General features: G+C 41.9%; 216 protein-coding genes, 3 tRNA genes and 3 pseudogenes (2 of these 222 cut by a window edge). 113 read left to right on the top strand and 109 right to left on the bottom strand.

Annotated elements, in window-relative coordinates:
* Together MSHOH_RS14640 and MSHOH_RS22935 are read right to left on the bottom strand one after the other, a co-directional pair.
* Positions 1–3,742 carry the 5' portion of a DUF3320 domain-containing protein gene (locus tag MSHOH_RS14640; protein WP_048140708.1) on the bottom strand. The gene continues 2,036 nt to the left of window position 1, outside the view, so the window shows 3,742 of its 5,778 coding nt (coding positions 1–3,742); the start codon lies at positions 3,740–3,742; its stop codon lies off the left edge, out of view.
* A 617-nt stretch (positions 3,743–4,359) separates the two neighbouring features.
* Positions 4,360–5,253: a DMT family transporter gene (locus MSHOH_RS22935; protein WP_082089367.1), complete on the bottom strand. Its 894-nt coding sequence runs from the start codon at positions 5,251–5,253 to the stop codon at positions 4,360–4,362.
* Between the two features lie 99 nt (positions 5,254–5,352).
* Between MSHOH_RS22935 and MSHOH_RS25305 the strand changes: the two genes are divergently transcribed.
* Together MSHOH_RS25305 and MSHOH_RS25310 are read left to right on the top strand one after the other, a co-directional pair.
* Positions 5,353–5,565 (top strand): NosD domain-containing protein, encoded by a 213-nt coding sequence (locus MSHOH_RS25305; protein ID WP_275425586.1) that lies wholly within the window; start codon positions 5,353–5,355, stop codon positions 5,563–5,565.
* Entirely contained in the window at positions 5,516–5,731 is a 216-nt protein-coding gene (locus MSHOH_RS25310) for a NosD domain-containing protein (RefSeq protein WP_048140711.1), read from the top strand. The genes MSHOH_RS25305 and MSHOH_RS25310 overlap by 50 nt, the downstream gene beginning before the upstream one ends.
* Positions 5,732–5,791: 60 nt before the next feature.
* Here the strand turns inward: MSHOH_RS25310 and tatC (MSHOH_RS14655) are convergent, their stop codons facing one another.
* A complete protein-coding gene (gene tatC, locus MSHOH_RS14655) occupies positions 5,792–6,550 on the bottom strand; it encodes a Sec-independent protein translocase TatC (RefSeq protein WP_048140713.1) in 759 nt (252 codons plus the stop codon).
* Positions 6,551–7,056: 506 nt separating this feature from the next.
* On the opposite strand from tatC (MSHOH_RS14655), the gene tatC (MSHOH_RS14665) reads away from it, so the two are divergent.
* The 4 genes from tatC (MSHOH_RS14665) to MSHOH_RS14680 all read left to right on the top strand — a co-directional run bounded on the left by tatC (MSHOH_RS14665) (position 7,057) and on the right by MSHOH_RS14680 (position 9,756).
* Positions 7,057–7,842, top strand: a complete 786-nt coding sequence (tatC, locus tag MSHOH_RS14665; RefSeq protein ID WP_048140718.1) for a twin-arginine translocase subunit TatC — start codon at positions 7,057–7,059, stop codon at positions 7,840–7,842.
* Positions 7,843–8,005: 163 nt separating this feature from the next.
* Positions 8,006–8,350: a Sec-independent protein translocase subunit TatA/TatB gene (locus tag MSHOH_RS14670; protein ID WP_048140720.1), complete on the top strand. Its 345-nt coding sequence runs from the start codon at positions 8,006–8,008 to the stop codon at positions 8,348–8,350.
* A 349-nt stretch (positions 8,351–8,699) separates the two neighbouring features.
* On the top strand, positions 8,700–9,014 hold the full coding sequence (locus MSHOH_RS14675; protein ID WP_048140722.1) for a twin-arginine translocase TatA/TatE family subunit: 315 nt from the start codon (positions 8,700–8,702) through the stop codon (positions 9,012–9,014).
* 229 nt (positions 9,015–9,243) lie between these two features.
* On the top strand, positions 9,244–9,756 hold the full coding sequence (locus MSHOH_RS14680) for a Nudix hydrolase (protein WP_048143518.1): 513 nt from the start codon (positions 9,244–9,246) through the stop codon (positions 9,754–9,756).
* A gap of 129 nt (positions 9,757–9,885) precedes the next feature.
* On the opposite strand, the gene amrS is transcribed toward MSHOH_RS14680, so the two are convergent.
* Entirely contained in the window at positions 9,886–10,944 is a 1,059-nt protein-coding gene (gene amrS / locus MSHOH_RS14685; RefSeq protein ID WP_048140724.1) for an AmmeMemoRadiSam system radical SAM enzyme, read from the bottom strand.
* A gap of 272 nt (positions 10,945–11,216) precedes the next feature.
* Here amrS and MSHOH_RS14690 point away from each other — a divergent pair, with 272 nt between their 5' ends.
* The 6 genes from MSHOH_RS14690 to MSHOH_RS14715 all read left to right on the top strand — a co-directional run bounded on the left by MSHOH_RS14690 (position 11,217) and on the right by MSHOH_RS14715 (position 15,903).
* Positions 11,217–11,465 carry a FeoA family protein gene (locus MSHOH_RS14690; RefSeq protein ID WP_048140726.1) on the top strand — a complete coding sequence of 83 codons (249 nt, stop codon included), beginning with the start codon at positions 11,217–11,219 and terminating at the stop codon, positions 11,463–11,465.
* Positions 11,466–11,478: 13 nt separating this feature from the next.
* On the top strand, positions 11,479–11,721 hold the full coding sequence (locus MSHOH_RS14695; RefSeq protein ID WP_048143519.1) for a FeoA family protein: 243 nt from the start codon (positions 11,479–11,481) through the stop codon (positions 11,719–11,721).
* On the top strand, positions 11,714–13,711 hold the full coding sequence (gene feoB, locus MSHOH_RS14700) for a ferrous iron transport protein B (RefSeq protein WP_048140735.1): 1,998 nt from the start codon (positions 11,714–11,716) through the stop codon (positions 13,709–13,711). The genes MSHOH_RS14695 and feoB overlap by 8 nt, the downstream gene beginning before the upstream one ends.
* A gap of 13 nt (positions 13,712–13,724) precedes the next feature.
* The gene (locus MSHOH_RS14705; protein WP_048140737.1) at positions 13,725–14,165 is read left to right on the top strand and encodes a hypothetical protein; all 441 of its coding nucleotides are present in this window, start codon (positions 13,725–13,727) and stop codon (positions 14,163–14,165) included.
* A 50-nt stretch (positions 14,166–14,215) separates the two neighbouring features.
* Positions 14,216–14,527, top strand: a complete 312-nt coding sequence (locus MSHOH_RS14710) for a FeoC-like transcriptional regulator (protein ID WP_048140739.1) — start codon at positions 14,216–14,218, stop codon at positions 14,525–14,527.
* Between the two features lie 890 nt (positions 14,528–15,417).
* On the top strand, positions 15,418–15,903 hold the full coding sequence (locus tag MSHOH_RS14715) for a metal-dependent transcriptional regulator (protein ID WP_048140741.1): 486 nt from the start codon (positions 15,418–15,420) through the stop codon (positions 15,901–15,903).
* 140 nt (positions 15,904–16,043) lie between these two features.
* Here the strand turns inward: MSHOH_RS14715 and MSHOH_RS14720 are convergent, their stop codons facing one another.
* From MSHOH_RS14720 to MSHOH_RS22270, 7 genes are all read right to left on the bottom strand, one after another.
* Positions 16,044–17,249: a methyltransferase gene (locus MSHOH_RS14720; protein ID WP_048140743.1), complete on the bottom strand. Its 1,206-nt coding sequence runs from the start codon at positions 17,247–17,249 to the stop codon at positions 16,044–16,046.
* A 231-nt stretch (positions 17,250–17,480) separates the two neighbouring features.
* Positions 17,481–18,179 (bottom strand): ATP-binding cassette domain-containing protein, encoded by a 699-nt coding sequence (locus MSHOH_RS14725; RefSeq protein WP_048140745.1) that lies wholly within the window; start codon positions 18,177–18,179, stop codon positions 17,481–17,483.
* On the bottom strand, positions 18,167–19,195 hold the full coding sequence (locus MSHOH_RS14730; protein WP_048140747.1) for an ABC transporter ATP-binding protein: 1,029 nt from the start codon (positions 19,193–19,195) through the stop codon (positions 18,167–18,169). Before MSHOH_RS14730 ends, MSHOH_RS14725 begins: the two co-directional genes overlap by 13 nt.
* Complete coding sequence (gene nikC / locus MSHOH_RS14735; RefSeq protein ID WP_048140748.1) at positions 19,192–20,091, bottom strand: nickel ABC transporter permease subunit NikC; 900 nt, start codon at positions 20,089–20,091, stop codon at positions 19,192–19,194. The genes MSHOH_RS14730 and nikC overlap by 4 nt, the downstream gene beginning before the upstream one ends.
* Entirely contained in the window at positions 20,075–21,022 is a 948-nt protein-coding gene (gene nikB, locus MSHOH_RS14740) for a nickel ABC transporter permease (RefSeq protein WP_239450991.1), read from the bottom strand. The genes nikC and nikB overlap by 17 nt, the downstream gene beginning before the upstream one ends.
* A gap of 111 nt (positions 21,023–21,133) precedes the next feature.
* Positions 21,134–22,708 carry an ABC transporter substrate-binding protein gene (locus MSHOH_RS14745; protein WP_048140752.1) on the bottom strand — a complete coding sequence of 525 codons (1,575 nt, stop codon included), beginning with the start codon at positions 22,706–22,708 and terminating at the stop codon, positions 21,134–21,136.
* 569 nt (positions 22,709–23,277) lie between these two features.
* Positions 23,278–26,460 carry a LytS/YhcK type 5TM receptor domain-containing protein gene (locus MSHOH_RS22270; RefSeq protein WP_052730879.1) on the bottom strand — a complete coding sequence of 1,061 codons (3,183 nt, stop codon included), beginning with the start codon at positions 26,458–26,460 and terminating at the stop codon, positions 23,278–23,280.
* Positions 26,461–26,864: 404 nt separating this feature from the next.
* Here MSHOH_RS22270 and MSHOH_RS14755 point away from each other — a divergent pair, with 404 nt between their 5' ends.
* Positions 26,865–28,883, top strand: a complete 2,019-nt coding sequence (locus tag MSHOH_RS14755; RefSeq protein WP_048140753.1) for an MASE3 domain-containing protein — start codon at positions 26,865–26,867, stop codon at positions 28,881–28,883.
* Between the two features lie 266 nt (positions 28,884–29,149).
* Positions 29,150–29,464 carry an Hsp20/alpha crystallin family protein gene (locus MSHOH_RS14760; protein ID WP_239450992.1) on the top strand — a complete coding sequence of 105 codons (315 nt, stop codon included), beginning with the start codon at positions 29,150–29,152 and terminating at the stop codon, positions 29,462–29,464.
* Between the two features lie 206 nt (positions 29,465–29,670).
* Here the strand turns inward: MSHOH_RS14760 and MSHOH_RS14765 are convergent, their stop codons facing one another.
* The 4 genes and pseudogenes from MSHOH_RS14765 to MSHOH_RS25320 all read right to left on the bottom strand — a co-directional run bounded on the left by MSHOH_RS14765 (position 29,671) and on the right by MSHOH_RS25320 (position 32,052).
* Positions 29,671–29,856, bottom strand: coding sequence for a hypothetical protein (locus MSHOH_RS14765; RefSeq protein WP_048140757.1), 186 nt, complete (start codon positions 29,854–29,856; stop codon positions 29,671–29,673).
* Positions 29,857–30,132: 276 nt separating this feature from the next.
* Positions 30,133–30,921 (bottom strand): annotated as a pseudogene (locus tag MSHOH_RS14770) (ATP-binding protein); the annotation flags it as partial.
* 427 nt (positions 30,922–31,348) lie between these two features.
* On the bottom strand, positions 31,349–31,699 hold the full coding sequence (locus MSHOH_RS25315; RefSeq protein ID WP_239450993.1) for a radical SAM protein: 351 nt from the start codon (positions 31,697–31,699) through the stop codon (positions 31,349–31,351).
* Positions 31,693–32,052 carry a hypothetical protein gene (locus tag MSHOH_RS25320; RefSeq protein ID WP_239450994.1) on the bottom strand — a complete coding sequence of 120 codons (360 nt, stop codon included), beginning with the start codon at positions 32,050–32,052 and terminating at the stop codon, positions 31,693–31,695. Before MSHOH_RS25320 ends, MSHOH_RS25315 begins: the two co-directional genes overlap by 7 nt.
* Before the next feature lie 187 nt (positions 32,053–32,239).
* Here MSHOH_RS25320 and MSHOH_RS14780 point away from each other — a divergent pair, with 187 nt between their 5' ends.
* Positions 32,240–32,602 carry an Mth938-like domain-containing protein gene (locus MSHOH_RS14780; protein ID WP_048143521.1) on the top strand — a complete coding sequence of 121 codons (363 nt, stop codon included), beginning with the start codon at positions 32,240–32,242 and terminating at the stop codon, positions 32,600–32,602.
* Positions 32,603–32,741: 139 nt separating this feature from the next.
* Here the strand turns inward: MSHOH_RS14780 and MSHOH_RS14785 are convergent, their stop codons facing one another.
* The 3 genes from MSHOH_RS14785 to rsgA all read right to left on the bottom strand — a co-directional run bounded on the left by MSHOH_RS14785 (position 32,742) and on the right by rsgA (position 37,069).
* Positions 32,742–34,259, bottom strand: a complete 1,518-nt coding sequence (locus MSHOH_RS14785) for a Fic family protein (protein ID WP_048140762.1) — start codon at positions 34,257–34,259, stop codon at positions 32,742–32,744.
* A gap of 397 nt (positions 34,260–34,656) precedes the next feature.
* A complete protein-coding gene (locus tag MSHOH_RS14795) occupies positions 34,657–35,766 on the bottom strand; it encodes a DUF362 domain-containing protein (protein ID WP_048140765.1) in 1,110 nt (369 codons plus the stop codon).
* Positions 35,767–35,959: 193 nt separating this feature from the next.
* Entirely contained in the window at positions 35,960–37,069 is a 1,110-nt protein-coding gene (rsgA, locus tag MSHOH_RS14800) for a ribosome small subunit-dependent GTPase A (protein ID WP_048140767.1), read from the bottom strand.
* A 174-nt stretch (positions 37,070–37,243) separates the two neighbouring features.
* On the opposite strand from rsgA, the gene MSHOH_RS14805 reads away from it, so the two are divergent.
* The 3 genes from MSHOH_RS14805 to MSHOH_RS14815 all read left to right on the top strand — a co-directional run bounded on the left by MSHOH_RS14805 (position 37,244) and on the right by MSHOH_RS14815 (position 40,686).
* On the top strand, positions 37,244–37,543 hold the full coding sequence (locus MSHOH_RS14805; RefSeq protein WP_162197588.1) for a hypothetical protein: 300 nt from the start codon (positions 37,244–37,246) through the stop codon (positions 37,541–37,543).
* Between the two features lie 95 nt (positions 37,544–37,638).
* On the top strand, positions 37,639–38,007 hold the full coding sequence (locus MSHOH_RS14810; protein ID WP_048140771.1) for a DUF2283 domain-containing protein: 369 nt from the start codon (positions 37,639–37,641) through the stop codon (positions 38,005–38,007).
* Positions 38,008–38,748: 741 nt separating this feature from the next.
* The gene (locus MSHOH_RS14815) at positions 38,749–40,686 is read left to right on the top strand and encodes a heavy metal translocating P-type ATPase (protein ID WP_048143522.1); all 1,938 of its coding nucleotides are present in this window, start codon (positions 38,749–38,751) and stop codon (positions 40,684–40,686) included.
* Between the two features lie 239 nt (positions 40,687–40,925).
* Here MSHOH_RS14815 and MSHOH_RS14820 read toward each other — a convergent pair whose 3' ends face one another.
* The gene (locus MSHOH_RS14820) at positions 40,926–41,555 is read right to left on the bottom strand and encodes a CatA-like O-acetyltransferase (protein WP_048140773.1); all 630 of its coding nucleotides are present in this window, start codon (positions 41,553–41,555) and stop codon (positions 40,926–40,928) included.
* A gap of 250 nt (positions 41,556–41,805) precedes the next feature.
* Here MSHOH_RS14820 and MSHOH_RS14825 point away from each other — a divergent pair, with 250 nt between their 5' ends.
* Entirely contained in the window at positions 41,806–42,588 is a 783-nt protein-coding gene (locus MSHOH_RS14825) for a hypothetical protein (RefSeq protein WP_239450995.1), read from the top strand.
* A gap of 298 nt (positions 42,589–42,886) precedes the next feature.
* Here the strand turns inward: MSHOH_RS14825 and MSHOH_RS14830 are convergent, their stop codons facing one another.
* Both MSHOH_RS14830 and MSHOH_RS14835 read right to left on the bottom strand, forming a co-directional pair.
* Entirely contained in the window at positions 42,887–43,498 is a 612-nt protein-coding gene (locus tag MSHOH_RS14830) for a GNAT family N-acetyltransferase (RefSeq protein WP_048140775.1), read from the bottom strand.
* 222 nt (positions 43,499–43,720) lie between these two features.
* A complete protein-coding gene (locus MSHOH_RS14835; protein ID WP_239450996.1) occupies positions 43,721–44,743 on the bottom strand; it encodes an alpha/beta fold hydrolase in 1,023 nt (340 codons plus the stop codon).
* A 321-nt stretch (positions 44,744–45,064) separates the two neighbouring features.
* Here MSHOH_RS14835 and MSHOH_RS14840 point away from each other — a divergent pair, with 321 nt between their 5' ends.
* On the top strand, positions 45,065–45,670 hold the full coding sequence (locus MSHOH_RS14840; protein ID WP_048140777.1) for a pentapeptide repeat-containing protein: 606 nt from the start codon (positions 45,065–45,067) through the stop codon (positions 45,668–45,670).
* 94 nt (positions 45,671–45,764) lie between these two features.
* Here MSHOH_RS14840 and MSHOH_RS14845 read toward each other — a convergent pair whose 3' ends face one another.
* Positions 45,765–45,962: a CatA-like O-acetyltransferase gene (locus tag MSHOH_RS14845; RefSeq protein WP_239450997.1), complete on the bottom strand. Its 198-nt coding sequence runs from the start codon at positions 45,960–45,962 to the stop codon at positions 45,765–45,767.
* 112 nt (positions 45,963–46,074) lie between these two features.
* Between MSHOH_RS14845 and MSHOH_RS14850 the strand changes: the two genes are divergently transcribed.
* From MSHOH_RS14850 to MSHOH_RS14860, 3 genes are all read left to right on the top strand, one after another.
* Complete coding sequence (locus MSHOH_RS14850) at positions 46,075–46,314, top strand: DUF2683 family protein (protein WP_048140779.1); 240 nt, start codon at positions 46,075–46,077, stop codon at positions 46,312–46,314.
* Positions 46,315–47,056: 742 nt separating this feature from the next.
* Entirely contained in the window at positions 47,057–47,857 is an 801-nt protein-coding gene (locus tag MSHOH_RS14855; protein ID WP_048140781.1) for an EFR1 family ferrodoxin, read from the top strand.
* 27 nt (positions 47,858–47,884) lie between these two features.
* The gene (locus tag MSHOH_RS14860; protein ID WP_048140783.1) at positions 47,885–48,610 is read left to right on the top strand and encodes a TetR/AcrR family transcriptional regulator; all 726 of its coding nucleotides are present in this window, start codon (positions 47,885–47,887) and stop codon (positions 48,608–48,610) included.
* A gap of 228 nt (positions 48,611–48,838) precedes the next feature.
* Here MSHOH_RS14860 and MSHOH_RS14865 read toward each other — a convergent pair whose 3' ends face one another.
* Complete coding sequence (locus tag MSHOH_RS14865) at positions 48,839–49,162, bottom strand: hypothetical protein (protein ID WP_048140785.1); 324 nt, start codon at positions 49,160–49,162, stop codon at positions 48,839–48,841.
* A 174-nt stretch (positions 49,163–49,336) separates the two neighbouring features.
* On the bottom strand, positions 49,337–50,314 hold the full coding sequence (locus MSHOH_RS14870) for a tetratricopeptide repeat protein (RefSeq protein ID WP_162197643.1): 978 nt from the start codon (positions 50,312–50,314) through the stop codon (positions 49,337–49,339).
* Positions 50,315–50,522: 208 nt separating this feature from the next.
* Here MSHOH_RS14870 and MSHOH_RS14875 point away from each other — a divergent pair, with 208 nt between their 5' ends.
* Positions 50,523–50,765: a hypothetical protein gene (locus tag MSHOH_RS14875; RefSeq protein WP_162197644.1), complete on the top strand. Its 243-nt coding sequence runs from the start codon at positions 50,523–50,525 to the stop codon at positions 50,763–50,765.
* 349 nt (positions 50,766–51,114) lie between these two features.
* On the opposite strand, the gene MSHOH_RS14880 is transcribed toward MSHOH_RS14875, so the two are convergent.
* From MSHOH_RS14880 to MSHOH_RS14905, 6 genes are all read right to left on the bottom strand, one after another.
* Positions 51,115–51,555 carry a hypothetical protein gene (locus tag MSHOH_RS14880; RefSeq protein WP_048140790.1) on the bottom strand — a complete coding sequence of 147 codons (441 nt, stop codon included), beginning with the start codon at positions 51,553–51,555 and terminating at the stop codon, positions 51,115–51,117.
* Between the two features lie 329 nt (positions 51,556–51,884).
* Positions 51,885–52,745 carry an NAD(+) diphosphatase gene (nudC, locus tag MSHOH_RS14885; RefSeq protein ID WP_048140792.1) on the bottom strand — a complete coding sequence of 287 codons (861 nt, stop codon included), beginning with the start codon at positions 52,743–52,745 and terminating at the stop codon, positions 51,885–51,887.
* A gap of 270 nt (positions 52,746–53,015) precedes the next feature.
* Entirely contained in the window at positions 53,016–54,275 is a 1,260-nt protein-coding gene (locus MSHOH_RS14890; protein WP_048140794.1) for an ABC transporter substrate-binding protein, read from the bottom strand.
* A 487-nt stretch (positions 54,276–54,762) separates the two neighbouring features.
* Complete coding sequence (locus tag MSHOH_RS14895) at positions 54,763–55,371, bottom strand: HemK2/MTQ2 family protein methyltransferase (RefSeq protein WP_048140796.1); 609 nt, start codon at positions 55,369–55,371, stop codon at positions 54,763–54,765.
* A 3-nt stretch (positions 55,372–55,374) separates the two neighbouring features.
* Positions 55,375–56,202 (bottom strand): 16S rRNA (adenine(1518)-N(6)/adenine(1519)-N(6))-dimethyltransferase RsmA, encoded by an 828-nt coding sequence (gene rsmA / locus MSHOH_RS14900; protein WP_338037948.1) that lies wholly within the window; start codon positions 56,200–56,202, stop codon positions 55,375–55,377.
* A 144-nt stretch (positions 56,203–56,346) separates the two neighbouring features.
* Positions 56,347–57,078, bottom strand: coding sequence for a DUF655 domain-containing protein (locus tag MSHOH_RS14905; RefSeq protein WP_048143525.1), 732 nt, complete (start codon positions 57,076–57,078; stop codon positions 56,347–56,349).
* Positions 57,079–57,147: 69 nt separating this feature from the next.
* Here MSHOH_RS14905 and MSHOH_RS23950 point away from each other — a divergent pair, with 69 nt between their 5' ends.
* Positions 57,148–57,324, top strand: a complete 177-nt coding sequence (locus tag MSHOH_RS23950) for a hypothetical protein (protein ID WP_158024197.1) — start codon at positions 57,148–57,150, stop codon at positions 57,322–57,324.
* A 108-nt stretch (positions 57,325–57,432) separates the two neighbouring features.
* Here the strand turns inward: MSHOH_RS23950 and MSHOH_RS14910 are convergent, their stop codons facing one another.
* The 4 genes from MSHOH_RS14910 to trmY form a co-directional block, all read right to left on the bottom strand.
* A complete protein-coding gene (locus MSHOH_RS14910) occupies positions 57,433–57,786 on the bottom strand; it encodes an RNA polymerase Rpb4 family protein (protein ID WP_048143526.1) in 354 nt (117 codons plus the stop codon).
* Between the two features lie 483 nt (positions 57,787–58,269).
* Positions 58,270–58,563, bottom strand: a complete 294-nt coding sequence (locus MSHOH_RS14915) for a 50S ribosomal protein L21e (protein ID WP_048140800.1) — start codon at positions 58,561–58,563, stop codon at positions 58,270–58,272.
* Positions 58,564–58,827: 264 nt separating this feature from the next.
* A complete protein-coding gene (locus MSHOH_RS14920) occupies positions 58,828–60,123 on the bottom strand; it encodes a tRNA pseudouridine(54/55) synthase Pus10 (RefSeq protein WP_048140802.1) in 1,296 nt (431 codons plus the stop codon).
* An 87-nt stretch (positions 60,124–60,210) separates the two neighbouring features.
* Positions 60,211–60,846, bottom strand: coding sequence for a tRNA (pseudouridine(54)-N(1))-methyltransferase TrmY (gene trmY / locus MSHOH_RS14925; protein WP_048143527.1), 636 nt, complete (start codon positions 60,844–60,846; stop codon positions 60,211–60,213).
* Positions 60,847–61,045: 199 nt separating this feature from the next.
* Between trmY and MSHOH_RS14930 the strand changes: the two genes are divergently transcribed.
* The 7 genes from MSHOH_RS14930 (at position 61,046) to MSHOH_RS14955 (ending at position 67,340) form a co-directional block, all read left to right on the top strand.
* On the top strand, positions 61,046–61,702 hold the full coding sequence (locus MSHOH_RS14930; RefSeq protein WP_048140804.1) for a metallophosphoesterase: 657 nt from the start codon (positions 61,046–61,048) through the stop codon (positions 61,700–61,702).
* A 247-nt stretch (positions 61,703–61,949) separates the two neighbouring features.
* The gene (locus MSHOH_RS14935) at positions 61,950–63,185 is read left to right on the top strand and encodes an MgtC/SapB family protein (protein WP_082089372.1); all 1,236 of its coding nucleotides are present in this window, start codon (positions 61,950–61,952) and stop codon (positions 63,183–63,185) included.
* 478 nt (positions 63,186–63,663) lie between these two features.
* A complete protein-coding gene (locus MSHOH_RS14940; RefSeq protein WP_048140808.1) occupies positions 63,664–64,206 on the top strand; it encodes a cupredoxin domain-containing protein in 543 nt (180 codons plus the stop codon).
* Positions 64,207–64,454: 248 nt separating this feature from the next.
* Positions 64,455–64,619 carry a cupredoxin domain-containing protein gene (locus MSHOH_RS23955; RefSeq protein ID WP_158024198.1) on the top strand — a complete coding sequence of 55 codons (165 nt, stop codon included), beginning with the start codon at positions 64,455–64,457 and terminating at the stop codon, positions 64,617–64,619.
* Between the two features lie 24 nt (positions 64,620–64,643).
* Entirely contained in the window at positions 64,644–65,810 is a 1,167-nt protein-coding gene (locus MSHOH_RS14945) for a tRNA (guanine(10)-N(2))-dimethyltransferase (protein WP_048140811.1), read from the top strand.
* A gap of 123 nt (positions 65,811–65,933) precedes the next feature.
* A complete protein-coding gene (locus MSHOH_RS14950; RefSeq protein WP_048140813.1) occupies positions 65,934–66,599 on the top strand; it encodes a helix-turn-helix domain-containing protein in 666 nt (221 codons plus the stop codon).
* Positions 66,600–66,644: 45 nt separating this feature from the next.
* Complete coding sequence (locus MSHOH_RS14955) at positions 66,645–67,340, top strand: DUF2110 family protein (RefSeq protein ID WP_048140815.1); 696 nt, start codon at positions 66,645–66,647, stop codon at positions 67,338–67,340.
* A 168-nt stretch (positions 67,341–67,508) separates the two neighbouring features.
* Here MSHOH_RS14955 and MSHOH_RS14960 read toward each other — a convergent pair whose 3' ends face one another.
* Entirely contained in the window at positions 67,509–68,249 is a 741-nt protein-coding gene (locus MSHOH_RS14960) for a V4R domain-containing protein (RefSeq protein WP_048140817.1), read from the bottom strand.
* 363 nt (positions 68,250–68,612) lie between these two features.
* Here MSHOH_RS14960 and MSHOH_RS14965 point away from each other — a divergent pair, with 363 nt between their 5' ends.
* From MSHOH_RS14965 to MSHOH_RS23960, 3 genes are all read left to right on the top strand, one after another.
* Positions 68,613–69,371, top strand: a complete 759-nt coding sequence (locus MSHOH_RS14965; RefSeq protein WP_048140819.1) for a PspA/IM30 family protein — start codon at positions 68,613–68,615, stop codon at positions 69,369–69,371.
* A gap of 2 nt (positions 69,372–69,373) precedes the next feature.
* The gene (gene pspAA, locus MSHOH_RS14970) at positions 69,374–69,652 is read left to right on the top strand and encodes a PspA-associated protein PspAA (RefSeq protein WP_048140821.1); all 279 of its coding nucleotides are present in this window, start codon (positions 69,374–69,376) and stop codon (positions 69,650–69,652) included.
* Between the two features lie 137 nt (positions 69,653–69,789).
* Positions 69,790–69,930, top strand: coding sequence for a hypothetical protein (locus tag MSHOH_RS23960; RefSeq protein WP_158024199.1), 141 nt, complete (start codon positions 69,790–69,792; stop codon positions 69,928–69,930).
* Here the strand turns inward: MSHOH_RS23960 and MSHOH_RS14975 are convergent.
* The 3 genes from MSHOH_RS14975 to MSHOH_RS24385 all read right to left on the bottom strand — a co-directional run bounded on the left by MSHOH_RS14975 (position 69,920) and on the right by MSHOH_RS24385 (position 72,810).
* Positions 69,920–70,384 (bottom strand): universal stress protein, encoded by a 465-nt coding sequence (locus tag MSHOH_RS14975; protein ID WP_204245334.1) that lies wholly within the window; start codon positions 70,382–70,384, stop codon positions 69,920–69,922. The two genes, MSHOH_RS23960 and MSHOH_RS14975, sit on opposite strands and share 11 nt — an antisense overlap.
* A gap of 332 nt (positions 70,385–70,716) precedes the next feature.
* A complete protein-coding gene (locus MSHOH_RS22275) occupies positions 70,717–72,585 on the bottom strand; it encodes a histidine kinase dimerization/phosphoacceptor domain -containing protein (RefSeq protein WP_052730880.1) in 1,869 nt (622 codons plus the stop codon).
* 6 nt (positions 72,586–72,591) lie between these two features.
* Positions 72,592–72,810, bottom strand: a complete 219-nt coding sequence (locus MSHOH_RS24385; RefSeq protein WP_048140823.1) for a hypothetical protein — start codon at positions 72,808–72,810, stop codon at positions 72,592–72,594.
* A 154-nt stretch (positions 72,811–72,964) separates the two neighbouring features.
* Here MSHOH_RS24385 and MSHOH_RS14990 point away from each other — a divergent pair, with 154 nt between their 5' ends.
* Positions 72,965–73,279 carry a hypothetical protein gene (locus tag MSHOH_RS14990; RefSeq protein ID WP_239450998.1) on the top strand — a complete coding sequence of 105 codons (315 nt, stop codon included), beginning with the start codon at positions 72,965–72,967 and terminating at the stop codon, positions 73,277–73,279.
* A gap of 230 nt (positions 73,280–73,509) precedes the next feature.
* Here the strand turns inward: MSHOH_RS14990 and MSHOH_RS23965 are convergent, their stop codons facing one another.
* Positions 73,510–73,665: a hypothetical protein gene (locus MSHOH_RS23965; protein ID WP_158024200.1), complete on the bottom strand. Its 156-nt coding sequence runs from the start codon at positions 73,663–73,665 to the stop codon at positions 73,510–73,512.
* Positions 73,666–73,846: 181 nt separating this feature from the next.
* Here MSHOH_RS23965 and MSHOH_RS14995 point away from each other — a divergent pair, with 181 nt between their 5' ends.
* On the top strand, positions 73,847–74,374 hold the full coding sequence (locus MSHOH_RS14995) for an NTPase (RefSeq protein WP_048140825.1): 528 nt from the start codon (positions 73,847–73,849) through the stop codon (positions 74,372–74,374).
* 49 nt (positions 74,375–74,423) lie between these two features.
* Here MSHOH_RS14995 and MSHOH_RS23970 read toward each other — a convergent pair whose 3' ends face one another.
* From MSHOH_RS23970 to MSHOH_RS15015, 4 genes are all read right to left on the bottom strand, one after another.
* Positions 74,424–74,573, bottom strand: coding sequence for a hypothetical protein (locus tag MSHOH_RS23970; protein ID WP_158024201.1), 150 nt, complete (start codon positions 74,571–74,573; stop codon positions 74,424–74,426).
* Between the two features lie 540 nt (positions 74,574–75,113).
* A complete protein-coding gene (locus MSHOH_RS15000; protein WP_048140827.1) occupies positions 75,114–75,878 on the bottom strand; it encodes a GTPase in 765 nt (254 codons plus the stop codon).
* 236 nt (positions 75,879–76,114) lie between these two features.
* A complete protein-coding gene (locus MSHOH_RS15005; protein WP_048140829.1) occupies positions 76,115–78,415 on the bottom strand; it encodes a PAS domain S-box protein in 2,301 nt (766 codons plus the stop codon).
* Positions 78,416–79,239: 824 nt separating this feature from the next.
* Entirely contained in the window at positions 79,240–79,419 is a 180-nt protein-coding gene (locus MSHOH_RS15015; protein WP_048140832.1) for a hypothetical protein, read from the bottom strand.
* A 477-nt stretch (positions 79,420–79,896) separates the two neighbouring features.
* On the opposite strand from MSHOH_RS15015, the gene thiI reads away from it, so the two are divergent.
* Positions 79,897–81,135: a tRNA uracil 4-sulfurtransferase ThiI gene (gene thiI / locus MSHOH_RS15025; protein WP_048143530.1), complete on the top strand. Its 1,239-nt coding sequence runs from the start codon at positions 79,897–79,899 to the stop codon at positions 81,133–81,135.
* Between the two features lie 907 nt (positions 81,136–82,042).
* Here thiI and MSHOH_RS15030 read toward each other — a convergent pair.
* Both MSHOH_RS15030 and MSHOH_RS15035 read right to left on the bottom strand, forming a co-directional pair.
* Entirely contained in the window at positions 82,043–82,456 is a 414-nt protein-coding gene (locus MSHOH_RS15030) for a response regulator (protein WP_048140835.1), read from the bottom strand.
* Positions 82,453–85,878 (bottom strand): PAS domain-containing sensor histidine kinase, encoded by a 3,426-nt coding sequence (locus MSHOH_RS15035; RefSeq protein ID WP_082089373.1) that lies wholly within the window; start codon positions 85,876–85,878, stop codon positions 82,453–82,455. Before MSHOH_RS15035 ends, MSHOH_RS15030 begins: the two co-directional genes overlap by 4 nt.
* Before the next feature lie 1,208 nt (positions 85,879–87,086).
* On the opposite strand from MSHOH_RS15035, the gene MSHOH_RS22950 reads away from it, so the two are divergent.
* Entirely contained in the window at positions 87,087–91,208 is a 4,122-nt protein-coding gene (locus MSHOH_RS22950) for a PAS domain S-box protein (RefSeq protein ID WP_048143531.1), read from the top strand.
* Here MSHOH_RS22950 and MSHOH_RS15045 read toward each other — a convergent pair.
* The 6 genes from MSHOH_RS15045 to MSHOH_RS15070 all read right to left on the bottom strand — a co-directional run bounded on the left by MSHOH_RS15045 (position 91,190) and on the right by MSHOH_RS15070 (position 94,855).
* Positions 91,190–91,261, bottom strand: a tRNA-Ala gene (locus MSHOH_RS15045). The two genes, MSHOH_RS22950 and MSHOH_RS15045, sit on opposite strands and share 19 nt — an antisense overlap.
* Before the next feature lie 65 nt (positions 91,262–91,326).
* Complete coding sequence (locus MSHOH_RS15050) at positions 91,327–91,596, bottom strand: elongation factor 1-beta (protein ID WP_048140839.1); 270 nt, start codon at positions 91,594–91,596, stop codon at positions 91,327–91,329.
* 93 nt (positions 91,597–91,689) lie between these two features.
* Positions 91,690–91,860, bottom strand: a complete 171-nt coding sequence (locus tag MSHOH_RS15055; protein WP_048140841.1) for a zinc finger domain-containing protein — start codon at positions 91,858–91,860, stop codon at positions 91,690–91,692.
* Between the two features lie 189 nt (positions 91,861–92,049).
* A complete protein-coding gene (locus tag MSHOH_RS15060; RefSeq protein ID WP_048143532.1) occupies positions 92,050–92,718 on the bottom strand; it encodes an amino acid kinase family protein in 669 nt (222 codons plus the stop codon).
* Positions 92,719–92,809: 91 nt separating this feature from the next.
* Positions 92,810–93,799: a hydantoinase/oxoprolinase family protein gene (locus tag MSHOH_RS15065; protein ID WP_048143533.1), complete on the bottom strand. Its 990-nt coding sequence runs from the start codon at positions 93,797–93,799 to the stop codon at positions 92,810–92,812.
* Positions 93,800–93,892: 93 nt separating this feature from the next.
* Entirely contained in the window at positions 93,893–94,855 is a 963-nt protein-coding gene (locus MSHOH_RS15070; protein WP_048140843.1) for an ATP-grasp domain-containing protein, read from the bottom strand.
* Positions 94,856–95,420: 565 nt separating this feature from the next.
* Here MSHOH_RS15070 and MSHOH_RS15075 point away from each other — a divergent pair.
* The 4 genes from MSHOH_RS15075 (at position 95,421) to dnaJ (ending at position 100,106) form a co-directional block, all read left to right on the top strand.
* Complete coding sequence (locus MSHOH_RS15075) at positions 95,421–95,822, top strand: hypothetical protein (RefSeq protein WP_052730883.1); 402 nt, start codon at positions 95,421–95,423, stop codon at positions 95,820–95,822.
* A gap of 127 nt (positions 95,823–95,949) precedes the next feature.
* Positions 95,950–96,579 carry a nucleotide exchange factor GrpE gene (gene grpE / locus MSHOH_RS15080; protein WP_048140848.1) on the top strand — a complete coding sequence of 210 codons (630 nt, stop codon included), beginning with the start codon at positions 95,950–95,952 and terminating at the stop codon, positions 96,577–96,579.
* A gap of 392 nt (positions 96,580–96,971) precedes the next feature.
* Positions 96,972–98,828: a molecular chaperone DnaK gene (gene dnaK / locus MSHOH_RS15085; protein ID WP_048140850.1), complete on the top strand. Its 1,857-nt coding sequence runs from the start codon at positions 96,972–96,974 to the stop codon at positions 98,826–98,828.
* Positions 98,829–98,936: 108 nt separating this feature from the next.
* Complete coding sequence (gene dnaJ / locus MSHOH_RS15090; protein ID WP_048140851.1) at positions 98,937–100,106, top strand: molecular chaperone DnaJ; 1,170 nt, start codon at positions 98,937–98,939, stop codon at positions 100,104–100,106.
* A 299-nt stretch (positions 100,107–100,405) separates the two neighbouring features.
* Here dnaJ and MSHOH_RS24390 read toward each other — a convergent pair whose 3' ends face one another.
* A complete protein-coding gene (locus tag MSHOH_RS24390) occupies positions 100,406–100,582 on the bottom strand; it encodes a hypothetical protein (RefSeq protein WP_162197645.1) in 177 nt (58 codons plus the stop codon).
* A gap of 65 nt (positions 100,583–100,647) precedes the next feature.
* Here MSHOH_RS24390 and trkA (MSHOH_RS15095) point away from each other — a divergent pair, with 65 nt between their 5' ends.
* The 4 genes from trkA (MSHOH_RS15095) to MSHOH_RS15110 all read left to right on the top strand — a co-directional run bounded on the left by trkA (MSHOH_RS15095) (position 100,648) and on the right by MSHOH_RS15110 (position 106,880).
* The gene (trkA, locus tag MSHOH_RS15095; protein WP_048140853.1) at positions 100,648–101,994 is read left to right on the top strand and encodes a Trk system potassium transporter TrkA; all 1,347 of its coding nucleotides are present in this window, start codon (positions 100,648–100,650) and stop codon (positions 101,992–101,994) included.
* 25 nt (positions 101,995–102,019) lie between these two features.
* Positions 102,020–103,450 carry a TrkH family potassium uptake protein gene (locus MSHOH_RS15100; protein WP_048143534.1) on the top strand — a complete coding sequence of 477 codons (1,431 nt, stop codon included), beginning with the start codon at positions 102,020–102,022 and terminating at the stop codon, positions 103,448–103,450.
* 591 nt (positions 103,451–104,041) lie between these two features.
* The gene (trkA, locus tag MSHOH_RS15105; RefSeq protein WP_048140855.1) at positions 104,042–105,385 is read left to right on the top strand and encodes a Trk system potassium transporter TrkA; all 1,344 of its coding nucleotides are present in this window, start codon (positions 104,042–104,044) and stop codon (positions 105,383–105,385) included.
* A 64-nt stretch (positions 105,386–105,449) separates the two neighbouring features.
* On the top strand, positions 105,450–106,880 hold the full coding sequence (locus tag MSHOH_RS15110; RefSeq protein WP_048140857.1) for a TrkH family potassium uptake protein: 1,431 nt from the start codon (positions 105,450–105,452) through the stop codon (positions 106,878–106,880).
* Between the two features lie 113 nt (positions 106,881–106,993).
* Here the strand turns inward: MSHOH_RS15110 and MSHOH_RS15115 are convergent, their stop codons facing one another.
* The 9 genes from MSHOH_RS15115 to MSHOH_RS15160 form a co-directional block, all read right to left on the bottom strand.
* The gene (locus MSHOH_RS15115; protein WP_048140859.1) at positions 106,994–108,217 is read right to left on the bottom strand and encodes a digeranylgeranylglycerophospholipid reductase; all 1,224 of its coding nucleotides are present in this window, start codon (positions 108,215–108,217) and stop codon (positions 106,994–106,996) included.
* Positions 108,214–108,390, bottom strand: a complete 177-nt coding sequence (locus MSHOH_RS15120) for a 4Fe-4S binding protein (RefSeq protein ID WP_048140861.1) — start codon at positions 108,388–108,390, stop codon at positions 108,214–108,216. The genes MSHOH_RS15115 and MSHOH_RS15120 overlap by 4 nt, the downstream gene beginning before the upstream one ends.
* A 604-nt stretch (positions 108,391–108,994) precedes the next feature.
* Positions 108,995–109,558, bottom strand: coding sequence for a TetR/AcrR family transcriptional regulator (locus MSHOH_RS15125; protein WP_239450999.1), 564 nt, complete (start codon positions 109,556–109,558; stop codon positions 108,995–108,997).
* A gap of 466 nt (positions 109,559–110,024) precedes the next feature.
* Positions 110,025–110,651: a 2-phospho-L-lactate guanylyltransferase gene (cofC, locus tag MSHOH_RS15135; RefSeq protein WP_048143535.1), complete on the bottom strand. Its 627-nt coding sequence runs from the start codon at positions 110,649–110,651 to the stop codon at positions 110,025–110,027.
* A 97-nt stretch (positions 110,652–110,748) separates the two neighbouring features.
* Positions 110,749–111,903 (bottom strand): 5-amino-6-(D-ribitylamino)uracil--L-tyrosine 4-hydroxyphenyl transferase CofH, encoded by a 1,155-nt coding sequence (gene cofH / locus MSHOH_RS15140; protein ID WP_048143536.1) that lies wholly within the window; start codon positions 111,901–111,903, stop codon positions 110,749–110,751.
* A 54-nt stretch (positions 111,904–111,957) separates the two neighbouring features.
* A complete protein-coding gene (cofH, locus tag MSHOH_RS15145) occupies positions 111,958–113,088 on the bottom strand; it encodes a 5-amino-6-(D-ribitylamino)uracil--L-tyrosine 4-hydroxyphenyl transferase CofH (protein ID WP_048140866.1) in 1,131 nt (376 codons plus the stop codon).
* A complete protein-coding gene (gene cofG / locus MSHOH_RS15150) occupies positions 113,085–114,125 on the bottom strand; it encodes a 7,8-didemethyl-8-hydroxy-5-deazariboflavin synthase subunit CofG (RefSeq protein ID WP_082089374.1) in 1,041 nt (346 codons plus the stop codon). The genes cofH (MSHOH_RS15145) and cofG overlap by 4 nt, the downstream gene beginning before the upstream one ends.
* A 29-nt stretch (positions 114,126–114,154) precedes the next feature.
* Complete coding sequence (locus MSHOH_RS15155) at positions 114,155–115,426, bottom strand: phytoene desaturase family protein (RefSeq protein WP_048140869.1); 1,272 nt, start codon at positions 115,424–115,426, stop codon at positions 114,155–114,157.
* Positions 115,423–115,584 carry a DUF362 domain-containing protein gene (locus tag MSHOH_RS15160; RefSeq protein ID WP_048140871.1) on the bottom strand — a complete coding sequence of 54 codons (162 nt, stop codon included), beginning with the start codon at positions 115,582–115,584 and terminating at the stop codon, positions 115,423–115,425. The genes MSHOH_RS15155 and MSHOH_RS15160 overlap by 4 nt, the downstream gene beginning before the upstream one ends.
* Positions 115,585–116,506: 922 nt before the next feature.
* Between MSHOH_RS15160 and fpoA the strand changes: the two genes are divergently transcribed.
* The 20 genes from fpoA to MSHOH_RS26070 all read left to right on the top strand — a co-directional run bounded on the left by fpoA (position 116,507) and on the right by MSHOH_RS26070 (position 132,484).
* Positions 116,507–116,896: a F420H2 dehydrogenase subunit FpoA gene (fpoA, locus tag MSHOH_RS15165; RefSeq protein ID WP_239451000.1), complete on the top strand. Its 390-nt coding sequence runs from the start codon at positions 116,507–116,509 to the stop codon at positions 116,894–116,896.
* Positions 116,884–117,438 (top strand): F(420)H(2) dehydrogenase subunit B, encoded by a 555-nt coding sequence (gene fpoB, locus MSHOH_RS15170; RefSeq protein WP_048140873.1) that lies wholly within the window; start codon positions 116,884–116,886, stop codon positions 117,436–117,438. The genes fpoA and fpoB overlap by 13 nt, the downstream gene beginning before the upstream one ends.
* Positions 117,439–117,468: 30 nt before the next feature.
* A complete protein-coding gene (fpoC, locus tag MSHOH_RS15175) occupies positions 117,469–117,945 on the top strand; it encodes a F420H2 dehydrogenase subunit FpoC (protein ID WP_048140875.1) in 477 nt (158 codons plus the stop codon).
* 10 nt (positions 117,946–117,955) lie between these two features.
* On the top strand, positions 117,956–119,098 hold the full coding sequence (gene fpoD, locus MSHOH_RS15180) for a F420H2 dehydrogenase subunit FpoD (protein ID WP_239451001.1): 1,143 nt from the start codon (positions 117,956–117,958) through the stop codon (positions 119,096–119,098).
* A 5-nt stretch (positions 119,099–119,103) separates the two neighbouring features.
* The gene (fpoH, locus tag MSHOH_RS15185) at positions 119,104–120,144 is read left to right on the top strand and encodes a F420H2 dehydrogenase subunit FpoH (RefSeq protein WP_048140876.1); all 1,041 of its coding nucleotides are present in this window, start codon (positions 119,104–119,106) and stop codon (positions 120,142–120,144) included.
* A 4-nt stretch (positions 120,145–120,148) separates the two neighbouring features.
* The gene (gene fpoI, locus MSHOH_RS15190; protein ID WP_048140878.1) at positions 120,149–120,559 is read left to right on the top strand and encodes a F420H2 dehydrogenase subunit FpoI; all 411 of its coding nucleotides are present in this window, start codon (positions 120,149–120,151) and stop codon (positions 120,557–120,559) included.
* Positions 120,556–120,843, top strand: a complete 288-nt coding sequence (locus MSHOH_RS25730; protein WP_048140880.1) for an NADH-quinone oxidoreductase subunit J — start codon at positions 120,556–120,558, stop codon at positions 120,841–120,843. Before fpoI ends, MSHOH_RS25730 begins: the two co-directional genes overlap by 4 nt.
* A complete protein-coding gene (fpoJ, locus tag MSHOH_RS25735) occupies positions 120,833–121,084 on the top strand; it encodes a F420H2 dehydrogenase subunit FpoJ (protein ID WP_048140882.1) in 252 nt (83 codons plus the stop codon). Before MSHOH_RS25730 ends, fpoJ begins: the two co-directional genes overlap by 11 nt.
* Positions 121,081–121,389, top strand: coding sequence for a F420H2 dehydrogenase subunit FpoK (fpoK, locus tag MSHOH_RS15205; protein WP_048140885.1), 309 nt, complete (start codon positions 121,081–121,083; stop codon positions 121,387–121,389). The genes fpoJ and fpoK overlap by 4 nt, the downstream gene beginning before the upstream one ends.
* Positions 121,383–123,401: a F420H2 dehydrogenase subunit FpoL gene (gene fpoL / locus MSHOH_RS15210; RefSeq protein ID WP_048140887.1), complete on the top strand. Its 2,019-nt coding sequence runs from the start codon at positions 121,383–121,385 to the stop codon at positions 123,399–123,401. Before fpoK ends, fpoL begins: the two co-directional genes overlap by 7 nt.
* On the top strand, positions 123,401–124,888 hold the full coding sequence (fpoM, locus tag MSHOH_RS15215) for a F(420)H(2) dehydrogenase subunit M (RefSeq protein WP_048140890.1): 1,488 nt from the start codon (positions 123,401–123,403) through the stop codon (positions 124,886–124,888). Before fpoL ends, fpoM begins: the two co-directional genes overlap by 1 nt.
* 3 nt (positions 124,889–124,891) lie before the next feature.
* Positions 124,892–126,361, top strand: a complete 1,470-nt coding sequence (fpoN, locus tag MSHOH_RS15220) for a F(420)H(2) dehydrogenase subunit N (protein WP_048140892.1) — start codon at positions 124,892–124,894, stop codon at positions 126,359–126,361.
* Between the two features lie 13 nt (positions 126,362–126,374).
* Positions 126,375–126,764, top strand: coding sequence for a F420H2 dehydrogenase subunit FpoO (locus MSHOH_RS15225; RefSeq protein ID WP_048140895.1), 390 nt, complete (start codon positions 126,375–126,377; stop codon positions 126,762–126,764).
* 388 nt (positions 126,765–127,152) lie between these two features.
* Positions 127,153–127,818 (top strand): hypothetical protein, encoded by a 666-nt coding sequence (locus MSHOH_RS15230; RefSeq protein WP_048140896.1) that lies wholly within the window; start codon positions 127,153–127,155, stop codon positions 127,816–127,818.
* A 191-nt stretch (positions 127,819–128,009) separates the two neighbouring features.
* Positions 128,010–130,280 (top strand): NosD domain-containing protein, encoded by a 2,271-nt coding sequence (locus MSHOH_RS22290; protein WP_162197646.1) that lies wholly within the window; start codon positions 128,010–128,012, stop codon positions 130,278–130,280.
* Positions 130,281–130,745: 465 nt separating this feature from the next.
* Complete coding sequence (locus MSHOH_RS15240; RefSeq protein ID WP_048140898.1) at positions 130,746–130,964, top strand: antitoxin VapB family protein; 219 nt, start codon at positions 130,746–130,748, stop codon at positions 130,962–130,964.
* Between the two features lie 399 nt (positions 130,965–131,363).
* On the top strand, positions 131,364–131,489 hold the full coding sequence (locus tag MSHOH_RS26065; protein ID WP_204245455.1) for a DUF433 domain-containing protein: 126 nt from the start codon (positions 131,364–131,366) through the stop codon (positions 131,487–131,489).
* A gap of 172 nt (positions 131,490–131,661) precedes the next feature.
* Positions 131,662–131,922 carry a DUF2683 family protein gene (locus MSHOH_RS15245; protein ID WP_048143540.1) on the top strand — a complete coding sequence of 87 codons (261 nt, stop codon included), beginning with the start codon at positions 131,662–131,664 and terminating at the stop codon, positions 131,920–131,922.
* Positions 131,919–132,191 (top strand): type II toxin-antitoxin system RelE family toxin, encoded by a 273-nt coding sequence (locus MSHOH_RS15250; protein WP_048140901.1) that lies wholly within the window; start codon positions 131,919–131,921, stop codon positions 132,189–132,191. Before MSHOH_RS15245 ends, MSHOH_RS15250 begins: the two co-directional genes overlap by 4 nt.
* A gap of 170 nt (positions 132,192–132,361) precedes the next feature.
* The gene (locus tag MSHOH_RS26070) at positions 132,362–132,484 is read left to right on the top strand and encodes a DUF433 domain-containing protein (protein ID WP_204245456.1); all 123 of its coding nucleotides are present in this window, start codon (positions 132,362–132,364) and stop codon (positions 132,482–132,484) included.
* 50 nt (positions 132,485–132,534) lie between these two features.
* On the opposite strand, the gene hepT is transcribed toward MSHOH_RS26070, so the two are convergent.
* Together hepT and mntA are read right to left on the bottom strand one after the other, a co-directional pair.
* On the bottom strand, positions 132,535–132,921 hold the full coding sequence (gene hepT, locus MSHOH_RS15255) for a type VII toxin-antitoxin system HepT family RNase toxin (protein WP_239451002.1): 387 nt from the start codon (positions 132,919–132,921) through the stop codon (positions 132,535–132,537).
* 39 nt (positions 132,922–132,960) lie between these two features.
* The gene (gene mntA, locus MSHOH_RS15260) at positions 132,961–133,407 is read right to left on the bottom strand and encodes a type VII toxin-antitoxin system MntA family adenylyltransferase antitoxin (RefSeq protein ID WP_048140906.1); all 447 of its coding nucleotides are present in this window, start codon (positions 133,405–133,407) and stop codon (positions 132,961–132,963) included.
* A gap of 282 nt (positions 133,408–133,689) precedes the next feature.
* Between mntA and MSHOH_RS15265 the strand changes: the two genes are divergently transcribed.
* Positions 133,690–135,204: a NosD domain-containing protein gene (locus MSHOH_RS15265; RefSeq protein ID WP_082089375.1), complete on the top strand. Its 1,515-nt coding sequence runs from the start codon at positions 133,690–133,692 to the stop codon at positions 135,202–135,204.
* 207 nt (positions 135,205–135,411) lie between these two features.
* Here MSHOH_RS15265 and MSHOH_RS23980 read toward each other — a convergent pair whose 3' ends face one another.
* Both MSHOH_RS23980 and MSHOH_RS15270 read right to left on the bottom strand, forming a co-directional pair.
* Complete coding sequence (locus MSHOH_RS23980; RefSeq protein ID WP_158024202.1) at positions 135,412–135,534, bottom strand: MetS family NSS transporter small subunit; 123 nt, start codon at positions 135,532–135,534, stop codon at positions 135,412–135,414.
* 1 nt (position 135,535) lies between these two features.
* Positions 135,536–137,002 carry a sodium-dependent transporter gene (locus MSHOH_RS15270; RefSeq protein WP_048140908.1) on the bottom strand — a complete coding sequence of 489 codons (1,467 nt, stop codon included), beginning with the start codon at positions 137,000–137,002 and terminating at the stop codon, positions 135,536–135,538.
* A gap of 241 nt (positions 137,003–137,243) precedes the next feature.
* Here MSHOH_RS15270 and MSHOH_RS15275 point away from each other — a divergent pair, with 241 nt between their 5' ends.
* Entirely contained in the window at positions 137,244–138,743 is a 1,500-nt protein-coding gene (locus MSHOH_RS15275; protein ID WP_048140910.1) for a WD40 repeat domain-containing protein, read from the top strand.
* A gap of 165 nt (positions 138,744–138,908) precedes the next feature.
* Here the strand turns inward: MSHOH_RS15275 and MSHOH_RS15280 are convergent, their stop codons facing one another.
* Positions 138,909–139,565 carry a TatD family nuclease-associated radical SAM protein gene (locus MSHOH_RS15280; RefSeq protein ID WP_048140912.1) on the bottom strand — a complete coding sequence of 219 codons (657 nt, stop codon included), beginning with the start codon at positions 139,563–139,565 and terminating at the stop codon, positions 138,909–138,911.
* A 308-nt stretch (positions 139,566–139,873) separates the two neighbouring features.
* Here MSHOH_RS15280 and rpl7ae point away from each other — a divergent pair, with 308 nt between their 5' ends.
* The 7 genes and pseudogenes from rpl7ae to MSHOH_RS15315 all read left to right on the top strand — a co-directional run bounded on the left by rpl7ae (position 139,874) and on the right by MSHOH_RS15315 (position 145,029).
* Positions 139,874–140,236, top strand: coding sequence for a 50S ribosomal protein L7Ae (gene rpl7ae, locus MSHOH_RS15285; RefSeq protein WP_048140914.1), 363 nt, complete (start codon positions 139,874–139,876; stop codon positions 140,234–140,236).
* 24 nt (positions 140,237–140,260) lie between these two features.
* Positions 140,261–140,482: a 30S ribosomal protein S28e gene (locus tag MSHOH_RS15290; protein WP_048140916.1), complete on the top strand. Its 222-nt coding sequence runs from the start codon at positions 140,261–140,263 to the stop codon at positions 140,480–140,482.
* 22 nt (positions 140,483–140,504) lie between these two features.
* The gene (locus MSHOH_RS15295) at positions 140,505–140,693 is read left to right on the top strand and encodes a 50S ribosomal protein L24e (protein ID WP_048140918.1); all 189 of its coding nucleotides are present in this window, start codon (positions 140,505–140,507) and stop codon (positions 140,691–140,693) included.
* Positions 140,694–140,725: 32 nt separating this feature from the next.
* A complete protein-coding gene (gene ndk, locus MSHOH_RS15300) occupies positions 140,726–141,175 on the top strand; it encodes a nucleoside-diphosphate kinase (protein ID WP_048140920.1) in 450 nt (149 codons plus the stop codon).
* Positions 141,176–141,329: 154 nt separating this feature from the next.
* Complete coding sequence (infB, locus tag MSHOH_RS15305; protein ID WP_048143542.1) at positions 141,330–143,105, top strand: translation initiation factor IF-2; 1,776 nt, start codon at positions 141,330–141,332, stop codon at positions 143,103–143,105.
* Between the two features lie 124 nt (positions 143,106–143,229).
* Positions 143,230–143,640: a 30S ribosomal protein S6e gene (locus MSHOH_RS15310; RefSeq protein ID WP_048143543.1), complete on the top strand. Its 411-nt coding sequence runs from the start codon at positions 143,230–143,232 to the stop codon at positions 143,638–143,640.
* 293 nt (positions 143,641–143,933) lie between these two features.
* Positions 143,934–145,029, top strand: a pseudogene (locus MSHOH_RS15315) (RNA-guided endonuclease TnpB family protein).
* 152 nt (positions 145,030–145,181) lie between these two features.
* On the opposite strand, the gene MSHOH_RS15320 reads toward MSHOH_RS15315, so the two are convergent.
* The 9 genes from MSHOH_RS15320 to MSHOH_RS15355 all read right to left on the bottom strand — a co-directional run bounded on the left by MSHOH_RS15320 (position 145,182) and on the right by MSHOH_RS15355 (position 152,349).
* On the bottom strand, positions 145,182–145,538 hold the full coding sequence (locus tag MSHOH_RS15320; protein WP_239451003.1) for a potassium channel family protein: 357 nt from the start codon (positions 145,536–145,538) through the stop codon (positions 145,182–145,184).
* Between the two features lie 45 nt (positions 145,539–145,583).
* Entirely contained in the window at positions 145,584–146,159 is a 576-nt protein-coding gene (locus tag MSHOH_RS15325) for a hypothetical protein (RefSeq protein WP_162197647.1), read from the bottom strand.
* Between the two features lie 420 nt (positions 146,160–146,579).
* On the bottom strand, positions 146,580–147,347 hold the full coding sequence (locus MSHOH_RS15330; protein WP_048140923.1) for a winged helix-turn-helix transcriptional regulator: 768 nt from the start codon (positions 147,345–147,347) through the stop codon (positions 146,580–146,582).
* Complete coding sequence (locus tag MSHOH_RS23985) at positions 147,331–147,492, bottom strand: hypothetical protein (protein WP_158024203.1); 162 nt, start codon at positions 147,490–147,492, stop codon at positions 147,331–147,333. Before MSHOH_RS23985 ends, MSHOH_RS15330 begins: the two co-directional genes overlap by 17 nt.
* Positions 147,493–147,941: 449 nt before the next feature.
* Positions 147,942–148,601, bottom strand: a complete 660-nt coding sequence (locus MSHOH_RS15335; RefSeq protein WP_048140925.1) for a YIP1 family protein — start codon at positions 148,599–148,601, stop codon at positions 147,942–147,944.
* 113 nt (positions 148,602–148,714) lie between these two features.
* Positions 148,715–148,966 carry a cytochrome c biogenesis protein CcdA gene (locus tag MSHOH_RS15340; protein WP_048140927.1) on the bottom strand — a complete coding sequence of 84 codons (252 nt, stop codon included), beginning with the start codon at positions 148,964–148,966 and terminating at the stop codon, positions 148,715–148,717.
* Positions 148,967–149,031: 65 nt separating this feature from the next.
* The gene (locus MSHOH_RS15345) at positions 149,032–149,682 is read right to left on the bottom strand and encodes a hypothetical protein (protein ID WP_048140929.1); all 651 of its coding nucleotides are present in this window, start codon (positions 149,680–149,682) and stop codon (positions 149,032–149,034) included.
* A 100-nt stretch (positions 149,683–149,782) separates the two neighbouring features.
* On the bottom strand, positions 149,783–150,778 hold the full coding sequence (locus MSHOH_RS15350; protein ID WP_239451004.1) for an ABC transporter ATP-binding protein: 996 nt from the start codon (positions 150,776–150,778) through the stop codon (positions 149,783–149,785).
* Positions 150,779–150,780: 2 nt separating this feature from the next.
* The gene (locus MSHOH_RS15355) at positions 150,781–152,349 is read right to left on the bottom strand and encodes a COG1470 family protein (protein WP_048140931.1); all 1,569 of its coding nucleotides are present in this window, start codon (positions 152,347–152,349) and stop codon (positions 150,781–150,783) included.
* A gap of 474 nt (positions 152,350–152,823) precedes the next feature.
* On the opposite strand from MSHOH_RS15355, the gene MSHOH_RS15360 reads away from it, so the two are divergent.
* The 6 genes from MSHOH_RS15360 (at position 152,824) to MSHOH_RS22975 (ending at position 158,002) form a co-directional block, all read left to right on the top strand.
* The gene (locus MSHOH_RS15360) at positions 152,824–153,243 is read left to right on the top strand and encodes a hypothetical protein (protein ID WP_048140933.1); all 420 of its coding nucleotides are present in this window, start codon (positions 152,824–152,826) and stop codon (positions 153,241–153,243) included.
* Positions 153,244–153,468: 225 nt separating this feature from the next.
* Positions 153,469–154,965, top strand: a complete 1,497-nt coding sequence (locus MSHOH_RS15365) for a TolB-like translocation protein (RefSeq protein ID WP_239451005.1) — start codon at positions 153,469–153,471, stop codon at positions 154,963–154,965.
* A 4-nt stretch (positions 154,966–154,969) separates the two neighbouring features.
* Positions 154,970–155,824, top strand: coding sequence for an ABC transporter permease (locus MSHOH_RS15370; protein WP_048140934.1), 855 nt, complete (start codon positions 154,970–154,972; stop codon positions 155,822–155,824).
* Between the two features lie 12 nt (positions 155,825–155,836).
* The gene (locus MSHOH_RS15375) at positions 155,837–156,721 is read left to right on the top strand and encodes an ABC transporter permease (protein WP_048140936.1); all 885 of its coding nucleotides are present in this window, start codon (positions 155,837–155,839) and stop codon (positions 156,719–156,721) included.
* A 466-nt stretch (positions 156,722–157,187) separates the two neighbouring features.
* Positions 157,188–157,556 carry a transposase gene (locus MSHOH_RS22970; RefSeq protein WP_082089377.1) on the top strand — a complete coding sequence of 123 codons (369 nt, stop codon included), beginning with the start codon at positions 157,188–157,190 and terminating at the stop codon, positions 157,554–157,556.
* A gap of 2 nt (positions 157,557–157,558) precedes the next feature.
* A complete protein-coding gene (locus MSHOH_RS22975) occupies positions 157,559–158,002 on the top strand; it encodes a transposase (RefSeq protein ID WP_239451391.1) in 444 nt (147 codons plus the stop codon).
* Between the two features lie 351 nt (positions 158,003–158,353).
* Here MSHOH_RS22975 and MSHOH_RS15385 read toward each other — a convergent pair whose 3' ends face one another.
* The 6 genes from MSHOH_RS15385 to MSHOH_RS15410 form a co-directional block, all read right to left on the bottom strand.
* Entirely contained in the window at positions 158,354–159,118 is a 765-nt protein-coding gene (locus tag MSHOH_RS15385; protein ID WP_052730886.1) for a winged helix-turn-helix transcriptional regulator, read from the bottom strand.
* Entirely contained in the window at positions 159,078–159,566 is a 489-nt protein-coding gene (locus tag MSHOH_RS15390; protein ID WP_048140941.1) for a hypothetical protein, read from the bottom strand. Before MSHOH_RS15390 ends, MSHOH_RS15385 begins: the two co-directional genes overlap by 41 nt.
* A 252-nt stretch (positions 159,567–159,818) precedes the next feature.
* Positions 159,819–160,226, bottom strand: coding sequence for a pyridoxamine 5'-phosphate oxidase family protein (locus tag MSHOH_RS15395; protein WP_048140942.1), 408 nt, complete (start codon positions 160,224–160,226; stop codon positions 159,819–159,821).
* 242 nt (positions 160,227–160,468) lie between these two features.
* The gene (gene pdxT, locus MSHOH_RS15400; RefSeq protein WP_048140944.1) at positions 160,469–161,068 is read right to left on the bottom strand and encodes a pyridoxal 5'-phosphate synthase glutaminase subunit PdxT; all 600 of its coding nucleotides are present in this window, start codon (positions 161,066–161,068) and stop codon (positions 160,469–160,471) included.
* 275 nt (positions 161,069–161,343) lie between these two features.
* Positions 161,344–162,240 carry a pyridoxal 5'-phosphate synthase lyase subunit PdxS gene (gene pdxS, locus MSHOH_RS15405; RefSeq protein ID WP_048140946.1) on the bottom strand — a complete coding sequence of 299 codons (897 nt, stop codon included), beginning with the start codon at positions 162,238–162,240 and terminating at the stop codon, positions 161,344–161,346.
* A 771-nt stretch (positions 162,241–163,011) separates the two neighbouring features.
* Positions 163,012–164,040 carry a phosphatase PAP2 family protein gene (locus MSHOH_RS15410; protein ID WP_048140948.1) on the bottom strand — a complete coding sequence of 343 codons (1,029 nt, stop codon included), beginning with the start codon at positions 164,038–164,040 and terminating at the stop codon, positions 163,012–163,014.
* Positions 164,041–164,221: 181 nt separating this feature from the next.
* Between MSHOH_RS15410 and MSHOH_RS15415 the strand changes: the two genes are divergently transcribed.
* The 6 genes from MSHOH_RS15415 (at position 164,222) to MSHOH_RS15440 (ending at position 170,351) form a co-directional block, all read left to right on the top strand.
* Positions 164,222–164,671, top strand: coding sequence for a hypothetical protein (locus MSHOH_RS15415; protein WP_048140950.1), 450 nt, complete (start codon positions 164,222–164,224; stop codon positions 164,669–164,671).
* A 359-nt stretch (positions 164,672–165,030) separates the two neighbouring features.
* Entirely contained in the window at positions 165,031–165,960 is a 930-nt protein-coding gene (locus MSHOH_RS15420; RefSeq protein WP_048143546.1) for a dienelactone hydrolase family protein, read from the top strand.
* 343 nt (positions 165,961–166,303) lie between these two features.
* Positions 166,304–167,365: a metal-dependent hydrolase gene (locus MSHOH_RS15425; RefSeq protein WP_048140952.1), complete on the top strand. Its 1,062-nt coding sequence runs from the start codon at positions 166,304–166,306 to the stop codon at positions 167,363–167,365.
* 314 nt (positions 167,366–167,679) lie between these two features.
* Positions 167,680–168,855 carry a metal-dependent hydrolase gene (locus MSHOH_RS15430; protein ID WP_048140954.1) on the top strand — a complete coding sequence of 392 codons (1,176 nt, stop codon included), beginning with the start codon at positions 167,680–167,682 and terminating at the stop codon, positions 168,853–168,855.
* A 245-nt stretch (positions 168,856–169,100) separates the two neighbouring features.
* Positions 169,101–169,457 carry a hypothetical protein gene (locus MSHOH_RS15435; protein ID WP_162197648.1) on the top strand — a complete coding sequence of 119 codons (357 nt, stop codon included), beginning with the start codon at positions 169,101–169,103 and terminating at the stop codon, positions 169,455–169,457.
* Between the two features lie 30 nt (positions 169,458–169,487).
* A complete protein-coding gene (locus MSHOH_RS15440) occupies positions 169,488–170,351 on the top strand; it encodes a DapH/DapD/GlmU-related protein (protein ID WP_048140957.1) in 864 nt (287 codons plus the stop codon).
* Positions 170,352–170,573: 222 nt separating this feature from the next.
* Here MSHOH_RS15440 and MSHOH_RS15445 read toward each other — a convergent pair whose 3' ends face one another.
* Positions 170,574–171,185: a superoxide dismutase gene (locus tag MSHOH_RS15445; RefSeq protein WP_048140959.1), complete on the bottom strand. Its 612-nt coding sequence runs from the start codon at positions 171,183–171,185 to the stop codon at positions 170,574–170,576.
* Between the two features lie 558 nt (positions 171,186–171,743).
* On the opposite strand from MSHOH_RS15445, the gene MSHOH_RS15450 reads away from it, so the two are divergent.
* Positions 171,744–172,796 (top strand): metal-dependent hydrolase, encoded by a 1,053-nt coding sequence (locus MSHOH_RS15450; protein ID WP_048140961.1) that lies wholly within the window; start codon positions 171,744–171,746, stop codon positions 172,794–172,796.
* Positions 172,797–172,933: 137 nt separating this feature from the next.
* Entirely contained in the window at positions 172,934–176,107 is a 3,174-nt protein-coding gene (locus MSHOH_RS15455) for a hypothetical protein (RefSeq protein WP_048140963.1), read from the top strand.
* A gap of 710 nt (positions 176,108–176,817) precedes the next feature.
* Here MSHOH_RS15455 and MSHOH_RS15460 read toward each other — a convergent pair.
* From MSHOH_RS15460 to MSHOH_RS15495, 9 genes are all read right to left on the bottom strand, one after another.
* The gene (locus MSHOH_RS15460) at positions 176,818–177,132 is read right to left on the bottom strand and encodes a protease inhibitor I42 family protein (protein ID WP_048140965.1); all 315 of its coding nucleotides are present in this window, start codon (positions 177,130–177,132) and stop codon (positions 176,818–176,820) included.
* 365 nt (positions 177,133–177,497) lie between these two features.
* Positions 177,498–178,745 (bottom strand): RNA-guided endonuclease InsQ/TnpB family protein, encoded by a 1,248-nt coding sequence (locus MSHOH_RS15465; RefSeq protein WP_048140967.1) that lies wholly within the window; start codon positions 178,743–178,745, stop codon positions 177,498–177,500.
* Positions 178,708–179,148: an IS200/IS605 family transposase gene (gene tnpA, locus MSHOH_RS15470; RefSeq protein ID WP_048140969.1), complete on the bottom strand. Its 441-nt coding sequence runs from the start codon at positions 179,146–179,148 to the stop codon at positions 178,708–178,710. The genes MSHOH_RS15465 and tnpA overlap by 38 nt, the downstream gene beginning before the upstream one ends.
* A 183-nt stretch (positions 179,149–179,331) precedes the next feature.
* A complete protein-coding gene (locus MSHOH_RS23990; RefSeq protein WP_158024205.1) occupies positions 179,332–179,472 on the bottom strand; it encodes a hypothetical protein in 141 nt (46 codons plus the stop codon).
* Positions 179,473–182,316, bottom strand: coding sequence for a DNA gyrase subunit A (gene gyrA / locus MSHOH_RS15475; RefSeq protein ID WP_048140971.1), 2,844 nt, complete (start codon positions 182,314–182,316; stop codon positions 179,473–179,475). It abuts the gene before it with no gap.
* Positions 182,317–182,327: 11 nt separating this feature from the next.
* Positions 182,328–184,232: a DNA topoisomerase (ATP-hydrolyzing) subunit B gene (gyrB, locus tag MSHOH_RS15480; RefSeq protein WP_048140973.1), complete on the bottom strand. Its 1,905-nt coding sequence runs from the start codon at positions 184,230–184,232 to the stop codon at positions 182,328–182,330.
* A gap of 708 nt (positions 184,233–184,940) precedes the next feature.
* The gene (locus MSHOH_RS15485) at positions 184,941–186,050 is read right to left on the bottom strand and encodes a DNA topoisomerase IV subunit A (RefSeq protein WP_048140975.1); all 1,110 of its coding nucleotides are present in this window, start codon (positions 186,048–186,050) and stop codon (positions 184,941–184,943) included.
* A 1-nt stretch (position 186,051) separates the two neighbouring features.
* Positions 186,052–187,917: a DNA topoisomerase VI subunit B gene (locus MSHOH_RS15490; protein ID WP_048140977.1), complete on the bottom strand. Its 1,866-nt coding sequence runs from the start codon at positions 187,915–187,917 to the stop codon at positions 186,052–186,054.
* Positions 187,918–188,207: 290 nt separating this feature from the next.
* Positions 188,208–188,420 carry an Lrp/AsnC ligand binding domain-containing protein gene (locus MSHOH_RS15495; protein WP_082089501.1) on the bottom strand — a complete coding sequence of 71 codons (213 nt, stop codon included), beginning with the start codon at positions 188,418–188,420 and terminating at the stop codon, positions 188,208–188,210.
* Positions 188,421–188,717: 297 nt separating this feature from the next.
* Here MSHOH_RS15495 and MSHOH_RS15500 point away from each other — a divergent pair, with 297 nt between their 5' ends.
* The 16 genes from MSHOH_RS15500 to MSHOH_RS22300 all read left to right on the top strand — a co-directional run bounded on the left by MSHOH_RS15500 (position 188,718) and on the right by MSHOH_RS22300 (position 204,697).
* Complete coding sequence (locus MSHOH_RS15500) at positions 188,718–189,344, top strand: magnesium transporter (RefSeq protein ID WP_048140980.1); 627 nt, start codon at positions 188,718–188,720, stop codon at positions 189,342–189,344.
* Positions 189,341–189,919 (top strand): magnesium transporter, encoded by a 579-nt coding sequence (locus MSHOH_RS15505; protein ID WP_204245335.1) that lies wholly within the window; start codon positions 189,341–189,343, stop codon positions 189,917–189,919. The genes MSHOH_RS15500 and MSHOH_RS15505 overlap by 4 nt, the downstream gene beginning before the upstream one ends.
* A gap of 149 nt (positions 189,920–190,068) precedes the next feature.
* Positions 190,069–191,268 (top strand): potassium channel family protein, encoded by a 1,200-nt coding sequence (locus MSHOH_RS15510; RefSeq protein ID WP_048140981.1) that lies wholly within the window; start codon positions 190,069–190,071, stop codon positions 191,266–191,268.
* 516 nt (positions 191,269–191,784) lie between these two features.
* On the top strand, positions 191,785–192,663 hold the full coding sequence (locus MSHOH_RS15515) for a DUF362 domain-containing protein (protein ID WP_048140983.1): 879 nt from the start codon (positions 191,785–191,787) through the stop codon (positions 192,661–192,663).
* Between the two features lie 267 nt (positions 192,664–192,930).
* Complete coding sequence (locus MSHOH_RS15520) at positions 192,931–193,137, top strand: hypothetical protein (RefSeq protein WP_048140985.1); 207 nt, start codon at positions 192,931–192,933, stop codon at positions 193,135–193,137.
* 341 nt (positions 193,138–193,478) lie between these two features.
* Positions 193,479–194,150: a YbhB/YbcL family Raf kinase inhibitor-like protein gene (locus MSHOH_RS15525; RefSeq protein WP_239451006.1), complete on the top strand. Its 672-nt coding sequence runs from the start codon at positions 193,479–193,481 to the stop codon at positions 194,148–194,150.
* A 115-nt stretch (positions 194,151–194,265) separates the two neighbouring features.
* Entirely contained in the window at positions 194,266–194,751 is a 486-nt protein-coding gene (gene msrA / locus MSHOH_RS15530) for a peptide-methionine (S)-S-oxide reductase MsrA (protein WP_048143548.1), read from the top strand.
* A gap of 128 nt (positions 194,752–194,879) precedes the next feature.
* Entirely contained in the window at positions 194,880–195,593 is a 714-nt protein-coding gene (locus MSHOH_RS15535; RefSeq protein ID WP_048140988.1) for an ABC transporter ATP-binding protein, read from the top strand.
* A 113-nt stretch (positions 195,594–195,706) separates the two neighbouring features.
* Positions 195,707–196,387, top strand: coding sequence for a heme exporter protein CcmB (locus MSHOH_RS15540; protein WP_048140990.1), 681 nt, complete (start codon positions 195,707–195,709; stop codon positions 196,385–196,387).
* Positions 196,388–196,883: 496 nt separating this feature from the next.
* Positions 196,884–197,597 carry a cytochrome c biogenesis protein gene (locus MSHOH_RS15545; protein WP_048140991.1) on the top strand — a complete coding sequence of 238 codons (714 nt, stop codon included), beginning with the start codon at positions 196,884–196,886 and terminating at the stop codon, positions 197,595–197,597.
* Between the two features lie 96 nt (positions 197,598–197,693).
* Positions 197,694–198,527, top strand: coding sequence for a hypothetical protein (locus MSHOH_RS22295; RefSeq protein ID WP_052730888.1), 834 nt, complete (start codon positions 197,694–197,696; stop codon positions 198,525–198,527).
* Positions 198,528–198,639: 112 nt separating this feature from the next.
* Positions 198,640–199,743, top strand: a complete 1,104-nt coding sequence (locus MSHOH_RS15555) for an NADH:flavin oxidoreductase (protein ID WP_048140993.1) — start codon at positions 198,640–198,642, stop codon at positions 199,741–199,743.
* 311 nt (positions 199,744–200,054) lie between these two features.
* Positions 200,055–200,633, top strand: coding sequence for a helix-turn-helix domain-containing protein (locus MSHOH_RS15560; protein WP_048140995.1), 579 nt, complete (start codon positions 200,055–200,057; stop codon positions 200,631–200,633).
* A gap of 122 nt (positions 200,634–200,755) precedes the next feature.
* Complete coding sequence (locus MSHOH_RS15565; RefSeq protein ID WP_048140997.1) at positions 200,756–201,211, top strand: acyl-CoA thioesterase; 456 nt, start codon at positions 200,756–200,758, stop codon at positions 201,209–201,211.
* 98 nt (positions 201,212–201,309) lie between these two features.
* A complete protein-coding gene (locus MSHOH_RS15570; RefSeq protein WP_048140999.1) occupies positions 201,310–202,962 on the top strand; it encodes an AMP-binding protein in 1,653 nt (550 codons plus the stop codon).
* Between the two features lie 1,312 nt (positions 202,963–204,274).
* Entirely contained in the window at positions 204,275–204,697 is a 423-nt protein-coding gene (locus MSHOH_RS22300) for a DUF2769 domain-containing protein (RefSeq protein WP_052730889.1), read from the top strand.
* 239 nt (positions 204,698–204,936) lie between these two features.
* Here MSHOH_RS22300 and MSHOH_RS15580 read toward each other — a convergent pair whose 3' ends face one another.
* Genes MSHOH_RS15580 through MSHOH_RS15590 form a run of 3 tightly spaced genes read right to left on the bottom strand, consistent with a single transcriptional unit; the run spans position 204,937 to position 207,757 of the window.
* On the bottom strand, positions 204,937–205,722 hold the full coding sequence (locus tag MSHOH_RS15580) for an energy-coupling factor transporter transmembrane component T family protein (protein WP_048141002.1): 786 nt from the start codon (positions 205,720–205,722) through the stop codon (positions 204,937–204,939).
* A 4-nt stretch (positions 205,723–205,726) separates the two neighbouring features.
* A complete protein-coding gene (locus MSHOH_RS15585; RefSeq protein WP_048141004.1) occupies positions 205,727–207,229 on the bottom strand; it encodes an ABC transporter ATP-binding protein in 1,503 nt (500 codons plus the stop codon).
* Between the two features lie 3 nt (positions 207,230–207,232).
* Complete coding sequence (locus tag MSHOH_RS15590; protein WP_048143551.1) at positions 207,233–207,757, bottom strand: hypothetical protein; 525 nt, start codon at positions 207,755–207,757, stop codon at positions 207,233–207,235.
* 417 nt (positions 207,758–208,174) lie between these two features.
* Here MSHOH_RS15590 and MSHOH_RS15595 point away from each other — a divergent pair, with 417 nt between their 5' ends.
* Positions 208,175–209,086, top strand: coding sequence for a hypothetical protein (locus MSHOH_RS15595; RefSeq protein ID WP_048141005.1), 912 nt, complete (start codon positions 208,175–208,177; stop codon positions 209,084–209,086).
* 221 nt (positions 209,087–209,307) lie between these two features.
* Here MSHOH_RS15595 and MSHOH_RS15600 read toward each other — a convergent pair.
* The 8 genes from MSHOH_RS15600 to MSHOH_RS15635 all read right to left on the bottom strand — a co-directional run bounded on the left by MSHOH_RS15600 (position 209,308) and on the right by MSHOH_RS15635 (position 216,773).
* Positions 209,308–209,385: transfer RNA gene (locus MSHOH_RS15600), tRNA-Glu, on the bottom strand.
* A gap of 365 nt (positions 209,386–209,750) precedes the next feature.
* Positions 209,751–209,828 (bottom strand) — tRNA-Glu (locus MSHOH_RS15605).
* Positions 209,829–210,036: 208 nt separating this feature from the next.
* Positions 210,037–210,426, bottom strand: a complete 390-nt coding sequence (locus tag MSHOH_RS15610) for a helix-turn-helix transcriptional regulator (RefSeq protein WP_048141007.1) — start codon at positions 210,424–210,426, stop codon at positions 210,037–210,039.
* A 27-nt stretch (positions 210,427–210,453) separates the two neighbouring features.
* The gene (locus tag MSHOH_RS15615; protein ID WP_011034307.1) at positions 210,454–210,678 is read right to left on the bottom strand and encodes an LSM domain-containing protein; all 225 of its coding nucleotides are present in this window, start codon (positions 210,676–210,678) and stop codon (positions 210,454–210,456) included.
* A 495-nt stretch (positions 210,679–211,173) separates the two neighbouring features.
* Positions 211,174–211,575: a DUF3467 domain-containing protein gene (locus MSHOH_RS15620; RefSeq protein ID WP_048141009.1), complete on the bottom strand. Its 402-nt coding sequence runs from the start codon at positions 211,573–211,575 to the stop codon at positions 211,174–211,176.
* A gap of 179 nt (positions 211,576–211,754) precedes the next feature.
* Positions 211,755–214,235 (bottom strand): DUF5814 domain-containing protein, encoded by a 2,481-nt coding sequence (locus MSHOH_RS15625; RefSeq protein WP_048141010.1) that lies wholly within the window; start codon positions 214,233–214,235, stop codon positions 211,755–211,757.
* Between the two features lie 555 nt (positions 214,236–214,790).
* Entirely contained in the window at positions 214,791–215,567 is a 777-nt protein-coding gene (mtnP, locus tag MSHOH_RS15630) for an S-methyl-5'-thioadenosine phosphorylase (protein ID WP_048143552.1), read from the bottom strand.
* Positions 215,568–215,633: 66 nt separating this feature from the next.
* The gene (locus MSHOH_RS15635) at positions 215,634–216,773 is read right to left on the bottom strand and encodes a DUF373 family protein (RefSeq protein ID WP_048141012.1); all 1,140 of its coding nucleotides are present in this window, start codon (positions 216,771–216,773) and stop codon (positions 215,634–215,636) included.
* Between the two features lie 598 nt (positions 216,774–217,371).
* Here MSHOH_RS15635 and MSHOH_RS15640 point away from each other — a divergent pair.
* Positions 217,372–217,686, top strand: coding sequence for a hypothetical protein (locus tag MSHOH_RS15640; protein ID WP_048141014.1), 315 nt, complete (start codon positions 217,372–217,374; stop codon positions 217,684–217,686).
* 134 nt (positions 217,687–217,820) lie between these two features.
* Here MSHOH_RS15640 and MSHOH_RS15645 read toward each other — a convergent pair whose 3' ends face one another.
* From MSHOH_RS15645 to MSHOH_RS15655, 3 genes are all read right to left on the bottom strand, one after another.
* Complete coding sequence (locus MSHOH_RS15645; protein ID WP_048141015.1) at positions 217,821–218,183, bottom strand: hypothetical protein; 363 nt, start codon at positions 218,181–218,183, stop codon at positions 217,821–217,823.
* A 61-nt stretch (positions 218,184–218,244) separates the two neighbouring features.
* On the bottom strand, positions 218,245–218,796 hold the full coding sequence (locus MSHOH_RS15650; RefSeq protein WP_048141017.1) for a VTT domain-containing protein: 552 nt from the start codon (positions 218,794–218,796) through the stop codon (positions 218,245–218,247).
* A 10-nt stretch (positions 218,797–218,806) separates the two neighbouring features.
* The gene (locus MSHOH_RS15655; protein ID WP_048141019.1) at positions 218,807–219,277 is read right to left on the bottom strand and encodes a hypothetical protein; all 471 of its coding nucleotides are present in this window, start codon (positions 219,275–219,277) and stop codon (positions 218,807–218,809) included.
* Positions 219,278–219,522: 245 nt separating this feature from the next.
* Here MSHOH_RS15655 and MSHOH_RS25330 point away from each other — a divergent pair.
* Positions 219,523–219,735 (top strand): annotated as a pseudogene (locus MSHOH_RS25330) (RDD family protein); the annotation flags it as partial.
* A 293-nt stretch (positions 219,736–220,028) separates the two neighbouring features.
* The gene (locus MSHOH_RS15665; RefSeq protein ID WP_239451009.1) at positions 220,029–220,721 is read left to right on the top strand and encodes a 5' nucleotidase, NT5C type; all 693 of its coding nucleotides are present in this window, start codon (positions 220,029–220,031) and stop codon (positions 220,719–220,721) included.
* Between the two features lie 580 nt (positions 220,722–221,301).
* Here MSHOH_RS15665 and MSHOH_RS15670 read toward each other — a convergent pair.
* The 3 genes from MSHOH_RS15670 to MSHOH_RS15680 form a co-directional block, all read right to left on the bottom strand.
* Complete coding sequence (locus MSHOH_RS15670; RefSeq protein ID WP_048141023.1) at positions 221,302–223,212, bottom strand: VIT domain-containing protein; 1,911 nt, start codon at positions 223,210–223,212, stop codon at positions 221,302–221,304.
* An 817-nt stretch (positions 223,213–224,029) separates the two neighbouring features.
* Entirely contained in the window at positions 224,030–225,181 is a 1,152-nt protein-coding gene (locus tag MSHOH_RS15675) for a PGF-pre-PGF domain-containing protein (RefSeq protein ID WP_048141025.1), read from the bottom strand.
* Between the two features lie 496 nt (positions 225,182–225,677).
* Positions 225,678–226,853, bottom strand: a complete 1,176-nt coding sequence (locus MSHOH_RS15680) for a DUF2117 family protein (protein ID WP_048141027.1) — start codon at positions 226,851–226,853, stop codon at positions 225,678–225,680.
* Positions 226,854–227,286: 433 nt separating this feature from the next.
* Here MSHOH_RS15680 and MSHOH_RS15685 point away from each other — a divergent pair, with 433 nt between their 5' ends.
* The 3 genes from MSHOH_RS15685 to MSHOH_RS15695 all read left to right on the top strand — a co-directional run bounded on the left by MSHOH_RS15685 (position 227,287) and on the right by MSHOH_RS15695 (position 230,603).
* Positions 227,287–228,450 carry an ABC transporter permease gene (locus tag MSHOH_RS15685; protein WP_048143553.1) on the top strand — a complete coding sequence of 388 codons (1,164 nt, stop codon included), beginning with the start codon at positions 227,287–227,289 and terminating at the stop codon, positions 228,448–228,450.
* A gap of 77 nt (positions 228,451–228,527) precedes the next feature.
* Positions 228,528–229,469 carry a DUF3344 domain-containing protein gene (locus MSHOH_RS15690; RefSeq protein ID WP_048141028.1) on the top strand — a complete coding sequence of 314 codons (942 nt, stop codon included), beginning with the start codon at positions 228,528–228,530 and terminating at the stop codon, positions 229,467–229,469.
* Between the two features lie 42 nt (positions 229,470–229,511).
* On the top strand, positions 229,512–230,603 hold the full coding sequence (locus MSHOH_RS15695) for a hypothetical protein (protein ID WP_048141030.1): 1,092 nt from the start codon (positions 229,512–229,514) through the stop codon (positions 230,601–230,603).
* A gap of 42 nt (positions 230,604–230,645) precedes the next feature.
* Here the strand turns inward: MSHOH_RS15695 and MSHOH_RS15700 are convergent, their stop codons facing one another.
* On the bottom strand, positions 230,646–230,686 hold the 3' end of the coding sequence (locus MSHOH_RS15700) for an ABC transporter ATP-binding protein (RefSeq protein ID WP_239451010.1). 1,795 nt of this gene lie beyond the right edge of the window; the window shows 41 of its 1,836 coding nt (coding positions 1,796–1,836); its start codon lies off the right edge, out of view; its stop codon occupies positions 230,646–230,648.

Genomic DNA, 230,686 nt, shown 5'->3' on the forward strand with positions numbered 1-230,686 from the left:
TCTCGGCAAACTCGAGGAATACTTTGAGAGCTTTGAGCCCGAAAGATGAATTTTCGTCAAGGGGCAGGTCTTTTGAAGTAAAGTTTGAAAATACAACGCATTTTTCCCTTGCCCTTGTTATAAGCACATTCAGGCGACGTTCTCCTCCGTCCCGGTTAAGAGGTCCGAAGTTAAGGGAAAGTTTCCTGTTGCTGTCAAAGCCGTAACCTACGCTCAGCAGAATTACATCCCTTTCATCACCCTGGATGGTTTCGAGGTTCTTTACGAAAAAGTGTTCACCCCTTTCATTTCCTGAGTTCAGGTCAACGCCAGGGTTTGCTTTCTGGAGGGCTTCGATCTCATCCAGGATAGCCTCCTGCTGCTTAATATTGAAAGTGCCGACCCCAAGGCTTTTTCCCGGATACTTCTGGAAGTGTTCGAACACTGTCCTGGCAACAGCCCTTGCCTCTATCCTGTTTGCCCCGCTCTTGCCCCTGTCATAAGCAGCATCCGGAAGATAAACGAATTTTAACCCGAGGCTTTCATCTTTCTGCATCGGCGAGGGGTAAACATAGAGGCGGTTATCGTAAAATTCCTGATTAGAGATTGCAATCAGGGACTCATGCCTGCTCCTGTAGTGCCAGCGCAGGGTCTTTACCGGGAAGCTGCGTTTGCAGACGTTGAGGATACTTTCCATATCCCCTGCGGGTGTGTAATCTTCAGGCTCCTCTTCGTGAGAATCAACAACAGTATCGAAGAAATCGGTTGGAGGAAGCTGCTTTGAGTCTCCCATTACCACTACCTGTTTCCCGCGCAGGAGTGCTCCGACAGCGTCTTCCGGCCTGACCTGACTTGCCTCGTCAAAAATGATAACATCGAACCTTGTGCTCCTGGGGTCCAGGTATTGAGCAATGGAAAGCGGGCTCATGAGGAAGCAGGGCTTTATCTTCTGTATAAGGCTGCCTGCCTTTTTCATAAGGGTACGAATAGGCATATGCCCGCGTTTGCGGTTGAATTCGTTGAGCAGAATTCCGGCTTCAGAAGCTCTTGATGCTCCTGAGGTCAGTTTAGGGGCTTCTTCATAAGCAAAACACACAATTCTTTTCCTGTTCTCAAGCAGGACTTTTTTGTCAAGCTCTGTAAACTTGCTTATCTTGCCTTCATGCAGTTCCCGGATAAAAGCAGATAGATCGGGTCTTTCCCTGAAAGCCCTGTGTAGCATGCTTTCGGCATAATTTCCTTCAAAAGCAGGGATCATATCTTCGGGTTCTATTTTCCCGGCTTCTATGTCATCAAGCATGGGGGAAGCGAGCGTTTCAAGGCATGCCTGCCTGTATCCGAGATACTGGCTCCAGAAAACAAGGGAAGAGGTCTCATCTTTCCATTTAGTCACACGACTCTTTAACTGGCTGAGCTTTATAGCTTCAACATCTCCGAACATTTTCTCGAAGTCTGCTCCTATAAGAGTACCGAGTTTTTCAAGGGAGAGTATAAAAGCCTCTTTTGCAGCCAGAGTTTCATTTACTGTAAATTCGACGGACCCTGCGTCAACTCCACTACCTACCAGCCTTACTGACCTGTCGGTTAGAATGCCTTCTTTGATATGCCTGCGGAAAGGAACCATCCACTTACAATAATCTTCCAGCAAGGCAGGATCGCTTTCAAATCCCTTCCAGTACTCCCAGAAGAACTTCTTTCCGCTGATATCAGCTCCTTCAAGCTCAGCCCTGCGTGCCTTACACTCGGAAACGCAGGCAAGGTCGAGAAGGATTTTGCTGTCTTTTAAGGGTGCCCCTGAGATATAGCAGGCTGAGATTTCCTTTTTCAGTTTCCTGTACCTGGAGTTTAAAACGCTGAGCAGTTTTCCGGATATTTCCTTGAACTCCGAGGTATCGAGATCTAAAATTGAAGGGTGGAAAGTTTTATCCACAAAGGTTTTGAGTTCCCTGTACTGCCTGACCTTTGATACCAGAGCTTCGGCTTCTGATGTAAAAGCCTCGGAGTCCCATTCAGGGTTTTGAAGCAGTTTCTCAGGCAGGGGCTTTGATTTGCCGACAAGTTTTGCAGCTTCGGTTATGCTGGCAATGTCCTTAAGAGTCTGGGGCTTTGCGGTTGCAGAGAGGTCGTTAAGGTTTTTTATTGCCTTTTCAAGGTTTTCATACGCAAAAGCGCATTCGTCTGCAGCAGCTCCTATTTCCCCGAGATCAGAAGGAAGCACAAGTCCGGGCTCGCAGCCGTACCAGGTATTTTTCCGGACAGGACCGAGAGCCGGAAGTACCTGCCCCATTTTTTCCAGAATCGACTCAGCTTCGATCCAGGCCGCAGTTTCCCATGTTTCAGGGTCCTGAAACTTAAAACGGGGCATTTTCATGCCCTTTGATTCAAAGTAAATTCTGTTCTTTTCCTTTACCCCGTAGAGAGAATAAAGGCTTGGATAGATCTTTCCGGCAGGCTCCCTGAGAGTCTGTGCATAGCCGTTGAGCTCCCGTTTAAGTTTTTCAAGTTCATTAAGGTCTCTTTCAGCACTGATAGCAGGAGGTGCTGCCCGGTTAAGGGCTTTTTCCAGTTCTTCTAATACGGCTTTTTTCCTTGTCTGGTGGCTGTGAACCTCAAGGCAAAGCTCTCCCAATCCGGCATTATCGAGTCTGCTCTTCACCACCTGAAGGGCAGCCATCTTTTCACTAACAAAGAGTACGCTTTTGCCCTGCGCGAGCAGTTCTGCAATTGTGTTTGCAATGGTCTGGGACTTTCCTGTGCCCGGGGGCCCTTCCACAACAAGGTCTTTTCCGGCTTTCACGTCTTCAACGACTGCTATCTGGGAAGAGTCAGCATCCATTATATGGAAAGTATCTTTTGCCGAAAGTTTCAGATCGACCTCATCTTCCCGAAATCCCTGAACCTCACACTCAGGCTCGTCAGGGTTGAAGACTTTCTGGATAAGAGGATGCTCTGCAGGGGACATGTCCTCAGGCCAGGTTGCAGGGTCCAGATCTTTATACATAACGAATTTTCTGAAGTTGAAAAGGTCCAGGCAGACTTCAGGAATGACCTTCCATTCAGTTTTATCGCGAATTGCCCCACTCACTGTCCTGAAATATTCCTGTATCCCTGAAGCTTCTTCAGGTATCTCGAATTCAGGAATCTCTATCCCGAACTCTTTCATCTTAGCCTGAAGAGTGATGGAGGTGAAAACCTCGTCCCCTGTCCACTGAATGCTGAAGTTCCTGCCTTTTCCTATCCTTTTGAGCTCAACTGGAACAAGCACAAGTGGAGCCCTCGGGTTCTTTACCGCGGATTTGGTTTCACTCCACTGCAGGAAGCCCATTGCAAGATAAAGGACGGGATAACCCTGTTCTTCAAAAATAGAATTTGCCTGGTTATATACGTAAAATAATTTCCGATCAAGAGTCTCATTGTCATCCGGAGTATCAAGGAAAGGTTCGAAACGGGAGTTCTGCGGTCTATTTTTCTCTTCGGAAGTAAGGATTTTTCCAATTGTTTTCAGAAGTCTATTTTCGTTTTCCGAAGCATCGTCTTCTTCCCCGTCTTCAGCCTTTTTGCCTTTTTTGGGCCTGGTTTTAGTTGCCCTGAACTTCATTGACTTTTCCTGAAGAACAAAAAGATCATATACCTCCTCCGGACTTCTGCCCGTAATTGAAATTGTCCGTCTCGGGGAAGGGCGGTAATTGAGAAGGTTATTCCGAAGGGATAGATCAAGTAAATTCTGCCTTAGTGTTTCCAGTTCCTTAACTACGTCCACCATAAAATACCAGGCCCTGTTCAAATAATCAATAAAATATATTTGTAATACAGATAAGAATACAGAACATTTACTAATAAATTTTGCCATGTTCTGCCGGAGATTAAACTTCAAATCGGGCAGAAAACTTTACCGAAAGAGTGACGAAATCCTCAGGAAATCTCCTCAAACTCTGGAAGAATCTGGTTCCTTAAGAATACAACTGTAGAATATTGATATAAGAGTATAAAACACTTTACCAAACGGTTTTAATTCTATTATTGTGTTGATTTGCTCTTAGCTTTGTATATTCCTCTGAAAAAGGATTATGTAAGTGTGTATAAGTGGGTGTATATTAACTATTTGAAATTACATATACAATTACGGAAAATACATCTGAAATTATTTATCTGTTATTAGAATTTGTTGGTAGCTCCTGATTAATCGGTCGATATTACTCAAGACAGACTCGGTAAAGCGAATAACGTTGCACAATCTAACTTTGCACGATCAAAGATATTTTATCTCAATTCTTCGGCCCTCTTGGTGAAGCTTACTGTTATAACTTATAAATTAACCTTCTTGAGCAAAGCGGAGCGAGCAAAAAGGGCAGCGTATTCCAGAGATGCAACTCGGGTGTTTTAGCTTTCGTTTTTCCTTTCTTCCTCCAGGCTCATAAGAAGAGAACTCGCAAGAATAAGAACGCAGCCGATCAGAGTGCCTGTGGAAACCGGATCATTAAGAATCAAATACGCAAAGAAGATTGCACTTACCGGCTCAAGCAGGGAGATTACACTGGCGTTCTGAGCTTTCACGTGCTCAAGCCCTGTGAAATAGAGAATAGAGCCGATGGAGGTTATCATTATCCCTAGAAAGAGAAGGACAGGCAGGTTTTCAAGCAGGGCTGATGAAGACACCTGCAACATGAAAGGGAAGAGAATTACGAGAGTCACGCCTGTTGAAAGAAAAAGCTGTTCAAGACCTGAGTACTCATCCCTGAGATAACGTGAGGTCATGATTATGCAGGCGTAGAAAAAGCCTGAAAAAAGCCCCATCAGTACCCCAAACAAGTATCCTGAGCCGGCTTCTACCGTGCCTGGAATAAGATTTTGAGGACCCACGACTACCACTACCCCTGCGAGTGAGAGTACAAGGGCAGCAAGGCTTTTTGTGCTGATTTTTTCGTTGAGGATAACAGGGGCAATCAGCAGGACATAAAGAGGGGCTGTATAAAGCAAAAGCACTGACATTGAGACATTAGTAAAACTTACAGCCATGTAATAAGAAAGCAGGCCTCCGGCTTGCCAGGCTCCAAGAAGCAGCACAGCATTTATTTTTCTCCTGAGTTTTACTCCCAAGAGTTTTCCTCTTGCTCCCAGATAAATAGCAAGAACCAGAAAACCAAGAAGAAGCTGGCAAAAAACAACAGGTCCTGCAGCCATATTCTTTATGAACATAAAAAAGATTCCTGCAAACCCATAGATAACGGATGCGGCAATAACCTGAGCATTTGCTTTTATGTACCTGGACTCCATGATCTCCTCAAATAAGAGTCCTATTTAAATAAGACTTTCCCGAGTTTAATGAAAGTGTAGAAGGAAACTCTAATGGAACCATCATAACTCCACAACAGGATTACTGACTGTGATTATGGGATTGTGATTGGGATGTCAAGTTCAGGAAGAATTGACAATAATACAATATTAAACTGTGATAGAGGAATTATTTTAGGAGAAGATTGTAATGTTGACGACATAATCAACAATACAGTAATGTCCTGTGCAGAATGCGGGATTTTTGCTCAGGAAAACAACGGCGTTAAACGGGATCTACAACAATTATTTTAACAATAGTCTAAACGTAAGGTTTGGACCTGGAGCAGGGGGAAATATCTGGAACAATTCACCTGCTTCAGGCACTAATATTGCAGGTGGCCCTTCCATTGGAGGCAACTTCTGGGCAAAACCGGATGGGACCGGGTTCTCCCAGGTCTGCGTAGAAAACCCTTTTTGAAGTTTGTAAGGATTGAAAACATAAAGTTACATACCTACAGTCGATCATACAGCCACTTTTTTATGTTAAGGAAGAATCAAGCTGAGGTACCTTATCCTTCACGCCAAGCACTCTCACAATAACCATGCTGATCTCAAAAAAGACGATCATCGGAACTGCTACCATGACCTGGCTCAGTACATCAGGAGGAGTAATCACAGCTCCTGCAAACAGGAAGACGATATAAATGTGCTTGCGATAGGTCACAAGGGTGCTGTACTGTATAAAACCGTTCCGGGTCAGGAAAGTGAGCACTATAGGGAGCTCAAAGATCAGCCCGAAAAGAGCCGTGCCTGCAGCTGCAAACGAAATGAACTTGAAGATAGAGTAGGTCGCAGTTACCCCTGAGCCTGCCGCGTTCAGATAGAGGTAGTCCAGAAAGAGGGGCAGCATAAAGAAGTAGGCATACGAAGCCCCGAGGACAAACATTATGAGAGCAGCCCCACTCAGGAGTACAGCCTGACTCTTTCCTATCCGTATCGGGTTTCTGAAAGAAAAGCGCCTCGATACAGCCCGGTAAGCATAAAATGCAATAAAGGGAAGGGCAAGAAGCAGCCCTATTATAAACGAGAGCTTGAGCTTCAACATCATTACTTCGAGAGGGGATACATACACAAGTTTCGCACCCTCGGGCAGGAGGTCCTCTTTCATTCTTTCAATTAGCGGACCCGTAAACTGGAAAGAAAGGGCAACACCTGCAAAAAGGACTGCAGCAACTACAGTCAGTTTTTTCCGCAGGGTCAGCAGAATTACACTTAAATTCTCAATTGCTTCAGACATATGGAGTACCTATCCGGCAAAGAAGGAACCGGTTTCCTTAAGGAACTGATTATTCCGTTATATGTTTTTACTACGCTGGGCATGGCAAATGCAAGATTTCAGATCAGGCATTCTATTTCAAGCTTTGCGTTTTCTGTACTATATTTTTCTGTGATATATTATAATTGTGCGGCTGCAGTAACTGTGATTATTTTTGTGATTATTTTGCCGAACTATAATTGTAGTTATTTAAATCATGTTTTAATTATGTAAATATTAAGGGCGGTAAATATATATCTTGGAGATATAGTTCTAGGGTATCCTTCGTAGGAATATCCAGAGCAATCGCCGCATCCGGTGTATATGGATGCGCTGGATATCCATCACGAGAACACGGAATACGGTGTAATAAGATGTTCCGATATTAATATATTTATTTAAATGCAGTGTAAGAGAAATCAGATGGAAATCCCTGACCGAAAATTAAATAGAAAAAGTAGAAAAACTGGGAAGATTAGATAAAAACCATGAACTCTCATAATACCGGAAACCAGCCCCCTGATGCCAGAAACAAAAATAAGGGAAATACTAACACTTATTCTTCCGGGGTTCCCGGGGATATAGAAGAACCCCTTATGGCTCACCTCTATGAGCTCAGGAACCGGCTTGCTGTAGTCCTTGTCTGGCTTTTTCTGGCAATGCTGGTTGCATATCCTTTCTCTGAAAAAGGAATGCTGCTGGTCTGGAAAGAGTTCATAAGCCCTGAACTTGACATGGCGGTGTACTCTCCTCTTGAATGGATCTTTGCCCGACTCAAGCTCTGCCTTGTCTTTGCACTTGCGGTATCTATCCCGCAGTTCTTCTACCAGCTCTACAGGTTTGCAGGCAAAGGGCTTTACCCGCATGAGAAACGCTTTTTCCTGAAAGTTGTCCCTGCCTCGTTCCTGCTATTTATTCTGGGATCTGCCCTGGGCTATTTCATTGTCCTGCCTGTAATGTTCAGGTACGTTATTTTCTATTCTGGGGATGTGGCTTCAGCCCAGCTTTCCGTGCAAAATACCCTTTCAGCCGTGACAACAATCCTTGCGGGCTTCGGAGTTGTGTTCCAGGCTCCTCTCCTTGTGGTGTTTGCCGTAAAAATGGGGCTTATAAAGTATCAAACCCTCAAAAAACAGAGGATACTGGTTTACAGCGCAATTGTAACACTCTCGCTGTTCCTTTCTCCTGACCCTACTTTCATTGCACAGATCCTGGTTGCACTTCTGCTTGTAGTACTTTTTGAGTTCAGCCTGCTGCTGGTGAGATTATTTTAATGGACTCTGAAAATCTAACGGTTACCTTATGTAGAAAGCCCTCAACCCAGGTGATCTTCAGACAGCAGTCTTCCTGTACGGTTTCCATATAGTTTCCACATAAAACCTGTCTACCCTGCTTTTTGCAAGAACTTTTATATTTGGTTGTTGATAATAGCCGACAATGATAGGTTCAACTGAACTGCTTGCAATCCTGATCGCTGCTCTCTTTCTTTTTGGGCCCAGGAAGCTCCCCGAACTTGCACGGTCTCTTGGAAGTGCTGTAGGGGAGTTCAAGAAAGCACAGAGAGCCGCCGAACTGGAGTTAACCACTTTCGACTCATACACCCGGAAAACAGGATATGAAGCTGCTGCCGGGACAAAAGAGGAAGAAAAGAAAAAGGAAGATCCAGGCACTAAGATCCGGGCAAGCGGCAGCCTTGAAGATTCCCTGGAAGCCAGACCTTCCATTCCAGAAAAAGAAAATTTCGAGGCTTCCGACACCAGCGGAAAAACCCCGGAAAACTAAAGTTTGCAGTACAGGTTCAAAGTTTCAACTACTTAGTGGGAATGTTTCAATTAATGGTTGGAACTAAAAGAGATGTTGGAACTAAAAGAGATTATACACTCTGGAGTTAATGAGAATAGTATATACATATATAGATAAAAATACAACAAATAATAAATTAAAAATAAAAGGCTTATATAGTAGAAGTAAATCCTCATTCTCTACTAAACAGCAGTTATTTAACATAATTTTGTTCTGCTAAAAGTATTATAATAGTCATTAATCTACTACAATTAGTGATTAATCTACTGACAAATAATTACTGATAAACTTAAAAACACCAGAAAAAGGTAAGATTCGAGGTATAGATATGTTTGGCGGGGTAGGTCCCACAGAACTGATACTTATATTAGCAGTAGTTATGCTCCTGTTTGGGGCAAGCAAACTCCCGGAACTTGCGCGGTCCATGGGAAGTTCGGTGGGAGAATTCAAAAAAGCCCAGAAAGAATCCGAACAGAACCTGAAGGATTTTGAGAAATCCTTAAAGGAACCCGTAGCCCCAAAGACCAAGGTACAGGAAACAGCTGAAAAACTCGGGCTTGACATAAGAGGCAAGACTGACGACCAGCTACTTGAAGAGATCCAGAGATCCGCGGAAAAGCCAAAAGAGGTCTCCGAGCCCTGAAAAAGGATTTAAAAAATAAACTTTTCTTTTTTCACTTTATTTTATTTGTTTTATCCAGGTCTTTTTCCATAAGTTTTTAAAGTTTCTTTGTTCAAAGTTTCTTTTGTTATGGTTCTTATTCAGCAGTATCCATATTAGAGATGACTGACAATTAGAGATAACTGATAAATACCGAAAGAATTAACGCCGGAGATGATTAAAAACGATCAGGAGGTTCACTGTGACAGAGATGATCAGTGAAGTTGATAGAGATGATAATTTTCTTGGCCTGCGCTCAAGGGAAGAGTTTTACTCGGGAAACCACATCCATAGGGCTTCACAGCTGATTCTTCTGGATCCGGAAAACAGGATGCTCCTGCAGAAGCGGTCGCCTGGAAAATACTGGTTTCCGAATCGCTATACCTATTCCGTAAGCGGCACTGTCGCAGACGAGTCTTATGAAGCCTGCATTGCTCGGGAGATGCTTGAGGAAATCGGAATCTTGGTCCCTTTCAGGAGATTGTTTAAAATTCCCTGCATTTTAGAAAACAAAGGAGCCTACCATACTGTATTTTCAGGGCGATGCTCAAAAGAGACCATAGACCTCATCCGATACGATCCGGAAGAAGCCGTTTCCATTGAGTGGATAGAACTCGAGGAATTGTACAGTGCTGTAAAAACAGAACCCGGCAAATACACTCCTTCTCTAAGGGCAGGGATAATAAAAATCTTTGAAGAGGGGTACGAAAAGTACCTTTTCTAATCGCTGTTCCTTCTAACCGGTTTCTTTTCTAAACCGCAAGGACATAATCTAATTACAATCTAATCTAATCTAATCTAATTACTATCCTTCCATTTTTTTATGTGGCTCACGTCTTCGTACTAACACTCTTCAAAACTCTTCCGGCCCTGTTTTTGAGCCCGCATACTCTCCAACGATAGGGATATTCTCCCCGCAGACCGGGCAGGTCTTCTCAGGAGTGATTTCATACTTTTCGATATCGAAATAGCCTCTGGAAATCAACATTTTGCCGCAGTTCGGACAGAAAGTATTGTTACGGTCGCTTCCGGGAACATTGCCCATGTAGACATATTTCATCCCTTCTTCTGTTGCGATTTTACAGGCGTCCTGCATGGTTTTTACCGGTGTAGGGGCAAGATTCTGCATCTTGTACTGAGGGTGGAAGCGTGTAAAGTGCAGAGGGGTATCAGGCCCGAGATTCTTATAAACCCATTTTGAAAGTTCCCTGAGCTCGTCCAGGGAATCATTTACTCCAGGTATAATCAGAGTCGTAATCTCTACATGGACCCCAAGAGCTTTTGCAAGGGCAGAAGCCTCAAGTACAGGAGCCAGTTTCGCACTGGCAACATCATGATAGAATTTTTCATTGAAAGCCTTGATATCGATATTTGCTGCATCCAGATAGGGTGCGATATGTTTCAGAGGTTCGGGGGTTATGTACCCGTTTGTCACGTAAATTGTACCAAGTCCGGCTTCTTTTGCCAGTTTTGCACTCGGATAGGTATACTCGTGCCAGATAGTTGGCTCATTGTATGTCCAGGCAATGGACTGCGAGCCTGAGTAAAGCGCCCTTTCCACGAGTTCCTCCGGGAGAATATCTTTTGTGTAAGCATCTTCCAGGCAGACCTGAGAAATCGACCAGTTCTGGCAGTGTTTACAGCGGAAATTGCATCCTATAGACCCGACTGAGTAAACATAAGACCCTGGATGGAAATGATAAAGCGGCTTCTTTTCTACAGGGTCGATGGCCTCGCTTGAAACAGTGCCGTAAATAAGGGAGTAAAGGTCTCCTTCCCTGTTTTCTCTGACTCCGCAAAAACCTCTCTTTCCGGATGCAATTTTACAGCTCTGGGCACAGAGACTGCAGTGCACTTTATTATCTCCGATCTTCTCATAGAACATGGCTTCCTTTATCACATCAATCCCCATTCATTGATTGTTTTTTTGTGTAATAACGGTTACTGTTATAGGTTTCCTCTCTGTTCGAGAAAGCAGGTGAAATACACTTTTTTGTTACAGAAAACCTGATTGTTCTCCCGAAATTTTCTAGTTGCAGGTTTTATGTATTAATATTTTGCTAAGGGAGATAATTTTACCCACACACAAAATTTTCGCATATACGAAAATTTTAAATAATTAAGCTTACATTTCAAAGATAAGCAAAAAATTAGGTAATCCGAATATATTATGGTGATACAAAAATGACAGAATTTGTCGATAAAACCCTGAACATGCTTGAAATAGGCCAGAAAGCCCGCGTTATTCAGGTAAAAGGTCAGGGGAGTTCCCGCAAACGTCTTCTTGATATGGGCATGGTTCCCGGAACAGTCCTGAGTGTTACCAAAAAAGCTCCACTGGGAGACCCTGTGGATTTCAAATTGAAAGGATACAACCTCTCCCTCAGGAAGCAGGAAGCGAAAATGGTTATTGTTGAAGTAATGGAGGATTAATTTGACCGCACCGATGCCTCTTACAATGCTCCCGGAAGGAAAAGGATGCAGGATCAGAGAAGTTCGAGCAGGTAAGGAGCTCAAGAGAAGGCTGATCGAAATGGGCTTTACACCTTCGTCCTCTGTCCGGCTTATAGGGTGTGAGAGAGGGAATCTGCTCATCAATGTGAACGGGGCTCGGTATGCCCTGGGAAAAGGGATGGCGATGAAGATTATGGTAGAACCGGATTCACTTGAAGGTGTGGAACTTGGTTGAAAACAAGATCAGGGTTGCACTTACCGGAAACCCCAATGTGGGAAAGACAACCGTTTTCAACGCTATTACCGGGTCAAGGCAAAAGGTAGGAAACTGGCCCGGGGTTACAGTTGAGAAAAAAACAGGTATAAAGGAATATGGAGGGCGTATTCTTGAAATCGTAGACCTTCCAGGCACCTACAGCCTTACAGCCTATTCTGCAGACGAAGTTGTTGCCAGAGATTATATCCTTGAAGAAAAACCGGATGTCGTAATACAGGTTCTTGATTCGACAAATCTGGAACGCAATCTTTACCTGACAACTCAGCTTCTGGAAATAGGTACAAATCTTATTCTTGCACTCAACATGTCCGACCTTGCAGAAAGAAAAGGCGAAGACGTAAATATCCCGGTGCTTGAGAAGTTACTTGGAATCTCTTTGATAAGAACAACAGCAAACGAAGGAAAAGGTATCAATGAGCTGCTTGATGAGATCATTTTAAGGTCCGGTTCTGCAAGCTCTTTTCCCAATAAAATCGAGTATAATAAAAAAATAGAAGATGAAATCCGCCAGCTGGAACGGATTCTGGCTGAAGACGAGGCTCTGATGACCAGGTACCCTTCCAGGTGGTTGAGTATCAAACTGCTGGAGGGAGATGAAAATGCACATTCAAAACTCTCTTCATCAAATGTACAGTTCAAAGTTAATAAATTCCTTTCCAACCTGATCTCTGAAGAATATGAAGCCGAAATGGCTGATAAGCGTTACGAATTCATAAGCAGGGTTCTTCCACAGGTAAGTAAGGGCCGCGTAGAGAGGATGTCAAGCTCGGATATGATCGATAAGGTACTTACCAGCAGATACCTGGGAATCCCCATATTCCTTGCCCTGATGTGGGGAATGTTTGAGCTGACCTTTACCTTCGCGACTCCTTTTATGGAACTCATTGACATGTTTTTCGGTTCCCTTGCCAAAATAGTTGCTGTAAATATCGATTCACCATGGCTTTCATCCCTGCTTGGAGACGGAATAATTGCAGGAGTCGGGTCAGTCATGCTCTTCGTACCCAATATTTTCATTCTGTTCTTCTTACTTGCTTTACTGGAAGACAGCGGATATCTTGCAAGAGCCGCCTTTATCATGGACAGGCTGATGTATTCGATGGGTATTCAGGGAAAATCCTTTATTCCGATGCTTATGGGATTCGGGTGTTCGGTTCCGGCTGTTATGGCAACCCGGACCCTTGAAGACAGAGCAGACCGCCTTATTACGATGATGGTTACACCGTTCATGTCCTGCGGAGCAAGGATGCCTGTTTACGTCCTGCTGGCAGGGACATTTTTCGGAAAACAGGCAGGATCGGTTATCTTCGGGATCTATGTGCTTGGGATTATTGTGGCAATAGTGTCTGCCAAGCTTTTCAGAAGTATCATTTTCAAAGGTAAGCCTTCTTCCTTTATAATGGAACTTCCTCCCTACCACAGTCCTTCGGCTGGCAATTCCTTCAAGTATATGATGAACCAGGGCTCCCTTTACCTCAAAAGGGTGGGTACTGTAATTGTCGGAGGGGTGGTGGTCATATGGCTGCTTGCATATTTCCCTCAGGGAGTTGAGTACGGAAGTGCGGAAAGCTACATAGGCAGCCTTGGAAAACTGATCGAACCTCTGGTAGCTCCGATAGGTTTTGACTGGAAAATTGCAATTTCCCTGATCTTTGGTTTCCTTGCCAAAGAGGTTGTCATAGGTTCCCTGGGAACCCTTTACGGTACCGGGGCAGATGAGGGAATGTTATCTTCGGCTCTTGTAGCAGACCCGATCTTTACACCTGCTGTTGCACTCGGGCTTATGGTGTTTACCCTGCTTTACGTACCCTGCATAGGGGCAGTTGCAGTAATCAAAAAAGAATCGGGCTCCTGGAAATGGATGCTTTTTGCAGCAGCTTATTCAACAGCCATGGCATGGATAATGGCCTTTGTGACGGTAAAAATCGGGAATATAATATTCGCGTGAGGAGGTAACGTAAATGGAGAACAAGAATAAAGCTCTGACCGGTTTTACCCTTCTCTGGGGGATAATATACCTTGTAATCGGAAGCCTGCAGGTTCTGAAGGGAGCAGGGCTTTTGCCTGAGAATTTCATATCCGTCAACTTGCTTCCCCCGGAGATTGCCGGCGGGCTGGCACTTGCAGTCGTAGGTGCAGTCTACTTATACGGAACCATCGAATTTTCAAAAGGTTCCTTTGAAGGAAAAGCCTATGCGTACGTGGGGATCGTACTCTCCCTGCTCTTTGGAGCTCTGTATTTACTAACTTTTATTGCCGACCTTATCAACGCCCGGGTGCTGTTCGCGGAAGGATTTGAGGAGTGGACTCCTCTTGCCGGAATTAAACCTGCACTGTATCTTGGCCTGCTTTCTCTTGCAGTATACACAGGCTGGGAAAAAACGTTCAGATTACAGGATTAAGAAATAATTACAGAATAAGAAAAAATTTGGGGATATGGAGGAAACAGATTATGGTACTCGGATACATGTATGTGTTAAAACAGATAGCAGAAGTAGAAAAGAAAGGCAATATGTCTTTCAATGAGATATCGGGACATTTGAAAATGAGTACGCAGCAGCTTAGAAGCTTACTTGAAATAATGGAAAGAATGGGGCACGTTGAAAAAGTTACGGACAACAGTTCCGTCTTATCCTCTTCCTGTTCAGCTTCCTGCAAAAACTGTGGATGTTGTGGGTTTTTAGAAAAACCTGCCGTTTCAACAGGTATGGTTTACAGGCTGACCGAGAAGGGAAAAAGAGTATGTCACAACCAGACAGGCTGAATCTGAAAAAATCCTGATGAACAAAAACCGGAGGTTTCAAAGCCTGAACACAGTCTTCCTGACCTTAAAGTTGCATAAGCAGACCAGAAAAAGAACAGGATCAAAAAGCGAACAGGATCAAAAAGCGAACAGAATCAAAAAGCAAGAATAAAAACGAAACTAAAAGCAGATTTTGAAACTTTAAGGCAACAGTTTGCAAAGTCACTAAGCTTTGGAATCTTCCGGATCAAGGAAAGGAAGAACAGGATAGAGATGCCTCCTACCCTGAAAAACTCCCGGCAATTCTATCCTGCCTTTCTCTCCAATTAAATATCATGGACTTATGCACTTGGAAGGAAAAGTAAACAACAGGAATATCTGTTAAAATATTGTACAGACCAAAATCCTGCGATGATGTTTCTTTCTCAATTGTATAAATCTTCAACTGCAAAAATCTTTGGAAAGAATTTCAATCTCTATCTCTACATTCTGAAAAGGTGATTTAAAAAATGGAATACGAGCTCGAAGAAGTCGAAAGGGATTACATAGAATTTAGAAAAGAAATAGGAGAGGAATAACACACAGAAAAAAACGAAAAATAGTATGTTTCAAGTAATGTTTAATATCATAACAATATTGCCTGAAAGAAGAGTTAAATCCTTTAAGGAACATTTCTGGCTGTTGCTTGGAGGTCCTTTAAGACTTGAAGGTTTGAAATATTTTTAAATTTGTTTATTTGAATAGTCGCTTATTTCGTAATGTTTCTCTTTTATCCCAGTTCTACCTTTTTTATTTCGATTTTTTCCTTTTTGATTTTTCGGTTATCATACAGCTACACTTATATGTCTTTCCTGCATAATCGAATATAATAATCGAAAAATATTCGGCATACAAAAAAGGGTTCGAGTTTTATGACGACAGAAAGAGATGAAGACTACCTGAAAATTATCGCCTCAATCGTGGAAGAAAAAGGATACGCCAAAGTTAAAGATGTAGCAAAAGAGCTGGAACTCGGCCCTTCAACCGTGACAGGTATGTTCAAGAAACTTGATAAAGAAGGCTACATAAATTATGAAAAGTACGGCGGAGTAACCCTTACCGAAAAAGGGATGGAAATCGCCAGAAAGACAAGGGAAAAATACAGTATGCTCAAGGACTTTCTGATGCATCTGGGAATTGACGAAAAGACAGCAGAAGAAGATGCATGTAAGATTGAGCACATATTGAACCCAAAAACGGCACAGACGTTAAAAAAATTCGTAGAGTTTACGAATAAAGAAGGTGAGTCAAAGATCTGGATAGAACATTTCAGGCATTTTGCCCAGACCGGAGAATATGTACATTACTCTCCCGAAAACCGGGATAAATGCCCTGTTCACGGCAAGAAAGTTGAGTAATTTCTGTTTTCTCTGTTTTTTTGCTCAACTCTGCAAAAAATTCACTTTGACAGTTCCCTCAAACAGGAACTGTCGTATTCCATCTCCTATTATGTGTAATTCCTATATGATTTGAAGAAGCTTTATCTTCCATGAAAAACTCAGGCAACCTTCCATGCAAACACAATCCTTGACCCGTCCTTCATGTCAAGGGCACGGAAGACTTCGAGCCCGTAGTTACCCAGCGTCTCTATATACTCGTTAAAAGGGACGCTGTTTTCGAAACTATAACCTGAGCTTCCTTTTTTCACATCTTCAAAGGTCCAGAGGTTCCAGTCAAGGCTCATAAGAGGACTGGATTTCATTTTTTCATCCGGAACCTGTCTTGTTACGAAAACACCTCCGGGATTTAAGGCCGCGGCAATTTTTGGGATAAGGGAAGGCACTTTCCCTCCGGGATTAAAGGAAGAGAAGATAAGATCATACTCACTTCCGATTTCATCTTTAAAAAAGTCCCCCGGAATTACATCCACCCTTGAAGCTCCATATTTTTTAATGAAATATCTCGTCTCTTTCGTAACCGGCGGGAGATCGAAAACAAAAGCCTGAAGGTCTTCGTTCAGCTTTGAAAAAGCGATTGCATAGAGCCCGTGACCTCCCCCGAGGTCGAGAAGCTTCTTGACATTTGTAAAATCAACATTTTCCCGGACAACCCTGACCGTTTCCTGAAGCAGGCCGCAGCGTGCGTTTTCAGCCATACAGTGAACGACCTCCCCAAAAAATGGCCCTTTTTCGACAATATCAGGTCCCTGCTTCATGATCTGCGGAAGACGCGCCCAGCGTTCAACATTCCTGAACCTTTCGGCAAGGTAATGCTGTTGAGAAAACGGTGAACTTTCCAGAAGATAGGTTGCACTGAGTTCCGAGACCAGATATACTGCCCCATCATTCTTTGTTCCTTTATCTGGATTCTGGTTCTGAGATATATCTTCGGGTTCTTCTTTATATTCACCTTCCGCTGCGCCTTTCTTTACAGTCTGCACTTTTTCCCCTTCTTCGCGTACTCCTTCCTCAAACCTGTCAAGGAGCCCGAGGCTGTGGAGAGCCTCGCAAAAATGGGGCATGAGCACGGGGTCACAGCCTAGCCTTTCAGCCAGAGCCCCTGATGACAGGGGGATTTTAAGAGTTTCAAACACTCCAAGCTCAAAAGCCGCAGAAATAAGCCTGCATTCCCTCAAGCCCTGAACAGAAGAATCAACAAGCTTGAAAAATCGGTCAGAATCTACCTCAGGCTTTCGCATCAGGTCAATAGGCATTTCAGCTTGATTCCAGGATTTATTTTCCATACCGTTAGCCTCATTTTCCATACCATTTCTCCTATTTTCATATACTTTCCTGTTCACTTTCTTTTACTTATCTTTCAAATCCGATGGAACATAATTTACAGTTTCTTTTAATAGTTTCTTTTAATAGTTTCTTTTAATAGTTTCTCTTCACGGTTTGTATGTGCAGTTTGTAAAGAAAAAAATAAGCAAGGCAAACAACCGGTAAAAACAGGCAAACCAGGTACAGGGTTACAGAATTCTTGCGTTGCAACATTACCTGAAACCGATAATTTTTCCTCCCTCCATTAAAGCGACTTTATCACTCATCCATTCCACTACCCGCATATCGTGCGAGATAAATAGAAAACTGATTCTGTACTCGGTTTGCAGTTTTTTGAGAAGGAAAAGGATCTGGGCCTGGACAAGAGGGTCAAGCATGGATGTGGGCTCATCCGCGACTATGAACTCAGGTTTCATGCCAAGGACTCTGGCTATTGCGACTCTCTGGAGCTGCCCTCCGCTCAACTCCCTGGGATAGCGGAAAAGCAGTTCTTCGCTCAGTGAAACAGCCTCGATGAGTTCCTGAATCCGTCCTCGCTCTTCATCCCTTTCAAAGAGCCTGTGAAGCCTCAGGGGCTCAGCAATTGCATCGTAAATCCTCATCCTCGGATTCAGGCAGGATTCCGGGTTCTGGAAAATAATCTGCATTCTTGTTCCCAGGTTTTTCAGGTCACTGCCTTTGAGGCCTGAGATGTCCTGCCCGTCAAAAAAGATACTACCAGAAGTGGGATCCAGCAGCTTTAAAACTGTTCTTCCGAGGGTAGATTTTCCACAGCCGCTTTTTCCGACAAGCCCCAGGGTTTCTCCTCGTCCGATATCAAAACTGACCCCATCAACCGCCCTGTGAATCTCTTTTTTGAACAGCCCTGAATAATAGTACTTTTTCAGGTTTTCTACCTTCAACAGCGCCATATTCCCTCCTCTGAACACCTTAGAACAGGCTGTAAGGTAAGAAGCGGCTGTGCTGCAGTTTCCTTTCTCCTGCCCTTCTCTGAGAGAAGGCAGCGGATAAAGCGCTCTCCCTCAAGTTCTCGAAGTGCCGGATGGGCTAATGAACAAGCCTCAAACCGGAAACGGCAGCGCTGATGGTACCTGCACCCTGAAGGAGGGGAGACAAGGCTGGGCGGGTGGCCTGAAACGGTTCCGAATCCCTTTCCGGGAAGTGAGCGCAGGAGGTCAAGAGTGTAAGGGTGTTTGGGGCTAGAAATGATCTCTTCTGCCATTCCCATTTCAACGATTTCTCCGGCGTACATGACTGAAATCCTGTCTGCAAGCCTGCCGGCAAGTTCCAGGTCATGTGTGATAAGGAGCATAGAAGCGTTTTCTTTGCGGACAAGCCCAACAATCAGTTCTGCAATCTGCAATTTCGTATCCGGATCAAGTCCCTTTGTAGGTTCGTCCGCGATCAGGAGTCCGGGTCTGATGGCAAGCCCTATTGCGACCATAACTCTCTGCAGCATCCCGCCGCTGAACTGGTGGGGATAGTCACACCCCCGAGAAGAGCTTATTCCTACGAGCTCGAGCATTTCTCCGGCTTTTTTTTCGGCTTCCTTTTTTCCCATGATTTCGTGGTAGCGGTAGATTTCTGCAATCTGCTTTCCTGTAGAAAGGACAGGATTGAGGCAGGCTGAAGGGTTCTGGAGAATAATTCCGATCTCCTTTCCCCTGAGAAGCCTCATTTCCTTCTCAGGCAGGGTGAGGAGATCTTTATCTCTGTACATAATTTTTCCTTCGAGTTTTGCCTTACCTGAGAGCAGTCTTAAAATAGCTTTTCCAAGCGTGGTTTTTCCACAGCCGGTTTCCCCGATAAGTCCCAGAATTTCTCCTTCCCTGATCTGAAGGGAGACATCCTCATTGGCTTTTACAATGCCTTTTGAGGTTTTGAAAGAAACATTCAGGTTTTCTATTGATAGAATGGGAGAACTCACCTTGCGAGCACCTCCTGATCCGCGGGCTGCCCGAGGCTGTCCCTCAAGCCGTCTCCTGCAAAATTGAATGCAAAGACTGTGAATATGATCATCAGACCCGGGAAAAAGGTGAGATGAGGAGCTGTACGAAGGTAGGGAATCCCGGCTTTGAGCATGGAACCCCATTCCGGAACAGGTGGCTGGATTCCGAGCCCGAGAAAACTCAGAGCTGAAGCAAAGATTATAACGTGCGCAATCTCAAGTGTCCCAAGCACAATTATGGGTTCCATGCAGTTTGGAAGAATATGTTTTCGCATAATGTAGAAGCCGGAAGGCCTGAGAGCCCTTGCGGCCTCCACAAAAGCCCTCTTCCTGAGGGAGAGAGCCTGCCCGCGTACAAGCCTGGCATAAGCAGGCCACTGGGTAAAGGCAAGGGCAAGGACAACACTTGAAAAACCCGGACCAAGCAGTCCTGCAATCAAAAGGGCGAGGATGATATTTGGAAAAGCCATCACGATGTCCACTCCTCTCATCAGGACTTCATCGAGCAAACCTCCCCTGTACCCTGAAGTCAGCCCTATGGCTGTGCCTGCAACGGATGTTACTGCAACTACAAGAAGTCCTATTCCAAGAGAAATGCGAGTGCCGTAAATGACCCTTGAAAAAATGCAGCGCCCAAGCTCATCGGTCCCGAAAGGATATTCGGAAGAAGGAGACAGAAGCCTGCGGTCAAGTTTCTGGGCAAAGGGATCGTGAGGGGCTATTTCAGGAGCAAATAGTGCCAGAATGCAGAGGACGGCGATAAGCATGAGACCTGAAACCGCAAGTTTGTTTTTCCCGAATTCCTCCAAATCCGGTCTTTTTTCGGCCAGGTACGCTTTTTCGGTAATCTCTGTTTTTTCAATCACGTCTGTCATATCTTATCCTCGGGTCAAGCACTGCATACAGAATATCAACAGCAAGGCTGGAAAGGGAAAAAAGCACTGCAATAAACAGGACGCAGCCCTGTATCATGGAAAAATCCCGCGCAAAAATCGAGTCAACAAGAAGTTTTCCAATGCCGGGCCAGGAAAATATGGTTTCCACAATCACGGTTCCTCCGAGAAGGTAGCCGAACTGCATTCCTGCAAATGTGACTACAGGTAAAAGGGCATTTTTCAGGGCGTGTCGGAAAAGGACGGTACGTTCGTCAAGCCCCCTGGCACGGGCAGCCACAATATATTCCTGTCCCATCACTTCCAGAAGGCTTGCGCGGGTCAGCCTTGCAGTAACCGCAGCCAGTGAAGTGCCAAGAGTAATTGCAGGAAGGACAAAATGCTTGAGGCTTCCGTACCCGAAACTTGGGAGCATGTGAAGCGTAAGGGCAAAAAGCCAGATCAGGAGAAGTCCAAGCCAGAAGTTCGGAACAGAAACCCCAACCAGAGAAACAAACATGCAGCTATTGTCAAGAAGGGTATTTTTTCTAAGTGCACTCAGTATCCCCGCAGGCAGGGCGATCAGGAGGGAAATCAGCAGGCTGGCGACTGCAAGCTCTACAGTCGCAGGCAGTTTCTGAAGGATTTCGACAAGGACATCTTCCGATGTCACAAGCGATTTTCCAAAGTCCAGTCTGAGCAGATGCCCGATCCATATAAGGTACTGCACATGTACAGGAGCGTCAAGCCCTTCTGCCTCCCTAAGGGTTTCGATCTGGCCTGCGCTCAGGTCCTGCCCGTATCTTGCAAGGGCGATAACCTCTGCTGGGTCGCCTGGAGCAAGGTACATCGCAGAAAAAGCTACTAGCGTAACTCCTGCGATCACGATAGAAACCATTGCCAAGCGTTTTGCTATATATTCCCACATGGGCATCTTCCAGGCTTTACATTTTCCGACTTTATATTTTTCGAACTACACCTTAGGAGGCTTTATAACATCCTTTCTTTACAACACCCTTTGGAACTGTACTAGGAACTGTACTCATTACTTCCTTTCCAGGTAGACCCCTGAAAGGTTCAGCCAGGGGTCTTCGGAACTTATAGTATAGCCTTTTACCGAAGAACCGGTTGCAACGACCTTTTCCTCATGCACAAGGTAATAAGCCGGAACTTCTTCTATCACAAAGGCCTGCAGGGAATGATAGAGTTCTTCCTGCTCCTGTACATCAACAGTCATATCAGCTTCATTTACGAGCTGGTCATAGGTTTCATTGTGGTAGTGAGAGTACGGGCTTGCGGAATGGTGCACAAAGAAATGCTTCGGGTAGGGTCCCCAGACGAAATAGCCGCTTCTGAGTATCATGCCAAAGTCCCCTGTGCTTTCGAGTTTGTTTATGGCTCCTTCGTCAAGCACCTGGATTTCCAAGTTCATTCCTATTTCCCTGAGGGTTCCCTGCACAACCTGAGCCATGGGGTTATGCCTGGCTGCCCAGACTCCCTTACTTACCACCAGAGTTACATGCAGTGATTTTCCGTCTTTGTCCCTTATCCCGTCCCCGTCAGAGTCTTTCCACCCGGCTTCCTCAAGGAGAGCTTTTGCTTTATCGAGGTCTTGAGTATATGTTTCAAGGTCCGGGTCAGAATACATCATCACAGGGGAATATGGCCTTCCGCCTGCAGGTTCACCTATGCCTTCAAGTACTTCGTTTACCAGGGATTCGGTATCGATAGCATAAGCAATACTCTGGCGTACCCTGGTGTCATTAAAGGGAGATTTGTCGCAGTTGAACTGCAGGAAGTCTGTAAATGTCGTAAGTTTCCTGTGAATCTGGATGCCTTCTTCGGCTTCGAGCCTTTTAACATCGTATTCGGGGACCTTGATTATCATATCCACCTCCCCGGTCTCAAGGGCAATTACCCTGGTAGCAGCTTCAGGGACAACCTTGAAAGTAACCTTATCAAGCAGCGATTTTTCTCCCCAGTAAGCTTCGTTTCTTGTGAGCACTATCTCCTGGTCTTTTGTCTGGGTTTCAAATTTGAAAGGTCCGGTACCTACCGGTTTGACAAAATTTCCTTCAGAATCAAGGCATCCAGGACCCATCACAGGCCAGGCTACATGGGTAAGGTAGTAAGGCAGAGGCATGGGTTTTGCAAGGACAAATTTCACAGTATAATTATCAATGGCTTCCACGCTCTGAACCGGCTTTAAAACTGCCTGCCTTACGTAGGACTGGTTTGAATAAGAGAAAACAACCGAGTCCGCATCAAAAGGTGTCCCGTCATGGAAAGTCACGTTTTCGCGCAGGTGAAAGATCCAGGTCTTGCCGTTATCAGGGGTTTGCCAGGACTCTGCAAGCCCTTGGGTAATGTTAAGGTCCGAGTCAAGCCTTACAAGGGTTTCATAGACCTGAGACCAGACAAAACGTGCGTCACCAGCTGCAAATGTGTCAAGATACCAGCTGCTGACGTCCGAACCTAGGCCCACGACAAGCTCCTGGGAACTTCCCCCGGAGCCTGCACCCTGAGCAGTTCCTTCCTTATCTTCGCCTATACAGGCACTTGCTCCTATTACTGCAAACAACATACAGATGATCAGAATGAACTTGAAGTTCCGGTTCATAGATAGTCCTCAATTTTTGATGGGAGAAAACTTAACGAATGAGAATTTGATAGAACTTGGATCGATGGAGTGACAGCTTTGTTAGACCAGTTTAACTCGAAGCATTTTGATAGAGATGGTTTAACAGTATGAACTATCTGGAGCTTTGCATTGGTCCACTTTTTTAAGGAGTTACTGCAGAAGATAAAGCCGGATGATTTTAAGTATTAAAAGGCTTCAGTTACTCCTATTAAGTGCCTTTAAGCCAGATCTATGATTGTTTTTCAAAACGAAACTCCAGATGTACCTGCCCTACAATTATTATTTTGCTAAAATATTGTAATATTTAATAAGATAAAAAATTTTTCTTATAGCAAGACAAGTAAACGGCGTTAACCGAAGATGTTACACATCAGACACTCATGTATCAGGTGTGTTAGAGGGGATCTAACAGGCAGTAAAACAAAGCACTGAAAAATAATCTGAAAATAAAAGACAAAATGAAGATAAAAACCGAAAAAATTCTGGTTTTAATTGACTTCAGTTACTGTTTAAAAGAAAGTATGAGCCTGAAAACTCTCTCCACGTCTTCAGGTATCAAATCCCTGTTCCCTTAAGATATACATAAAAAGGACCAGACCAAGCACGTTTACCAGGAGCATGGAAGGAAGGCTATTTCGTATAACACTGGTGATATCCTCCATAGGAGCAGGATAGACTAGAAGCGGGAAAATGACCAGAAGATGAAGGCATTCGACCAGAATTCCTAAAAAAATAGCTTTAAGGTAGTTAAGTTTTCGTTTCCAGAAAATAGAAAAGCCTCCTGCAACAAGTCCTGCGACAATTGTGGCAACTGCGCAGGGGACAGCAGTCCACCCTCCCTGACTTAAACGGTAGATGCCGCCTATGAGTCCTGTAAGCCCCCCGATTAAAGGACCTCCCAGAAGCCCTGCAAGCATGGGACCCAGATCCCGGAAATTAACCAGAATCCCGTCCACCGGGACAGCTCGCATCGTGCCATAGACAGAAAGCAGGCCGAAGCTCATCACCAGCCATATCCTGCTGCTTCCTGAAAGCCTTCCTGCAACCGCTTCACACAGAGTATCAGTACGGCTGAGAAGGTACAGAGAAAAGGCAACCACAAGCACCCTTTCAAGCAGCGGGACAGCAACATTAAGCAGATAGCCGTCATTGGCAGCAGCAAGGAAAAGAAGTACAGAAACTGCAAGCGGCTTTATGAGAGCCGAAGTTTCCGTCTTTTCAGCGTTAACCTCACCTGTGAGCTTTAAGTTTCCGGTGTCAACCGGGTTAAGTTCCTGGATCACATAGAGGAAAAATAAAAGTCCCAGCACGTTTATCACGGTCATAGGCAGGTAGGAACTGCGGATAACTTCCAGAATATCAGAAAGAGGCGCAGGATATGTAAGAAACGGGAACAGTACGAATAAGTGCAGACTTTCGATAAAAACTCCAAGAAAAACAAACCGGGCGTAACTAAATTTTTTCCCCCATTTATTTGAAAGTACTCCGGCCAGGAGACCTGCAGCAACACTTGCCACTGCACATGGAAGAGCTGTCCAGCCTCCCTGCATATAGCGAACAGAGCCGCCCATTAGTCCGGCAGCTGCCCCTGCAAAGGGCCCGCAGAGCAGACCTGCCAGCATTGGCCCGAGGTCCCGGAAATTGACAAGAATCTCTCCTACCCGAACAGCCTGAAGTGTTCCGTAGACCGAGAGGAAACCAAAATCCAGTGCCATCAGGCTCTTCTCCTTAAGGTTCAGGCTGCCTTTGAGCGATTTTTTTACCGTGGCAGTTCCGGAGAGTATGTAGAGGAAAAAGGCCACAACCGCAAAGCGTTCGATCAGCTGGATGCCGGTTGTCATGAAACTCCCCTCTAAAATTAGAAGTATGAGCACGGATATCAGGACGGTTAAAGTCTGCAGCGATACTTTCAGGTCCCCGGCTCCCTGCAAGCGCGAAACGAATTTGTTTTCAAGGAAAAAGCTCTGTTCCTTTAGAATATACAGGAAGAGAGCCAATCCGAACACATTTGTGAGAATCATGGGCAGCAGGAAACTCCTGATCAGGCTGAGAATATCCTCAAGGGGTGCGGGATATACAAGGAGAGGAAAAATCACCAGGAGATGGATAGCTTCCACAAACACACCAAGCCCTATAAGCCTTTGATAGTCCAGCCTGCCCTTCCAGCAAATTGCGGCATAGCCTGCCAGGACGCCTGCCAGAATTGTTGCAACCGCACATGGAAGGGCTGTCCAGCCTCCCAGAGAATAGCGGTAGAGCCCTCCTATCAATCCAGAGAGGCCACCGATTACGGGTCCCCCTATTAGCCCTGCCAGCATGGGTCCGAGATCCCTGAAGTTGATATACGCCCCGTTAAAGAGAACTGCCTGGGTGGTTCCGTAAATGGAAAGAGTGCCGAAAACTATCACGATCAGGGCTCTGTCAGCCATTGAAAAACCGCGTTCAAGGGCTAACCTCATGTTTTTTGAGCTACTGAACAGATATATAGCAAAGGCGACCACCGTAACCCTTTCCATTAAAGGGACCCCGAAAAGCAGAAGCTGTTCTTCTTTCAGGAGTGCTACAAGAAGGAACAAAAAGCTGCCTGAAACCATTAGGAAACGCCATAACTTTGACCCCCTTGCATATGCAGGGAGCTTGAAGTCAAGATAAACTACCATAAAACCGATGAATGCAAACATTATTGATGCGAGTGCAGAAACCCATGTGAGGATACTGCCGGGTTCGCCGAAGATGATTATAAAAGCAAGAAGAATTACAAGCCCGGAAATTATCCTCCTGTAGAGAGTTTTTTCGTCCCGGAAGCTTATTCCTGTTCCTCTGACTATAGAAGCAATTGCGCGAGCCCTTCCGTCGATTCCTGTAAGGATAAGGGCGATGAAGATAACATATGAAGTTAAAACGAATACAGGAACTCCATAAGGCAATTTGCGGAGTGAAAGATAAATCCCATTGAAGAAATCAATGCTTGAGCTTGAAGAAAGTCCGATAGTCATGAAGGCAAAGGAAAAGATCCCTGTCAGCAAGAAGGCTATCCCCTGACTGATCCTTACATTTCGAAAATTCCAGGAAAAATAAGCTTCCCCATGCATTGTCCCGATCTTTTCCCGAAGCCAGGTGGAATAGAACAGGAGAGAAAGACTTGAACCTGCCGCCCCCAGCAGCCCCATAATCGTAATGAGCTGCTCTTTTTTAAGAACAGGAGCAAGGTCACTGGACAGATCTACGAAAGAAATTCCGGTCCCGAGTAAGGTATAAAGAGTCCCGATTATTATCAGGCATGCAAAAAAGGATACAATAGCTTCAAAAAAAGAATATGGACACTTGTATAGAAATAGGCCTGCCAAGATAAGAGAAAAAATCGCCATCAGTTTTACGGAAAAAAGTCCGGGTAAAAGCTGAACTAGAAAAGTTCCGGCAAAAAAGGCAATACCTCCGAAACCTAGCAGTTCGAGTGTGTAGATGCACATAATAAAGATTACTTCCCAGTTTTGGGGACCAGGAATGTGTCGGAAACCCCTGAAAATATCTTCTCCCTTTGAAATGGTATACCTGGAAAGGCCTTCTATGAGACAGTATTTGTAGACCAGAGCTACTCCGATAACCCAGAGCATTCTGTATCTGGAAGATGCCCCTGAAATCAAAAGATCCGCATAACTGTCAACACTCATATGGACGGCAAGAATCAAGCACGGTCCTAAGAAAAACAGCATGTCTAACAGAACAGGCACAAATCGCCCTGTTCTACTCTGAAGAATAAATGGGGTAGTAAATGCGGAATCCGAGGCGTTTTTTAGATCTTGGAATAAGTTGATTCCAGCCACTATAGCACCTTTAATAAAAAATTAAATATATAATAAAGATCAGAATAGTATTACTATTTTAAAAGAGTTGTGCCCGGAAAATTAATTTGACTATTAATGTACCTATCTACCAATTAATAGATATGACGAATTCATTAAAAACGAGTCTTGAATCTTTCAAGTATTTAAAGACCTAAAAAATTCTTTTAACTTGGTTTTTAAGAGACTACTTATAAAACTAGAAAACAATTTATACTACGGTCAATAGATACAATTAAGGATGTGGTGTTGGGAAATAAAAAAACTCTTACATAACCTTCAAGCCTTCCCTCATGAAACTGGGGCTGTTCCTGGTCATATCAGGCATTCTCTACTCGATCAGTCTTGAGAATTATCTGCTTTTCCGTATCGCTGTAAATCTTTTTAATGTTATAATTGCCTACATGGTTTTCATAATAGTATGGAAATCAAAGACAGTTTCGGAGAACAGGTATCTTACATTTATCGGGACTGCGCTCTTCTTCATAGCTTGTCTTGGTTTTTTACGTGCCTTTGCATATGAGGAAATGAATGTATTTCCCGGATACGGTGCAAATCTTCCTGTACAGTTATGGATAGCCATAAGGTATCTGGTAAGTATCTCCTTCTTTGTGGCTCCATTGTTTTTTATACGGCGCTCAGGTAGCGAAAAAGATGATTTGAAAACTGTCGAAAACAGCCAGTTTGCCCAGAAGGTGTTCCTTATATATACTGTAATTACGGCTGTTCTCCTTCTCTCAATCTTCAAGTACAGAAATTTTCCGGACTGCTACATCGAGGGCTCCGGACTAACTGAGTTTAAAATCTTCAGTGAGTATTTAATCTCTTTATTATTTCTTGGATCAGTGGTTTTCCTATATAGGAAGAGAGACAGATTTGAGAAACACGTTTTTAGAATACTTATAGCAACCATAGTAGCGTCTATCTTAGCGGAACTTGCCCTTATTCACTACACAAACACAGAGGAACTTTTGAACTTTATCGGACAGACTTTTAATGCCCTTTCTTTCTACCTTATTTATATCGCAATCGTGGAAACAGGCTTTGATGAGCCCTGTAGCCTTCTTTTCAGGGAACTTAAGTTCAGGGAAGAAGCCCTGAGGAGAGAGACTGACTTCCTGAAGGATGACCGGGGAAGAATTTACAGGATGCTTGGAGTGGAAAAATGCATGCCTGAGAGTAAAACCTCAACTGAAAAGCTACAGGATAGAAGAGAACAATACAAAACCGAGCAATACAAAACCGATCAGTACAAAACAGAACAATACAGCTCTTTCTTACGGGACATGCAGGGGGTGATAGCGTTCAGGCTTGATGAGAAAGGTGCTCTGGTGTTTATGGACGGAGATGTGAGGGAGATTACAGGCTACAGTAAAGAAGACTTCATTTCTAAAAAAGTGAAATGGACTGAAATAGTTCTACCCGAATACCGTCAATTAATTCTTGAAAACCTGAAAAAGATGGAATTAGACCCCAATTCCTCTCCGGAGCTGGAATATCGGATAAGGAAAAAGGATGAGAACATAGTGTGGGTCAGGGAAATCATACATGTTATTCCTGGAAAATCCGGCATCTCAGGAAAATTCCAGGGCTTTGTTCGTGACATCACTCAACATAAAAAAGCAGAAGAAGCTCTCGCCAAAAATGAAGAAGCCCGTATAAAAGAGATCCATCATAGAATTAAAAATAACCTGCAGGTTATCTCTTCACTACTCAGCCTTCAGGCGGATAAACTCAATGAGAGGAAAACCTTCCAGTCTTCAGAAGTCTTTGAAGCTTTCAGGGAAAGCCAGAACCGCGTAGTTTCCATGGCTCTGATTCACGAAGAACTGTATCATGGAAAGAATATGGAAACGCTTGAGTTTTCGGCTTACCTCCGGAGGCTGACTTCGGACCTTCTCGCATCCTACAGTGTCAAAAGTGAGAGTATCAACCTGAAACTGGAGCTTGAACAGGTTTACCTGGGAATGGACACTTCAGTTCCTCTGGGTATCCTTGTAAATGAACTGATTTCAAATGCTCTGAAACACGCTTTTCCGGAAGGCAAAGGAGGCGAAATCCGTGTAAATCTCTTCAGGTCAGGTAATGATAGGGCAGAAAGTAAAATATCCGGCTTCAAAGAAGAAAGTGAACAGCAATTTACGCTGGTTATAGCAGATAATGGAAAAGGTATTCCCGAAGAGCTTGATTTCAGAAATACGGACTCTCTTGGACTTCAGCTTGTAAATATTCTCGTGGAACAGATTGAAGGCTCTATCGAGCTTAAAAGAGATTCCGGAACGGAATTCCAGATCACGTTCAGGAAACCATAATGAATCTTCCAGGGTTTCACCTGATTCCAGGTCTTAGGGCTGCATTAGCACCCTTATGGGATATCAGAATTATAATATAATTTCAAAGCAAGAACAGTACTGTCTAAAAATGGTATCCAGAATAGATATGAAGATAAATTCGTATCTGGATGGGAAATACAATTTGTAAGAAACTTGGTTATTTTTCGTCGCATTAATCATATTTTGACATTAAAAGATTATTCAATCAAAAAGAAATATATAAATCGATTAATTGGTAATAATATGTGAGGGTAAATATTATGGCAGACGTTTTGAGATTATCACCGGTAATCAGCGCATATCCAGACGACAAATTTGAAAACCTTCTAATTGAGGTAATTCTTCCAGGAATCGAAAAGAAAGATATTTCTTTCAAAATGGACGAAAATAGCTTTTATGTAAAGGCCAGTAAAGAGGGAGTTGACTATCTGGACAGTTATTCAATCTGCTGTCCTGTAAATCCTGAAAAGGCAGCTGCTAAATACTCAAACGGTGTGCTTAAAGTCACAGTACCGTATCAACAGACTTTAGAAAAATTAGTAGATGTGAAAATAGATTAAGATAACGATTGCATGGCAAACTCCTTCTGAAGAATAGATAGCAAACAGATAGCAAACGAAAATAAGGAATCGAGAAGCTTGTAAAACTTTAAAGGATATCAATACTTTTTACGCTATATCTATTGAAAACAGGAAACCATTAAAAATGGGAAGTAATAAAAAGCAAGAAATGATGAAAACAAGAAATGTAAATTAAAAAAAGAGTTTTAGAAGGCTGCATCAACATAGTCAACAGGTCTTTTAAAGACAGCTGTGATCATGCCGTTTTCATCGATCTCGTTTGAAAACTTAATCAGTTCCCAGCCTTCAACTCCAAGGTTGTTAAGGTCTTCTTTTGCCTTTGACCACTCACTGAACCTGATCTCTTTAACATCGTATTCCCAGATGGTCACTTTCAGTCATCTCCAGTAAAATTGGGTAATATTATATCATATATTAACTGGAGGAATCTTCTATATGTAGCTTTTTAAAAAATAGATTTGAGATTAAGTCAACTAAACTTGATTTTCAGAACATAACCCGGTTCAGGTCAAACCAGAAGTAACACGACACTTCCCGACAAGCTCAAAATGCCAGACAACTCAGGCGATTCCAAGCTGCCTCAAAGGTACAACGTACGGGATTTGTCGGAATACACGGTTCGAGCTCTGGGGGACATAAGCCAGTTTTTAGGCCCAATCCCCGGAAACAAGGAAGTCAGCAACGGATTCTATTTCGGGAAGTTCCACGTTCAGCTCCTCTCCTGCAAACCCTGCCCGGAAAATTTCCATATCCGATGGTACTGAAGTCAGGACGTGAGTTTTGTCTACGGTTTCCAGCATAAAATGAGTCCCGATTTTATCCGCACGGTTAAGAATAAAGTACAGGGGTTTTCCGGCTTTTTCTGCAAGCTGTCTTATTTTTTCTGAAAGCCGTATGGACTCATAAGACGGGTCAAGTACCATCAGTACAAGGTCGCAACCCTCTTCAACCCCTCTTCCGAAGTGCTCGATTCCAGCTTCGGTGTCCACAAGCACCAGGTCTTCAGATGTGGTTTCTATGTTTTTCAGCAGGTGTTTGGCAAGCGCACCCATAGGACAGGCACAGCCTTCCCCGAAATCATGGATTTTCCCTACAGCCATCATTTTTATGTTCCCGTTCTTTACCGTATAAGCCTCAGGAATTTCGGGTATTCCCCATTTCTCGTCAAAAATGCTTGCAACTTCTCCTTTCTGAAATGCCTTCATCATCTTTTCTCCAAGGGCTTTTTTTCCTCCCAGGTAATTCGTGAAATCTTCAGGCATTTCAACACCAAGCTGTCTGTGCAGCCCGAAATTCGACTCATCGCTGTCCACGACAAGTACATTGTATCCTTTTCTTGCCATTGCCTTAGCAAGCAGGGCAGTAATCGTACTCTTGCCGCTTCCACCTTTTCCACATACAAGAACTTTCATTTTCACACCTCTTTTCAAGACCTGTTTTTTTTCGGTAAATGAAGAAGCTTTTCAATTCCGCATGTTTTAGCCAGGTAACTGAGCATCAATTAAAACTTTAAATAAATTAATTAGCATTTATTCTTAATATTTTTTTAGTTTTTACGCTCAAATAAGAAAAAGATTCAAGATTGATAAAACTTTCGAAATAATACATTTCTTAAAAATGGTCGTCCTTAATTAATTATTTGATTTCTTCCGGAGTTCAGTAGAATTTTTGTTTCTCTTATTCTGTACTGCACCGGGCCTTAGCCGACCTGTCAGTCAGAGAAGAATTCAACAAATAGATAAAAACAGCCGACATCCAGTTCCGCAGTTAAGAGAAGCAATGTACTGAAAAAAAATGTCTGCTGGCATGGAGATACTTTTCTTAATCCCGGAAGACTGTCTTTCAATTCACACAACTTTTAATTCACACTGTATAGAATAGAATTAAATTATACTTGAATCTCCCCAATGTTATCAGGTTTACAACCTCCACATGGACACCGAGCTGCTTTGCAAGCAGACATGCCTCAAGTACGGAAACCAGTTTTGCCCCGCAAATTTCCCGGTGGAATGCTTCGGAAAAACTCTTAATGTCCACGCTGAAGGCGTCAAGATAAGGTGCGATCTGCTCAAGGGCTTCAGGAGTGATGTAACCGTTAGTTACATAGCTTGTCCCGAGACCTGCTTCCTTTCCAAATTTTGCCCCGTTGTAAGTATACTCATACCAGACCGTGGGCTCGTTGTAAGTCCAGGAAACCGACTGGCAGCCTACCATTTTAGCCTGCCTGACAATCTGGGAGGGCTGAGGGTTCCCAGAGAAGCATCCTCAGGAACTGCCCTGGAAAGTATCCAGTTCTGGCAGTGCCTGCACCCGAAGTTGCAGCCTATGGTCCCTACCGAGTACGCCGTGGATCCCGGATAATAGTGGTAAAGGGGCTTCTGTTCTATATTCGCCACAGCTTCGCGTGCGACTTCTCCGTAGACAAGGGAGAAAAGCAACCTTTCGCAATTCTCCCTTATCCCACAGATGCCCCGTTTTCCGGGTTTGATCCTGCACCTATGGGCACAGAGGCTGCATTTCACCTCGCTTTCAGCAAGCTTTTCATAAAACATGGCTTCATGAATCATTATACAAAATCCTCTTTTTTGGGCCATGAGATTATGGAAACAGGTATGACAATGTTATCCTCTGTTCATTAGTTTCCTGAAGGGTAATAAGCCTGTGGTCTCATAAACAATATTGACTGCAACATTCTCTTCCTGCGGAGGTTTTTCTCTACACTAGAGAAGGTCTTTTGTTTTGAAAGGAGGAAACATGAAACCAAAAATTAATTCCACAAATTTTGGTTCTATAACGGTCAAAGGGGAGCCCTTCGAGCACGACATTCTTATCCGACTGAACGGGAACGTAGAAAAACGCAGAAAAAAGCTTTCGAAAAAACTCTACGGGACGTCTCATAAAATCTCTCTTGCCGAAGCTAAATACATCTATGAAAAAGGAGCAGATAGGCTAATCCTGGGAACCGGGCAGACAGGTTATGTGGAGCTCTCAAAGAAAGCCAGGGAATATTTTGAGAAAAAAGAATGTAAGGTCAAACTTCTTCCAACCCCGAAAGCAATAAAAATCTGGAACAAAAGCAAGGGCAGTACCATCGCAATGTTTCACGTGACCTGCTGAATTCTGGATTTTCTTCTCATCAGGATTTCTTCAGGATTTCATAGCTTTCTTATGTTTTATTGTGCTTTCTCATATTTTATTGTGCTTTATTCAGGTTTTATTGTGTTTTATCAGTTTTTATCATCCTTTATCATTTTTGTCAGGCATTTTTATATCCAAAAATCTTCTGCATGCAGTTTTCCATTTTTTCAATCTCTTCATCCGTGAGCATGGAAAATATAGACTTGCGCTTTTTTCCTGAGAGTTTGCCCCTGTTCTGGAGGCTGATAGTTATAAAAACGTCCAGCAGGCGGTCTGGCATGTCAACGATTTCCCTGATTACGAACCTGGCACGGTCATAATTTCTCAAGTACTCTAATTCTGCTTCCATTTCCGAGTCAATAGTGTCAAGAATTGTGGCGAAAAGATATTCTGTAAACAGTGTCATGTCAATGTAACGGTAGTAGTTTGCATGGTTTCCCTGTGCGGTAATTCTTTTTTCCTCATCAAGGGTATACTCTACGAAATGTAAAAGGGGCTTTGAAAACAGTTCAAGGGTCTCATCATACCTGTCAAGGTTTTTGAGCATCGTTGCCGAAACCGGAAAAATCACACCTCTGGGGGTAAAACCGGTTTGTCCAAGGACATGATGAATTAGAAAACGATGCACTCTGCCATTCCCATCTTCAAAAGGGTGAAGGAAAACAAAACCAAAAGAAACTACTGCTGCTGAAACTACAGGATGGATTTCCGAAGAGAGAATGCGTTTACAGGTCCTCAGGAGCCCTTCCATGAGATCTGGAAGATCATCGGGTGAAGGGGGAATGAAGTGCACAATTTCCTGGTACCTTCCTATGCTTTCTCCGACATAGTTCTGGGTCATTCGGTAATCGTCACCTGCAAACCTTGGTTCTATTACCGTTTTCTGGAGCTCTATCAGGGAATCCCTGTTGCAGAAATCCTTTTGACCTGCCAGTTTCAAAAGTTCTATAAAACGAATACTGCGTTTCTGGTCAGGCTTGGAGTGTTCTATATCGAAAGATGATTTTGTTTCCTTTGTATAAAAGTAAGATAGGGCTCTCCTGAGCATAGGTTCAGGATATTCTTTTAGAAGGGATTTACAGCGCCTGTCCAGGCCCTCAGCTTCGAAATTATTCAAAAGATTGGTTTTTCGCACAAGAGGACAGAACTCCTTATTTCCCGGAAGGTTATTGTAAACTCTATGCCTCTTGCTCGAAACCCTATCAGCTGTATAGTAAGTTTCCTCTTCCAGCAGGTCTACATACCTTACCGCTTTTAAGTCTTCAAGGGGTAGCTTTTTTTCGGTCAGGAACTCATATAAAAACCAGATTTTCCGTGTATATTTCCCTGAAGGTTTTTTCTTAACAAACTCACAAATCTCATCGGGATCAACTTTTTCAAACAGGAAAGCAAGGACCTGGAGATTTACTCCTTCATACTTCAGGGCAAACTCAAGCTGCTCTCCGGTTGATTCCCCGGGGAAATAACCTGAAGGAAAGATATTCCAGACAGTTCCATCCCTTTCTTCAGTTCTCCTTGGGCCTTTTTCCGAAATAAAAGATTTACAGTAGTGGGGGAAAACCTCAAGGTCGTAAAATTCAATCAGGTAAGTGTATCCGACTTTCAAAAGATGTTCTTCATCTCTTTCAGCAGGCATTTTAACTCCGGGAATTCCATTTTAATATCTTTTTATCTTTGTTGAGTTCTTTTGACCTTTATCAGCAGCTGCACGTTTTTAGAATTAGAGATTTTAGATGCCTCTGTTCTTTTTTGATTGCAGAGTAGATTTTTGAGTTTTGATTGAAGAGAAGATTTTTGCAGAGAAAACTTAAAATCTCAACTGATTATGGAAATTTTGTTCAGGAAATCAGTCCTGATCAAAAAAACATTCAGGAAATTAAAATTTTGTTCAATATTCTACGTAATAGTAAAAAAACATTTGCAAAAAAGGATAAGTTGAAAAAAATGTTCAACTTAAGTACCTTCAATTCGTAAACGAATGTTAAAGAATTTACATTAAATTTTGATAAAGTGGAGGCCTGGAAGCTTTCCGCTCAAATCTCAATTAGCTCATATTCCCTGCTCCCAAGCCCGATTTTCTTAGCGTACTCAAGCTGGTGGGTGCCGTCAACTCTGGGCCATGTCCCTTTGAACTTGTCAGCTCCTGTCTCATGGTTGCACTGAAGAGCAGAGCCCACAAGCCCTTTCTGCCTGTTTACAAGGTCATAGCTTGCCTGGTCGAGGGCAACAGGGTCTTTTGAAGCTAGAATGCCTATATCAGGAACAATAGGGGCATCGCTCCAGGGCACACAGTCGCAGTCAGGCGTGATTTTAAGCAGGAAATTGATGTAGCCTACTCTGCCCTCTTTTCCTTTTACTGCCCCACGTGCATATTCTGTCATGTACTCAAGAAAAATCGGGATGTCATGTTCCCAGTCTATATCAATGGCACCTGCCGGACAGACTTCCATGCATTGCCCGCAGCTTACGCAGGCTTCAACTTCAATTCTTGATAGTTCACCTTCAAGGGCGGCTGCTCCTGTTGGACAGATTTCGACACACTTCCCGCAGCCTATGCACAATTCTTCATTGACCTGCGGACTTGTAGGGAAGTGCTGATCCTTCTTTCCGGCAGCAGGTGCACATCCCATTGCAAGGTTCTTTATAGACCCTCCGAAACCTGCAACAATGTGCCCTTTGAAGTGGGACATTACAATCATCGAATCCGCAGCAACGATATCAGACCCTATCTTTACGGACTTGAAGTGATTTTGATTGATCTCAACCTCTGATATGTTCTGGCTCCTGAGCCCATCAGAAATTATAAGCGGAGCCCGGACGACAGAATAATCAAAACCATGTTCTATGGCTGTTGTCAGGTGGTCAACTGCATTATGCCGGCTCCCTGAATAGAGGGTATTTGTGTCAGTGATAAATGGTTTCGCTCCGGCTGTCCTTACTTTATCCACCACCTGCCGGACAAAAACAGGGTTGATATAGCCGTCGTTCCCGTATTCCCCAAAATGGATCTTGATAGCGGTCAGGTCTTCTGCTCCAAGCAGTTCGACAAAACCCGCCTCGTCAAAAAGCTTCTGGATCTTGCTAATCTTACTTTCGTGAGGATTTTTTGCCCTCAGGTCTGCGAAATAGACTTTACTTGCCATTCAAGTACCTCCCTTTAAAAGAAATCAGATTCTATTCTTTACCCGTTCTATGCAGTCAAGAAAGTCTTTTTCGTTTTTAGGTGTTACGCTGTTAGGCGAAGGATAATACTACTCCTCGAGAGGAGGTATTCAGCATGTCAGGACTGTACAGGTAAAAATGAGATTCAGGATGATTGGCAAAAAATGTTTAACTTCACTGCTTTCCCGTAAATTTCTTATACTTTTTTATGTCCACTGCTATTTGTTTGTATCTTTCCTTTTCAAGCCTCTTCAGCCCGATTTCAGCTTTTTTCGTCTGGAATATTAGCTCTTCGGTTAACCTGTGATAGCTGGCAAGCCTTTCCTCAGAAATAAGCCCATCCTCAACCGCCTTAAGTACAGCACAGCCCGGCTCGTCCCGGTGAGTGCAGTCTTTAAACTTGCAATTGCGGGCTGCGTCAACAATCTCGGAAAAAGCTTTCTCAAGCCCTTCGGCAGAGTCTCCGAGCTGGATTTCCCTGATCCCTGGGTTGTCTACAAGAACCGCTCCGTTTGGAAGAGGGAACATCTGACGGACTGTAGTTGTGTGCCTACCTTTTTCATCGTCTTCTCTGATACCCCCAGTTTTCTGGACAGTCTCACCAAGAAGAGAGTTGATAAGCGTGGATTTTCCGACACCAGAGGAACCTACGAGTGCAACTGTTTCCCCCGGTTTCAGGTAAGGACTGAGTGCATCAAGCCCGGTTTTTGAAAGAGCGCTTAACGGAACAACCGGCACGATCCCTGCAATCGACTGAATTTTTTCTACCACCTGGGTTGGGTTATCCTCAAGGTCGATTTTGTTAAGTAAAATCACAGGTCTTGCCCCGGAAGAGTATACAATTGCGAGATACCTTTCAAGCCTTCGAAGGTTGAGATCCTTACCAACGGAAGTCACGATAAAAATAGTATCAAGGTTTGCAGCAATTATCTGTTCCCCGCCTCCGTCTCCTGCTGCTCCTCTTGAAAGGCAGGTTCTCCTGGGCAGGATGTTCACAACCATGCGTGAACCAGTCTCGGGCTGGTCAAGCAAAACGACAAAATCCCCTACAACCGGCTGCTTCCCGATTTTCTGGAGTGCACCGGAAATTCCTGCCTGTACGACAGTTCCAGGAATGAGAACATCGCAGACTGTTTTGTGCCTTGAAGAGATTCTTCCGGGAACGTAAGGACCTTTGTAGGCAGAAAAAGCCAGTTCAAGCTCCTCATTCCATCCTGGAATTTTATCGGTAAGACTGTTAACCGAAGTATTGCCTGAACATGCCGCTTCGCAGTGGTCATTCATGAAATGTAACTATCGGTTTGACATGGATAAGTCTTTTGATACTTCAACCGTTATAATTTCGATTAAACCTGAAAAGCTCTTCTAGCTCTTCTTTTACGGCTGTAAAAGCTCACCCCGCCAAGAAAATCCCGCAATTACAAACTATTTTTATATTAAAGTAACAAATCCAGAGTAATGACCAGATTGGCACTTTTATTGATAGCTGTAACTTTAATTGTCACCACTATAACTGTTTATCTTATTTCCTTCCGCAGAGGAAAAAAGGCAGATAAAACTGGTAAATACATGAGTGAACATGGAAAAAAGGAAGGGAAAAACATGGAAAATGAAAAAGAGGATGCAATGAGCTCTGGACTCGCCCTTGGCATGTCATTAGGTTTGATAATTGGTATCCTGATGGACAATATAGCCCTGGGAGTTGCTCTCGGCTCTGCTCTTGGAATGGCTCTGGGAGCTGTACTTGGAAAAATATGATTTGATCATAGTAGTATCTCGTAAAAGTCTTAACCCAGATAAGATTTCTATAATAACTGTTCACCAACAAGAAGCAAAAAGGAGACGGGGTAATAATGCCAGAAGGTAAAAAAAATATCGATCTATGGAGATATGATTTCGAAACGGATACTTTCTTTTTCCGTGATAAAAATCTACAATACCATACTTCGATAGATATGGGGAATTTGATACTAGATCTGGGGGAAGATGGAACTCCCATTGGTATAGAATTACTTGACGCCTCTAAAAATTTTAATGTTTCAAAAATTGTAATGAAAGGAATTGAAGGCTTTAATGCCACTATCGACGTTTCAGAAACCGAGATAAAAGTAACAATAAAAGCATTTGTTAAACTCAGAAACACTAAAGTTGAAAAAGTAAGTGTTTCGTATGGAGTCAATGACGTAAATTTGCAAACTGGGCAAACAGCTATGGTTAGTTAAAAATAGAATCCCTGATCTCTATTTTTGCTTTTTTATTAATCGTTGTGCGATTCTTTTAATAAAAATTTAACTCATTTTGCCTTCACATTTGCATTTTGAATCAACGTGATTCACTTGTTTTCTCCCTTTAACTCAATCCCACATGCTTCTGCTGGAGTATTAGTGAACTACTGGTCCTCCCACTATGCTTATAATCTACACTTCATCCAGGTATCTCTGCAGCTTATCCGCAAGTTTGCCAATATGAATACCATCAACAAATGCATGATGAACCTAGCTGCAAAAGGCATCATAAATTTGCCTTCTTTTTCATGATATTTTCCCCAATCAATTATGGGTTGCGCTTTTTCCCTGTTTCCAAAGTACTTGTGCGAAATATGTGTAAATGCTATCCACGGCAGGACAGAGAATTGATATACATCGTTTTCTACAGGGCCTTAATAACTTGTTTGATGACAATAGAGATTGCTCCTCATTTTTTGTGGGGACAAAAATAAAGGGCATTTTTACAATCTTATTTTTATAGATTTTTTTGGTAAAAAAGAGAATCTAGAGAATTTCTACAGAGCCTGTATTTTTTACAGTCATATACCCACTAACTCACTGTGGGTGTGCCAGCGCAAGTTTTCTTGTTATAATTAAAGGTAATTTTCATACTTAGTGTTAAACCATAACGGTTTTATGTTATTAATTTTTATAGCTTTTAATATCTTAAAATTTAGTTTTTATTGGGTAGATACTATGACAAAAAACACTTCTCTTCATACAAAGAATTTTTTGGGTAACCTTCGCAATGTGGTTATTCGCTACAAGGATTTTTTACTGGACCCTGGAACGTTATTTACTGTAGCAAGCGGTGTTTTGCTTATAATAGCAATAGCGGTTTATCCCCAAAACATGCTGTCAGATGGCAATAATACAGGTGAAGGTAACTGGTTATATCTATTATCGGCATTGACAGGATCTTCATTTATATGGTGGTCTGCCTATCAGGGAATTAAAGAAAGGGACTTCACTGCTGATATTCCGGTTACCATCGCAACAATTGCTGCTATTGCTATTGGGCAATATTCAGCTGCTGCTGTCGTAGCCGTGCTTTTACTTCTCGGCGGCATGCTGGAGGAGCTGGTCTCAGCGAGAGCAGGAAAAGCACTTGAATCACTGGCGAAACTGTTACCCGATAGAGTCACTGTTAGGCGCGATGGGCATGACATTTCAGTGCCTCTTGAAGATGTTCAGGTAGGAGATATAATTCTGGTCAAGTCCGGAGAACGTATCGCTGTTGACGGAACTGTCCTTTCAGGTACTGCCTCGGTAAATCAGGCTGCCATTACCGGAGAAAGCCTGCCTGTCGATAAACAATCTGGAGATACGGTTTTTGCAGGGACTCTTAACGAAACGGGCGCAATGGAAATACTGGCAACAAAAGTTGGAAATGAAACGGCCCTTGGGCAAATCCACCGTTTAATTGAAGAAGCTCAGACACAGAAACCAAACGTAGAACGGCTTTTGAATCGGCATGCTAAAATTTACACGCCTACTGCAATTGTTTTAGGTGGCTTGCTCTGGTGGTGGAGTGGTGACATGATGCGAGCAATAACCATGCTAATTGTATTCTGTCCGTGCGTAATGGTACTTGCTACTCCTACAGCATTGGTAGCTTCGGTTGGTAATGCGGCGTTAAAAGGCAATCTCATTAAAAAAGGAGCTACTATAGAGTCTATGGCAAAAATCGACACAGTTATTTTTGATAAAACCGGAACACTTACTTACGGTGAGCCAAAACTTGCCAGTATCACAGCATTAAAAAATAACAGTGATGAAAACTTATTACTATTAGCTGCTATTGCAGAAAAATTCAGTGAGCATCCATTTGGAAAAGCTATTGTCAAAGCTGCAGAAGAGAAAGGACTATCAATCCCGGACCCGGAGTCATTTGAATCCATATCAGGGATGGGAATTAGAGTTAAAACCAGTGGAAAGAATATCTTTGTAGGCCGCCCTAAACAACTGTTCGGGTTAAACATTTCATACTCAGATGAAATTGAAAAAATAATTAAAGAGCAGTCTCAACAGGGTCGTAATGTAGTCATGATAGGGATTGAGAACGAAGTTGCCGGATTGTTAGCATTTGAGGATAAAATCAGGCCTGAGTCAAAAAAATCTATAGAGAATCTCCACAAACTCGGAATAAAGACAATAATGGTGACTGGCGACAGCAAAGCTGTAGCGGAAAGGATAGCTAAAAGTCTAGATATAAATGAGGTTTATGCCGAAGTAATGCCTCAAGAAAAGGTCGAAATTGTAAAACGTCTACAGTTGGGAGGTCATAAAGTAATCTTCGTCGGCGACGGCGTTAATGATGGTCCGGCACTTGTCACTGCTGATGTAGGGGTAGCAATGGGACTTACAGGAACAGATGTGGCAATAGAGACAGCAGAAGTCGGATTATTATCAGACGACCTTTTAAAAATTCCATACCTTATAAGCATCTCTAAGAAAGCCATAAATACTATCTGGCAAAACGTTGCTTTCTCGCTTAGTATACTCTCAATGGCAGTTATATTGACTATACCGGGAATACTAACACCAGTAACAGGAGCATTATTGCATGAACTATCATCGATTCCAGTGATAATGAACTCTGCAAGGCTGATTACGTATAAACCTGAAGATTGAGAATGAGCGAAAAGTTCCTAAATATATTTTTTGTAAATCTTTCCAGGTGATTTCCACAATATCGGATTTCTAAAAAAGACGACATTTTTTTGCCTCTTCAGGATAAGAATTAAAAGATAGAATTAAAAAATTCCCTAACATGCACAGGTTTTACTGTAATAAACCTGTGCATTGTGAAGACATAACTTTAAGAAAAGTAAAAATTAGTGAACTGCCGGCCCTCCCATTACACTTATAATCTACACTTCATCCAGGTATCTCTGCAACTTATCCGCAAGTTTGCCAATATGAATACCATCAACAAATGCATGATGAACCTGGACTGCAAACGGCATCATCAATCTGCCTTCATTTTCATGATATTTTCCCCAATCAAATATGGGTTGAGCTTTTTCCCTGTTTCCGAAATCCGTATGCGAAATATGCGTAAATGTCATCCATGGCAGGGCAGAGAATTGATATACATCGTTTTCTACAGGGCCTGTAAAATGTTCTTTTTGATTTTCCGCTGTTAAGGTTGCCAGTTGTACAAACTTCTCAATCGTATCCTGCATGGGTACATTTACTACCTTAAATAATTCCGTTTCTTTATCCAGATATGTAAATGAGGTATCAATGGACTCATATAACACAACTTCACCATCAAGAAAACGATACCGAAACTCTTCGACTTCATTTGCGCATTTCGTAACAGCAAATATAAACGCCATCGTAAACGGCCAGTTATTCTCTTTAACGTGCTTTTTAAAATTCGTCACATCAAGTTCAAAACTCACACAATATTGAGGCTGCACCGCACTCCTGTATATTTGACAATACTCTTTTCTCTTCCATATTTCAAAATCTATTATCTGGTACTTGTTTCCCAAATTTACACCTTCGCTCAATATAATCTACATTATAATATATTTCCTTTTTAGTTTCACGACCTATTTTTTGCTATGGATCTCATAAATTACCGTTTCCTTAAGCGGTTTTTCCGTGGAAGCGCTCTGGAGGGTCTGTAAGAAATCAAACTCAAAACAGAAGGATAAGCCGAAGGAAAAAGAAAAGCCTTTCATGAGCTTTAGAAGAGCTACGGATTTAAGCTATTAATGTTAATATTATCCAAGTGTGACTATGGATGAAACAGTGAAAAAAATAATCACTTATTTATTTTTAATATTCTTATTGATAGCATTAAGTGGACTATACGTTGTTGAGATAAATCTAAGAGACTGGAGGGCTGACGAATTAAGACCACATTACGAATATACGGTTAAAATAAGTGGCCTTTCAGGAACTGAAGTATTGGGAACAACCAAAATTTTAGTTCCAATTCCTGCAACAAAAGAAGGAGTTTTTGCAATCACACCTTCTCAGGAAGAACCATCTTTTTTCAAAAGTCTCCTACAAGAGCATGTTTTCCACACGCCAGAGAAGTACATAAGAGGAATATATTTTGAAAATACTACTGAGTCACTCGACAATAAATCACTCAATGGAAACTGGACGACTTCTATTGTAAATATCAAACATGGTCCTATGCTAGAATTTAGGACAAACGAATCTGTTCTTGCAGATATTTCCTTCTCAAAGATTGTGGTATTGGAACAGATGAACAATGAAGACCCTATTAATGAAAACAGTCCTATTTTATATCCGATTGCAAGTGAAGCATCATTAGTAGAAGAAGATTATCAATACTTTCGATTAATGTCCCGAGTAATCACATATGAAACTTATATTGAAATGAGTGATAATATCAACAGTAAGGCCATAAAATTTGATATTAGCCTTGAAGTCTATCCAGATGTTACTGAACGCGATGGAGAGAAAGGCACTTATAAAAATAAATTGGACGTTGTTGTTGCCGAATCTGGCGAATTTAAAAAGAATGCCACAATTGAAACATATTTCTAACTTATTTTTATTCGATGAATTTGGATAGATAGGTTTCTATATCCTTATCCGGGCTGAAATAGTCTTCCAGGCTGTCTGGCTAAGATCGAAATCTCCTATCTTTAGGTTTCTTTAATCCTGTATTATCCGACAGTCTCTATATAAATCTTAGAAGAAAATGGCTCCCTCAAGCCAGGTTGACACTATTTGATCAGAAGCAATGAAATCAAATGCTTTTGACATGATAATATTTGGCTTTTGGATCTATCATAATTGCCATAAATTTCTCAAAAAATTAATTCAGGTATTCCTTCTTTATTTATAGTTTTAATTGAGTGTCCGTAACATGCTTCTCTTTGTAGGGAAATTGCTTTTCAAAATCCTCCAGCTCTTCGTTTTCTATTCTAAAAACCTCGTCCTCATAAAATTTTCCTGAAATGCCCCTCAAGCTACCATCGTAGAGTTCTAATGCCATAAATGCATCAAAATTATCGCCCCAGGATGTCCGGATATCATATTCTTTAGCATTGACAAAACCAAAACGATGATAATAGTCGGAATTTCCAAAAATAATTATACCCTTATATCCAAGCTGCCTTGCCCTTTCGATAGAATGATTCATTAATAAAGAACCGATCCCCTGCTTTTGATATGATGGCAATACTGTTAATGGGCCCATACATAAAACTTCGAATTCTTTATTTTCCTCATTCAGGACCTTAGCTCTTGAATAAATAATATTGCCGACGATTGTATCCTTATCACATGCAACAAAATCCAGTTCTTTTACAAATGCAGGTACTTTTCTTATTTTATGCACTACAAGATGTTCATCACATCCCGGTTTGTATAAATCCCAGAATGCTTCTCTTGTCATGTATTCTACAATTTTGAAGTCCTTTTCTTCTTCCAATCTGATAGAAATGTTCATTGTCGTTTTCTCCTTGCTTCTAAAATAAATCCGTATCTGCAATGAATGAAATATAATTACTCCACTTTCACATCAAAATTAAAATCTTTTACTCTATTTGTTTGTGTCTGGTTTTCTGAAATAACCCCATAGTTCAACTTAAGGAGATCTTCCCATTTCTCAGCCTGCCAATCCCCAACAACCTTTGGAAATGGGTTAGTTAAATGCTCAATTCCACATGGTTTAAGAGGCGGATTCGGTTACAAATTCTCTCACAAGCACCCTCGTCCCGTTCATTTGAGATAACATTCCATGGCCACTAGTATCATATAATACCAGTTGCGATTGGTTTATTTTACTGTGAGCATTTTCCGCATGTTTGTAACTTACCAGCGCATCATCTTTAGCGTGGATAATTAATGTTGGTGCACGAAGATTACCTGCAGGTACGGTATAAAATTCAATCATTTTTTCATCGTTTACGGTGCCTTTATATCTTTGAGACATCGGATGCATGATATCAAGCATTTCCTGTGCCAGTTCTTTCTGTTCCGGATTAAATGTTTCGTATACTTCTGTTGGAATACCCATCAGGTTCAGAATTGCAGGTTGAAAAAATCTTGTGAAGAGCCAGTATACATAATCAGATTGCTGGATAATGTGAATAATACTAACATAAAAAGGATCCTGGTCGCCTGGTGCCGGACCCATACTTACAGCAGAAATCAATATTAATGCTGAGCATCTGTCAGGATAGTCGTTTGCAAACTGAGTGGCTGACGGACCTCCAGCTGATGCTCCTACAACAATTACTTTATCTATGCTTAAATTGTCCAGAAGATTTTTATAAGCAGTGGCTTGCAATTCAATTGAAGCATTATCCGGAATGGATGATCGAAGATAGCCATATCGTGAAACCGAGATAAATTTATAGTCATCCCCGAAAAATACTTTGCCCACCCAGAGTCCCTGATCATAACCTCCTCCTGCGCCATGTAGCAATAAGACAGGCTTCCCTTCTCCCTCTACAGTATACTCAATATCTCCATATTCTGTTTTCAAAATAGTACTGTTCGCAATCAATTGCTTTTCTGCTTCCGTCATCGTCTCGTGGTAATTCGGATAAGTTAGAGCAATTAGAATAACAGTTGAACAAATTAAAAATGCCAATATAATTAGTAAAATATTCCTGCTTCTTTTTTTAACTTCTTTCAAGAATACCACTTCTAATTTGTAGTCACTATACCCAGGCTTAAGTCCAGGCATATTTGCAACCCTTAAACTTCTCAATTATGAATATTGTTCAGCAATTTATTTCTCAACAACTTTCAAACCATCTAATAGTAAATTCTCTACATAATATCCCATAACTCACACCCATTATAATTATTCCGACCTTTATAGAAAACTCAAAAATGTAACTTTTGATTGAAAAATTTTCGTACGACATTAACGACATTATCTTGTTGGCATGACAATAAGAAGTTCTTTAAAAACAGGACCGGAAAAAATATAGGTGTGGCCTACCAGTGAGTAAGTCCTATATTGTATAATCATTTGGAAACATCAATATCTGGAGATGGAAGCATGTTGGAAAGCAGAATTATTGCCGCACAATCTGATGACAGTTATATAGAAAGGATGCGCTTTGAAGGCGAGATGCTTTCGGACGTCGATATCGCAAGGATAGAATTTGAATCGATACAGTTTATACAATGCCAGTTCAGCAAATGTAATTTTTCAAAAGCCAGCTTTTACAATTCGGTGTTTGATAACTGCAATTTTGCAAATTGCAGTTTTATGGAAAGCTACTGGAAAGGCTCTAAAATATTAACGTGCAAAGGCGATGGCAGCAACTTCAGCAAGAGCCACATGAAAGAAACCTCTTTAGCTGACGGTTCCTTTCGATATGCAGATTTTTCAAGTTCTGTATTGGAGAGCTGCGCCATTCATGACTGCAATTTCACGGAAGCCTTCTTGTCCGAGATTCGATTAAAGAAGCCCACGCTGAAAGCGGTTAATTTCACAGGAGCGGATTTCTTTAAAACCTTACTCAAAGGCATCGACTTATCGGACTGTATAATTGACGGGATTACAGTATCCGATACACGCAATGAACTCAGAGGAGCTATAGTCAATGCCGGGCAAGCAATAGAACTTGCTGCGCAGACTCTGGGAATAAAAATTGTGTAAGGCATTGACTCACTCACATAAATCAAAGGAGAAATAAATGGATCTGTCCAGTGTCTTACAAGTCCTGTAAAATGTTCTTTTTGATTTTCTGCCGTTACGGTTGCCAGTTGTACAAACTTCTCAACATATCCTGCATGGGTACATTTACTACCTTAAATAATTCCGCTTCTTTATCCAGATATGTAAATGAGGTGTCAATGGATTCGTATAACACAACTTCACCATCAAGAAAACGATACCGAAATTCCTCGATTTTATTTGCGCATTTCGTAACAGCAAATATAAATGCCATCGTAAATGGCCAGCTGTTTTCTTTAACGTGCTTTTTTTGAAATATTACCCTTTAGTGAGGCAGAACGATATATATTAATAGGACATTAACCTTCTATTAATGTGGTATATATATGGTTCAAGCGATAATAAACATTGATGAGCGAACTAATCGAGTTTTGAATATTATCAAGGCTAAATACGGTTTAAAAGACAAAAGTGCTGCTATTAATAAAATGGCTGAAGAGTATGAAGAAGAGATTTTAGAGCCAGAGTTAAAGCCTGAGTACATTGAAAAATTGAAGAAAATAGAAAAACAGGAAGCTATAGAAGTAGGCACAGTTGAAAACTTAAGAAAACGATATGGTCTTTGATTTTTATGTATTTTTTAAAAATCAGATCGGAACTTGATAGTAAAAAAGAGTGCATATCGATAAACATTTTGCATTAGTCTTCTCTATTGATGAGGAATCAAAGACTGTAACCCTGGAAGATTACGATCATCACGATAAAATATACTGACTTCGAAATTTTGTTTATTTTTATGGCAGCCCATTGGAAACTTCTTTTGTGTGTCCAGAGGAATAGCCTGTTTTTCCTGTTTCATTGATGCACAGATTTTAAAGTAAACCTATGTATTTTGAAGACACAACTTTAAGAAAAGTAAAAATTAGTGACCTACTGATCCTCCCATTATGCTTATAATCTACACTTCATCCAAGTATCTCTGCAGCTTATCCGCAAGTTTGCCAATATGAATACCATCAACAAATGCATGATGAACCTAGACTGCAAACGGCATCATAAATTTGCCTTCTCTCTCATGATATTTACCCAAATCAAATATAGGCTGCGCTTTTTCCCTGTTTCCAAAATCCGTGTGCGAAATATGTGTAAATGTTATCCACTTACCGTTTCCTTAAGTGGTTTTTATTGGGAATTCTCTTGATGACAATTTCTTATTCATCCCAAACAAATTTTAGCCTCCGTCATGTACCTAATATTTCTCTAGAAAATATTCTGAAACAAACTAACAGTTATTTACTAACCAATAGTTATTTAATTGTCAATAGTTATATCATAACTTAGAGTTACGCAATTGATGGAGTAAATAAAATGAAAATGGAATCTGTGAAATTAGCTTATTTTTCACCTACCGGAACAACAAAATCAGTTGTTCAGGGCGTTGCGCATGGTATTAACCCAGGCACCGCGGAATTAATTGATATTACCAGACCGGATACAAGAAAACAACCATTGCAGACATCGGAAAATGAATTGCTTGTAGTTGGAGTTCCCGTTTATATGGGGAGAGTGCCGGCATTATTAAGTGAATGGCTGAATGCAATTCAAGCTCATAATACACCGACGGTCTGTGTTGTGGTTTATGGTAACCGTGTGTATGACGATGCGTTACTCGAACTAAAAAATATTGTAATGAAATGTGGGTGTATTCCCATTGCCTGTGCTGCATATATCGGGGAACACTCATTCTCAAACTCCGAGACACCAACAGCACAGGGACGGCCCGATGAAGACGATTTACACCATGCAGAAGTATTTGGACAGAAAATACGTGAAAAACTGCAATCTGTTTCATTAATCTCTCAGGTTTCTGATGTGCATGTGCCTGGCACTTATCCTTATGGAGGAGTTACAAAATTGTGGATTGTTGATTTTATCGCAGTCAGTGACGAGTGTTCACAGTGTGGAATCTGTGCAGAGGTGTGTCCTGTAGGTGCTGTTGATGCAGAAAATTCCCGTTTGATTGATATAGAAAAATGCATTACCTGCTGTGCGTGTATCAAAAACTGCCCGCAAAGTGCCAGATCGATGAAACCCGGGCTGGTTAAAGATGCATCAGTGCGTCTCCATACGCTCTATAGCCAACGAAAGGAGCCTGAATATTTTATCTAATGAATATATCCCGAATGGAGTGGAACTATGGGAATCGCCGAGAGAAGACAACGAGAAAAGGAACAGCGAAAAACCGAGATCATCGATGCAGCCGAGCGTCTCTTTTTTTCTCGAAATTATGAAGATGTTTCTATGGAAGACATCGCCCGCGAGGTCGAACTGAATAAGGCTACCATTTATCTATACTTTAAAAATAAAGAGGCACTTTACGCTACTATCGTACTCCGTGGTATCGGGATCCTGAAGGAAAAATACACGGAATGCATGGAGAAACAGGTGTCGGGTATTGTCAAGGTAGCCCTGATGGGCCAGGCTTATTACCAGTTTTCACAGGAATACCCCGATTATCTTCGAATGATCCATTTTTACGGTTCTGAGCGTTTTTCCAAAGAGAACCCGTGTACTGCAGAGATTGGAAAGGGATACGGTACCTGCCGTCTGATTCTGCGGGATGCGATCCAGGAGGGTATCGATGACGGTACAATCCGGGCCGATCTCGATCCGTTCCTGACATCGATGTACCTTATGATCTCCTTCATGGGTATTCTGTCAATGGAAAATAAATGGAAACTGGTGATCGAGGTTGAGGGGTTCAGCTACGAGCAGTTTGCCAGTGAGTTTTTCCGGTTCATCACTCCTGCTATCTCTTCCGATGAGAAATCCCACAAAATGGATGTCAAAGATTTCGCATCATTTGGATTCTATTTAACCGAACCTGTGGCACCTGAGAAGAAAAAGAGAAAAGAATCTTAAATTTTAGATTAATCGATTCCGATAATTTAACATTTCACCCCAAACACTGCTCCTTCTATACACATAAGATTCAGTCCAGTTAAGAATAGACTTAATTTCTGCAGCTTTCATCTCTCCGGCTGAAGGGTTACTATAATGTTCCTGGATAACCCGAGAGTATCATCTATAAGCTTTGCAGCTTCCTCTGGAGTCCAGCCTGCAGCTTGGGTGAACTTTATGCAGTTGCTCTTAATGCGTGGAAAGGCCTTTTATGAATCCCTGCATGTTCGCAGTAAACCTGGAATCTGTTATATGCGGTCCTCCCAGTAAATGGGAACAGAAATTCCTCCTTATTTTTTCCCTGGAGTTCCAGACCTTCCGGATCAGGAGTACTATATCATCCAAAAGAGGAGCATCGTACATACTTTTTTTCTTAGCTTCATAGAAGTACAGGATATTTTCATTCAGATGAATATGATTATTCTTGATATTGCAGATATCTCCCCTCCAGATCCCTGTGGTTGCTGCCTGCTTGAACAGCAGTTCATCTTCCAGAACATCAATCACTCCCAAAAGCTTAGAGAATTCTTTTTTGTGAAGGCCGGTTTTCCGGGTCTATAGCTTTCCTGTTTTTTTATTGCGCAGGAAAGTACTTCCAATGGATTATAAATGACTATGAAAAAAAGAAGAGAAATTTTCCTTTACTGCCCGGAGGTGGAAAACTTAAGATCTTTTATCGGAAGAAACTTAATAATATGTAATTTTAGCTTCTCTTACATGGTAATATACACTGCCTGTGTTACTCCCATGAGCTGAAGTACCAATTGTACCATCACCTTCAATATTCCAATATACTTTCCATTTTACACAAACTTTATCATAACCACTTTCATAAACGTACGTTGAAGAACCTATTCTTTCTGCAATATACTCGAACTGAGGCTCCAAACTAGGCGAAGCAACTGTTGTACTCTCAAATTTACCGATATCAATTTCAATCCATTTAATTTGATCAAATAATTTCACTTGCGCATTTGGATAGCCCATCTTATTTAAGTCAAGTTTAATTTTTGATGTTAGATCATTTTCATCTTGGAAGTCATTCTCTGAAACACTATTCTCTGAAGCAATGATATCCTTAAGTTCTAATAACATTAGATTACTGGGGTCTGATTCAATAGCCATATCAGCATATTTATTTGCTTGATCAATGTCTCCCAATCGCGAGAAAGAGCCTGCTTTCATGCATAAGGCAAAAGTGTTATTTTCGTTGTTTTTCAAAACTTCATCGGCACATTCGATAGTTTCTTCATAATTATGGAGGTGAAATAATGCCAATGACTTCCGGTTTAAAACCTTTTCATTGTATTTTATAGATAAAGATTTATCAAAATACTCAATTGATTGTTCATAGTTTTTAGCTTCTAAGAGTTCATTTCCATATTGGCAAAGTTCCTCAGGATTATTTGTACTATTTAGCCTGTCAGATTCAACCTTATATCTCACATCATTAGGGAAAGCATCTATTTCATCGGCACATCTATCGCCATCGGAATCGAGATGATAATTATAATCTTTTGGAAAAGCATCTATATTGTCTGGATACCCGTCATCATCACTATCGTTACTGATGCATCCTAGAGAAGCAAGTACTAACAGCAGAATAAGAAAATTTGGAATGCTTTTTTTAATCATACGAATTCCTTTTCTAAAAACAATGTTCATTTTTATTGCTATCGTTTTTTTCAGTTATTTTTCTTGCTTTCTGTTGGTTAGTAACTACATCTTTTATTTCATATTCTGGAGTAAAACTTCTTTTTTATCTTATTCAACTTAACTCATATTGATTTTTTATAATAGTATCTATTTATTCCTATTTATGATCTCTAAATATAAAGAAAAGTTTTCCAGAAAAAACATTAAATCGGTAGCTTTGAAATCTGCTACCGCAATATCCGGAGGTGTGGCAGTACTCGCTGCTAATGCCTCCGCAGCAATAAACACAACTGCTATCACTGAGTCGATTTCCACAATAACTTCTATCCTTCTAAGTATGGGAGATATGGTTTCTGCTGCAATCGGCCCTATAATGACAATTGGAATTGCAAAGTTCTGTCTCAGGTTCTTTGATGATATCCTGGGAGCAATCAGTACAGGTCTTCGCTTTGGCCGTTAAAAGGGGGACTTCTCTTGAATTCCTCCCGTTTATTTATTCCTCTGCTTTTTCTTTTATTTCTTCCTTGCTCAACAATGGCTGCAGATATTAACGTTACATTCAACGACCTTAATTTATATCCCTCTCAGGAATTTTCTTTGTATCAGGTAACTAATCAGGCTTTCAATACCTCGGCATTAAAAAAAGCATAATAGAAGGGTTTTTTAGCTGGATAGAATCATACAAAAAAGTGTTTCCAAAGTACGAAATCAAAGAAATATCATATCTGGTGTTATAATGTTAGTAGCAATAATGCGGTTAAATCAATTTTTGGGATGAGCTCATTCATTAATTCTACAGTTTCCATTCGTTAATTATACAGTTTCCCATCCTGCAGTGTCTCAGGGAAGAAAATACCCTGCATTAATTTTCCAAAAAGTTGACACGAGTCATTCATACCAACATATTGCCTGCCATTCTTAAAAATGGTATCACTGTTTGCTCCTATTTCCATTTTTGAACCATCTCTAAGATAAAATGTGCATATCGTATCTGCAGGTCCGCCATTAGCTTCTCCAAATCGAAAACTTAATATTTTTACAATATTGACAGCTTGCTCAATATCTTGATCATCAGTGAGAGTAATGGTTTCGTTTCCCTGCATAATTTGCACAGATACGACATTTGCTTTTTCGAGTTCGTGAGCAACAGGTAAACCATGTGCAAAATAAAAATATGCTAATAAAATTATAGTTGTAATAGTAGTTGAAATAACAATTTGCAGTATAAACTTTGCATTCTTTTTGATCACTATATTTTTACTCCATTACGTTTTCTGTCAGTTAGCAACATGCTTTTTTATTCTATATTCAAGCAAAATCACTTATCCATCTTATTTCACTTATTTATATTTCTTTTTATAATGATATTAATTTATTATCTTTTATGGTTCCCAAATATAAAAAAAGTTTTCCAGAAAAACCGTTAAATCAGTAGCTCTAAAATCTACTGCCGTAATGTCCGAAGGCGTAGCGATCCTTTCTGCAAATGCCTCCACAGCAAAAAAGATAAAAAGAATAGAAAAAGGTCACAGCAGGATGAATGAAACTCCGAATCAAATATGAATCCGATGAATCCGCTTTAAATTTCCAGCCCTTCCTCTTTCAGGAAATGATCAATCAATTTCCTTGAAATGCTTATCTTTCCGGGCAGGAAAGGCAGTTCGTCTGCTGAAAACCATTTTGCGTCCTCAATCTCAAATCCGTCGGGCCGAATTTCTCCGGAATTATATTCCGCGGTAAAGCCGATCATGAGGGAATTAGGAAAAGGCCATGCCTGCGTCCCGAAGTAAGTGACGTTTTTAACTTTTATGCCTACTTCCTCCCAGACTTCTCTGGAAACCGCAGCTTCAGCCGATTCTCCTGGCTCGATAAAGCCGGCTATCAGGCTGTACATGTCTGGAGGGAAATTCGGAGACCTTGCGAGCAGGATCTTGCTGCCGTTTCTTATAAGCACAATAATAGCAGGTGAGATCCTTGGATAGAAGAGTTCTCCGCATTCAGGGCATTCTTTTCCCCGTTCTCCTGGCTTCTGCAGAGTCTTTGTCCCGCACCTGCTGCAGAACTGATTTGTCCTGTCCCACTCCATTACCTGCACTGCTTTATTTACAAGTTCAAAGCACCTTTCACTTATCTCGGAATATGCCTGCCTGAGATCAACAAACTCCATCCCCTCAGGTGCTTCTGCATCCGCAGGAAGCTCGACAGAAAAGCAGTGCGTTCCCTCAAGCACGCCAAGATACTGTTCTCTTACCGCAGGAAGCCCGATCTCCTTATTAATATCAAGCAGCCTGGGAATTGCTCCAGGGTTTTTATGAGTTTTAAGAAGGATGTCACGCCCCCTGAAAATAAACCAGAGAGCCTTTTCGGTCCTGTCGGCTGGAGGTTTTATACCTGTGATAAATTTCGGATAAATGGGATTTTCTCTGTTCGTGGGGGTCATAGTGCCATACTATTGGGTTTTGTTATATATATGATTACAGGAGTGATTTAAGTTCAATAGAATTTAATTCTTCACTGCTGTAAATTTAATTAATAGTATAAAAACAAATCAAATGACCTTTAATTTGTATTAAAAACTCTAAGAACAAACTTATTACATTATATTTATTGTAAAACAGAGATTTTTTGTGGGGAACGTTAAATTTCAGATAAAAAAAGTAATTGATGGTGCACTCACACCATCAACAATTAATAGAATTCGATATATTGATTATCGCTCGAATTCGATATATTGATTATCGCTCCACCTCGAAGCTGTTATATAATCTTCCCACTGGTAACTTCCGTTTTCTTCAGTAACTGTCCAGATATAGTACGTCCAGGATTCTCTGTCCCCGTTCTCATTAAGTATCGTCCATCCGCTAATTCCATGATATCTATCTGTATTGGAAGTCATTGCCATTTTTATAATTTCATCATTATCTGATGAAATGGGGTCCTGATAAACATATGTAGCTATCCAGAGAGCGTCATATGCGGCCAATGCATAAGATTCAGGAAGCCTTCCAAGTTGCTCTTCAATCTTGAGTTCAATCGCTTTAGATCTTTTATTATCGTTTAGGTATCCATACATGGGTGCACTTACATTGACTGCTGCAGCAAAACTGGCCGCGTTATTATCGTTGATCAGTTCCTTGTTCAGTGCTATACCGTCAGTACCATACCATTTGACCTCTGACAGGGCAGAATAGTTCTGAGCTAAAGCAAAGATCTCTGTTGCTTCTCCATAGGAACAAAGAAACACAGCCACTGATTCACTAGCATGTTCTGAAGTGGCTGACATTACTTTTTCATTGAGTGCCTCTACTTCTGCTGAATGGTTCGCATTTTCGGGTTTATACGCAATTCCCTTAAGTACTGTGCCGTTAAGAGCCTTAAAATTCTTTTCAACCTCATCAGCGAGTCCGTCACCCCATACATCATTCCTGTATATAGGGATTACAGTACCGATCCCTTCATTTGTCATCAGTCTTGCCAGAACAATTCCCTGGTTGGTGTCGTCAGGTACAAGTCTGAACAGGTTATCGTCAGGAATAGCTAAAGATGGAGCTGTTGATGCAGTACTAAGAAGGATGATACCATTCTGATTCGCATAATCCAGGACAGCTTGCGCTTCATCGCTCCCCTGCGGACCGATAATAATCTTTATTCCCATTTCATCAAGTTCTTTGAGCTTTTCCAGAGCCGTCTCAGGATCACTTTCGGTATCCTTTACAACTAATTTTACATTCATTCCGGAACCAAGCCCTGAGAAATAGCCATTGATATCCTCAGATGATACATCAAGTGCTACCTGGCTTGCTTCCCCTATAGAGGCAAGGCTCCCTGTAAGCGGTAAAAGTACTCCTATGGTTATATTCTCAGATTCACTGGTAGCCCCGAGATTCACAGTCTCTCCGGAGGATTCGATACAGCCTGATAAAAGAATTGCCAGAATTATACATATTGAAATACATGATTTCCTGTTCATAAATGTCACAATTAATTTATAGCCCAAGACTGTATTTATATATTTTTATTGTTTGTACATATATAATGATTGTTAAAAAAATTGTTAATGGAGTATTTAGAGATCAAAAGAAAGACGTATCCATTTTCGCTTTTGTTTCAATTATTTGAATAAAATCTAATTTATCGGGAACTGTATTTGATTAGGCTCCAGAGAAAAGGGCATTTTTTTTGCAGTAAAATAGTGAATTTAAGGGACAAAAAACAGATAATACGCTTTTTTAAAAACATATGAAAAGTTGAAAAATAGAATCGCTCAAAATCGGGTCCTATTCTTAGATTTTACCTTGTAAATCTTTATTCTGCAAATATTTCGTAAATCTTAGCTATAAGAATAGTCGAAGTCAGAGGAATGATAACTCCCAATCCAATCCTGGGAAGTGTTTGAAATTAAACTTAATCCATAACTAATATAGGTATTTTTCTACTGCTTACAGGATTTCTACTGCTTACAGGAGTTTTCCTCTCACCACCATTAATTTCTCAAATGAAACTTTTTTCTTCAGCACAACGTCGACCTCGAATCCCAGTTTTTCCATCTTATCCTTCACAGCTTCAAGCCCGGTTATCGAAGAGATTAACACCAGAATTTTCCCTCCGGGACTCAAGTAGTCTCTGACCTCATCCAAAAAACGGTCGAGAGTCTCCCGCCCGCTTATCCCGCCGTCAAAAGCGTAGTTAAGCCATCCAGGGACTTTTTCGTCTTCGGAAGTGGGAAGATAAGGCGGATTAAACAGAATAAGGTCAAAAAAAACTCCCCTGTTTCCTGGTTTTATACATTTGAAAAGGTCGGTACGGATTACTTCAACCCCGTTTGCTTTTGCACAGAGGGCGGCGTGAGGGTTGATTTCAGTTGCAAAGACACGGATGCCTTTAATATTTGCCCTGAGAACGGCAGATACGAAACCCGAACCTGCTCCTATCTCAAGGACGCGCATGCCTGGTTCTGCCTCTTCGAGGGCAGCATCGGCGAGCAAAAAGGAATCTTCTGCTGGCTCGTAAACAAAGTCTAAGGGTCCGAGTTTGACCCGGGTATTTCTATATTCTATTTCAACCATGGTTTATCGGGATTTAAGGTCAAAAATCATGTTTGCAACACAAGCAAGCTCTTCAGGAGTGAGGTTCTCGGCTCTTTTGCTCATAAAACCTTCAGGGAGCTGGTTTACAACCTCTTTAACGTCCGGGATTTTGAGCATATAATTGGTGTTCAGGATTGAGTTCCTGAGCTTTTTCCGGCGCTGGCTGAAAACTGCAGCTACAAACTCAAGGAAAAAGGCTTCATCGCGGACCTCGAAAGGAGCAGGGCGGGGAACCAGTTTGACAACTGCAGAATCGACCTCAGGGGCTGGCTGAAAGGCTCCTTTTGGGACTTTCATGAGGATAGAGGCATCAGCAAAATAATAGGTATCAACCGTGAGGCGAGAATAATCTTTACAGCCCGGAGGAGAGACCATGCGGGCTGCAAACTCGTACTGGTACATGAGAATTCCGAGTTTGAATTTATGGTGCAGGAGCTTAAAGGTGATTTCCGAAGAAATTGAGTAGGGGAGGTTTGAGACAACCTTATCAAACTCCGGGAATCTGACTTTAAGAGCATCGCCTTCTATAATCTCTATGTTCTCGACAGTATCAAAACGGTCATGCAGGACTGAAATAAGGGCAGGATCAAGTTCGACCGCAATTACCTTTTTTGCTCTTCTTGTAAGCCTTTCGGTAAGGTTTCCGATTCCCGCACCTATTTCGAGAACCGTATCCTGAGGGCTCAGTTCAGCGGCAGCAACTATCCTGTCCAGGTAGCCGGTGTCAATAAGGAAGTGCTGATCAAAAGTGCCTCCTTTTATATTGTATTTTTTAAGAATAGAACGAACCAGGGCTGAAACCTCCTGAATAAATTAAATGTTTTAATAGACAAACTCTGCAAATAAACAAGTTCTATAAATAGACATACTGTAGAAATCCTGAATCTTCAAAAGCCTAACTACGAAGCCTGATAGGCAAAAATTAATTAAAAAATAGAAAAAAAGATTTCCCACTCACTCGGGTTTCTGGCGGCGAGGAGGGGTAGTGAACAGCCTGTACTTGATGAAGTCGTCCTTGAGTTCTTCTTCGATCCTGTGAGAGATAACTTTAGCAGGGTCGTGGAGACTTGGAATCCTTTCGCGGATATCCTGAAAACTCTTAAAGTCTCCTTTCTTGCGTTCATCAATAATAGACCACATGAGTTTTTTGCCTATACCGGGAAGGAGTTCAAGCATGTGCAGGCGGGTTGTAATGGAATGGGCATCGTTGAAGAACTTTACAAACCTTTCTTCTTTGTGCCTGACAACAGCTTCAAGGATGAAGGGTAATTCGAGGTTTGCTCCGGTAGTAAGGTCAGAATAGCCTATCCTCTGCTTTACATGGTCTATTTCATTCCTGTCTCCGGGCCCGATATAAACCCTTGACTGGATATCAGGAATTACCCCATTTTTTGGAACAAGTTCCATAAGAGTGAATTTTTTATCCCCTATAGCCTGCACAAGAGGTTTTTTCTGGTATGCTGACTTTCCATCAACGGATTTCCCGTAGGGAAGATAATCGAGCACCCATACGTATTCCTCTCTGTCCTGTGAACCTTCTGTGGGTTTTCCGGATGAGCGCGGAGCTCTTTCTGATTGCCTTTCAAATTGCGGTTTGCCTGCCGGACGCCTGCCGCCAGAAGAAGGTTTTTCGGCAGAGGATCTGCCAGTGTACGGTCTACCTGATTGCGACTTCTCTACTTTCATCAGCACCCATCCTATCAGTAAATATGAAACCCCTTTAAACATGAAATCCCAGTTAATCTATTTCAGGGTATGCTCAAACTTAGATATGCCCAGCTTCTTTTAGCTCTACCGGTTCAGGATATTTTCCATGTCACTTCGTACTTCCCGAACCAATTTTTGGAGACCAGCTGGAAACTGGAGACTGACCTGTATCCCGGTATTCTCAGGTTCAGGGATTTAAAGAACCAGAGAATCCTCTGCTGCTAAATTCTTCCAGGGTACTCCTATAATTTTAAAGTGTTCTAATCGGATTTTAGGATACTTCTTCATAAATAACAAATAAACTGCTATATAGCTTATTCTCTTTACCTTTTATTATTCCATAGCTGCGAATACATAGTCCAGAATTTGATCCAGCTCTTCATTGCTAAGTGTATACTTTTCTTTTGCATAGATTGACCTGAGTTCGTCTCTGGACTGGGGCAGGATATCCGCTATCCTGATCGCAATAACGGGTTTCATTTTTTCAAGCTCGAGCAACTTATTAACAAGTTCTCTTGACTTCGGTCCGCTAATCTTGGAGAATTGTTCCGCATGGTGCAGGGCTTTTCTGAAACTGTATGCAACCTCGAGCCCCTGCTCTCTGCGCTCGTCAGCAATCCCGGAAAGTATGTCTCTGACCTCGGCCAGTGTCAATAACTCCTCGTTGAGTACTTCCTTAACTATCATTGAAATACACTCTTTTGAATTAAAAACTTCAGGTATTTGTACTTCTTTACAGAGCAATCTGTTACAATGCTTTATTGTGAGCTCTGATTCCTGCTGCCAGCATTTCTGTCTTTCGGTAACCGGTATTCACCCGATAAGCTGGAACGATTTCAAACTATGTCCTGAACTATTTCCACTATACGTTTGCAAATGATATAACTGAACCATATGTTTTACAAATGATATATAATTATAGATGTTCCTTTATCGGGATAAGAGATAGATTTTAAAAAGCAGTTATTCCGAATCCCTTTTAAACGTGACCTTTTTAAGGTTTTTAAGGGACATTAGTTCTGTTAAATATAATCCTTTAGCGGAACATTATTCAGCCTGTTATTTGCTGGAATGTCTGGCAGGATTTCAAACCTCCGGTTGGAGGCCTGCATACCTTAACCCGGAATGAGAGGGAGATTAGGTTGTAAAACCTAACTGCCTTGCTCGAAATCAGTATTTCTGAGGTTTCAGGTGCTGCGGAAGAGAAAAGACTTCTTTCATTGCGTTTCCTTCGCGGACTGCCAGCACATATGAGCGACCGCGCTGTCCGATAACTTTTCCTGTGGAACCCTGGAATTTCGGATTTGGCATCCCTTTTTGGACGCTCGGGTCAATGTCAATGTGAACCATCTGTCCTTCTTCGAATTCCTGGATTGCCCTGATTACAGGGGAAATTCCTCTTTCGCGAACCGTCTTCTGTAATTTGTACCTTGTGCAGCGTTTTTCACCATGGGAATTTGTCATCGCATGTTCCTCCGTTAGAATGCTCGATTAGTTTCTCTTTAGTAAAGTTTCTATTTAGTAATTGGTTTTCCTCTAAATAAGATGGATATTATTTAAATGAACCGTTCGTTAAGCCACTCATTCCCTGTGGCCAGACCGGCCAGTGAAACAGATTGATAGACCCGGATTCATTTATTTCAGATAGATCCGGATGATTCAGATCAGACCTATCCAGGTTACTTAGATCAATTTGGTTTTTCAGGGCGGATTCAGATACATTGAAGCTTAAATTTCGACGTTAACCACATCAAGATCTTCTACGAGCGCAGGAATTCCTAAAAGCCCTGTCAGGCTCGGGTTTGTCCTGCCTTCATCTCCGGAAATCAGTTCTTTGACGTACAGCCCGCCTTCACAGTTTACGGTAATATAAGCATAACCTTCATCTGTCAGCTCGTCAAGCGTTATACTGTGCACGTACCTTTTCCGGATAAGGTCTGCCCGCCTGTGAACCACACGCTTTGGGGTCTGCTGGGCGATCTCTGTGCCACTCAAAGACTCAAGGCAGGATTTAAGCTTTTCCTCTGAAACAGGCTCTTTAAATGTAACTTTAAGCTTATAAGTTTTATCCGCCTTTGAACTTTTCAGGGTCTCAATCATGCCTTTTTCAACAAAGCGAAGCTCCCTTACCTCAACTTTTCCTGCAGCATTTTCATTGATTTTTGCAGCAAGCCCCTCAAGATCAGCAATGCGCTTTACAGGAGACTTTGCTTCTACCACAAAGGGTCTGCCGCTTCCGAGCATCAGGGCATCTATGTCTTCCCTGCCCGACCCGTGAAAAGCTGTGTCAGCAGCTTCAAATGTTTCTATAACAGGTCCCTTGATCAGCTCGTCTACGGATTCGGGATACTGTTTGCCTGTAAATCCGCACTTCTCGCAGCCTCTGCCCTTGCATTTCCGGCACGGCCATCGAGTCTGGGGGATTCCGCGAATCTTTTTCAGATAGCGCCCGTAAATATACACGGAACGGACCTGAAGTTCTGATTTGTTTGCTGCAAGGTCAAGGGTGACTACAATGTCAGGGTTTTGAAAGTCAACTTCCTTTTCAACCTTTTCCGCAATCCTTTTGCCTACCTCCCGGTTAAGCTCGGTTTTCAACTGTTCGGCGTAGGCAGTCCCTGCCTCAGCCCAGAGGATCTCTTCGTTTTCACTGAGAAGCCCGCTGACCTTTGTGCCGACAAGGAAAGTGGAGTACTCAAGACCTTCCAGAGCTTTTGCAGCTTCCTCTGCCCAGAAGTCCAGTTTTTTAAACTGGTCAAGGCAGACCCAGCACTGTTCATCTTCGCCCTCGATTCGGAGGGTTTTCCTTGCAAGGGCACTGCAGGGAGCAAGTTCTCTTAAAAGGGAATCGTCGTTTTCACTTTTGTAAATTCGGTCCCCTTCCAGGACAAGGGCAAGTTTTACTGCCTGCCCGCGTTCTCTATTGCTGAGACCTGTGGATAATTTTGCAAACTGACGGCCCAGGCAATTGTCACAGATGGGACCTTCGTGCAGAATCTTTTTTGAAATTTCGAGTACATCCATTTTATTTCACATTCTCTAAGCTTTATTCGGGATACAGGGAAATAGGATATAACTTTTTGGATAAAAGTCAGACGCAAAAATTGTATCTCAGTCTTCTGACCCGGAACCGGATCCTCCCGGAATTTCTCCTCTTTCGGCTTCAGCCCTGTCAAGTTCGTTATGAATAAGAGTTATGCAGTGGTTGGAGTGAAGGGAAATGGGCCCAACGGAAATAATCCGTGCTCCTGCTTCAAGAAGCTGATTTTCCTCTTCTTCCGTAACACCTGTATGGTCTCCCAGAATAAAAACCGGATCCCTGATTTCCCTGGCAATTTCTCTGATATCCTTCCCGTCTTCCCTAAGGTAGAGCAAAGTCCTGCCTTCAAAAGAAGCCAGAAGAGAATTAAAATCACCGGTGCGTATCCAGACGCCGGGCGTGGACCTGATATCATGTTCGGTTGCATTCTTCTGAAGGGCTTTTTGAATAAGAGAACCGCTACTTCTTTCGTCCGGGTTAAGGTATCTCAGATGGAGCCCTTCAAACCTGATTATTTTTCCGGGCTCGGGCTCTCCCAGAAGGAGCAGGTGCACATTTACATCCCTGCGCATTCCGAAAGAGAGAAAAAGGGCAGAACTTACGCAGCGGCATAGTATATCCATTCTTCCTGCAGACCCTGGAAGGTCGTTTAAAGAGAAGTCGCCGCTTGTTTTTGCTTTATGCCCTATGATTACGATATCACGCATGGGGCAATATATTACGTAAGGGATATAAAACATATGTGCATGTTCACAGAAGAACACACGACATAAGATGTAAAAGAGATTACATATAATATTCAAACCAGAATTAGTATCATAATTTAGAACTGGAACTCTAATTAACAACTATGAAATTAAAAGATAAAAATAAGGATAAAAAACTCATAACAAGGACAAGATACGGATGAAGATACTCGCTATTTCCGACCCTCACGGGAATTACTCGAAGATTAAAAAGATTATAGAAAAAGCCGGTGACTTTGACATGGCTGTGGTAGTCGGAGACATAACCAACTTCGGACCCGATGAAAAAGTAAATGAGCTGGCTGAAATGTTTGATAAGCCAATACTTGCAATTCCCGGGAACTGTGACCAGAGAAGCATCCTGAAAGCCCTTGAGAATTCAAAAGCCATAAACCTGCATGGAAAAACCGAACAGGTTGGAAACATACGTTTTATAGGGCTTGGAGGCTCAAACCCTACGCCTTTCAATACTCCTTTTGAGCTTTCCGAAGAAGAAATCGAAAATGCTCTTGAAGGCATGGTCTGTTCAGCAGAGAACTCAGAGGAGTGCGGGACAATAGTGCTTCTTACGCACGCTCCTCCCCACGGAGCCAGGGACGAACTGCCCTTCGGGCACGTAGGGAGCAAAGCCATCCAGAAATTCCTGGATAGAGTAGATCTTATCGTCTGCGGGCACATCCATGAAGCAAAAGGCATGGAAAAGGTGGGAAAAACAATTGTTGTGAACCCGGGAGAAGCCTGCAAGGGTTCCTGTGCTTTTATAACCATTGAAGAGACAGAAAACAAGCCAATTGAGGTTGAGTTTGTGGAAGTGTAAACTTCTACTATAGAATTATATTTTTTGTTTTACATTATTTCATATTATTCTATAACTATATCTCCACCTGTATTGTAGAATCCACTTCAATGAGACTATTTTACTGGAGTACAGAATTACAGATCGAAAATTTTGCTAACAGATAGAAAATTTTACTAGAATGCATAATTAAAGATAGAAAAAATTTAGAGGGTAAGATACGGACGTTGTTAACGAGTTCGGTTTCGATCCGGTTTTAGTAGACTTCCTGACAAAACTTGCCACCGCCTTTCTGATAGGAATCATGGTAGGTGTGGAGAGAGAGCACAGGGGCCTTGAGCACGAAATCTTTGCAGGTGTGAGGACTTACAGCATAACCTGCATAACAGGCATGCTTGTTGCTCTTACAAGCGAATCGGCAGGTCCAGGTTTCGTTTACGTAGCCGCGCTTTTCTTTGCAGCTATCTGTTCCATAATCACCTATTCCAAGATATTTCTTTTCAAGCGAATAGGGGTTACAAGTCCTATCACTCTATTTTTTATTTTCGTGGTGGGAGTCCTTGTTGGCTATGATTACGGCCTGTATGCGATTGTTTCATCAATAGTAGTAGAATTCCTCCTGATTCAGAAGCAGCTTCTCCACCAGTTTGCAGGAAACCTGACAAAAGAAGAGCTGTATAATGCAATTCAGTTTCTTGCAGTAGCTTTTATTCTTTATCCGGTAATGCCGGATAAGCAGTTTTTCGGGCTTATAAATCTGAGATCGGCAATCCTTATTGTGGTCATTGTTTCACTGATCAGTTTCTTAAGTTACGTGCTTCTGAGGAAATTCGGGACAGAACGCGGTCTCTGTTACTCAGGCTTTCTGGGAGGCTTCGTAAACAGTGAAGCCACAACAGGAGCGCTTGCCGGGCTTTCAAAGAGAGCAGAAAACATAGCCGAACCCATCCTTATGGGAATCTTGCTTTGTAATATTTCCATGCTCATCAGGAACCTTATGTTAGCTCTGATAGTTGATCCTACAGGCCAGACAACCCTGCTTATGCTTCCACCCCAGCTTGTAATTATCCTTGTATCTGCCATCATGATTCTCAAGCGCAATAAGAAAGTATGCCCGGCAGGCGGGGGAGAACTTAAAATCGAATCTCCTTTTTCACTCGGGCAGGCATTTAAATTCGGTATAGCATTTACCCTGATCCTTATTATGGGTAACTTTGCCTATAACACCGTGGGAACTGTCGGAATTTATGTTACTGCGCTGGGAGCTCTTGTCAGCAGCTCTGGAGTGATAGTTTCCGTAACCCTTCTTGCCGTGAATGATGGGACCATATCTTATGCAACTGCGGCAAACACAGCGGTGCTTGCAAGCCTTGTAAGTACTGTAAATAAAATTCTGCTCTCAAAGATCTCGGGTTCTGCCAGCCTTTTCTCCCTCGCATTGAACACTTTCGGTATAATTGCATCTATTGGGATTGCTGTTTTGCTTTTATGGAATATCCTGTGAGAGAAAAATGAGAGCATGCTTCAGGTTAGGAAAATCCATAAAAGTTGAATTACATGTTTACGGACCGGCTGTTTTTCCCTTTGTAAAATAAAGAATTTTAACGACCGGTTTTATTATCTTTAAATATGTTTACAAAGGTCTAAAATATCTTTATACGCGAGCAAAGTGCTTAAACCTCATTAAGAATTTTGCTCTGGATAACAGATAAATAGAAGAAGAATATGAAAAAGAAATGTACAAAGATATATAACATATTTTAAACATATAAGAAAAGCTAACAGCTTAAAAAAGAAAAAGTCTATTAAAGCAAGAACTTAAGATTAAATGACATTAACTATTAAATAAACAAGAACGGTCAATTAATGCTCGAAAAATTTAGATCCATTAAAGTTAAAAAATCAAAATAAAACTATTGAAACCCAGAATTATTTCTGAGGATTTCCTAAATCCATAACCAAAAGAGATCGTGGGGAATAAAATGAAAACAAAACTCATTGTTCTGCTTCTGGTTTTAAGCATAGTTTTGTTCTCGGGATGCACTGGAAACGAACAACCGTCCCCTGAAGAAAATGCGACACCTGAAGAAACAGTAACCCCGGAAGACATAGCGACTCCGGAAGAAACGGAAACACCAGTAGAGACCGAAACTTCGGAAGAAGTTGAGACTCCGGTATTAAATGAGACAGAGGACGGAAACGTAACTCAGGAAAATGTGACGGAAGAAGGACCAGCAATTAATACCTCCAGTATAAGGAAAACTCCCTATACTATAAGACTGGATAACTACAGGGCATATCCTTCAAGTCTTGATATCAAAGAAGGAGAAACAGTTGCCTGGATAAATTATCAAGACAGCCCGAGAAGAGTCTTTACCCTTGTTAGCGAACAGGAACTCTTTGAGAACACGAATCTTGTGTACAGGCGTTCCTTTGCCTACACTTTCAATGAATCAGGAGCTTACAACTTCACCATTGTCGGGCAGCCCAGGATGAACGTCAATATAACTGTGATCGAACCCTGAATAAGTTCTCTGAAAAAATTGAAGGACTTTTGAAATAAACTATTTTCCAAATATTTTTGAATAAAATACCTCAAAGCATATACACATTTGTCTGGAAAGGCAGCAAGACTTTCCAGTAAACTTACTTTTTTATATTCCAATACAAATAAACTATTTTTAAAAAATAAGATTTATTATAAGAAAGTATTATTATATTATAGAATTATATTGAATTATGAACAAAAATAAATATATTCAAGGGGGAGGCAATGGCAAAAAAAGCTCATCCTGCATCTCAAACAGAAACCGCTGGGGAAATACTGATTCAGGGCGTAGCTGGCGGAGTTGAAGAAGAGCAAACTGGAAAGACAGGAAACTACAATTTCAGCGTGAACGGGTACCCGAACATACGGATGACCATCACTGTAAAATAATATCCCAAAGTATAGCAACTTTAGATGATCTGTAGAACTATAGTGGAAGGGACAACAAAGGTTCTGGTTCCGGTCCCGCCTCCGGATGCAAATTTCCCTCCCTCGGCAGCGCCGGTGTTCTATAACCCGGAAATGGAGCTAAACCGTGATATAAACGTTGCAGCAACTGCGGCATTTGTGGAGAGGCTTCTTTCGAAAAAAGAAATACATAGAGAGGAGATCCGCTACGTGGATGCTTTTTCGGCATCAGGAATCCGCGGGCTCAGAATTGCGGGGGAAGTAGGAATTCACGCGACCATGAACGATTGGAGCCCTGAAGCATTTGAACTTATAAAGGAAAATATAAAAATTAACGGGCTTGAAGAAAAAGCCCAGGCTACGCGCAAGAACGCAAATGTTCTGCTTCATGAGCAGAGATTCCATATCGTTGATGTAGATCCCTTCGGGACTCCTTCACCTTACCTTGATGCAGCTGCAACGTCTGCACATAGTATGCTTTCGGTTACTGCAACAGACACTGCTCCCCTCTGTGGAGCCCATCTTAACTCCGGAATCAGAAAGTACGCAGCCGTACCCCTGAACACCGAATATCATAGCGAGATGGGGTTAAGGGTTCTGCTCGGAGCCTGTGCAAGGGAGCTTGCAAAACACGAAAAAGGCATGTTACCCCTGCTTTCCCATGTTACGCGTCATTATGTCCGTACTTACCTGGAAGTCCTCCCCGGAACCAGACATGCAGACAGGACTCTAAAGTACATGGGGTTCAATATACACTGCCCCAGGTGCGGGTTCAGGGGACCTGTTTACGGGCTTGCTGTCCATATTGAACGGGAATGTCCTGCCTGCGGGGGACTGACAAAAATTGCAGGTCCTTTATGGCTTGGGCCATATAAAGAGCCGGAGTTCTGCAATGAGGTGATTTCAGAGCTTGAAGCACACCCTCTGAATACAAAAGATAAAGTCAGAAAAATAATTACATTCTGCAGAGACGAACTCGACATTCCCATGTTCTATGACCAGCACGTAATCTGTAAAGAATTGGGAGCTTCTGCAACAGGTATTGAGAGTTTTATAGAGGCACTTAGAGCCAGTGGGTTTGAAGCTTCAAGGACTCATTTCAGTGGAACCTCTTTCAAAACAGATGCTCCTATAAGTGAAATAAAGAACATAATTCTGGCACTTTCAGAATGAAGAGAATACTCCTTTGAAAACTAGAGATAAAAACTGTTCAAATATTATATAAACTATTAATGAATAATAAACGCCTGAGCTCAGATCCGGAAATAGTCCGCTAAAAAAACTCTGTGTGATATTATGTCTGACGAAGATGCAGAAAAATTGTTTTTGCAGGAAAAACCCACGCGTGCACTGCTATTCATAGGTTTGACGGGAAAAACTTATGCTTCAGTTATTTCAAAGGAGATAGACTCGACATTTGCGCATACTACGAGAATCCTTTCGAAAATGGAACAGTCTGGACTTATAAGATTCACATTCGAGGGCCGGATAAAATTTGTTGAACTTACCGAGTATGGAAAGGAAGTGGAAACGGCCCTTAAAGAGTTCCGGAATGTGATCGCAGAAGAATTTTCCAGAGAAGAAAACCTGACAGCAGGAGAAAAGGAAACAGTAGAAAAAGGTGAAGAAGGAAAAGGAAAGGAAGAAAAAGAGTCCGAAGAACGGGTAGAAATAGAAAGCGAAAAAACAAAAGAGCTTGATCCTCTAAGTGCTGAAATTCTTGAAAAGACCATGAATCTGAGGAACAAAATCGAGAGCATTTACAGGGAAGCGGTTGAGAAAGGGCAGAGTAAGGAAATGGTTTCAAGAAAACTCGGCCCTAACAGTCGGGACGTCAAAAAACTGCAAAATCAGATTGAAAAGGCAGAAACTCCTGTTGATGGAACAGTAATTTTAGCCCTCGAAGAAACAGAAAGACTCCTCGAATCTTACCTGAAGAGCTCAAAGCCGGAAAGTACGTAATTCACAGCAGTACCAGGCAAAGAATAACAGATTGGCAGGAAGAAAATGAGAAAAGTTGTAACTCTCCAGCATATTTATGGAAAAAACCGGGAAAGGATGGCTGAACTCCTGAAAAGCTTGGTTGAGAATGAATTGAAGGACCTTGAGGTAAAGGTTGAGGTTTCTATTACCCCGGAAAACTGGGCAGAATTTTCCCTTGAAGGGGAAGATGAAGAGGTGTCAGCAAACCTCCTGGTATCCAGATACGGAACTCCTGCAGAAAAAGCCGAACCCGGAAGGATATATATAGGTTTCCTTCAGGCTTTTCCAGAAGAAGCTTTTGTGATCAATATCGGGATCCCTGTGCAGGTTGAAGCTGAAGAACTCAGAGCCTTGGGCAGCGGAAAGCCGAAACAGCTCGCGTCAAGGTTTGGCCTGATCCCTCACCTGCCTGTTGAGATTGAGGTACTGGAAGTAAACAAAAAAATAAAAGCCCGCTTCACCAAAAAACAGCTTGACCTCTGGTGGAGCTGGAAAAAAGCAAGTACCGACAGAGTTATTATTAATGCTGCTACTCGCTCGGAAATAAAAAATGCGATAAAAAAAACAGGGCATGGCAGGGACATTTACGAAATAGAGCGCCTTGGCCTGCTTGAACATGCAGTCGTATGTAGGGAAACAACAGACGGGCCGGGAATTGTGGCAGCAATAGGACCTCGTCTTAAATCAGAGATGGGAGTCGTAATAGGGGATTCACGTTAACCTTCACTAACATGCGTATCAACAGCACCTGCCTGAAAAAACAGACCTGAGCCCGAAAAGTAAATTGTCCGGAGATGTTTCAGGGAGCAATTTACATAAGAGAATTACTTCTTAAGTAAAGTTCTCGACAAAAATATCGATGTTAGACTGTAAATATAAAAAATTAGTTCAGACTGTTATCTCAAAGAGACAGTGGTTGTGTCCGGTCCCGTAACACTCAACTTCCAGGACTCCACACTCTTTTTCTAGTTTTTCTTTGATGATTCCTTCAATAATACCTTCTCTGAGGGCACAGAAGGGTTTTCCTGTTACAGGCATGGATCCTGCCTTGAAGTCGTCTTCGACCCGAAGAGCAGGAGAGTTTCCTGTGATTACCGAGACACGGCAGTCTCCGTGAAACTCCAGAAAGCGTGCAATCTCGTTAAACAGGGCTTCAGGAGTACTGGACTCAAAGCTAGCAGAGAGATGCTTCCCAATGTCGATTCCAATCATCTTGACAACGGGGGCATTATCAATTCCGTATGCCTCAAAACCAAACCGAAGAACATGAAAAAGAGTTTCCATAAAGCGGAACCTGTCGTTTCCGTTTGCAGCAACTATTTTCAGCAGACTCCTGTAATGCCCTATAAATGGCTCCTGAGAACAGCCCATGTAACAGGAAGTCAGAGAGTATATCTTTTTACGCCGGTCTTCAGGATCTGAGTTTTCTTCAACCAGCTCGCAGGATCTGAGGTTATTAAGGTGGACGGAAATAGTGGATTTAGCTTTTGCCGTATATTTTACGATTTCATCAAATGACTTTGGCTTTTCCCTGAGCAGATTCAGGATCTGGAGTTTAACAGGACTGTCAACGGCTATGAGCCCTTTTTCGGTATAAAAGAATTCAGTCTTATTCTCAGGTTTTGCCATGATATCTTTAGATAAGTTGCGTTTTGAATATATAAAACGTTCGCGAGACTACGAATAATCCCGTATTAAATATAATAATAGAGACATAAAATTATAGAGAAAGAAGGCAAAAATAGAATAAAACAGATGAAAACAAAAACAAAATAAAACAAAGTACAGATAAACTAAAAATATAACTCCAACCAAAAGATATAGGAATAAAAGATTGCTTCGAGAAAGAGTGATGGAAATGTATTCAGAAAACCTTACTCCAGAAAAGTAAGGAAATTAAATCCAAGAAAATTAAATCCAAGAAAATTAAATCCAAGGAAATAAAATCCAGCCCATTTAGAAATAATTTTTGAAAATTAAAGGGGAAAACACATGGGATTGATCTCAAGAATGGAAACGGTGTTCAAGGCCAAAATGAACAAAGTACTTAACAGAATGGAAGACCCGAGAGAAACGCTCGATTACTCTTATGAAAAACAGCTGGAACTGCTGCAGAATGTAAAAAGAGGCGTTGCAGAGGTAACAACTTCTAAAAAGCGGCTCCAGCTCCAGAGGGCAAAACTGATCCAGAGCAATGAGAAGCTTGAGAAACAGGCAAGGGACGCAGTCGCAGCTAACCGTGAAGACCTCGCAAGGCTTGCCCTTGAGAGAAAGGCTGCCCTCCAGCAGCAGGTCGACGGGATTGACAGGGAAATTGTCGAGCTCGAAAAACAGGAAGAAAAGCTCATAGCCTCGGAAAAGCGCCTTTCTACAAAGGTAGAGATCTTCCGGACAAAGAAGGAATCCATTAAAGCCCAGTACTCTGCGGCTGAAGCTCAGGTGAAGATAAATGAATCAGTCACCGGAATCAGTGAAGAAATGGCAGATGTCGGCCTTGCTCTTGAAAGGGCTGAAAACAAAACCGAAGAAATGAAAGCACGTGCTGAAGCAATTGATGAACTGATGGAAGCCGGGACACTTGAGGACCTTACAGGCGGCAGGGACGACATTGAACGTGAACTGGCAAAAATCAGCACCCAGAGCAGTGTTGAATCAGAACTTGCAAGACTTAAAGCCGAAGCAGGGAAGGAACCTGGAAAGGCAAAAACCCCTGAAGAAGGTAAAGGTCCGGAAGAAGAAAAGGAGGTCTGAGAATGATTATCAGGATTATGGGGGAAGGTCAATACCGGGCGTCTGAGGCACTCTGCGATGAATTAAACCAGATAGATAACAGAATTGTAGCCCTTGTTGCGGAAGGGAAAACAGAGGAATATCGGGCAGAGCTTACAAAGCTGATTTCCGAAATAAAGGAAAGAGGAGAAGCAGTTGAAGCCGAAGAAATTCTAGAGTCCGATATTATCGTGCCTCCTGAAGACCTGAGCCTTGAAGAAGCAAAAGATGTGTTTAGTGGATCAGGAATATTTGAAGATTAAGGACTTAACTTTCTGTAAAAGCAGGCCAGAAGCCACTATATCTGGAAGAGCCTCTATCTGAAAGAGTTTCTACATCTGGTTTTGACTGGAGTTATCTTTAACCGAGGAGGCTCTGTCCTGCCCCTTGAGGAAAATAATTGATTGAATCCAATGAGCGGCAGCCAGATCGACCGACTACCGATCCTGGAAAAAATGTAAAAATTAACTGTCAGGCTGTCAGGGTTCTTTCAGAACTTATGTCAGGCTTTCAGCCTTTCAAGTTCACGATCACCGTATAATCATCACAGGGACCTTTGAGTGCCTGAGCACATTCTCTGCCACGCTGCCGATAAGGAACCTTTTGACTCCTGTCAGCCCCTGTGTGCCCATAACTATCAGACCAATATTGTTTTCCTCAGCATATTCAAGAATTTTTTCAGCCGGGCTGCCTTTCAGATACACGGGTTCCACATTAATCCCGGCTTCTTTCCCAAGGTTCTGTACATAGGCAGTTGCAGCTCCTCCTTTGTTAGCAAGATACTCTTCAAATGCCTCTGTCCAGCCCATAACAGTCCGTGCAGTGCCTGCATGCTCGGTGGAAATGACATACAGGGCATAAACTTCAGCTCCTGTTACTTTTGCAATATCCATTCCGTAAGAAGCTGCTTTTTCGGCATTTTCAGAACCATCTGTTGCAATCAGGATTTTTTTAAAACGGTTTTCATTAATATTATCCACTCCTTTATATCCCATATTAAAATATACAGGTATTACTATTAAAATTTCATCCTGAAAGGAAAATAAGTCTTCAAACGAAAATAATCCAGAGATAAGAGCTAAAAATAAAAAGGCGAATATGATAGAGAATATTTATCAGGTCCAAAAAGTACATTTTTTGTCAACGGATCTAGTAATGTTGCGATTACATCGAAATTCCCAGAAATTCTTCGATTTCCTGTCTTCCAAGCGAAATTATGGAAGCGAAAATCGGGTGATGCAACTCAAGAGGTGGAAAGTCGGGCGTATTGGAATTTAAGATTTTTATCCAGCCATTATTTTACTCAAAACATTATGTCTTTCCAGCTTCATACATGTTTATTTTTCAGGTTATCCTCTCGAATAATATCCCTGAACTTAATCCTGAACTCTGTGCCGTTTTTTCTTTCCAGCTCAAGATCACCGTCGATCTGACCCACAAGTGCATTTACAAGCTGTAAGCCAAGAGATTCCGGGTTTTTGATGTCCAGCTCTTCAGGAACACCTTTTCCGTTATCTGCAAAAATGAGAGTAAGCTGTTCATACATACCCTGATCTTCATCTGGAACTCTCTGGAGAGTTGTTTTGCCCACCATTTCTTTTTCATCTCTCACTTCACTGGCTTTTTCCCTGAGAAGTTCGATGTTAATTTCTCCTCCTCTGCCCTGGGGAAAAGCATATTTAACGGAGTTGGTAAAAAGCTCATTGATTATAATACCCAGAGAAACCGCCGTATCAACTCCAAGAAAAACTTTGTCTATGTTAAGGTGTACCTGGATAGCCGAGTTATCAGTACCGTAGGACCTGCGGAGGTCAGATATTAAATTGCGGATATAAGAAGAGAAATCGAGAACGTCAAGATTTCCTGATTTATAAAGTTCTTCGTGTATGAGGGACATTGACACAATGCGGTTTTCACTTTCCCTGAAAGCCTCTATAACCTGCTTATCGCTGAACTTCTCAGCCTGCAGGTCCAGAAGGGATGAGATAATTTGCAGGTTATTCTTGATTCTGTGGTTGATCTCTTTATTCCGGAGCTGCTCAGCTCTCTCGAGAGCTTCTTCTGCAAGCTTCCTGTCGGTAATGTCAATCACAACTCCCTGGAAATAAATGGCTCTGCACTCTGCATCTCTCTGGATGAAAGTTCTCTCATCAACCCAGCGAAGTTCTCCTCCTTTTGTGAAGATACGGTACTCCATTTTGAAGCTCTCACACTTGTCCTCAACGCAGCGAGCAAGCTCTTCAGTAACATCTTTTATATCCTCCTTGTGGACGAGATCTCCATAAAGGATTCTTCCTGAAGTGAAGTCTTCAACTTCAGACCCGAACTGGGAAATATTTTCAGATACAAAATCAGCAGGCCATTTAGCTTTATTTCGCCATAAAAAGACTATTGCAGGGCTGTTACTGATTATTGTCCAGAGCACTTTTTGCACTTCAAGGGCTATTTTCAATGCCTCTTCACTTTCCCTGAAAACACAGATTCCTGGCATCATTCTGGTAAGCTCTCCGGATACTCCCAGGACCCCTCCGTTTTTTCTTTTATAAATATCTGTAAGCTCCTTTGGAATTACTTTTTCCAGCTCATGCATGGAACCGGTAGCTTTTTTATTTAAAAAACCTGCAGGCTTTCTGGTAGAAAGTCCAATGTGACTTTGAATTTCCCGGGTTACATCTTTAAAATAAGCGGGATCCGGGACGTTCTCGAGAAGGGACTCTAAAAAGAGTATCCTGTCCTGAATTTTTGTGCCAACGTTCGTACATTCCTGGACTTTAAGGACCAGAGACAGGATATACCTTAAAAAACGTACTTCTTCAGGGGCAAACTCATCCTTCCCTGTTCTGTAAAGCATTACAACCATACTGATTTTCCCCTGGCGTCTTATAAAAACACTGATCCCGCCAGCAAATTCCTCCAGTTTATCAGGTTGTCCGACACATCCGATTTCCTGAACAGAAAGTTGATTTTCCTGAAGACCAATACAGCCGTGATAGAGCCTGAAAATTCTGCAGAATTCGGCTTTGAGAGCAGAAGCTACTACCTCTGCAGTTCGATCCATCAGGGTTTGAGGATATGCTTCTTTCTGGCTTTCCTCCGGAAACAATGTTTTCTTTCTTGCTGTCATTGAGGTAAGATCCATCCCGTGATGTGTAAATATCCGTTTCTGCCTGTCCGTGAGTATTCTTTTGCGTTCCATTTTACCTCAATGTTTAAAGCTTCTTTCTCCCGGGTTGTTTTTCGGAAGAAGGCAGGAATTTTCAGGAGAAGCGTTTATCCAGTTTTTATTCCCCAGATGTAAAGCAGAGGAACCGATAATTCGGTTTTTCACCAGGTACAGTTCTTTTTTTCCAGCCCTCACTATCGGATAAGAGCCTGTTTCAGGAAAAAACATATTAGATACCGGAGTTTTTTTCCCCTGCATAAAGCCTGATTTTAGATAGTATAATCAAACAGTTTTTATGGACTATCTCACATCTTTATCTCACAAATTGAATTAGAAATAAAACCCTCAAGAGATAAATTTCTGGTAAATAAACAGAAACTCCAGGTGAAAACAGAAACTCAGGTGATGAAAATTGTCAAAAAAACAGATATTCCTCATATTACTTATTGCGTCCACTCTTATGGCTTCAGGCTGTACAGGCGAGGACGGAACAAAATTATCAATTTCAGGCAATGATACCGAAATAAATATCAGCCTCTTCGATCAGACTGAAGACAACTGGTGCCCTGTCGGTTCCCAGGTTCAGGTAAAAAACCCCACTACAGGAAGAGCTCTGAATATGACAGTAACAGGCACTAAAGAGTTCGAAAACGAAACCTTTTGTAAAGCCGTAATAGAAACCGGAAGCGAAGAAAATACCAGCAAATTTGAGTACATGTGGTCATAGGACAAAAATACCACGGTCTGGACAAAATACGATGAGGAAGGAAAAATATCATTGAGATATGTACACAGAAAGTGAACTCATCTATCCTGCGTTTCAATCACATGGATTAAGAATATCCGGCAAGGGAAAAACGAGCTTTCTGACAACCAGAGCATCCAGACCGGCAGTATACCCCACCCTTTGTGAGGGGGTAACCAGGGTAACTTGAGTTCAGGTGAAGTTCAAGAGCTTTAATCCAGCTTTTCTCCCTCTACATAACATCCAAAATAGGTGTTTTGCTCCACTTTTTTAAGGACACTGTTGATGCTCTCCAGTGTAGCTTCTATTTTTTCCATTCTCTTTTCGATCTCCTGCAGTCTGGTAAGAATCTCCTTATCAGTATTCACAATTTCATCTCCTTATCTCCTTATATGTATACGAGAGTTAGCGTAATGAAGTTTTGAGGTCTATTTCTTTATACTCTGCAATGTTCTTATAATCAACGTAAAACTTCACTGTTGCTGAATTAAATAAAATCAAGGCTTATTTATTGGGGGGAAAGGAAAAAGAGGCGGAAGGAAAAAGATTATGCTGAGAATTGCAGTAACCGGCAGTCCCGGTGTCGGGAAATCAACAGTCGTGGCAAAAGTTGCCAAAAAACTTGCCGGCCAGCCAGGCTTCAAAATAGGGGGCATCCAGACCGCTGAGATACGTGAAGAAGGGCAGAGGGAAGGTTTTTCGATTCTTGATCTTGCTACAGGAAAGACAGGAACTCTCAGCCACATTAAAGGCAGCGGACCCAGACTTGGAAAATATCATGTAAATCCTGAAACCCTTGAAAGGATAGGAGCAGGCGCCCTCAGAAATGCCCTTTCCTGCGATTTTATAGTAATAGATGAGATCGGGCCTATGGAACTTATATCCGGGTCTTTTGTTGCTGCGGTAGAGGAAGTTCTGGAATCAGATAAGCCTGTCCTGGCTGTACTTCACCATTCAAGCAGGCATCCGCTTGCCCGGAAGGTTAGAAAAGAGTTTGAAGTTTTGACGGTTAATGTAAAGAATCGGGACGAACTGCCGGAAAAGATCTATAATTGCTTTGCCAGCCAGCCCCTGTAAACTTGTCGCGGATACCCACGTGCCTGCACGGTCCTATCAGGCGAATTTTTTATCTCTGAGACAGGATAGCTAACACGATTACAATAGTTATAATTATCAGCTTTGAAGTCACCAGTATCAGTTTGTTTTTCAGCACTCTTTCCTTTTCATCAGACAGCTCGCCGTTTTTTCCCTTTTTTTCTTTCAAACCTTCTTCCATTTGCTTTTCCGCTCCTTTCTTATTTGATCCTGGTATTAAAGATTGAATAGTTTTTCCTTTTAAGTTTACTCAAATGGTCCATGAGAAATCAGTAAATATTATCTGAGATACCTCAAAACGGCATACTATTTTTCTCTCCCTGTGCCGCGCGGGTCTGGAGTCCCACTGCCGGCCAGATAAAAAAGTCAACCGGCACACCAGCACCGCAATTAAGAGAAATAAATAAAAGAAATATCTTCTAGCTTTAGACAATAATTTTTCCCCGATAGCTGATTTCCAATTAAGGTGAATCTAATAATCCCCACAAATCTATCTGAAGGCTTTTTAAAAAGAGGCGTGGATGAAAGAAATAGAAGAAAAAAAGATGTGAAAAGTAGTAAAGGGTAAAAAATAGGCTAGAAAGAACATTTTCAGGTGAATATTCAATTCTGTTTTAATCGCATCCCTACAGAATTTTCATGTTATTTACTTCAGGTTCTTGTTTTTGGTCTTCTTTTTTCTTTTTCTTTTTTTGTGGTTTTCAAACCAGCTATCTTTTTATTAAATAAGAAGAAGCCCATTTTGCCAGTCATTGATCATTCTGGTAGCTGTCCTCATCTCATCGACCTCGCCTTTCTTCTGCAGGAAATTGCACTGTTTGCCTATCTGTTCCAGGACGGAGTAAGAGTTCCGGGTTTCGATAGTAACGCTGTAAAAGGACTCAAGGGCAGCTTTATTTTCGGCAAGCAGTTTTTCTATTATCTTAAGGGCAACCCCAATTGGGTCCTGCAGATGAGTTGCATCCTTTATTCCAAGCAAGCCCTGCACATATTCATCGTTTTCATCGAACGGAATTACTCCGGGTGTGTCCATAAACATAATACGAGAACCTGCATCCACGTGCTGAACTCCTTTTGTATGACCGGATATGGGAGAGGTGCTCGCCCTGTGCCTGCCTGTAACACCATTTATAACTGAGGACTTGCCCACGTTGGGATAACCGAGTGTGCCGACAAGGATATCACGTCCTTTTATGCAGGCGGATGCAAGGATCTGGTGCCTTAACATGGTTGTCCCTGACCTGTCCTTGCTGGATACGAAAACCGTAGGGGCAATTCTGGAGAGGCGAGCTTTGGTTTTATCAAGTTTCTCTTTTGAAACAAGATCACACTTATTGATGACGATTATAAACGGTTTATTTAAACGAATAATCTCTTTTTCAACCTCACTATTTCGGGTTTCATCCGGAAACCTGGCGTCTATAACTTCAAGAAGGACATCAGCTTTTTTTATGACATCCCTCACCAGAACTTTGTAGCTTGTCATCGACTGTGCTATGAGGGAATAAGGATATAAGGATATCTTCAGTTAAGGACTAAACTATGAAACTTCTGCTTTCATTGCATGTGAACTGAAGAGCTGAAAAACACAAGAAATACTCGGAAAAAGCAGAAAAACATATCGAAAATATACGGAAAATAAAAAGGAACCCTTAGCCAGTAACTGATACCTGCAAACTCAGGCAACCGTTTTTCAGCCGATAATTTTCATCTCAACGGGTTTCAGCTGTTGCTTTTCTGGCAACCCGACATCTCAAGAATGGGTTCAACTGCTTTCTGTCGATTTACCGGCAGTTCAAATCTAAAAGATGAACCTTCTCCTGCTCTACTTTTTACAGATATATTGCCGCCATGCATTTCAACGTACTTTTTTACCAGAGTCAGCCCCAGTCCAGTACCTTCAAAAGTTCGGCTCAGAGAAGACTCAAGCTGGATAAAAGGCTTAAAAATTCTATCAAGGTCATCCTCAGGGATTCCTATTCCCGTGTCTTTGACCGTAATAATTACAAGGTCGCCGCTCTGTTTTAAGAATATATCAATTGAACCGTCTGCAGGAGTAAACTTCACAGCATTGCTCAATAAGTTAGTCATAATCTGCCTGAACTTACCTTCATCAGCAGAGATCCACAATGTTCTATTTTCTGAATTGTAGTTTAATTTAATGTTCTTCTGATGAATCTGCGGAAGAATCATTGAGATAACTTTTTTGATAGACTCATCAACAGAAAAATCTTCTATATTGAGCTCACCCTCACCTGCTTCTGCTTTTGATAACTCCAGTATGTCATTGATAATATTGAGGAGATTTTTTCCACTTGAAGAAATAAACTGAGCATACCTCTTTTGCTTCTCATTCAGTGGACCTGCAATTCCTTCTTTTAGCATGTCAGAAAAACCGATAATAGAGTTTAAGGGAGTCTTCAATTCGTGACTCATGTTAGTTAAGAATTCGGTTTTTGTACGGTTTGCCACTTCAGCAGCTGTTTTTGCATTTATTAAAGCTTCTTCTGCTTTCTTTCTAACAGTTATATCCCTTATAACTACAATATTTGCAGGCTGGCCTCTATAGATAATTTTTGTACCAAGCCCTTCAATCCAGAAGTGTTCACCCGTTGAAGAGACTGCTTTGTAAACACTGAGGTAACCCCCCTGATCATTGAGGACATTTATCTGGTCTTTAATTGCAACAGGTACTGATTCGGGAGCGAGGTATTTTGCAATGCTCACACCTGTTATCTTTTCGAGCTGTAGATTAAACATTCTTCCAATAGCAGCGTTTGCCGCTACTACTTCTCCTTCAAAGTTAAGTATAACTATACCGTCAAGAGTATTGTTGACAAGAGCACGGAAGTTCTCTTCGCTTGATTTCAGGTCTCTTTCCGCTTTTTTACGTTCTGTAATGTCCCTGACATAAACTATGAGCCTATCTTCATCACCCAGTTTGAATGCTCGGGTTGCGATTTCAGCTGTAAAGAACGTACCATCCTTTCTTTTGTTTACACTCTCGATAATTTTATTCTCAGGAACTGTTTTACGGGTTATTATCTCTGGAATGTCTCGCATAAAGTCTTCCCGAAGAATATTATTCACATTCAGCTCCAGCATTTCTTCTTTACCATACCCGAAGATTCGGCAGGCTGCCTCATTACAGTCAACAATTTTCCCACTACTTGCCCCTATAATTATTCCGTCGATTGAGAGTTCTACAACTTGTTTGAATTTTTCTTCCGATTCAGCAAGTTCCCTTTCGGTCTTCTTGCTGGCAGTAACATCATAGACATTCGTAAAAAAAAGTTTCTTGTCTCTGGTATTAACTGTATTAATATATACCTCTACATGCCTTATTTCTCCACTGGCAAGTTTATGACAGGAATAGAAATGACCTTTTTTTTCGGAAAAAACCCATTGGCTAATTTCTCTATTTCTTTCCTGAGAGAATATGTTAATGTCTGAGATTTTTTTTGCAGTTATTTCCTCGTATGTATATCCATAGTAAGCGCATGCAGGATCATTTGCATCGACAATGTGATAATTGAACGGGTCTACGAGAAAGGTGACAGCCGGGCTATTGTTAAAAAGTTGTTTATACCTGTTCTCGCTTTCCTGCAGAGCTTCGTAATTCTTTTTTATTCTGATCAAAGACTTTATTCTTGTTTTAAGCTCAAATCTATCTATTGGCTTATGGATAAAGTCATCAGCTCCGCATTGAGTTGCTTTCACTTTATTAGGTTTCTCAAAAAATCCGGAAATTATGATTATAGGTATGAACCTGTAGTCGGGATCGTTTTTAAGTATACTGCATATTTCATAACCATCACATTCAGGCAGCATCAAGTCTAATAAAATCAAATCCGGAAGTTCAGTTTTCACAAGTTCAATGGCTTCTTTCCCGGAATATGCAGGGATCGGAAGATATTCATCCTCAAGCTGCAGGCAAAGTAGTTCTACCTGATCCCTCTCATCATCAACTATTAGAACTTTTGGTTTATCTGAAACATACAATTCCATCATCTTGAGTGCCATTTTTCATGATTTTTGCGACTGCACTTCAAATTACAGATAATATCTGTATAGTTCCCAACTTATATAATATATTTGCTCAATTTTGATTAAAAATTTACTAATGTTTACAGTTCATTTCAGAGAATATTTTTATTTAATTTTGATTACTACATTATATAATTCTGCGAATGTGCCTTCAGATTGGTATTTTATTATCGCGTTCTCTGCATTTTAAAATCAATTTATATAACCATTTCCAACAAACAATTTTTTAAAACTAAGATAGTTTTAGCAAAAAATAGTATAGTGTAAAAATTTTATATGCACCTCCCAATTTTATTATTCAACTTATTCTCAAGGATAGATTGGGTTCAACTTCTGCTATATACCCGTAATTCAGTATACAAAGCAGTTTCTTTTTTAAGCAAGTAATTATAACCATTATGCATACATAAAAAACTATGAAAAGAAAAAAATACATAAAAAGTGGTTAGAAACTGAAATAAAGAGAACAAAACAAAATAAAAGTTGCAATAAAAAAAGTGGGTTGCCTGAATGTTGCCAGAAACGGCCGTTCCCTCTTTTTCCTCCGATTTCCTTCCAGATCCGCCTCTTGATATGGTAGGTAGCCGGATTGCTTTCCTGAAACTGCTGTTTCCTTGTTTGTTTCCGACACCCGCAAACCAGTTCTCAAATTACAAGAGGGTGGTGCGAATGTTGGCCAGAAGCCTTGCGAGCTCCCTTGTTTGTTTCGACACCGGTGCTGGGCGGCAAGAATGTTAGCCAGAAACCCCTGCCGGGCTTCCTTGTTGGTTTCTGACACCCATGCCTTTTCTCTCGGGGGCTCAGACTTCGAGGTCTGCCCCAAGGATTCTCGACTCGACAGATCCTTTTTCCGGGCTCGGCTTTCCGATAGCGGTTCCGAGCAAAACGATCCAGCCAACAGGAAATAGTATCAGCAGAAGGCTATAAGCGGCAATTGCTGCTACTATCGATTTTCCTGCAAGCTTTTTCAGAGTATCCATTGGTACTCCACCCCTGGCGTGGTTGTCTTTTATTGCTTGCGTCGTTTCGATAGGTGGGCAATTTTTACCCAGTCTTACCCAATGTCTTCGATATTGTGCGTAATACACAATAGCATACAATACTATACAGGTTCTGACTTATATAGATTTTCCAAAAATAATATTACAGTCTGTATATTTTTTATACTGATTAACAATGATAGATAAAAGGAGAGATTTTCATGTTTTCTAATATTCTTTCATATACATACCCTAAAATTACCATATTCTTCAAAACAATAATATATTTAAAGGTTTCGATAAGTCTCCCATAAGTCGCCGCAAAGTATCCTCTATCCTGAAAAAAATTCTTTTCCCTGAAAACTTTAAACACCATGCCACCCTAACCGATAAGTATACATGACAGGCAATTCTGATGAAACTGAACTAAAAAATGCATCTGATGTTTATAAAAAGACAAAAAGAGACAGCAAGAACATGCCAGATACTTTTACAGACAGCATGAATAAAAAAGACTCGGGACTTTCTCACCAGGGCTTCGAAAGCCAGGCAAATGTAGTTATAGTTCGCTATGGAGAGCTTGCTCTTAAAAGCGCGGGCATTCGAAACTGGTATGAGAAAATACTTATGAAAAATATCGCTTCAATGCTGGACTCAAGGGACATTCCATACTCCCTCATGCGAAGAGAATGGGGCAGGATATTTATTGAGACAAAAGATCCGCGTGCAGCAGACGCGGCAGCAGATGTTTTTGGAGTTGTTTCAACTTCTCCTGCGTTAATAACAGAACCGGATCTTGAGGGTGCGGCAGGGACCTGTGCCCTACTTGGAACAGATCTTATTAAGGAAGGAGAATCTTTTGCGATCCGAGCCAGAAGAAGTGGAAATCATTTATTCTCATCAGCTGATATAGGGAGAACATGCGGAGATGCTGTATGGAATGCACTTGAAAAAGAAGGAAAACATCCCAGAGTGAACCTTAGTTCTCCTGACAGGGAAATTTTTGTAGAGATGAGGCAGGATCTGGCTTACGTTTATTTGGAAACAATAAAAGGGGTGGGAGGGCTTCCCCTTGGCACCCAGGGAAATATGGTGGTGCTGATGTCAGGCGGACTGGACTCCCCTGTTGCCGCGTGGCTGATGATGAGGCGCGGCGTAATGATCACTCCTATTTACTGCAATAATTCTCCTTATGCAGAAGATGCGGCAAAGGAACGTGCTTTTGACTGTATCCGGCAGCTTCAAACCTGGGCTCCAGGGCATCAGTTCACGACTTATGAGATTCCCCACGGCCCAAACCTGAGATCCTTTATAGAAATGTGCCATAGAAAAAACACCTGTCTTCTCTGCAAACGCATGATGTACAGGGAAGCCTACGAGGTCATGAAAAAGGAAGGTGCAAGCGGAGTTATTACCGGCTCTTCACTTGGACAGGTAGCCTCCCAGACTGCTGCCAATATGCATGCCGAGATCTATCAGCTTGCTATCCCTATTTATCACCCCTTAATTGCCTTTGACAAAAACGAGATCGTGGATCTTGCCCGTAAAATAGGAACTTATGATATCTCTACAAGGTCAGCAGGAGGTTGTACTGCAGTCCCGGAGCGTCCAGAAGTCAAAGCAAACTATGACCTCATAGTTATTGAAGAGAAAAAACTTGATATTGAAACTCTGGTTAACAATGCTTTGAAAGCTGCAAAGGTCCTCAAGCTCTAAATAGACCTCTGACCTTTTGAATGAGAATTTGAGCTTTAAAAGTAGCTTTAATTCTCTAATATTATTATTTATGTCGGATTCAAATTTTATATATTTTTACAGTATACATTGCAAATTATAAAAAAATGAATCCTTTATATAAGATCCCTTACTTTTAATATTCTGGGCGTTATACTTCTTAATGGAATTCATAATCCAACCTCCAGTTCAATCCACAGGTTCAATCCACAGGTTCAATCCACAGGTTCAATCCACAATTACCAATTTGTAATGCAGTTAACGCCCATTTCTTTCTCAAACTGCAATCCGAAATACACTTATACATATTTTAAAGAACGATCGAAGACTTTCTCTAAAGCGAACTAATTTAAAAAATTATTTATTTCTTCTTCTGCTAATCTATTCTATGAATGGTTTTCCCCATCCAGATTCAAAAGCTTCTAGGGTACGAACAGTTTTATTTTTATTTACGATTACAAGTTTCCTGCTGATGACTGCCGGTTCTCTGTATATCGAAATATACCCGGAAAATCCGGGCAAAGGTGAATTTCTTATAAACACTGCAGGTCCTGTATTCTGGTTTTTCGGTGGCTTATGGTTACTGTTTAATGTAGTCACTATCTTAAATTCCAGACACTAAAATATATAGAATTTTTTAAACTGGTTGCTCCAGGCAAACTGTGATCTATGATATTGTTTAAGAAGAGGTTTGAGATGTATCCAGCAGGGTCAACTGTTTCCTTCCTGAACAGGCCTCCGCGAAATATTCTCATACTCGGGGAACGCTGAGCAATAAAACTCAGTTAAAATCTGAGTAATATATCTTTTTAAGAACACAAGTTAAATTTATGAGAAGGATATCAGCTCTAACTGAATACAGATTCTCTTTAAGGCTTATTGAGGAGTTTCATTCATCTTTACCTGAGCTTTCAGTCTCTTTTTTTTCAGCTCTGTGCTTATGGAGAGCCATTTCAATATTGCTGTGCAGGTCTTCTTCTTTGAAAGGCTTAGAAATATAACCTGCCGGTTCTGTCATTTTAGCCCTTTCAAGGGTTTCATCGTCAGTATAAGCGGTCAGATATAGTACAGGAATATTAAGGCGGGTTTTTATTTCACGGGCAGCTTCAATACCGTCCATGTCCCCTTTCAACATGATATCCATTAAAACAAGGTCTGCATTCGTCAGCTCTGCTTTTCTTATTGCTTCCTCTCCTGTGGACGCAGTACCCGGTACAGTGTAACCCAAATTTTTGAGTTTATTCCTGATATTTAGAGCGACGATGTTCTGGTCTTCAACAACCAGAATTTTTGCTTTTTTCATTGTATCTCCCCTTTGATACTGGATAAATTTTCAGATGACTGGTAGGGATCCTTAAACCAGATTTTGAACCTGGTTCCTGAATAACGTTCAAGTTCAATTGTACCCTCAAGCTGCTCGATAAGTATGTTTACGAGTTGCAGGCCCAGAGAGCTCGTGTTCCTGAAATCAACGTTTTCCGGAAAACCCAACCCATTGTCCGAAACTACCAGTGTGTACTGGATATTTTTGTCAACTGAACTCTTAGCACCAATATTATTAGTGCTATTACTTATATTTTTATTCCCGGAATTCTCTTCTGTCCTGCTGAGCTGGATGCGAATTTTTCCTCTTCTGCCTGAAGGAAACGCATGCTTCAGAGAATTGGATACAAGCTCATTAATAATTATCCCCAGAGGAACTGCAGTGTCCATTCCCAGAAAAACCTCTTCGATATCGAGCTGCATATCAACGTCCCCTTTTCTGACAATGTATGAGTGGAATAGATCCGCTGTCAGTTTCTGAAGGTAAGCCGAGAAATCCAGAGTCTCATTGTCTCTTGATCTGTACAGTTCTTCGTGGATTATTGCCATTGTGGCAACACGGTTCTGACTCTCACGAAAAGCTTCCAGAACTTCCTTATCATTAAATCTCTCGGCCTGAAGTTCAAGAAGGCTTGAAATAACCTGCAGGTTATTTTTTATCCTGTGATGTATCTCCTTTTTACGGATTTCTTCCACTTTTGCAAGAGATTCTTCAGCTTCTTTTTGTTTGCTGATATCATAGACCATCCCCTGCAATATTCTCTTTTTGCCTGCGGGATCGGAAACGTTCTGGAGAATCTCACGGATCCATCTTAATTCTCCATCCTTGTGCCTGATCCGGTATTCATGCTCTATGAAGAGTGAAGGATCATTTACCAATCTCTCCCTATTCTCAAAAAGCTTTTCCCTATCTACGGAAAGAACATTCTGGTACCAGCCAATTTTTCCGGTGATGAAATCCTCTCTTTTATATCCTGTAGTTTCTTCGATATTACCGTCTATGAGAAGCGGAGTAAAGTCAAGTCCCATCTGGAAAGCAATTCCTCTGAAATTCGTCATGAAGGACCTGTATCGCGCTTCACTTTCCTTCAGCTTTTCGGAGGCCAGTTTTATGCCCGTAATATTTTTCATTACGCCGAAAGCTTTTCGAATGCTCCCGTTTTTCTCCCTTAGATAAACACCGCTGTCTTCCAGATAGATATAGCTCCCATCTTTCTTTCTGAATCTGTATTCGGTACGGAATTTATTTTCTTTTTCCTGACACATCCTGAGTTCATTAAGTGCCCTTTCCCTATCTTCAGGGTGGATATGGTCCGCCAATGCGGCATTGTCGAATTTACTAAATTCCTCTATTGTATATCCTGTAACATCCTGGATAGCTCCTGCCCACTTGATATTTTTATCCCCATGATCGTGTTCGAATACTATCTGCCCTGTCTGTTCGGCAGCTATTCGGAACCTTTCTTCACTTTCCTGAAGTTTTTCCTGAGTATGTTTTTTCTCCGTAACATCTTTAATTACTCCGGCTGCTATATATGCGCAGCCTTTTTCATTTTTCAAGTAAATTCCTTCATCCTCAACATAGAAGTAACTTCCATCCTTTCTCCTGAACCTGTAGTTTTGGTGGAAATCTCCTCCATGCTGCAGGCAGTATTCGTGAGCATCTCTCACTCTCGGGAGGTCTTCCGGATGAATCAGGCTCATCCAGCCGTCAGTCCTGAATTTCTGGAATTCTTCACGACTATACCCTGTAATCTGAGGAATTGCACCTGCCCAATCAATTCTGTCGTCCCTGTAGTTATCGTAATACAGAAGCATTTTAGTTTTTTCTGCGATCAAACGATAGCGACTTTCACTTTTTTCCAGTTCATCGTGAGCAAGTTTCCTCTCGGTAATATCTTTTACTGCTCCGAGAACCCGGCATATATTTCCGCTCTCAGTTTTCAGAAAAATGCCGCCGTCTTCAACGCAAATATAGCTTCCATCCTTTCTTCTGAACCTGTATTCTTCAAGGTATTTCTCCCCATCTTTAATGCACCTGGTATGGGCTTTTACTATTTTTTCCAGGTCATCAGGATGAACATGCTGAGCCCAGACCTTAGGAGTAAAACCCTGAAACTCTTCAAAACTGTATCCTGTAAGTTCCTCTATTGCTCCGGTCCAGGAAATTCGGTTGTTTTCCATATCATAATCATAAACTAACTGCCCTGTCTGTTCTGCGATTATACGGAATCTTTCCTCACTTCGTTCAAGAACCTCTCTAGCAAGTTTTCTTTCCGTAGTGTCTTTTATTACCCCTACAATCCTGTAAACCCTGTTAAGATCGTCCTGAAGGTACACTCCGCGATCTTTTGCATAAAAGTAGATTCCATTTTTCTTTCTGAACCTGTACTCTTCAAGGTACTTCCCCCCGTTTTCCATACATTTTTCATGTGTTTTCCATGCCTTTTCGCGGTCTTCGGGATGGACGCCTTCTATCCAGTTATCCAGATCTACCTGCCTGAACTCTTCAGGGCTGTAACCTGTAAGTTCCTGTATTGCTCCTGCCCAGTAGATTTGCCCTGATTTTGGCTCACAATCGTAAACTAGCTGTCCTGTTTGCTCTGCAGCAAGCCTGTATTTCTCTTCAGTTTTCCGAAGAAATTTCTCAGCTTCTTTCCGCTGAGTAATGTCCAGCATTACACCCACAATCCCGGCAACTTTTCCAGAACCGTCTTCGTAAGTAGCTTTATGGAACAGGAAATCTCTAACCACGTCATCAGCGCAGATAACCGTGGTCTCATAGTAGTGGCTACCCCCATTTTCCAGAAGTTCCCTGTCGTGTTTATAATAAATCTCAGCCAGCTCTTTTGGGACTCTCTTCTGAAACTCCATGAATGAGTCCCCTATGACCATCTCTTTCGGAAGCCCCATTATTTGCCTGGCAAAACTCTCGTTACAGTTTACGTAAATCTCATTCAGATCCCTCTGGAACACAGGACTTGGAATGCTGTCAAGAAGTGTCTCAAGAAACTGAAGATTATTCCTGAGGGTTTTCTCAATATTTTCTCTCCCGGTCACTTCCTCTGTAAGTTTTTCATTTACTTCTATGTATTCAAGGGTCTTTAGTTCAGCCAGTTTTTCCAGTCTCTCATTCTGGAACCTGAGTTCCTCTTCAGCCCGCACCCTGCAACTGATATCAAATCCATAAATATCTACGCAGTCGTCTTCCGGGTCAGCGTAGAACATCAGAGAATACGTAACTTTCTCGATATTGATCTCAAGATGTTCAGGATCTTTCTGCGAGATGATTCTTTTGATATCGTTTCTTAGGGACTGAGGGAGCTCTTCTCCTTCTTTTATGCCCCAATGTTCAAGAAGAAAGCGGGCTGCTCTATTTGCATAAAGAACCTTTCCATTCATTTCTATCCTGAGAACAGGGTTAGGGTTCTCAGAAGGAGAATGCTTCAGTGTTTTTTCCTGCAGTCCTGTTGAGCTTTCCCGTTCTATTTCCCCAGCCTTTTCTTCTCTCTCGGGTAAGCTGTTACTTTTAATAAATACCAGTCCCCCTTTTACTCTTTGCCTGGTCTGTAGGTTTCAGAGCGAGAATCAATGTTTTCGCTTAAAAGCAGGGTTAAAAATAGCCTTTTGCGGATTTTCCCATTTTTCCGCTATTTATTCCCTTCAATCCCATACATCCGGGGCTTGATTTCAAAAAAATATAAGCTGGTCTATTATGGATCCCATTGTTTAAAAAGCATATGATGTGTCTCTGCATTTTGCAAAGTTCAGATTTGGATTGTTTGAGTTCAGTTTCTTCAAATATTCATTCAGAATGAAAAATTTAACTAACTTTTTATAAATAAATATTTTTGTATATTATTTCTTCAATAAAAACCTTATCAAAAGGGAAACAGAGAGAAAGTAAAACTCGGACGAATAGAAGCATAAAAGATCTCGTAACAGGAAAATTGAACTGAAATTTATTTTTAAAAGATACCTTTTGAAAGATTATTTATTTGATTATAGTGGCCAGGGGGAGCTTCAACTTTCCCTGGCCATCTGAGGGGGTTATTCTAGCGTGGGATGACCACACTAATATTTAAAAAGAGTTATTTGTATTTAATTCTTTCTTATTTTTATAAAGTTGTATTATAAACTAAAGTGCAAATAATGAGGTATAGAATGTACAGATTTACAAAACATATTAATTTTTTGCATTTAGAGGATTGCGGTGAAGAACAAAGAAAGATTATCTAAAACCCAATACTGTTAAAACCAATACTGTTAAAACCAATACTGTTAAAACCAGTACTGTTAAAAATCAATACTGCTAAAAATCAATAAACTAATATACCTGTCATAGTATTTTTATTTCAATCCAATTATTATTTACATCCATATTAATTCGTTTCTTCTCTTGTAGCTGAAAAAGCATTTAGCTAGAAGCATTTAGCTAGAGTCCGCCACTTCCAGAATAGCGGATTTTAATAGTCAAGAAAAAGAGATCATAGAGCAAATGGAAAATCTTCTTAGGTTAGCGCGAGTAAGTTTTAAGGCAAAGATGAAATCAAATATGCAGACATAAAGAAATTTTTGTCCTGGTATATCAAAAACCGGAGACATTATTGATGGGAAAAGATACTAGAGATTCTGGCATTGATATCATTGGAGATGTGCCCTGGGGAACGCACTTCTGCCAGTTCTACCAGACCAGGGAAGATTTGATCGATATACTCGTTCCTTACTTCAAAGCAGGGCTGGAAAATAACGAGCTTTGCGTTTGGATCGCTTCACAGCCTCTTGAAATCGAGGAAGCAAAAGGAGCTCTTAGAAAAGCTGTTCCTGATATTGATGTTTATCTGGAGAAAGGGCAAATGGAAATTGTCCCTTACACTCACGGGTATCTGAAGGAAGGTGTTTTCGATCCTGATAGGGTCGTAAATAGCTGGATTGAAAAAATCGATCATGCTATGGCAAGGGGCTATGATGGACTGAGGGCTGTAGGGGACAATCGCTGGCTGGAAAAAGAAGGCTGGAACGGTTTCATTGATTATGAAAATAAAGTGGATGTTATTATCGACGAACGTCATGTGATAGCTCTGTGCCCATATTATCTTGATATGTGCAGCACAGCCGAGGTTATTGATGTAGTCTCCAACCATCAATTTGCTCTGATCAAAAGGGAAGGAAAATGGGAGCGGATAGAAAATTCAGGAAGGAAGAGGGCGGAAAAAGAAGCTGTGCAGGCTGCAAAAGACTGGGAGCAAACCTTTGATGCTGTGCCGGACCTGATAGCTGTAATTGATAATGAATACAGGATTGTCCGTACAAATAGGGCTATGGCGGCAAGATTGGGGGTGACACAAGGAGAGTGCACAGTGTCAACCTGCTATCGTGTTATCCATGGGACGGACAAACCCCCCTCTTTTTGCCCTCATGAGCAACTGCCTAAAGATGGGGATAAGCATACTGCAGAGATTTACGAAGATTGTCTTGGTGGTTATTTCTCAGTAAGCACCTCGCCGGTACATGATTCGGACGGAAAACTTACTGGGAATATTTATATAGCCCATGATATCAACGAACGCAAACAGGAAGAGCACAGAATACGCAGATATAACCGCGTCCTTGAAGGAATAAATAAGGTCTTCAGCAATGCGGTGCAGGCAAAAAGTGAAGAAGAAGTGGGAAATGAATGTTTATCTGTAGCCCTGGAAGTGACTGGCAGCGAGTTTGGTTTCATTAATGAAATGGGTACCGACGGGCTGCTGTATGATGTTGCAAAAAGCAAGCTGGGATGGGAACGGTGCTTTATGTATGACAAGACAGGACATCGTCCTCAAAACGTTTTTGCTGTCCATGGCCTGTACGGCAGTGTCATCAACAGCGAGAAAGGCTTCTTTAGCAATGACCCCCAGTCACATCCCGACAGTATTGGAATTCCAGACGGGCATCCTCCAATCACATCGTTCCTTGGCGTACCCCTTATGCAGGATGGGAATACAATAGGTTTGATCGCTGTAGCAAACCGTGAAGACGGGTATAGCAGTGAGCAGCAGGAAGATCTTAAAGCTATCGCGCCCGCGGTAGTCCAGGCTCTACAGAGGAAAAAGACAGAACAGAAACGGAAGCAGGCTGAGAAGGCGCTGCAAGCAAGTGAAGAACGCTACCGGTCTCTATATGAAAACAGCCTAGACGGAATTTTTCTCACAAAACCTGACGGCACTATTCTATGTGCAAACCCTCAAGCGTGTCAAATGTTCGGCATGACCGAAGAGGAAATTATACTTGCGGGAAGAGAAAGTATGCTGGTCAACAACGAGAAGCTTGCGGCTGCACTTGAAGAAAGAAAACTAACCGGTAGGATGAGGGCTGAACTGACACACAGAAGAAAAGATGGATCAACTTTTGTCTGCGATACAACCTCCAAGCTCTTTGTAGATGCCGATGGTAATCTAAATTCAAGTCTGATCATTAGAGACATCTCAGAACGCAAGAAGACCGAGGAGGCTTTACGGGCTAGTGAAGAAAAATTCCGGCAGATAGTAGAGACCGCAAATGAGGGAATCTGGTTAATTGACAGTAATGAACGAACTGTCTTCATCAACCGGAAGATGTCCGAAATGCTGGGATACAGTATTGAGGAAATACTGGAACAGTCTCCCCGAAAGTTCATGTCGCCGGAGTTTCACGAAAAGTTTAATAATCGACTGCGTGAGCACATACAGAGAGTTAACCAGCAAGTAGTCGACTACAGGTTCATCCGGAAGGATGGTTCGGAACTCTGGTGCATTGTTTCCTCCAGTTCATTGTTTGATGGCCTTGGAAAATACACAGGGTCACTTGCTATGATCACAGACATTACAGAGCGAAAAAAAGCAGAAGAAGCTCTTAAAAAAGCACACGAAAATTTGGAAGAAAAAGTAAAAGAACGTACAGAAGAGCTGGAGAAGGCTTATGAATCATTGAAAGCAAGTGAGACAGGTCTTGCTGAAGCTCAAAAGATGGCTCATATTGGGAACTGGGAATGGGATATTGCAACAGATAATGCATACTGGTCTGAAGAAATGTATCGTATTTTCAAACGTGATCCTAAAAAATTAGCACCATCTATAGGTGAATATTTAAGTTATGTTCATCCCGACGACCTGGATCACTACTGTAAAGTCAATGATTATACAACAAATATACGTACTTCCGGGCTTGATTTTAGAATTGTTTTAGATAATGGGGAAGAACGTACACTCCACATAAAATCAGATTTTATTTATAATGATGAAAATTTCCCTATTCGAGTAAAAGGAATAATTCAAGACATTACTGAACGTAAAAAAACAGAAGAGAAAATTCAGATACTGGCGAATGCTATTGAATCGTCGAGTGATGCCATTATAACTGTGTCTCTTGAAGGTATCATTACGAGCTGGAATAAAGCGGCAGAGCAGGTTTATGGCTATTCGGTTGAAGAAGTTCGGGGAAAAGACGCATCTATCCTGGCTCCGTCCAATCTACGTGACGAAACAAAAAAATTAACTGAAACGGTTATAAAGGGAGAAAAAGTCCACCAGTATGAGACTTTACGGTTAAGAAAGGACGGTACTCTTATAAATGTTTCAATTACTCTTTCTCCTGTCTTTGACGTTACAGGAAGGCTTGTGGCAATCTCAGGTATTGTAAGAGACGTTACTGAGCGTATCAGGGCGGAAGAAGCTCTGCGTGAGAGTGAAGCGCGCATGCGCCTATTTTACGAATCGGATATGCTCGGCGTGTGTTACTATAGTCTGGACGGTTCAATCACCGATGCCAACGACAGGTTTCTGGAAATAGTCGGCTACACGCACGAAGACTTGCAGGCAGGAAAGGTAAACTGGAAAAAGATGACACCGCCTGAGTACCGTTCTCAGGATGAGCAAACTATCGCAGAACTGAAAAATACCGGCTTAAAAGGACCAAAAGAAAAAGAATACCTCCGTAAAGATGGCTCACGCGTGCCTGTAATTATTGGGGCAGCTACTTTCAATAAGGTGTGTAACGCAGGCACAGCTTTCGTTCTCGATATTACCGAGAATAAAAAGACACAGAAAGCTCTTGCAAATATTGAGATTACCCGCAAGAAAGAAATTCACCACAGAATTAAGAATAACCTGCAGGTTATCTCTTCCCTTCTTGACCTTCAGGCTGATAAGTTCAATAATCCGAAAGTTATCGAGGCTTTCAGGGAAAGCCAGAACAGGGTTGTATCTATGGCTCTTATCCATGAAGAACTTTATAAAGGAGAAGGAACCGATACACTAAACTTTTGTGAGTACATTAAAGAGTTAGCTGAAAATCTTTTTCGAACTTACAGCCTAAATAGCAAAAACATCCACCTGAAAATGGATCTGGAAAAAAATGCATTCTTTAACATGGACGTTGCTGTCCCATTAGGAATAATTGTTAATGAACTCGTTTCCAATTCCCTCAAACATGCATTTAAGGGCAGGGACAGAGGAGAGATCCAGATCGAACTCCGTAGAGAAGAAAATGGAGAACACAAAAAAGAAGGCAATAAGATTACAAGCTTTGTTTTAACCGTTTCAGATAATGGAATAGGCATTCCTGAAAATCTTGGCATCCATGATCTCGATACTCTTGGCATGCAACTGATAAGCGCTCTTGTAGATCAATTAGATGGGAAGCTTGAACTGAAAAGGGGTAACGGAACCGAATTCGCTATAAGGTTCACAGTAAATGGACTCGGCGGGATTTGAACCCGCGGCCTTTACGTTGCGAACGTAACGATCTTCCCCTGATCTACGAGCCCTTTTACGAAAAAGAGAATGATGAAAAAAGTTTTCCGGAAAATATTATCCGGCTCTTTTTTCCTTCTCAGATGCGGTAGGCTTCCAGAACCTGAACGTTCTCGACGCCGGAAACCTTTGCAAAGGCTTCTTCTGCAGGTTCGGTTCCGCCTTCTTCGTCATTAACGATTAATGTTACAATCAGAGCCTTCAAGCCAAAAGCGATAGGCTCCTCAACAATATCTCCGTGAAGGTCTGCCCCTGCAGGAATTACGGCTTTTATTTTCTCTTTCAATTCTGCAAGGTCGGTTTCAACGCTTTCTGGCATAATCTTAATTTTTGCTGCGACGTCACCCATTTCAATCCCTCTCTATGATTAATACTATTATCCTTCTACCAGTTTCAAGCTGTTCTTACAACGTATGCGGATTTTCTGGCACTCTATCCGAAATCACGGAGCTTTGAATCCGCACTTCGGACAGGTATATACATTGCCCTGCTGCCTGCAGCTTGTGCATCTTCCGATCTCTGCTCCGCACTGGGGGCAGGGGAACTTTACATAGCCTTTCTCCACAAGACGGATCCCGCATGAGGTACAGTATTCAACTTTCTCTGCTGACATTTTTCTTCTCCTTAATTATTCCTTATAGCGAACTGTAATGAATTAACCGGTGAATCAGGCACCTTCCTTAAGCTTCAGTATCCTGCTTTTTCGGCACCTTTATTAACATCAATAAATCTGATGAACTGAATGTAATGATGCTTTTTGGACACGGTTTGCTTCTCTCCCTAGTCATATACGATATACAATTTAAATATTCCCCTTTACCGCCGTACAGGGCACAGGCTTCCCGTACATCGCCTGAATTATCCTTTCTGGGAATTTTCCATTTATAACTATGCACTCCATTCTGTTTTTCTGAAGAAATTCAGGCAGAGCAGGGTCAATGCAGCTCTCAAAATTTTCAGATAAATCCGATGTAAAAGTTTCTCTAATCAGTTTTCCTTCCCTGAATATCCCGTCAACATCCGTGGCCTTAATAAATAAGGCTCCTGTCTGCTTAGCTACCCAGGCAGCAATCGTGTCCGATGTTACCTTCCATGAGTGGGGTAAAGGGTCTTCTGCCTTCAGCAGTCCGTAGGGAAAAAGAATTGAAACGCCGGGAGGCAATTCTTGTATTGAATCCGTTCCTGCTGCATGGCTTTTATCCTGCAGATAAAAGGCATATTGTTCCATGCCAAGTATAGCCATCCAGTGAGCGGCATCGTCTCCGAGACCAAAGCTCTCATCAGCTCTTCTTACGGCATCAGCGAAAATTCCTCCTCCAGGCACTATAAGTATGGAGAAGGATGTTTTTTCGGGATGCTTTATATCCGGAGCAGTACCCTGGCTTCCTGATCCGAATTCATTTATGAGCCTGTTCACAAGTTCCGGAGCTTCACGGATCAGGCTTCCCCCTATTTTAATGACCACTATCATAGGCTTCATTTATAATTCATATCCGTTGCAGTTTTTCCATAGCAACTTTCGGTTCAGTTCTTACTCCTTCGGGACACAGGTTTTTACAGCCTCAGTTTCTTAATGTTTCGGCTTCCAGCAAGCGGGCGGCAGCATATGCCGGAAAGACCTTTGAGATATCTTCTCCCCAGTGCCCGGCAACTGAAACATATTCATATCCAAGCCTTTCTGCGGCTTCTGCTATCAGAAATTCTCCAAGGCCCGCTGCTGCAATCTTATTAAGTCCATTCCTTTTTGCAACTTCAGAAATAGACTCAGCAAGGGTAGAAACCTGTTTTTCATTTACCTGCTCTGCAATCTCGTATATCTCCTGCTCCCTTACCTCTGAAAGGTCTGCACAGACCAGCCTTGCAATCCTGCGCATGGAATCTATTCTGCTCCTGCCGGCGCCGTCAGCAGTTTCACAGGTGTACGTGTCTTCATTGATTTTTCCGAGTATTAAATAAGCGTCTGCTGTCGTTGCAAAGAGTTCAGAGGATGTTCTGCAAATGCCTTTTTCAAGTTTTACCTTTTCAAGAAGTGCAGCAAGGTTAGTCCTGAGAGTGCCTGCATAAACAAGTTCACTCCTTAACAGTCTTTCGAAGTCCGTAAGGCCTGCTCTATGTTCTCCTGATATAATCGGAATAATATCGCTTGTGGTACTGCCGACATCAACAAAAACACAGTCTCCGATCTCTTTTCCTATCAATCTGGCTGAGGCTGCCCAGTTTGCGGCAGCAAGCTCTCTCAGGGAATCGGTTTCGCTCTGGAACCTTCCCTGGCTGTTAATATATGAAACTCTTTCAGGGCCGAAAGCAGAATCAACAGTTTCTTTTATGAAGAGGATGCCCTGCTCTTTGTCTTCGAAGCAATCGGCAAGTTCTCCAGTCATTACAACAGCAACTTTTTCAGGTTTCAGCCTTTGCGAGATTTCTTTTAAAACTTCCGGAAGCCTGGTATTCTTCCAGAGTGGCAGGTAATGAAGTTCCACAACAGTTCCGTCCGAGGAAGCAAGTTTTGTGTTTGCCCCTCCAATGTCAATCCCTATAATTTTTGAATACATTTTAATTCCTTTCCGTGTTTTTTCCAGGTTCCGAATATCACACATGTAATTATCCATATATTCCCCTGTCATTCTCCATGTTTTCCCGGGTCTTCAATTCTTCCCAAAAAGCTCTCCCAGCATATCTTTTGAGAAGTGATACTCCCCCTCGATCTGCACGGAATCAGGGAGTGTTCCGAATCTGTTCATAAGAAGAAGTTCGCCTATTTCTTCCTTCATGACCCTGCTGACCCCGAATATTGAGGCTGTGGGTCTTGGATTTACATCCACGACATAAGGAAGATCGGAAAGCACAATATCCACACCTACATACCCGAAGCAATCAAGGCATTTTACTGTAGAGATTGCAGCCTCATAGAGTTCGTCTTTTCTGGAAGTATGATAAGGGGTAAGGCTGCCGTTATATTTTATACCCGAAACCCCGGTTTCCTCAGGATTTTTTCCTTCCCTTCCCTCTTTTTCATTAAACTCGATGAACTGGCGGTTTACAGTAAGTGGAAGCGGCTTTTTTCCTGCAATAAGGCTTACGCTCAGATGTTCCCCTTCGATATATTCGCTTGCGATGAATTCCCCGGAATTTTCGAACTCTGTAACCAGATATGTTGCCTCTGCCCCGCACCCGAACCTTGGCTTTAGAACATACTTTTTTCCCTCTTTGGCTTCTTCAGCAATCTCAGGAGCATTAATTCCCGCTTTTTTCAGGATTTCCGTACACAGGAGTTTGTCTGCACAGCATGCTGCAGATTCAGGAGAGCACCCCAGGTTTACGGTATTCTCTTCAAGTATCCTGTTCAGTTCAGGAAGCATTCCGTCGGGAGCAATAAGCAGTCCGGCATCACACTTTTTTGCTTCCCGTTCAATTACCTGCCTGAAGTTCTCAGCCGTTGATCTCAATGCCGTACCTGCACCTATTTCCACTCCCGCAGCAGGATAATACACCTCATGTCCTACACGGACAAAGCTTTCGGCAAGCGTTTTCAACATAGCTGCCCCTTCAGGGATAAGGGACTTTTCAATATCCGTACCTACAGCGAATTCTGCAATCAGGATTTTCATCGGAAAAGAAAAACCCGGTCATTTTATATTATTTTTTGTCTCGCCCGAGTCCCGTCTCGGGAGGACGGTGTCCTTTTCGCTCGCTCCGCTTCGCTCAAGAGGACTAATTTATAAGTTATAGAGTAAACTGGGGCTCAAGAGGACTAAACTATGGATTAATATTAATTTGCTGAGCGCAGAAGAATTACATACACACACTCCTAACCACCCAATATCATTCACCATACTGAATCATCCCTGTCCCGCTCGACGAATGAAAGAGATCTTTTTTCCTCTCTTTTTGGAGGGCCTCCAGACGGGCGCGATGAGCATTTATAAGATATGAAATTAAGTCCTCAAACGTCATTATGAAATTTTTAGAGTTATGCAGGAAGAGACAGGGTAATAGAAAGTCAGGTAAATCAATATATGAATGAATATGAAGGAAAAAGGGAAGCTAAGTAATCGAGTAGGAGATTTAAGTAAAGGTTTATATAATTTATATAGTTTATAGCTTAAAAAATAAACATTACAATAATTAATGGTGGCTGGTAAAATAAACAGCAGAAATCCGAATTCCCAGTCTTTGTTTGAAAATCCTTTTGTCAAAACCCTTTCTATTGCGGTTCTTCTGGGCATATTCCTGGTTGATATGGGGCTAGGGTTATTTGATATATTCTCTACGAAATCGAGTCCTCTGCCTTCGGCGTTTGTACTCATGATCTTTGCCGTGATGTTTATCGGCGGAATGGTCTTTTATGAGAAACAGGGGCTTAACACTGTAAGCTCCCTTATAGGAGGAACGTTTGCAGGTTTCGGGCTTTCCTTCGTGTTTGTCACTCTCGTGGGAGGCGTTCAGTTTGCTTTAGGCGGAGGAATTTCTGCTATTGGGTGGGAACAGGTAATTTCGGCAGTTGCTGCTTGCATGATTGCAGGAATCATAATGCTGAAAGTACTATCTTATAAACTTGAGAACCACTTTTACTGACTTTCCTTTTTTTCTTCTTTCTAAAAAGGATCTACTATTAATCCAATAGAAAAGTATTTATAGAATTACAAACAATCACAGATCAGGACGAGCGAAACCGTTAGAATAATTTCATGGGGATTGATAAATGAAAAAGTCCAGTAAAAAGGAAAATATGAATTCCAAAGAAGAAAACCAGACAGAGGCTGAAAGTTCCGAAGCCCGGAATTCTGAGTCTTCGGCTGGAAAAGCCGGTGAAACAACAGTAAGTCCTGAAAACGAACCTGTAAGTTCCGAGGCTGAAAAAAGCCCTGAGGCTGCTTGCAGGGAGGAAAACGAACTTCTAAAGGACCAGCTTTTCCGGCTTGCAGCGGATTTTGATAACTTCAGAAAACGGACCGCCCGTCAGATGGAAGAAAACCGGAAAGCTACGCTTGAACAGGTACTTCTTGACTTTGTTGAAGTGACCGATAATTTCGACCGCGCTCTGAAATCTGCAAGGACTGCAGAGGATATGGGCTCAATAGTAAGCGGAATAGAGCAGCTTTCAAAGCAGTTCTTCTCTATCCTGGAAAAGTACGGGCTTGAAAGGATAAAATGCGAAAAGGCAGGCGAGTTCGATCCTCACAGGCATGAAGCTATCCAGCATATAGAAACCTCCGAAGTTCCGGATAACACCATCGTTGATGTTTACAAACATGGATATGCTTTGAACGAGAAGGTTGTCAGACCCGCTCTGGTTTCAGTAGCAAGAAGCCCAGAAGAGGCAGAGAAATAAATTTCAGTTACTTAAAAATAAATTTACGTCTAAACCAGGTTTACGTTTAGTCCCGGACCTGGATTAAAAATTCAAGATTACATTCAGTTCTTAAACGCAAAGTAAAGCTCTGTAACCCTGTAAGTAACAGAAGAACTTTATTAAATAACTTGAATTAGTAATTTAATAAAAGATAATCTGCTAACCTCTCAGGCTAAATAAATTAACCAAACTGAATAATTTACTGAGTCCGGATAATTTAACCAATTAATAGAACTAATTGGTCAGATTAAGTAAATTTATTAATTATCTTTACTGAGCAATTTAACCGGAAACATAACTGTCTAATCTAACTTACAACTATTAGATAATCTAAGTATAATTTAATTGATAATTAACTATGAGGATATAATATGGCAAAGATACTGGGTATTGACCTTGGTACTACCAACTCATGTGTGGCAGTGATGGAAGGCGGGGAAGCTGTTGTGATTCCGAATGCCGAAGGCAGCAGGACAACTCCTTCAGTTGTCGGGTTCTCCAAGAAAGGTGAGAAACTCGTGGGACAGGTCGCAAAGCGGCAGGCAATTTCAAACCCGGAGAACACCGTTTATTCAATAAAAAGGCACATGGGGGAAGCCAACTACAAAGTTACGCTTAACGGGAAAGCATACACCCCGCAGGAAATTTCTGCGATGATCCTCCAGAAGCTCAAAACAGATGCGGAAGCTTATCTCGGAGAAACACTCAAACAGGCTGTCATTACAGTTCCTGCTTATTTCAACGATGCACAGAGGCAGGCTACAAAAGATGCAGGCTCAATTGCAGGGCTTGAAGTCCTGAGAATCATAAACGAACCCACAGCCGCATCCCTTGCTTACGGGCTTGACAAAGGAGATGTAGACCAGAAGATCCTTGTCTACGATCTTGGAGGCGGAACCTTTGACGTATCCATTCTGGAACTCGGAGGCGGAGTCTTTGAAGTGAAGTCCACAAGCGGAGATACCCACCTCGGAGGCGACGACTTCGACCAGCGGATTATGGATTACCTTCTTGCAGAATTTAAGAAAACCGAAGGAATCGATCTCTCCAAAGATAAAGCTGTACTCCAGCGCCTGAAAGATGCTGCCGAAAAAGCCAAAATCGAGCTTTCGGGAGTTGCAAGCACAAACATCAACCTCCCCTTCCTGACAGTCGGTCCTGATGGGGAACCAAAGCACATGGATGTCGACCTGACAAGAGCCCAGTTCCAGAAGATGACTGAAGACCTCCTGGAAAAGACCCTTGTATCCATGCGCCGTGCACTCAGCGATGCAAAGCTTACACCAAATGATCTTGACAAAGTAATCCTTGTCGGAGGCGCAACAAGGATGCCTGCCGTTGTCGAACTTGTGGAAAACTTCACAGGCAAGAAACCCTACAAGAACATTAACCCTGATGAAGCAGTTGCAATCGGTGCAGCTATTCAGGCAGGAGTCCTTGGCGGAGAGGTAAAAGACGTCCTTCTGCTAGATGTTACTCCCCTTACCCTTGGTATTGAGACCCTCGGAGGCATTGCAACCCCGCTCATTCAGAGGAACACAACCATTCCGACCAAAAAGAGCCAGATCTTCTCAACTGCTGCTGACAACCAGCCCTCAGTCGAGATCCACGTCCTGCAGGGAGAGCGCGGAATCGCTTCCGAAAACAAGACCCTTGGAAGGTTTACTCTTGACGGCATACCCCCGGCTCCGAGAGGCATCCCGCAGATCGAGGTCGCATTTGACATTGACGCAAACGGGATTCTGCACGTGAATGCAAAGGACCTGGGTACAGGCAAGGAGCAGTCTATTTCCATTAAGAAACCCGGCGGGCTTTCTGACGCCGAAATCGAGCGCATGGTCAAGGATGCGGAACTCCATGCCGAAGAAGACAGGAAGCGCAAAGAGGAAGTCGAGACCAGGAATAATGCCGAAGCTCTTATCAATGCCGCAGAAAAGACTATTAAGGAAGCAGGAGACGTAGCCACCGAAGACCAGAAGTCAAAAGTCAATGCTGCAATTGAAGACCTGAAGAAGGCCCTTGAAGGCAAGGACGCAGAAGACATTAAGGCAAAGACCGAAGCCCTTCAGGAAGCCGTGTACCCGATCTCAACAGCCATGTACCAGAAAGCCCAGCAGGCTGCTCAACAGGCTGCTGCAGGCGGTGAAGGCGGCACTGATGCAAGAGGTCCTGATGAGAATGTTGTTGACGCCGATTATGAAGTAGTTGACGACGAAAAGCGTAAGTAAGTAAAGAAGAATTAGATAGAGAAATATGCCTGGGAATTCTCAGGCCTGACCGGAAACCTGTGAACAGGTTCCGTCTCCTTTATTTTTTTAAAACAACAGGGAATCCTGATGGCTACCACACGTGACTATTACGAAATTCTCGGATTATCCAAAGATGCTTCAGTCGAGGATATAAAAAAGACATACCGGAAGCTTGCCCTGCAGTACCATCCTGACAGGAATAAGGAGCCTGGGGCTGAAGAAAAATTCAAAGAAATATCCGAGGCTTACGCCGTTCTTTCAGATACAGAGAAAAGGGCTCAGTACGACCGCTTCGGACATGCGGGAATCGATAATCAATACAGTGCAGAAGACATTTTCCGGGGCGCGGACTTTGGCGGGTTCGGAGACATTTTTGAAATGTTTTTCGGAGGCGGCAGAAGAGGAGGTCCCATGGCTCCCAGGAGAGGGTCGGACCTCCAGTATGACCTTTATGTAACCTTCGAAGAAGCTGCTTTCGGAGTCCGTAAGGATATCGATATTCCAAGGACAGAAAGATGTTCTGCCTGTGCGGGCACTGGAGCAAAAGAAGGTACAAGCCCGAAACGCTGTCCTACCTGTGGCGGCACAGGACAGATTCGTACTACCCGCTCAACTCTGGGAATGCAGTTCGTGAGCACCACAGCCTGCAGTACCTGTCATGGCAGAGGCCAGATAATTGAGACCCCGTGTCCGGTCTGCAGCGGAGCAGGCAGAGTCAGGAGCAGGAGAACGATATCAATCAACGTACCTGCAGGAGCAGACTCTGGTATGACCCTCAGGCTCAGCGGAGAAGGAGATGCAGGAGAACCGGGAGCACCTTCCGGAGACCTTTACATTATTATCCATGTAATGGAACATAAATATTTCAAGCGGGTCGATTACGATGTGATCTCCGAACTGTCAATATCCTTCACCCAGGCTGCACTCGGAGCGGATGTTATGGTTGATACCCTCTATGGCCAGGTCAAAATGAACATCCCTTCAGGGACTCAGACCCATTCCGTATTCAGGCTCAAAGATAAAGGTATACAGCGCCTGCACGGGCACGGCAAAGGGGACCAGCTCGTAAGGGTAATAGTCAAGACCCCTACTAAGCTTACCCAGGAACAGAAAGAACTCCTTCGCCAGTTCGAATACCTGAGCAACGGAAAAAAATCCGAAGCAGAGGAAAGGGGCAAAGCTGAAAAGCAAAAAAGCGAGAAATCCAAGAAAAGCAAGGGACTTTTCGAAAAGGTAAAAGATGCCTTTGAGAGTTGAAAATAATATCTCTGGCTCATATTTACCCATTAATCTGGTATTTCTCAGATTTCTACTTCTTTTTCTTTTTTAACCTTTTTTGATTATAATTCTTCTTAAAGGATTGTTTTTTATTTAGATTCTTTCCTGGACCGGGAGCTTGAAAAACATTTATATACACCTGTTTAATTCTATGTCTAGGAACCATAGTTATTTCGTAAAAGCATAGATTTAAGAAATTCTGGTTTGCAAAAAGTTTAATTTCCAGAGATGGTCAACACGCTGAGAAACTTTGCTTCAATTTATCGTGCTTCAATTTATCATATATCAGGCATCACTTTAAACTTTAGTGCTATGTCCGATATCTTCTTTATGTTTGTTTTAGCGTTATTTACTTTAAACATACTTACTTTGACTTTAATTGTTTTCACACCGGTTATTCTGGTTCTGGTTCTTTTTACTTCAATTGGTTTTATACTTACCATTCCTATAATCATGATTTCTTGTTCAATTATTTCCTCAGTGGTAGATTCATTAAAAACAGTTTTTTTGAAGGTGTTCTATGAAGGCTGTAATTATTGGTGCAGGGGAAGTAGGCTATCATATTGCAAAAGCACTCTCTCCTAAAAACGATGTGGTAATTATAGAGAAAGATGAGGAAGCATCAAAAAGGGCAGACGAACTTGACGTGCTCGTAATTGAAGGAAACGGCGCAAATGCGGAAATCCTTTCAAAAGTCCTGCAGAATGCTGACCTTCTTGTAGCTGTCACAGGCGTTGATGAGGTTAATATTGTTGCCTGCATGACTGCAAAGCTGATTACAAAGAACAAAAACGGCTGGAAGGATACAAAAACCATAGCAAGGGTCAGTAATCCCGATTACATAGATTCCCCGGTTACATCAAGGGCTCAGGTCGGTGTTGATCTTATGATCTGTCCTGAACTTGCACTGGCCTCGGAAGTTGCTGATATACTCTCAAGCCCCTCAGCAATAGATGCGGAAATGTTTGCCGAAGGAAAAGTAAGAATGACTGAGTTTGCAATAAGTCCCGAAAGCAAACTCGTAGGAAAGCATATGCAGGACCTCAGGCTTGCTGACTGCTGCATTGTCAGTGCGGTTTTCAGAGAAGATGAGATAATAATTCCTCACGGAGACGACTTAATCAAAGCAAACGACCACATGGTAGTTGTGGGTAAGCCGGAAGCTATGGAAAATCTGGAGAACGTTTTCGGAAGCCAGGTGCCCCACAGAACAAGAATTCTTCTTATCGGCTGCGGGATCGTAGGTTTTTATCTGGCAAAGCTGATCGACAGAGAGAACAACGCTGACCTGAGAATTATTGAACACAGAAAGGGGCGCTGCATAGAAGTGGCTGAGGCTCTGGAAAATGCACTTGTGCTCAACGGGGACGGCACTGATGTCAGCCTTCTCAGAGAAGAAAATATTGAGGACATGGACGTTGTTGTTGCGGTTACGGACAGCGACGAAAAGAACCTCCTCTGTGCTCTGCTTGCAAAGCAGCTCGGAGCCAAAAAAGTGATTGCAAGGGCTGACCGCTCGGACTATCTGCCTCTTTTTGAAATGGTCGGGATAGACATGGCTGTAAGTCCCAGGGAAGCGACCGTAAATGAGGTCCTCAAACTTACCATGGGAAAAGGTATACAGACACTCACAACTATCGAAGGCGAAAAAGCCGAAATCATAGAATACACAGCTTCCGAGAGATCAAAAATTGTAGGCAAGCCTTTAAACAAAGTAAAGTTCCCGAAAGGATCTCTTATCAACATGGTCGTGCGCGGAAAAGAAACTATAATTCCAAGAGGGGACTTCGTAATTAATAACGGAGACCGTGTAGTTATTTTTTCAATGGCTTCAGCTGTTTCTGAAGTAGAAAAATATTTCAGGTAAATTTTACGAGATAGGAGTGATTTTTATAGATAATAAAGCTGTTTTTAATGCATTGGGGAAAATTCTAATACTTCTAGCTTTTACAATGCTTGTTCCCCTTTTAGTGGCTCTATACTATCAGGAGCCTCTGAAGCCTTTTATTGTTTCTATTCTCGTAACTCTCCTTGCGGGTTTACTCCTTACACGTATCAAAGGTCGTGCCGAATGGCAGCAGAAAGAAGCTCTTGCCATTGTGGCTCTGACATGGCTTGCAGCGGCTATCTTTGGCGGGATTCCTTTCCTTTTCGAAGGAGTGTCCTTCATTGACGCCGTGTTTGAAACAATGTCCGGTTTTACTTCAACAGGTTCGACAATTCTTGTGGATATAGAAAGTTATTCTAGAAGTCTTCTTTTCTGGCGGTCTTTTACCCAGTGGCTTGGAGGCATGGGAATTATCGTACTTTTCATTGCCATCCTGCCCAAACTGGGAGTTGCCGGCCGTCAGCTTTTCCGAGCAGAAGCTCCGGGCCCTACCGAAGATAAGCTCAAACCCCGGATAAAAGATACGGCAAAAATCCTGTGGGCACTTTATATCCTGATTTCTGCTATTGAAGTTGTGGCTCTTATGCTTGCAGGGATGTCACTTTACGATGCCCTTACGCATACTTTTGCCGGTATGGCTTGCGGAGGTTTTTCTCCGTACGGGGCCGGAATCGAAGCTTTTAACAGCCCTCTTATCGAGTTTATTCTCACGTTTTTCATGTTTGCAGCCGGAGCGAACTTTGCTCTCTATTATAGGGCGATTTTTATTGATAAGAACTTTATTCTTAAAGACGAGGAATTCAGGGTCTATACTTCTATTCTTCTGGGCTTTACAGGCTTGCTTACTCTGGTTCTGTACAAGGACATGGAATTTTCTCTTTTCAATTCTTTCCGCTATGCTATATTCCAGATTACTTCCATAATGACAGCTACGGGCTTTGCTTCAACTGATTTTAATCTGTGGAAAGATTCGGCAAAGATTCTGATTCTTGCAGTCATGTTTATCGGAGGCTGTGCAGGTTCTACGGGTGGAGGCATGAAGGTTGTGCGTTTTCTGCTCACGTTAAAGTATGCGAGAAGAGAACTGTTTAAGTTTATTCATCCAAGACTTGTCAGACCTATCAGATTCAACAATAAAGCAGTACCGGATGATATTTTACAGTCCATACTCTCTTTTGTTGTGATTTACATATCAGTTTTTATCTTCAGTGCAATGCTTCTGACCTTGCTTGGGGTCGATATGATCAGTTCTATTACCGCTTCGATCGCGACTCTCGGAAATATAGGGCCTGGATTTAATCTCGTCGGGCCTGTGGCAAACTTTGAAGGGCTTCCTGCCCTGGGAAAAATTATCCTGATAAACAACATGTGGGTCGGCAGGCTTGAAGTATATACTGTACTGGTTCTCTTTACGAGTGATTTCTGGCACTCCTGAAAGGAATTTTCTCCATGGCTTCAGCTACTTGGAAGTCGAAAAAAATATTTCAATTATCGCATTCTTTGAATCAGGGAACATGAAAACACCATAAAGAACCCTAAAGAAATGTCAATTATACCAATTTTATCTGCTTATACAAAGTATACAAACACAAGATTCTTTGAAACTTTCAGGATTTACTGTGACGTTTTTATCAACTATGATTATTATGCAGATGTATTTTCCTGCCAAGTTATGGAAACAAATTGCACTTTTCAGAAATAATACATGAAATTGAGGTTAATGAAACATTATCAACTGAAATTGCAAGTCAAATAAAAATGAAAATACTTAGATATTACAAAATGGCATCTTTACGATGATACAATTCCTTGTTTAGAAAGAGCAATAAGTAAAGGTTATGAAAATGTAATAGTTTCAAACCATGTACCTGAACTATCCGGTTTGGTGAAAGATTTAGGAATAAGTAAATATTTCTACATTCCACTATTTCTTAGAAATCCTCCTATTTACGTCTTCTTTTTTCCAAAGACTACTTAAGCAAGCAGAGTAATCTATCTGGAGATAGTCTTTTTTCGAGGAAATCTTATGAAAGCAGTAATTATAGGGGCAGGCCAAGTAGGATTTCATATCGCAAAATTTCTTTCCTTAACACATGATGTAATTGTCATCGAAAAAGATGAGGACGCACTGAGACGGGCTGATGAGCTGGATATTCAGGTTATGGAAGGGAATGGCGCAAATGCCGATATCCTCGCAAGTATTCTTCCGAGTACGGATATTCTCGTTGCGGTCACCGGAGTTGATGAAGTTAATATCGTCGCCTGTATGACTGCAAAACTTATTATAAGATCTCATGGCTGGAAAGATACAAAAACCATAGCAAGAGTCAGCAACCCTGACTACATCGATGTGCCTGTTACTTCCAGAGCTCAGGTAGGTGTGGATATTATGATATGCCCTGAGCTCGCTCTCGCCTCGGAAGTTGCCGAGGTACTTTCAAACCCCTCTGCAATAGATGCGGAGATGTTTGCCGGGGGCAAGGTCCAGATGATAGAGTTTGCAATCCGTCCTGACAACAGGCTTGTGGGAAAGCATATGTATGATCTCAAGCTTGATGACTGCTGCATTGTCAGTGCGATTTTCCGAGAAAACGAAATAATCATCCCTCACGGAGATGATTTGATCAAGGCAAACGACCACGTAGTAGTTGTGGGCAAGCCAAAAGGTATGGAAGACCTTGAAGTTGTTTTCGGGAACAAAGAGCCTCACAGAAATAGAATTCTCCTTATTGGCTGCGGAATTGTGGGCTTTTATCTTGCCAAAATTATAGATAAAGATGAGAACGCAGATCTCAAGATTATTGAATATAGGAAAAGCCGCTGTATAGAAGTGGCTGAAATACTGGAAAACGCCCTTATACTCAACGGAGACGGTACTGATGTCAGCCTTCTCAGGGAAGAAGACATTGAGGATATGGATGTTGTTATTGCAGTTACGGACAGCGACGAAAAAAACCTTCTCTGCTCACTTCTGGCAAAGCAAATGGGCGCCAAAAAAGTAATTGCAAGAGCTGACCGTTCGGACTATGTGCCCCTTTTCGAGATGGTGGGAATTGACGTTGCAGTAAGCCCGAGAGAAGCAACCGTAAATGAAGTCCTCAAGCTTACTATGGGAAAAGGTATAGAAGCCCTTGCAACGCTTGAGGGAGAAAAAGCGGAAATTATCGAGTATATTGCATCAGGGCAGTCAAAAATCGTAGGAAAACCGCTCAGCAAGGTTAAGTTTCCTAAAGGTGCAATAGTTACAATGGTGGTACATAATGATGAAGTTATTATTCCCAGAGGGGAGTTTGTCATTAGGGAAGGAGACAAAGTTATTGTTTTTGCTCTTTCTTCAGCTGTCCGACCTGTTGAGAAGCTGTTTAAATAAAGAATAAATATGAATAGTTATGAGTGCATTAAAAACTCATAAGTTTCAAAAACAGAGGGTCAGCGTGAATATTAAGATTGTTTTTTATGTTCTTGGCGGTTTACTCAGGCTTCTCGGGATACTGATGGTTATTCCTCTCGGAGTTTCGTACTATTACGGGGAAAGTCTGACACCTTTTCTTGTATCCATAGTAATAACCGTCCTTACCGGCTTAATCCTGCTTTCCTATAAAACCGATGAAGACTGGATGCGCAAAGAAGGCTTTGCAATCGTTGCCTTGGGCTGGCTTGCTGCAGCGGTTTTCGGAGCAATTCCTTTCGTGCTTGACGGGATTTCTCCCCTCAATTCTCTTTTTGAATCCATGTCAGCCTTTACCACCACAGGCTCGACAATTCTGACTGATATAGAAAGCCATCCAAAAGGCATTCTCTTCTGGCGGTCCATGATGCAGTGGCTTGGCGGTATGGGTATTATCGTGCTTTTCATTGCTATCCTGCCAAAACTGGGAGTTGCAGGACGCCAGCTTTTCAGGGCTGAAGCTCCGGGTCCAACTGAAGATAAGTTAAAACCAAGAATAAGGGAAACAGCAAAAATTCTGTGGATGGTTTATTTTGTAATCTCCTTTGCGGAGGTTGTTGCCCTCCTGCTTGCAGGGCTCTCGCTATACGATGCAGTTACCCATACTTTTACCACAATGGCTTGCGGAGGTTTCTCACCTTATGGATTGAGCATTGAAGCCTTTAACAGCCCTCTGGTAGAATATATAATAGTTTTTTTCATGTTCGTCTCGGGTGCAAACTTTGCCCTCCATTACAGGGCGATTTATGTTGACAAAGACTTCCTCCTCAAAGACGATGAATTCCGCTTTTATACAGCCCTCACCCTTGCAGCTACCGGGCTTTTGACTCTCCTGCTCTATCGCGATCTTGACACAGGGATTTTTGATTCTTTCAGGTTTTCGATCTTTCAGGTAGTCTCCATAATGACCACAACCGGGTTTGCCACAACCGACTTTAATCTCTGGTCAGAGTCAGCAAAAATGGTGCTTCTGCTTGTTATGTTTGTCGGCGGTTGTGCAGGCTCTACAGGCGGAGGCATTAAGGTTGTGCGCGTCCTTATGCTCCTCAGGCACGGGAGAATAGAACTTTTCAAATCCCTTCATCCGAGAGCCGTAAAAAGTGTAAAATTCAACAATAAAAACGTGCCAGATGAGGTTATAAACTCTATTTTTTCTTTTGTGGTGATCTATCTTCTTGTTTTCATATCGAGTGCCCTTATCCTCTCTGTACTGGGTATGGACATCATAACTTCAATTACTGCCTCCATAGCTACTATCGGGAACATAGGTCCAGGCCTTAATGTGGTCGGCCCGATGGGTACATTTGATCCCATCCCTCCTCTCGGAAAATTAATTCTGATTGCCAATATGTGGATTGGAAGGCTTGAAGTCTACACAGTAATAGTGCTCTTTACACCTGAGTTCTGGAACAAATGATTTCACAAAAAAATCAGGTAATCTGGAAAAGTAAATTAGAAAACTTGGAAAAATTTCCCATTGAAAGTCCAGAATGAAAAATATAATAAAAAAGATGCCTGAAGAAACAGGCATTACGTTCTATTCTTTATTACTTCTTTTGCTGCATCCTTGAAAAGCACACGAAGGTCCCAGAGCAGTTTTTTATTGGCTTTGAAGAGAGCCTGGAGCAGATCAAGTAGACTCATTCTCTCGAACTTCACATCTTTTAATGAATGGGCAAGCGAGTCAAGGTCAGCGTCAGTAAGGTTGATAAAGCAGTTCTTTACGATAAGGCTCATATCGATTTCATGCCCTACCGTAGCTCTCCATTTTTTCTCATATTCCTCTTCAAGCTTTCCAAGAGAGACATCCCCTGCAGATATGGCTGCATAAGCAGCTTCTCCAGCCAGCTTACCTGCATCCATGGCATTGAGAATCCCCCCGCCTGTGATGGGGTCTGACTGACGTGCAGCGTCTCCCACTAGCATCAACCCGTTAGCTGAGGTTTTCTCGATACTGCCTGACACCGGGACTCCTCCGAAAACCATCTCAACGATACGAGCATCCGGAAATCTTTTTTGCAGGAAATCATTCAGATAATCTACCGGTCTCGGCTTGAATTTTCCCATCTTGCTTCCGAGAATTCCTATTCCCACATTGGCTTTGCCTTCTCCTTTAGGAAAAACCCAGACATAGCCTCCGGGTGCGACCTCGTTTCCTATGTAGAACTCGCAGTACTCCTGATTTACGTCCGCGCCTGCTATCAGGTACTGCGCACAGGTTTCAATATCTATGGGCTTCAGGGCTGTATCGATTCCTGCCCACCTGCCCACCTTTGATTCGACTCCGTCAGCTCCTATTACTATACTGGCACGCACCTCATACTCTTTCCCGAGATGCATGAGTCTGGCTCCTTTTACGAAGTCATCTTCAATGATAAGACCTGTAGCTCTTGTTTTGACTCTGACTTCAGCTCCGACGGCGGCAGCCTGCTCCGCAAGGGCGCGGTCAAAGACCTTTCTCTCAAGCACATATCCGACCTCTCCTCCTGAGATTTCTTCAGCCATCTCTATCCTTGTGCCGTCCGGAGAGAAAATATAAGAGCCTTTAAGGTCAGCGCAAATCCATTGCTTGTCAATCTCTACATGTTTTTTAAGGTACTCTTTGTTTACGCCTTCGGCACAGCGTACAGGATCACCTATTTCCTGGCGTTTTTCAATTAAAAGTACATCAAGTCCTTTCTCAGCTGCTGTTTTTGCAGCAATAGAACCTGCAGGACCGGCTCCTATAACCAGAACGTCATACCTGTCCTTCATTTCATTACCTCAATTGCTCCTACAGGGCAGATGCGATCACAGATCCCGCACACGATACAGACACTTTCGTCTACTTCAATCCAGGTTTCTACAAGTTCGAGTGCTCCCTTAGGGCAAACTCCCACACAGGCCCCACAATATCCACATTTATATCTGTTTATGTTGATGCTCACCAGCTCACCTGTCAATTTTAAAGGTAAATCACGATCTTTAACCGGCAGATATCGCCTTTCTTGAGAACTGTTTAATGTCAATAGAAAGGCTTGACAATACAATGCAACAATATTTAAACTGATGATTTTAATACAGAGTCTGAAAGTCTCTTCTTAAATTATATTTTGAAATTTATATTCCATCAGTAAACCTTTTTCTGTGTTTTGCTTTTATTGCACAGATCTTCTTTTCAGGAAGATAAGATTCGAATTCAGATTCACTCATTTAATAGAATTACTCTTTTGAATAGTTTCCACAATTAATGTATTTATCTAGTTTAAAGTTATTGGCTCTACTGGACCGACGCATCCAGTATAAGATATTATTCTGGTCACTTTCTATTGTTATATAAATTATTTATATAATATCCCTATAAATTATATTTTTGCCTTTTAAGAAAAATTACCATGCTTCTTTTTTTAGACACATACATGATTAAAATTTGCCATTAGTTACTCAAAAAAGGCAACAACTTTGAACCACCGGTATAGTGGCACGGCTCTTTTTTAAATATACCTCCACCCTCTCCAGGATCTGTTTTTTCTTTGACTCCGGCCTGAAATTCTAATCACTCCTTTTTACGATGTTCTCTGCCAGGAGATCAATAAGAATATTCATAATTTCCGGAAAATCTTCATCTTCAATTTCATTCCTGAAATGTATAAGGGAAAGAACTGCCTGTGTAGTTTCGGCAAGGATACGGGCTGGTTTATCTATTAAGAGACCCGAAGCTGCCCACTCTTCAAAGAAAGGCAGAATCGTTGCCACATTATCTCTGCAAATCTTTTTGATTTCTTCCTCTGAAGACCGGGAGATTTTCAGTTCAAGATGCTCCTTCTCAATGAAAACTTTTCTCCAGATCGGGTGGTTATTAACAATATGAAGCACATACTGAAGATAAGCTCTGATAGCTTTATCGGGTTCGGTCCTGTATTTCAGGAAGGAATTTTCGAGTATGCTTTCCCTTAAAGCTTCCCGCTCTTCTTTAAAGATTTGGAGAAAGAGATCCTCTTTGCTGTCGAAAAAGGAGTAAAAAGAACTTTTCGCAATTCCCAGGCCCTCAGTAAGGTCCTCGATACCTGTTTTTTTGACCCCATATCTGGCAAAACAGTCTTTCCCTCGGTCCATAATATTTCGCTTTATGATCTCTCTTTCTTCATCTGTAAAGGATCTCAGTGGCTCACCTCTTCCGGAAATAGCCTCCCGATTTTTACTGAGTCTATAAATCCGAGTTTATCTGGTCAAAAATTAAAAATCAATTATGTCAATGAATAATCGATTTCTTTGTTCATAGCTTAATGTACACGTCGTTTATTTAAAATTTTTGACTGAAAAACAGAAAAAGGATAGAAAATCTTTAGGAAGGATTATAAGATCCCACCTGAAACTACGTTTTTAAGTATCTTTTTTCTTTTCGTCGCGCTCGACACAGGAGGGCGGGCTTGCAAAAAAAAGAAGAGAAAAAAGAGAATATGTGGATAGCAGCTTAAGTCTGCTTTATTACTTTTTACGGTTTTTCCAAGCTTCTTCCTTCCATCTCTTTTTAATTGAAGAGCCAGCAGAAAAGCTGCTGAGATACCTTTTCCTACAGGACTCAAAGTGGGACCAGTCCGACCCTTCCTCTGCTAACTTCAAGCTTGAATTTACTATTAATGTAGTCCTTTGCAGGTCCCTTCCCATGTATGAGAAGTTCTACCAGGTCTTCAGGCTCATCTATATCCGTACCTGCTAGGAAGGAGTCATAGACTTCGAAATCCTGTCCGGAGTCTGCTGCAATCGAGCAGTGAGTTAAAAAACTCGAACCGTAATACCTCACCCGGTAGTTCGAAGGATTCTTTATAAAAAGGAGATTCGTTCCTCCGCCTTTTCCGGGAACGATGCAGATATCCTTTTTAGTTGAAGTTATTTCCTTTACATGTTCCGGAGAAAGGAGAGGAAGGTCAGCCATAACAATCAAAACAGGTTCTTCTGCCTCTGCAAGATACCTGTTAAGGGCTTCATTCAGGTCTTTTTCGTCCAGAAGAACTCTCGCTTTCGTCATGACCTCAAGCCCGTAGACCGAAGGGCTGAGGATATCGACTTTTTTTATTCCGGCTCCTTTGAGCGAGTCTATCACCTGGTTCAGCATGAGTTCTACAAACTCTTCCCTTTCCTGTAAACTCAGGACAGGCGATAGCCTGGATTTTGCGCCGGCTTTTTTATAGGGGATTACGGCTCTCATCTGGACTCCTGCATATTTTCGTTTTTCGTTTTCGTTTTTTCTTTTTTTATTCAGGGGAATTTTTTTAGATATCAGGAAAACTCTTTTTTCAGGCGTTTTACTCTTTGCTGCCAATTCTTGATTTTGTACAATTCGGAAGTGAACCGTCCTGTCCCGAGAACCCGGGTTCGACCTTTCGATAAAGGGTGTCCCTCTGCATGGGAATCCTCCCTGCTCCTTTTATCATCCATTCAAACTCTGCAGGCGACACATATTCCCCGTGGCTGCCCCCTGATGCTGTGGAGATCTGGTCTTCCATAAGTGTGCCTCCAAGGTCGTTTGCTCCGCACTGCAGGGCTACCTGAGCGAGCTTTTTTCCTAATTTTACCCAGGTAGCCTGAATGTTTTTAACGTGGGTATGTAGAATTACGCGGGAAATAGCTATGAGCTGCAAGTCCTCAAGTCCTGTGCTTGTGAATTTTCCGGATGCAAGCATCTTTTCCCCTACAGGGTTATTGTAGGGCAAAAAGGACATAGGGATAAGTTCCGTAAATCCGCCTGTCTCTTTCTGGATCTCGCGGATGGTAAAAACATGGTCAAGGCGTTCTTCAAGGGTTTCGACATGCCCGTACATAATAGTGGCATTAGTGGAAATCCCTGTTTTATGTGCCGCAGTTATGGTATCAATCCACTGATGAGTATTGATTTTTGAGGGACAGATAATCTTTCTTACCCTGTCGGAGAGGATCTCGGCTGAAGTTCCTGTGAGAGAATCAAGCCCGCTTTTTTTAAGCCTTTGCAGGGCTTCTTCAACCGACATGCCTGAAATTCCTGCTGCATAATTTACTTCCATAGAGGACAGGGCATGAATGCACAGGTCAGGGAATTCAGCCTTTATTGATTCTATAATCTCGAGATAGAACTCCATGTCAGCTTCCGGGGTATACCCTCCCTGGACGCAGACTTCAACAGCTCCGGCTTTTTCTGCTTCTTCAGCTTTTTTCAGGATCTCTTCAACGCTCAGGATATATCCTTTATCTGTCCTGTAGGCGCAGAACCCGCAGTTTCCGACGCATTTGTTTGTGATATAGATATTCCTGTTCACAACATAGCTGACAGTATCGCCTACCGTACTGGCACGCAGGTCATTTGCGAGCTCAAACAGCTCAAATGGGTTTCCTTCAAGCAGGAGAAGGGCATCTTCTTTAGTACATTTTCCCCGGTATGCCCTTTCAATTACGTCTTCTGGAGTTGTCGGTTTTTTCACGTACATCCGATCATCCTTTTTAAATTCCATCATTTCCCTGACTGTTACCTGGCTGTCGGCTTATTCAAAAGCTCCGCACCCGGCAGTCCTTCCATGACTTCGGGAAGCCAGCTCGTGCGCCCCTTTATACAGGGTTGTCCTCTCTTTAGGTATTCTGCCGGCTCCGTGGATCATCCATTCCAGTTCATCCACAGTTATCATTTCCCCGTGGCAGGCCCCTGCAGATCTGGAGATGCTTTCTTCCATGAGTGTGCCACCCAGGTCATTGGCTCCACAGTGAAGAGAAAATTGGGCAAGTTTCTTTCCCAGTTTCACCCAGCTTGCCTGGATATTGTCCACATGTCCGTGTAAGAGGATACGGGATACTGCATAGATTTTCAGGTCCTCAAGGCCCGGAGTAGCATATCGGCCTTCCCTAATCATCTTTTCTCCCACGGGATTGTTGTAGGGCATAAAAGGTAGAGGCACAAATTCCGTAATTCCTCCTGTTTCTTTCTGAATCTCTCTGATGATCAGCATATGGTCAATTCTTTCTTCAGGAGTTTCAACATGCCCGTACATCATGGTTGCAGTGGTAGGGATTCCTGCAGCATGAGCCTGCCTGACCACTTCGACCCATTCTGCGGTCCTGATTTTAGAAGGACAGATTATTTTCCGCACGCGGTCCGAGAGAATTTCTGCTGCTGTCCCGGGCATGGTATCAAGACCGCTTCTTTTGAGTCTCCTGAGGGCTTCTTTTACAGTAATTCCACTGATGCGTGAGGCGTGGTAAACTTCCATCGGCGAAAAAGAGTGGATATGCATTTCCGGGAATTCGGCTTTTATGGCTTCTGCAATCCCCTGATAAAAGTCCAGGCCAACATCCGGAAGCAAACCTCCCTGGATGCAGACTTCGGTGGCGTTTGCCTTCTCGGCTTCTCTAACCTTTCCCATAATTTCTTCGATGCTGAGGACCTTTCCGTTATTTGTCCTGAATGCACAGAACCCACAGGTACCTACACAGCGACTTGTGAAATTTATGTTCCTGTTTACAACATAAGTCACTGTATCTCCTACTGCCAGGTCGCGGAGTTCATCTGCAAACCTGAAAAGTTCGAAAGGAGGTACATCCAGGAGCAAAAGAGCATCTTCTTTTGTGCTCTTCCCCTGGTATGCGCGTTCTATGAGGTCTTCGGGAATTTTGCTGTTCATTTTTCTAAATCCTCCGCGTTCTCTATTTCGGGCTGCTTTCTGTAGCCTTCCCTATCTGAGAGCCGCTCAATGAGGCTGCCTATTCGTTCCGAATACCACCCTTTTTTCACATATTGAGGGTAAACTGGCAGACGTTCTTTAAGCGGAATATCCCCGAGCCTTTTCTGAAGGTCCTTTACGTCGGGCCATTCTGCTTCGGGGTTGATCCAGTCAATTGTAAGAGGGGATATGCCTCCAAGGTCCGTTACTCCCTTTGCAATAAGGGATCTGGGATCTATGAGATTCGGGGCAACCTGGACTGCTACATCATGAGGCAGGATCCGGGCTGCAAGAGCTACAGCATCCATCATCTCTTCCACACCAGGTTCAGGGAAATTTTCCATAGCAGTTCCCTGCTTAGGGGCAAAATTCTGAATAATTACTTCCTGAATATGCCCGTACTCTGTATGAAGAGCTGCAATTGCTTCAAGTGATTCTATTCTGTCATCCCTGCTCTCCCCTATCCCTATAAGGAGGCCTGTAGTATAAGGAATCTCCAGTCTTCCGGCATCCCGGATGGTCTCAAGCCTGCGTTCCGGAACTTTTCCCAGGCAGTCTTTGTGGGCGTCCAGAACTGCCGTACTCTCAAGCATAAGCCCCATACTCGCATTCAGGGGTTTTAAAGCTTTAAGTTCCGAGAGGGTCATTATTCCTGCATTCGTATGGGGAAGAATTCCGATATCAATTGCTGTTTCACAGAGAAAAAGGACATATTCAAGAGTAGAGGAGTATCCAAGCTCTTCAAGCATTGTGCCGTATCCCGGTACTTCTTCTGCACGCTCCCCGAATGTGAAGAGAGCTTCGGTACATCCTGCCTTTACCCCGTTTTCAAGAATAGAAATAACCTCTTTCGGCTTCATGAGCCGGGCTCCGGGCTGCCCGGGTTCCCGCCGAAAGCCGCAGTAACCACACTGGTTTCTACAGATATTGGTTACAGGGATGAAAACGTTTTTTGAATAAGTTACGAAAGGAATTTTTTCCGATGGAATGAAAAACACCTGCTGAACTCTGGTTTCTTGCTCTGGCTTTAGCCCAGGACTTTTCCCATAACTGACACCACGCCAAGAGCCACTCCTTCGACTTCTATGCCTCCTTTTCCTTTAGCTCCGTCTCCGACAATATAGAGTCCGGAAAAAGGAGTTTCATTTCCCGGGTCCGTACCCGAAGCTGCCCTGTTTACTGGCCATTCATCGTGATATGACTGGATAAGAAGGACTTCGTACCTTTTATCCGAAAAAATCTCTTTGACGTCAGCAAGCCCCATCTCGATTTCCGCTTCGAGGTTCTTTACATTCTCAGGGGCAACATACTGGTGGCACATGGTAAGGTGCTTTCCAGGAGGAGCCAGTTTCGGGTCAGCCTGAGTTACTTCATTGATCCCGTTTATGCGCCTTGTATAGGGAGTCAACAGAACTCCGGAATGACCGACAAGAGCCTCGTCTGCGGCAAGGCAGATCTTTATGCCTGCAGAGGGTTGAAGGGTCTCAAGCATTTTAAGGTAACCTGCCTCTCCGGAAAGTGCTTCACCGCAGAGCAGAGCGGTTGCAGCATGACCAAGATTGCTGATGACAAGGTCAGCTTCGTGATTTTTGCTTCCAACAACCACTCCTGCAGCTTTTCCATTTTCAATCAGGATTTTTGAGACTTCCTGCCCGGTATGAATTTTTCCTCCGTTTGCAAGAATAACGGCTTCAAGGGCATCAATGACTCCTTTACACCCTCCTTTAGGGATACCTGGGCCTCCAAAACGGTACATATTTTCAATAATCTCAAAAACTTCTTCTACCGGGACTTCGTCGCTTTTAAGGCTGAGAGCCCAGCCGCAGAAAGAATCGGCAAATCTTATCAGCCACTCGTCACTGACCTGAGTCTTTATCCAGGCCTGAAGTGTACTTCCTGCGGGGCGGTTCTTTCTAGTACTCACGATCAAAAGGGCAATTTTCATGCGGTCCTTATAAGAAAGAAGCGAAGGAAAATCATTAAAAGAGATATCTTTGAAGCCTTTCACGTAATCGGCATTCCCTTTTTTGAGAGGTACGCGTATGGTGGTCATTTCTGACCGCACTATATCTACATCAGCTCCTATTTCCCTGAGTAGCCTGGCAAGAGGACCTCCGGGTCCGTTAGGAAGCATATGGAAAGCTCCGCTAGAAAGCTGGAATCCTTTGTAACTGAGGTTTGTAAATCTGCCTCCTGTAATAGGAAGCCTTTCAAAAACTTCAACCTCATGCCCTGCTTTTGATAAACGGGCAGCGCTTAAAAGCCCTCCAAGCCCTGCACCTATAACGATTGTTTTCATGCCGGTACCTCTATGGCTTTTACAGGACAGTAGGGAACGCACAACCCGCACTCTACGCAGGCATCAGTAGCCCGTGCTCTTCCCCTTACTTCTATTGCTCCTTTTTTGCAAAAAGAAGCGCACTGGCCGCACCCTACACAGTTATCGTTTATCTTCATGCGATCCACCAGCTTTTCTATCGTGAAAAGACTTATTATAATGTGTTGGTATAGCGTGTCGCTCATGTATTCTCAGCATCAGGGCGATCAGGGCTTCCCTGATGATAATGCGCCGGATGTAATATGTAATAAGTAATATACTATGAAATTATCCCCTTCGGAATATAATACAGCTTCAGAGAAAGCATCACGTAGAAAATTTTCAGCACTCTAAGTTCCTTATTATTTTCATTCCAGAAGTTGCCTCCAGAAGCCTGAGATCTCTATATTTATCATTATTTTTTGTGTTGTATTCAAAGGATTTTTTACGGGGATTAAGATTATAATTGAGATATATAATTCCTCGCTATTCCCGGAGAAAATTTGTAGTTTCAGGAAATTAACTTTCAGGAATTCTAAGGCTGTTCAAAAATAATAACATATTTATGGTGTATATATAATTTCGTCAGCAGATCAGGGCTTTTCCTCTAATTTTTTTTAACATACATATATTTTAAAAATAGAGTTTTAATTATTTAGACTTAATATTTATATAATATTAATTATCTAGCAAATAGCTATAAATAACCCCTGATTCATTTGCAGAACTAGCATAGCTACCTGTAATCTTAATTATTAATTATACTACTTTCGCGCTAATTGAATCCAAGTCGCCGGAAGGATGGATGTCTCCTGACTTTCGGCAATTTATCATATATCTCGGGCAATGAAAAGTAAATATTTCAAAGCTCGGGAGTCAGGATATCAATATCCGGGATCCCTACCCTCAGAAAATAGGAGCCTGGATGCAGATATCCCACAGGACCTGTATTCGGATCAAATGGTTTTTTAACAACCGGAGTCCGATACAGTTTTTTTGTCCGTACATCTTAAAAACTGAGAATCAGGATCATGCGACGCTGCAATTTCAGATTGCTGCACTTTGATAGGTGATACGATGTCTGGAATAATTGATAGCTATATACCGGTTGCTATATTCCTTGCCGTGGGACTGATTATGCCTCCCATGACAATGTTCATGGTAAAGCAACTGAGTCCGAGGAGCAAAGCAGCCAGCAAATACACAACATACGAATCGGGTTCCATTCCTACCGGGACTGCAAGGATCCAGTTCAATGTTGAGTATTATCTCTATGCAATTGCTTTTGTCCTTTTTGATATTGAGGTCCTTTTCCTTTACCCCTGGGCTACAGTCTATAAGGGGCATGGGATTACCTCAATTGCAGTGGTTGAGATGTTTGTATTTATCTTCATACTGCTCTTCGGATACGTATATCTCTGGAAGAAGGAGGCCCTTACATGGGTGAAATGAAGGAGACAAAAACGAATAACTCAAAAGAAACCCCGGAAGAAGAAATCCCTGGCGTTATCACAACAACTACCAGTGCAATCCACAATTTCCTTAAGAAAACCAAGGCTCAGGACCTTATCAACTGGGGGAGGAAAAACTCTCTCTGGTTCATGACCCAGCCAATGGGCTGCTGCGGTGTGGAAATGATTGCTACGGGCTGTGCCCATTATGATACAGACCGTTTCGGTATTATCCCAAGGAACTCTCCAAGGCATGCGGATGTCATGATCATCAGCGGCTATGTGACAAAAAAATACCTGCCAGCCTTAAAGAGGCTCTGGGACCAGATGCCTGCGCCCAAATGGGTTATCGCCATGGGAGACTGTTCAATCAGCGGCGGTCCTTTTTATGAGTCTTATAGCACTGTGCAGAACATCGATGAAATTTTCCCTATCGATGTCTACATTCCGGGATGTCCTCCCAGACCCGAAGCCCTTATCCAGGGATTTGTGGAGCTGCAGGAGAAAATAAAAGCCAAAAAAGACCGGGGAACGGAATACTGAGAAGATTTCAGGCTTATTTGAGGGAATATAATGGATGCCAGAACAATCATAGAATCATTAACCGGGAAATTTCCGGAGGCAATTTCCGAAGCCGGGATCGAATCTCCAATCCGTATCCGGGCATATGTTGACAGTGAAAAAGCAAAAGAGGTCTGCCAGTACCTTAAAGACTCCCTTCAGTTCGACCACCTCTGCTCGGTGTGCGGAGTTGACTATCCTCAGAGGAACGAGCTCGAAGCAGTGTATCATATAGCATCATATGACCATCCTGTAGTCCTTATGCTTAAAGCAAGGCTACCAAGGGATTCTCCGGAAATAGAATCCATCGTCCCGGTATACTGGAACGCAAACTGGTACGAAAGAGAAACTTACGAACTCTTCGGGATATTCTTTAAAGACCACCCGAATCTGAAGCCTCTTGTGCTTCCCGAAGATATGCTGGGCGAGTGGCCTCTCCGGAAAGACTACGAGGGTTTCCCGAACAAGACAGCAAGAAACCTGGTGTGAGGGGTGAAAAATGGACGAAATGCTTGGACCAAAAGAAATTATCGGACCAAACGAAATGATCGTACACCTGGGCCCTCAGCATCCCATGCAACCCGGACCCTTCAGGTTAAACCTGAGGTTGAAAGGAGAAACTGTAATGGATGCCGAAGTGGAACTGGGTTATATTCACAAAGGCATTGAGAAAATTCTGGAGAGTAAAACCTACCTTCAGGGTATCACTATAGTTGACAGAATCTGCTACCTAGTAGCTCTGACAAATGAAGAATGTTTTGTGGGCTGCGCTGAAAAGCTTCTTGGTATCGAACCTCCAGAGAGAGCTCAGTATATAAGAGTCATTTTAGAAGAACTTTCCAGACTCCAGAGCCACCTGCTCGGCATGGGAGAATTCGGGGAATTCATTGGCTTCGTTTCCATGTTCATGTACACCATCAAAGAAAGGGAAGACATACTTACCCTGATCGACATGGTCACAGGAGCAAGGATTACTCACAGCTACCTGAGGTTCGGAGGAGTGCGTGACGACCTCCCTGCAGGATTTAAAGAAAAAGCCCTTCCTGTCCTGAACAACCTCAAGAAAGTCATCAGTGACTACGAGGAAATGTTCAACTCCGATAGAATTTACAGGGAGAGGACAGTAGGAGTCGGCATCCTGACTGCTGACGTTGCAAAGAGCCTTGGAGTTTCCGGGCCAGCCCTGCGGGCGACAGGCGTTCCTTTCGATATCCGGAAGAATGAACCCTACCTTGTGTATGAGGACCTGGACTTTAAGGTCTGTACTGAAACTGCAGGAGACTGTTTTGCAAGGGTGCAGGTCAGGCTTAACGAGATGCGCGAAAGCATTTACATCATCGAACAGTGCCTTGACAGAATCCCAGGCGGACCTATCTTTCCGGAAGGCACTCCTTACGGCAGAAGGACTCCTGTAATGAGAGTTCCTGCAGGTGAGGTATTCCACAGGGTCGAAGACCCGAGAGGCGAGATGGGAATGTACATGGTTTCCGACGGCTCGGACAAACCTTACAGGGTAAAAGTCAGAGGACCTTACTTCCCTACCCTTCAGGCTCTGCCTCCTCTCATCAAAGGCACGACAGTTGCGGACGTAGCAGCTATTTCAGGCAGTATGGACGGCTGCACCAGTGAAGCGGACAGGTGATTATAATGGTTATAGAAATTCCAGAATTCATAGTTCCTTTTATACCCTGGATCCGCGGGCTTGTAGGCCTCTCTCTCGTGGGAGCAATTTTCCTCGGAGCAATGGGTGCTGTCTGGATTGAGAGAAAGCTCTCAGCAGACATCCAGTTCAGGCACGGACCGTCAAGGGTAGGCAAGTTCGGGCTCCTGCAGCTGGTAGCCGATGCCATAAAACTCTTCACGAAAGAAGACATGAGACCGAGTAATGCTGACCGTCTTCTCTTTGACAACGCTCCTATTTTCATGATGAGTTCGGTTTTCCTTATGCTTGTTGCAATCCCGGTGGGCGCAGTTTTCATAAACGGGGTCGAGTACCCTCTGGCTGTAACCGAGATGGACATCAGCGTACTTTACATAGAAGCAATGTCCGCGATTACAATTTTTGGTATTTTCATGATTGCCTACGGTTCAAACAATAAGTATTCCCTGCTTGGTGCTTTCAGGAACTTTGCCCGCATGGTAGGGTATGAAGTGCCTCTCGGAATCACTGTTGTCAGTGTTGCTATAATGACAGGCTCCCTGAATATCGTGGAAATTGCCCAGTCTCAGGGGCTGCTCTGGAACATCTTCCTGCAGCCGATCGGGTTCATTGTTTTCTTCATCGCTCTTATGGCTGATATGGGAAGGCTTCCTTTTGACCAGAACGAATCTGAAGAAGAACTCGTTGCAGGCTGGATTACCGAATATACCGGGATGCGTTTCGGGCTCGGTTTCTTTGCCGAATATATTCACATGATCCTTGGCTCTTTCCTCGTAGCACTCCTTTTCCTTGGCGGCTGGAATGTCCCCGCATTTATTGCAAACAACGCGGTGCTTGGCCTTATTGCCCCTACAGGGTTCTTGCTCCTTAAGACCGTGCTTGTGCTTATGACTATTATAGGAATGAGGTGGGCTGTCCCGAGGTTCAGAATCGACCAGGTAGTAGATATGAGCTGGAAAAAACTCCTGCCCCTGTCCCTCCTGAACCTTGTCTGGGCAGTGGGCCTTGGACTCTATCTGGGGGCTTAAGAATATGGTTCTCAAAAACATCAGATACGCAATAAAAAACATCCCTAAAGAACGCGTTACCAGGCTGTGTCCGGAAGTGGAAAGCCCGCTCTCCGAAAGGTTCAGAGGCCTTCAGGTCCTTGACAAAAGCAAATGCATAGGCTGTGGGATCTGTGCCAACACCTGCCCTAACGCCGCAATCAAGATCGTAAAAGCCCCGATTGCTCCTGGCAGTGAAAAGCAGAGGTGGTTCCCTCAAATAGACATAGGACACTGCCTTTTCTGCGGGCTCTGCATTGACCAGTGCCCCAAAGGCGCCCTTTCCAGCGGGAAAGAGTACTGCAAAGGTGTGGTAAAATGGACGCACAAAGACCTGCTTATGACTCCTGAAAAGCTTGCAAGGGAAGTAGATATCAAAGAAGGTGATAAGAGATGATCCTTGAAACCGTTGGAACGGCTCTGGAACTCGCCGTTTTCGGACTCCTTGCGCTTGTTACGGTCTTCTTTGCAATCTTTGTGGTCATTGCAAAAGACGTTGTAAGAGCCGGACTTGCCCTGATTATGTGCATGTTCGGAGTTGCAGGGCTTTATATCCTCTTAAATGCCCAGTTCCTTGGAATTATCCAGGTGCTGGTCTACATAGGAGCAATCGGAGTACTGATTCTCTTTGCAGTCATGCTGACAAAGCGAGAACTTGGAGGTGGGTCCCGTGCGTATTAACAGGGCTCTGGCTTTTTTAGTATCCCTGCTCTTTGTAGCGGTTATAGTGACAGGAGCTTTCGGGACTTCCTGGCATACGGTTCCGGACCTTCCTGAGAACCCGGCTGACCCGAGTAACATAGAGGGCATAGGTATGCTTATCTTTACTCAGTTTGTCGCACCTTTCGAGGTCCTGTCAATTGTCCTGCTCGCATCCCTTATCGGTGCAATTTATATAGCAAAAGGAGAGGGCAACAAATGACTGCTATTCCATTAACATTTTATCTGGGTCTTGCAGCTCTGCTCTTTTCAATAGGGCTTTACGGCGTAATGACACATAAAAGCGGTATCAGGATGATCATGTGTATCGAGCTCATGCTGAACTCCGCAAACATTAACCTTGTAGCTTTTTCAAGCTATACTGACACCCTTCATGGTCAGGTCTTTGCCATATTCTCGATTGCCCTTGCGGCTGCCGAAGCTGCAGTAGGGTTTGCAATCTTCATGGCAATCTACAGAATGCATGATAAGATCAACCTTGACGAGCTTAACATTCTGAGGTGGTAAAAACGGCTCTGGAAGAATTTGCATTTTTAATCCCCCTGCTTCCGGCACTGGCTTTTGCGATCACCTTCTTCTTTGGCAAGAAAATGCCTTCAGGAGGGGCAATCGTTCCCATCCTTGCCATCGCTGCCTCCTTTGTAATCTCTTTTGCGATTACCCTCGGGCTGCTGGCAAACCCCGAAGAGGTCATAAGCCAGTCCTATTCCTGGTTTGCAGTGCTTAACATAGGAGTATTAATCGACCCCCTGGCTGCAGTCATGCTGTCAATGGTCTCCTTTGTGAGCCTGTTAATCCATATCTACGCAGTCAGCTACATGTCCCATGATCCCGGAAAAGCCAGGTATTTTGCAGAAACCGCACTTTTTACGGCGGCAATGCTTTCCCTGATCCTCTCCGATAACATTCTTCAGCTCTTTGTTTCCTGGGAACTTGTAGGTCTGTGTTCCTACCTGCTGATAGGATTCTGGTTTGAAAAGCCTTCAGCAGCAGCCGCAGCCAAAAAAGCTTTCCTGACAACCAGGATCGGAGACGTAATGTTCCTTACAGGAATAATAGTACTTACTTCCGATCTTCTCAGGGTTGCAGGCGGGTTCCAGGACGGAACATACCTGCTGCGTTTCGATGAAATCTTCAGTTATATCCCCGAGCTTGCAGTTCTTCAGATAAACATCCTGGGCTTCGAAATAAGCCACCTTACTATTATCACCCTGCTCTTCTTCGGAGGAGCCGTAGGAAAGTCAGGGCAGTTCCCCCTCCATGTGTGGCTGCCCGACGCAATGGAAGGTCCGACAACGGTCTCAGCCCTCATCCATGCAGCAACAATGGTTACTGCTGGTGTTTACCTGGTCGCAAGGACTTTCCCGATGTTTATTGCAGCCCCTGATTCCCTCATGGTAGTTGCTTACTTCGGAGGCTTTACAGCTCTCTTTGCAGGCACTATGGGCATTGTGATGAACGACCTCAAGCGTGTGCTTGCTTTCTCAACCATCAGCCAGCTCGGGTACATGATGCTGGGCCTTGGTCTGGGGACCGCAATAGGGCTTGAAGCGGTCGGAATCTCCCTTTTCCACCTGATTAACCACGCTTTCTTCAAAGCACTTCTCTTCCTCTGTGCAGGCAGTGTAATTCATGCAGTTGGCACCCAGGACATGAGGGAGCTCGGAGGCGTAGGAAAGGTAATGCCAATTACCGCTGCCACAATGACCATTGCAGCCCTCGCCCTTGCAGGTTTCGGTATCCCAGGAACCTCAATAGGGACAAGCGGTTTCATGTCTAAAGACCCCATCATTGAAGCTGCATACCTTTTCGGAGAACACAGCAGCAACTGGATCCCCTATGTATTCTCAATTCTTGCAGCTCTCCTTACATCCATTTACATCTTCAGGCTGATCTTCATGACCTTCACAGGGAAGCCGAGAAGCAACTATCACGGGCACGAGTCCCCTGCCATTATGACCATCCCCCTGTCCATTCTGGCCCTTTTTGCCCTTGTGTTCGGCTCGCTGACAAGAACCGGTTTTATGGAATTCCTTGAAGAAACCTTTGCCAACAGCTTTGTGAACCTGAACATAGGAAACCTTGCAGGCATAGGTGGAAACGAACTCGTAGAGGCAGCAGGTCATGAACCTCTAATTGTACTGTGGCTTCCGTTAATAGTTGCACTTGCAGGTCTTGCAATTGCTTTCGTGATCTATTATCTGAGAGCAGTAAAACTCGGAGCCCTCGCTTCCATGAAGAACCCGATTTACAAACTGCTCTACAACCGCTACTACCAGCACCAGATCTACACCGAGTTCTTCTCAATCGGTGTTGTCTACGGAGTTATTGCTTTCCTGACACAGGTAGTTGACGTGATCGTTGACAGCATTGTGGAAGCAATCGGAATTCTCACGGTTGGAGTGGGAGAAGAACTCCGGAAGATTCAGACCGGGGTTGTCCAGACCTATGCAACCGCAGTAATTGCGGGTGTGAGCCTGCTGATAATACTTATTAAATTGATAATGGAGGTACTCTGATGCTGCCGGTCGCATCGTTGTTGATTCTGGTGCCGCTGATTTTCGCAGTCGTGACCTTTTTCACAAAAACAAAAGAACTGGCTGCAGGGCTGGGCTTTCTCGGGTCTCTTGCGACTCTCGGGCTTACCCTTTATGCCTATCTGAACTTTGACAGCAGTACTGCTGCAATGCAGTTCTATGAATCTGTAAGCTGGATTCCTTTCCTCGGAGTCAATTATTCGGTAGGAATTGACGGCATTTCCATGCCCCTTATCCTTCTGAATGCGATTGTGATTCCGTTTCTGATTCTTTTCACCTGGAAAGAAGACATGGAAGCCCCGAACAGGTTCTATGGGCTGATCCTTACCATGCAGGCTGCAGTTATAGGAGTCTTCGTTGCCCTTGACTTTGTAGTCTTCTATATCTTCTGGGAGCTTACCCTTGTCCCTCTCTTCTTCATAGTAAATATATGGGGTGGAGAAAAGCGAGCCCATGCCTCCTACAAGTTCTTTATCTACACACACGTTGCTTCACTCGTTATGCTGCTCGGGATTTTCGGGCTCTTCTACACCGCCCTGCAGCAGACAGGCGTTGCTACGTTTGACATAAGAGAGCTGGTCGCACAGTTCCAGTTCTTCGAATCCGGCCTGGTAAGAGACGGAATATTCCTTGCAATCCTCTTCGGGTTCCTGGCAAAGCTGCCGACCTTCCCCTTCCATTCCTGGCTTCCGGATGCATATACCGAGGCTCCCACAGCAGGCAGTGTACTCTTTATCCTGCTCAAAATCGGAGGTTACGGGCTTTTCAGGATCTCGCTCCCAATGCTCCCGAACACCGGCAATCCTGACATGATGATCATGATGCTTGGCCTACTAGGTTCTTTCAGTATCCTCTACGGGGCTCTTGTGGCTCTGCGGCAGAGAGATCTCAAACGCATGATTGCTTACTCCAGTTTGAGCCATATGGGCTACGTAACCCTCGGTTCAGCCGGCCTTGTCGCCCTTTCGGTTTCGGGCGCTATGTTCCAGCAGTTTTCCCACGGGCTCATCATGAGCATCATGTTCATGTCCGCAGGAGCAATCCAGACCAGTACGGGCACAAGGATAATTAACGAGCTTGGAGGGCTTGCAAAGAAAATGCCTATGCTTACCGTGGCTATGATGGTCGGCTTTATGGCATCCCTCGGCCTTCCTGGACTTACAGGCTTCATTGCCGAGTTCCTGGTGCTGACCTTCAGCTTCGTGAACCTGCCTGGATTTGTCTTACTTGCCCTGCTGGCAATAGTGATTACTGCAGGTTACCACCTCTGGGCAATGCAGAGAGCAATGTTCGGAGTGTACAATGAGAAACTCGGGGATGTAAGAGACATCAATTCCCTCCAGGTCTTTTCAATGGCTGTAATTGCACTTCTTGTGCTTTATTTCGGCCTGAACCCGAGTCCGGTGCTTAATATGATGATTGAAAACTCAGAAGCAATAGTCAGCCTGGTGGCTGCTGTGGGGGTGTAAGAAATGGATGAAATAATGTATCTTGCACCTGAAATTGTTCTGGTTGCAACCGGCCTGGTAGTGCTTCTGGCCGGAGTTTTCCTGTCCCCCCAGTCCAAGAATGTGCTGGGCTACCTGGCAACCCTGGGAATCCTTGCATCCGGTATTCTGACGGTTAACAGCTTCGAGCTTCTGACAATGGGAAGTTTCCAGGTAGGATATGCGATTTTCTCAGAGACCCTGAGTATCGATGCCCTCTCACAGTTCTTCAAACTGGTCTTCCTTGCAGTTGCCCTGATTGTTTCGATTGCCTCGATAAAGTATACCGAAAACAGCGACCACACAGAAGAGTTCTACACCCTGGTGCTCTTTGCAACCTTCGGGATGATGATTGTAGCCTCTGCAAATGACCTGATCCTTCTCTTCTGTGCCTTTGAGCTGGCAAGTCTTGCAACCTTTGCCCTTGCAGGTTTTGAAAAACAGAATGCAAGGTCCCTCGAAGGAGCCATGAAATACTTCATAATAGGCTCGGTTTCCGCAGCGCTCATGCTCTTTGGGCTTTCCTTTGTCTACGGAGCAACCGGCACTACCAGCATTTCCCTGATTGCTAAAAACCCGGGTCTTCTGATAGGAAACCCTATAGGGCTTGTAGCAATCGTGCTTCTGACTGCGGGTTTCGGCTTCAAGATGGCTCTTGTACCCTTCCACATGTGGGCTCCAGATACATATCAGGGATCTCCCTCAGTTGTTTCCGCCCTGCTTGCAGCCGGGTCCAAGAAGATGGGATTTGTAGCAGCCTTCAGGGTTTTCATAATAGCCCTTGCAGCCCTTCAGCCTGACTGGCAGTTTATGTTTGCCCTTCTGGCAGTGGTAACCATGACCTTCGGAAACGTGGTCGCAGTTGCCCAGACAAGTGTAAAACGCATGCTTGCCTACTCCTCCCTTGCACAGGCAGGATACATTGCAATGGCTTTTGCTGTAATGACTCCTGTAGCTCTTGGAGGCGGCATCATGTACACTCTTGCCCATGCCTTTATGAAAGCAGGAGCATTTATCGCAGCTGCTGCCGTTGTCTGGATGGTAGCTTCGGAAAAGAAAGGAAACCTCGATATCCCTGACCACCTGGACAGCTTCAGGGGCCTTGGTAAGAGAATGCCACTGGCAGCCCTGTGTATGACGGTTTTCGTCTTTGCCCTTGCAGGCATCCCCCCGACTGCAGGCTTCATGGCCAAGTTCGTGCTCTTCTCTTCAACCATTCAGGCAGGCATGACCTGGCTTGCAGTAATCGCCATCCTGAACAGTGCCCTTTCACTGTTCTACTACGCAAGGCTTGTGAAATACATGTACTTCCTGCCCCCTGAGGGTGAAAAGGTCAGCGTTCCTTTCCCATATGCAGCAGCCCTTCTGGTTGCAGTTGCAGGTGTGCTGGCAATGGGTCTCTGGCCCGAGCCTTTCGTGGAGCTGGCTATGAAAGCAGCAATGGTACTGGTCTAAGGAGGTATGAGAAATGACAGATTGTGATCTTTGCGGACGCGGAATCCCTACCGTTATCCCGGTCAGGGTCTTCCGCCCTCTCCTCAAATTCGCCTACCCTGAAGGAGTCTGGAAAGGGCTCTGTGAACCCTGCCTGGATTCCGCCCAGAAAACTTACTTAACAGTAAACAAAAACAATACCTCATGCAGAAAAGGCAAATGCGCCCTCTGCGGAGACAAGACCGGAGTTTTCCCGGTGAAAATTGAGATCCCCGACTTCTCAAAAGAAGTCGTAAGAAAAGACGTGGACCTCTGCTACAGGTGCCTGAAATCAGTCGATGAGGCTTATATAAGGTATAAAAAGACAAAAATCGACGAAGAGGGACGTATACACGGGCACGAACACGTACACCCGCATCATTGAGTAAAGCTGCACTTGCGGCTTTATTTTTTATTATTTTTTAGCTCTTTTTGAATGTCCTCATTTTTGCTCATCTATTTTCAGACTTATGTAACGATTTCAGTATTTTATATAAAACTGTTTATTGATTTATTATTATTTTTGATTGTTTGAATAATTACCACTATTATTTATTTTTCAGCATAGTTCTTCCTTAAAAAGTCATATTCTTCTAGTAGTTTGATGATATGGCCATAAATAATTTATAATAAAAAATCATACAGTTGTGTGAAAAAAATTTACTTTTTTTCATACTATATGAGAGCCCGAGAAATTGAAGACTTCTTGCAGAACTCCCATACAGGCGCCCGAAGGTGAAGCATGTTTATTTTCTTGAATCTGGGGCAGGTAAATGTTTTACAAAAGAATGAATAAAAAGATAGTATTTCTAATATTTTTTATAGTTATCTTTATTGGAATATGGCTTGTGCTTGATTCCATCCGGATAGGTCCAGGACTGCCACCTTCAGAAGGCATGCCAGAATGGTATATCCCGGAGACTTGGAAAGGAAATATACAGAGCTGTACTTCATCTTTTCCGGAGATTTCTCCTTACTGTAATGCAGGAAACTACTCTGGAAGAAAATATATAAACGTCTGGTACTTTGACGATGAGTCTGAATTTTTAAAAGGGGAAGATACCCTTTATCGGTATCTGGAAGAAAACGGTAATGTGTTTCAGGAGGAACTGAATATTAGTGCAGAACTTCAAGAAGAAATTGAAAGGCGTGAAGTTGAAAATTTCTGTAATATCACCTCTTTTAACGTAACAGGATATGAAAGCCCTGAAACGTCAGGATATTTTCTAGTGTATGAGAGACCTTTCCTTGAAACTCGAGAAGATTATTTCATAGTTTATTACGGAATCATGGGCCTAACTAATCTCACTGAGGAAACACCAGAGCTGAAAAAACTGATTGCAGAATCCATTTATATGTCTAATGAAGAAGGAAAAATTGACGGTTTAAAGATAGGGAATAAAAAAGAAAAGGACAATTCGTTATTTCCATGGTTTTGACACTAAGGTTAGTTCTTGTTTACATTTTTCCATATAAGGGTATGAATACAAAAAGTAAAGAGTAAAAAAAGTTTAGAATAAAAATGTAGGTGTTATGAAAAAAATGTAAAGATGTAAGAAATGAATCACCCTAGAAGGTGACATAACTGAAAACTAAAACCTATTTTATGATCGCGTTTTCTTTTCTATTAATGAATACAAATATTGTTGCAGCGGATACGATTACTGTTGATAGCAGCGGAGAAGGAGATTATACCTCTGTACAGCAAGCTGTAAACAACTCTGTCGATGGAGATACAATACTCGTAAATAAAGGAGTTTACGTAGAAAACGTAGACGTAGATAAGAAGTTAACAATAATCTCAAAGTCGGGAAATCCGGAAGATACAATCGTTCAAGCTCTTAGTCCAGGTGATCACATCTTTCATGTAACTGCGAACAATGTGACCATCAAAGGTTTTAGTTTGATAAATTCCAGTTCAGGAAGTGGAATTTATCTGGACAGTGTGCAGTATAACACTATTGCAAACAACCATTTACAAGCTAATGAGATAGGAATACATCTCTGGCATGCTAACAACAATATACTGATCAATAACACAGTATCAGACAATAACTGGGCAGGAATCCGATTATCCCCAAACGACAGTGAGCTTGCCAGCAACAATACGCTTATTAATAACACGATGGTTAATAACACATATAATTTTGCGATTGATACTGTGTATATAAATGCGAGTATGCAAAACAATATCGATACTACCAATACTGTAAATGGGAAACCTATCTATTATCTTGTAAACGTTTCGAATATTACTTTAAATTCGGCCTCAAATGCTGGGGCTATTTATTGTATCAACTGCCAGAATATGTCAATAAAAAATCAGATTCTCCAAAATAACATCCAGAGTGTTTTTTTACATAATACAAGCGATTCAAGGTATGACAGCAATATCCTATCAAATAACTATGTCGGAATCATTCTGGTTAACTCGGATAATAACACTGGGTTGAATAATATTGCAGTTAATAATATTGTTGGCATTGCGATAGTTGCATCCACTGATAATTATTTAAGCAACAATATGGCAAATTTTAATGGTGTTGGATTTGAGATTATAGATTCGGATAACACTGAACTGAACAACAACACTGCAAATAATAATAAAGCTAATGGTATAGCTTTAAGTTCTTCTACCAAAAATCAGCTAAACGAAAATATTGCAAATCACAATAATGACGGAATCAAGTTATTCAATTGCAGTAACAGCTTGCTAAACAATAATATTGCAAATTCAAACAGGTATGCAGGTATTGATCTAGGGAGCTCAAGAGACAACATTCTAACTGATAATATTGCAAATTCAAACAGGGAACATGGCTTTGAACTTGCTGGCTCAGATAACAACACTTTGAGAGGTAATATTGGGAATTCAGATATGGATCATTTACCAGATGATTCACCTAATCGTACTTCTAAGAATGAGACTAAAAATCAGGATATAAAAAATAAATCTTTCATTGATTCTACAATTTCTGTAATTATATCCTGGATACATCCCAATAATTTTTCGGATAATGTTGACAATAATCCAATAAATAGCCTTTCTGACAATTTCAGCAATAATTCGATAAGTAATTTTCTCGATAATATTAGCGAGGATTCAATCGATGTCTACGTACACCCAGGAGACTCGATCCAGCAGGCAATAGACAATTCAAGCTCCGGCGATATTATTGCCGTTTATCCGGGATTATATAAGGAAAATTTGATTGTGAACAAATCTCTCATCATAATTTCAAAGCCTGGAGAATCAACTGAGACTATAATTCAGGCTGCAGATCCGAAAGATGATATATTCTATGTAGCTGCTGACAATGTAACAATTTGCGGGTTTAATGTGATAGGAACAGACCAGGCAGGCATATGTTATACCGGATCTTGTGGCATTATCGCTGGCAATAAACTGGTTTCTGACAAATACGGAATTTACCTGAAAAAAGCCGAGAACATCACAGTTGAAAACAATAATGCATCTCAAAATGGGCGTGGAATTTACTTGAGAGACTCCAGTCGAAATATCGTGAAAAATAATGAGGTGAGTCATAATTGGCTCCATGAGGAGGAGTATAGAAACGGTATCCTTCTTAGAAATTCAAATAACAACAAGCTAACAGGTAATAATGTATCGAGAAATTGGGATGGTATACGCCTCGAAAATTCTTCAAACAATGAACTGAGCAAAAATGCAGTTATAGATGACTATTTCTGCATTAGTCTTGAAGATTCAAATAATAACAAACTTCTTGACAATACTATCAAATCAATCGGGTATTCATTTGAAATCACGCTGGGGAAATCTCATAATAATACTTTACAAGGTAACAGTGCAGGCTTTATGACTGAAGTTAAAGTATCGTCTGGCCCTGAGAGCACAAATAATACACTTGAAGGTAAGTGACATATTAGAAGATAAAGTAGCCAATTTTTATTAGATGTTACAATTGAACCGAGTTTCTGCAGGTATTTTTAAAACAGTATTTTCACAAAATCCTCCTATCAATCGTGTTATTTTTCATATATTTTTATCCAAATTGATTATTTGAACTTCCATTATATCTTCTATAAAGCTGTTTGCTGATTTATTCCATTTTGAATAGGTTGAATATTTACCATTGTTATTTATTTTTTAGTATAATTTTGGATTTAAAAGTCTGATTTCACCAAATGTTTGAATATTTGGCCAAGGCGGTAATTTCTTTGATTATTGTACATATGCTCTTGTGAAATAGCTTCCAGTTAGAAGAATATACTCAAATTCAGATTCTTTGAGAAATTTTTGCGTTCTTTTCAGTGTATTATTTATCTTCACCGGATCGAGAAAACCCGAAAAATCTTAAATACACATACATACACAGATAATATTATGCCAACAAGAACGATCAGCATAAGCGATGAAGCCTACGAAAAGCTCAAAAGCCTCAAAACCTCAGAAAAAGACAGCTTCTCGGATGTGATCCTTAAGTACTATCCTAAAAAAAGAAAGCTCTCGGAAGTGCTCTCAGAAATAGGCCCTAACCCTGAACTTGCTGATGCAATCGAAAAAACTTCCAGAGACATGAGAGCGTATTCAATTAATCCATAGATTCAACAACATTTTATTACGACGAGATAGCTATTAGAGGTAATCATTAAAAGAAGTGCTGGGACTTGAGATTAAAATTTATTAACAAGCAATTAAGAAAACCGTTTATAGTATCCATATGAATTCTAAGCAGGCTCTAAATGTCTTAGATAAATTGGCTGTTCAGTAAAAGCGGTTCTTGCAATTGGTTTTCTGTTCTGCTTTTTTTGAATTTATGACACTTCCTTCTCGCAGACAGTCTAATATCCCACCCTAAACCTAAATACCTGACAGCCTCATATTCCAATCAAGTGCAATCTATGAGTTGTAGAAAGCATATCATTATTGACCTGACATTCTTGCAGGCAAGCCTTGTAATCAAAGACACGCACCTGGCTAGTAGAGTTTAGCAACGAGTTACTGGCTAAGGACTGGCCTGAATCTGGAATCCTGCGGAATTATCCAGGCCTCACACATGAAGATATTCAGGCTTGCCTGAGTTACGCAAGTGATTTGCTCAAATCAGAAAATACTTCTTCAAGTTAGTTATTTAAGTTTGAGACTTGTTAACATATGGTCAAAGTCATATGATATATAAACAGAAACCTTTTTTCAATTATGTTGTACAATCTTGAGAAAATAAGTGCTAGAGAAAAACAGCATACTGAATCAAGTATATATATTTTTAAAATATACCTGTTATATCCTGGTGACAAGTATGACTGAAGCCGTATTAAATCTAGACGAACACACTAGCCGGATTCTGAATATCATCAAGGAGCAGTATAACCTGAAAGACCAGAGTGAAGCTATTAACTTAATGGCTCTCCAATATGAAGAAAAGATACTTGAACGTCCTTATAGTCCTGAATTTATAAAGGAAATGCAGGAAATAATGGCGGAAGATCATATACACATTCCTGATGGTATGAGTTTAATAGAATACATTGATAGTTTGCCGGATGAAGACGACAAATGAGTGAAGATAGATACCATCTGGATATCTCACCAAATTTAATAAAAGAACTTGAAAAGTTAAAGAAAAAGAATCGTGTACTACTGATTGCAATTAATAAGAAATCTGAAGAAATTCGTGTTGATCCACATCGGTATAAGAATCTCAACTATCCACTAAACAACCTGAAACGTGTACACATTGGTACGCATTTTGTACTGCTTTTCTCTGTTAATGAAGAAACAAAGACAGTAACATTAGAAAAGATTGCTCATCACGATGATGCATATTAACATCAGACTTGTACTTTGAGCTTTCGCTGAAAAACACTGATGATCTTAGCTTTTTTAGAGTCTCCTTGATCAGTCGATTTTCATTGGTTTATATATTTACCTTGGAGGCTCAGATTCTAATCAGGTACGATCATGACCTGGAAAGAGCGCATTATTATCGATCCTGAAAAATCCTTGCCGGAAAGCCCGTAATCAAAGGCACACGCCTTGCAGTCGAGTTCATCATCGACCTGCTGGCTAAGGACTGGCCTGAATCGGAAATTTTACAGGACTATCCGGGCCTTACTCATTAAGATATTTAGACATGTTTGAGCTGTGCAAGTGATTTATGTGATCCTTCAACTTATTTTTGAACCTTTTCTACATACTCAGCTATATAAGATGCAAAAATATCAAAATCTTCAAGGTTTTCAACAAGATACTTTTCAATTATGTCCAAGTCAATCTTTTCATAGATGTGAACTAGAAAATTTCTGAAACCTGCTGCAGCTGAGAGTTTTTCTGCAAAATCTTTAGGGATTATATCATGCTTTCCGAGAATCAAGAAAACACTTCTATAGTCCTCAGGTCTTTCAAATCCTTCTTTTGAAATGATTATTTCCCCGATATCTATGGCACATTCTATAGCAAGCTGAAAGTTCCTCTCAATTGCGGATCGCACTTCATAATTTTCTTCAATGTTGACGCTTTCTGGATCAATTGATTTCAAGTAGTTTACCGGAACCTGCATGAAATTTAACTTTCTGATAATTCTATCAACTGCGGATATTCAAAATCCCCCCTTATCTTGAATTCTTTCTAAAAAAACTTTGTTAAGGAGGTTTTCGTGATACTTTCTATCCAGATATCGTGACATTATCTCCTGCTCTACACCAATCTTGAAATCCTCGTCTCTAACAAATACCGGGATATTGGGCTTTATAATTTCAAAATTAATAACAGTGAATGCATCGTTCATTACAACAAGATCAATTCTATCTGTTTTAAGAAGACTTGCAAGCTCTGCTGTTAGTTCCAGGCGCTTTTCTATCCTTTCTCTTTTTGTAAGCCTGATCGAAAGATAAATACCAACATCAATATCACTCAAAGGCCCCATGTGATCTTCGGCTGTTGAGCCAAAGAGGTATGCAAGCTCCACGTGCTCTTGAGATCTAAAAAACTCTGCAAGTCTGGATATCAGAGTTTCTTTTTCCAGCTTATAAATCTCAGGGATCATTTCATTGTTCTCTATGTCTTATTCTTTCAAATATATTCTGTCATATGTTATCTCACATATGACAGACCTGTAAGGGTGAGTTCCTTCATACTTTATCTCCTTTAAAGTTAGGTTTGTACGTTATCTTCTTCCAGATCCCAATTTTTAATATAAATTGATATATAAATAATGAATTTAATCTGTATATTAGTATAAATTATGGCAGTTACACGCAATAACCATCGGTTTAGGGGCTTCCTGTCTTGAATCGATTGGTTAGCAATTGTCTGGGGAGGGTCACCTGTGAAAGTCAAGCTTATCGGAGATTGTCTCAGCAAGTTAATAAGTGCTGCACTGGTTGTTGCTTTACTTCTGGTTTCTGCAGGAGTTGCGAGTGCAGAGGTTATTTATGTTGAGCCCGGAGCTTCAATTCAGGCTGCAGTAAATAACTCTACAACCGGGGATTTTGTTATTGTGAAAGCCGGGGACTACGAGGAAAATATCGTTGCCAATGTCTCGGGGGTAACGGTCACTTCGGAACCTGAAAACCCTGCCGGCGTTTTTATCAGAGCAAGAGACGAAAATTCCAGTGTATTTCAGGTTAAGGCTGATAATGTAACTATCAGCGGTTTTAATATAACCGGGTCAGGAGACTTTTTCAGCACCTCCGGAGCTGCTAGCTTTAGAAATTCTATTAACACCGGAAACTCAGGCGAGCCGGATGTGACTGAAGGACAGGAGGCAGGAAATACTTATGGGCCCGGGTCAGGAGAGATCTTTATCTCGAGATCGAACGGGTTTGACTGCCCTCAGGCAGGAATCTGTCTTGATCAGGTTGAAAACTGCACAATTGAGAGGAACTATATTTTTGAAAACCAGTACGGAGTTTACCTTCAGAATTCAATAAACAGTACACTCTCTAACAATACTTGTTTCCGAAACGGTGTCTGGATTGATGAAGGATGCAGTAAGAACACAGTGAAAAACAATTCCATTGAAGAAGGGAATTTTATTCTTGGTGCACACTGCTGGGACAATGTAATATTCCAGAACCGGCTTTCAAATGGCGGAGGAATAGGAATTGCCTGCTGCGGAGGAGGAAATCTCGTTTCGGACAATGATATTGTAAACTGCAGTACAGGAATTGATATTTATGACACTCAGGGGAGGACTGTCCTCAGTGATAACCGGATTAAGGACTGCGATTATGGAATTTACCTGATTTTGGTCTTTGACTCCAGAGTATACAATAACACAATTTCGAACAGCAACAGAGGTGTCTTTTTGAGAGAAAACAGCCAGAGTAATGAACTGTTCAACAACACGATAACTTCCAGTAACGAATCCGGAATCTATTTACTTGACTACAGTACTGACAACCGTATCTATAATAATTACTTTAACAACACTTTAAATGTGAAGGCTGAAAACAGTGAAGGAAACATATGGAACACTACAAAAACCTCTGGACAGAATATAGTGGAGGGCCCATATCTGGGCGGCAATTTCTGGGCTGACCTTAATGGGACAGGATTTTCTCAGACTACTGAAGATTCGGATTCGGATGGGATTTGTGACCTCCCTTACAATATTAACGGAAGCGATTTTGACTATCTTCCGCTTGCTAAACCTCCTGTTCAGCCTGAAGATGATCAACTCCTGCTCATCGAATATCAAATCACTACAAATGAATCATACCAGGGCAACCCTGCGATCTACAATGACTGGATAGTATGGCAGGATAAACGCAATGGAAATCAGGATATCTACATGTACGATCTTTCCACTAAAAAAGAAAACTCAGATCACTACCAGTGAATCAGATAAGGAATATCCTGCAATCTACGGAGACAGAATTGTGCTGGTAGACTATCGAAATCTTTCCTTCTTTTGGGAAGAGCTGTCAGACAAGAGCTGGCGGAGTCACTTTCTAGTGAGTCACTTTATAATGAGTCACTTTATAATAATTGAATTTTAAACGCAGTTTCCAGGTATTTTATTTATTCTTAATACTCTTTCTTCTCTTTACTCTTCTTTACTCTTGAAATATTCTTTTTGAAGGGCAATTCTCAGGCAGAACCCCAGTCCCCCATAAAGAATTACGAATCCGAAAACTAACATAGCAATGCTGCCTGTTGAGAGCATCATTTTACTCTACCTCCTTTCTTATAAAGGGCATGAGGAAAGATATCATGATTCCCAGGACGATTACTCCTGCTCCGACCATTAAGGCTGCAGGGTCATAACCTTCGTAAGGTACAGCAAGGTTTGAAAGGGTTTCTTTGTAGATAATGTATAACAGGACAGCAGGGGTAATTATTTTTACGCAGATATCCCACCAGATTCCTGCCCTGATATCAGAGTAAGTATTGGCCCATTCCCTTATTTTATCTGCACCATAAATCCAGCCAATTGCTACGGCTTCGAGGACACCTACCAGGATCAATCCGTAAGTATTGATAAAGTGGTCTATGATATCAAGCCAGTAAATTCCTGCCTTTGTTGCATAGATAAGGCTGAAAAGCAATTCCAGACCTATAGTGATATCTACGGCTTTGCTTCTTCTCATTTCAAACTTGTCCATTACTGCCGAAGCAAAGGCTTCCACAAGAGAGATCAGGGAAGTCAGCGCAGCAATAGCGATGCTCATAAAAAAAGCGACTGCTGTAAGTACTTTTAATCCGGGAAGCATATTAAGGGCTTCTGGCAGTACTACAAAGGTAAGGCCTATGCTCTGTGCAACTACCTCTTCAATTCCGACGCCTTTAGCATAAGCCATATATCCGAGAGTCCCGAAAACCGCAAAACCCATGGTGAAACTAAAAGCTCCGTCTGCTAGGCCGACAATGAATGCGTTGTTTATCAGGTCGCTCTTTTTCGGGAGATAACTTGCATAAGCAATCATTATTGCCATCCCAAGGCCCAGACTGTAAAAAGCCTGTCCATAGGCTGCCTGCCAGACCTTTACGTCCGTAAGTTTGCTGAAATCCGGTTTCAGGTACCATTCTACTCCGTTAATTGAGCCTTCAAGGGTTACTGCTCTCAGCACAAGCACAATTAGAAGAATCCAGAGAAGAGGCATGAAGATTTTACTTGACTTTTCAATTCCTGCCTGCACACCTCTCTTTTCTATTATCCAGATAATCAGCCACGTTGTCAGCAGCCCTATCAGAACCGGATAGGAGAAACCTCCCAGGTTCCAGGGAGAATCGGAGACATGTAACAGTTCATTATTGAAAAAAGATCCGGTATCCAGGCCCCAACCAAGAGTAAACGCTTTCAAAAGATATACAAGACTCCAGCCTGCTATTACGGAGTAATATGTGGTGATAATGAAACTTGCAATTACACCCCACCAGCCTATCCATTCAAAACCTTTTTTTGCCCGTTTGAGTGCAACTGGAGCTGAACCCATGAACTTGTTTCCAACACCCAGTTCGAGGATAAGAAGGGGAATTCCTGCAGTCAGAAGAGCTACCAGATATGGGATCAGGAAAGCTCCGCCTCCGTTTTCATATGCTATGTAGCTGAACCTCCAGATATTTCCAAGACCGACTGCTGACCCTATTGCTGCAAGAATAAATCCAGTTCTGGTGTTCCAAACTTCTCTTTTCATGAAAATCACATTCTACAAGCCTTTTTTGCTTATTACATCCGAAAAGACTCAGGTTAAAACAGGCTAATTCAGGAAGATAACTGCAAACGAATAATTTTGTACAAATAATGCTGATCAAACATTTATAATTTTATTATAATTGCTGATCCCAGCCTAGTAAGGACTAGATTAATTTCCTGGACTCTCCTGCCAATAAACTGTAACAAAAAATTCATTTGCAATAAAGTACTTTTATAATTATATGAGTCATTCATTGGGAATAAGACTATTTTTGGCGCTTGGTCTGTTTTTCTGTTTCATTTCAGGAGCGGAAGCTTCAGATTCTCTTGCTCAGGATAGCGGAGATATGAACCTTTCGGAACTCAAGGCTTTTGACCTGTTATGCAGATGTGAAACCGGATGCATAATAAATACCGTATCACTTTCTTCAACCGGGGACTATCTTGCAGCCGGAGGGTTTGATCACAATGTTTATTTGTTTGATTCCAGAGGGACGCAACTTTGGAATTATACAACAGGAGATATTGTTTATACAGTGTCTATTTCTTCAGATGGATCTCGAATCGCGGCAGGAAGCAACGATAAAAAAGTGTATCTCTTTACTCGAGAAGGAGATCTGTTATGGAGTCGCAAAACAGGAGGATACATTAATAGTGTAGCACTTTCTTCAGACGGCCTGTACCTTGCGGTAGGCAGTGAAGATGGGAAAGTTTATTTATTAAATAGAGAAGGTAGACTTTTATGGAGCTTTGATTCCGGAGATGCTGTCCGCAGTGTGGCAATTTCAAGAAACGGTTCCTATGTGGCAACCGGAAGTGCCAACAATTATGTTTATCTCCTTGACAGCGAAGGAAAAACAGTATGGGGAAAAAAGACCGGAAGCCTGATCAACAGCGTGAGCATGAATCCGAATGCTTATTATGTCGCTGCCGGTGGGTCAAATTACAATGTTTATCTTTTTGACCGTAAAGGGGAGTTTTCGTGGATGCATAATCCCGGGTACTGGATCAGCAGTGTTTCATTAACAAACAACGGCTCACATCTTGCGGCAGGAAGTTTTGACGACAAGATATACCTGTTCAATCTTAGCGGAGCAAAACTATGGGACTACCAGGTAAAGGATGATGTTTATGCTGTAGAGATAGCCTCAGACTACTCATTCATTGCAGCCGGAAGTTGGGACGATAACGTTTATGCCCTTAATATGGATGGAGAAGAGCTCTGGAACTACAGCTGCGGAGGAAACGTTAACAGTCTTGATGTTTCACGCGACAGTTCGACCATTGCTGTGGGAAGTGATGCCGGAGCAATATACCTTTTTGAACGAAATTTAACCGCCTTTGCACTGCTGCTAGGGGATGAAAGTTTCCTGCCAAAAGAAACTGTAAAGAAGACAGATGCAGTTACTGCAGCAGAAACTATCCAGCCCATAAAAGAAGATACTGCAGTTACGGGGGGCATTGAAAATAAGGTAGAAGACGTTTCAGTTGCCTCGAGCAGCGTAGCTGGGAATGCAAAAACCGGAGAAGATTCGGATTCGGAAGATTTGCCTCCCGAAGAGAGTTCTTTAAAAATCCTGGAAAAGTTTGATTCGGTAAAGTTTCCTGCTGCCCTTCTCCTCGGATCTCTGGCAGGTACGGTATTCTTCCTGAAACGTAGACTCGTTAAGTACTACGAAATGAATGAAAACCTTGAGGATTTTGAAAATCTTGAAGAAAGCGACACCTCCAAGAACAACTGAGAAAAACCATAAAATGGGGAAACTCCTAATTTCTGGAGTTCTCCCAGAAAGAGGGTTTGGTTCGAGATAACAAAACAGGATCAGCCAGGGAATAAATATGATTATGAGTAGACTGAGTAAATGCCGTTCTTATGAGAAGGAACCCGGGTTTTTTTCAGTACTTGGCTAATTATTCCCTATTTCTTTACTTGCAGCCTCGGAAAGTGTTCGTATATGGAAATCCGAGTCCAGTTCTTCGGAAACCTTTCTACATTTTTCTATATCTATGTCGGGTATCTTAACCACCGTAACTCTGGTAGAGATCCCTGCTTCTTTTGCTCTCCTTACAAAATCAAGCACAGCTCTGTAAGCGTTTTTGTTGACAGGTCTGCAGAGTTTGTTATATTTTTCTTCGGACTCTGCGTTAAGGCTCACTGAAATCGAATCCATGCCTGCTTTTTTCAATTCCGCAACTACATCCAGTTTCGGATTAATCAAAGCAGCGTGCCCGTTAGTATCAAGCCTCACTCTTAAACCCCGGTTTTTAAGCCAGCGGGTGACTGTCAGTACAACATCTAACCTGAGGGTAGGTTCTCCAAGCCCTGTGAACACGATTTCTCTGTAGTTTGAAAGGTCAAGCTCTTCAAGAGCTACGATGATCTCTTCGGTTGATGGTTCTTTTGAAAGCCTCAGGTCATACCCATAAACGCCATCTGCGAAATTACGAATGCAGAAGACGCAGTCCGCACTGCAGCGGTTTGTAAGGTTAAGATAAAGATTGTTATGGGCTTCATAATAGATTGTGTTCATAAGAATCAAAGTTCTTACATTCTTTATAACCATGACGCATTAGTCAGTTTTCGACCTATGGTTGAAGCTTTTCTTATATATTCCTATTTTGCCTCTTCGTCCCTGGTATCTGTCTGTTGCCCTTTTTTTCAAGCAGAAGGTTTATAGGCTAGTATGTACTTTTAAGGTTCAATCTGCAGCATTTAGCTAGCAGTATCTATGTTTCAACTCATTTACTCTCCGCATTGAAGCACTTCAGGTTCTTTTCTGGAATTTGAATTTCTCAATGTTGACAGATATGTGTTAAAAACCTATGATTGATGAAAAATTGCGAGATCCGCAATTTCGAAGGAGAAACTTAAATGGCACAATTAGCTAAATTCGATGTTCCTGAAGAACTCACAAACAAAGCACTTGAAGCTCTGGAGCTTGCCAGAGACACAGGAAAGATTAAAAAGGGCACAAACGAAGCTACCAAAGCAATCGAAAGAGGCAACGCAAAGCTTGTCCTGATTGCAGAAGATATCGAGCCTGCAGAGATTGTCGCTCACATCGCCCCTCTTTCCGAGGAAAAGAAAGCTCCCTACATCTTCATCAAGAACCAGAAAGACCTTGGTGCAGCCAGCGGACTTGGAGTTTCCTGTGCAACCGTGGCAATTGTGGATGCAGGAAAAGCAGCTGAAATGATCCAGGACATCGCTCAGAAGCTTGACGCTCTTAAATAATCCTGATAACAAGGGGTGCTGATTATGGCTGACGAAAGCACAACAGGCGGCTTTGCTGCCGAAGTTATTGACGTTATCGGGAACACAGGTATGCATGGTGAAGCCAGTCAGATCCAGTGCAGGGTTCTGGAAGGCAGAGACAAGGGCCGCGTAATCACAAGGAACTGTGTAGGCCCTGTCCGCATCGGCGATATTCTGATGCTTCTGGAAACGTCAAGAGAAGCAAAGAAATTGACTACCAGGTAAAAAGACCGTACGGTGAAAAGAAATGGAACAGAGAAAATGCTATTTTTGCGGGAATATGCTGGAGCCTGGTACCGGTAAGCTCTATGTCAAAAAAGACGGCTCCACATACTTTATGTGCTCTTCCAAGTGCATGAGCAACTTTGCCCTTGGCAGGCTTCCGCGCCGCACCGAATGGACTGAGAAAGGCAAAATCCAGCTGAAAAAAGCATAACTGCCTGTTAGTTCAAATCAGTAGGTGTGAATATGGAACAGACATACGTAATGGTAAAGCCTGACGGAGTCCAGCGCGGGCTGGTCGGAGAGGTAATTTCCAGAATCGAGAAGAGAGGCCTGAAGATTGTTGCCCTCAGAATGAACGTTATTGCCGAAGCTACTGCAAAAGAACACTATGGTGAGCACGCAGCAAGGCCATTTTTCCCCTCCCTTATCGAGTTCATTACCTCAGGTCCTTCAGTCTCAATGGTAGTTGCAGGAAAGGATGCGATTAAAGTCATGAGAGCAATAAACGGGGCTACAAACCCTGTGGATGCCGCTCCGGGAACTATCCGCGGAGACTTTGCTCTTGATGTAGGAAGGAACGTAGTTCACGCTTCCGATTGTCCCGAAGCTGCAGCAAGGGAAATTGCAATTCACTTTAAGGACTCCGAAATCGGAAAGTACTCCAGAGTCGATGAGGTCTGTCTGTACGAGTAATGCAGGTGCGAGAAAGCCTTTTTGCGTTTCCGAAATTTTTCGGACACTACCGGGGGTTTTCGTTCATCCGTACCTGCAATGGGTCCTTCCGGGGAAACCCGGACCCTTCTGGACCTGCAGTAAATAAGACGCGGGAATGAGAGAGGTTCTGTATATGGCCGACAAGAAAAATCTCAGGACTCCTATAGTCTGCGTGATGGGGCACGTTGACCACGGGAAAACTACTCTGCTTGACAAGATCAGAGGTACTGCTATTGTCAGCGGAGAAGCCGGGGCTATCACCCAGCACATAGGGGCAACCGAAGTTCCTATAGATGTGATTGTAAATAAGCTAGGAGACCCGAGGCTAAGGGACCGTTTCATGGTTCCGGGGCTGCTTTTTATTGATACTCCGGGACATCACGCTTTTACAACCCTCAGGAGCAGAGGAGGCGCACTTGCCGACCTTGCAATTGTGGTTGTTGACATAAATGAAGGTTTCAAACCCCAGACCTATGAGAGTTTACAGATCTTAAAAAGGTTTAAAACTCCTTTTGTTGTTGTTGCCAATAAGATCGACAGGATCGGCGGCTGGGTTTCACAAAAAGATCTTCCTTTTGCTGCTACTTTCAAAAAGCAGTCCACTGAAGTCCAGGCACGGCTGGAAACAAAGCTCTACGAGGTAATAGGTGAACTCTACAATCAGGGCTTTGCAGCCGAACGTTACGACCGGGTCACAAACTTCCAGAAAACACTGGGTGTAGTCCCTGTGAGTGCTGTTACGGGAGAAGGCATCCCTGATGTCCTTATGGTGCTTTTAGGTCTTGCTCAGAAGTTCCTTGAGGCAAACCTGCAGTACAGTGCCAAAGGTCCGGGAGTCGGAACTGTTCTTGAGGTAAAGGAAGAAAAAGGTCTCGGAGCAACCCTTGACATTATCCTTTACGACGGCACATTGAAGAAAGGAGATACGGTTGTTATCGGAAGCCTTGGCGAGCCTATCCAGACAAAGGTAAGAGCTCTTTTAAAGCCAAGGGAACTTTCCGAAATCCGTTATGAGAGCAAGTTCCAGCAGGTGAATAAAGTAACTGCTGCGGCTGGTGTCAAGATCTCGGCTCCGGGACTTGAAGGGGCACTTGCAGGCTCTCCTATAAGGGTTGCAACAGAGGAAACCCTTGAAGAAATTGCAGCCCAGGTAAAGTCCGAAATAGATGAGGTCAGGATTGATACGGGTTCAGTGGGAGTCATGATTAAAGCAGATACCCTCGGTTCCCTTGAAGCCCTTGTCCATGAGTTCCAGAAAGATAATGTTCCTATAAGGAAAGCTGAAGTAGGAGACATCTCTCACAGGGACGCGGTTGAGGCTTCGACGGTTGAAGACCCTCTTTATTCCGTACTTATAGGTTTCAGTGTTAAGGTCCATCCTGATGCCAGAGACTTCCTGCAGGAAAGCAATGTCAAGGTTTTCACGAGTGACGTTATCTACCGGCTGGTTGAAGATTACCAGAAGTACGTAAAGGAACAGCAGGAACAGGCTGAAAAGAAGATCTTTGAAACTATAATCCGCCCCGGAAAGTTCAAGATCCTTCCAGGATGTGTTTTTCGGCAGAGCAAACCCGCAGTAGTCGGGGTAAGGGTGCTTGGCGGAGTTGTTCGGACAAATGCGGATGTCATGCTTGAAAACGGAAACGTTGTGGGCAAGATCAAAGGTCTGCAATCAGAAGGGGAAAATATTCCTTCTGCAAAGGTAGGCAAAGAAGTTGCAATGGCAATCGAAGGTGCAACCGTAGGCAGGCAGATCAAAGAAGAAGACGTGCTCTATATTAACGTGCCTGAGAGGCATGCCAAAGTCCTTGAGCACGAAATCTACGACTCCCTTTCAACCGATGAAAAGGAAACTCTTGATATTTTCCTGACACTCAAAAGGAAAGATAATCCTTTCTGGGCAAAATAAAGGCTAATATGCAGGCAGTAGCATATTCAGAATGCAGCAAGGATTCGGGCAAGAATTAAAAATTCAGGTAAAAAATAAGGTAAGGCAAAGAATTATTACAGATAATCTGATTGGAGGATTTCACATGGCAAATTTCAAAGTTGTAGTTTCTGACCCAAAAGAAGCACGTGCTTACCAGATCGACATTAAGGATGCTGAAGCAAACTCATTAATTGGAAAGTCAATCGGAGACGTTGTTGACGGCGGCATTTTCGGACTCGCCGGCTACAAAGTCCAGATAACTGGCGGCTGTGACGGCAGCGGTTTTGTTATGAAGCCGGACCTTCCGGGCCCAAGGAGACAGAGAATCCTGACCGCGACAGGTGTAGGCTATGCTCCCAAGCTCCCGGGACAGCGCAGGAGAAAGATGATGCGCGGAAAGGAAATTGCTCCGGACATCGTCCAGGTCAACGCCAAGGTTGTTGAATACGGAAGCAAATCCATAAGAGCCCTTCTCGGCCTCGAAACCGCAGAAGAAGCTCCGGCAGCAGAGTAATTTCAAGTTCCGCCTTCGGGCGGGATTTAACATACTCTTTGGTTTCCGTTTGTTTCCGTTTATTCGATTCTTTTTACAGACTCTTTTTGTATCAGTTTCTTTTGTAAGTACTTATTTTTCAGAATTTCAGAATTTTTACCTGAGAATAGGAAAAATTCCGGTTTCTCACTTTACGATAATCAAAGGCAGAATGCCCGTCACTTTAGTGGCGGGATGAATGCCGTCAACTTTCCATAAATACTTTTGTAATTTACTCTAACTTATATATGCGTGTAAAACTAATATAACTTTTAATGTTAAAAGCCTATAAGTACAGACTGAAATCTACAAAAATCCAAAAAACATTAATAGAAAAGCACATTGGTGGCTGTAGGTTTGTCTACAACTGGGCTTTAGAACAGAAAATAAAAACTTCTGAACAGACTGGAAAATCCATAAATCATATGGGATTAGATAAGCTTCTTCCTGCACTGAAAACTGAGAAACCTTTTCTGAAAGAAACTAATTCTCAATCTCTTCAAGGGATGACTAAACATGTAGACGCTGCCTTTGTTAGATTTTTCAGAGAGAAGAATGGCTTTCCCAGGTTCAAACCAAAGAAAAATCCAATACAGTCTTTTCCTGTACCTCAACACTACTCTGTAGACTTTAAAAAGGGCATAGTCAAGCTCCCTAAAATGGGAGAGATTGAAGTTCTATTTCATAGAACGTTTGAAGGTACTCTGAGAACAGCAACAGTTTCAAGATCATGTACTGGAAAATACTACATCAGTATCCTTGTTGAAGATGGAAAAGAACTTCCTACAAAACAGAAGTATTCAGAATCTACTACAGTGGGTATAGATGTCGGGATTAAGGATTTTGCTGTACTCTCTACAGGCGAAAAGATTGAGAATCCAAAATACCTGAAAAATTCTCTTAAAAGGCTTAAATGTCTTCAAAAAAGAGTAAGTAGAAAGGTTAAAGATTCAAAACGCAGAGAGAAAACGAGACAGCTACTTTCTAAAATCCATGAAAAAATTAGTAATCAGAGAAACAATTTCCAGCACAAACTCTCTTCTAAACTTATCCGCGAGAACCAAGCTATTACACTGGAAACTCTGAATGTTAAAGGTATGGTCAAGAATAACCATTTAGCACAGGTTATAAGTGATTCTGCATGGCATAGCTTTGTAACGAAGCTAGAATAATAAGGCTAAATGGTTCGGGAAAACGGTACTAAGGATTGGACAATTTGAGCCTTCTTCTAAACTTTGTAATGTTTGCGGTTATCATAATTCAGAATTGTCATTAAAGGATAGAGAATGGATTTGCCCTGATTGCAAGACTCCGCATGATAGGGATATTAACGCCGCTATCAATATCAAAAAGTTCTCTCTCCTTGAGTAAAATCTCATAACTGTTTGACACCTGCGGAACGCAGGGAAGAGCCTGGGGACTTGCTCTCAAAAGAGAGAGGGATGAACCAGAAAGCCTGCCATTTCAATGGCGGGTGGTTCACTCATACGGGTGTTTAAACATTTACAAGAAAAGAGCTTTCATTAAAACTGCCATTTTTTCCCAAAGAGTGTTTTATATAACAATTTGCAAATCTCAGCTATTACAACAATAAGCGGCACTATTATAATACTGGATCCCAGTACTCTGATAAACAGAGCCACTAATCTACCGAGATCTGTTTGCAGAACAGTATCTCCATATCCTGCACTGAGAAGTGTTGTGATAGCCCAGTAGAGACTCAGTGATATGCTGGCAAAATTACCAGTTTCTCCTTCTATAAAATACATCAGAATCCCCAGAATTATTGTCAAACTCAGGACCGCAAATAGAAATACAATTATTTTTTTGCAAATCTCACGCAGGATTTTCTTAAAAGATCTGCTGAAAATTTTGATCACCTGTAGTTAGTATAAATACTTTAAATCGAATCCAGACACTTTTGGTTATATTTTGCTATTATATCGAAGATCATATATTTTAATATGGTTTGCAGAAAAATAATTCGGCCATATAAATCTTATTGCACCCATTCGTTTTTCACCGGGTTGTATTTTTTGTGGATCTGGCCAATCCATTGGTTCGTTCTTCAGGCGCTCTACAATATCTTCAGGAAGCGCTTCCAATGATCCCGGATATACCTTTTCCATAAATTCTGCAGTTGTTATATTTGTTCCCCAGACCTGAGCTAAAACTGCACTGTCATTTGAGGAAAAACTGTATGATTTTGAAAGCATATATGGTTTGATCTCTGCCGAGATACATGCGGGTATTTTCTCGCCCTTATCATTTACATGCACATCAGATGATTGTTTGAAATCAACATCCATTCCGAGTTTATGAATCCGATCTACGATTGAATCTATCTGATCCGTACATCTTGTAACATCATCCCATGATGAGCTTTTGTTTACCACTACCTGGTTGTAATTTTCAACAGCTTGTTGCAACTCATTGTTTAAATTCTCTGTTGCCGATATATTGATATTTTCTTTTGCCAATGCTTGCGGAATAAACAGCAAGCACAAAAAAATAACCGATATGGCAAATATATTTTTTATTTTCATAGTTTATACAACAACCCCAAATTTCAACATCTTAATAAGTGTGTTATTCCCATTGATTTTTGAATTAAACCCCAATTCTCAAGTTTAAACATATTACCTCAGAGGCAGAATCAGGCAAGCCCTAAATACTCTCAGAGCTAACATTGTCATGCCTCCGAGTGTAAACTGGGTTCAAATTTACTCGGGAGGGGATATTTGAACTCCATACTTATTTTAAACACATTCAATATAAATTATAAGGTTTTTAGCCACATCATCGAACAATCAGAACAGATGCTGAATTTATGATTTTATTTTTAGCAGTAATACTTTATGTAACAAATCTTCTGACATTTTGGATAGGATTTCCTGGGGACACGAAAAACAACTCGATAATTAAAAGAATTCCATGTACGCTTTTTCAATTTCTTCTCGATAAATAGGGTTTATACTATACGTTGTACTGTTTCCCATCTTATTTTCCGTGATAAGATCTAATTCCTTTAATTGTTTCATATGCCAGGTAACCGTACTTTTAGAAATTCCTGTTGATAGAGCAAGATCCCTGTTGGTGTTGCACTCCTCGTCTAAAATGTTACATATAATTTTGCGGGCTATCTCGTTTTGAAGAGCTGAAATAACAAGTTTTTCTTTTTCATCGAATGTGGAACTATTCTGAAAATATCTGACTCTTCCGTGATCATTATGAGATTCAACCAGATTTTCAGCCTCAAGGACAGCGAGATGATAACGAAGAGTCCCCCTGTTCAGTCCCATATTGTTTGCAATCTCACTGACACAGGTTCCGGGATTTTCTTTAATAAAAACATATATGTTCTTCCTCTTCAGAACCCCGACAGTATTTGAATAGTCGACCATCCGGAATCCGAGTATTGCAAAAATAAGTTTTGCAGGGTACAGTAATATATACAGTAATATATCTATTACCGATAAGATTTGCATCGCTGCCAGCCAGAGCAGAAAATGCCAGTATGGTTCTACTGTGTCCTCAAGTATTATCACCTCTTCTCCGTTAATTGAAGCTCCAAATTCGTCACCAGGGGCTGGACTTATTATATACTCCGTAGCTCTAGCTGTGGATATTAAGAGAAAAAAAAGTAAACAGGCGGTAAGCTTTTTTTCAAGCTTAGTGCTGGTAAACATTAAATGTATATTCTTCGGTCCCACTAACCGACTCTCCATAGGCTTTGAACTTCCAGCTTCCCTGTTCGACATATCCCTGAGAAGGGTTTATATTGAGACAGATCCTGTCCATTGATACTTTCCATCTATTCGTACTGTCACCCATGAGGGGTAAGAAATCCGAGCATATAAAGTTTCTCTCCAAGGTATCGAACAACCAATCTCAAGAATTCTTATAGAACTTTTTAATAAAATAAACTGTTTTGTCAGAAAAAAGATGTTGGCTGCCTTTCCCAGGATAATTTTTTTAAAAATGGAAAGATTATAAGGATATTTTACCATTCTCACCATTAGAATAAAATCGTAAATTTTATAAATTAGTTCTGAGAGAACTCAGGAGAAGCTACTTTCCGACTTATTTCATAGTTTGTGCTTACGATCTTCCGTGATCTTTATGATTGCAAGGGCTTTTACAGAAAAACTGTCTACACGCCCCTGCCCATTTTAGCTATTTTTCTTTCGAGATTCTTAAGCTAAAGACAAAACATTGATCTCAGCAGATTTGGAGTACACGCCCTACCAGATGCGATAGTGTTCCTTTTGTTTTTTACAGGATCAAATGCTCCCTGAAGTAAACAGGAATAAGTATACCTGATAAACAATAGACAGACCGACAGGAATACTAACCGCAAGAGTTGCATTTTTAATCGATATATTTCGTGCATGTAAAAGTGCGAACACCCAGATGTATGCAGACAGTAAGAGACATAGAATTCCAATTGTTTGCGAGGTATAGTACAGGGGGTTATTTGAAAATGTCTCCATCATATTTTCGGTAATAAGTTGCGGGTCCTGCAACGAAAAATCTGCAGAGGTTGTTAACCAGTACGTTATAACGACACCTATTAGACTGCTAAATATTTGCGGCACAAATCCATAACCTACAAACTCTAACGTTCTCTTGAAAGAACCTTTTGAATCAAATACATAAGATATTGCATATAAGATTCCACTCAGCAGGAACCAATAAAAAAATGTTCCAAATAACCCTCCGACAATAATGAAGAAAATTGTTGCAATTGAGAAATATGAACTCATATCAGAAGGAAACAATCCTCTGAATTGATTCATAGCCAGAAAACTTGAAACCATTGCAATTACAGCAATTACAAGTGTTATCAATACAGGATACTTAAAATTGACATCGTTTCTCGACTTTTCCCTGAAAAATGAATTAGGATCAAATAACAGATTATTTAGGTTTAGATTATTCATATTTTTCACACCATTGTAAGTCTTATGTAATAATTGCCATATTATTTATAAAGATTTCATATGTTAATCAGTTATTTAGATTTAACTTCATATTTTTGTTTATATCTTACAGCTTAAATCATAATCCATAATCCAAAAAATATAAACACAAATCCACTGATTTTTTTCAGATACATTTTATATGAACGAATCTGTTTGGACAGAGTATAGCCCCCTATCATGCCAACTCCAATAAAAGGTGTCAATACCCCTCCGCTGAAAGCAAGCAATAGAGCCAGATCATTAACAGTCCCGTTTGTAATAGTCTTGTTGAGCAGTACAAGAAGCATGGGAGCAGTGCAGGGAACTTTTACAAAAGAAAACAATATCCCAGAAATCCATAAGGGTATCTTTTCATTTAATAAACATGTATATACAGATAATAGAAAACTCAATTATCCGAATTCTGTTTGCGATGTGACCATTTTATTCCTAATACCAGAAATATCAGCAGTATTCCAAGAATTACGCTTCCTTTTAAAATGGGAAGAATAGGGCAGCCAAGTACAAGGTAACGTATAAAAATAAAAACACATGCAATTACGTAGAAAATCAGCAATCTCACAGGATCTTTTTGATTTGCTTTCCTTTCGCCATATATGATCTTTGAGAGTGAGACTCCGATAAATAATAAAAGCAAAATCCAGTATATCTGATCCATATTATAAACTAAAGAAGCATAAAGATAGGCGATATACAGAAGTATTGTAATAATTAGAAGACCCATATGTTCTCGAATTGACGAAGAAATATTAGTTTTTTCATCTTTATAGAGCTCTGTGACTTTTTTGTCGTGAGACTTTGAGCTCAAAATATGGGTAATTATAAAGGAAATATTATTGTTCTCAATTTGTTCCTTTTTTCTATACCATACCATAAACGAGAAATGGATAGCTGTAAAAAAGAGGGCCAGAATAAATACCCCTGACATCCCTAGCGGGATATATCCTTCCCTATTTAGTAGTCCGATTATTAAAAAACTAAAAAAGCATACTGAAAGTGAACGCAATAACTCCTCTTTTACAATATAGTCAATTTTCATGGCTCGCACCCTGCACTTTGGAAATTTTGAGCTTAAATCTATTTGCTTCTAAACCTGTATTTATTGAATAATACTGTGTTCTAACTGATCTCTTCCAGGCTTATGCTCCTTCAATAATTTTAAGGAATAGTTTCTTCAGATTCATTTCTTCTTCTTCGAACATGGATACAGTGCCGCCTGCTTTCCTAACAGCTTTTGCAATCTCTGTACGGAGCTTCGTCTTCGCATGCACATGCAGAGTTTCGTCCTGAATTTCAAGAGCAGTCACGCCCTCTACGGTTTTCACGGCTTCTGCGGCCTCGGAGAGTGGAATATCCTGAACCTCAAGCAAATAATTCACACCCTCCTTTGCTCTGATTATATCTCGCAGATCCTCCACAGACCCGACTGCCAGCAGCTTCCCTCTTGCAATTATTGCTATGCGGTCGCAGATCTCCTCAACTTCTTCCATGGAATGCGAACTCAGAAAAACGGTAACTCCTTTACTCCGGTTCAGGTCCTTTATAAGATCACGCATCATCTGAGCTCCCACGGGATCGATGCCGCTTGTTGGCTCGTCAAGGAAAAGAACTGAAGGTTCATTAATAAGAGCCTGTGCAAGCCCGAAACGCTTGCGCATGCCTGTAGAAAAACCGCCTGTTTTCTGATCGATTGCACGGGTAAGGCCCACGGTCTCAAGCAAATTTACAATCCTCTGTTCCCGTACTTCGGGTTCGATATCATAGAGTTTTGCATAAAAGCGCAGGTTCTGCCTTGCAGTGAGATTATCATAAAAACCGGCAGGCTCTGGAAGGACGCCTGTTGTTTCCCTTATATTTATTACTTCGCGGACAATATCATAACCTGCAACTTTCCCGCTTCCTTCACTTGGTTCAAGCAAACCGATAAGCATTTTCATGGTTGTGGTCTTGCCGGCCCCGTTAGGACCTACAAAGCCGAATACTTCTCCCTTTCTTACCTGCAGGTTCAGATTGTCTACCGCGTGTATTTTATTCTCCTTCCCGAAAACCTTACTCAAACGAATGGTTTCTATTGCGAATTCATCTACTTTCGGTACGACTTCATTTTGTTCTAATTCCATACTCATTGATTCCATGTTCACCGCCTTCCGAACTTACGTACTACAAAAACAAGCACAAGGACCGCAAAGCCCAGCATTGCTATGCCAAGAAGCCCGCTGCTTGATGATTTTTCCACATTCACCTTGATACTTTTCTCAGAGCTCACCAGATCATCACTCTTTGCCCGTATGAAAATCTCTTTGACACCGGAACCGGCATTGGCGTTTGCAGTGATCTCTACTGGGATGCTTCTGGATTTTCCTGATCCCAGCTCATCTATCGTTCCGAAACCCTGGATCTGTACGTTGATGCCACTTACCTCGTTAATTTCAAGGGTGACATCTTCAAGGTCCTCGTCTCCTCTGTTTTCAATACTGACCCGGATTTCAGAAGAACCTCCCGGATTCAGTGTCAATTCGCTGGGGTTTGGATCGACTTTAAGCAGTTCCTCATTTTCGATATCATGGTTAATGCCTACCTCAAGCTGCCTGGTAACTTTTTTATCCCCGCTAACAGCTGCAATTACGACCGGATAAAGCCCACCTGTAGCATTTTGAGAGGGCTTGACCTTTACTGTAAACTCCTGTTCCTCTCCCGCAGGAAGCATCAGGGAAGCAAGCCTTCCTTCCTTGTCTTCCTCAGTAAGAAATTCAGCTTTCCAGCCTTCAGGCAAGCTTAAGGCTTCAAGTTTCAGCTTAAGCGGCTGATCATACCGGTTTTTTAAAGAAACTGCAAATTCTGCAGTTTTTTCAGGTCTAATTTCAACTCCCACTATGTTAGAATTCAGCTCTACGTACGCACTTAAATCTTCATCCCTGGAAAGTTCAGGGTTTATGCTAACGCTGATCGGCAAAAACACACTCTGGTTTCCTTTTTCCGGGCATGCTGCTATCAAAATTTCATAATCTCCCTTTGTTGCATTGAGCGGAGGATTCACGAGAATTTTAAACTCCTGGCTTCCATCTCCAGGAACTCCTAACCTCGTAATTCTGGCTCCGTCGGTGGAAAGCAGGTCAACTCCCCACTCCTCGGGTTTCGAAACCAGAAAAATCCGAAAGTTTGCTCTACTTTCATATTTATTTTCTACAAAAGCCCCGAAACTGACAGGAATTCCGGGATGGGTCTTTTTTCCGGGAATATCCGAATAAATTTCCAGGTTAGGCATTGCAGCCCTGTCAACTGTTACTGTAAATTCCCTGTATATCAGATCATGATTTCGGATATTTTCTCCATAAGGCTTCAGGCCTATTTTTATAGGGTATTCCTCATCCTTTGCGTTTTCAGGAATTCTTACCTTAAGAGTCAATTCCTTTTCACTGGCTTCTTCAGGCAAAGTTATGTGACTGACCTGGTTGCCATCCGCATATACGCCTGCAGTCCAGTTTTCAGGCATTTTACTTATGAAAAGCATAACCGATATGCTCTCAGAAGTATTGTATCCCTTTTCCACGGTAAAACTGAACTCAACAAGGTCCCCTGGTCTTGCAACCTTGCCACTGACATCGTTCCCGACCGTAACCTTAGCGAAGTCTGCTCCAGCCTGGAAAGGCATTAGAATAAATAGCGTGAGCAGCACAAGAAGGAGTTTTACTTCGTTTTCAGGCACCTATATCCTTCCTAAAAGCATCATATAATGATCAGGAAAATTAGTGGAGCTATAAGTGGGACTGCAAGGCTTAGCTACTCTAAGCCATAGATACTTTAAGTCGTTGACTTTTTTCTCGACTAATAAAAATAACTATTGTTCCCAAAACTCTACTTCATCCTGAAAAATACCTATTCTTTTCTAAGAATATATTCTTCTTTAAATATTTTGTGTCCAAAGTCTTTAACAATCATGAAAAAAAGCTCAAATATTGATCATATATTTTTTTATAATAATAACAAGTGCGAATTGTTAGAGACTTTGGACATAAAAGTTATATTTATGAAAAAGAGTAGCAAGTTATGGAGTTCAACCGAGCGCGAAAAAAATGATCGAACTCCAACCCCTAAAAGAGGTAAATCTGCATAGTTTTAAGATTACTTAATACTTGCGGATTTTATCTCTCAATAGAAAAGTTTTGAGAGGTTAGATGAAATGAACATAAAAGCTAGTTTAATATTAGCACTCGCAGCATGTATTATGCTTGTGGGTGTTGCAGCAGCAAATCAAGAAAATCCTGAAGCAGGATCAACATGGTTAACAGCAGCTCTTTTCCATTTAGGCCCTGGGTACAACTCTGTTAGTGGATCTTTAAGCGTAGGTGACACTGCAGATTATTGGCGTCAAAGTAATGCTGCTAGTAGTGTATCGGTTATGTTGTACCTAGACCCAACTTCAAAATCAAATGGTGGAATAGCTCAGATGTACGAAGGCAACAGTGCACATTCCTTTATGCAGCGTGTACAGAAAGGTAATGACGTCTGTTCTGATACTTATCTGAATTATGCCCCAGTATACGTTACTATGACTCCAGCTGGCCTTGGAGACTATACCTTTACTGTACGGAGGTATTGAGAGTATAGGAAAAATTATAAGATAACTTTCTAAACTTGGACGGGTATTTTATATGTTAAGAAATATTATGGTAATTATATTTTTTTATTATTTGCTACAAACATAGCATCTGCTAATCCGGTATCCGAAGATTCAAATCTCAGCGTTACACCACTTGATGAAATTCTCCAGATAGAAGAAGGATTCATAGCAACCTCAACAGAATGGAGTCCTGATGGACAATATTTGCTTGTAACCTGTTACAAATGGGTTCCTCCTTCAAATAGTGTTGTTAAACATTACTTGTTAGACACGAATTCCCATACTTTCGGGGAAATAAATTATGGAATTAATGGATCGGATACCAATGGAATATTACAAGCAAAATGGATCCCGTCAGGTGACAAGGTATATTTCGAAGTTTCAAGGATCGACGAAACAAATTCCGGTTATTGTTATATCATTTGCAATCCAGATGGTACAAATTTGAGGTGTATAGGGACTAACTATACAGATCTTTCATACATACTAAAGAATCTTGGGGATATTGGTTATCAGAAGAATCTTAACTGGAATCCAGACTCCGGTAAAATCGTATTTGAATGGGAAAAACCCGGAAATCAATCTACCGGAGTATATGTAGTAGATGGAAGTGGTATAAATGCCCATGAACTTCCTTCAGCTACATATCCACAACCTACCTTCTACGACTCTAATAGAATTTTGATTGTCACCGATGAAGGAACTATATCGCTTATTAACAATAGCGGTAATTTGCTTCAGGATTTCCGGCCTGAGAACAAAAATGAACGATATTGCGCTTTTTCGCTTAGTCCTGACAGAAAAAAAATCATGTTTGCAGCAGGGTCATTAGATAGCTACAATTTACATACATATATCTCTAACATTGATGGTTCAAATTTAAAAGGAAATATCTCTTACAATGAAAATCTCTGGGTGAATGAGTCTTGGCAGCCAAACGGTTCTCTTTTGCTGGTAAATCAGAACAGGAATCTGTATGTTGTAGAAGGAGACGAAAATAATAAGCGTCTTTTGTATGAAGGCAATGCTAGCGAGCCCCAATGGTTCCCTGATGGAAGGAAAATACTGTTTGTTGAAAATGGAAACAAGCTTTATTCGATAGATGTTGACGGAACCAATCTGTCCTTTATCACGAGTTTCGGACCTACTTACTCCTACCTATGGAAATATTTTGGCGAAAGGCAGCATTTTTCAATAAATCCGTCTGGGAACACTATAGCTTTTATGTCTGCCTTTGATTCAGCTGCTGGAAGAATGATTGAAAACAATGACATTTATAAATTTGATATTGCTGCTCCTTTGTTCATCATTAATTCCAACGGTTCTAATCTTACTCAAGTGACACCTGCAGTAAAGGGAAGATATGATACCTGCATAAACTGGAGTCCTGATGGAAAGCAACTCACTATCGGATCCACTATATACACGGATCCCGGGTGGGACCATGGGAATAGCTCTCTGGTAGAATTGGATTCTGAAAACTCTTCGCCAATCTGGAAGAGTTTGCCTGTAAAGGAAATTATCAGGAGCGAAGAATCTGGCACCGTTGATAAAGTCCAGATCAATGAACCGGATTCCAAAAATACATCACAGGTTACTGAGAGTCAAGAAATAATCAAACAATCTCCTTCCTTTATGCTTTTACAAATGTTTACCTGCATAATGGGAATCTGGCTGCTGCATAAAAGCAAGGAGTTATGATATCGTGAATAAAAACTGCGTTTTAACGCTGGCACAAAAAGAATTTTCGGACAAACTGCATGAACCAGGTTTTTTCGTACTCCTTGCGATATTTATGGGTACCCTATTAATATATCTGCAAAGCCGCACAAGTGATTTTTGGGATGTTGTCCAGGTGATTGGCGTCTTCTTCCCATTGACAGGTATAGCTCTTGGATATGACGGGATAATTAAAGAAAAGAATAGCAAAAGCCTGAATGTTTTATTGACACATCCGGTTTTCAGAGATAATATCATAACAGGCAAATTTCTAGGAATTTCAATAACTCTTGCACTTATGGTATTTTCATCCCTGACAATAATTGAAGCATCGGATTTCCTGATTTCTGGGAAAGTTGCTGAACTTGATTCCCTCGTACGTCTGCTAATTTTCGGGATATTTACTTTCCTTTATTTACTAACTTTTGCAGCTTTTGGGCTTTTTGCTTCAGTCTGGTGTAAAACAGAAATTGAGTCCCTCACGTTCGGAGCTCTGGTCTGGATCAACATGTGCTTTGCCCTCGGCCCAACTATTATTATGCTTGCATCTTTCGCATCGGGTCAAACACTGTTTGATATGACGAAAGAGTTTGCTTCGACAGTTTCCTCATTTTACAATATCTCGCCTTTGCATCACTTTGCTGAGGTGACAGTTGGAGATCTGGATTTGAGTTATTATGGAGGGTTTCATATCCAGACAGATTTATACGGGTTTCTGGACACTCGCTATTCACTATCTTACCTGATTGGGTATTACTGGCAAAACGTAGTAATTTTGTTAATTCTCCCGTTTCTGTTTCTGGCAGCTTCATATATTTCATTTTTGAGAGATGATGTCTAAGGAGGGAACAATGTGGAAAATATCTCTAACATAAAAGTCATAGCCCAAAAGGAGTTTACTGACCATCTGAAAAGTCCTGTATTTCTTTCTTTTACAGCTACTTTTACGCTTGTTGTCCTTGCCTATTCATATGTGCTGGGGACAGAAGTCGAATATACATTAAATGTTCTTGGCAGCCCTGATTTGATGAGAGGGTTTGAAGGAGTAGCAGAGGTTGTCGGCCGTTTTGCACCAATTATAGGTATAGTGTTGGGTTTTGATGCAATTGTCAAAGAAATAAAATCCAGTTCCATGAATGTTTTATTGACACATCCTGTGTTCAGGGACAATATAATCCTTGGCAAGATTCTGGGATCGAGTTCATGTATTTTGCTCGTACTCTTCTTTTCCATCAATCTTGCAACCGGAGTCATGCTTATCGCTTCAGGAATTCCGGTCACAATGCAGCAAATCACAAGAATTGAGATATTTATATTTCTAACTTTTTTCTATGCTCTAATTTTCCTTGCAATCTCCATAATGATCTCAACAATATCAAAAAGATCAAATAATTCTCTTCTGTTCAACTTAATTTTCTGGCTTGTCATAACAGTACTATTTACCAATCTAATCTTTACCGTAAGTTATGCATTTTCAGAAGATCTCCATACGGCAAATGACCAGACTCAGCTTCTTAAGAACTTCTTACCTGACTATCATTTTACTACTACTGCGGTGGGAATCAAGAATACTGATACAGGACTTACTTCCGAGATAGGAGGGATATTTGATACCCACTATACACTGGGAGCCTGGGCAGGTGAATTCTGGCCCGATATGGCCTATCTTTTTGTGCTGCCATTCATCTTGCTTATAGGCTCGGTACTAGCGTTTTTGAAAAAAGACATAACATACTGAAGGGAAAAATTTTCATGAAGACAGTTTTAGGTTAAACAGCATAGCAAAAATATCCTTTCATTCTGGTGCCAAAACCAGAATAACTAATTTTTTAAGGTTGTAGTAGCATTTCCAAAGTTTTGGATGGGGAATTTAGTGTTAAGAAATATTATCACAATAGTTATATTTTCGTTATTGTTTGCTACGAATATAGTATCTTCCAACACTATATCCGAAGATTTAAATTTTAACATTACATCATTTGACAAAATTCTCCAGTTAGAAGAAGGATTCGTAGTAACATCAACAAAATGGAGTCCTGATGGGAAATAGTTTACTACTGACCCAATACAATTATTTGATGATCCTCAGCAGGATGATGAGGGTAGTGGTTTAATTGAATTTGATGCCCGGAATTCCTCTTCCATCTGAATGAGCCTGTTTCAAAATTATATATAATTTAACCTTATATTAATAGGGGAATATTATACACTTTGAAGAACTTAGTGATGCTCAATGGAAGTATATTCGCTTTCACCTTCCTCCCCAACCGAAGGTTGGGAGGAAGAGAGTAAATGATCGTCAGATCATTAACGGTATTCTTTATGTTCTTGTTACAGGTTGTCAATGGCGAGATATGCCCAAACAATACGGATCTTACGTAACTGCTTGGAGACGACTAAAAAGATGGTCTGAAGAAGGTGTTTGGGATATGATCTTTGATTCTCTTAAAGATGATCCTTATCGGAATGGACAACTCTCCCTTGGAATTGTTGCAATAGATAGCAGTTTTGTAGAAGCAAAAAAAGGGGAGAAAGTGTCGAGTATAATGGATTCAAAAAGAGAAAAGGAATAAAAATTCATGCAGCTGTAACCTCAGAAGGTTTTCCATTAAGCATTGTTATTGGTTCAGGAGCAGAATACGACCCTTATAAGTTTGAAGAGACTATTGGAGCAATAAAGGTAAGGACCGGGCATAGACCAATAACAAGACCAGAAGAAATAGTAGCGGATTCAATTTATGATGATGCGCAGGTACGAGAGTACCTGCGCAGAAGAAGAATCAAAACTTCTATTCCTGAAAACAAAAGAAACAGAAAGAAAAGAAAAAGAGGAAGACCTAGAAGATTTAGTAAACAATCGTATGCGAAAAGATCAGCAGTAGAAAGATTTTTCTCAAGGATAAAAACGGGATTCAGAAGAATTATCATAAGATATGAAAGATTGGATAAAATATTCAGGGCATTAGTGATAATAGCAACATTCTTCATTTACTGGGAAAAGCTACAGGAGAAATTATGAAACGAGCTCAATGATATGCCAGTAAAGGAAATTATCGGGAATGAAGAATCCAATACTGTTGATCAAGTCCAAAGCAATGAATTCAACTTTACAAAAATGTCAAATACCGCTGAGAATAAGGAAAAAAGCAGGAAATCTCCTTCTTTTGTGTTTTTACAACTTTTTGTTTGTCTAATAGGAATCTGGTTTCTTCATAAAAGCCGGGAGCAAGGATATTGTGAATAAAGATAGTATTTTAAAAAGCTTGGATTGGAGAAAAAAGCCTGAATTAAAAAGAGATTGTAGTGAGATTGGAGTAAGCTTTTTAAGAAATCTTTGATAATAAGTATCTTGAAGTTGGATCTAAGTTATTTACTCATGTTTTTCTATCAAATTATTATAAGAAGGATTTATCTCATAAATAATGTTTTTTCCTTTTTTTGTTTCCTTTACGAGCCCTATCTCTTTAAGTCTTCTCATGTGCCAGCTAATCGTAGCTCTTGAAACTCCAATTTCACATGCAAGAGCTACATTTGTATTACACGTGTCATTTCGTATTTCTGAGATTATTCTTTGATTCATTATGTTTTGAAGGGCAGAAATGATTCTTTTTTCTTCGTTATCACAAGCCAGATCACTTCCGAAATATCTTGTTTTTCCGCCCTCTTTATAAGCTTCGATTTTGTTTTGAGCTTTGAGAGTTTTTATATGATATTTGACTGCTCCTCTATTTAAAGTTACATTATTTACAATCTCACTAATATACGCCCCAGGTCTGGCTTTAATATAGGCATAGACTTTAGATTGACTGGAGTTATCAGGTACATCTGCTCGACCTGTAATCCGGAACCCGAGTATTGCGAAAATAAGCTTTGCAGGGTTCAGCAGTATATCTATTATCGATAAGACGTGCATCAGGGCCAGCCACAGGAGGAACTGCCAGTAGACTGTAAAGTCCCTGGCTACTGTTACTTCTTCTCCCGCCCTGGATACTCCAAATTCATCACCAGGCGCTGGGCTTACAATATATTCCGTAGCCTCAGCTGTCAACACAAAAAATAAAGAGAAAAAGAAAAGGAGCCAGAGTTTCCTGTGATTAATGGAATGCGACATTAAAGGTGTAATCTTCGGTTCCACTGACCGATTCCCCGTAGACCTTAAACTGCCAGGTTCCCTGTTCCACATATCCCTGAGAGGGATCTATATTAAGGCGTATCCTGCCATTTACGCTTCCATCATAATTATCACGGTAGGGTCCCAACTTACTTCCCGAGGGTGTAGAGATGCTAAGAGTCAGGGAATCGCTGCTATCTCCCCAGTTCAAGTCCACTTCAAGATAATTTATTCCTGAACCTACGCCCACATAGTGTGTTATAGTCTGCCCCTGAGTTATGTACTGGGTTGACCGTAGAGGAGAAATAGAATCCTCTGTATCAGAAGAATTTTCTACCCAGGGACTAACAATGTACTCTATTCCAGCAGAAGCCGGAGAATCTTCCGTGCCAGAATTTTCCGCGTGTTCCTCTTCGGCTGAAACCGCAGGCACAGCCATCAATCCTATTATTACACATAATACAAATATCATCAAGGATTTCAAATAATCACCCAAAAAAGAACTTAGAAGTCTGAATATATATAACTTCTGTGTAAATTATCAAATAATCATCATATCTGCCTTTATAAAAGAATGTTACTAAATTAAAAAAATAGTCTAAAAAAAGACATCATAAGATCTTTTATCTGGCATATTTCGTCAAAAAAAGAAATAGAACGAGGATGAAAAAGCACCCTCTACATCAGAATGAAACCATAAATTTTATAAACCATTTGATAAATTTCAAAGAAGCTGCTTTCCGGCACCCTCTCCGGATCTGCACTCGTAAACTTCCGTAATTTTCATAACGGCAAGGGCTTTTGCAGGAAATCTGTCTCCCATGCTCTTCACAGCCTTATACATCTTTTCGTAGTCTTCCCCTTCGGTTTTGATTTCAAAATCCCCTTTTATCTGGTAGCAGCCTTTGATCTCTGGACCCCAGACATAGATTGCTCCTCTCGGATTTTCTTCAAGGTTCTGGCGGGTCTTGTGGAAGTAGTTGTCTGCAATCCAGATAGTTTCCCGGTCTTCCTGGAGTTTACAAAAGCCTATTGGTATTACATTTGGTTCTCCACTTTTGGAGGCAGTTGAAAAAGGAAAAATTCTCATTTTTGCAAAATCTTCTACCATTTCGTTGCTTAATTTGACCATTTACTTCACCCCTTCATTGAATCTTTTTTTATTAATATGGCTCCAATGAATATATAACTTTGAAGGCACCAGAAAAAGAAAACTCAAAGGTTTTAGCCTGAATTTTGTTTCTCAGGAAAAGAACAGAAATTTTATAGAAAAACTATAGGAAGTCTGGAAAGATAGTGAAGTGCAACAATTGTAAAGAAAAAAGACAGGGGTCAGTTGCCGGAAAAACCAATGAACCTGACCCGTGTAGACTCTTAGCAGTTGAAAATCTTACTCAGGAAGTACTGGTGGATGCGCAAATCATCGGTTAATTCCGGGTGAAATGCAAGGGCCAGCACATTTCCCTGCTCTGCAGCAATAATCATATCTTCAAGCCTGGAAAGCACCTTCACGCCAGGTCCGCAGCTCACAATTCCCGGAGCCCGAATAAACACGCCTGTAAAAGGAGAATCAAGAATGGACACATCAAGCTCCGCCTCGAAAGAATCTCTCTGCCTCCCAAAGGCGTTTCTGTTAACCCTGGTATCCATAATTCCGAGCAGCTCCTGCCCTGTCTTTTCTACCTGCTGGTCTCCTTCCTTTGCAAGAACAATCAGCCCTGCACAGGTCCCTAGAATCGGAATTCCCCTTGCAGCTGCCTCCTTAATCTCATCTGCAATCCCTTCACGGGCAAGCAGCCTGCAAAGCGTTGTACTCTCTCCGCCAGGGATCACAATTCCGCTGCACGCCGGAACAATTCCTTTATGCTTTATTTCAACTACCTCTGCATCTATCCCTCTCTCTGCAAGGGCTCTCCTTAAAGCATCAACATGCTCAGAAACCGCTCCCTGAATAGCGATTACACCTATTTTCATTAAAAACACCATTTTCCAGAATCGATCCTGTTTATTAAAGCAAAAATATAAAAAAATAAATTAGTTTTATTCTTATAAACCTGCAAGAATAAATCTGTTTTTAAAAAATTGAATTTTAGTCTCTTGAAAGAGACTCGTTTCTTATATATAAATTAGTCCTCTTGAGCGAAGCGAAAAGGACCTCGTGCTCCCGAAGCGAAACTCGGGGCGAAAAGGACACCGTCCTCCCGAGACGGGACTCGGGAACGAAACTCGGGTGGCGCAACTCTGCCGGGTTACCATCCGCGTTCCTGAAGGGCTTCCTGTACAGGGATCGTGTCTGCACAAATACCTTTCATACCTGCACCCACGCCTTTTGAAACTTCTGCGAGTTTTGCAGGGTTATCGTAGTTATTGACGGCTTCAACAATTGCTTTTGCCATCTTCTCAGGGTTTTCCGCTTTGAAAATTCCTGAGCCCACAAAGACCCCATCTGCACCAAGGCGCATCATGAGAGCTGCATCGGCAGGGGTTGCAACTCCACCGGCTGCAAAGTTTACCACAGGCAGTCTCTGCATTTTAGAGGTTTCAACCACAAGTTCGATAGGAGCTTCGATGTCCCTTGCAACCATTATAAGTTCTTCTTTGGTCTTGCCTGCAAGAGCACGGATTTCACCCTGAATCTGCTTCATATGCTTTACTGCCTGGCTGACGTCACCTGTTCCCGCTTCTCCTTTAGTCCGGATCATGGCTGCGCCTTCATTGATCCTGCGAAGAGCTTCTCCAAGGTTCCTTGCTCCGCAGACAAAAGGCACGGTAAACTGCGTTTTGTCTATGTGATAGAAAGGATCAGCAGGAGTAAGGACTTCTGATTCATCTACCATGTCAACGCCGAGTGCCTCAAGGATTTCAGCCTCGACAAAGTGTCCGATCCTTGCTTTTGCCATAACAGGGATGGTGACCGTATCAATGATCTGCTGCACGATCTCCGGGTCTGCCATACGGGCAACTCCGCCTGCTTTTCTAATATCTGCAGGGACAGCCTGAAGGGCCATAACAGCAACTGCTCCGGCTTCTTCTGCGATCCTGGCCTGTTCAGGGGTTGTAACGTCCATGATCACACCCCCTTTCTGCATCCGTGCAAAGCCCCGCTTGATAAGTTCGGTCCCGTGTCTCAATTTTTCAAAGTCCATGAATGTCATCCTCGTTGTTTTGATCAGATATATAAGATTTATAAGATTTAGAAGTTATACTGCCGTAGGAAATCTATTCCACAGGTGAAACGGCCGTCAAGTTCTTTCCACCATTTACAACCAGCAGGTTGCGGTTTTCAGTTTGCTGTTTCTCCGGTGATTTGTGAATACGCTCAATAGTAAAAAGCATTATTTAAGTTATTCCTTAATGACAGATGACAGATTAAATAAACTTGCAATGATTTAAAATTTTTTATTTTCTATACTGGGAGTTAACATTCAACTGTCATTTTTCTCCGATTGTTTCGCACAGGATATACTCTAAGACTCAGCGCAAATTTTTACAGCAGTTTTTAAAGTACACTCATAAGCAATTTTTCAACAAGAGCTGATTATATAATAAATATTATGATTTTAACCTTTCAATGTACTCAATGCACTATATGATATTAAATATGATTCCCTGAGTCAGGTATCGATAATAACTCAAAACCCGAATCATCAACGTTCAGTTCTCATAGATAAAGTTTTGTATAAAAACAGCTTTGAGTGGGAGTGAGTCGCTGGAGCTAAAAAGAGAACAGCTGAAAATGAAGAAGCGGTTCCTGAAACCGGAAAAGCTGGAGCTCAGAAAAAGGAGGATGAAGCCGAATCATCTCCAGCTTTTGAATTTGGATTCGCAGTCACAGAGTTGACATCCTCAATTCAGTAAGCAATGGACCCTTCCTTCAAAAAATAGGTTTTATCTCATCCTTCACTTGTTTTTTTCCTTTACTTCATCTCCTCTGTACAGGTCATTCCGTAAAGATCAAGTTTCGTACAGATACTTATAGAAATCCATATTGTAGATGCGGGAATAAAAACTTTTAAAAATTCTACATATGTAGTTTCAGGGTAACCAACCTTGCCTATAATATCAAATCCTGCATCAAGGACAAACGTGGATAATCCGAACAATATGAGCGTGATAAATACCCTGAGAGCCCTCTTTTCAGTACTTCCGGTATCTTTCGGAAGCCCTTTTCTTATAATAATTAGATAAGCTGTATTCGTGCCAAAAAAGAAACCTGCTACTTCACCACTTATAAGGGATAGGGAAGCAAGAAGGATAGGAACAGCAAACATAGCGAAGTAAAAAAAGAAATTTTTCTGCCTGAAAGCAAGTTCAAAATTCTCTTTTTTGAAAAAATCTTCCTTAAAAGGGCTTTTAAGGAGGCGACTAAAGGTAAAAAGGAGAATTAGACCCAGAATAGCTCCTCCAATTACATCCCCTAAAAAATGCCTCCCCAGGTACATCCTTGAAAAAGCCATGAGCAGCACTGCTGCAGGAGTGAGCCTGCTGACAGTCCTGCTGTTGAAGACACGGGAGATTCCTCCCCAAAGAGCAGTGGTAAGTGCGACATGCCCTGAAGGAAAACCGAAGGGAGAATCGGGAAATACCTTTTGAAGGCGAAAAGCCTCAAGAATTTCCCTGTCCGGAAGTTTAAAAAAGCCTGCTTCCCCGTTTCCATTAAAAGGAGATGTGTTTTTTGTTCCTGCTTCCAGGTTAAGTACTCTGCTGTCTACAAAATCCGGCCTTGGAAAGGCGATCAGTGCCTTAAAGACCTCGGTAAAAAGAGCAGTCCAGAGCAGCAGCTGGAACAGAAGAAAACCCTTCTTAAAATCAATCCCGAAGGCAGTGGCAATTACTATGCCTGCAAAAAAGGCGGCAGACCCCATTGAAGTTGTCATAACCATGAGGAAAGTAAACCATCCGGTTCCAATGGACTGGAGATAAAGTATGGGTTCGGTCTGGAACAAGGGATTGAACTCCTGAGAAATACGCATGTTATAAACAATCGTACTCTGTTGTTAAGCACAGAAACTTGAAAAGGTATTTATTATTGTGGTGGCAAATTATCAATTACGTTTATTTATTATCTGAATCCGATAAAAACTCCTTTTCCGACCTGCAAACTTAAGAAATGAGGCTAATTATTTTATGCTGAACCAGATAGATGACACCCGTAAAAAAAGAGCAGTTATTATTTTCTTTGCAGCACTTCTTTTCATCTCCATGAAAGGGTTTTTGTCTCCTGTAATAGGCGTTGGTTTTGTTCTCCAGAAAGAAATTATTGGGATAGATGGGGATGAAAGAGTTATTATATTTCAGAGTGATATCGACGGAGTCCTGACCGAAAACGATTCTCTAAGGCTTCTTATTCCTGAAGGCTCCGAAAATCTTCAGATAAGTGAGTATATAGAAACCGAATTTAAAAAAACATACCCCGAAATCGAGTATATCGTTCACATGAGGCTATGTACTGAGGATTCGGTCAGAGAGTACAGAGTTAACAGGGAAGACTTCAATATTCTGAATATAGGCACTGTTGCCAGGTTTGAGGTTTACCGCTCTGAAAGGACAGCAATCAAAAGGATTATTGAAGTTTAAGTTTTTAGTTTAAGTTTTTTAATTTAAGTTTTTTAATTTAAGCTTTTAATAATTCCATATAACAGTGATCTGCTATCCTATTCCTTTTTTGCGATGCTCAAGGAAGGAAAGCTATATTCTTGAGAAAAAGAAGAAAAAACCAGAAAATAAAAGCCGTAGAAATTTTGTTTTTCTCATTTTTGAAAATAATTCTTTCAAATGTCATATTTCTTCAAAGTTTAATTGGCATGTACTTATATTATAATCAACAAATTGAATGTAACTGTTATTAACGGAAAATATCGTGTCCTGGAATAGAATTATACTATATAAGAATGAGGGGACGAAATTCTCCGGAAAAAGTTGTAGAGGGGGATTATATGAATCTAACTAAACTACTAATTGTATTTTTGGTTCTGGCAGGCTTGCTTGGCGCTTCAGGCTGTACGGAGTCTTCGGACATAGACGAGGTGCCGGAAGAACCCGATTCGCCGGAGCCTATCCCGGAAGGACCGGAGGCTGATGGAGGTGTCGAAAACGACATCGGAAGCAATTCCCTTGCTTTGGGGTCTCAGATTATGAACTCTGAACCTGCAGAGGGTACAGGTCAGATCCAGAGTCTGACAGTTAACATTACAAGTGAAGGTAAGGAATATCCGGCATACACTGCTTCTCCGGCTGCGGAAGGGAACTATTCGGCTATCGTGCTTATCCATTCATTTAACGGCCTTGAGCCAGGCTACAGGGATATGGTGGACAGAATGGCAGCAGACGGGCTTGTTGTGGTTGCTCCGCAGTGGCAGACCTATTCCCGCTCTCCTCCCGATTCAGAGGTAGAATCGCTTATTAGAAATAGCGTTAATTATTTGGAAAGCAGGGACGATGTTGATACTGAAAAACTTGGTCTTACCGGCTTTTGCGCAGGCGGCAGGTATACCATGCTTTTCCTGCCCCAGATAGAGGAGTTTGAGTCCGGTGTTGCCTGGTACGGTTTCCCTTACTCGGGCGGGACTGAGACCCAGCCTGACGAGCCGGCAAGTCTGATAGACCAGCTTGAAGACCCGATCCTTATAATACACGGAACCGCAGATGAAGCAAGTAATGTCTCAGATATCTACAGATACGCCGGTGAACTGGATTCAGCTGACAAATACTTTGAGCTGAAAGTTTACCAGGGTGAACCTCATGGCTTCATGATCGAAGAGGGAGAACTTTCTGAAAGCTTTGTTGCGCAGGATGCATATGATGAGATGATTAGCTTCTTTGACAGGACGCTGAATAACTCTACACTGGATAATTCGTCTCGGTGATCTTTATTTCAGAGGCCTTCTCAGCTATATTTCTCAATGACCTTCTCAGTAACAACCTTTATCTCAGGACCTGAGAAGACAGTATCCATCTCATCCATTCCTTCCATTTTTTATAAAAAATAGCAATTCTCTCGATTTCTGCGAAAAATTTACTTTTTTCCGGGAAAACGGAGAATTATATTTTACTTATATCCGGAACTTTTCTCCAATACGGCTTTTTTATTAAGGAATTATACAGGGAGTTAGAAATAACTTTGCAACTCCCGAACACGATTTTTCAAAAAACAAATATATCTTTAATTATTATAATTAAATAAAAATTCTTTTTCCCGGAACACGGATCATGGTAAACACACTTTCTCACCTGGGAATAGGTTTTCTCATTGCCCTGGCTTTAGGCCTGAGAGGAAAGAAATTAAAAATCGTGGCTTTTCTTTCCGTAATCCCTGATCTGGACATTATTCCATACTCCATATTTATCTCTGTTAGCAACAGCCTGACCCATGAGTCCAGAATCCAGCTTTTCTACCTTTTCGGGCACAGGGAGTTTACGCATTCAATTTTATTCGTTTCTCTGGTTACGCTTTTAATCTGGACTAAAAGCAAAGACTGGATTCTTACCTTTGCCGGGTTACAATCAATTTTATCCCATATTTACCTGGATTATATCACAACCTGGAAAATGCGGCCTTTCTATCCGTTCAGTACAGATACATCCATAATGGGGGCAGTCTACTTCTATGACCCTCTGCTAAATTTGCTTCCACTCCTGCCCCTGTTAATTGTAATAATTGGAAGTTTGAAGAAGAGAGGAATAATAAATGGCAAATTCAATAACTTTTGTAATTTTGTGAGAAATAGTGATGATAAATTCTATTCTTTCCTGATCCTTGTGCTCCTTGTCTGGCTTGTTTTTATGCCGGTTTCAAAAGCCTTTCTGATCAACCATATATCAGGGGCAGAGAAAGCCCAGATAAGTTACCAGAATACTTACCCCGAATCCATGAACAGTTTTCTGACTGCATACTCGTTTAACTCCACACATTATAAAGTTCTTAGAGTCAGCTACCTTTCAGGAATCGAAATGAGTGGTTACGTTGAAAAAATCTCAATAAACGGAAATGTTCCTGATGCTTCTGCTTATATAGATAGAACGAAGAAGCTTTATAGTTCCGGTGTTCCCCAGGAAATCGATTACCCGGTGTATGCAGTTTCGGAAGATAACGGCTCTGTAATAGTTACCTTGAGTGATGCAAGGAACCCTTATGCTGAAAGCTGGGCTTATTTTAAATCGATTTACAGATTTACTTTTGATAAAAGGAGTGGGGATTACCATGTTTATGCAAGTGTCCAGGGAGAGAGCGAAAAAAAGCTTGATGAAAACTGGTTTAATAAAAAGGTCTAAATAATTCTTTTTCAAATAACGCTTTCCCGGATAATACTTTTTCGAATAATGGACAATAATTTTTAGAGAATTTTAACTGTCAGGATAGATAGTATAGATAAAATTTGAGATAAGTTTGAGGTTTTTACTAATCTTCTAAATAGAAGCAACAATTATCCATTTGTTTATATAATATAAAATAAATACAAGATGCCAGGCACTTAAAATACTTTATCTGGAATTATTTCCGGATTATGGCTTTTTGATACTCACTCAAAATGAACAGCCAGTAAACATGCCTAGAGTGTCACACAATATGAATTCATGGTAGATTTATGGTAAACACGCTTTCTCACATAGGAATCGGTCTGCTTCTTGCTCACACTCTGGGACTGAAAGGAAGGAAAAGACTTGGCATTGTTCTCCTTTCTATAGTCCCTGACCTTGACTATTTCACCTATTCGCTATTTACGCTTATCAGTGGTGGTGTAAGCCATGAAGCGAGAAACCAGCTTTTTTACCTGCTGGGCCACAGAGAGTTTACGCATTCTGTCTTTTTTGCTGTTATTATTGCATTTCTTATCTGGCTTAAAACTAAAGACAGGACTTTTACATTTGGAGGGTTTCTGGCAGTCTTCCTGCACAGCTTTCTCGACTATACTACAAGCGCAAAAATGCGTCCCTTCTATCCATTTAGTGCAAACGAGTCAGCACTTAGAGCCATCTATCCTTTCGATCCCGTGGTAAATGTCATTCCCCTTCTACCCCTCTTCATTGTAGCTGCGGAATACATGAAAAAACGAAACATAAGGACTACTAAAATTGAAGACAGATGGAACACTGAGGACATATGGAACGATAAAAACGTGGATCTACGGGCTCTGGAAAGAAAAGACAGATGGAGCATTAGAAATAAAGATATCCTGAACCGAAAACTAAAAGGGTTCAATGGGTTCCATAACTTTGTAATCAGGAACGAAGGCAAATTCTACGCCTCATTTATCGTTGTCCTTCTCATCTGGACCACAATGTTTCCTGTTGCAAAGATCTTCCTGATTGACCGTATCTCCAGAGCTGAAGGGACCGAGATAAGTTACAACGATACTTACCCGATATCGTTTGGCAAATTCCTTGCAGTTTATCCAATAAGTGATGCCCGTTACAAACTCCTTGAAGTCAGTTACTGGTCCGGAGTCCAGAAGAGCTTTTATGTCGATAAGATAACCGTCACCGGAGATGTTCCGGATACCTCTGCCTATGCCGAAAGAACCGGAGAGCTATACACTAATTCAGTGCCTCAAGCTATCGATTACCCTGTTTATTCGGTTTCGGAAAAAGACGGGACTGTAACCGTAATCCTGAGCGATGCCAGAAACCCGTATGTTAAAAACTGGCCTTATTTCGATACGGTTTACAGGTTTGTGTTTGACAGGGGAAGTGGAGAATATGAGGTATATGAAAGTCACTACGGGAGAGAGGAAAAAAAGCTTGATAAGAACTATTTTGAATAATCCTGAATAGCATTTATGGCTATTTCTGCTGTAAGGATTTGATAGAGAGTGGTTTTTGGAATAAAGAAAAAGGTACCAAAATATAAACCAAAATATAAGAAAATAGGATTTTCTTTAACCTTATATTTGAAAATGTTTGGTAATGTGCTACTTTCTCGTGAACAATCGTGAATAATACAATATGGATAGAAATTCATCCAATTGTTGTCACAAACTCTTTAATTAAATCATACATATCTTTCAGGATGAACTCCAAAAACAGTGTAGATCAGTCGATGAGAAGATATATCATTGAAACGAAGCAAGTGATTCACCCCTTCGAATTACCAGCCTCCAAACTGCCAGTATTAAATAAGCCAATCTTCGAACATCAAGAAGATGTATTCAAACATTTAAAAATTAAAGAAAAACCTCTTTTCATCTCATCATTAGAAGAAATTAATCAATCTACCTATCAAGCGCTCGTTTACCGTGACGATATTTACTTCAATAAAGAATTAGTCTTAGAATTTTTGAAAAAGGCTTCATCAATTGGAAAGCCTGCACGTTTAGCATTTTTAGATACCGATTCTTGTTTTAGCGTAAATGCCTTTTACCCATAGCATAATATGGAACATGTGGGGAATCTATACATGGGAGACATTTTCTTTTTTCCAGCTGGAGCGCAAGAAAGAGATTTTACACCTGTAATAATAGATACAAAAAGCATACCTATTTCCTGTTTCTCCTTGCCATCGTCAGAATTCGATTCGGGACAAAGACCAACAAATAATCCGCTTGCAGCGATACCTCCATTGCAACTGCAAGTACCACTATTATCTTATATCGCGATCAAACATTGGGTGCAGCTACTTTTTGCCAATTTTACATGGGGTATCCATTGTCAGATACGCCAATTAAAAGCTAAAGTTGAAAATCAAAATTTGTTATTTAGAAAAGTACTATCTTTTCTATCAGGAAGTCGCGGTCCAATCCGTATTGGGGTAGATTGTCAGATAGATCCTACAGCAACTATTATAGGCCCAACTACTATTGGAAATGGGGTTTTTATTGGACCAAATGTAACTATTGTAGCGTCACATATTGGTGATCATGCTGTTCTTGAGCCAGGTTGTACGGTCTGGTTTGGAGTGTTAGGAGAAAGGAGCAGTCTTCTTGCCAATAGAAATATTGTCATGAGCTGTGTTATGAGTGATTCAATTATTAATACAGATATCCGTTATTCAATAGTGGGAAGTAATTCTTTTCTTGGTGCTGGATCACATATTACAGATTGTATTCTGAGGAATGCTGAAGAAGATGAAAACAAAATGAATTCGCTGATGGTGAAAGTTCTCGCTGGCGAGGAGATAGTTAATTCCGGATATTATGTTCTGGGCCCAGCTATCGGCAACAGAGTTAAAATAGGGTCTGGAGTAATCATCTACCCAGGTCGAATGATAAAATCCAATAGCGTAATTATTGCTAAAGAAGGATGCTGTATTATTGACAAGTAATTATATGGCCTACAGTTTTCAGAGCATTAAAGAAAGATTTCCTAAAAGTAAAACAGTTTTTTGCTTCCAATAAACAGCAGTGAACGCAATCTTGATTCAGTAAGAAGTTATTTTAATAAAAAAGAAGTTGCTTCCGATTACTCCTTATCCGAATGTATCTAAAATGATATATAAGATAAAAAGTCGTAATCGGAGTGAACTAGACCCGAAATGGCTTTTCAATTACTTCTGAATCTCCTTGAAGTATTTATCAATTTCTTCCCAGTTAACTATGTTCCAGAAACCTTCTATGAATTTGCCCCTATCATTTTTGTAATCGATATAGTAAGCATGCTCCCATACATCCAGATCCATAATAATCGGATAATCAGGAACTAGATTCACGTTATGCTTCTCTATCTGCATAATCATTAACCTCTGTGTGTCTTTACAGTAGGTTAGTGCAGCCCATCCTGATCCTTCCACGCTTGATGCGACCTGGGAAAACTCCTTTTTAAACCTGTCAAAGCCTCCGAAATCCTCTTTGATCACATCAGCAAGTTCGCCGACAGGCTCTTTGCTTGCATTGCTTTCAGGGGTCATCTCCCACCAGAAATAGTCATGAAGGACGTGCCCACCCATATTGAAGGTCAGAGCTTTTGCAGTTGCCTTATAATCAAAATCCGTGCCTTCTTTCCTGGCTTTATCCATCATTTCGATAAGCGAGTTCGCATTATTCACATAAGCCTGATGATGTTTATCATGGTGTATGCGCAGCTGTTCTTCGGAAATGTAAGGTTCGAGGTCTGCATATCCGTACTTCAAAGGTGGTAATTTGTACAACTCTTTAGCCATATTATCCTACCCTCTTTTAAACGATCAACTGGCTTACAAAACCTGTCCAGGGATCTCTGCTGGCTGTTTGTATACTGTTGTCTGTACTTCCAGCTCAAGAAATCCCATTTTCAAATTCTGCTAACCAATTTTCCCCTTAACTGCATTAACAGAAATTCATCTTTCAAATTAATCTGCACCGCATCTTTTCAAATACACATCAAATTGCCTGATGGCAATTTTAGACGCAAAATTAAATTGCAGAATTTAAATGCAGATTTTAGATGCAGAGTTAGTGCAGAATATAATTATCATCAAACCTATTTAAAGGTAAAAGATAAAACTTATGTAATATTTTTGTAAAAGCAGATCAGAGAATCCGGCAAAATACTCGTGGTAAAAAGTATTGGATTACAAAAGACTCTCAATACAAAGTATCATAATACAAAAATATTTATAAATATCAGAAGTAAAAAACAAACTCACTCAGGTATATGAAAGTGGAAAAAATAAAAAGTAAAAAAATAAAACGTAAAAATAATAAAAAGTAAAAATAGAAGCAACTCAGGAATAAGACAAATGGTAAACACACTCTCCCACCTTGGAATCGGCCTCCTTATCGCTCTCGCCCTCGGCTATAAAGGAAAAAAACGAGGCTCTCTGGCACTCCTGTCAATCCTCCCTGACCTCGATTTCATCCCCTACATCCTTTTTGCCCTTCTCAGCAGCAGCGTAAGTCACGATACCAGAAACCAGCTATTCTACCTCCTTGGCCACAGGGAGTTCATGCATTCCATCCTTTTTATCCTGCTTGTCACGCTTTTTATCTGGCTCAGGACAAAAGACCGCCTGTTCACAGCCGCCGGGTTTGCAGCCATTCTGTCCCACAGCTACCTTGATTATGCAACCAGCTGGAAAATGCGACCCCTCTACCCGTTCAGCACCGAATCATCCATCATGGGGGCAGTCTACTTTTTCGATCCTCTTGCAAACTTACTGCCCCTGTTGCCGGTTTTTATCGTGTTTGTAGGATATCTGAAAAGCCGGGGAAAATGGAACGGCAAATTCAACAACTTCTGTACTTTTGTAACCAACAATCGGCGCAGCCTCTATAGAACGCTTGTAGTTGTACTTCTGGTATGGCTTACAGTCCTGCCGGTAGCAAAATTCTTCCTTGTCAATCAGATTTCCGAAGCGGAAGGGACAAAAATAAGTTATCAGGGCACTTATCCGGTTTCACCCGTAAGATTCCTGGCTGCATACCAGTATAACGATACGCATTACAAAATTATGGAAATCAGTTACCTCTCAGGCATCAAAAGAAGCGATTTTATCGAAAAAGTTAACTCAACCGGCGGCGTCCCGGATGCTTCTGCCTACGCTGAAGGAGCAGGTGAACTCTACAGCACAGCCCTTCCTCAGGAAATCGATTATCCTGTTTATTGGGTTTCCGAAGATAACGGTTCGGTAACTGTCCTGTTGAGCGATGCAAGAAATTCTTATGTTGAAAGATGGGCGTATTTCAGGACAGTTTACAGATTTGTGTTTGATAAGGAGAGCGGGGAGTATGAGGCTTATGCGAGTGAGCAGGAGGGGAGGGAGAAGAGGTTGGATGAGAATTATTTTGAGTGAAATTTTAAGCATTTAAAGCGCTATTTCGAAGAAATAATTGTTTTTAAGTTTGTTGCGCTAAATTCTCGTTTTTGAGTTCTTTCAATCTGTCAAATAAATTAGCAAAATTTAAAGCGAGCTAGTAAATATCTCATAATATGGATAAAGAAGCCTTCCTGAATAAATTGGAATCTTCTGCTGCAAATAAGGACAAAAGATTGTTTTCTAAAACCATTATCGATCTTCCAGCTGATGTAATAGTTGGCTTTACCAAAGAGGAATTTTTAAGAATTATTTGCTTTTCCAAGTTGTTTAGCTCACAGAAGATGGACAGATTATGCAATTTTCTTGAAATTAAGGGATCATTCTCTTTAAAAAACACGTTAAAAGGGATTGATGAACTGCATAATGCTCTTCTCAGTAAATTCTATTATAGTTTATATGTTTCTCTTTCCGAAAATAATAGAGAAAAAGCTAAACGTGCATTAGGAAATAATGCTGTTGCCTGCATCAAGATTGCTGAGATGGATGTTGACATCAAGGAAAATCTTGAAACTGCTATCCATTTTTGCGAGACTGCTCAGGAAATATTCCCAAAAACGAGTGCGTCTTATGTTCTCGTATTGGCAAACGAGGGTTCTGCAAGATTGAAGCTTGCAGAGATAGGTGTTGACATCAAGGAAAATCTTGAAACTGCTATCCGTCTTTATGAAACTGTCCAGAAAATCTTTCCAAAAACAAGTGAAAATTACGCTAGTGCGTTGACTGACGAGATCTCTGCAAGAGAAATACTTGCAGAAACAGGTATTGACAGCAAAGTAAATCTTGAAACTGTTGTCCGACTATATGGAGTCGTTCAAGAAATTTTCCCAAAAACGAGTGTATCCTACACTTCTGCACTGACGAACGAAGGGAATGCAAGAGTAAGACTTGCAGAGATGGGCATTGATAGTAGAGAAAATCTTGAAACAGCGTTTAATCTTTATGACAAAGTTCAGGAACTTATCCCCAAAACAAGCACAGATTATGCTCTGACGTTAATTAACGAGGGGTATGCAAGAAAAGTGCTCGCTGAAATGGGTGTTGATAGTCGTGAGAATCTTGAAAAGGCTGTGCGCCTTTGCGAGATTGTCCAGAAAACATTTCCCAAAACAAGTACTGTTTATGCTTGTGCGTTAATAAACGAAGGTAGCCCAAGAAAAACACTTGCAGAGATGGGTTTTAATAGTAAAGAAAATCTTGAAACAGCTATCCGTCTATATAAACTTTTCCAAGAAATATCCCCAAAAACAAGTGTAAATTATGCTCGGGCTTTGATGAATGAGGGTAATGCAAGAGAACTACTTGCAGAGATAGGTGTTGATAGTAGTTTAAACCTTGAAAATGCCGTATATCTTTGTGAAACTGCCTCTGAAATATTTTCCAGAGAAGGCGTAGATTACGCTCGCGCATTGATGAACAAGGGTAATGCACTAGAGAAACTTGCAGAAATGAATTTTGATAGTAAGGTAAATCTTGAAATTGCTATACATCTTTATGGACTTTCCCAAGAAATATTCCCCAAAACAAGCGTTGATTACGCCTGTGTATTGACTAACGAGGGTAATGCGAGAGAACTGCTTGCAGAGATGGGAGTTGACAGTAGGGTAAATCTTGAAACTGCTATACACCTTTATGAACTTTCCCGAGAAATATCTCCCAAAACGAGTGTAGATTATGCTCGTGCATTGGTAAACGAAGGCACTGCAAGATCAATTCTTGCAGAAATGAACGTGGATGATAATAAAAATTTTGAAATGTCACGGGGATTGTACTTAGGAAGTATTTCAATTCTTGAAAAATTAGGAGATGGCTGGACATATTCTCTGGCTTTATTGAACTTGAACAGTCTATTAAAAAACAAATTCCTCAAAACGGGAGATAAGAAATATCTTGAAGAGTTGGAGAGATATCTCGATGATATTGAAGAAAAGATAAGAAATCGAAATATTAGGTACAAAGAAATTGTAATGGCAAAAATTCACGAAATACGTGCCAATTTACTTGAATTTGATGGTAAGTCAGGAATAAACAGAGCATCTCGTGAATATGATAAAGCCTATGAGCTTTCAAAATACCCATTTTATAAATTCATGGACGAATTCTGCCAGGCGAGAATTGACACCATATCTTTTTGTGAGCTTATATCTAAGTGGAAATTAGAAGAGAAAACAGGTATCTTTCTTGATTATTATGATTACACTGTCTTTGAGTGCCATCTTGAAAACGCTTTGAAAAGTACCATTAACGAAGAAGACGAGTTGAAACTCGCAGTGAAAAAACTTACAGAAATAAGAGACCGGACACAAATTAAGATCATCAAAGATAGAGTGTCAGCTTATATTTACCTCTTACAAGCTCTTATTGATTGTTTTAGTGAGGAAGCATACAAAGAAGCTGCAAAGAATGTTGAAGAAGGCTGCAACATCTTCCGCGAGTATGGGGATAAACAGGGACAGCAAATGTGTGAGGTTTTTAAGAAAGCGATTGTAAATAAAAGAGATCCTTCTGCATGGCAGGAAATAATTCGAAAAAGGGAATTTTCGTCTAATTTTTACAGTTTGCTCTGTGAGTACTCAGATCGTAAAAGAATAGATCTGGAATATTATAAGCATGGACAAACAAATGAAAGAATGGAAACTGTTTCTGAAGATGTAAAACAGGTAAAAGAGATTTCAATACGCACTGAGAACAAAATTGATGAAATCCAGAGTCAGCTACATTCTGGATTTACCGAAATAGAGGGTAAGATTGAAGAAGGATTCGAAGGTACGGCTGCTGAACTTAGACAAATAAAGGGAAAAATCAATAATATTCAGCAAGACCTTGACAATTTAGTGCAGATTTCAAACGATGTCGGCGGTAAAGAAGGAGAATGTATCAGGAAATTCACATCGCAGATGCTTGAGCTTATGAAAAAAGGAGATTACAAAGCTTTAAAGCGTTTCAGTGAAAAGATTGTTCAAAACAGTTCATCCATTGAAGAAATCATAGAAACAGCAGAGATTCCTATAAAGGAGAAAGCAGAAGCAAAATCCAAACTCGCAGATCTAAAAAAGATACCTGAGATTTTGAAAGGAAAAGCTAAATCTTTCAGCGTAGGTGTCTCAGAAAACGTGATAGCGAATTTGATTTATGGTGAGATTGTTGATGGTGAGGCTATTAAAATAGTGAGTTTGGCTTCTGGTGAGATCATTAAATTACTTATTCCAGTGTTATCGACAGCAGCATTTGGGATGCCTATACCTTCTAAGATTGTTGAAATGCTGCTTGAAGCTATGAAAGATTCGTGAATTTTTAAATCTCTGCTCTGTGTTTAGTTTTGGAATATTCTGTTTTGTCTTTTTTCACAACTAACCGCCTGCTTCGCAGTCGTATGGCTGCCCTGTTTTTAAGAAGCATCAAAAATCGAACCGGCCTGAGTAACAAGAATCCGTAAAAATCAACGGACGGTCAAAAAAATCAGAAATTTGTTTTTAAACCTTACGTTGCAATTTTATATTCATTTATATACACTAGTAAAATGCCAACGAAAGCTATATGAACAAACTTTCAAGTCAACAGCAAAAGTGAAGAAAAACAATCTATATCTGGTAACAGTTTCAGCCTGAACCCATCCCAAAATTAAGAAATCTGTAAAACAAACCAGTATTCGGTCTTTTCAAAAATCTACTCAAAAAACTCGCCCCAAAAAATAAGTCCCCTGCCCGGCTCCTCTTCCTGACTCAAAGCCCGCCGCCGAAATTTTCATGCAATTTGTCACTTCGACGAGGACTGACTGATTTTTCTTGAAATTTTAGATACAGGAGAACGACAAAAAATTAGAAATTCATTTTTAAACATTACCTTGCAGTTTCATATTTACTTATAAATACCAATAAAATGCCAATGAAAGCTATAAAAATCCAAAACAGAGATTCAAAACTCGTCTCTAAAACTCAATGTAAAAAACCCATAGAATAATATCAAAAAAGTATGTAAATGGCAAAATAAAGCCACTTCATCAATCTACTATAATAAATCTCTCTTGCATAATAGTAGGTTCTTCTATTTTAAGAGGGTGAGAGAACCTCACATTACGGAAGACAAATCTGCCTTTACCTTTCTTGATTGCAACAAACTTGAAGCGGCTGGTTCCCCATTTTCCAGGTATGATCTGCTTATCAGGTGTGTATGTTGACTCTATGAAATAAACACACCCTGGCATCTCTGACAGTAAGCAGCTATAGCCGGTTGAAACAGGATTTGACGGCAGTGAAACCTCGATTATATCTCCAACTTTCGCATTCATTGGCGGCAATAACTCCAATTGTTGCATTCTTTTACTCCTCCTTTATGTTTGCTCTCTCACAGTTGTTCTGATAATTTTTATAACAAAAAACTTCATTAAATTTATTTGGAAGATTGTGTTAAAAGTCAGAATGAAGGTCCAGATATATATTACTTTCTAACATCGTCTAATAAATCAAAATGTAAGGCTTGTTTGACATCCCCCCAAGATGTGTATAAGCGTGATAAGACAACTAGAAATATTGAATATAAGATTTTTCGATATATTAACTCTTTCGACTCAATATATTTTAAACTGTCTGTGTTCAAGAAAATTATAATCAAACTCAACCGTGAACTACCCCTCCCTGCTTTCTTCGAAAGCGAGGACGGAGCTTCCTTCGAGTGATTACATCACTTGGATATTTGCAGAATGCATGTATCCATCAGTAAACCTGTTTGTCGAAGATTATCAGAAAACTTCTGATAGCCTGTCCACAGGGCATTCTGTGATAAGAACCGCTTCATAATATTGATAGCACTATTTCTATCTCTATCAATTACGTTTCCACAATCACATTTCATAGTCCGTTCATAAAGAGGCATCTCGTGTCTTTTTCCACAAACATAACACTCTTTTGAAGTATAGCTTTCATCAATTTTTATTACCCTTTTACCTATAAATTCTGCTTTATAGGCTAAAAATTCGATGAAGCGAGATAAATATCCTTGATTTTGGGTTGATCTGTTTTGAGAACGTTTTCTTTTTCCTTTTAACTTCTTAGATTGAGCCATTTCCTTGACACTAAGATCACCAACAATTATAGTATTGGCTTTAGTGTTCTCAATCATGGTTTTAGAAAGCTTATGCTGAAAATCTTTGATCTGATTAGATTTCTTTGCTTCTATTTTTCTATATGTTTTGTGTAGTCTATTCCATCTCTTGCTTCCTTCTTTACAATGATCTCTTCTGGATTTAATTAGATCTATCTTCGAATTCCAATATTTATCTGTTCTTGGTGTTTTAACTTCAAAGAATTTTCCTTGAGTGTTTAGTGCTGTCACTATTTTTGTAATTCCTAAGTCTATTGCTTGATACAAATAGTTATCAACATACTCTGTGATTGGAGTTTCTTCGTATGTTATGGATACAAAGAATTTTCCTCTGCCCTTATATGGATCATCATTGTAAATTTCAATCTGCTTGATTGCCAACAAATCAAATGCGTTTCCTACTTCGAAAGATAATGGGATTTCATTTACCTTATGAGAGAAACTGAGTTTTCCATCCTTGATTTTGAATCCGCTTTGATTGTAAACCAGAGTTATAAAATATTTTCCACTTCTGAATTTTGGTGGTCTTGCAGATTTATCACCATTTTTCCAGAGCGAAAAGAATGATTTATAACTAGCATCGAGCTTTTTCAGAACTGATTGCAGTACTTTAGAATACACTATATTGTACTCAGGAAATTTTTCTTTTAATGTTGGAAGCTGATTCTGTTGTTCTACATACTTTACACTTCTCTGTTCAGTTTTCCATGCTTCTTTTCTTTCAGCTAGAGCGAAATTATAGAGGCATCTACACTGTTCCGAGAGTTGCCAAAGAACATCTACCTGTTCTTCAGTTGGATTTATCTTGATCTTCTTCGTCAGATGCATATTTGCCTTGATTCTCCACATATTTTTTAAGTACGTCTAGGGTTACCTGCCCTGTCGATGCTATAAAATACGATCTTGACCAGAACATATCTTTCCATAACATAGTTTTTACTTCAGGAAAATTTTTTCGAATCTCCCTTGAAGTTATTGTTTTGATGGTGTTAATGTACTTTGGAATATCGAGTGAAGGTTTTGCTGAAAATAATAAATGAAAGTGATCTTTGTCACACTCTATATTCAACACTTCAACTTTGAAGGTTTCACTTATGTTATGGATTTTAGTTTTGAGAAAATCAATAATTAGAGGATTAGTTAGAGCCTTTCTTCTATATTTCACACATTGGACGAAATGATAATGGAGTGAATATACAGAATGGCTTCCTCGATCCAGTTTATACTGCATAGTTATCACTATATTGATATAACTATAAGTATAATAATTATGCTAATGTTGTTTTGTAGAAGTTGACGGCTTTCATCCCCCACCTGCCAGCCTGATGGCTGTCGAGGAAGGGGACTTCCCGCCTTAGAGTTAAATTCAGAAAAATTCGTAAAAAACGGTTACCCAACTTTTTTAAAAAACATTTTATTCCCACCCAAAAATTATTCCCCGCCCAGCTCCCCTCCAGACTGAAATTTCGCCGCCGGAAAAGTCCCCAAAATAATCTCTTCCGACAGCACTTTGAATGGATTTGAGTGAAGGCTTATTTCCTTCACCCAGAATCATTCAGTACTCTTCTTCGTCTTCATCTTCTTCTTCGTCTTCTACCTCTTCTATTTCTTCTTCCTCGGATTCGTCAATGTCTTCAAACTCATCGAGTTCTTCGACTTCGTCCTCTTCGACCTCTTCGTCTTCTGTTTCAGCTCCCGTTTCTTTTGCTGTTTTTCTGGAAAGGGCTGTCTGTTTCAGCTTCTCGTCTTCTTTTCCGTTTTTGATCCTTGCCATACCGCCGACTTTGTCCCCGGATTTAATGTTCATAACCCGTACACCCTGAGTGTTTCTGCCCTGGATGGAGATGTCTTTTGCAGGGATGCGGATAATGATGCCTTCTGCACTCGTAAACATCAGTTCGTCGTCTTCAGCTACAGACTTAACGTTCGAGACAAAGCCGTTCCTGAGGTTTGTGACAATTGTAATCACTCCTTTTCCACCACGGCGGTACACAGGGTACTGGGAGTATTCCGTCCTTTTACCAAAGCCGTTTTCGGTCACTGTCAGGAGGGTTGTGGTCTCGTCGACCAGGTCCAGGCTGACTACCTCATCATCCGGGCCGTCAAGGGTCATGCCGCGGACTCCTCTAGCAGTCCTGCCCATAGGACGGACGTCTTCTTCGGAAAAGCGGATGGCTTTGCCTTTCTTTGAAACCATCACAATTTCCTGTTTTCCGTCGGTAAGGAGGACCTTAACAAGCTCGTCGCCTTCGTCAAGGCTGACTGCGATAATGCCGGCTCTTCTCGGGTTCCTGAACTCGGAAAGCGGGGTCTTCTTGACCGTGCCTGCCCTTGTTGCCATAAAGAGGTATTTGTCTTCGGCAAACTCTTTTACAGGGATCATTGCATTGACAGCTTCGCCTTCCTGCAACTCAAGCAGGTTAACTATGGCTTTGCCTCTTGACTGGCGGGAGCCTTCAGGAATCTCGTAGACTTTCTGCCAGTAGAGCCTGCCCCTGTTTGTGAAGAAGAGGATGTAGTTATGGGTTGACGAAACGAAGAGATTTTCAACGAAATCTTCTTCCTTCATTTCCATGCCGATAATTCCTCTGCCTCCGCGGCGCTGCATGGTGTAGGTAGCAAGCGGAATGCGCTTTATGTAGCCACTATTTGTGATTGTTACCACAACGTCCTGTTCGGGGATCAGGTCTTCATCAGTCACATCTTCAGTGTGATGTACAATCTTTGTCCTGCGGGTGTCCCCGTACTTTTCTTTGAGCTCAATAAGTTCGGTCCTGATGATTTCGTACTTGAGCTCATCACTTGCCAGTATCTTCCTGAGTTCGGCGATCAGTTTTATGAGAGCTTCAAGTTCTTCAAGGATTTTCTGAGTCTCAAGCCCTGTCAGACGCTGCAGGCGCATATCCAGGATAGCTTTTGCCTGAACCTCGTCAAGGGCAAAGTTGTCCATTAAACCCTGTTTTGCTTCATCGCCATTTGCAGAACTCTTGATAAGGGCAACAACTGCGTCTATATTGTCAAGGGCGATCTTTAACCCTTCCAGGATATGGGCTCTTTCTTCACTCTTCCTCAGGTCATATAGCGTCCGCTTCTGGATAATTTCCATCCTGTACTCCAGGTAGATCTCGAGAAGCTGTTTCAGGTTCAGCTCTTTGGGCTTTCCGTCCACAAGGGCAAGGTTGATGATCCCGAAAGTGGTCTCCATCTGAGTGTGCTTGTAGAGCTGGTTCAGGACAACCTTGGGATTTATGCCTTTTGAAAGCTCGATCACAACCCTGATTCCTTCCCTGTCGGACTCGTCCCTCAGGTCTGAGATTCCGTTAATTACCTTCTCCCGTGCAAGCTGGGCAATATTTTCAATCAACCTTGCCTTGTTTACCTGGTAAGGGAGCTCGGTTACGATAATCTGCTGCCTGTCTTTTTTAAGTTCCTGAATTTCAGCAACTGCCCTGATCTTTACAGGACCTCTGCCTGTCATGTATGCGGATCTTATGCCTGAAGTCCCCAGGATATGGGCACCTGTTGGAAAGTCCGGACCTTTTATAACGCTCATCAGTTCCGAAACCTGCGTTTCGGGGTTGTCAATAAGCATCAGGGTTCCGTCAATAACCTCACTTATATTGTGAGGCGCCATGTTTGTTGCCATTCCCACGGCAATACCGGTTGAGCCGTTGATAAGGAGGTTTGGAAGCTTTGCAGGGAGGACTTCCGGCTCTTCAAGGGAGCCGTCATAGTTAGGCCTGAAAGGAACGGTTTCCTTGTCGATGTCAACCAGCATCTCCTTTGCAATCCTGTCCATACGGACTTCGGTGTATCGCATGGCTGCAGCCGAGTCTCCGTCTATTGACCCGAAGTTACCCTGCCCGTCGATCAAAGGATATCTGAGCGAAAAGTCCTGGACCATGCGTACGATACTGTCATAAACTGCAGAATCTCCGTGAGGGTGATACTTACCGAGCACGTCTCCCACAATACGGGCGGACTTTTTGTAGGGCTTGTCGTGGGTAATCCCGGACTCATTCATGGAGAAAAGAATCCTGCGGTGGACAGGCTTTAAACCGTCACGTGCGTCAGGGAGAGCTCTTCCGACAATTACGCTCATTGCATAGTTAATGTAGGAGCGTTTCATCTCGTCGTCAATAAGGATGGGGGTAACTCCTGCTCTTACCGGTTCCTCATCGCCCGGGTCTTCGAAGTCAGTATCGATTCCGATTTCTTCTTCGAAGCTGGATTCTTTATCCGTCTGGGGTTCATCAGGCTCTCCGGATGTAAAGCCTGATAATTCTTCTGTTTCCGGTTCTTCAGCCGTGTCTTCTGACGGGTCTTCCGGAATAAGGGTTGCCTGGTATGATTTCTTCATTTCTGCTTCTGATTTGTTTTTATCTTCATATTCTGCCATTTTTTACCGCCTCAGATATCCAGGTCCACAACCTCTTTTGCATGTGTTTCGATGAAATTTCTGCGCGGCTCGACTTCGTCTCCCATAAGGACACGGAAGATCTCGTCGGCATGAATCGCATCTTCCAGAGTGACCTGCAAAAGGGTCCGGCTCTCAGGGTTCATGGTGGTTTCCCAGAGCTGCTCGGGGTTCATTTCTCCAAGACCTTTATAACGCTGGATGGCAAGTCCTTTCTCACCGATTTCTTTTACCTTATCTGCCAGTTCTTTATCCGAGTACACGTAGTAATCTGCCTTTCCTTTCTTTATCCGGTAAAGAGGCGGCTGGGCAATATACACGTACCCCGCATCGATCAATTGCCTCATGTAGCGGAAGAACAGGGTAAGGAGGAGGGTTCGGATATGTGCTCCGTCTACATCGGCATCGGTCATGATGATGATCTTGTGGTACCTTGCGTTTTCGAGATCAAAGTCTTCGCTTACGCCTGTCCCTATGGCTGTAATCAGGGAGATAACCTCGTTGTTTTTCAGAATCTTTGCAAGCCTGGATTTTTCTACGTTCAGGATCTTGCCCCTAAGAGGTAAAATCGCCTGGAAGCTTCGGTTTCTGCCCTGTTTTGCCGAACCGCCTGCAGAGTCTCCTTCAACAATATAGATCTCACAGGCTGCAGGGTTCTTCTCTGAGCAGTCCGCAAGTTTTCCTGGCAGGGTACTGACTTCAAGCGCGTTCTTTCTCCTTGTAAGTTCCCTTGCCTTCTTTGCAGCTTCCCTGGCTCTCTGGGCAAGGAGGGCTTTTTCGAGGATGATGTTTGCAACCTTGGGGTTTTCCTCAAAGTATTCTGCAAGCCCGTCGGTTACAAGGGAATCGACTATCCCTTTTACTTCGCTGTTTCCAAGCTTTGTTTTGGTCTGCCCCTCAAACTGGGGTTCCATAAGCTTGACACTGATGATCGCAGTCAGACCTTCCCTTACATCGTCTCCGGTAAGCTTTGCGTCTTCTTTGGAGAGTTTGTTGGCTTTTATGTAATCGTTTGCGACCCTTGTAAGGGCGGTCTTAAAACCAATGATATGAGTTCCACCCTCATGGGTGTTGATATTATTTGCAAAAGAGTAGACATTTTCAGTATAGCTGTTCGTGTACTGCATTGCAATTTCTACAACCATATCATCCCTTTGCCGCTCGAAATAGATCGGCTTTTCGTGGAGGGACTGCTTTTTCTTATTCAAATACTCCACAAATTCCACTATTCCTCCACTATAATTGAAAGTCTCTGCCTGCCCTTCCGGGCTTCTTAAGTCCTTCAGACTAATTGTAAGGCCACGGTTCAGGAAAGCCAGTTCCCTTAGCCTGTTTGATAGGATATCATACTGGAAGTCTGTGGTCTCAAAGATTCTTGCATCGGGTTTGAAAGTTGTTTTTGTGCCTGCAATGTCCGAAGTTCCTATCTCCCGAACATCAGACTCAGGCTTTCCGCGGATATAACGCTGGAAGTACTTCTTTCCGTCTCTGCTTACCTCTACTTCAGTCCATTCCGAAAGGGCGTTTACTACCGAAACCCCCACTCCATGAAGGCCTCCGGAGACCTTGTAGGTATTTTTATCGAATTTTCCTCCCGCGTGCAGTATCGTCATTACGACCTCAAGAGCTGATTTCCTGTGCACGGGGTGCGGGTCGATAGGGATACCTCTCCCATTGTCGATTACTGTCACGCTTCCATCGAGATTGATCGCGACATCGACCCTTGTACAGAAGCCGGCTAGGGCTTCATCAATACTGTTGTCTACAACCTCATAGACTAAATGGTGGAGCCCGCGGCTGTCTGTGCTCCCTATATACATGCTCGGGCGTTTTCGGACAGCTTCCAGGCCTTCGAGTACCTGGATGTGCGAAGCGTCATAAACCTGTTTATCACTCATCGTGGTTTATTCTCCATAAAAATCTGGTAAAGTTATTTATTTTAAATCTTATAACATATTATACATTTTTTAAAACTCGCAGGGAAACTAGGTTAGAAATCGAACTTTAAAAGTCGTGTCAATTTTCTGAGCCTTTGCTTTTTATTAGAGCATTTTTATATATAACGTTTATGTTCCTGCCGTAAGTCAGATTCAATATGCGCTCATACATTTTAAGCCTTTAGATCAGACGTATATTTAGGCTGATTTTTCTGTCTTTACTCCCTCAAAAATAGTGATTTTTAGCATAATTTTTCACTCAAAAATGCCCTTTTCAGACTAATTTTTCAATATGTCTTTAGTTTAAATAAATATTTGCTGTTTCACAGATAAAAATTTGCACCTCTCGGAGCGGCCAGAGCACGAGTTGCGGCATTTTAGAAGTCTCGAGAAGCATCCCTGGAACAAAATTCCTGTTCTTTTTTTCCGAACATATTGCTTAACGAAACGGACAGCTTTCCGGAAAAAAGCAGCTATTATAAATGTAAATCCCGTGGAAATAGAATCAGTTTATTAGCTTAGAATTGTCATAATCCACTGCCATCATAATCATCTGCAGCTTTTTTTAAACAGACTGGTTTCTGTATTCTGCCGGCAGAGTTTCCAGACTTTCGCTTTCATTCACTGCCAGCAGCTTTTTCAAAATATAAAATATTCTTCCCGATTCTCTCAAATCATGCCCATTTCTCTCAGCCGATTCGGAAGATAAACCTCGGTTACGAAGTCCAGACCTTTTCCTGCAAAAGCCTGCTGTTCAGCCTTCTTGCCAATATCGAGCTGGAGCTGGATCTGCTCTTTCCAATACTCAGACTCAAAGCGGGGATCGGAAAGTTCGCTCCGAAGTGCGCTTACGTCCTGCTCTGTGAGCTTGTCGGTTGAGAGTTCGTATTCCACGATATCCGAAGGCTGAAGCCCCAGGAATTTGGCTCCGGGTGTTGCCATGAATTCCGAAAGGTGAGCACTTTTTATGGCTCCGTAGGCAACAGAAGCATAAATTCTGTAAGACCATGGGTCGCCGTCAGTAAAAACTGCCACAGGGATCCCGAGCTCCTCGTTCATGCGCTTGATTATCCTGCGGGTTGACCGTGCAGGCTGACCCTTTAAGTGGACAAGGATTGCATTATAAGCCTCATCGAACCCGTTTTCCATCAACCGGGCGTACATACCACCGGTTTCTATGGCTATAATCATGCTTGCATCGTGGTTTTTAAACTCTATATTTTCCACATTGAAGGGGATCTGATACCCGCCTTCCCCCACATCCTTCTGGCAGTGGATATCCCGCTCTCCGCGCTTTGTCAGTTCCGAAATTTCAATAGGCCCGAACATGGTAGCCCCGTCTTCTTCGGGACGCATATGGAAATACTCTCTCTGGAGGCTGGTTAAAAGTTCCAGGTCTTCAATAAGGCGGTCGCTTTCAGCCTGTTCTTTGAATTTGGCATAATCCCAGCCCTCTGATATATAATAAAGTTCTCGAAGGGTTGAGCCGCGGTTATGAGCAAGATGCTCGTTTATGAGAAAATCCGTTGCATAGGTTGTTTTCAGGAGCTGGAATGCACCCTTTACGGTTTTTGCACTCCTTTCGCTTTCCCTGTCTCCGTAGACCCAGACATCGCTCTCGTCGGAGTATTCTATGTTTGCTTTTGTCCTGCTTGGAAGGCTGACGCTCGGGACAACCTCATCTTCAAACTGGTTATAGATCTTTTCTGCAATCTCAAGGAGTTTTTCCCTGGCAAGGGCATCTCCCTCTCTTGTTTTGCTACTTGTTTTTCCTGCCATTTCAAACACCCTTGAAAGCCTTTGCCCCGGTTACCAGTTCTTCTTCAATACCTTCTACAATCAATTGAGGTAATTTTCGTAGTTCTTCTTCGGTTGCGGATTCTATTTTGTAGCTCAATACTTTGGAAGACCCCGCAGCTGCCGAGAGATCCCAGATATAATCGTAATCGTTGCCCATAGTTACAACTTTTGGTTCGGGTTTTGTCCCGCTGATTTTACAGGGGAGCATCTCATGAACCTTGAAAGAATAAGCAGAATTCCCGAAATTCCTGACCTTTATCGCCACATTTGCAGTCCCGTCCCCGTTACTTTTTACCTTCCTGTGTACAAGCAGGTTTCCCATAATATTTGCAACAACGGGATTTATATCAGGGACATCTTTTTCCAGGATATTTGCAACCTTTATCGCCATCTTCGGAAGCACTTTTGTAATGATAATCTCTTTCTCCCGGCGCTTCTTGAGGTTGCTCTGCTTGCTCAGGTAATGCTTGAGTTTTCTTGCAACGTCTTTGATTGCGAGGTCCACTTCTTCTTTAATCACGGGAATATCTGCAATCGCATCCTTTGATTCGGAAGTAAAAGGCACGTTAATAGAAGCAACATGTATCAGGAGGATAACAGGTCCTATGGGAATTCCTCCCCCAGGCTGGTTTAAGCCGTACTGCTTCCACTTGATTTCTTCTACGGCATGTGTGGTCACGCAACCGCCCTGCTGGTAAAGTAGAGGTACACGGTTTGCAAACCGCATGATGCTTATCTTTTCTTCTTTCGGGAGATTGCCCCCATATGCCATCCCTACTTCCACTACAAAGGGGTTTCCCGAATAAACGGCAGGTTTCCTTGTGCTTGTAGCAATGAAGTCCACGGTTGTCTCTTTTTCAAGCCCCCTGTAGATCAGCTCTTCACCAATAGGAGAAAGGCAGTCCGTCGGGGGAGCCATAATCTTTACTTTCTCAAAAGCTTCAATCAGCTTTCTTGCTTCATGACGGCCCAGAGCATGAGGGTCGATTTCTGGATCAAGTCCTGCAGCTTTGCAAATCTCCTCTGCAGTCAGCAGGCCTATTTTACAAAAAGAGTAGCGCAGGAATGGAGCAAGTTTCTGGCGCTCCGTATAATGGAGCATTTTCATGAGGGTTCCGAGTTCTATGCCTTCGGGATGGGGCAGGATTTCTTCCGCAGGCTCGGGCATTTTATCCGTAGCCCTTTCAAAGACTTCCTCATTGCCGTCAGGATCGATAAGAGTTATCCTGGCATGGGGGTTTACAATTGCAGTGGCTTTAAGGTATTCATAAATTGACTGCCTTCTTCCTTTCACATAGGCAGCCTTCATCTCCAGCTCTATCTGGGTCCCGTGAGGGCGGAACCAGTCCCTGATCTCATCTATCAGGATATCAGGCTCGTTGGTGCTGGTATTGATCATGAGCTCATAGTAGTGAGCAGGAGCTGTCGGGCTGGTTTTTGAGAGAATTTTTGTGTGCCTGCCTGCTGTCATCTGGGCATAGAGCACGGCTGCCGAAATTCCTATTCCCTGCTGCCCCCTGCTCTGCTTGAGGGCATGGAATCTTGAACCGTAGAGCAGTTTTGCAAATACTTTGGGGATCTGCTCTCTTATAATTCCCGGACCGTTGTCTTCGATAATAACGGTTACATAGTCCTGTCCTGTTCTCTCAACCTGGACAAGAATATCTGGCAGGATTCCGGCTTCCTCACAGGCATCGAGAGAGTTGTCCACTGCTTCTTTTACAGTTGTTATAAGGCTTCGAGGCGCAGAGTCAAAACCCAGGATCTGCCTGTTCTTTTCAAAAAATTCTGCTACACTTATCGATTTTTGTTTTTTGGCGAGTTCTTCTGCAATAGGGGTTTCCATAGACTTTTACCTCAGGGCTGAAAAATTGATCTAAAGTTTAAAATAAATCTGATGTTTAATAAGTTTTGTAAGTCTGTATTTGAAACGAATCCGATACTGGAAAGATAGTATGTTGATTCTATCCGGAGGTTTATGAAAGACTTATAACAGTCTTCAAAGTAAATTTGCTGTCCAAATTAGAATCTCTTTCATAATAAAAACACGAGGTAATAATAATAGTGCCTGCTAAAAAAGATATCGATTATCCAGCTTTTTTCTGCCGGAATGGTACACTTTCAGGCGCCGATTACTCAGAGTTCAGCACCTATAATTGTCTGTGTTGCGGTTACGGTCTCGCTTTCCCTTATCCTGTCTACCACGGCATTGAGGATGCTCAGGTCTTCAACGTCTATAATCACGACAAAATCGTATTCTCCGAAAACATGGTAGACGTCTTTAATTCCCTCTATATTCCTTAGTTCTCGGTATGCTGCTTTTTCGTATCCGGGCAGCACGTTTATCATTGTAACTCCTATAACCATGGGTATCACTAAGAAGTAACGGCTGCAAGTTATTTATTTTTATCCGACGCGCCGGAGAAAAAGATGCTAATTGAGTTTCTGATTTCGAGTTTTGGATCAATTCTACAGATGAATTCTTCAAAAGAATTCTTAGCAGAAAACCATACCTGGTTTATTTCGAATTTAATAGGGTTTCAGAAAATGCATAAGTATACTCTATAAGATGCAAAAAAACTTGCAAAAACTCATTTTTAGGATGTTACCTATTATTTTAATAATATCAGTGTATAATACAACCGCATGCCCTCCGAGTCGCACAGGGATGAGGATATCTTCGAATCCCAATTTAGAGACAGATACCTCAGCGAATACGCCAGTATTTCGTCAATTGTACGGGAGGCGTTGCCTTTTGAACTTCTTGCGACTGTTGGAGGAGTCATTGCAGGGATCATTTTTTCAGGAATGACCAGTGAACTTGAGATGATCCCCGGATTAATTGTGATTTATCCTGGTGTGCTGGGGCTGCGAGGGAATATCTCCTCAACCCTGGGTTCCAGGCTCGGCAGTGCGATCCATATGGGATTGATCACTGATATAGACAGGAATAACCCTGAACTGACAAATAATATTTCAGGTTCCCTTCTCCTGGGTTTTATAATGGCTATTTTGCTCGGGTTTTTAGGGCACTATGTCACTCTTGCTATGGGCTTTGAAAGTGCAGGGGCTTTCAAGCTTATACTCATATGTGCGATTTCTGCTCTTACTTCCGGAGTAATTCTCTCTTTTGTTGCTGTCCTGCTTGCCATAGGTATGTTCAGGTTCGGCTTTGACCCGGATAATGTTGTTACGCCATCAATTGCAACCATCGGGGATATCGTTTCCATGTTCATGCTTTTCCTCTCGGCAAAACTGGTGGTGATGCTTTGAGAAAAAACGGGAGGCAGACAAGCTACTACACAGTAAGAGGGATTATCCAGCGCGGACTTCCGGTACTTTCTATCACCTGTGTAATGGGCATCGTTGTCGGGCAAATCCTTAACACAAGAGAAAGCAGCCTGCTTTCCATGCCTGCAATCCTTATCCTTATCCCTGCCCTGATCAAAATAGGAGGAGATACCGGGAGCATGCTTGGCGCCAGGCTTTCCTCTGCCTTTCATATGGGGCTTGGGGACCGGATCTACAGAAACCCAGTGGTACACAACAGCGTTATCGCAGCTTCAATTGTTGGTTTTGTTTCTTCAATCTCTGTCAGTGTACTTGTTTTTCTTGCAAGCAAGCTTATGGGTTTTGGCATGCCTTTCATTACCCTGCTGGAAATCAGCCTTATTGCGGTTTTAATAGAACTTTTGGTAGTATATTCTGCAACAGTTGGCATTGCCTTTGCTTCTCACCGTTTCGGGATAGACCCTGATGACACTGTCATACCTTTAATAGCAAGTCTTGGAGACCTGGTGGGAGTTATGGGGATCTTCGTAGCCCTTCATTTACTGAATATTTTATAAACTAGATATGTATTAATAATATCACTTTTATCCAGAACATTATTATTTAATTGAATAAGCTTCCAAATAAGGAATAATTCGAAAATTAATAATTACTATGAGGTATATACCTCATACACCAACAACAAGGTAGAGTTGATACAGAGACCATGTTCCCTAAAGAATTCAGATACAGTCCAAGGAATCTTATAGATCTTTTGACTGAGATGAAGGATACTTCCGAACTCATGGTAGACCTGGCATATTCTGCAATGGTCTATGATGATGAGGACATTGCAGAAGAAGTGCTTAACCTTGAAGATAAGATGGATACTCTTGACTATCATATGAAAATGGCTGCAATGTTAAGCACACGCAGGGTCGATGAAGCTGAAGAACTCCTGGGAGTTCTGAAGGTTGCTGCGTCCTCGGAAAATATAGCAAACGCTGCAGGCGATATTGCCAAAATCGTTCTTATGAACATGGGCATTCCGATGGAATTAAAGGTAGCCCTCAGAGAAGCAGAAGAAACTATCTTAAGGGCAACCGTTGCTGCAGAATCCGTAATGGTAGGTCGTACTCTTGGGGATCTCGAACTCGATATCGAGACAGGGATGTGGGTAATTGCAATCCGCAGAAGTGAAGACTGGATTTATGACCCGGACAAGGAAACCCGGATCCGCCAGGGAGATGTTTTAATTGCCAGAGGGCATGACGAAGGAGTCCCGCTATTCTTCCAGATGGCAACTACAAGGAAGTTCGTTCCGAGAGAAATCGAGCACGATAAAGTCATAAAGGACCTTGAGCATGCCGTGGACATAATCGTGGACATGAAAAACATGTCCGAACTTTCCGTAGGGCTAGCGTATTCTGCCATCCTTTTTGATAACGAAGATATTGCATATGAAGTGAGCGCGCTTGAATCCGAAATGGATTCCATGAAGTACGAACTTCAGCACTGGGTGCTTGAGACTGCAAAACATGTTGAAGATGTAAATCTGCTTAGAGGAATCCTGCACCTTGCCAGCGCCTCGGAAGCAATATCGGATGCTGCCTACGGGATTGCGGATACTGTCCTCAGGGACATAGAGCTCCACCCGATCATTACCCTTGCAGTCCGTAATTCAGAAGAGGTAATCACACGGCTCCAGGTCGAAAAATGTTCTCCAATAGTAGGCAAGACCTTCTCTGAACTGAGACTGGAAACCGAAACCGGACTGCATGTGATGGCAATCAAAAGAGCTGAGCGCTGGGTCTATGCTCCCAAAGGCAACACCGTTGTTCAGGCAGGAGATATGCTTATTGCCCGCGGTTCCAGAATAGGGGAAGGAGCTCTTATAGAGATGTGCGAGTGTAAGTTACGCCAGTAACTCCAGAGTTGTGCCAGCAGATTTGCGTTTTAGGAGCCAAGTTTAGCTTCGGGACAGAAAAATCACAGATTTTTCCTGCAGTTACGATGTAATCGCAGCAGCAATTGACATGAAAAGTGAGTACTGAAAAGGGGGAGAGACTGGACGGTATAAATGAAAAACTTCAAATCTACCAACCAGAGCAGTATTTAAACTCAAAATAAAAAATACTTTTCTGGCTCCTGTTTATTTTCCTTTTATTTCTCTTTTTCAAATTTCTCTTTATTTTCCCTTCTCTTTTCTACCGGCCTCTGGGCAGGTTGAACGGAGTATGATTTTTACTGTAAATCAAAGACCTGTCTCCTGGGTCAAAAAACATTTTTTTCTCATACCGGGACGTATTTTTGCCCGGTAACAGTTCATTCTAGTACCGGTGCCGGTTAACGGATTGTTTTTGTAGGACTGCAAGTGAGGTCACAACTACAACTATATGACGCTTTTATACATCGGATTACAATTACTCTATGGGAGTTTGATATGGTAACTGTTGGGCTTTCAAGAAATAAGGATACCCTGGAATCCGTAAGAACAGCCGTGGAGCTTGCAGGAGGGCTTAGGATAAAAGAGGGAGCAACTGTATTGATCAGGCCGAATGCAAACACTGCAGACTCTGCTCCGGGTTCGACAAATCCTGAGGTGTTGAGGGGAGCTATAAGGGAAGTAAAAAGGTATAACCCCGGAAAAATAATTGTGGCTGAAAAGTCAATGACAACCCTGAACACTGAAAAAGTGCTCAAAAAACTGGGACTCTGGCAGGTTGCGGAGGCTGAGGGGATTGACGAAATTCTGACATTTGACCACCTGAAACGTGAACATGTTGAACCCAGGCAGGCTTATTCCTGGCCGATGGGATTTGATGTGCCTGAGTTTCTGGCGTCTATGGATTATACGATTGCCCTTCCGGTAATCAAGACTCACTGGACTGCGATATTTACAATGGGCCTTAAGTCCCAGATCAGCATAACTGCAGATAGGGATAGGAGGCAGCTTCCTCACGGGCAGGGGATGGATGTGCTCTTCGGAAATATGATCGCCGAATCTAACCTTGTTTATAAGCCTGATTTTTACATATCGGATGCTACAAAGTGCTTTGTGACCGAAGGCCCGAATATAGGGACCCTGAGAGAGCCTGGAATTGTGCTGGCAAGCCCGGATGTGATCGCAAATGATATTGCAGGACTTGCCCTTCTGAAAACCCTGGGCACGGTTCCGAAGATTCAGAAGAACTCGGTCTGGGATCAGCCACAGATAAAAAGGGCTGTAGAACTGGGACTGGGAGTACGGAGCAAAGAAGAGATCACGGTAAGGGGTTCAGGAATCGAGGAGATAAACGAAATTATCACCAACCTTGCATGATTTGCCAGTTATCTGCTGTCATCTAATAAACCTGATCTTGTCGGGGGAATAACTCCAAAGACATTAAATTCCCTGAACTGCCGGATTTGAACTGCCGGATTTTCCGAAAATATCGAACCGGCAGAGTAAGCAGTGAACGAGTTACATGAAAGAGTCCTCTGTACCTGCAATATTATTTTTGTATTATCAGAGGCTTTACAATTCTGCTCACATATCACCAAAATTTATTTATTATCAACAGCCCCATAGATTATGGGGTATATTTCTATGAAATGCGAAATTTGTGGAGCAGAGAGCGATGCAAGATACTGCACCGACTGTGGCAGAGTTATGAACGATGTTATAAGGCGCGTAGGAGAAGCTCGCTGGGCAGCAATTGATGATTGCTCATTTATTTATCCGCTTGTAAGGCGCGTAGGCAAAGGAGAAGCTACGGTTAATGATATAATTCAGGCTCTTGAAGTTGAAGACTGATTCATCTTGCCTTTCAGGATTCCAGTCTTTATCAAGAAAAGGTTTTAGAGACCGTTTCGGAGCTACAGTTTGTTTTGAGACCTGTTTTCAGGTTACCAGAGGCACTATACCGGATGAGGCAGAACTTAGGGACTCCATCAGAAGGGTTCAGCCATGCGGGTTAAACTAAATAAATCCGATTGAATAGGCTAAACCTTTTTTTGAAACTTCAGAATTTAAGTTCAGGCTTCAAATTAGTTCAGACTTTGGACTTTCGGTTCAATTCTAAGCTGGGCTCTGAGATAGAGTCCTTAAAGGTTATATCTCTTCAGTCTTAATATTACAGCAGTCTTAATATTACAGTGTTAGGCAATTTTCTCTGGGCTCAGGGACTGGTGCTGTACATGAACAGAAAAGCCGGAGTAGTTGTTTTAGTGTTCCTGTTTGCAGGAATGCTCCTGATTTCGGGATGTATTGAAAATAAGCAGGTTGAGTCACCCGTAGATGAAGGAGCTTCCGACAAAAACGAGCAGATGGAAGCACCTGCAAATGAAGAACCTTCCAATGCCGGCAAAGGGGATGAGAATATGGATAACCGGATTATAAAGGTTTTTAGCAGCGCGTTTGAATCGAACAGTACTATCCCCAGGAAATATACGTGTAATGGGGAAAATATAAATCCGCCTCTGGAATTCGAGAATATTCCGGAGGGAACTGAAAGTCTGGTACTGATCATGGATGATCCTGATGCTCCCATGAATCCATTTACTCACTGGATCGTCTGGAACATCGAGCCGGTGGCGAAAATTGAGGAGGATAGTATCCCCGGGGTTGAAGGAATGAATAATTTCAGGAAGATTGGCTATGGCGGCCCATGCCCTCCCTCAGGCACGCACAGGTTTTTCTTCAGGGTTTATGCGCTGGATAGACAGCTTGAGCTCAAAGCAGGAGCAGGAAGAAAAGAGCTTGAAAGCGAAATGATAGGGCACATCATTGCCGAAGGGGAACTGATGGGAAAATACGGTAAAACCTGATTAGAGAATCTTGAAACTTGAGGGGGGAAAGATAGTGGAAGAAATAACAAAAGTCGAAAAGAAAAACACAACGTCTGAAGAGAATACAGATATATTTGAAAATCCCGGAGAAGGCCTGGAAAAGGCAACCTTTGCAGCAGGCTGTTTCTGGGGAATTGAAGAAGCTTTTCGCCAGGTTAAAGGTGTGGTTGCAACTGCAGTTGGTTACAGTGGGGGACATTTTGAAAAGCCTACTTACGAGCAGGTCTGCACTCTCGATACCGGACATGCAGAAGCAGTAAGGGTTATTTTCGACCCTAAAGTCGTTTCATATAAGACCCTGCTGGATGTTTTCTGGAAGATCCATGACCCAACTACAAAGGACCGACAGGGCCCTGATGTAGGAAAACAATACCGTTCCGTGATCTTTTACCATAACGAAGAACAAAAGGCTGCTGCACTCGCCTCAAAAGAAGAACTCGAAAAGGCAGGAGCTTTCAAAAATCCTATTGTAACCGAGATTGTACCTGTTTCTGAATTTTACATGGCAGAAGAATATCACCAGCAGTACTTTGAAAAAAAAGGATTTTTACAGAATGTACTCAGGAGTTTTAAAAAGTAAGTGCTGGAGACAGGTTATAGGGACAAAGAAAATCTGACACAGAACTGCATCCAGAGCAGAACTGCAGGCTGATGCAGCAAATACCATATAAAAAGATTAATTTAGAGGAATCCTCAAAGTAGTTCCGGATGGAAAACGCAGTCTCCATAAGGAAGCTGTCAAAGGTTTTCGGGAAAACTCCTGTCCTGAAAGCCCTTGACCTTGACCTTAAAAAAGGCGAATTTGCGGTTATTTTCGGCCCTAACGGGGCTGGAAAGACCACTCTTTTGAAGCTGATCTCGACCCTGATAGAGCCTACCGAAGGTTCTGTTTTCGTTTCCGGGTTTGATACGGCCGAAGAACCTGAAAAAGCCCGCAGAGAAATAGGAATGCTTTCTCATGATTCCTACATTTACGGAGAGCTTACCGCAAAAGAAAATCTGCGTTTCTTCGGGCAGATGTATGGAATCAAAAGTCAGGAACTCGAAGAGAGAATCTCAAACCTTCTGGAAAATGTCGGGCTCGTAACAAAAGCAGACGAGCGAGTCAGCACTTTTTCAAGAGGCATGAAGCAGCGACTTTCCATTGCAAGAGCTCTACTCCATAGACCTTCTCTGCTCCTTCTTGACGAGCCCTATACCGGTCTCGATCCCGGAGCTTCTCTGATTTTTGAAAATCTCCTCAAAAGTCCCGAATTCGAAGGGAGCACAAAGTTGATGGTTTCTCACGATCTGGAACGGAGTTTTGCCCTCTGCGACAGAATCCTTGTCCTGAATAAAGGAAAATTTGTATATGACGGACTTAAAGAAGATCTCTCAGGTTTTGAGGGCTTCAGAGAAAAGTGCGGTTCCATGCTAGTTTAAATTCCGAAAACAGGGATGGAAGTTAAAAAGAAAAAGTGCTATTAAGGTTCAACATTAAAAGTAGGTTTTGAACTCAAGAAAATAACAGATAACATGAAAAAAGGAGTTTAAAAATGATCCGGAGCTTTTATATCGCTGCAAAAGACCTTAAAGCCGAGTTCCGGACAAAACAGATGCTTAACTCAATGTTCATTTACTCGCTTCTTGTGCTTGTGGTCTTCAGTATCTCTTTTGGGGACTTCCTCGGAGACACCGAAAAGGTTGAAAAACTTGCTCCAGGTGTGCTCTGGATTGCTTTCACCTTTGCCGGGATGCTCGGGCTTTCCAGAACCTTCATCATGGAAACTGAAAACGGATGCCTTGAAGCCCTTATGCTTTGCCCTGTAGACAGAGGTGTTATCTATACCGGAAAAATCCTCTCCAATCTTGCGATTGTGTTTCTTATGGAAGCTGTAACCCTTCCTTTCTTTATTGTACTCTACAATTACAGCCTGAGTATCCAAACCTTGCTCTTACTCCTGATAGTCCTCTTCCTCGGGACTTTCGGGTTCATTGCTGTCGGAACTCTGCTCTCTGCCCTTACTCTGGGCACCCGTACCAGAGAACTTCTTCTGCCTGTCCTTCTCCTGCCACTACTTCTTCCTGTCCTGATTCCCTCGGTTGAAGCAACTGCCGGAGTCCTAGCCGGAAGCAGCATCGAAAGCTTAGTTCCAGAAATTAGATTGCTTGCAGTTTACGACCTTGTATTTTTTGTGATTTCACACCTGGTCTTTGAATATGTTGTTTCTGACTGAGGCTTCTCTGATAGAAAAAGAAGGGAAAAGAGAATAAGAAAAGGGACGAGAAGAAAAGAGAGGATAAGAAAGGGTGCAAGAAAAAAGAGAGGATAAGAAAAAGGACAAGAAAAAAAGAGAGAATAAGAAAAGGAAAAGGGAAAAAAGGGAAAAAAGAGAAAAATAGTAAAATAGAAGTCTGTCAAGTTAGCGATTAAAATCGAATCAATAATAAGTAAAGTAATTGATACATTCACATGTTTGTAAGTAATTGCTTAAATTTGCACCCGCTGCTTCATATTATGCTTACTCAAACTTTACACCCAGTCCCTTACAAGTTCGTTTTGAAGCCTGATTTCAGTCCTTCTGGACCATAAAGATGGAAAACTTATATCGAAGTATATATAAAGCTTGTATCGAATTATATTACATAGGAAGAATAAATATATAAGAATAATTTGATGGTCTTCCATATAAGACTCATCTTAATTTTAACCTGCAAAAACACGTGAACAAAATGACTTCAAGTTCCAGAAAAATCGGAATGCTGGCAACTGTGACTGCCGGCGTAATGCTTCTTGCGATATATATGCTCTTTTTCTACCTGCCCCCAATAAGGGACGAGTCAGGGGAGGTTCTGAGCGGAAGTTTCAGAATCTTTTTCTTCCATATGCCAATAGCGATCATGGCTTACCTGGCTTTTGGAGTCGTATTCTTTGCAAGTGTCCTTTATCTCCGTGAAAAGTCCCTTAAATGGGACATCTATGCCCGTTCTGCTGCTGAGATCGGAACCCTTTTTGCGTTCCTTGTGCTGGTTACGGGCTCCATCTGGGCAAAGGATGCCTGGGGATGGTACTGGATCTGGGACATCAGGCTGACCACTTCTCTTGTCCTTTTCCTTGTTTACCTTGCCTATAACATGCTCAGAAAAGCCCTCGAAGAGCCTGAAAAAAGGGCCAGGCTTGCAGCAGTTTTCGGAGTTTTGGGTTTCCTGTCCGTACCCCTCAGTTTCTTTTCAATCCGACTCTGGCGCTCGGCTCACCCCCTTATGTTCGGAGGAAACACAGGCGGAAGTGGAGGAGGACTTGAAGGGACATCGCTTCAACTGACTCTCTTTGTCAATTTTATAGCTTATTTCCTGCTTTTCCTTACACTCTTTTCTGTGAAAGTGCAGAACGAGCGGATGGGAGAAGAACTGGATGCACATATATCCGCCGAACTTGAAGTCTGATTTCTGGCGCTCCTTTTTTTTAGATAACATTACACAATATAGATATACGTTACACTAAATATAGATAATAATTTTTTTAATTTTTGAGGGAAGGTTATGCGTTTCAAAACTTTGGCTATTGTAGGGATTATTCTTTTGGGAACTGTGACTCTTTCTGTTTACTCCAGTTATAACAAAGAGAGTGCGCAGACTGATGGGGATATATTTCAAAAAATAGAGGTTAACAATAGCAGTTTTCTTGAGGTCCAGGAGGATTGGGACGGTTTTGAAATAATAATTGTCGATATCGATAAGCTCAGGAAAGCCGCAGATGATGGAAATTTAACTCTTAATGTAATGGGAGAGAACTTTGAGGTAGAAATTAAGGAAAAGTCCAGACTTGAAGGAGAAAATGCTTATTTTTATACAGGACCTATTTTAGGCAGTAAAGACAAAGACAGCAGAGCTGACCTATATGTAGGAGAAGAATCTTTAGGCGGGTCCGTTGAACCGGGTGAGCCGTGGAATGTTACATACAATATTGCACCAACTGATAAGAGGTACAACGGAAAAATAGTTCACGTTGTATTTATGCAGGATTGGGAAAAACAAAGGGAAAGGCTGGAACAGGCAGGCATTGATCCCCTGCAGTTTTTCCTGATAAACAATGATTCCAGAAAACATGTGATGTCCATCGAGATTTTCGATTTTAATAACAAATCCGTGTTCAAAGAAAACTATACAATAAATCCTGGCGATGAGATCTCTTCGCCCAAAATAGACGCTGAACTGGGAAAATACAGATATGAAATTATTCTGGACAACGAATTAACTTATGAAGCAAAAGTGCATGCAGGTTTTGCATCTAATCTGGGCGGCTCAGAGAAATTGCATCTTACTATCCGTGATGATCCGGATAACCCTATACAGTTCGTAGGCGAGATTTCCTGAAAGTTCCTTTGCCCCTTCCTGTTGCTATTAAGGAAAGATTTATACCTGCTGTAAGATTTCCCAGTTTCAAATCTGGGATAATTATTTACCCTTCCCGTTCCTATTTTTTCCTATGATTTTTGACCCTATCACAGTCTGTAATATGGAGCTTCAGAATCGCTTTGTAAGGTCTGCAACTCATGAGTTTATGGCTGAAGAGGACGGAACGCCGACTTCAAGACTAGGAGACTTCTACGAAGAACTTGCAAAAAATGAAGTTGGCTTAATAATAACCGGCTACTCTTATGTTCTTCCCGGCGGGCAGAGTGATGCTAACCAGCAGGGGATTTATGACGATCGTTTTATTGAGCCTTACAAAGGAATTACAGATAGGGTACATGAATACAGAAGCAAAATTGTGCTCCAGATAGTGCACGGAGGAAGGCAGGCAGACGCTTCTCAGGAACATCCCGTCCCCATGGCTCCGTCGGTGGTTAAAAACGGGCATTCGGCAGCTATCCCCAGGGAAATGACAGAAGAAGAAATCCTGAAAATGATTGAAGCATTCACACAGGCTGCTGTCCGGGCAAAAAAAGCAGGTTTTGACGGGGTTCAGCTCCACTGCGCTCACGGCTTCCTCTTAAGTAACTTCATATCTCCTTACACTAACAGGCGGACTGACAGGTGGGGAGGTTCCGTGGAAAACCGGGCAAGGATAGTCACGGAAATAGTCAGGCGCATAAAAGAAGAAACTGATGGAAATTTCCCGATCCTTGTGAAAATGAATGCAACGGACGGTTTTCAGCCTGGCACGGCTAAGGCAGAGCTCGGACTTAATATATCTCAGGCTGTGGAAACCGCAAAGCTTCTGGAAAAGGCAGGCGTATGTGCGGTAGAGGTCAGCGGAGGGATAAGCGAAGCGGGCGGAGTGACTATAAAAACCGCAATCAGTTCTCCTGCTAAAGAGGCTTACTTTAAGGACTACTCTAAAAAAATAAAGAGCGCAGTGAACATTCCTGTGATCCTTGTAGGAGGTATCAGGTCTCTTCCTGTTATGGAAGAACTTCTTGAAAACGGGTTCGCGGACCTTATATCCATGAGCAGGGCATTCATCTGCGAATCCGATTTAGTTTTAAAACTTAAATCCGGAGAGGCTAAAAAGGCAAAATGCGTATCCTGCAATCTATGTTTTGATCCCAGAGGAATAAAATGCAATTTCGAGTTTGATCGATCTTAAAAAACTATGGATTTTTCCATTTTGCCGACCTTCCTTACCTTTTTCTGACTGTACTCTTTTTCTATTACGGAAAAAGTCTATCAGGTAATTACAAACTGCCGATTTCTTTCATTGTTTTTGTATCTTTTAAATGTTTTTAATTTTGAGTTTACAATTGTTTTTTAATTATCATTTAGAAAAGAGGGTCTGAACGTATATTTTTTATAATAGATCAATACAAAAGAGATAAGCTTTACAGGCTTTTTACAGGGACTCAGGTTTACATTTTTCTACCGGGTCCGCTACCTAAAAATGTGTGTGAGGAGAAGAAAATGTCAGAAGAGAACCGTGTCGGCAGTAAGATACACCAGCTTAGAGAAGCCCAGGATATGACTGTTGAAGAACTGGCTGAAGCCAGTCAGAGCAGCGTGGAGTTAATCCAGCAGTTAGAAAACGGAGCTCTCGTTCCGTCTTTGACCCCTCTTTTAAAGATTGCTCGGGCTTTAGGCGTCCGTCTCGGTACTTTTCTGGACGACGTGCCCCAGAGCGGACCTGTAGTGGTAAGAGCAGGACTATCTGAAAACGTGGTCCGTTTTTCCGGAAAGACTGAGAGGCCAAAGAAGAGTGCGCTTGAGTTTTACTCCCTTGCCTCGGATAAAGCAGACCGTCATATGGAGCCTTTTATTATTGACATCCACCCTTCCCCTGAAGAGAGCCATAAACTATCTTCCCATGAAGGAGAGGAGTTCATCTATGTCCTTGCAGGAGAAATTGAGATATTCTATGGCAAGGATGTTCACAGACTGAGTGTGGGAGACAGCATCTATTACGATTCCATTGTCCCTCATGATGTTCACGCAGCAGGAAAAGAAGATGCACGCATAATGGCTGTAGTCTATGCCCCTCTCTGATAGCTTCAATCGGGCTGGAAGGAGAGTAAGGATTTGACTTAAACAATGAAGGCTTAAACGGGCAAAAACTTAGATCAAAAATTGGATATTGAGTAAAGATACCAAGAGTTAGGGAATCCAAAATGTTCAGTATAAATGTTAGTCCGCGCTTTGGGGATATTGATGGTCTCGGGCATGTAAACAATACAGTCCTTCCGGTCTGGTTCGAAACGGGAAGAAACTCTATTTTCAGGCTTTTCTCCCCGGAACTTGACCTTAGCCCGGATGTGTGGCACCTGATCCTTGTCAGAACTGAATTTGATTTTCTGAGCCAGATGTATTTCAGGTCCGATGTGGAAATCAGGACCTATATTACAAAGATAGGGAACAGTTCCTTTACTGTAGGGCATGAGGCCTGGCAGGAAGGAGAACTCAAGGTCAGAGGTCAGGCAGTACTGGTCTACTATGACTTCAAGCTCCAGAAATCAATTCCCCTTCCGGACTCAATCCGCGAAATTTTAAAAATGCATATGTTTCCTTCAATGGACGAACCCTCGGCGGATGCAGAAACTGAAACGGATTCTCCTTGCTCAATTTAAATATGTTTCAGGAACACCTTTGACTGGTCTCATGTAAAAACCCCAAAACATAAGCCAGAAGTTTCTGAAAGTATAGTCCAGAAGGAGAGGCTGAAACTATGGATCTTATAGAAGATTCTCTGGGAGAATACTTTGAAAAACAGGTAGCTATAGACCCCGACCACGAGTTTATAGTTTATCCGGACCGGAACCTTCGCTTTACTTACGGTCAGTTTAACGAAAGAGTTAACAACCTTGCAAAAGGACTGCTTGCGATCGGGATAAAAAAGGGAGACCATGTAGGCATCTGGGCGAAAAATGTCCCTGACTGGCTTACTTTCATGTTTGCCACCTCAAAAATCGGGGCAGTGCTGGTTACGGTAAACACTGCCTACAGGAGTCATGAAGTTGAGTACGTGCTCAAACAATCAGACATGAAGGCTCTGGCCCTTATCGACAGCTTCAGGGAAGTTGACTACCTTGAGATAATCAACGAACTGGTTCCGGAGTTGAAAAGCTCGGAAAGAGGGCGCCTGAAGAGCAAGAAATTCCCCTTCCTTAAGAGCGTAATTTATGTAGGACAGGAAAAGCACAGGGGAATGTACAACACCAGCGAGCTGATGCTCCTTGGAAGCCATTCTCCGGATGACGAGCTTAAAGAGATTCTGGCAGGTATTAGCGGGGATGATGTGGTCAATATGCAGTACACCTCAGGGACTACAGGTTTTCCTAAGGGAGTTATGCTGACCAGCAAAAACATTCTTAATAACGGGCTATCCATTGGCGACCGCCAGAAATTCACCCATAAGGACCGCCTCTGTCTGCCTGTGCCCCTTTTTCACTGCTTTGGAATAGTACTCGGGGTCATGGCTGTCCTGACCCACAGGGCAACGCTTGTTATGCTTGAGGTTTTTGATCCTCTCCTGGTGCTTGCCGCAGTCCAGAAAGAGAAGTGTACTGCCCTTTACGGCGTACCTACAATGTTCATTGCAGAGTACACCCACCCCATGTTTGACATGTTCGACCTTTCTTCTTTGAGGACAGGGATTATGGCTGGTTCTACCTGTCCTGTAGAAGCCATGAAAAAGGTCGTCAAAGATATGCACTGCTATCAAATTACGAGTGTTTACGGGCTTACGGAAGCTTCCCCAGGCATGACCCAGACCACTGTGGACGACCCGGTAGAACTCAGGGTCGAAACTGTGGGTAAGTGCTTCCCTGGCGTTGAAGTCAGAGTGGTTGACCCGGCTACCAATGAGCCAGTGCCCCCGAATACTGTTGGGGAGATCTGCTGCCGTGGCTATAATATCATGAAAGGCTACTACAATATGCTGGAAGAAACAAAAAAAGTGATTGATAAAGGCGGCTGGCTACACAGCGGAGACCTTGGAACCTGTGATGAAAACGGTTACTACCGGATTACAGGCAGAATAAAGGACATGATCATCCGGGGCGGAGAAAATATATATCCACGGGAAATTGAGGAGTTCCTGCATGTCATGCCAGGAGTTAAAGACGCTCAGGTCGTTGGCATCCCTGATAAGAAATACGGAGAAATTGTGGGAGCATTTGTTATTCTCGAAAAAGATGCAGACCTTACGGAAGCCGATATAAGAGACTATGCAATAAGCAAAATCGCCCGCTATAAGGTTCCAAAACATATCTTCATCGTAAACGAGTACCCTCTGACCGCAAGCGGCAAGATTCAGAAATACAAGCTCAGAGAAATGGCTGTAGACCTGGTAAAGAATAAAGAAGTAGACAACGATTAAAATAAATAGCAACTAGAGCAAGCAAGAATTAGAGCAAGCAAGAATTAAAAAAACAAGAATTAAAGAAACAAGAATTAAAGAAACAAGAATTAAAGAAACAAGAATTAAAGAAACAAGAATTAAAGCAAATAAAATCAGTTTAGTGCTATCGACTTCTAGATCGATGGTTTTTTTCCTTTAAATTTAGGCTTTGCTATCGACTTTTAGATCGATAGTCTTTTTCTTAGGATTTAGACTTCTGTTTTCCGGTCTGGATTTCTGCTTTCCAAATTTCTTTTTGTTTTTATATTATCAGAATATTTTTTACTGAACTCGCCTAAACTTTTTTAAGCCTTAGTACTGCAATCTCAAGTTTTTTGGAAAAATTAGATCCTGAGAGTTATTTATCAGTTACGGGCCTAATACGTGTTTTCAATCGAGGATAGGATAATTGAAATTATTTAACTATAAAAATCAGTTTAGTCCTTACTTTGTTTTGCTTGAAAATTTCAAGCAGATTGAAAAATTAGAAGATAACTATATTTTATAGATTAACCACAATTATTAAAAGGTTATAAAATAATGCCTTAATCAAATCTCAGTAAGCGAACAAAATTAATGAAATATTGAATATTTAACGGAATTTATTATATATAGAATTTCAGCATTAGAAGGATTGTAATTGTAAGAGAAGCTAACCAGGCATGTTTGTACAGGGAATATTTTGGGGAAATATTCATCAATAGGGGTTTCATCCGGTTGAGAGCTCAAGGGATTACGGGCTCTCAATCATCACGCCAATGAAAAGCAAATCTTTATTGCCTTCTCTTACAATTGTGTAAAGAATATGTGGGAGTATTCTTTAAGGGGGTTTCATTCGAATGAGAGCCCAAGGGATCATTTCGGGCTCTCATCAATCACCAATACTGAAACTTCAATTAACTTTTTTAAGTAGTATTTTAAGTAGTAATAATTCATCACATGGAAGACAGAGGAAGTCAACTATTGAGAGAATTTTTCAGTTATAAAGTGTCCCCGAAACAGAATTTCCCCTGAATGTCGCTATGAAACCTAATAAATCTTTTAAGCAATTACCATACGATTTTATGATATATAAGTTCTTTGATACCTTATCAAAATATAAATTATCTACTCTAAAATCAAGATATTTATGCTTATTTATGCTGCAATTAGTGATAGAATACGTCTGTAATGAGGCATAAATGAACTTTCCTGTGATCAAGAAAAATAACTATCTGCTGTTTGAATCTTTTGATACTATTACGGTAGAGTCAACGTTCCAAATTATTTGAATTTCTTTACAGGGTAGCTTATGGTTTCAGATGATAAATCCAGGAAATCATCCTGTTTTCGAGAAGTTGCTGAAGACAGGACATATGCAAAGAATACAGATTATAAACAGAATAGGGATCATAAATCCAGTTCTCTTGAGGCTTCTCAACTCAATAAGGCCTTAGAGCATGTTCAGCAGATGCAGACCCGGCAGGTAGTAGATGACACTCCTGAAAACCTCCTTATCTGTATGGAACACTGCGGAACATGCCCAAGTCTGCCTTTTCCACCTGAGCCTTTACTTTTTTGTGCACGGGGGTGCTCTTTAGAAAAAGTTTCTAAAAAAAGCTGCAACTGTCCTGCATGTCCAGTTTACAAAAAATATGGGTTGCAAAATCTGTACTTCTGTGAAACCGGAAAAGCCGTAGGAAAGAAAGAACACAAAGTTGAAACTAAAATTTAATCAAGAAATAATTTTAATCAAGAAATAATTTTTGGAGTCCCCCTCCAGCTTGTCTGGAAGAGAGTATCACAAAATTGCCGACTAAAAAAATAGATTCTGGTTTGGGAACCTTCTCTGGCCGGAGGTCGGCTACATCCCTGTATGAAGCAGGAGAGAAAGCGGAGTATATTCGGATATTTTGGATCTATCAATCGGTAACTAAAAACCATCCTTTTTCAGGGAATTCCTTTTTCAGAGAGTTATATAATTCCTGTTATCAGCACTCCGATTCCCATAAGAGCCACAAACCCGACTGCTGCCACATCTGTCCTGTTCCAGGAAAGCCTTTGCTTTTCTGCGCTCCGGCGGCTTCTATAACCTCTCATATCCATTGTCAGGCCGAGCACCTGAGTCCTGCCAAGGGAATTTGCTACAAGGGGCACAAGGATCGGCTTTACACTTCTTATTTTTCCGCTTATTCCTTTTCCAGGGTTATAGCCTCTGGCAAGCTGAGCTTCATGAATGCGCTGGCCTTCGACCTGCAGGCTCGGGATAAAGCGAAGGGCAATTACGAACATGAGTACATAATCCACAGGAATACGGATCTCCAGGAGAGCTTTCATGAGGTCGCTTGGCTTTGTTGTAACTACAAGGAGCTGGAAAGCAAAAAGCATTGCAAAGAAACGGAGAGATAGGACAGTTCCGAAGTCAAGGGCTCCGGTGGTGACAGGAACCAAACCTCCGGCAGTAAGGGTACCGGCTGGAATCAGGTATCCGATCGTTTCCCCGCTTTTAAGGGTAAAGATCGTAAGCAGGATAAGAGTCACACTTAAAAACACCAGGAGTTTGAGCTGCCTTAGAAGTTCCTGATGGAGCCCTGCTTTCAGGGAAGCAAGAAATATTCCCAAGACCAGGAGACCAAGAACTGTAGAATCTGTGGTAAAGACGCTCAGGATTATTATCCCTGTAACGGCAGCGATCTTCGAAAGCGGGTTCATGCTGTGTAAAAAGCTGTCCCTGTTAATATATTGCATAATTTCTTTCATGCTATTATTCCCCAATCGGTACACTTTCCTTCAGTGAAATTTCCTTTAACGCATTCGATTTTTTATTAAAAGAACCACCGGTTCCATTTACCAGATCTTCCACGATTTTCCCGGACTCCATGAGAATGACCCTTTCAACATGGTTTTTAACTATCTGCATGTTGTGAGTCACCATTACTATTGTGTGGCCTTCATGCTGGAGTCTTTTCATAAGCTGCATCATCCTGTCGGACTCTTCCGCGTCCAGGCCCGTTGTGGGCTCATCAAGCACAATCAATTCAGGCCGCATTGCAATTACACAGGCAACAGCAAGTCTTTGCCTCTCTCCGCGGCTCAGGTGGCGTGGAAACACCTTCTCTTTGCCTTTCAGGTTCACGAGTTCAAGGGAACGGGCAATTGCTTCGGTTGCCTGAGAGCCGGTTATCCCAATATTGTTTAGCCCGAAAGCTACCTCGGCTTCAACCGTATCTTCAAAAAGCATATTGTCAGGGTTCTGGAAGACCAGGCCAGTATGTTTTACGAGCTCGTTAATGGGAACTCCGGAAGTATCCAGCCCTTTTACGACCACGTTTCCGGAGTAGGGGCGCAGGAGACCGTTGAAATGTTTGACAAGCGTAGTCTTGCCTGAACCGTTTTCCCCAAGAATTGCAACAAGCTCTCCTGAGTAGATCTCAAGGTCAAGATTGTTAAGAGCAGTGAATTCACCATACCGCTGGGTCAACTTTTTTACGGAAATAGCAGGCTGCCCTTCTTTTTGAGGACGAGGATGCTCCTGCTTGCTATTTTCAGGGGTAAGAGCAGAGTTTTCAGGTAAAGCTACAAAATCCACAGGATTTTTTACGACTTTTATTTCCCCCTTTTCAAGAAGTACAACCCGGTCCCCGATCTCAAGAAAGTCCTCTATATTGTGGTCCACGATTATAATCGTCTTTCCGGCCTCTTTGAGTTTCTTCAGGACGGAAAATACCTTTCTTACCGCCTCTGTGTCCAGTTCGGCAGTAGCTTCGTCAAGGATCAGGACTTCCGTATCAAGGGCAAGTGTTGCAGCAAGGGCAACTTTTTGCTTCTGCCCTCCGGACAGCGTGTGCGGAGCTCTCTGTTTCAGATGGCTGATTTCACAGAGTTCCATTACCTCATTTAGCCTGCGCTGAATCTCTTTTTCCGTATGCCCGCGGTTTTCGAGTCCTGAGAGAATCTCTTCTTCAACTGTTGTAAAGATCAGCTGGGATTCCGCATCATCAAAAACCATCCCTGTGTACCGGCTCAGTTCTTTCATGCCGTCAAAATCCTTTATATCCCTGTTTTTGAACCTGAAGTTCCCTTCAATTTTGCCTCCGAGCTCGTGGTGGAGGATGCCCGCCATTGCAAGGGCAAGGGTGGTTTTTCCGGCTGCACTGTGCCCTGTAACAAGGAGCAGTTCGCCTTTTTTGACGTCCAGATTTATATTTTTTAAGGCAGGTTTTTCTGCTGTCCCGTAGGTATACGAGAAGTTCCTGAGTTCAATCATGTTTTATGCTTTCCCCCGGGCAAGTACCTTTGAAGCAGGAACATAGAGGATCTGGGCAATGGTAGAGTTAGCAATCGCAGTTCCCACTACTATAGGGATAATAGCTACTACAAAAGCTCCCATAGTATCGTACTTGGTCAGGATTGTAGGGGCGACCATAAACATTGCAACTACCACAAAGGTTGTCCCGCTGGCAAGAGTTCCGAGGAAGGTTGAAATTGCAGGAGAGACCGAAAGCCTGCCCATAAAGGCTTTGTATATGATCAGGGCGACTATCGCACCAATCGGCTCACTGATAAGGTTTGCAGGCGGAAAAATAGAATGGCTTAAAAGGGCGCAGACTATTCCTGCTACAATTCCTATGCCTATTACTTCGGTGAATGTTGGTATGACAAGAATAACGGCAAGACAGTAAAAGGCTATTACGAGATTTGAGACAATTGGGCCTGGAATTACCAGGGACAGGTATCGAACTATCGCACCGACTGCGAGTAAAATTCCAACAACAGCAATATCCTGAGATTTCATAAAAATCATCTTCCTACATCAGTTTTTACATCAGTTTTCAGGAGAATTATCCTGAACTCACAGGCACCACAGATCCAATTAAATATTGTAAATCAGTCAAACACTATAATCAATTAAATCAAGTGAATTGGTTAAACACAATAAGCCCATTATACATTATAGTACAACAAAGCATAATAATGTACATTAGTATATGTACTTTACGCTTTATTAGCCTATTTTTGCGCTTTTTCCTCAACTTATCCTTATCTGTCCTGAACTTCTCAGGATTTCAATACAGTCCGGGAGATTTGCTTACTCTTACCGCCCTGAGATCCCTCGTATCCTTAACGGATTTTCAAGAGGTAAAAACCCTGATAGGAAAACTGATCATGAGGCAGGACATAAGACTAACAATGACTATTCCGGAGTTGTTGCATGTCTTCAGTAGATGAACGTGAACTGGCTGAAGTCAGGATGATTGAAGAGGGATTGAGGAGTGCCTATGACGGGGATGCTGAAAGGGTAGTAGAAGCTTTAAGTCGCCTCAGGGATTTCGCAGTACAGCTGGTACATCTGGAAATTACTGCAGAATATGAGCTTGATGCAAAAGCTCTCATAATTGCTATGGGAGATATAGGCAGGGAGACTGCTGAAAAAAGAATGGAAACCGCATCTATAGCCTCGGTTCGCGCTCTTGGAGAAGTAGCTGTTGAAGCTGTAGATCAGAAAAGGGAATCCCTTGCATTAAAAGCACTGTCTGTTCTGGTGAGCCTTGCACTGGAATTAGGAGGAAAAAGTATGGACGCGGCAGCAAAAAGCGCAGCCGAATCTCTGGGAAGTTTCGGGAAAGTCTCCTCAAGGAAAAAAATGGAGGTTCTGACAGGCCTTTCAGAAGTATATCTTATGCAACTGTCCATTAAAGCGATGGAAAAAAATCTCTCAGAGACCTGGGATATTGCCTTAAGTTTCCTCAGAGAAATAGGAAGTTCTTCAGCCGAACAGGCAATGGAGAATGGTGCGGTCGGAACTGCAATCCTTCTTGAGGAACTGGGTACTGCTGCTGTAAGGGGACGAGATGAACCCAGGGTGACAAATGTGATCCAGACGCTTGGAAAGCTGGGCAGGGAACTTTCTCAGCATGGTTCTAAGAGTGCACTTGTCCAGACTGTATGGGCTCTGGAAATACTTCGAATCCTCGCACTGAGATCTAAGATGGAAAGTGCCGAAACTGCAGGAAAGGTGGAACTGGAATCCTTAAGCACGGCAGGAATCCTTGACGAAGAACAGAATTTGGAAAAAATCCAGGAAATAAAGGAGTTCCATCAGCATATCCTTAGAAGAAGCTAACTGATAATAACGAGTGACAATAGTGGATGACAGTAATGGATCACAGTAACGGATTTGGCATGATAGATGACAAAAGATTGACCTGTAACGGATTGGAGAAGGCAAGTGTAAAAACCGAGTAAAGGAATCTGAGATAAATTTTTTAAAATTTATTAAAATAAGATATCCAAAAATATATTTTTTAACATTGAACAAAAAATATCAGAAAAAGGAATAGAATTTGGTGCTCCGGCCGGGATTCGAACCCGAGTCTTCGGCTCGAAAGGCCGGAATGATTGGCCGGACTACACTACCGGAGCACATCGCATCTCACAGCGAGACCAACAATATACCTTGTAATATATAAATCTGTCCCTTCTCTGCCAGCTTCTGGTGTTTTTGCCGGTCAAATGCAGCTTATCGATCTAATTTTCAGGAAAGTGGATTCAGTTTTTCACTAAGTATGAGATGACTGACTGAAAAATATTTAGTTAGAAATCCTTATTCAGAACTTAGAAACTTGGGAAAGCGCGGCAATGGAGAGAAAGTAACAAATCAAAACCAAGTAACAAAAGAAAATGGTATATAAGTAAAAATGAAAAACGGAAATAACAACGAAGAATTTTCAGACAACCAATATAAAACTTCGGAAAATATAGAAATTTTGGAGCTATTAAAAAAAGTTTGGTGCTCCGGCCGGGATTCGAACCCGAGTCTTCGGCTCGAAAGGCCGGAATGATTGGCCGGACTACACTACCGGAGCGTTTTGATTGTTTTTAATTGAGTTTTATTTCCCTTATTGAAGGGGTTCTTCAATAAGGGTTTCTCGTATAAATAGTTATTGGTTGAATAGAGTTTCTGAGGACATATTATTGAAATCTTCAGAGATATTTTTAAGACCTTTAGGTCTCTTTATAGATTATAAGAGATTTTTGTATCTCTAAGAGATTTTTGTATCTCTTACTTTCCTTTCAGATCTCTTCTTCAAATTCGTCCTCATCTTCCTGGGATTTCTTAGCTTCTTCCACCATAAGGCTTCCTATCCATTCGCTGAGTCTTCCGCAGTACTCAGGTTCACAGTCCCCTGTACAGCCAGTACAGGCCGAAAACATGTCTCTGGCTAGCAGAAGGTCGTATTTCTCTTTAACTTCTTCTTTTGCTTTCAGGAGGTATGTCCTTGCTCCGTTTGAGACTCCCACCTCACGGATAATAAGGTCTTTGTCCAGAAGTTTTTTTATGATCCTGGAGCACTTCCTGCTGTCGATATCCAGCTCTTTCCAGATAACGTTCTGGAAAACGCCGTCTTTATGTCTTCTTATAATATTGTATGCTTCTTCTTCAAGATCCATGCCTGTTTCCACACTAATGAGGTTCCTTCTTCAGACGTTTCAGTCTTCGACAGGAGTGATCAGTATGATATTATTGCCCCGAAGCACTACAGAACCAAGGGAGCGGACTTTTTCCCCTTTTACTATCTCCATCGTGTCCACAAGATGAAGATTCATATAGTCGTCCACACTCTTCAGAGTGCCTTCAAGCAAATTAAGGTCGCCTTTCATTTCTACCTGGATCCTTGATCCAACGATTTTCTGAACTTTTTTATTTGGGAACAAAATTAAACCCTCGCTGATTTGTTCTGAATTTTCGGTTCCCCGTACTCCCGGGTCCTGTGTTTCTGATTCCAAAGCCTGGCAGGGTAAATTGTATCAGGGCAATATACACACTTACAATAAGCCTGCTGCCTTTATCAGCCGCTTCCTGTCGGCAACTGAAAAAACATTCCGAGCTATCACTCCACCGGCTCTTAAGAAAACTGAAATTACATATCCTTTTCAGAGATATATAACCATCGATGTCCGGAAGTGTTGAATGGTCTTATGAGCCTCTCAAATCTTAAACAAGACAAAAGAGGTTAAAACAGAGTTAAACTTTTACCGGAAAGAAAGTAAGTTAAAATAGGAAAAGCACTGCTGCTCTATTTTTATTCAGTTTTTAAGATTCTTTGCAGCCTTAACCTCTGAACTTCAAGTTTTCTGATCAGGTTTTTTTACGGATATTAACAGTTTAAACTCGGCTTCAACAATAATACGAACCGGATAAATATGCACTTAGATGTAACCCTGAATATTGGTGCTTTCGTCAACAGATTTTGAGGGCTCCTTTCGGGGCAGTCTCGGGATTGCTCGTGCAATAGGCCCGAAAACGGATTCATACTCGTTTATATGCTGGGTCAGCCAGCGACTCAGTTCAAGAGCTGCAACCGGAGAGAGTATGACTTCGGCCTCAACGCGCCTTTCGATAACTCTGGACTCTGAAGAGTCTCCGAACATCTTCGGGGTATCATTGTAAAAACCGATCCTGAAATCATAAGGACTGTGCCCGCCTGCAGCTCCTATTGCATATATCTGCCGGAAGTCTTCAGGCTTTACAAATTCAATAGTAATGCTCTTTTTCCCTTTTTTAGGGGCTGCACCTTCAATATTTTCCCTGGATTCAACGTCTTCGGTCATAAAAATTACCTCTGTGCCTTGATCTTGTGAAAACCCCGATACTCGGGCTCTGCTCTGGACTTTGCCAGTTACTCACATACGGCAGGTTGTTTCTTGCAGGCTATTTTCCCGATACAAACAGGGATATTTACCTCTTCATCACTTATAAATCACTTGTTTCAAAAGCTTTTATAGATTTTTTAACCCTGGACTTTCTTTTTAAGTTTCTTTGCACCTTCTGCAACTTCCTTTTTCGAATGAACTCTTGCAATCAGCTCGACAGCGTCGAGGTTGCGCACGGCATTGTCCAGATATCCGAAAACATCCCCCTGGTACGCTGAGATGCCGTACTTGTCTTCAAGAGTCTTAATGATCTGGGAGGGATCCTGACCTTCCATACGCAGCCGGATAATCTTCTCCGAAAACTTCTGCTCTGCGCATCCGCAGTAAGGAGAGTCTCTGCATGCACACGTTAAAAAGTCCGAGGCAAAATTCAGCATAAGTTCCCTTATTTTTATATCCAGATGGGACAGAGATTCTCCGTCAAAGATGATATCAAGAGCCGCTCCCTGAAAGACTCTCGAAGGCATATTGACGTGCAGAGAACTTCCTATCTGGCTTGCGTACTTGAAGTATGCAGCATCGAAAAATTCCAGATTGGTTGCAATCTTAATCGGACTGTTTTCCTCAAGCACAGCGTCTCGAATAAGGAAAGCTTTGGAAACCGGAAGAAAATGAGCTGAAACAATTTTCCCGAACCGTGTAAGTGTTACTTTATTTCCCTTTTTCTCAAGGAACCTGTAACTCTGGAGGCGGGAAACCAGCCTATCCAGATCAAAGCTTCCGAACATAAGGGAATGGATACTCCTTAGATCCTGGACCGAAGAAGTAACTGCAACTGAAGCGAGCACCTCTTCAAGCTGCTCAGCTTCCCCATATTCGACTCCTGCAGAAAGCATCTCACCCTGAAGTAACTTGATTGCAACCTCTTCTTCGGTATCGGACTGTGCGCTTGAATATGACTTCCCTGGCACGGGCATAAGCACAACAACGCCCCGGTCGTGATAATCAGGCCTGCCTGCCCTTCCGCTCATCTGCAAGAAGTCCTGGACCGAAATCCAGTCTATACCCATTGCAAGGGACTCGAATATAACCTGAGAAGCCGGAAAATCAACTCCAGCTGCCAGGGCAGCAGTGGTCACGATTACAGGAAGTTCTCCTTTCGCAAAGAGGGTTTCAACCTTTTTTCTTTCATACTGAGAAAGCCCTGCATGGTAAGGAGAAGCACGGATTGAAAGGGCTCCTGCAAGCTTATGGCAATTTCTCCTTGAATTCGTAAAGACTATGGTCTGACCCCTGTGCTTTTTCGAAGAGAACATGGAATACTCTTCTTTTGCAAGCTGGGAGATCAGTTTTGCCTTTTCGCTTTCCTGGCAGAAAAGAAGATGCCTGTCTATAGGAACAGGTCTATGTTCATAGCGGACAAGCCGGGCTCCGAGTTTTTTTGCATATCCTTCAGGATTTGCAACTGTTGCCGAGAGATAGATAAATTGGGCTTCAGGCGCCACATAGCGGAGCCTTCCTATAAGCCCGTCAAGTCTGTGCCCTCTTTCCTGGTCTTCGAGAGTATGGACCTCATCTATAACAACAGTCCCGATTTTGCCGAGAAAATCAGCATTTCCTGAACGCAGCATGTGGTCTACGCCTTCATAGGTGCCCACAATAATATCGGCATTGGGGCTTGTATGCATTTTCACGCGCTGAGAGGTCTTTATGAGAATTGCACCGATTTTGATAGAGGTTGTCAGCCCAAGCTTTGAATAACGTTCTGTGAACTGGTCGTATTTCTGGTTTGCCAGAGCTACAAGAGGAACCAGATAGAGCATTTTCCCTTTCTTTTCCAGAAGGTTCTGGACCCCTGCCATCTCCCCGATAAGAGTTTTCCCGGTTGCGGTTGCAGAAACCACAAACTGGTTTTTTCCTTCCAGAAGCCCGGCTTCTACAGACAGTGCCTGCACCGGGAGCAGGGTTTCGGATTTATGGAGGAGCATTTCTTTGAACTTTTTTGCAATGGGAAGATTCTTTACCCTGACAGTGGCTTCTGAAGGGGTTGTCCTGATTGTATCATACTTTGTGAACTCCGGGTCCAGCCTCTCAGGACTCAGCATGCGGATTGTTCTGTCAAGGTCTCTGGTTTTGTGGAGAACCTGCTCAAGGAAATCCACGGACTTCTCCCCGTACTGTGCACCTGCTGAACGGACTGCCCTCAGAAGTTCTTCTTTTGCACAGTCTGCACATATAAGCTCATCGTGGTACTTGATTGACTTGCTGTTTACAAAATTGAAACGCTTATTGATCCAGCAGTGTTTGCAAATCTTTACTCTATCTGCACTGAGCTGAAAACCTTTAAGCATCTCAAGGAAGGCCTCTTCATTTGCAGGGTCCCCTCCTTCTGCCAGCATGATCCTGTTTGCACTGCGCAAAATCTCTATGAACTGCTGGGGAGGGATAAACTCCTCATTTTTTTTGCCGGTAAGAAGCCTGATTTTGTGAGGACGTGGACCTTTGTAACTCTCCTTTATATGGAGTTCGGCCACGGAAAGAGGCTGCTTCATCCGGTCCTTTATTGTCATTACTATAATTTTTGATTTTTCGGCGTAACCGAGGACCCACAGTGTCATTGTTTATCCTGATATTTGAATGGTATAAGTAAGCTTCCTTTCCGAATTTGAAAAATAACATGTCTCTATCTATTTGACGTCTCCATTTGACGTCCGGTACTGCTAACACCTGTAAAGTTGAAGTGTGCATGTATACTTAAAAGAAAAAATATGCGGACGTTTTCAGTAATTCTTCCAGGAAAAAACACTTTTCAGGGCATACCCCCAGTTTTCTCTGGTGTATGCTTTTCTGAGCGCTTTCTTCAGAACGTCTCCACAGTATCTCTTTATATCACATTTATCATATTTATAATTTATTACTTAATTATTATATAATAATCGTTGAGGCTAGTTTACATCATCAAAATCTTGATTTTAAAGATAAGGAATCTTCGTCCAAAGTGGCAGATAGGTTCAGTTCAGTTGAAATGACAATTGAGCTGGATCAAGAGATCTGGTTAAATAAAGAAATTCAACTAACCAATTTCCAGTTAAATAAAGAACTCGCACTAAAAAGAGAGTACAGAGAGAGTTTCATGTTTAGTTGAGACTTTTCCCATTCACTCTCCTGAAGTTTTAAAGGCAGGCTCCTTCCTTTGCAAATCTGCACATGCAGTTCCTGGTCTCTGGAATTTTTCCGATTGCATCCGAGAGGATTTCGAATATTGAGTCCTGAGCTTTTCCGACAACTTCTGTGACTTCATCTGCAGTTAATTTCTGTGTTGCCATCCCGCACGCCTGGTTTGTAACGATAGCCAGGGAAGCGTAACATAGGCTTAGTTCTTTTGCAAGGACCACCTCAGGTACGCCCGTCATACCAACGACATCTGCAAACTGGCTCATCATTCGTATTTCAGCTCGAGTCTCAAAACGGGGACCTTCTGTGCAGGCATAAATGCCTTCCGTATAGGAAAGACCCTGTTTTCCCAGAGCATACTTAAGGGCTGCCTTTATTTCAGGACAATATGGTTCGGTAACATCAACGTGAACGGTTTTCTCGTCATAAAAGGTAGAAGATCTGCTACGGGTAAAATCTATGAAATCATCAAGCACTACAAAACTGCCAACAGGGTGCCCGCGCATTGATCCTACCGAATTTGTTGATATTACACGTTTTACTCCAAGAGAATGTGCGGCCCAGACATTTGCCCTGTAGTTAACCCTGTGAGGCGGGATATGGATTTCTTCAGCGTGCCTGGGAATTATTGCAACCCTTTTTCCTTTTATACTGGTAATATAAGCGGTAACTCCCCCATAGGGAGTTTTTACCGGATGACTTTCACAGTCCCTGTATGAACTGAAACCCACACCTCCAAGTACTGCAATCTCTGCAACTTCATCTACCGTATCCATTTTTAGATCTCCTTTCCCGTGTTTTAACATAGACCTACTAATTTTAACCGGTCGGTTCTGCGAAGTTCATAAAACTTTTTTACTTTTTCTTCTTCCCCTCACTCTCTTTTCATTTTCCGGAGCCTGGTTTGACAGAGAATACTTTATCCCTGCAAGAGCAATGAGGATTGCAATTGCGATCGAATATACGAAGTACTGCAATGCAAGGGTGGGATCGCTAAAGGTGCCGTCCGATAAGGAGGCTGCTGCCAGGATGTATGTGCTTGCCCCCCAGAAGAGTAGACCAGTTGCGATCACAAAGAGGGAAATCGAAATATTCCTGTATATGGGCCTGCCGTCTGTTTTGAGATCGAAAATCTTTCCCATGTCCGCAAGCAGCAAAGCTACTGCATACCACCAGACAGAGACATTGATGAAAACTGAGATAAGAGTCAGGGTACCATGGTACCAGACCCCTTCTGCAGAATAGAGCTTCCATACCTCCATAGCTCCGTATACTGTGGCTACAAGACTGACAAGCAGGGCAGCAGTATAACTTATGAAAACCATTCTCTGCTCAAGGAAAGCATCCCATAGCTTTTCTTTCTCAAGGGCGACAATATCATCGAGACCAAAGCCCCTGTAGAGCATGTAAAGTCCTACAGCTGCAAGAATTCCTACAACTGCCCCTTCGGGATAACGGGCAAGCAGGAAAATGGCATAAATGAGAAAGGCAAGACCCAGAGGCACGAAAAAAGTTTGAGATATCTTGGGATCGCTGAAGGCATGTTTGAGAATATAATATGTGCTTTCCAGGTTTTCGCTCTGCATAACTACAATTCGTTTCACGGAGTCGATTTTCATTCTGGACTGCACTATAGGGACAAGAGTCTCATCTTCTGCTCCATCCGAGACAAAAATCGCTCTCTGCACCTCGTTCATCTGGAGATAAAGTTCGAGCTGTTCGGCGATTTTCTGGTCAGAGATTACTCCAACATTCTTGTCCCCTGCAAAAGAGACTATCTCCGCATCAACTCCTTTTGCCCGAAGCTCGTCAAGGATTCGGATCCCTCCGAAGATAGTATTTGTATCCGAATCTTCAGGGTCGGCAATCCCGAGTGCAACTGCTGCCTGAACATTTGCCTCCCTCCCTACAATGGGAGTTCCCATTTTCGCTTTTTCGCCGAGATCGTTATCCCGATCTATGCATATAACTAAGGTCTGCATGTCTCCTCAATCATTTTTATGGAGGTATTCTGTCCCGGAGATCCAGTTCTTTGCTGAAAAATGTATCTTATCACGTTTCGACTTTCTCAGCTTGCAGGGAGTAAATTACAGGACCCATATTTTTATATTTGCCGGATCCTTTTCTTCCCGGAAATTTCTACCTGACCTGACACACTCTTTTAATTTGTTGAACTTCCTTACTCATTACAAGCATACTATTTTAATTTATAGTTTATAAGCTTGTAGCGTAATGGAACTTGTTTCAAAAACCAGTCTTGACCATCATGGGTTTTTACAACACTGACTTGAGAAGGACTGAAAATCGCAAAAAACTGCTGATTGAAGTTTAGTCATAGATATATAAATTTGTTTTGCATGTTTGAAAGTGAGCGAGCTCAAAATCGCTCTTAACTTTCCTGATTCTCAGCTGCAGACTTATTATCCGAAAACGATTTTCTATAAATTGCAAAGACCTTAACTTTCAAGGATAATATTATAATTCTGGATGCCAATATATAAGTGTCTAAAAAACAGGCTCTCTTTATAGGAGAGATTATTGAAAGATTATTATCATTATTGAACATTTAAAGGGGTTTATATGGCAGAAATAGTTGAAACTGAAACAAAAGAAACCGGTAAGAAAGGTTTCAATATTCAGGAGAAAATTAGAAAAACAGGAGATGATGTTGACAGCCTTGCAAAAAAGACAGGGGATGAAGCCTCAAAACTTGCAAAGAGCATAAATGGGGAAATAAAGTCGTTATCGGGGGAAATAAAGTCTATTGATGTAAAAGATGATGTAAAGAGCATTACCGTCAGGGTCGAAAAACTGGTTGATGCAACCGGAGACAATGCGAAAAAGCTTGCTTCGGAGATCAAGGCAGATATCAAAAAGCTGATGGATAAAATCTGAGGCTGATTTAAAGAAAAAAATCAAAGCAAATAAAATAACAGATGAGAAGGCGAAGTATTCTCTTTGTTTTTACCTTGATTTTATTTTCTTTTTGGCTTTCAAAGTACAGTTCTGAAAGTCTACTTGAGTTTTACTTAATACCTGCTTCCCTGAGCATATACATTATCCACGATCTCGCCTTCGATTACAGTAACTGTCACTGTAGCTGTATCGACAACAGACAGATCTTTTTCGGAAACAAGGTCAAACTCATATGTGAACTGCCAGCAAGAGAAACAATTTAGATCCTTAGCTTCAATAAGAACTGGTTCCGTCAGGTTGTAGGTTTTGTAAGAGTCAAGATCTCTTACATAATTTTCGGCTATCTGCCTGCTCTCTTCTTTCGTGGTCTCGTTTAATTCATTGTTGTTTTCATCATTGCTTTCAGTACAGCCGGATATGACAGCAAAAACGCAAACAATTATCAGGAGAAGGTAGAAGATGGAATAGTTTTTCATAGTGTATCATCCTTTTTACCTGTCTTTTATTCTCAAAGTATCACCCAAGTTAACTCTAATTTTAAAGCTTCAGGATCAAAGTCGTCGAAAAAATGTAGAACGCATTAAGTACTGATTCTCCCATAAAAACTCCCATCAGACACTTGAGCACAGGTATTCTCAGACTTGATCCGACATACACTATCAAATCAGTCGGTACAAGCGGGAAAAAGCTCCAGCCGACAATTACCGGGAGTTCTTTGTCGGTGATGCCTCTCTTTATTTTCTGGACATATTTTCCGTACTTTGTTTCAAAATATAAATCAAAGCCGAGGTATTTGGAAAAATAATATACTATGGTAGAGGAACTCAGGATTCCTGCCATATTTACGAAGAAGAGTTCCAGAGGGTCGAATATCAATACACCTGCCAGAAGAAGGGGAGTCGAAGGGATCATGGTAAGACCTCTGGCTGACAGGAGAAGAAAATAGATACTCAGTGCTATGTAATGATATTCGTCGGAGAGTTCTTCCAGGAAAAGGATATTTATTTCGTCCGGGAAAATGAAATATGCTGTTACCCCTCCCGTTATAAGGAGCAGCCAGAGATAAAAAGCGAGCTTTTTCGGGTTCATTTCTGATCGCTCACTTCCTTCCCTGATCTGCTGGCGGTTTCATATCCTTCTGAAAAACTTCGCATCTTTTTTCATCTACATGATGTACTTTTCTGGTACTTACATAAACAAGATCAGTATACTTATTTATCCCATAAAGTGTATAGGTGAAATTGTCCTCAGGGTCCTGAATATCATAAGTAACTATCAGAAACTCATCTTTCTTATTGGAAGTCCCGTAACGGCTCTCAAAAAGATCTATAAAATCGTCTTCCGGCCTTAATGACACGTTTAAGTGTTCCAGTGCAAATTCTTCTTTTGTGTAAGTTTGAAACTTAAATTCGTGGGGATCGGTCCCGCTGTGCTTAACAAGTAAACTAACGTGCGCATTAAGGAAAAAAGGGTGAGAAAAAACCAGAATACCTGATATAAAAATAAGTATGGACAGAGTTAGAAAGGTATAGATTGCAATTTTCAGGTATTTTTTCATTTTTCCTGTCATCAACCTGATTTAGTTTTGTAATAGTTATAAATATAATCCTTTAATGAAATTGCCCCTTTCATGAGAAGTAAAATAGAAATGAAGTCGAAACAAAACTTAGAATGGAATATAATATAAAATTAGGCCTTTTAAGTTGCTTCCTTAAGTTTTAATGATTAAACAGGATATCTGTTCATAATAAATAATTTTATAATTCATTCCTGCTTTCCTGGAACTAGTTTGCTTATCAGGAGAGTTCAGCCAGTCAGGGTACAGTTGGCAAACAGGCAATGAACATTGTTGTAATGGACCTTAATGGAAACAGAATATCTTTTGACTGTGCAGCGAGGCGTTTTGTGGGAAAGATTCTGGCTTCTCTTCCTTTTTTTGCAGGATTTTTGCCAATTCTGTTTGATGAAAAGAGTCAGGAGCTGCATGGCAAATTTGCAAAAACCCTGGTGATCGTTCGGGAGGATTGAATTCCATTACCGGGCTTTTTTCATTCTTATATATTTTTTGTTCTTTTCTTTATTTCTCTTTTTCGTATTTCTTTTTTGAATTCTCTATTTTCTATCTGACTTTTCCATTCAGCCTTATTTGTAGCAATTTTCATTTTTTTATGCCTTAACAGTTAATTATATTATTTAGAATGAGTAAATATTTTTATCATTCCTGCTATAGTAAGTAGGAAACTATTTGCCGTCAGAGAGGATAAGGAACGGTTGTTATGTCCAGATATTTTAATCAGAGCAGATTTACAGAGAAAATTTCTATGAAGCTTAACCCTACTTCAACGGATTATATCAAGAGTAATTCAGTTCAGAACAGCCCGGTTCAAGATTTTTCATTTCAGGATTTCCCTGCCCGGAACAGTCTAATTCAGGGCAGTTCTTTAAGTCTTTACAGTTCCTCTCAAGCCGATTCCTCTGACTCGCTCTCTTTCGGGCAGGACTTACAACTGAAGGTTTTTCTGGACATGGACGGAGTACTCACAGATTTCACAGGCGCGTGCGAGAGATTAAGTGAACATATGATGTTTTGGTACACTGCCGATAAGGAACGTTTCTGGAGGCACATTACAGAGGCAGGAGCCGATTTCTGGTCAGATATGCCATGGATGGCAGGAGGCAAGGAGCTACACGGCTTTCTAAAAAGTTCCGGTTTACATCCTACGATCCTTTCTGCTCTCCCAAACCCGGACCGAAAGGCTGCTCTCATTAATGCCAGAAAAGGAAAACTGGAGTGGCTGAAAAAAGAACTCGGAACTCCATACGCAAATAATGCAATTCTCTGTTTCCGTCCTGAAAAAGCTCTCCAGTCCGGAACCTCAAGAGTCCTGATCGATGACAATCCTGATAATATCCGAGAATGGGAAGAAGCAGGAGGGACAGCTGTCCTGCATAAGAGTGCGGATCGAACGATCAGATGTTTGGGCAGAATCGTCAAAAAAGAACAGACAGCCTGAGTTCAATACCTTTTATCCTCTGTACTTATTCTTCTGCGAACCTGATAGAACTCCACTGAGGTTTTGCTTCCGTCCGGAGAAAAGTACTTTATTCCAAAAATATTCTGGCACTACTCTAACTGTTCTGAAACTAATCTGGAAACAATTGTGGCTTGAAACATTTATGGACGGAAGCATCGTTAATTAGAACCCTGTCTCTCAATTTAAATTAACTTATCAGGATAACGAACCTTAGCTTCAGGGCTTATTTTCGGGTTGACAGGTTAAGGTTCAGACTAGCACCTGTTGTTCACGCGAGTTTTCTCGATATTGTGTTGTTTTATCTTTCTTACCCCAAAAACTAATAATCGTTAGCCCGATCATCCGAATTAAGTACTAAAACCGTATTTTTTATATTGTTTCTGCTCTCGCCAGCTTCTGACACCTTGATCACATGAAGAGCTCCTTTTCATCTGGCGGGAGCATTTAATCCTTATCATTTTCTTTTATACGGTTTTAATTAAAGTCCTGGAAGGGAAGAGCTCTAATCTCTTCCATTTTCCAGAAAGTAGAGTTTTCGCCTTCAGATTCACCTTTTACCTTATCTTTTCCGGAAGCAGAATGCGATTCCTAAAAGTCCGCTCAGTGCGAGAGAAACTTCGAACCCGGGTGTTGCTGCCTCTTCAGCTTCTTCAACTGGTTCTTCAGCCATCGCCCCCTCATAGACTGCATTCCTGTCATAGGGTGAAGAAGCAGCAGGTTTCGGCTGGCCTGCAGAGGGAGTAGACATTGCTCCGTCCATTAAAGCCTCTCCTTCCGCAGGCATTTCCATAACTTCTTCGCTTACGGAGTCAATAGTTTCCGGATTTGCCAGCTCAGGCAGCTCAACGAAAAGGGAGGTATAAGGAGTTACAAACCCGAATTCCAGGGCAAGTCCGGTTACTTCGGACACAAGGGCTTCGTTTTCTCCTTCGACTTCGATCCTGTCAAGGAGAGAATTTATAGTTGTATAAGCCCAGAGCCTTGGGATGAAGGAGTTTGCAGCCTTTGGAATTACAGAAAACTCTTTTGAGAAACTCCTGTTGCCTGTCCTCGTGTTTGCAGAGATATCTGCGCGGATAGTGCCTGCCCCAGGACTGTATTTTCCCAGAACTATTGTATCTGAGCCAGCAAAGAGGTTCTTTTCCCCGGTGTTTACGATTTCAGAGACCTCTCGTCCATAGGAGAAGTCCATATCCGTGATCAGAGGAGTCGAGATCGTTTCATAGAAGCTGCCTATTTCTTCTGCTGCATTAGCTTCAGGTGAGAACCACTCCGCAGTCCCGCAGTTTTCAAGGCTCATAGCCCTCAGGAAATGGTAATTGCTTTCGTCCTCGATCCCGAAGGCAATCGAAAAGATAGAAACCTGCGCGGTATTTGCATCCTTTATGTTCTGACGGATTGCGTAAGGGGAAACAACGCCTTCGGTTGGCTCCCCATCGGTCAAAAAGACTATAATCGGAACCCTCTCACTCTCCGGACTGAACATCCCGAGAGCTGTCAGCAGGGCTTCGTTAATGTTCGTGCCCCCGTTTGCATCAAGGCTGTTTACAAAGTCCAGGGCTCCTGCCTTTTGTTCCAGGTCAGCTTCCATAAGGGTTCCGGAATAACTCTGAACCGTGGAGTCAAAGAAGATTATGTTGAAATAGTCTCCGGGAGGGAGGTCTTCAATAATATTTCCGAAAACTTCCTTTACCTGCTCGATTTTGTACCCTTCCATAGAACCGGATTTGTCGAGCACGAAAATTATCTCCTTGTCCATAGCTGAAGTCCCGAGATCTGCTTCCTCCGGGGAAAAGACATGCATGAAGTATCCCTCACTCCCATTTTCATAAAACAGCATGTTTCCGTTCAGGGGAGGGTTTTCAGTATCAAACACGACCCTGAGTTCCGAAGCAGAAAGAGAATCCGTCTCATACCTTACCTGCCCTCTGTTTGCCGAAACATACTCAACCTTAGCTGCCGGAAAATCCGGGACTTCCAGCCGGGTGAGCTGATTTTCCGAATTGATGTTTATGGTTACAGAGAGGTACCCCGCGGACTTTCCACTATCCAGGAACTGTACAAATTCGTACTCCCCGAGGGTTTTTTTAAGAGCCTGTTCGTAGGTCAGCTTGACAATAATACTCTGCCCAGGTTCAAAGCTCAGAGCATAAGAAAAAAGATTCTTTTCCTCAGTTTCCAGTAGCCCTGCAGTCCTGCCTGCCAAGGCTGCAGCATTGAACCTCTGCGAAGCTTCTTCTTTTTCCAGGACATCGGCTGTATATTCCTTTCCGTCAATTGTTAGGGAAAATCCCGAAATAAAAGCCTCCTCCGGAATCAGGAAACTGAAACTATCTTTAACTGCCGAATCAGCAGGATTGGAAAGCTTTTCTTCAACAGTGGTACTGGCATATCCGTCGTTTACGTCCGTGCTGAGCTTCAGGTATTCTACAACAGGGCTGGCTGCTCCTGCCTGAGCACCTACAAGCAAAACCAGGCAGATTATAAAAATTCTCTTAATCTGGTTCTTTGTTTGATTCTTGATCTGGTCTTTAATATGAAATCCCCCTCAATTCAATCCTGTGAATATGTAAAGTAATCTGTGGCACTTCATGCCGGAACTTAGAAATAAACCGAAAAAAAGCTTATTCAGTTTTTTAGTGAAAGATAGAGCACTGTTTTATTTATATTTGACCTTGACTGCGGATTATTTCGAAGCTATTGAGAAAAAGAAAGACTATTCAGTGATGAAAAAATAAAATTGAAATTAATCGAGGTTCAGGTGGATCACCTATTTAATATCCATAAAACAGAAAAGGAAAAAAACAAGAAAGAAAAACCAGTTGGCTGCATTTTTTAAGACTTAAATTAAATTTTTGAAAATGATAAATTTAAGAAGATCTCTGTAAATAGGGCCCTTCTTTTTTCATACAGTCGAAAAGCTGCTTCCGCCTGAAAAGAAGAGTTATTGGGAGACATCCAGCTGTGGAAATTTTGGGTTGGCGGAAGCACTATTAACAAAAACACATTTTTATTATTTATGTTCGTTTATCCGGATAATAGACCTTAGCTTTGAGCTAATACTCAGATTAGATTTCATCTCAAGTCAGGTATGGTCAGGTCAAGATTTTTGCTATGCAGCTAAACTTTTTATGATTCATTTGAAGCTTGCTTTTATTCAGGTTGAGGCTACTTGCTAATGCTCTTTTTAGACCTTTTTTCCTAGCATGCCAGAAGGAATCTTTCTTAGCCAGGTGCTGTTGAACTCCAAATTTTTCCGGAAATAAGATTTATAGCCGCTTCTTTAATTAAATATAAGAAAACCAGTTTTTCTCCTGCAAGGTACGGATCAAGTCCTGGCAAATCTCTCTAAATTTCATTTCATAGACTTCAATTTCTGCAAGGATGCCTGGACCTTTTTCCTCAAGGCTCTTGGCAGCTACTGATTCCAGGTTTTCAGCAGTATACTTCAACTTTTCACCTGCTCTTGTAACTGGAGTCATTCCAGTATCCTTATTATCTTCGTCCGATTTTTCGCCAGTTACGGCAAAGTGAGAAAAGCCCGTAGTTTCAGCTTCCAGATAAAGATATCTTTCATCCTCATCCAGTTTTTTTACAGGCAGAGACACCCAATTCTTTCCATCAAAATATTCAAGGACTATTGAATCTGCGTCGATATTGTTTTCACTTACCCTGGTTTTATCCACCTTGAAGCCGATCATGGCGTTTTCTATATTTTCCGAAGTTGCAACGCCATCGTTTCCAGCCCATATATTCAGATAGCAATAGATTTCACTATCAGGTGTATCCGGTGTAAGAGTTGAACGCTCTTTCAGCATCTCAACAATTGTCGTGATTTTTCCAAGGTTTTTTTTCGCGTCAAACTCTACATATTTTACGCAGGTAGCATCCTGTGTGAAACTAAACCTGATCCGGCTGCTGCTTGTTACATACTGTTGAGAGAGCTCTTTGGCTTCCACATTGCCGGCGGGTTCCGGGGATACCGTTCCCCCACCGGAAGGACTGCTGCCGGAAGAACTCTTACCGGAAGAACTTCCCTCAGACGTGTAAACTTCTATATGAACAGGAATGATAACCCCTGTTCCAACATCTTTTCCAGGCACAGTACATGGGACTTTTATCTTGCAGTCTATATCCTCTTCAACCGAAGATGGGATACTGAGAGTAAACTTAACTTCTTTATTTTCTCCTGCACTCAACTCAAAAGAAGAGGCAGAAAATGTGAACCAGCTACTGTAAGCACTTTCATCTACGAAAACATTGTATGTTGCAGTTTCAGTTCCGGTATTTATTACATACAGTGACTGCTCTGCTGAGGTTCCCGGAGCAAGCCTGTAACTTATGTTTCCTGGGCTCACTCCAACACCTATACCAGAAGCCACAGCCGTTTGCACCAGAACTATAAGAGCAAGGATAAATAACACAGCTTTTACTTTCATTCGTAAACCTCAATATTTCCTGATCCATATTTATGCACACTATCTTGTTTGTACGTCGAATCTATCCTGAAGCTTAACCTATGATAAAAGAGCCAGAATTATGAAGGATGCAGAGCTAAGGCATTCCGTCGTTTTAACTCGATTTGTTAATTCTGCAATTCAAAATGCTTTGGTTTCGTACCGGATTTCACATTAGCAGAATTTCCGGTACTTTGAAATGTATCTTTGGCCCTATTTTTTAAAGTAGTAAACATTTTGAAGTTCTTATATTAAAAATATTTGCTTTTGTACTATTTATTAAAATATATTGTTCATTAAATTTCATTTATTAACATTTTATAAGAATTATTTCGAAAATATTAACAATTATCAGTTACAGATATTACGATTCTTTTTATGATTCAGGCTGGAAATAGTCTGGAAAAATATTAATCTCTGCAGGCCAGATGGACATCAAGAGATATCTTTTTGGGTTTTAACTCAGTAAAGTAAGGGCTCAGTATTCTGAGATGGATTTCAGAGAATCCTCTGCAAAGTTTATGATTCTCAACTTCAGATCCTCAATATTTTCGAAAAACGAGGTGTACCTTCCTGAGAAAATTTCTTCCTTAAGCTTTATCCCGAGCTCATCATCCTTTCCGGGCTTTAAAAGCAGGACCATTGAACCCGAAGCATAGTTCACTGCAGTTGCAAGTTCATCACAGTCCCCATCTGTAATCCCAATAACAGGAATTCCAAATCTGGATAAAATACTTCCGGCAATCTCGGTTGTATCATCTCCAATAGTGATGGCAAGTCCTGCTCCTTCCAGTATCTCAAGTGAACGTTCAGCGCAGTGATCTATAAGAATGACCTTAGTTCCACTCTCTGAGACTTTTTCCTGTAAAAAACTCTTTTTCAAAGAGGTACTTTTTGTTACTCCTCCATTTTTGTTTACTGGTAGGTTTTCGCAGACTTCAGGATTTTTTCGAGAAGCTGCAGTTTTTACCCATGCCCTGGACATGTCTACAGGCACTCTTTCTTCATAATTATGAAGAATTTTAATACCTTGCTCTTTTATGACTCCTCCCTCCATAGAAATCAAAAAGCCGTCCTGGGATATGAGAGCGACTTCAGAAGAAGTGGCTTTTCCAACTACAAACCCTTCAACCATTATATTTGCCCCTGGAAAAGTTGAAATTCTTCTCAGAACCCGCCTTCCCTGGTCGCTTATTTCTATAGAGGTGACGGGCAAAGGAGGCTGAGAAATTTTCAGGTTAAGAAGGCCTGAAAATTTCTCTATATGAAGTTCTGCAGCCCTATTCCACGCAATGAGTTCACCATCAACACATCCTGGCCTTTCAATCTGGATTAGAGGCTTTTGTTCAGGATTCTGTATATGTGAAACCACGATTCTTCCGAAAATACGGCCGGTTTGAAGTTCGCGGCCATGGTTCAGAAGGCACACAAGGTCATTTGACCTGAAAAGGGCCTCGATACAGGCACTGGGCTTAAGAACTTGCTCGATTTCGATCAGGTTCTCAAGGCCGGCATCAATTGCCGCAACTTTTCCCATTGTACCGCAGAGACAGGCATTTATGCAATTTTCCCTGGATAGAAGCGTAAGAATATTCTTTACTGTCTGGGGCGAATCCATAAGCTGAAGGTTATGAATTACAATTCCAATCTGCATACATATAAGACATATATAGTCAAACTAATTATACTCATCGAATTTATTTTGTATTAATAAACAGATAATTTTTACGAATATTTAGAAATATTCATATGTACAACGGCGAAATCTCCGGAAGAAACCTCAGAGTTTTTTCGGTAAACATAATTGCAGTTGGTTGATAATTTAATTTTAGATTGTTTGAAGAGAACACATTTTCTTCTGGCATAGTGTTTGCTTTAAAGGAAAAATTCTCACTAAGAATCAAAAAAGCTATATATTCAGAATTTATGTTAATTAATTTAGAGATAGTAACATGAAATATTGTAATTTTCAGCGTTATTTATTCAAATATTATGAATTCGTGCAGTTTGATATGAGTTGACCTAGCCCTGCTCTCTTGCAGGAATTGGAAAAAGGATTGGTGAACGGTTTGATTGAAGAGTTCGCAATGGCAATACGACAGTTCCGCCTTAAAAAGTTCAGAACACTGCTCATTCTCCTCGGAATCGCTGTAGGAGTGGCAACAGTAGTAGCTGTTGTCTCGTTAGGAGAGGGGCTCCGCATCAATGCAATAGAAGAGATCCAGAAGTCACGGGACCTGACTCTGATTGAGGTCTCCCCAGGTTTCAGGGAAAACGGACTTGTCCTTATAAGCGACTCAAAAATAGAAGAAATAAAGGAATACGGAGAAATTGTCTGTCCTTACGTAAAAGACGCCTATGTAAGTCCTTCAGGGACCTATTTTGAAATATTCGGGGCTCAGGAGGGTTACAGGACTGCAAATGAGCTTGAGCTTGCCGAAGGGAGCTGGTATGATAGCGGGGAGAACCAGATTATTCTTGGAAGTGACCTGTGGGAAAAACTGGAAAAAATAGACGGAGCCAGGATAGGAACCCCGATAACAGCCAGATTACGCCTTTACGGAGAAGATGGAAAGCCTCTTGATAAGGAAATAAGTTTTATTCCTGTGGGTTATCTGAAACCTTCAGGAAATGAAATCGATTCCAGGGCCTTCATGAGGCTTGAATATGCAAAAGGACTCAGCAAAAAAGAGTATTATGACGGGGCTCTGATCAAAGTGGAAAGTTCTTCCCTGGTTCACGAAACAAGGGAGAAAATAGACAAACTGGGACTTTCCTCTTCAAGTGCACAGGATGAAATTGACTCGGTTAACCGGATAATGAACGGGGTGACTCTTGTCCTTGCTTTTTTCTCAAGCATTTCCCTGCTTGTAGGCGGACTGATGGTGGTTAACACAATGGTAGTCTCGGTCTATGAGAGAACCCGGGAAATCGGGATTTCAAAGGCAATAGGGGCTTCAGAATCTGATATCCTGCGGATGTTTTTAGCTGAATGCCTGTTTATAGGAGCACTGGGAGGAGTTTTAGGGGACTTTCTTGGAGTTCTCTTTTCAACTTTCATAGATAAGATAGGAAGAGCTCTCTTGATGTCAAGGCTTGATGTAGGGAATATAGAGCATTTGACAGCCTTAAACTTCGAAATTCTTGGAGCCGGAATTCTTATCTCCTTACTTGTGTCCGTAGTTTCAGGGCTTTATCCTGCCTGGAGGGCTTCAAAACTGGACCCTGTAAGTGCTTTGAGGCAACTTTAAAGTAGATAGGCAACTGCAGAAGCAGTTGCCGCAGGAAGGAATTGTCGCAGGGAGATAATTTCAGGAGATGAACTGCCTTGGATACCGGGAAAAAGATCTTAACAGCAGGGCTTCTTGGAGTAGGACTGCTGCTCTTTCTTTCCTTCTTTTCGGGAAATGGGGGCTGGCAGGGAGACGGCATTCCTCCCTATACGATAGCAGAAGGAGTTGTGAGGGGGGAGGTATACGTTGATGGGGGGCACGGGTATACCGGAGAAAACCCTTACATCCAGTATTTCGAACTACCTCCTGGAGAGGAGCTGAGATATTCTCGGCTTTATGTGCCTGTCTGGAACTATGACAGCGGGGACAGTATTCACTTAATGGTCAACGGGCATGAACATTCGACGAAAGAGGAGCCAGATTACGTTTCTGCCTGGGGAACTGCCCTCTACTGCTTTAATGCCAGTACTTTTCTTCATGCAGGGTTAAATGAAGTCTCGGTCCTATCTGAAAACCCGGGAGGAGGCCCCTATGGCATCACTCTTGCTGCTGTTTCAGAAAACAGCTCCACGCCTCCGATGAGGTTCTGGATCAACGAGGGAAACTATGCCCTTACATATACGAACAAAAAAGACAGGGTGACAAGCACTTTTAAAGGCACGTCCCCAGGGAAAAACTCAAGTCTCCACGTTCTGCTTGTGGCGGGCACCGAGGGAGAAAAGGATGAACTATATTTTGATTCTGAAAAGATCGGAAGCGATGTGGGGAGGTCTTCTCTGGGCAAATACTTTGACCTCTACTCGATTTCGGTCTATCCAAAAGATACGGAAAGCATTCTCTGCTTCGAGCGGGGTGAGGAAGGGTATCTCCACCCCTGCGTTGCAGTCCTTATTTCCGAATCAGAGTCAGACAGCGAGTTTCTCAAAATCCATGAACAAAAAACCTCAAAAGGAGGACAGGTCCCTTTTCCAGTAATTATAGTCTGTCTTCTGGCCTTTCTGGCGGTGTTTCTAAGGTTCAGGAGGAAAAGAGTTTGATGAGATGATTTGAAGAAAAGATAGATGAAAATGAGGTAAAAAATGAAATATGGATTTATTCTTTCAGTAGCGCTTGTGTTCATCCTTACAGCTTCCTGCGTTCCCGGAATTTTTGCAACAGGGACGGTTTCGAATTCATCTACCTCCTCCCTCAGGTGCAGCATGGAAATTCCCCTTGACAAAAACCAGGCCCCTTATGTCCTTGTAGCAGGAAGTTCCTGGGAGAGGGCACGGGTAAGCCTTGAGAATCCGGGATCTGAGCCCCTGTACAACATAACCGTACTTATCGAAATCCCGGAAGACCTGGAAACCGGTGTCTCTCCCCAGCCGTATCCCATATCAAAAGAAGGACAGAAAATTAAGGCTGAAATCAGGGATCTGGCTCCCGGACAGAGTGCAGACCTCATTTTTGACGTGAAGCCTCCGATCTCTATCGAATTCAAAAAACAGGTCGTTTTCACGATCCATATGGACTACCCTGGTGGGGAACAGCAAAGCGAACAGAAGGTAAGCCTCATACCCCCGCCTTCCTGGCTGACTTATTTTACGATCCTGGCAAGCCTCCTGCTTTTTATCGGGATTCTGGCCGCGGTAAAACATTTTGGAGTCCTTGACCTCTTTTCGACTGTTGATCTGATAACCATAGCATTACTCGCCGCTGTTATTGCAGTGGTGTTCAGGTACCTGAGTAAGCTAATCAACCTGGGCTGGTTTGACGGGCTGGTCATTTCAATTCCCACGGTCGTCCTGATGGTGGTAGCCCTGCAGCTGGTCCGAAAACCAGGGACTGCAACTCTACTCTTCACCTGTGTCCTGCTCATCAGCATGGTTGTCTGGGGTTCCCATATTATGTGGCTGGGCTTTTACCTTGCCGAAGGAGTAATTGTTGACCTCCTCGTTATTCTGTTCGGGATGGACTATGCGGACAGACGCTTGACAGCGATAACCTACGGCATATCAAGAGGAGTGGTTTCAACCCTTGTATTTTACCTGCTCTACGCACCTGTTGAATGGAAAATTTCCTATGCACCCTGGTATATAGGACTCCAGCTCGCACTCGCATGTGCAGGGGGACTTATAGGAGGAGCGCTTGGGTACGATACAGCAGTAAAAATGAGTGGGGCAAGACTTTAAAAAGATTCATCCAAATTTTTCTTTTTCCGTTCCGTAGCTGCCTTATTTGATTCCAGATATCTTCTTAATCTGTTTTCCGAGAT

The organism is Methanosarcina horonobensis HB-1 = JCM 15518, from assembly GCF_000970285.1.
Classification (GTDB): domain Archaea; phylum Halobacteriota; class Methanosarcinia; order Methanosarcinales; family Methanosarcinaceae; genus Methanosarcina; species Methanosarcina horonobensis.

Coding starts and splice junctions, on each gene's coding strand:
- MSHOH_RS22935 (WP_082089367.1), bottom strand. CDS start 5,253: ATGGAGTCCAGGTACATAAAAGCAAATGCTCAGGTTATTGCCGCATCC.
- tatC (WP_048140713.1), bottom strand. CDS start 6,550: ATGTCTGAAGCAATTGAGAATTTAAGTGTAATTCTGCTGACCCTGCGG.
- tatC (WP_048140718.1), top strand. CDS start 7,057: ATGAACTCTCATAATACCGGAAACCAGCCCCCTGATGCCAGAAACAAA.
- MSHOH_RS14670 (WP_048140720.1), top strand. CDS start 8,006: ATGATAGGTTCAACTGAACTGCTTGCAATCCTGATCGCTGCTCTCTTT.
- MSHOH_RS14675 (WP_048140722.1), top strand. CDS start 8,700: ATGTTTGGCGGGGTAGGTCCCACAGAACTGATACTTATATTAGCAGTA.
- MSHOH_RS14680 (WP_048143518.1), top strand. CDS start 9,244: ATGATCAGTGAAGTTGATAGAGATGATAATTTTCTTGGCCTGCGCTCA.
- amrS (WP_048140724.1), bottom strand. CDS start 10,944: ATGGGGATTGATGTGATAAAGGAAGCCATGTTCTATGAGAAGATCGGA.
- MSHOH_RS14690 (WP_048140726.1), top strand. CDS start 11,217: ATGACAGAATTTGTCGATAAAACCCTGAACATGCTTGAAATAGGCCAG.
- MSHOH_RS14695 (WP_048143519.1), top strand. CDS start 11,479: ATGCCTCTTACAATGCTCCCGGAAGGAAAAGGATGCAGGATCAGAGAA.
- MSHOH_RS14705 (WP_048140737.1), top strand. CDS start 13,725: ATGGAGAACAAGAATAAAGCTCTGACCGGTTTTACCCTTCTCTGGGGG.
- MSHOH_RS14710 (WP_048140739.1), top strand. CDS start 14,216: ATGGTACTCGGATACATGTATGTGTTAAAACAGATAGCAGAAGTAGAA.
- MSHOH_RS14715 (WP_048140741.1), top strand. CDS start 15,418: ATGACGACAGAAAGAGATGAAGACTACCTGAAAATTATCGCCTCAATC.
- MSHOH_RS14720 (WP_048140743.1), bottom strand. CDS start 17,249: ATGGAAAATGAGGCTAACGGTATGGAAAATAAATCCTGGAATCAAGCT.
- MSHOH_RS14725 (WP_048140745.1), bottom strand. CDS start 18,179: ATGGCGCTGTTGAAGGTAGAAAACCTGAAAAAGTACTATTATTCAGGG.
- nikC (WP_048140748.1), bottom strand. CDS start 20,091: ATGACAGACGTGATTGAAAAAACAGAGATTACCGAAAAAGCGTACCTG.
- nikB (WP_239450991.1), bottom strand. CDS start 21,022: ATGCCCATGTGGGAATATATAGCAAAACGCTTGGCAATGGTTTCTATC.
- MSHOH_RS14745 (WP_048140752.1), bottom strand. CDS start 22,708: ATGAACCGGAACTTCAAGTTCATTCTGATCATCTGTATGTTGTTTGCA.
- MSHOH_RS14755 (WP_048140753.1), top strand. CDS start 26,865: ATGAAACTGGGGCTGTTCCTGGTCATATCAGGCATTCTCTACTCGATC.
- MSHOH_RS25315 (WP_239450993.1), bottom strand. CDS start 31,699: ATGGTAGGCTGCCAGTCGGTTTCCTGGACTTACAACGAGCCCACGGTC.
- MSHOH_RS25320 (WP_239450994.1), bottom strand. CDS start 32,052: ATGATTCATGAAGCCATGTTTTATGAAAAGCTTGCTGAAAGCGAGGTG.
- MSHOH_RS14780 (WP_048143521.1), top strand. CDS start 32,240: ATGAAACCAAAAATTAATTCCACAAATTTTGGTTCTATAACGGTCAAA.
- MSHOH_RS14785 (WP_048140762.1), bottom strand. CDS start 34,259: ATGCCTGCTGAAAGAGATGAAGAACATCTTTTGAAAGTCGGATACACT.
- MSHOH_RS14795 (WP_048140765.1), bottom strand. CDS start 35,766: ATGGCAAGTAAAGTCTATTTCGCAGACCTGAGGGCAAAAAATCCTCAC.
- rsgA (WP_048140767.1), bottom strand. CDS start 37,069: ATGAATGACCACTGCGAAGCGGCATGTTCAGGCAATACTTCGGTTAAC.
- MSHOH_RS14805 (WP_162197588.1), top strand. CDS start 37,244: ATGACCAGATTGGCACTTTTATTGATAGCTGTAACTTTAATTGTCACC.
- MSHOH_RS14810 (WP_048140771.1), top strand. CDS start 37,639: ATGCCAGAAGGTAAAAAAAATATCGATCTATGGAGATATGATTTCGAA.
- MSHOH_RS14815 (WP_048143522.1), top strand. CDS start 38,749: ATGACAAAAAACACTTCTCTTCATACAAAGAATTTTTTGGGTAACCTT.
- MSHOH_RS14825 (WP_239450995.1), top strand. CDS start 41,806: ATGGATGAAACAGTGAAAAAAATAATCACTTATTTATTTTTAATATTC.
- MSHOH_RS14830 (WP_048140775.1), bottom strand. CDS start 43,498: ATGAACATTTCTATCAGATTGGAAGAAGAAAAGGACTTCAAAATTGTA.
- MSHOH_RS14835 (WP_239450996.1), bottom strand. CDS start 44,743: ATGCCTGGACTTAAGCCTGGGTATAGTGACTACAAATTAGAAGTGGTA.
- MSHOH_RS14840 (WP_048140777.1), top strand. CDS start 45,065: ATGTTGGAAAGCAGAATTATTGCCGCACAATCTGATGACAGTTATATA.
- MSHOH_RS14845 (WP_239450997.1), bottom strand. CDS start 45,962: ATGGCATTTATATTTGCTGTTACGAAATGCGCAAATAAAATCGAGGAA.
- MSHOH_RS14850 (WP_048140779.1), top strand. CDS start 46,075: ATGGTTCAAGCGATAATAAACATTGATGAGCGAACTAATCGAGTTTTG.
- MSHOH_RS14855 (WP_048140781.1), top strand. CDS start 47,057: ATGAAAATGGAATCTGTGAAATTAGCTTATTTTTCACCTACCGGAACA.
- MSHOH_RS14860 (WP_048140783.1), top strand. CDS start 47,885: ATGGGAATCGCCGAGAGAAGACAACGAGAAAAGGAACAGCGAAAAACC.
- MSHOH_RS14870 (WP_162197643.1), bottom strand. CDS start 50,314: ATGAACATTGTTTTTAGAAAAGGAATTCGTATGATTAAAAAAAGCATT.
- nudC (WP_048140792.1), bottom strand. CDS start 52,745: ATGACCCCCACGAACAGAGAAAATCCCATTTATCCGAAATTTATCACA.
- MSHOH_RS14890 (WP_048140794.1), bottom strand. CDS start 54,275: ATGAACAGGAAATCATGTATTTCAATATGTATAATTCTGGCAATTCTT.
- MSHOH_RS14895 (WP_048140796.1), bottom strand. CDS start 55,371: ATGGTTGAAATAGAATATAGAAATACCCGGGTCAAACTCGGACCCTTA.
- MSHOH_RS14905 (WP_048143525.1), bottom strand. CDS start 57,078: ATGAAAGTAGAGAAGTCGCAATCAGGTAGACCGTACACTGGCAGATCC.
- MSHOH_RS23950 (WP_158024197.1), top strand. CDS start 57,148: ATGCTCAAACTTAGATATGCCCAGCTTCTTTTAGCTCTACCGGTTCAG.
- MSHOH_RS14910 (WP_048143526.1), bottom strand. CDS start 57,786: ATGATAGTTAAGGAAGTACTCAACGAGGAGTTATTGACACTGGCCGAG.
- MSHOH_RS14915 (WP_048140800.1), bottom strand. CDS start 58,563: ATGACAAATTCCCATGGTGAAAAACGCTGCACAAGGTACAAATTACAG.
- MSHOH_RS14920 (WP_048140802.1), bottom strand. CDS start 60,123: ATGGATGTACTCGAAATTTCAAAAAAGATTCTGCACGAAGGTCCCATC.
- trmY (WP_048143527.1), bottom strand. CDS start 60,846: ATGCGTGATATCGTAATCATAGGGCATAAAGCAAAAACAAGCGGCGAC.
- MSHOH_RS14930 (WP_048140804.1), top strand. CDS start 61,046: ATGAAGATACTCGCTATTTCCGACCCTCACGGGAATTACTCGAAGATT.
- MSHOH_RS14940 (WP_048140808.1), top strand. CDS start 63,664: ATGAAAACAAAACTCATTGTTCTGCTTCTGGTTTTAAGCATAGTTTTG.
- MSHOH_RS23955 (WP_158024198.1), top strand. CDS start 64,455: ATGGCAAAAAAAGCTCATCCTGCATCTCAAACAGAAACCGCTGGGGAA.
- MSHOH_RS14945 (WP_048140811.1), top strand. CDS start 64,644: ATGATCTGTAGAACTATAGTGGAAGGGACAACAAAGGTTCTGGTTCCG.
- MSHOH_RS14950 (WP_048140813.1), top strand. CDS start 65,934: ATGTCTGACGAAGATGCAGAAAAATTGTTTTTGCAGGAAAAACCCACG.
- MSHOH_RS14955 (WP_048140815.1), top strand. CDS start 66,645: ATGAGAAAAGTTGTAACTCTCCAGCATATTTATGGAAAAAACCGGGAA.
- MSHOH_RS14960 (WP_048140817.1), bottom strand. CDS start 68,249: ATGGCAAAACCTGAGAATAAGACTGAATTCTTTTATACCGAAAAAGGG.
- MSHOH_RS14965 (WP_048140819.1), top strand. CDS start 68,613: ATGGGATTGATCTCAAGAATGGAAACGGTGTTCAAGGCCAAAATGAAC.
- pspAA (WP_048140821.1), top strand. CDS start 69,374: ATGATTATCAGGATTATGGGGGAAGGTCAATACCGGGCGTCTGAGGCA.
- MSHOH_RS14975 (WP_204245334.1), bottom strand. CDS start 70,384: ATGGGATATAAAGGAGTGGATAATATTAATGAAAACCGTTTTAAAAAA.
- MSHOH_RS22275 (WP_052730880.1), bottom strand. CDS start 72,585: ATGGAACGCAAAAGAATACTCACGGACAGGCAGAAACGGATATTTACA.
- MSHOH_RS24385 (WP_048140823.1), bottom strand. CDS start 72,810: ATGCAGGGGAAAAAAACTCCGGTATCTAATATGTTTTTTCCTGAAACA.
- MSHOH_RS14995 (WP_048140825.1), top strand. CDS start 73,847: ATGCTGAGAATTGCAGTAACCGGCAGTCCCGGTGTCGGGAAATCAACA.
- MSHOH_RS23970 (WP_158024201.1), bottom strand. CDS start 74,573: ATGGAAGAAGGTTTGAAAGAAAAAAAGGGAAAAAACGGCGAGCTGTCT.
- MSHOH_RS15000 (WP_048140827.1), bottom strand. CDS start 75,878: ATGACAAGCTACAAAGTTCTGGTGAGGGATGTCATAAAAAAAGCTGAT.
- MSHOH_RS15005 (WP_048140829.1), bottom strand. CDS start 78,415: ATGGCACTCAAGATGATGGAATTGTATGTTTCAGATAAACCAAAAGTT.
- MSHOH_RS15015 (WP_048140832.1), bottom strand. CDS start 79,419: ATGGATACTCTGAAAAAGCTTGCAGGAAAATCGATAGTAGCAGCAATT.
- thiI (WP_048143530.1), top strand. CDS start 79,897: ATGCCAGATACTTTTACAGACAGCATGAATAAAAAAGACTCGGGACTT.
- MSHOH_RS15030 (WP_048140835.1), bottom strand. CDS start 82,456: ATGAAAAAAGCAAAAATTCTGGTTGTTGAAGACCAGAACATCGTCGCT.
- MSHOH_RS15035 (WP_082089373.1), bottom strand. CDS start 85,878: ATGAATGGAAAGGTTCTTTATGCAAATAGAGCAGCCCGCTTTCTTCTT.
- MSHOH_RS22950 (WP_048143531.1), top strand. CDS start 87,087: ATGGGAAAAGATACTAGAGATTCTGGCATTGATATCATTGGAGATGTG.
- MSHOH_RS15050 (WP_048140839.1), bottom strand. CDS start 91,596: ATGGGTGACGTCGCAGCAAAAATTAAGATTATGCCAGAAAGCGTTGAA.
- MSHOH_RS15055 (WP_048140841.1), bottom strand. CDS start 91,860: ATGTCAGCAGAGAAAGTTGAATACTGTACCTCATGCGGGATCCGTCTT.
- MSHOH_RS15060 (WP_048143532.1), bottom strand. CDS start 92,718: ATGATAGTGGTCATTAAAATAGGGGGAAGCCTGATCCGTGAAGCTCCG.
- MSHOH_RS15065 (WP_048143533.1), bottom strand. CDS start 93,799: ATGTATTCAAAAATTATAGGGATTGACATTGGAGGGGCAAACACAAAA.
- MSHOH_RS15070 (WP_048140843.1), bottom strand. CDS start 94,855: ATGAAAATCCTGATTGCAGAATTCGCTGTAGGTACGGATATTGAAAAG.
- grpE (WP_048140848.1), top strand. CDS start 95,950: ATGAAAAAGTCCAGTAAAAAGGAAAATATGAATTCCAAAGAAGAAAAC.
- dnaK (WP_048140850.1), top strand. CDS start 96,972: ATGGCAAAGATACTGGGTATTGACCTTGGTACTACCAACTCATGTGTG.
- dnaJ (WP_048140851.1), top strand. CDS start 98,937: ATGGCTACCACACGTGACTATTACGAAATTCTCGGATTATCCAAAGAT.
- MSHOH_RS24390 (WP_162197645.1), bottom strand. CDS start 100,582: ATGATTATAGGAATGGTAAGTATAAAACCAATTGAAGTAAAAAGAACC.
- trkA (WP_048140853.1), top strand. CDS start 100,648: ATGAAGGCTGTAATTATTGGTGCAGGGGAAGTAGGCTATCATATTGCA.
- trkA (WP_048140855.1), top strand. CDS start 104,042: ATGAAAGCAGTAATTATAGGGGCAGGCCAAGTAGGATTTCATATCGCA.
- MSHOH_RS15115 (WP_048140859.1), bottom strand. CDS start 108,217: ATGAAGGACAGGTATGACGTTCTGGTTATAGGAGCCGGTCCTGCAGGT.
- MSHOH_RS15125 (WP_239450999.1), bottom strand. CDS start 109,558: ATGGACCGAGGGAAAGACTGTTTTGCCAGATATGGGGTCAAAAAAACA.
- cofC (WP_048143535.1), bottom strand. CDS start 110,651: ATGAGAGCCGTAATCCCCTATAAAAAAGCCGGCGCAAAATCCAGGCTA.
- cofH (WP_048143536.1), bottom strand. CDS start 111,903: ATGTACGTGAAAAAACCGACAACTCCAGAAGACGTAATTGAAAGGGCA.
- cofH (WP_048140866.1), bottom strand. CDS start 113,088: ATGAACAGCAAAATTCCCGAAGACCTCATAGAACGCGCATACCAGGGG.
- MSHOH_RS15155 (WP_048140869.1), bottom strand. CDS start 115,426: ATGAAAACAATCGTTATAGGTGCAGGGCTTGGAGGGCTTTTAAGCGCT.
- MSHOH_RS15160 (WP_048140871.1), bottom strand. CDS start 115,584: ATGAAGATAAACGATAACTGTGTAGGGTGCGGCCAGTGCGCTTCTTTT.
- fpoB (WP_048140873.1), top strand. CDS start 116,884: ATGGGTGAAATGAAGGAGACAAAAACGAATAACTCAAAAGAAACCCCG.
- fpoC (WP_048140875.1), top strand. CDS start 117,469: ATGGATGCCAGAACAATCATAGAATCATTAACCGGGAAATTTCCGGAG.
- fpoD (WP_239451001.1), top strand. CDS start 117,956: ATGGACGAAATGCTTGGACCAAAAGAAATTATCGGACCAAACGAAATG.
- fpoH (WP_048140876.1), top strand. CDS start 119,104: ATGGTTATAGAAATTCCAGAATTCATAGTTCCTTTTATACCCTGGATC.
- fpoI (WP_048140878.1), top strand. CDS start 120,149: ATGGTTCTCAAAAACATCAGATACGCAATAAAAAACATCCCTAAAGAA.
- MSHOH_RS25730 (WP_048140880.1), top strand. CDS start 120,556: ATGATCCTTGAAACCGTTGGAACGGCTCTGGAACTCGCCGTTTTCGGA.
- fpoK (WP_048140885.1), top strand. CDS start 121,081: ATGACTGCTATTCCATTAACATTTTATCTGGGTCTTGCAGCTCTGCTC.
- fpoM (WP_048140890.1), top strand. CDS start 123,401: ATGCTGCCGGTCGCATCGTTGTTGATTCTGGTGCCGCTGATTTTCGCA.
- fpoN (WP_048140892.1), top strand. CDS start 124,892: ATGGATGAAATAATGTATCTTGCACCTGAAATTGTTCTGGTTGCAACC.
- MSHOH_RS15225 (WP_048140895.1), top strand. CDS start 126,375: ATGACAGATTGTGATCTTTGCGGACGCGGAATCCCTACCGTTATCCCG.
- MSHOH_RS15230 (WP_048140896.1), top strand. CDS start 127,153: ATGTTTTACAAAAGAATGAATAAAAAGATAGTATTTCTAATATTTTTT.
- MSHOH_RS22290 (WP_162197646.1), top strand. CDS start 128,010: ATGAATACAAATATTGTTGCAGCGGATACGATTACTGTTGATAGCAGC.
- MSHOH_RS15240 (WP_048140898.1), top strand. CDS start 130,746: ATGCCAACAAGAACGATCAGCATAAGCGATGAAGCCTACGAAAAGCTC.
- MSHOH_RS15245 (WP_048143540.1), top strand. CDS start 131,662: ATGACTGAAGCCGTATTAAATCTAGACGAACACACTAGCCGGATTCTG.
- MSHOH_RS15250 (WP_048140901.1), top strand. CDS start 131,919: ATGAGTGAAGATAGATACCATCTGGATATCTCACCAAATTTAATAAAA.
- hepT (WP_239451002.1), bottom strand. CDS start 132,921: ATGCAGGTTCCGGTAAACTACTTGAAATCAATTGATCCAGAAAGCGTC.
- mntA (WP_048140906.1), bottom strand. CDS start 133,407: ATGATCCCTGAGATTTATAAGCTGGAAAAAGAAACTCTGATATCCAGA.
- MSHOH_RS23980 (WP_158024202.1), bottom strand. CDS start 135,534: ATGATGCTCTCAACAGGCAGCATTGCTATGTTAGTTTTCGGATTCGTA.
- MSHOH_RS15270 (WP_048140908.1), bottom strand. CDS start 137,002: ATGAAAAGAGAAGTTTGGAACACCAGAACTGGATTTATTCTTGCAGCA.
- MSHOH_RS15275 (WP_048140910.1), top strand. CDS start 137,244: ATGAGTCATTCATTGGGAATAAGACTATTTTTGGCGCTTGGTCTGTTT.
- MSHOH_RS15280 (WP_048140912.1), bottom strand. CDS start 139,565: ATGGTTATAAAGAATGTAAGAACTTTGATTCTTATGAACACAATCTAT.
- rpl7ae (WP_048140914.1), top strand. CDS start 139,874: ATGGCACAATTAGCTAAATTCGATGTTCCTGAAGAACTCACAAACAAA.
- MSHOH_RS15290 (WP_048140916.1), top strand. CDS start 140,261: ATGGCTGACGAAAGCACAACAGGCGGCTTTGCTGCCGAAGTTATTGAC.
- MSHOH_RS15295 (WP_048140918.1), top strand. CDS start 140,505: ATGGAACAGAGAAAATGCTATTTTTGCGGGAATATGCTGGAGCCTGGT.
- ndk (WP_048140920.1), top strand. CDS start 140,726: ATGGAACAGACATACGTAATGGTAAAGCCTGACGGAGTCCAGCGCGGG.
- infB (WP_048143542.1), top strand. CDS start 141,330: ATGGCCGACAAGAAAAATCTCAGGACTCCTATAGTCTGCGTGATGGGG.
- MSHOH_RS15310 (WP_048143543.1), top strand. CDS start 143,230: ATGGCAAATTTCAAAGTTGTAGTTTCTGACCCAAAAGAAGCACGTGCT.
- MSHOH_RS15330 (WP_048140923.1), bottom strand. CDS start 147,347: ATGTTTACCAGCACTAAGCTTGAAAAAAAGCTTACCGCCTGTTTACTT.
- MSHOH_RS23985 (WP_158024203.1), bottom strand. CDS start 147,492: ATGGGTGACAGTACGAATAGATGGAAAGTATCAATGGACAGGATCTGT.
- MSHOH_RS15335 (WP_048140925.1), bottom strand. CDS start 148,601: ATGAATAATCTAAACCTAAATAATCTGTTATTTGATCCTAATTCATTT.
- MSHOH_RS15345 (WP_048140929.1), bottom strand. CDS start 149,682: ATGAAAATTGACTATATTGTAAAAGAGGAGTTATTGCGTTCACTTTCA.
- MSHOH_RS15350 (WP_239451004.1), bottom strand. CDS start 150,778: ATGGAATCAATGAGTATGGAATTAGAACAAAATGAAGTCGTACCGAAA.
- MSHOH_RS15360 (WP_048140933.1), top strand. CDS start 152,824: ATGAACATAAAAGCTAGTTTAATATTAGCACTCGCAGCATGTATTATG.
- MSHOH_RS15390 (WP_048140941.1), bottom strand. CDS start 159,566: ATGATATTTGTATTATGTGTAATAATAGGATTGATGGCTGTGCCTGCG.
- MSHOH_RS15395 (WP_048140942.1), bottom strand. CDS start 160,226: ATGGTCAAATTAAGCAACGAAATGGTAGAAGATTTTGCAAAAATGAGA.
- pdxT (WP_048140944.1), bottom strand. CDS start 161,068: ATGAAAATAGGTGTAATCGCTATTCAGGGAGCGGTTTCTGAGCATGTT.
- pdxS (WP_048140946.1), bottom strand. CDS start 162,240: ATGGACTTTGAAAAATTGAGACACGGGACCGAACTTATCAAGCGGGGC.
- MSHOH_RS15415 (WP_048140950.1), top strand. CDS start 164,222: ATGCTGAACCAGATAGATGACACCCGTAAAAAAAGAGCAGTTATTATT.
- MSHOH_RS15420 (WP_048143546.1), top strand. CDS start 165,031: ATGAATCTAACTAAACTACTAATTGTATTTTTGGTTCTGGCAGGCTTG.
- MSHOH_RS15425 (WP_048140952.1), top strand. CDS start 166,304: ATGGTAAACACACTTTCTCACCTGGGAATAGGTTTTCTCATTGCCCTG.
- MSHOH_RS15430 (WP_048140954.1), top strand. CDS start 167,680: ATGGTAAACACGCTTTCTCACATAGGAATCGGTCTGCTTCTTGCTCAC.
- MSHOH_RS15435 (WP_162197648.1), top strand. CDS start 169,101: ATGAACTCCAAAAACAGTGTAGATCAGTCGATGAGAAGATATATCATT.
- MSHOH_RS15440 (WP_048140957.1), top strand. CDS start 169,488: ATGGGAGACATTTTCTTTTTTCCAGCTGGAGCGCAAGAAAGAGATTTT.
- MSHOH_RS15445 (WP_048140959.1), bottom strand. CDS start 171,185: ATGGCTAAAGAGTTGTACAAATTACCACCTTTGAAGTACGGATATGCA.
- MSHOH_RS15450 (WP_048140961.1), top strand. CDS start 171,744: ATGGTAAACACACTCTCCCACCTTGGAATCGGCCTCCTTATCGCTCTC.
- MSHOH_RS15455 (WP_048140963.1), top strand. CDS start 172,934: ATGGATAAAGAAGCCTTCCTGAATAAATTGGAATCTTCTGCTGCAAAT.
- MSHOH_RS15460 (WP_048140965.1), bottom strand. CDS start 177,132: ATGCAACAATTGGAGTTATTGCCGCCAATGAATGCGAAAGTTGGAGAT.
- MSHOH_RS15465 (WP_048140967.1), bottom strand. CDS start 178,745: ATGCATCTGACGAAGAAGATCAAGATAAATCCAACTGAAGAACAGGTA.
- tnpA (WP_048140969.1), bottom strand. CDS start 179,148: ATGCAGTATAAACTGGATCGAGGAAGCCATTCTGTATATTCACTCCAT.
- MSHOH_RS23990 (WP_158024205.1), bottom strand. CDS start 179,472: ATGATTCTGGGTGAAGGAAATAAGCCTTCACTCAAATCCATTCAAAGT.
- gyrA (WP_048140971.1), bottom strand. CDS start 182,316: ATGGCAGAATATGAAGATAAAAACAAATCAGAAGCAGAAATGAAGAAA.
- gyrB (WP_048140973.1), bottom strand. CDS start 184,232: ATGAGTGATAAACAGGTTTATGACGCTTCGCACATCCAGGTACTCGAA.
- MSHOH_RS15485 (WP_048140975.1), bottom strand. CDS start 186,050: ATGGCAGGAAAAACAAGTAGCAAAACAAGAGAGGGAGATGCCCTTGCC.
- MSHOH_RS15490 (WP_048140977.1), bottom strand. CDS start 187,917: ATGGAAACCCCTATTGCAGAAGAACTCGCCAAAAAACAAAAATCGATA.
- MSHOH_RS15495 (WP_082089501.1), bottom strand. CDS start 188,420: ATGATAAACGTGCTGCCCGGATACGAAAAAGCAGCATACCGAGAACTA.
- MSHOH_RS15500 (WP_048140980.1), top strand. CDS start 188,718: ATGCCCTCCGAGTCGCACAGGGATGAGGATATCTTCGAATCCCAATTT.
- MSHOH_RS15510 (WP_048140981.1), top strand. CDS start 190,069: ATGTTCCCTAAAGAATTCAGATACAGTCCAAGGAATCTTATAGATCTT.
- MSHOH_RS15515 (WP_048140983.1), top strand. CDS start 191,785: ATGGTAACTGTTGGGCTTTCAAGAAATAAGGATACCCTGGAATCCGTA.
- MSHOH_RS15520 (WP_048140985.1), top strand. CDS start 192,931: ATGAAATGCGAAATTTGTGGAGCAGAGAGCGATGCAAGATACTGCACC.
- MSHOH_RS15535 (WP_048140988.1), top strand. CDS start 194,880: ATGGAAAACGCAGTCTCCATAAGGAAGCTGTCAAAGGTTTTCGGGAAA.
- MSHOH_RS15540 (WP_048140990.1), top strand. CDS start 195,707: ATGATCCGGAGCTTTTATATCGCTGCAAAAGACCTTAAAGCCGAGTTC.
- MSHOH_RS15545 (WP_048140991.1), top strand. CDS start 196,884: ATGACTTCAAGTTCCAGAAAAATCGGAATGCTGGCAACTGTGACTGCC.
- MSHOH_RS22295 (WP_052730888.1), top strand. CDS start 197,694: ATGCGTTTCAAAACTTTGGCTATTGTAGGGATTATTCTTTTGGGAACT.
- MSHOH_RS15555 (WP_048140993.1), top strand. CDS start 198,640: ATGATTTTTGACCCTATCACAGTCTGTAATATGGAGCTTCAGAATCGC.
- MSHOH_RS15560 (WP_048140995.1), top strand. CDS start 200,055: ATGTCAGAAGAGAACCGTGTCGGCAGTAAGATACACCAGCTTAGAGAA.
- MSHOH_RS15565 (WP_048140997.1), top strand. CDS start 200,756: ATGTTCAGTATAAATGTTAGTCCGCGCTTTGGGGATATTGATGGTCTC.
- MSHOH_RS15570 (WP_048140999.1), top strand. CDS start 201,310: ATGGATCTTATAGAAGATTCTCTGGGAGAATACTTTGAAAAACAGGTA.
- MSHOH_RS22300 (WP_052730889.1), top strand. CDS start 204,275: ATGGTTTCAGATGATAAATCCAGGAAATCATCCTGTTTTCGAGAAGTT.
- MSHOH_RS15580 (WP_048141002.1), bottom strand. CDS start 205,722: ATGAAAGAAATTATGCAATATATTAACAGGGACAGCTTTTTACACAGC.
- MSHOH_RS15585 (WP_048141004.1), bottom strand. CDS start 207,229: ATGATTGAACTCAGGAACTTCTCGTATACCTACGGGACAGCAGAAAAA.
- MSHOH_RS15590 (WP_048143551.1), bottom strand. CDS start 207,757: ATGAAATCTCAGGATATTGCTGTTGTTGGAATTTTACTCGCAGTCGGT.
- MSHOH_RS15595 (WP_048141005.1), top strand. CDS start 208,175: ATGTCTTCAGTAGATGAACGTGAACTGGCTGAAGTCAGGATGATTGAA.
- MSHOH_RS15620 (WP_048141009.1), bottom strand. CDS start 211,575: ATGACCGAAGACGTTGAATCCAGGGAAAATATTGAAGGTGCAGCCCCT.
- MSHOH_RS15625 (WP_048141010.1), bottom strand. CDS start 214,235: ATGACACTGTGGGTCCTCGGTTACGCCGAAAAATCAAAAATTATAGTA.
- mtnP (WP_048143552.1), bottom strand. CDS start 215,567: ATGGATACGGTAGATGAAGTTGCAGAGATTGCAGTACTTGGAGGTGTG.
- MSHOH_RS15635 (WP_048141012.1), bottom strand. CDS start 216,773: ATGCAGACCTTAGTTATATGCATAGATCGGGATAACGATCTCGGCGAA.
- MSHOH_RS15640 (WP_048141014.1), top strand. CDS start 217,372: ATGGCAGAAATAGTTGAAACTGAAACAAAAGAAACCGGTAAGAAAGGT.
- MSHOH_RS15645 (WP_048141015.1), bottom strand. CDS start 218,183: ATGAAAAACTATTCCATCTTCTACCTTCTCCTGATAATTGTTTGCGTT.
- MSHOH_RS15650 (WP_048141017.1), bottom strand. CDS start 218,796: ATGAACCCGAAAAAGCTCGCTTTTTATCTCTGGCTGCTCCTTATAACG.
- MSHOH_RS15655 (WP_048141019.1), bottom strand. CDS start 219,277: ATGACAGGAAAAATGAAAAAATACCTGAAAATTGCAATCTATACCTTT.
- MSHOH_RS15665 (WP_239451009.1), top strand. CDS start 220,029: ATGAAGCTTAACCCTACTTCAACGGATTATATCAAGAGTAATTCAGTT.
- MSHOH_RS15675 (WP_048141025.1), bottom strand. CDS start 225,181: ATGAAAGTAAAAGCTGTGTTATTTATCCTTGCTCTTATAGTTCTGGTG.
- MSHOH_RS15680 (WP_048141027.1), bottom strand. CDS start 226,853: ATGCAGATTGGAATTGTAATTCATAACCTTCAGCTTATGGATTCGCCC.
- MSHOH_RS15685 (WP_048143553.1), top strand. CDS start 227,287: ATGGCAATACGACAGTTCCGCCTTAAAAAGTTCAGAACACTGCTCATT.
- MSHOH_RS15695 (WP_048141030.1), top strand. CDS start 229,512: ATGAAATATGGATTTATTCTTTCAGTAGCGCTTGTGTTCATCCTTACA.